The sequence below is a fragment of the Streptosporangium sp. G12 genome (assembly GCF_052983175.1).
The window spans coordinates 57,672-284,456 of sequence record NZ_JBRIQO010000004.1; the positions used below are offsets into that span (position 1 = coordinate 57,672).

The 226,785-nt window shown below is 71.2% G+C and carries 202 protein-coding genes and 4 pseudogenes (1 of these 206 cut by a window edge); 117 read left to right on the top strand and 89 right to left on the bottom strand.

What is annotated here, in order from left to right; genetic code table 11:
- A protein-coding gene (locus ACVCAG_RS07295; protein ID WP_440082941.1) for a GH1 family beta-glucosidase crosses the window boundary here: on the bottom strand, positions 1–660 show its 5' end (the start). Its footprint begins 726 nt before the window's first position; 660 of the gene's 1,386 nt are visible here — the first part of the coding sequence; the start codon lies at positions 658–660; its stop codon lies beyond the left edge, outside the window.
- Positions 661–1,029: 369 nt separating this feature from the next.
- Here ACVCAG_RS07295 and ACVCAG_RS07300 point away from each other — a divergent pair, with 369 nt between their 5' ends.
- A complete protein-coding gene (locus ACVCAG_RS07300) occupies positions 1,030–2,289 on the top strand; it encodes an alpha/beta fold hydrolase (RefSeq protein ID WP_440082942.1) in 1,260 nt (419 codons plus the stop codon).
- A 144-nt stretch (positions 2,290–2,433) separates the two neighbouring features.
- On the opposite strand, the gene ACVCAG_RS07305 is transcribed toward ACVCAG_RS07300, so the two are convergent.
- The 8 genes from ACVCAG_RS07305 to ACVCAG_RS07340 all read right to left on the bottom strand — a co-directional run bounded on the left by ACVCAG_RS07305 (position 2,434) and on the right by ACVCAG_RS07340 (position 10,966).
- Positions 2,434–3,906 carry an ATP-binding protein gene (locus ACVCAG_RS07305; protein ID WP_440082943.1) on the bottom strand — a complete coding sequence of 491 codons (1,473 nt, stop codon included), beginning with the start codon at positions 3,904–3,906 and terminating at the stop codon, positions 2,434–2,436.
- Positions 3,903–5,582: an FAD-dependent oxidoreductase gene (locus ACVCAG_RS07310; protein WP_440082944.1), complete on the bottom strand. Its 1,680-nt coding sequence runs from the start codon at positions 5,580–5,582 to the stop codon at positions 3,903–3,905. The genes ACVCAG_RS07305 and ACVCAG_RS07310 overlap by 4 nt, the downstream gene beginning before the upstream one ends.
- A gap of 85 nt (positions 5,583–5,667) precedes the next feature.
- The gene (locus ACVCAG_RS07315) at positions 5,668–6,594 is read right to left on the bottom strand and encodes a helix-turn-helix domain-containing protein (RefSeq protein WP_440082945.1); all 927 of its coding nucleotides are present in this window, start codon (positions 6,592–6,594) and stop codon (positions 5,668–5,670) included.
- Between the two features lie 354 nt (positions 6,595–6,948).
- Positions 6,949–7,539 (bottom strand): TetR/AcrR family transcriptional regulator C-terminal ligand-binding domain-containing protein, encoded by a 591-nt coding sequence (locus ACVCAG_RS07320; protein WP_440082946.1) that lies wholly within the window; start codon positions 7,537–7,539, stop codon positions 6,949–6,951.
- A 244-nt stretch (positions 7,540–7,783) separates the two neighbouring features.
- Positions 7,784–8,797, bottom strand: coding sequence for a glutamine synthetase (gene glnII, locus ACVCAG_RS07325; RefSeq protein WP_440082947.1), 1,014 nt, complete (start codon positions 8,795–8,797; stop codon positions 7,784–7,786).
- Positions 8,798–9,078: 281 nt separating this feature from the next.
- Positions 9,079–9,714, bottom strand: a complete 636-nt coding sequence (locus tag ACVCAG_RS07330) for a MerR family transcriptional regulator (RefSeq protein WP_440082948.1) — start codon at positions 9,712–9,714, stop codon at positions 9,079–9,081.
- A 114-nt stretch (positions 9,715–9,828) separates the two neighbouring features.
- Complete coding sequence (locus tag ACVCAG_RS07335) at positions 9,829–10,422, bottom strand: HAD-IA family hydrolase (protein ID WP_440082949.1); 594 nt, start codon at positions 10,420–10,422, stop codon at positions 9,829–9,831.
- A 175-nt stretch (positions 10,423–10,597) separates the two neighbouring features.
- On the bottom strand, positions 10,598–10,966 hold the full coding sequence (locus ACVCAG_RS07340; protein WP_440082950.1) for a hypothetical protein: 369 nt from the start codon (positions 10,964–10,966) through the stop codon (positions 10,598–10,600).
- 199 nt (positions 10,967–11,165) lie between these two features.
- Between ACVCAG_RS07340 and ACVCAG_RS07345 the strand changes: the two genes are divergently transcribed.
- The 7 genes from ACVCAG_RS07345 (at position 11,166) to ACVCAG_RS07375 (ending at position 17,427) form a co-directional block, all read left to right on the top strand.
- Positions 11,166–12,041, top strand: coding sequence for an SIS domain-containing protein (locus ACVCAG_RS07345; protein ID WP_440082951.1), 876 nt, complete (start codon positions 11,166–11,168; stop codon positions 12,039–12,041).
- A gap of 2 nt (positions 12,042–12,043) precedes the next feature.
- Entirely contained in the window at positions 12,044–12,802 is a 759-nt protein-coding gene (locus tag ACVCAG_RS07350; protein WP_440082952.1) for a sugar isomerase domain-containing protein, read from the top strand.
- A 39-nt stretch (positions 12,803–12,841) separates the two neighbouring features.
- Positions 12,842–14,254 carry an N-acetylglucosamine/diacetylchitobiose ABC transporter substrate-binding protein gene (gene ngcE, locus ACVCAG_RS07355; protein ID WP_447189607.1) on the top strand — a complete coding sequence of 471 codons (1,413 nt, stop codon included), beginning with the start codon at positions 12,842–12,844 and terminating at the stop codon, positions 14,252–14,254.
- Between the two features lie 163 nt (positions 14,255–14,417).
- Positions 14,418–15,320 carry a carbohydrate ABC transporter permease gene (locus ACVCAG_RS07360; RefSeq protein WP_362677752.1) on the top strand — a complete coding sequence of 301 codons (903 nt, stop codon included), beginning with the start codon at positions 14,418–14,420 and terminating at the stop codon, positions 15,318–15,320.
- Positions 15,320–16,231 carry an ABC transporter permease subunit gene (locus ACVCAG_RS07365; RefSeq protein ID WP_440082955.1) on the top strand — a complete coding sequence of 304 codons (912 nt, stop codon included), beginning with the start codon at positions 15,320–15,322 and terminating at the stop codon, positions 16,229–16,231. Before ACVCAG_RS07360 ends, ACVCAG_RS07365 begins: the two co-directional genes overlap by 1 nt.
- Before the next feature lie 136 nt (positions 16,232–16,367).
- On the top strand, positions 16,368–16,943 hold the full coding sequence (locus ACVCAG_RS07370) for a hypothetical protein (RefSeq protein ID WP_440082956.1): 576 nt from the start codon (positions 16,368–16,370) through the stop codon (positions 16,941–16,943).
- Between the two features lie 13 nt (positions 16,944–16,956).
- On the top strand, positions 16,957–17,427 hold the full coding sequence (locus ACVCAG_RS07375) for a hypothetical protein (RefSeq protein WP_440082957.1): 471 nt from the start codon (positions 16,957–16,959) through the stop codon (positions 17,425–17,427).
- A gap of 119 nt (positions 17,428–17,546) precedes the next feature.
- On the opposite strand, the gene ACVCAG_RS07380 is transcribed toward ACVCAG_RS07375, so the two are convergent.
- Both ACVCAG_RS07380 and ACVCAG_RS07385 read right to left on the bottom strand, forming a co-directional pair.
- Positions 17,547–18,230, bottom strand: coding sequence for a DNA alkylation repair protein (locus ACVCAG_RS07380; protein WP_440082958.1), 684 nt, complete (start codon positions 18,228–18,230; stop codon positions 17,547–17,549).
- A gap of 82 nt (positions 18,231–18,312) precedes the next feature.
- Positions 18,313–19,002, bottom strand: a complete 690-nt coding sequence (locus ACVCAG_RS07385) for a TetR family transcriptional regulator (RefSeq protein ID WP_440071073.1) — start codon at positions 19,000–19,002, stop codon at positions 18,313–18,315.
- A gap of 340 nt (positions 19,003–19,342) precedes the next feature.
- Here ACVCAG_RS07385 and ACVCAG_RS07390 point away from each other — a divergent pair, with 340 nt between their 5' ends.
- From ACVCAG_RS07390 to ACVCAG_RS07410, 5 genes are all read left to right on the top strand, one after another.
- On the top strand, positions 19,343–20,866 hold the full coding sequence (locus ACVCAG_RS07390) for a glycoside hydrolase family 3 N-terminal domain-containing protein (RefSeq protein WP_440082959.1): 1,524 nt from the start codon (positions 19,343–19,345) through the stop codon (positions 20,864–20,866).
- A 66-nt stretch (positions 20,867–20,932) separates the two neighbouring features.
- Positions 20,933–21,634 (top strand): pentapeptide repeat-containing protein, encoded by a 702-nt coding sequence (locus tag ACVCAG_RS07395; RefSeq protein ID WP_440082960.1) that lies wholly within the window; start codon positions 20,933–20,935, stop codon positions 21,632–21,634.
- Positions 21,635–21,740: 106 nt separating this feature from the next.
- Complete coding sequence (locus ACVCAG_RS07400) at positions 21,741–22,646, top strand: SDR family oxidoreductase (protein WP_440082961.1); 906 nt, start codon at positions 21,741–21,743, stop codon at positions 22,644–22,646.
- Between the two features lie 125 nt (positions 22,647–22,771).
- A complete protein-coding gene (locus ACVCAG_RS07405) occupies positions 22,772–23,563 on the top strand; it encodes a metalloregulator ArsR/SmtB family transcription factor (protein ID WP_440082962.1) in 792 nt (263 codons plus the stop codon).
- Positions 23,564–23,808: 245 nt separating this feature from the next.
- Complete coding sequence (locus ACVCAG_RS07410; RefSeq protein WP_440082963.1) at positions 23,809–24,822, top strand: nitronate monooxygenase; 1,014 nt, start codon at positions 23,809–23,811, stop codon at positions 24,820–24,822.
- A gap of 175 nt (positions 24,823–24,997) precedes the next feature.
- Here the strand turns inward: ACVCAG_RS07410 and ACVCAG_RS07415 are convergent, their stop codons facing one another.
- Positions 24,998–25,966 carry an NmrA family NAD(P)-binding protein gene (locus ACVCAG_RS07415; RefSeq protein WP_440082964.1) on the bottom strand — a complete coding sequence of 323 codons (969 nt, stop codon included), beginning with the start codon at positions 25,964–25,966 and terminating at the stop codon, positions 24,998–25,000.
- A gap of 94 nt (positions 25,967–26,060) precedes the next feature.
- Here ACVCAG_RS07415 and ACVCAG_RS07420 point away from each other — a divergent pair, with 94 nt between their 5' ends.
- Entirely contained in the window at positions 26,061–26,534 is a 474-nt protein-coding gene (locus ACVCAG_RS07420) for a MarR family transcriptional regulator (protein ID WP_440082965.1), read from the top strand.
- Here the strand turns inward: ACVCAG_RS07420 and ACVCAG_RS07425 are convergent.
- Positions 26,420–26,998 carry an SDR family NAD(P)-dependent oxidoreductase gene (locus tag ACVCAG_RS07425; protein ID WP_440082966.1) on the bottom strand — a complete coding sequence of 193 codons (579 nt, stop codon included), beginning with the start codon at positions 26,996–26,998 and terminating at the stop codon, positions 26,420–26,422. The two genes, ACVCAG_RS07420 and ACVCAG_RS07425, sit on opposite strands and share 115 nt — an antisense overlap.
- Positions 26,999–27,079: 81 nt before the next feature.
- Between ACVCAG_RS07425 and ACVCAG_RS07430 the strand changes: the two genes are divergently transcribed.
- From ACVCAG_RS07430 to ACVCAG_RS07460, 7 genes and pseudogenes are all read left to right on the top strand, one after another.
- Complete coding sequence (locus ACVCAG_RS07430; protein ID WP_440082967.1) at positions 27,080–28,264, top strand: low temperature requirement protein A; 1,185 nt, start codon at positions 27,080–27,082, stop codon at positions 28,262–28,264.
- Between the two features lie 9 nt (positions 28,265–28,273).
- Positions 28,274–28,483 (top strand): FAD-dependent oxidoreductase, encoded by a 210-nt coding sequence (locus ACVCAG_RS07435; RefSeq protein WP_440082968.1) that lies wholly within the window; start codon positions 28,274–28,276, stop codon positions 28,481–28,483.
- Positions 28,484–28,559: 76 nt separating this feature from the next.
- A pseudogene (locus ACVCAG_RS07440) lies at positions 28,560–28,949 on the top strand (FAD-binding protein); the annotation flags it as partial.
- 285 nt (positions 28,950–29,234) lie between these two features.
- Positions 29,235–29,465 (top strand): hypothetical protein, encoded by a 231-nt coding sequence (locus tag ACVCAG_RS07445; protein ID WP_440082969.1) that lies wholly within the window; start codon positions 29,235–29,237, stop codon positions 29,463–29,465.
- Complete coding sequence (locus ACVCAG_RS07450) at positions 29,449–31,104, top strand: ferritin-like domain-containing protein (RefSeq protein ID WP_440082970.1); 1,656 nt, start codon at positions 29,449–29,451, stop codon at positions 31,102–31,104. The genes ACVCAG_RS07445 and ACVCAG_RS07450 overlap by 17 nt, the downstream gene beginning before the upstream one ends.
- Positions 31,105–31,124: 20 nt before the next feature.
- Positions 31,125–31,841 (top strand): alpha/beta fold hydrolase, encoded by a 717-nt coding sequence (locus ACVCAG_RS07455; RefSeq protein WP_440082971.1) that lies wholly within the window; start codon positions 31,125–31,127, stop codon positions 31,839–31,841.
- Positions 31,842–31,883: 42 nt separating this feature from the next.
- Positions 31,884–32,813, top strand: coding sequence for an RNA polymerase sigma-70 factor (locus tag ACVCAG_RS07460; RefSeq protein WP_440082972.1), 930 nt, complete (start codon positions 31,884–31,886; stop codon positions 32,811–32,813).
- A gap of 271 nt (positions 32,814–33,084) precedes the next feature.
- Here the strand turns inward: ACVCAG_RS07460 and ACVCAG_RS07465 are convergent, their stop codons facing one another.
- Entirely contained in the window at positions 33,085–33,729 is a 645-nt protein-coding gene (locus ACVCAG_RS07465) for a TetR/AcrR family transcriptional regulator C-terminal domain-containing protein (protein ID WP_440082973.1), read from the bottom strand.
- A gap of 144 nt (positions 33,730–33,873) precedes the next feature.
- Here ACVCAG_RS07465 and ACVCAG_RS07470 point away from each other — a divergent pair, with 144 nt between their 5' ends.
- Both ACVCAG_RS07470 and ACVCAG_RS07475 read left to right on the top strand, forming a co-directional pair.
- On the top strand, positions 33,874–34,653 hold the full coding sequence (locus ACVCAG_RS07470) for a glucose 1-dehydrogenase (protein ID WP_440082974.1): 780 nt from the start codon (positions 33,874–33,876) through the stop codon (positions 34,651–34,653).
- On the top strand, positions 34,650–35,126 hold the full coding sequence (locus ACVCAG_RS07475; protein ID WP_440082975.1) for a nitroreductase/quinone reductase family protein: 477 nt from the start codon (positions 34,650–34,652) through the stop codon (positions 35,124–35,126). Before ACVCAG_RS07470 ends, ACVCAG_RS07475 begins: the two co-directional genes overlap by 4 nt.
- Positions 35,127–35,179: 53 nt before the next feature.
- Here the strand turns inward: ACVCAG_RS07475 and ACVCAG_RS07480 are convergent, their stop codons facing one another.
- Entirely contained in the window at positions 35,180–35,455 is a 276-nt protein-coding gene (locus ACVCAG_RS07480) for a hypothetical protein (RefSeq protein ID WP_447189719.1), read from the bottom strand.
- On the opposite strand from ACVCAG_RS07480, the pseudogene ACVCAG_RS07485 reads away from it, so the two are divergent.
- From ACVCAG_RS07485 to ACVCAG_RS07515, 7 genes and pseudogenes are all read left to right on the top strand, one after another.
- Positions 35,342–36,015 (top strand): annotated as a pseudogene (locus tag ACVCAG_RS07485) (transposase). The gene ACVCAG_RS07480 and the pseudogene ACVCAG_RS07485 sit on opposite strands and share 114 nt — an antisense overlap.
- A gap of 75 nt (positions 36,016–36,090) precedes the next feature.
- Positions 36,091–36,774 carry a hypothetical protein gene (locus ACVCAG_RS07490; protein ID WP_440082976.1) on the top strand — a complete coding sequence of 228 codons (684 nt, stop codon included), beginning with the start codon at positions 36,091–36,093 and terminating at the stop codon, positions 36,772–36,774.
- A complete protein-coding gene (locus ACVCAG_RS07495) occupies positions 36,765–37,130 on the top strand; it encodes a hypothetical protein (RefSeq protein ID WP_440082977.1) in 366 nt (121 codons plus the stop codon). Before ACVCAG_RS07490 ends, ACVCAG_RS07495 begins: the two co-directional genes overlap by 10 nt.
- Positions 37,070–37,249 carry a hypothetical protein gene (locus ACVCAG_RS07500; RefSeq protein WP_440082978.1) on the top strand — a complete coding sequence of 60 codons (180 nt, stop codon included), beginning with the start codon at positions 37,070–37,072 and terminating at the stop codon, positions 37,247–37,249. The genes ACVCAG_RS07495 and ACVCAG_RS07500 overlap by 61 nt, the downstream gene beginning before the upstream one ends.
- Positions 37,250–37,432: 183 nt before the next feature.
- On the top strand, positions 37,433–38,185 hold the full coding sequence (locus ACVCAG_RS07505) for an NAD-dependent epimerase/dehydratase family protein (RefSeq protein WP_440082979.1): 753 nt from the start codon (positions 37,433–37,435) through the stop codon (positions 38,183–38,185).
- A gap of 9 nt (positions 38,186–38,194) precedes the next feature.
- Entirely contained in the window at positions 38,195–38,605 is a 411-nt protein-coding gene (locus tag ACVCAG_RS07510; protein ID WP_440082980.1) for a cupin domain-containing protein, read from the top strand.
- Between the two features lie 130 nt (positions 38,606–38,735).
- A complete protein-coding gene (locus ACVCAG_RS07515; protein ID WP_440082981.1) occupies positions 38,736–39,755 on the top strand; it encodes a ferritin-like domain-containing protein in 1,020 nt (339 codons plus the stop codon).
- Positions 39,756–40,323: 568 nt separating this feature from the next.
- Here the strand turns inward: ACVCAG_RS07515 and ACVCAG_RS07520 are convergent.
- Positions 40,324–40,506 carry a hypothetical protein gene (locus tag ACVCAG_RS07520; RefSeq protein WP_440082982.1) on the bottom strand — a complete coding sequence of 61 codons (183 nt, stop codon included), beginning with the start codon at positions 40,504–40,506 and terminating at the stop codon, positions 40,324–40,326.
- Between the two features lie 77 nt (positions 40,507–40,583).
- Here ACVCAG_RS07520 and ACVCAG_RS07525 point away from each other — a divergent pair, with 77 nt between their 5' ends.
- Positions 40,584–40,844, top strand: a complete 261-nt coding sequence (locus tag ACVCAG_RS07525; RefSeq protein ID WP_440082983.1) for a hypothetical protein — start codon at positions 40,584–40,586, stop codon at positions 40,842–40,844.
- A gap of 82 nt (positions 40,845–40,926) precedes the next feature.
- Here ACVCAG_RS07525 and ACVCAG_RS07530 read toward each other — a convergent pair whose 3' ends face one another.
- Positions 40,927–43,458: a M14 family zinc carboxypeptidase gene (locus tag ACVCAG_RS07530; protein WP_440082984.1), complete on the bottom strand. Its 2,532-nt coding sequence runs from the start codon at positions 43,456–43,458 to the stop codon at positions 40,927–40,929.
- A gap of 195 nt (positions 43,459–43,653) precedes the next feature.
- A complete protein-coding gene (locus tag ACVCAG_RS07535) occupies positions 43,654–44,415 on the bottom strand; it encodes an SDR family oxidoreductase (protein WP_362677700.1) in 762 nt (253 codons plus the stop codon).
- A 239-nt stretch (positions 44,416–44,654) separates the two neighbouring features.
- Between ACVCAG_RS07535 and ACVCAG_RS07540 the strand changes: the two genes are divergently transcribed.
- The 5 genes from ACVCAG_RS07540 to ACVCAG_RS07560 all read left to right on the top strand — a co-directional run bounded on the left by ACVCAG_RS07540 (position 44,655) and on the right by ACVCAG_RS07560 (position 50,694).
- Positions 44,655–46,559, top strand: coding sequence for an ABC transporter substrate-binding protein (locus ACVCAG_RS07540; protein WP_440082985.1), 1,905 nt, complete (start codon positions 44,655–44,657; stop codon positions 46,557–46,559).
- Positions 46,560–46,565: 6 nt separating this feature from the next.
- The gene (locus ACVCAG_RS07545) at positions 46,566–47,609 is read left to right on the top strand and encodes an ABC transporter permease (protein ID WP_447189608.1); all 1,044 of its coding nucleotides are present in this window, start codon (positions 46,566–46,568) and stop codon (positions 47,607–47,609) included.
- 110 nt (positions 47,610–47,719) lie between these two features.
- Positions 47,720–48,592 carry an ABC transporter permease subunit gene (locus ACVCAG_RS07550; RefSeq protein WP_440083176.1) on the top strand — a complete coding sequence of 291 codons (873 nt, stop codon included), beginning with the start codon at positions 47,720–47,722 and terminating at the stop codon, positions 48,590–48,592.
- A 99-nt stretch (positions 48,593–48,691) separates the two neighbouring features.
- Positions 48,692–49,702 carry an oligopeptide/dipeptide ABC transporter ATP-binding protein gene (locus tag ACVCAG_RS07555; protein ID WP_440082987.1) on the top strand — a complete coding sequence of 337 codons (1,011 nt, stop codon included), beginning with the start codon at positions 48,692–48,694 and terminating at the stop codon, positions 49,700–49,702.
- A complete protein-coding gene (locus ACVCAG_RS07560; protein ID WP_440082988.1) occupies positions 49,699–50,694 on the top strand; it encodes an oligopeptide/dipeptide ABC transporter ATP-binding protein in 996 nt (331 codons plus the stop codon). Before ACVCAG_RS07555 ends, ACVCAG_RS07560 begins: the two co-directional genes overlap by 4 nt.
- Before the next feature lie 72 nt (positions 50,695–50,766).
- Here ACVCAG_RS07560 and ACVCAG_RS07565 read toward each other — a convergent pair whose 3' ends face one another.
- A complete protein-coding gene (locus tag ACVCAG_RS07565; RefSeq protein ID WP_440082989.1) occupies positions 50,767–52,065 on the bottom strand; it encodes a DUF2252 domain-containing protein in 1,299 nt (432 codons plus the stop codon).
- A 312-nt stretch (positions 52,066–52,377) separates the two neighbouring features.
- Between ACVCAG_RS07565 and ACVCAG_RS07570 the strand changes: the two genes are divergently transcribed.
- Positions 52,378–53,121: an SDR family oxidoreductase gene (locus ACVCAG_RS07570; protein ID WP_440082990.1), complete on the top strand. Its 744-nt coding sequence runs from the start codon at positions 52,378–52,380 to the stop codon at positions 53,119–53,121.
- Positions 53,122–53,202: 81 nt separating this feature from the next.
- Here the strand turns inward: ACVCAG_RS07570 and ACVCAG_RS07575 are convergent, their stop codons facing one another.
- Entirely contained in the window at positions 53,203–54,240 is a 1,038-nt protein-coding gene (locus ACVCAG_RS07575) for a 1-aminocyclopropane-1-carboxylate deaminase (RefSeq protein ID WP_440082991.1), read from the bottom strand.
- Between the two features lie 2 nt (positions 54,241–54,242).
- Positions 54,243–54,893 carry a GntR family transcriptional regulator gene (locus ACVCAG_RS07580; protein ID WP_440071100.1) on the bottom strand — a complete coding sequence of 217 codons (651 nt, stop codon included), beginning with the start codon at positions 54,891–54,893 and terminating at the stop codon, positions 54,243–54,245.
- Between the two features lie 125 nt (positions 54,894–55,018).
- Between ACVCAG_RS07580 and ACVCAG_RS07585 the strand changes: the two genes are divergently transcribed.
- The 3 genes from ACVCAG_RS07585 to ACVCAG_RS07595 all read left to right on the top strand — a co-directional run bounded on the left by ACVCAG_RS07585 (position 55,019) and on the right by ACVCAG_RS07595 (position 57,767).
- Positions 55,019–55,765 (top strand): alpha/beta fold hydrolase, encoded by a 747-nt coding sequence (locus ACVCAG_RS07585; protein ID WP_440082992.1) that lies wholly within the window; start codon positions 55,019–55,021, stop codon positions 55,763–55,765.
- 31 nt (positions 55,766–55,796) lie between these two features.
- Positions 55,797–56,618: an alpha/beta fold hydrolase gene (locus ACVCAG_RS07590; protein WP_440082993.1), complete on the top strand. Its 822-nt coding sequence runs from the start codon at positions 55,797–55,799 to the stop codon at positions 56,616–56,618.
- 357 nt (positions 56,619–56,975) lie between these two features.
- The gene (locus ACVCAG_RS07595; RefSeq protein WP_440082994.1) at positions 56,976–57,767 is read left to right on the top strand and encodes an MBL fold metallo-hydrolase; all 792 of its coding nucleotides are present in this window, start codon (positions 56,976–56,978) and stop codon (positions 57,765–57,767) included.
- Between the two features lie 88 nt (positions 57,768–57,855).
- On the opposite strand, the gene ACVCAG_RS07600 is transcribed toward ACVCAG_RS07595, so the two are convergent.
- The 4 genes and pseudogenes from ACVCAG_RS07600 to ACVCAG_RS07615 form a co-directional block, all read right to left on the bottom strand.
- Positions 57,856–58,050: a hypothetical protein gene (locus ACVCAG_RS07600; RefSeq protein ID WP_440083183.1), complete on the bottom strand. Its 195-nt coding sequence runs from the start codon at positions 58,048–58,050 to the stop codon at positions 57,856–57,858.
- A 65-nt stretch (positions 58,051–58,115) separates the two neighbouring features.
- Positions 58,116–58,343, bottom strand: a pseudogene (locus tag ACVCAG_RS07605) (hypothetical protein); the annotation flags it as partial.
- 1,161 nt (positions 58,344–59,504) lie between these two features.
- Entirely contained in the window at positions 59,505–61,709 is a 2,205-nt protein-coding gene (locus ACVCAG_RS07610) for a BTAD domain-containing putative transcriptional regulator (RefSeq protein WP_447189609.1), read from the bottom strand.
- 232 nt (positions 61,710–61,941) lie between these two features.
- A complete protein-coding gene (locus ACVCAG_RS07615) occupies positions 61,942–62,169 on the bottom strand; it encodes a hypothetical protein (RefSeq protein ID WP_440082996.1) in 228 nt (75 codons plus the stop codon).
- A gap of 262 nt (positions 62,170–62,431) precedes the next feature.
- Between ACVCAG_RS07615 and ACVCAG_RS07620 the strand changes: the two genes are divergently transcribed.
- From ACVCAG_RS07620 to ACVCAG_RS07630, 3 genes are all read left to right on the top strand, one after another.
- Positions 62,432–63,178 carry a GntR family transcriptional regulator gene (locus ACVCAG_RS07620; RefSeq protein WP_362834392.1) on the top strand — a complete coding sequence of 249 codons (747 nt, stop codon included), beginning with the start codon at positions 62,432–62,434 and terminating at the stop codon, positions 63,176–63,178.
- 353 nt (positions 63,179–63,531) lie between these two features.
- On the top strand, positions 63,532–64,155 hold the full coding sequence (locus ACVCAG_RS07625; protein ID WP_447189610.1) for a GNAT family N-acetyltransferase: 624 nt from the start codon (positions 63,532–63,534) through the stop codon (positions 64,153–64,155).
- Positions 64,156–64,198: 43 nt separating this feature from the next.
- A complete protein-coding gene (locus ACVCAG_RS07630; protein WP_440071107.1) occupies positions 64,199–64,873 on the top strand; it encodes a copper homeostasis protein CutC in 675 nt (224 codons plus the stop codon).
- Between the two features lie 152 nt (positions 64,874–65,025).
- On the opposite strand, the gene ACVCAG_RS07635 is transcribed toward ACVCAG_RS07630, so the two are convergent.
- Positions 65,026–66,258 carry a DUF6986 family protein gene (locus tag ACVCAG_RS07635; RefSeq protein WP_440082998.1) on the bottom strand — a complete coding sequence of 411 codons (1,233 nt, stop codon included), beginning with the start codon at positions 66,256–66,258 and terminating at the stop codon, positions 65,026–65,028.
- A gap of 124 nt (positions 66,259–66,382) precedes the next feature.
- Positions 66,383–67,714 carry an FAD-dependent oxidoreductase gene (locus ACVCAG_RS07640; RefSeq protein ID WP_440082999.1) on the bottom strand — a complete coding sequence of 444 codons (1,332 nt, stop codon included), beginning with the start codon at positions 67,712–67,714 and terminating at the stop codon, positions 66,383–66,385.
- A gap of 542 nt (positions 67,715–68,256) precedes the next feature.
- On the opposite strand from ACVCAG_RS07640, the gene ACVCAG_RS07645 reads away from it, so the two are divergent.
- The 3 genes from ACVCAG_RS07645 (at position 68,257) to ACVCAG_RS07655 (ending at position 71,492) form a co-directional block, all read left to right on the top strand.
- Positions 68,257–68,682, top strand: a complete 426-nt coding sequence (locus ACVCAG_RS07645) for a hypothetical protein (RefSeq protein ID WP_362834382.1) — start codon at positions 68,257–68,259, stop codon at positions 68,680–68,682.
- A gap of 402 nt (positions 68,683–69,084) precedes the next feature.
- Positions 69,085–69,651 (top strand): hypothetical protein, encoded by a 567-nt coding sequence (locus tag ACVCAG_RS07650; protein WP_440083000.1) that lies wholly within the window; start codon positions 69,085–69,087, stop codon positions 69,649–69,651.
- A gap of 98 nt (positions 69,652–69,749) precedes the next feature.
- Entirely contained in the window at positions 69,750–71,492 is a 1,743-nt protein-coding gene (locus tag ACVCAG_RS07655; RefSeq protein ID WP_440083001.1) for a proline--tRNA ligase, read from the top strand.
- A 153-nt stretch (positions 71,493–71,645) separates the two neighbouring features.
- Here the strand turns inward: ACVCAG_RS07655 and ACVCAG_RS07660 are convergent, their stop codons facing one another.
- From ACVCAG_RS07660 to ACVCAG_RS07675, 4 genes are all read right to left on the bottom strand, one after another.
- A complete protein-coding gene (locus ACVCAG_RS07660; protein ID WP_447189611.1) occupies positions 71,646–71,858 on the bottom strand; it encodes a DUF4236 domain-containing protein in 213 nt (70 codons plus the stop codon).
- Positions 71,859–71,941: 83 nt separating this feature from the next.
- Positions 71,942–72,139, bottom strand: a complete 198-nt coding sequence (locus tag ACVCAG_RS07665; RefSeq protein ID WP_440083003.1) for a DUF4236 domain-containing protein — start codon at positions 72,137–72,139, stop codon at positions 71,942–71,944.
- A 190-nt stretch (positions 72,140–72,329) separates the two neighbouring features.
- Positions 72,330–72,812 (bottom strand): ferritin-like domain-containing protein, encoded by a 483-nt coding sequence (locus ACVCAG_RS07670; RefSeq protein ID WP_447189612.1) that lies wholly within the window; start codon positions 72,810–72,812, stop codon positions 72,330–72,332.
- Complete coding sequence (locus ACVCAG_RS07675; protein ID WP_440083005.1) at positions 72,809–73,294, bottom strand: hypothetical protein; 486 nt, start codon at positions 73,292–73,294, stop codon at positions 72,809–72,811. Before ACVCAG_RS07675 ends, ACVCAG_RS07670 begins: the two co-directional genes overlap by 4 nt.
- A 191-nt stretch (positions 73,295–73,485) precedes the next feature.
- Between ACVCAG_RS07675 and rimP the strand changes: the two genes are divergently transcribed.
- The 15 genes from rimP to ACVCAG_RS07750 all read left to right on the top strand — a co-directional run bounded on the left by rimP (position 73,486) and on the right by ACVCAG_RS07750 (position 88,747).
- Complete coding sequence (rimP, locus tag ACVCAG_RS07680; protein ID WP_350972788.1) at positions 73,486–73,986, top strand: ribosome maturation factor RimP; 501 nt, start codon at positions 73,486–73,488, stop codon at positions 73,984–73,986.
- Positions 73,987–74,010: 24 nt separating this feature from the next.
- Complete coding sequence (nusA, locus tag ACVCAG_RS07685) at positions 74,011–75,006, top strand: transcription termination factor NusA (RefSeq protein WP_350972934.1); 996 nt, start codon at positions 74,011–74,013, stop codon at positions 75,004–75,006.
- On the top strand, positions 74,990–75,292 hold the full coding sequence (locus ACVCAG_RS07690) for a YlxR family protein (protein ID WP_362677636.1): 303 nt from the start codon (positions 74,990–74,992) through the stop codon (positions 75,290–75,292). Before nusA ends, ACVCAG_RS07690 begins: the two co-directional genes overlap by 17 nt.
- Before the next feature lie 143 nt (positions 75,293–75,435).
- Positions 75,436–78,612 (top strand): translation initiation factor IF-2, encoded by a 3,177-nt coding sequence (gene infB, locus ACVCAG_RS07695; protein WP_440083006.1) that lies wholly within the window; start codon positions 75,436–75,438, stop codon positions 78,610–78,612.
- A gap of 111 nt (positions 78,613–78,723) precedes the next feature.
- Positions 78,724–79,023 carry a DUF503 domain-containing protein gene (locus ACVCAG_RS07700; protein ID WP_329091737.1) on the top strand — a complete coding sequence of 100 codons (300 nt, stop codon included), beginning with the start codon at positions 78,724–78,726 and terminating at the stop codon, positions 79,021–79,023.
- Between the two features lie 69 nt (positions 79,024–79,092).
- Complete coding sequence (gene rbfA, locus ACVCAG_RS07705; protein ID WP_344745459.1) at positions 79,093–79,581, top strand: 30S ribosome-binding factor RbfA; 489 nt, start codon at positions 79,093–79,095, stop codon at positions 79,579–79,581.
- Positions 79,578–80,585 carry a DHH family phosphoesterase gene (locus ACVCAG_RS07710; RefSeq protein WP_447189613.1) on the top strand — a complete coding sequence of 336 codons (1,008 nt, stop codon included), beginning with the start codon at positions 79,578–79,580 and terminating at the stop codon, positions 80,583–80,585. Before rbfA ends, ACVCAG_RS07710 begins: the two co-directional genes overlap by 4 nt.
- A 31-nt stretch (positions 80,586–80,616) precedes the next feature.
- The gene (truB, locus tag ACVCAG_RS07715; RefSeq protein WP_447189614.1) at positions 80,617–81,516 is read left to right on the top strand and encodes a tRNA pseudouridine(55) synthase TruB; all 900 of its coding nucleotides are present in this window, start codon (positions 80,617–80,619) and stop codon (positions 81,514–81,516) included.
- Between the two features lie 212 nt (positions 81,517–81,728).
- Positions 81,729–82,682 carry a bifunctional riboflavin kinase/FAD synthetase gene (locus ACVCAG_RS07720; protein WP_440071124.1) on the top strand — a complete coding sequence of 318 codons (954 nt, stop codon included), beginning with the start codon at positions 81,729–81,731 and terminating at the stop codon, positions 82,680–82,682.
- A 259-nt stretch (positions 82,683–82,941) separates the two neighbouring features.
- On the top strand, positions 82,942–83,211 hold the full coding sequence (rpsO, locus tag ACVCAG_RS07725; RefSeq protein WP_030904195.1) for a 30S ribosomal protein S15: 270 nt from the start codon (positions 82,942–82,944) through the stop codon (positions 83,209–83,211).
- Between the two features lie 319 nt (positions 83,212–83,530).
- Positions 83,531–85,885 (top strand): polyribonucleotide nucleotidyltransferase, encoded by a 2,355-nt coding sequence (locus ACVCAG_RS07730; RefSeq protein WP_447189615.1) that lies wholly within the window; start codon positions 83,531–83,533, stop codon positions 85,883–85,885.
- Entirely contained in the window at positions 85,885–87,198 is a 1,314-nt protein-coding gene (locus ACVCAG_RS07735) for an insulinase family protein (protein WP_440083177.1), read from the top strand. The genes ACVCAG_RS07730 and ACVCAG_RS07735 overlap by 1 nt, the downstream gene beginning before the upstream one ends.
- Positions 87,199–87,289: 91 nt before the next feature.
- Positions 87,290–88,027: a 4-hydroxy-tetrahydrodipicolinate reductase gene (gene dapB, locus ACVCAG_RS07740; RefSeq protein ID WP_447189616.1), complete on the top strand. Its 738-nt coding sequence runs from the start codon at positions 87,290–87,292 to the stop codon at positions 88,025–88,027.
- A gap of 50 nt (positions 88,028–88,077) precedes the next feature.
- Entirely contained in the window at positions 88,078–88,269 is a 192-nt protein-coding gene (locus tag ACVCAG_RS07745; protein ID WP_447189617.1) for a hypothetical protein, read from the top strand.
- A complete protein-coding gene (locus tag ACVCAG_RS07750; protein ID WP_440083010.1) occupies positions 88,238–88,747 on the top strand; it encodes a GNAT family N-acetyltransferase in 510 nt (169 codons plus the stop codon). The genes ACVCAG_RS07745 and ACVCAG_RS07750 overlap by 32 nt, the downstream gene beginning before the upstream one ends.
- A gap of 99 nt (positions 88,748–88,846) precedes the next feature.
- On the opposite strand, the gene ACVCAG_RS07755 is transcribed toward ACVCAG_RS07750, so the two are convergent.
- From ACVCAG_RS07755 to ACVCAG_RS07770, 4 genes are all read right to left on the bottom strand, one after another.
- Positions 88,847–89,716 carry a 1,4-dihydroxy-2-naphthoate polyprenyltransferase gene (locus ACVCAG_RS07755; RefSeq protein WP_447189618.1) on the bottom strand — a complete coding sequence of 290 codons (870 nt, stop codon included), beginning with the start codon at positions 89,714–89,716 and terminating at the stop codon, positions 88,847–88,849.
- Between the two features lie 25 nt (positions 89,717–89,741).
- Positions 89,742–90,353 carry a GNAT family N-acetyltransferase gene (locus ACVCAG_RS07760; RefSeq protein ID WP_362677609.1) on the bottom strand — a complete coding sequence of 204 codons (612 nt, stop codon included), beginning with the start codon at positions 90,351–90,353 and terminating at the stop codon, positions 89,742–89,744.
- 132 nt (positions 90,354–90,485) lie between these two features.
- The gene (locus tag ACVCAG_RS07765; protein ID WP_440083012.1) at positions 90,486–91,034 is read right to left on the bottom strand and encodes a CGNR zinc finger domain-containing protein; all 549 of its coding nucleotides are present in this window, start codon (positions 91,032–91,034) and stop codon (positions 90,486–90,488) included.
- A 238-nt stretch (positions 91,035–91,272) separates the two neighbouring features.
- Positions 91,273–92,670, bottom strand: coding sequence for an aminotransferase class I/II-fold pyridoxal phosphate-dependent enzyme (locus ACVCAG_RS07770; protein WP_440083013.1), 1,398 nt, complete (start codon positions 92,668–92,670; stop codon positions 91,273–91,275).
- A 22-nt stretch (positions 92,671–92,692) separates the two neighbouring features.
- On the opposite strand from ACVCAG_RS07770, the gene ACVCAG_RS07775 reads away from it, so the two are divergent.
- Together ACVCAG_RS07775 and ACVCAG_RS07780 are read left to right on the top strand one after the other, a co-directional pair.
- Positions 92,693–93,688, top strand: coding sequence for an EamA family transporter (locus tag ACVCAG_RS07775; protein WP_440083014.1), 996 nt, complete (start codon positions 92,693–92,695; stop codon positions 93,686–93,688).
- 134 nt (positions 93,689–93,822) lie between these two features.
- On the top strand, positions 93,823–94,845 hold the full coding sequence (locus ACVCAG_RS07780; RefSeq protein ID WP_440083015.1) for a hypothetical protein: 1,023 nt from the start codon (positions 93,823–93,825) through the stop codon (positions 94,843–94,845).
- 38 nt (positions 94,846–94,883) lie between these two features.
- On the opposite strand, the gene ACVCAG_RS07785 is transcribed toward ACVCAG_RS07780, so the two are convergent.
- Positions 94,884–95,321: a MerR family transcriptional regulator gene (locus ACVCAG_RS07785; protein WP_447189619.1), complete on the bottom strand. Its 438-nt coding sequence runs from the start codon at positions 95,319–95,321 to the stop codon at positions 94,884–94,886.
- Positions 95,322–95,473: 152 nt separating this feature from the next.
- On the opposite strand from ACVCAG_RS07785, the gene ACVCAG_RS07790 reads away from it, so the two are divergent.
- The 3 genes from ACVCAG_RS07790 (at position 95,474) to ACVCAG_RS07800 (ending at position 98,181) form a co-directional block, all read left to right on the top strand.
- Positions 95,474–96,187 carry an SDR family oxidoreductase gene (locus ACVCAG_RS07790; RefSeq protein WP_447189620.1) on the top strand — a complete coding sequence of 238 codons (714 nt, stop codon included), beginning with the start codon at positions 95,474–95,476 and terminating at the stop codon, positions 96,185–96,187.
- A gap of 676 nt (positions 96,188–96,863) precedes the next feature.
- Positions 96,864–97,520, top strand: a complete 657-nt coding sequence (locus tag ACVCAG_RS07795) for a YoaK family protein (RefSeq protein WP_447189621.1) — start codon at positions 96,864–96,866, stop codon at positions 97,518–97,520.
- Between the two features lie 184 nt (positions 97,521–97,704).
- Complete coding sequence (locus ACVCAG_RS07800) at positions 97,705–98,181, top strand: redoxin domain-containing protein (RefSeq protein ID WP_440083019.1); 477 nt, start codon at positions 97,705–97,707, stop codon at positions 98,179–98,181.
- A gap of 3 nt (positions 98,182–98,184) precedes the next feature.
- On the opposite strand, the gene ACVCAG_RS07805 is transcribed toward ACVCAG_RS07800, so the two are convergent.
- Positions 98,185–98,697, bottom strand: a complete 513-nt coding sequence (locus ACVCAG_RS07805; protein ID WP_440083020.1) for a GntR family transcriptional regulator — start codon at positions 98,695–98,697, stop codon at positions 98,185–98,187.
- 51 nt (positions 98,698–98,748) lie between these two features.
- Entirely contained in the window at positions 98,749–99,231 is a 483-nt protein-coding gene (locus tag ACVCAG_RS07810) for a GntR family transcriptional regulator (RefSeq protein ID WP_440083021.1), read from the bottom strand.
- A gap of 110 nt (positions 99,232–99,341) precedes the next feature.
- Here ACVCAG_RS07810 and ACVCAG_RS07815 point away from each other — a divergent pair, with 110 nt between their 5' ends.
- Positions 99,342–99,665 carry a hypothetical protein gene (locus tag ACVCAG_RS07815; RefSeq protein WP_440083022.1) on the top strand — a complete coding sequence of 108 codons (324 nt, stop codon included), beginning with the start codon at positions 99,342–99,344 and terminating at the stop codon, positions 99,663–99,665.
- A gap of 192 nt (positions 99,666–99,857) precedes the next feature.
- Here the strand turns inward: ACVCAG_RS07815 and ACVCAG_RS07820 are convergent, their stop codons facing one another.
- The 3 genes from ACVCAG_RS07820 to ACVCAG_RS07830 all read right to left on the bottom strand — a co-directional run bounded on the left by ACVCAG_RS07820 (position 99,858) and on the right by ACVCAG_RS07830 (position 102,895).
- Positions 99,858–100,514 carry a RadC family protein gene (locus tag ACVCAG_RS07820; protein ID WP_440083023.1) on the bottom strand — a complete coding sequence of 219 codons (657 nt, stop codon included), beginning with the start codon at positions 100,512–100,514 and terminating at the stop codon, positions 99,858–99,860.
- A 284-nt stretch (positions 100,515–100,798) separates the two neighbouring features.
- Positions 100,799–101,866 (bottom strand): glycerophosphodiester phosphodiesterase family protein, encoded by a 1,068-nt coding sequence (locus tag ACVCAG_RS07825; protein WP_440083024.1) that lies wholly within the window; start codon positions 101,864–101,866, stop codon positions 100,799–100,801.
- A gap of 306 nt (positions 101,867–102,172) precedes the next feature.
- A complete protein-coding gene (locus tag ACVCAG_RS07830; protein ID WP_440083025.1) occupies positions 102,173–102,895 on the bottom strand; it encodes a UTRA domain-containing protein in 723 nt (240 codons plus the stop codon).
- Positions 102,896–103,542: 647 nt separating this feature from the next.
- Between ACVCAG_RS07830 and dapA the strand changes: the two genes are divergently transcribed.
- Both dapA and ACVCAG_RS07840 read left to right on the top strand, forming a co-directional pair.
- A complete protein-coding gene (dapA, locus tag ACVCAG_RS07835; RefSeq protein ID WP_447189622.1) occupies positions 103,543–104,469 on the top strand; it encodes a 4-hydroxy-tetrahydrodipicolinate synthase in 927 nt (308 codons plus the stop codon).
- A 164-nt stretch (positions 104,470–104,633) separates the two neighbouring features.
- Positions 104,634–106,319 carry an RNase J family beta-CASP ribonuclease gene (locus ACVCAG_RS07840; RefSeq protein ID WP_440071143.1) on the top strand — a complete coding sequence of 562 codons (1,686 nt, stop codon included), beginning with the start codon at positions 104,634–104,636 and terminating at the stop codon, positions 106,317–106,319.
- 169 nt (positions 106,320–106,488) lie between these two features.
- Here the strand turns inward: ACVCAG_RS07840 and ACVCAG_RS07845 are convergent, their stop codons facing one another.
- On the bottom strand, positions 106,489–107,193 hold the full coding sequence (locus ACVCAG_RS07845) for a hypothetical protein (RefSeq protein WP_447189623.1): 705 nt from the start codon (positions 107,191–107,193) through the stop codon (positions 106,489–106,491).
- A gap of 212 nt (positions 107,194–107,405) precedes the next feature.
- Here ACVCAG_RS07845 and kduI point away from each other — a divergent pair, with 212 nt between their 5' ends.
- From kduI to ACVCAG_RS07865, 4 genes are all read left to right on the top strand, one after another.
- Positions 107,406–108,218 (top strand): 5-dehydro-4-deoxy-D-glucuronate isomerase, encoded by an 813-nt coding sequence (gene kduI, locus ACVCAG_RS07850; protein WP_440083028.1) that lies wholly within the window; start codon positions 107,406–107,408, stop codon positions 108,216–108,218.
- On the top strand, positions 108,218–108,955 hold the full coding sequence (locus ACVCAG_RS07855) for an SDR family oxidoreductase (RefSeq protein ID WP_440083029.1): 738 nt from the start codon (positions 108,218–108,220) through the stop codon (positions 108,953–108,955). The genes kduI and ACVCAG_RS07855 overlap by 1 nt, the downstream gene beginning before the upstream one ends.
- Before the next feature lie 17 nt (positions 108,956–108,972).
- The gene (locus ACVCAG_RS07860; RefSeq protein ID WP_440083030.1) at positions 108,973–109,749 is read left to right on the top strand and encodes an IclR family transcriptional regulator domain-containing protein; all 777 of its coding nucleotides are present in this window, start codon (positions 108,973–108,975) and stop codon (positions 109,747–109,749) included.
- Positions 109,750–109,856: 107 nt separating this feature from the next.
- Positions 109,857–110,042: a tautomerase family protein gene (locus ACVCAG_RS07865; protein WP_344745492.1), complete on the top strand. Its 186-nt coding sequence runs from the start codon at positions 109,857–109,859 to the stop codon at positions 110,040–110,042.
- Between the two features lie 339 nt (positions 110,043–110,381).
- On the opposite strand, the gene ACVCAG_RS07870 is transcribed toward ACVCAG_RS07865, so the two are convergent.
- Positions 110,382–111,896, bottom strand: coding sequence for a sodium:solute symporter family transporter (locus tag ACVCAG_RS07870; protein WP_440083031.1), 1,515 nt, complete (start codon positions 111,894–111,896; stop codon positions 110,382–110,384).
- A gap of 220 nt (positions 111,897–112,116) precedes the next feature.
- On the opposite strand from ACVCAG_RS07870, the gene ACVCAG_RS07875 reads away from it, so the two are divergent.
- From ACVCAG_RS07875 to ACVCAG_RS07900, 6 genes are all read left to right on the top strand, one after another.
- On the top strand, positions 112,117–114,645 hold the full coding sequence (locus ACVCAG_RS07875) for a DNA translocase FtsK 4TM domain-containing protein (protein ID WP_440083032.1): 2,529 nt from the start codon (positions 112,117–112,119) through the stop codon (positions 114,643–114,645).
- 236 nt (positions 114,646–114,881) lie between these two features.
- Positions 114,882–115,637 carry a RodZ domain-containing protein gene (locus tag ACVCAG_RS07880; protein WP_440083033.1) on the top strand — a complete coding sequence of 252 codons (756 nt, stop codon included), beginning with the start codon at positions 114,882–114,884 and terminating at the stop codon, positions 115,635–115,637.
- A gap of 190 nt (positions 115,638–115,827) precedes the next feature.
- Entirely contained in the window at positions 115,828–117,237 is a 1,410-nt protein-coding gene (gene rimO / locus ACVCAG_RS07885) for a 30S ribosomal protein S12 methylthiotransferase RimO (protein ID WP_440070206.1), read from the top strand.
- 25 nt (positions 117,238–117,262) lie between these two features.
- Entirely contained in the window at positions 117,263–117,868 is a 606-nt protein-coding gene (gene pgsA / locus ACVCAG_RS07890) for a CDP-diacylglycerol--glycerol-3-phosphate 3-phosphatidyltransferase (protein WP_440083035.1), read from the top strand.
- 52 nt (positions 117,869–117,920) lie between these two features.
- Entirely contained in the window at positions 117,921–118,424 is a 504-nt protein-coding gene (locus ACVCAG_RS07895; protein ID WP_440083036.1) for a CinA family protein, read from the top strand.
- A 207-nt stretch (positions 118,425–118,631) separates the two neighbouring features.
- Complete coding sequence (locus ACVCAG_RS07900) at positions 118,632–118,979, top strand: helix-turn-helix domain-containing protein (RefSeq protein ID WP_030904158.1); 348 nt, start codon at positions 118,632–118,634, stop codon at positions 118,977–118,979.
- Here the strand turns inward: ACVCAG_RS07900 and ACVCAG_RS07905 are convergent.
- The 3 genes from ACVCAG_RS07905 to ACVCAG_RS07915 form a co-directional block, all read right to left on the bottom strand.
- Positions 118,976–119,767, bottom strand: a complete 792-nt coding sequence (locus ACVCAG_RS07905) for a DNA-formamidopyrimidine glycosylase family protein (protein WP_440083037.1) — start codon at positions 119,765–119,767, stop codon at positions 118,976–118,978. The genes ACVCAG_RS07900 and ACVCAG_RS07905 overlap by 4 nt on opposite strands.
- Positions 119,768–119,971: 204 nt before the next feature.
- Positions 119,972–120,421: an RrF2 family transcriptional regulator gene (locus ACVCAG_RS07910; protein ID WP_362677550.1), complete on the bottom strand. Its 450-nt coding sequence runs from the start codon at positions 120,419–120,421 to the stop codon at positions 119,972–119,974.
- Between the two features lie 20 nt (positions 120,422–120,441).
- Positions 120,442–122,112: a condensation domain-containing protein gene (locus ACVCAG_RS07915; protein WP_447189624.1), complete on the bottom strand. Its 1,671-nt coding sequence runs from the start codon at positions 122,110–122,112 to the stop codon at positions 120,442–120,444.
- 307 nt (positions 122,113–122,419) lie between these two features.
- Here ACVCAG_RS07915 and ACVCAG_RS07920 point away from each other — a divergent pair, with 307 nt between their 5' ends.
- Both ACVCAG_RS07920 and ACVCAG_RS07925 read left to right on the top strand, forming a co-directional pair.
- A complete protein-coding gene (locus ACVCAG_RS07920) occupies positions 122,420–123,598 on the top strand; it encodes an ROK family protein (protein WP_440083039.1) in 1,179 nt (392 codons plus the stop codon).
- A gap of 132 nt (positions 123,599–123,730) precedes the next feature.
- Positions 123,731–124,948 carry a hypothetical protein gene (locus tag ACVCAG_RS07925; protein ID WP_447189625.1) on the top strand — a complete coding sequence of 406 codons (1,218 nt, stop codon included), beginning with the start codon at positions 123,731–123,733 and terminating at the stop codon, positions 124,946–124,948.
- Positions 124,949–124,978: 30 nt separating this feature from the next.
- Here the strand turns inward: ACVCAG_RS07925 and ACVCAG_RS07930 are convergent, their stop codons facing one another.
- Positions 124,979–125,368, bottom strand: a complete 390-nt coding sequence (locus tag ACVCAG_RS07930) for a hypothetical protein (protein WP_440083041.1) — start codon at positions 125,366–125,368, stop codon at positions 124,979–124,981.
- Positions 125,369–125,547: 179 nt separating this feature from the next.
- On the opposite strand from ACVCAG_RS07930, the gene ACVCAG_RS07935 reads away from it, so the two are divergent.
- Positions 125,548–126,831 (top strand): condensation domain-containing protein, encoded by a 1,284-nt coding sequence (locus tag ACVCAG_RS07935; RefSeq protein WP_440083042.1) that lies wholly within the window; start codon positions 125,548–125,550, stop codon positions 126,829–126,831.
- Positions 126,832–127,184: 353 nt separating this feature from the next.
- Here the strand turns inward: ACVCAG_RS07935 and ACVCAG_RS07940 are convergent, their stop codons facing one another.
- The 4 genes from ACVCAG_RS07940 to ACVCAG_RS07955 form a co-directional block, all read right to left on the bottom strand.
- A complete protein-coding gene (locus tag ACVCAG_RS07940) occupies positions 127,185–128,639 on the bottom strand; it encodes a glycoside hydrolase family 3 N-terminal domain-containing protein (RefSeq protein WP_440083043.1) in 1,455 nt (484 codons plus the stop codon).
- A gap of 123 nt (positions 128,640–128,762) precedes the next feature.
- Positions 128,763–129,668 carry an ABC transporter permease subunit gene (locus ACVCAG_RS07945; RefSeq protein ID WP_440083044.1) on the bottom strand — a complete coding sequence of 302 codons (906 nt, stop codon included), beginning with the start codon at positions 129,666–129,668 and terminating at the stop codon, positions 128,763–128,765.
- Positions 129,665–130,678 (bottom strand): ABC transporter permease subunit, encoded by a 1,014-nt coding sequence (locus ACVCAG_RS07950; RefSeq protein WP_440083045.1) that lies wholly within the window; start codon positions 130,676–130,678, stop codon positions 129,665–129,667. The genes ACVCAG_RS07945 and ACVCAG_RS07950 overlap by 4 nt, the downstream gene beginning before the upstream one ends.
- Positions 130,679–130,680: 2 nt before the next feature.
- Positions 130,681–132,015, bottom strand: coding sequence for an extracellular solute-binding protein (locus ACVCAG_RS07955; protein ID WP_440083046.1), 1,335 nt, complete (start codon positions 132,013–132,015; stop codon positions 130,681–130,683).
- Positions 132,016–132,220: 205 nt separating this feature from the next.
- Between ACVCAG_RS07955 and ACVCAG_RS07960 the strand changes: the two genes are divergently transcribed.
- Complete coding sequence (locus tag ACVCAG_RS07960) at positions 132,221–133,435, top strand: ROK family protein (RefSeq protein WP_447189626.1); 1,215 nt, start codon at positions 132,221–132,223, stop codon at positions 133,433–133,435.
- A 63-nt stretch (positions 133,436–133,498) separates the two neighbouring features.
- Complete coding sequence (locus ACVCAG_RS07965; RefSeq protein WP_440083048.1) at positions 133,499–134,143, top strand: M15 family metallopeptidase; 645 nt, start codon at positions 133,499–133,501, stop codon at positions 134,141–134,143.
- A 163-nt stretch (positions 134,144–134,306) separates the two neighbouring features.
- On the opposite strand, the gene ACVCAG_RS07970 is transcribed toward ACVCAG_RS07965, so the two are convergent.
- The 4 genes from ACVCAG_RS07970 to ACVCAG_RS07985 all read right to left on the bottom strand — a co-directional run bounded on the left by ACVCAG_RS07970 (position 134,307) and on the right by ACVCAG_RS07985 (position 137,742).
- Entirely contained in the window at positions 134,307–134,831 is a 525-nt protein-coding gene (locus ACVCAG_RS07970) for an NUDIX domain-containing protein (RefSeq protein WP_440083049.1), read from the bottom strand.
- 132 nt (positions 134,832–134,963) lie between these two features.
- Positions 134,964–135,773 carry a hypothetical protein gene (locus ACVCAG_RS07975; protein WP_447189627.1) on the bottom strand — a complete coding sequence of 270 codons (810 nt, stop codon included), beginning with the start codon at positions 135,771–135,773 and terminating at the stop codon, positions 134,964–134,966.
- Between the two features lie 199 nt (positions 135,774–135,972).
- Entirely contained in the window at positions 135,973–136,566 is a 594-nt protein-coding gene (locus ACVCAG_RS07980) for a DUF4291 domain-containing protein (protein WP_440083051.1), read from the bottom strand.
- Positions 136,567–136,668: 102 nt separating this feature from the next.
- Positions 136,669–137,742 carry an oxidoreductase gene (locus ACVCAG_RS07985; protein ID WP_440083052.1) on the bottom strand — a complete coding sequence of 358 codons (1,074 nt, stop codon included), beginning with the start codon at positions 137,740–137,742 and terminating at the stop codon, positions 136,669–136,671.
- A 110-nt stretch (positions 137,743–137,852) separates the two neighbouring features.
- Between ACVCAG_RS07985 and ACVCAG_RS07990 the strand changes: the two genes are divergently transcribed.
- The 3 genes from ACVCAG_RS07990 (at position 137,853) to ACVCAG_RS08000 (ending at position 142,917) form a co-directional block, all read left to right on the top strand.
- Positions 137,853–138,230 carry a MerR family transcriptional regulator gene (locus tag ACVCAG_RS07990; RefSeq protein ID WP_440083053.1) on the top strand — a complete coding sequence of 126 codons (378 nt, stop codon included), beginning with the start codon at positions 137,853–137,855 and terminating at the stop codon, positions 138,228–138,230.
- Positions 138,231–138,517: 287 nt separating this feature from the next.
- The gene (locus ACVCAG_RS07995) at positions 138,518–141,646 is read left to right on the top strand and encodes a BTAD domain-containing putative transcriptional regulator (protein WP_447189628.1); all 3,129 of its coding nucleotides are present in this window, start codon (positions 138,518–138,520) and stop codon (positions 141,644–141,646) included.
- Between the two features lie 104 nt (positions 141,647–141,750).
- A complete protein-coding gene (locus ACVCAG_RS08000) occupies positions 141,751–142,917 on the top strand; it encodes an FAD-dependent monooxygenase (RefSeq protein WP_440083055.1) in 1,167 nt (388 codons plus the stop codon).
- Here the strand turns inward: ACVCAG_RS08000 and ACVCAG_RS08005 are convergent.
- The 5 genes from ACVCAG_RS08005 to ACVCAG_RS08025 all read right to left on the bottom strand — a co-directional run bounded on the left by ACVCAG_RS08005 (position 142,881) and on the right by ACVCAG_RS08025 (position 153,088).
- Entirely contained in the window at positions 142,881–144,746 is a 1,866-nt protein-coding gene (locus ACVCAG_RS08005; RefSeq protein ID WP_440083056.1) for a N,N-dimethylformamidase beta subunit family domain-containing protein, read from the bottom strand. The two genes, ACVCAG_RS08000 and ACVCAG_RS08005, sit on opposite strands and share 37 nt — an antisense overlap.
- A gap of 115 nt (positions 144,747–144,861) precedes the next feature.
- Positions 144,862–146,244 carry a hypothetical protein gene (locus tag ACVCAG_RS08010; protein WP_447189629.1) on the bottom strand — a complete coding sequence of 461 codons (1,383 nt, stop codon included), beginning with the start codon at positions 146,242–146,244 and terminating at the stop codon, positions 144,862–144,864.
- Between the two features lie 25 nt (positions 146,245–146,269).
- On the bottom strand, positions 146,270–146,521 hold the full coding sequence (locus tag ACVCAG_RS08015; protein WP_440083058.1) for a phosphopantetheine-binding protein: 252 nt from the start codon (positions 146,519–146,521) through the stop codon (positions 146,270–146,272).
- Positions 146,522–146,586: 65 nt separating this feature from the next.
- Positions 146,587–146,760 carry an MbtH family protein gene (locus tag ACVCAG_RS08020; RefSeq protein WP_350972660.1) on the bottom strand — a complete coding sequence of 58 codons (174 nt, stop codon included), beginning with the start codon at positions 146,758–146,760 and terminating at the stop codon, positions 146,587–146,589.
- 1 nt (position 146,761) lies between these two features.
- Positions 146,762–153,088: an amino acid adenylation domain-containing protein gene (locus tag ACVCAG_RS08025; protein ID WP_447189630.1), complete on the bottom strand. Its 6,327-nt coding sequence runs from the start codon at positions 153,086–153,088 to the stop codon at positions 146,762–146,764.
- 368 nt (positions 153,089–153,456) lie between these two features.
- Here ACVCAG_RS08025 and ACVCAG_RS08030 point away from each other — a divergent pair, with 368 nt between their 5' ends.
- The 6 genes from ACVCAG_RS08030 to ACVCAG_RS08055 are packed head-to-tail and all read left to right on the top strand — an operon-like array spanning position 153,457 to position 165,536.
- Entirely contained in the window at positions 153,457–154,911 is a 1,455-nt protein-coding gene (locus tag ACVCAG_RS08030) for an AMP-binding protein (protein ID WP_440083060.1), read from the top strand.
- The gene (locus ACVCAG_RS08035) at positions 154,911–156,737 is read left to right on the top strand and encodes a condensation domain-containing protein (protein WP_440083061.1); all 1,827 of its coding nucleotides are present in this window, start codon (positions 154,911–154,913) and stop codon (positions 156,735–156,737) included. Before ACVCAG_RS08030 ends, ACVCAG_RS08035 begins: the two co-directional genes overlap by 1 nt.
- A complete protein-coding gene (locus ACVCAG_RS08040; RefSeq protein WP_440083062.1) occupies positions 156,730–157,653 on the top strand; it encodes a thiamine pyrophosphate-dependent dehydrogenase E1 component subunit alpha in 924 nt (307 codons plus the stop codon). The genes ACVCAG_RS08035 and ACVCAG_RS08040 overlap by 8 nt, the downstream gene beginning before the upstream one ends.
- Complete coding sequence (locus ACVCAG_RS08045) at positions 157,644–158,627, top strand: transketolase C-terminal domain-containing protein (protein WP_440083063.1); 984 nt, start codon at positions 157,644–157,646, stop codon at positions 158,625–158,627. The genes ACVCAG_RS08040 and ACVCAG_RS08045 overlap by 10 nt, the downstream gene beginning before the upstream one ends.
- Positions 158,620–159,882 carry a 2-oxo acid dehydrogenase subunit E2 gene (locus ACVCAG_RS08050; RefSeq protein ID WP_440083064.1) on the top strand — a complete coding sequence of 421 codons (1,263 nt, stop codon included), beginning with the start codon at positions 158,620–158,622 and terminating at the stop codon, positions 159,880–159,882. The genes ACVCAG_RS08045 and ACVCAG_RS08050 overlap by 8 nt, the downstream gene beginning before the upstream one ends.
- Positions 159,879–165,536 (top strand): amino acid adenylation domain-containing protein, encoded by a 5,658-nt coding sequence (locus tag ACVCAG_RS08055; RefSeq protein ID WP_447189631.1) that lies wholly within the window; start codon positions 159,879–159,881, stop codon positions 165,534–165,536. The genes ACVCAG_RS08050 and ACVCAG_RS08055 overlap by 4 nt, the downstream gene beginning before the upstream one ends.
- A 194-nt stretch (positions 165,537–165,730) precedes the next feature.
- Here the strand turns inward: ACVCAG_RS08055 and ACVCAG_RS08060 are convergent, their stop codons facing one another.
- Both ACVCAG_RS08060 and ACVCAG_RS08065 read right to left on the bottom strand, forming a co-directional pair.
- Positions 165,731–165,880, bottom strand: a complete 150-nt coding sequence (locus ACVCAG_RS08060; protein WP_447189632.1) for a hypothetical protein — start codon at positions 165,878–165,880, stop codon at positions 165,731–165,733.
- A 133-nt stretch (positions 165,881–166,013) separates the two neighbouring features.
- Positions 166,014–170,915 (bottom strand): ATP-dependent helicase, encoded by a 4,902-nt coding sequence (locus tag ACVCAG_RS08065; RefSeq protein WP_447189633.1) that lies wholly within the window; start codon positions 170,913–170,915, stop codon positions 166,014–166,016.
- Positions 170,916–171,220: 305 nt separating this feature from the next.
- On the opposite strand from ACVCAG_RS08065, the gene ACVCAG_RS08070 reads away from it, so the two are divergent.
- A complete protein-coding gene (locus ACVCAG_RS08070) occupies positions 171,221–171,709 on the top strand; it encodes a VOC family protein (RefSeq protein ID WP_440083067.1) in 489 nt (162 codons plus the stop codon).
- 235 nt (positions 171,710–171,944) lie between these two features.
- Positions 171,945–172,139 carry a DUF3046 domain-containing protein gene (locus ACVCAG_RS08075; RefSeq protein ID WP_350972642.1) on the top strand — a complete coding sequence of 65 codons (195 nt, stop codon included), beginning with the start codon at positions 171,945–171,947 and terminating at the stop codon, positions 172,137–172,139.
- An 82-nt stretch (positions 172,140–172,221) separates the two neighbouring features.
- Here ACVCAG_RS08075 and ACVCAG_RS08080 read toward each other — a convergent pair whose 3' ends face one another.
- The gene (locus ACVCAG_RS08080) at positions 172,222–172,500 is read right to left on the bottom strand and encodes a hypothetical protein (protein ID WP_440083068.1); all 279 of its coding nucleotides are present in this window, start codon (positions 172,498–172,500) and stop codon (positions 172,222–172,224) included.
- Positions 172,501–172,835: 335 nt separating this feature from the next.
- Between ACVCAG_RS08080 and recA the strand changes: the two genes are divergently transcribed.
- From recA to rny, 3 genes are all read left to right on the top strand, one after another.
- Positions 172,836–173,978 carry a recombinase RecA gene (gene recA / locus ACVCAG_RS08085; RefSeq protein WP_440083069.1) on the top strand — a complete coding sequence of 381 codons (1,143 nt, stop codon included), beginning with the start codon at positions 172,836–172,838 and terminating at the stop codon, positions 173,976–173,978.
- Positions 173,979–173,992: 14 nt separating this feature from the next.
- Positions 173,993–174,913 carry a recombination regulator RecX gene (recX, locus tag ACVCAG_RS08090; RefSeq protein WP_447189634.1) on the top strand — a complete coding sequence of 307 codons (921 nt, stop codon included), beginning with the start codon at positions 173,993–173,995 and terminating at the stop codon, positions 174,911–174,913.
- 287 nt (positions 174,914–175,200) lie between these two features.
- Positions 175,201–176,814, top strand: a complete 1,614-nt coding sequence (rny, locus tag ACVCAG_RS08095; RefSeq protein WP_440083071.1) for a ribonuclease Y — start codon at positions 175,201–175,203, stop codon at positions 176,812–176,814.
- 126 nt (positions 176,815–176,940) lie between these two features.
- Here the strand turns inward: rny and ACVCAG_RS08100 are convergent, their stop codons facing one another.
- From ACVCAG_RS08100 to ACVCAG_RS08125, 6 genes are all read right to left on the bottom strand, one after another.
- Entirely contained in the window at positions 176,941–178,818 is a 1,878-nt protein-coding gene (locus ACVCAG_RS08100; RefSeq protein ID WP_447189635.1) for a S9 family peptidase, read from the bottom strand.
- A gap of 223 nt (positions 178,819–179,041) precedes the next feature.
- Positions 179,042–179,992 (bottom strand): ABC transporter permease subunit, encoded by a 951-nt coding sequence (locus ACVCAG_RS08105; protein WP_440083073.1) that lies wholly within the window; start codon positions 179,990–179,992, stop codon positions 179,042–179,044.
- Positions 179,989–180,657 (bottom strand): amino acid ABC transporter permease, encoded by a 669-nt coding sequence (locus tag ACVCAG_RS08110; protein ID WP_344749856.1) that lies wholly within the window; start codon positions 180,655–180,657, stop codon positions 179,989–179,991. The genes ACVCAG_RS08105 and ACVCAG_RS08110 overlap by 4 nt, the downstream gene beginning before the upstream one ends.
- A 61-nt stretch (positions 180,658–180,718) precedes the next feature.
- Positions 180,719–181,540, bottom strand: a complete 822-nt coding sequence (locus tag ACVCAG_RS08115) for a glutamate ABC transporter substrate-binding protein (protein WP_440083074.1) — start codon at positions 181,538–181,540, stop codon at positions 180,719–180,721.
- 50 nt (positions 181,541–181,590) lie between these two features.
- Positions 181,591–182,346: an ATP-binding cassette domain-containing protein gene (locus tag ACVCAG_RS08120; RefSeq protein WP_440083075.1), complete on the bottom strand. Its 756-nt coding sequence runs from the start codon at positions 182,344–182,346 to the stop codon at positions 181,591–181,593.
- 80 nt (positions 182,347–182,426) lie between these two features.
- Entirely contained in the window at positions 182,427–183,107 is a 681-nt protein-coding gene (locus ACVCAG_RS08125; RefSeq protein WP_447189718.1) for a Uma2 family endonuclease, read from the bottom strand.
- Positions 183,108–183,279: 172 nt separating this feature from the next.
- On the opposite strand from ACVCAG_RS08125, the gene miaB reads away from it, so the two are divergent.
- The 4 genes from miaB to ACVCAG_RS08145 all read left to right on the top strand — a co-directional run bounded on the left by miaB (position 183,280) and on the right by ACVCAG_RS08145 (position 187,119).
- A complete protein-coding gene (miaB, locus tag ACVCAG_RS08130) occupies positions 183,280–184,773 on the top strand; it encodes a tRNA (N6-isopentenyl adenosine(37)-C2)-methylthiotransferase MiaB (protein WP_440083076.1) in 1,494 nt (497 codons plus the stop codon).
- A gap of 331 nt (positions 184,774–185,104) precedes the next feature.
- Positions 185,105–185,644, top strand: a complete 540-nt coding sequence (locus ACVCAG_RS08135) for a hypothetical protein (protein WP_447189636.1) — start codon at positions 185,105–185,107, stop codon at positions 185,642–185,644.
- A 199-nt stretch (positions 185,645–185,843) separates the two neighbouring features.
- Positions 185,844–186,506 carry a hypothetical protein gene (locus ACVCAG_RS08140; RefSeq protein ID WP_440083078.1) on the top strand — a complete coding sequence of 221 codons (663 nt, stop codon included), beginning with the start codon at positions 185,844–185,846 and terminating at the stop codon, positions 186,504–186,506.
- A 97-nt stretch (positions 186,507–186,603) separates the two neighbouring features.
- Positions 186,604–187,119, top strand: a complete 516-nt coding sequence (locus ACVCAG_RS08145; RefSeq protein WP_447189637.1) for a methylated-DNA--[protein]-cysteine S-methyltransferase — start codon at positions 186,604–186,606, stop codon at positions 187,117–187,119.
- Between the two features lie 42 nt (positions 187,120–187,161).
- Here ACVCAG_RS08145 and ACVCAG_RS08150 read toward each other — a convergent pair whose 3' ends face one another.
- A complete protein-coding gene (locus ACVCAG_RS08150; protein WP_440083080.1) occupies positions 187,162–187,587 on the bottom strand; it encodes an Rv0909 family putative TA system antitoxin in 426 nt (141 codons plus the stop codon).
- Between the two features lie 73 nt (positions 187,588–187,660).
- Here ACVCAG_RS08150 and miaA point away from each other — a divergent pair, with 73 nt between their 5' ends.
- The 5 genes from miaA (at position 187,661) to ACVCAG_RS08175 (ending at position 193,679) form a co-directional block, all read left to right on the top strand.
- A complete protein-coding gene (gene miaA, locus ACVCAG_RS08155) occupies positions 187,661–188,566 on the top strand; it encodes a tRNA (adenosine(37)-N6)-dimethylallyltransferase MiaA (protein ID WP_440083081.1) in 906 nt (301 codons plus the stop codon).
- A 72-nt stretch (positions 188,567–188,638) separates the two neighbouring features.
- Positions 188,639–189,445: a diaminopimelate epimerase gene (gene dapF / locus ACVCAG_RS08160; protein WP_440083082.1), complete on the top strand. Its 807-nt coding sequence runs from the start codon at positions 188,639–188,641 to the stop codon at positions 189,443–189,445.
- 83 nt (positions 189,446–189,528) lie between these two features.
- Positions 189,529–191,805 carry a tetratricopeptide repeat protein gene (locus ACVCAG_RS08165; RefSeq protein ID WP_440083083.1) on the top strand — a complete coding sequence of 759 codons (2,277 nt, stop codon included), beginning with the start codon at positions 189,529–189,531 and terminating at the stop codon, positions 191,803–191,805.
- Between the two features lie 231 nt (positions 191,806–192,036).
- A complete protein-coding gene (locus ACVCAG_RS08170; RefSeq protein WP_440083084.1) occupies positions 192,037–192,795 on the top strand; it encodes an SDR family oxidoreductase in 759 nt (252 codons plus the stop codon).
- Positions 192,796–192,998: 203 nt separating this feature from the next.
- Positions 192,999–193,679, top strand: a complete 681-nt coding sequence (locus tag ACVCAG_RS08175) for an HNH endonuclease family protein (RefSeq protein ID WP_440083085.1) — start codon at positions 192,999–193,001, stop codon at positions 193,677–193,679.
- Here ACVCAG_RS08175 and ACVCAG_RS08180 read toward each other — a convergent pair whose 3' ends face one another.
- The 3 genes from ACVCAG_RS08180 to ACVCAG_RS08190 all read right to left on the bottom strand — a co-directional run bounded on the left by ACVCAG_RS08180 (position 193,680) and on the right by ACVCAG_RS08190 (position 195,812).
- Complete coding sequence (locus ACVCAG_RS08180; protein ID WP_447189638.1) at positions 193,680–194,069, bottom strand: PepSY domain-containing protein; 390 nt, start codon at positions 194,067–194,069, stop codon at positions 193,680–193,682. It lies immediately after the preceding gene.
- 117 nt (positions 194,070–194,186) lie between these two features.
- Complete coding sequence (locus ACVCAG_RS08185) at positions 194,187–194,792, bottom strand: hypothetical protein (RefSeq protein ID WP_447189639.1); 606 nt, start codon at positions 194,790–194,792, stop codon at positions 194,187–194,189.
- Positions 194,793–194,945: 153 nt separating this feature from the next.
- Positions 194,946–195,812 (bottom strand): STAS domain-containing protein, encoded by an 867-nt coding sequence (locus ACVCAG_RS08190; RefSeq protein WP_440083088.1) that lies wholly within the window; start codon positions 195,810–195,812, stop codon positions 194,946–194,948.
- 84 nt (positions 195,813–195,896) lie between these two features.
- On the opposite strand from ACVCAG_RS08190, the gene ACVCAG_RS08195 reads away from it, so the two are divergent.
- Both ACVCAG_RS08195 and ACVCAG_RS08200 read left to right on the top strand, forming a co-directional pair.
- On the top strand, positions 195,897–196,904 hold the full coding sequence (locus tag ACVCAG_RS08195; protein ID WP_440083089.1) for a chemotaxis protein CheB: 1,008 nt from the start codon (positions 195,897–195,899) through the stop codon (positions 196,902–196,904).
- Between the two features lie 31 nt (positions 196,905–196,935).
- Positions 196,936–198,798, top strand: a complete 1,863-nt coding sequence (locus ACVCAG_RS08200) for a CheR family methyltransferase (RefSeq protein ID WP_447189640.1) — start codon at positions 196,936–196,938, stop codon at positions 198,796–198,798.
- Positions 198,799–198,822: 24 nt separating this feature from the next.
- Here ACVCAG_RS08200 and ACVCAG_RS08205 read toward each other — a convergent pair whose 3' ends face one another.
- Positions 198,823–200,082 (bottom strand): ATP-binding protein, encoded by a 1,260-nt coding sequence (locus ACVCAG_RS08205; RefSeq protein ID WP_440083091.1) that lies wholly within the window; start codon positions 200,080–200,082, stop codon positions 198,823–198,825.
- Positions 200,079–200,762 carry a response regulator gene (locus ACVCAG_RS08210; protein ID WP_440083092.1) on the bottom strand — a complete coding sequence of 228 codons (684 nt, stop codon included), beginning with the start codon at positions 200,760–200,762 and terminating at the stop codon, positions 200,079–200,081. Before ACVCAG_RS08210 ends, ACVCAG_RS08205 begins: the two co-directional genes overlap by 4 nt.
- Before the next feature lie 93 nt (positions 200,763–200,855).
- Between ACVCAG_RS08210 and ACVCAG_RS08215 the strand changes: the two genes are divergently transcribed.
- Positions 200,856–201,392, top strand: coding sequence for a hypothetical protein (locus ACVCAG_RS08215; protein ID WP_447189641.1), 537 nt, complete (start codon positions 200,856–200,858; stop codon positions 201,390–201,392).
- A 159-nt stretch (positions 201,393–201,551) separates the two neighbouring features.
- Here the strand turns inward: ACVCAG_RS08215 and ACVCAG_RS08220 are convergent, their stop codons facing one another.
- Positions 201,552–202,631: a CU044_5270 family protein gene (locus tag ACVCAG_RS08220; RefSeq protein WP_440083094.1), complete on the bottom strand. Its 1,080-nt coding sequence runs from the start codon at positions 202,629–202,631 to the stop codon at positions 201,552–201,554.
- Complete coding sequence (locus ACVCAG_RS08225) at positions 202,628–203,227, bottom strand: sigma-70 family RNA polymerase sigma factor (RefSeq protein WP_440083095.1); 600 nt, start codon at positions 203,225–203,227, stop codon at positions 202,628–202,630. The genes ACVCAG_RS08220 and ACVCAG_RS08225 overlap by 4 nt, the downstream gene beginning before the upstream one ends.
- 201 nt (positions 203,228–203,428) lie before the next feature.
- On the opposite strand from ACVCAG_RS08225, the gene ACVCAG_RS08230 reads away from it, so the two are divergent.
- Positions 203,429–204,358, top strand: a complete 930-nt coding sequence (locus ACVCAG_RS08230; RefSeq protein WP_440083096.1) for an SPFH domain-containing protein — start codon at positions 203,429–203,431, stop codon at positions 204,356–204,358.
- Positions 204,359–204,528: 170 nt separating this feature from the next.
- Here ACVCAG_RS08230 and ACVCAG_RS08235 read toward each other — a convergent pair whose 3' ends face one another.
- From ACVCAG_RS08235 to aceB, 6 genes are all read right to left on the bottom strand, one after another.
- Positions 204,529–205,299: an IclR family transcriptional regulator domain-containing protein gene (locus tag ACVCAG_RS08235; RefSeq protein ID WP_440083097.1), complete on the bottom strand. Its 771-nt coding sequence runs from the start codon at positions 205,297–205,299 to the stop codon at positions 204,529–204,531.
- A 115-nt stretch (positions 205,300–205,414) separates the two neighbouring features.
- Positions 205,415–206,662: a heterodisulfide reductase-related iron-sulfur binding cluster gene (locus ACVCAG_RS08240; RefSeq protein ID WP_440083098.1), complete on the bottom strand. Its 1,248-nt coding sequence runs from the start codon at positions 206,660–206,662 to the stop codon at positions 205,415–205,417.
- A 1-nt stretch (position 206,663) separates the two neighbouring features.
- On the bottom strand, positions 206,664–207,980 hold the full coding sequence (locus ACVCAG_RS08245; RefSeq protein ID WP_440083099.1) for an FAD-binding protein: 1,317 nt from the start codon (positions 207,978–207,980) through the stop codon (positions 206,664–206,666).
- Positions 207,980–209,437 (bottom strand): FAD-linked oxidase C-terminal domain-containing protein, encoded by a 1,458-nt coding sequence (locus ACVCAG_RS08250; protein ID WP_440083100.1) that lies wholly within the window; start codon positions 209,435–209,437, stop codon positions 207,980–207,982. The genes ACVCAG_RS08245 and ACVCAG_RS08250 overlap by 1 nt, the downstream gene beginning before the upstream one ends.
- Before the next feature lie 82 nt (positions 209,438–209,519).
- Positions 209,520–210,155: a DUF1016 N-terminal domain-containing protein gene (locus ACVCAG_RS08255; protein ID WP_440083101.1), complete on the bottom strand. Its 636-nt coding sequence runs from the start codon at positions 210,153–210,155 to the stop codon at positions 209,520–209,522.
- Between the two features lie 109 nt (positions 210,156–210,264).
- Entirely contained in the window at positions 210,265–211,851 is a 1,587-nt protein-coding gene (gene aceB / locus ACVCAG_RS08260; RefSeq protein ID WP_440083102.1) for a malate synthase A, read from the bottom strand.
- Between the two features lie 244 nt (positions 211,852–212,095).
- On the opposite strand from aceB, the gene ACVCAG_RS08265 reads away from it, so the two are divergent.
- Both ACVCAG_RS08265 and hflX read left to right on the top strand, forming a co-directional pair.
- Positions 212,096–212,779, top strand: a complete 684-nt coding sequence (locus ACVCAG_RS08265; RefSeq protein WP_440083103.1) for a DUF4097 family beta strand repeat-containing protein — start codon at positions 212,096–212,098, stop codon at positions 212,777–212,779.
- Between the two features lie 250 nt (positions 212,780–213,029).
- A complete protein-coding gene (hflX, locus tag ACVCAG_RS08270; protein ID WP_440083179.1) occupies positions 213,030–214,400 on the top strand; it encodes a GTPase HflX in 1,371 nt (456 codons plus the stop codon).
- A 52-nt stretch (positions 214,401–214,452) separates the two neighbouring features.
- Here hflX and ACVCAG_RS08275 read toward each other — a convergent pair whose 3' ends face one another.
- Genes ACVCAG_RS08275 through ACVCAG_RS08300 form a run of 6 tightly spaced genes read right to left on the bottom strand, consistent with a single transcriptional unit; the run spans position 214,453 to position 220,365 of the window.
- Positions 214,453–216,033 carry a SpoIIE family protein phosphatase gene (locus tag ACVCAG_RS08275; protein WP_440083104.1) on the bottom strand — a complete coding sequence of 527 codons (1,581 nt, stop codon included), beginning with the start codon at positions 216,031–216,033 and terminating at the stop codon, positions 214,453–214,455.
- Positions 216,026–217,708 carry an ATP-binding protein gene (locus ACVCAG_RS08280; RefSeq protein ID WP_440083105.1) on the bottom strand — a complete coding sequence of 561 codons (1,683 nt, stop codon included), beginning with the start codon at positions 217,706–217,708 and terminating at the stop codon, positions 216,026–216,028. Before ACVCAG_RS08280 ends, ACVCAG_RS08275 begins: the two co-directional genes overlap by 8 nt.
- Positions 217,705–218,715 (bottom strand): ATP-binding protein, encoded by a 1,011-nt coding sequence (locus ACVCAG_RS08285; protein WP_440083106.1) that lies wholly within the window; start codon positions 218,713–218,715, stop codon positions 217,705–217,707. The genes ACVCAG_RS08280 and ACVCAG_RS08285 overlap by 4 nt, the downstream gene beginning before the upstream one ends.
- Complete coding sequence (locus ACVCAG_RS08290; protein WP_362677378.1) at positions 218,703–219,104, bottom strand: anti-sigma regulatory factor; 402 nt, start codon at positions 219,102–219,104, stop codon at positions 218,703–218,705. Before ACVCAG_RS08290 ends, ACVCAG_RS08285 begins: the two co-directional genes overlap by 13 nt.
- Positions 219,101–219,481 (bottom strand): STAS domain-containing protein, encoded by a 381-nt coding sequence (locus ACVCAG_RS08295; RefSeq protein WP_440083107.1) that lies wholly within the window; start codon positions 219,479–219,481, stop codon positions 219,101–219,103. The genes ACVCAG_RS08290 and ACVCAG_RS08295 overlap by 4 nt, the downstream gene beginning before the upstream one ends.
- Entirely contained in the window at positions 219,481–220,365 is an 885-nt protein-coding gene (locus ACVCAG_RS08300) for an STAS domain-containing protein (protein WP_440083108.1), read from the bottom strand. The genes ACVCAG_RS08295 and ACVCAG_RS08300 overlap by 1 nt, the downstream gene beginning before the upstream one ends.
- A gap of 833 nt (positions 220,366–221,198) precedes the next feature.
- On the opposite strand from ACVCAG_RS08300, the gene hutI reads away from it, so the two are divergent.
- The 4 genes and pseudogenes from hutI to ACVCAG_RS08320 all read left to right on the top strand — a co-directional run.
- Entirely contained in the window at positions 221,199–222,407 is a 1,209-nt protein-coding gene (gene hutI, locus ACVCAG_RS08305) for an imidazolonepropionase (protein ID WP_350974555.1), read from the top strand.
- Positions 222,408–222,598: 191 nt separating this feature from the next.
- Positions 222,599–223,468 carry a DegV family protein gene (locus ACVCAG_RS08310; protein ID WP_440083109.1) on the top strand — a complete coding sequence of 290 codons (870 nt, stop codon included), beginning with the start codon at positions 222,599–222,601 and terminating at the stop codon, positions 223,466–223,468.
- Positions 223,469–223,637: 169 nt separating this feature from the next.
- On the top strand, positions 223,638–224,513 hold the full coding sequence (locus ACVCAG_RS08315) for a helix-hairpin-helix domain-containing protein (RefSeq protein ID WP_440083110.1): 876 nt from the start codon (positions 223,638–223,640) through the stop codon (positions 224,511–224,513).
- A gap of 808 nt (positions 224,514–225,321) precedes the next feature.
- Positions 225,322–226,683: pseudogene (locus ACVCAG_RS08320) on the top strand (ComEC/Rec2 family competence protein); the annotation flags it as partial.
- Between the last annotated feature and the right edge of the window lie 102 nt (positions 226,684–226,785).

Consider the following 226,785-nt stretch of genomic DNA (forward strand, 5'->3'; position numbering starts at 1 on the left):
CGCCGCGCGCAGGGCGCGGGCCGCCAGGCCGTGGCCGAGCAGCAGGTGGTGCGCCGCGAGGAAGGCCGAGGCCGGCTCGGCTCGGCCGGGAGCCTGGTCGCGGGTGCCGTACCCGAGGAAGGCCGAGCACCACGGCTCGTTGAGGGTGGTCCAGGTCCTGATCCGGTCTCCGAGCCGGTCGTACACCGCCTCCGCGTACCCGGCGAAGTGGTGGGCGGTGTCCCGTACGGTCCACCCGCCCCCGTCCTCCAGGGTCTGCGGCAGGTCCCAGTGGTACAGCGTGGCCATGGGGTCGATCCCGGCGGCCAGCAGGGTGTCCACCAGCCGGTCGTAGAAGTCGAGGCCGCGGGGGTTCACCGGTCCGGTGCCGTCGGGCTTGATCCGGGGCCAGGAGACGGAGAAGCGGTAGGTGTTGACGCCGAGGTCCCTCATGAGGGCCACGTCCTCGGCGTAGCGGTGGTAGTGGTCGCAGGCGACGTCGCCGGTCTGCCCGAGGTGCACCCGGCCGGGGGTCCTGGAGAAGGTGTCCCAGATGGAGGGGGTGCGGCCGTCCTCCGCGGTGGCGCCCTCGATCTGGTAGGCGGCGGTGGCGACCCCCCAGCGGAAGGCGGGCGGGAACAGGGCCAGGCCGGTGCCGGTCCGGTCGTCGGTCTGGGTCATCCCTTGATCGCTCCTTGCGTGGTTACGCGGATGTGTCGCCTGACGAGCAGCGCCGGGACGACGATCGGTGGCCGGGCGCCGGGCAGTGCCCAGCCGATGCCCGGCCGGTGCCCCGCCGATGCTCTCTGCGCATCGAGTCACCCTCCCGCGCTTTGTGAGCGCTCACGGGGAGTGGCGACTGCTCAACTTCGAGGCTTAATTCATATTGAAATTTAAGAGGCAAAGCTCTGTCTGCGTCAAGGTGGTGTTATCGAGTCGTTTCCCAGGTTACGGACAGTGTCGATCCGTGCCGAAGGGACGGCCGAACCTCCGGTCGCCGCCCGCCACCTGGAGCGGAAGCCGTCGCCCGGGTCCGATAGCTTTCCGTGGGTGACTGTCCTTCTGCCCGGTGTGGCGCTCACCGACCACGTGTTCACCGTTCCCCTCGACCACGCCGACCCCGGTGGCGAGACGATCGAGGTCTTCGCCCGTGAGGCGGTGGACCCGGCGCGGCAGGGGGAGGACCTGCCGTGGCTGCTCTTCCTGCAGGGCGGTCCCGGGGGCAAGTCACCGCGCCCGGCCGCCGCCGACGGGTGGCTGGGGCACGCCTTGAAGACCCACCGGGTCCTCCTGCTCGACCAGCGGGGGACCGGCCGCAGCACCCCCATCACCGCGAAGACCGCGCGCGGCACGGACGCCGAGCTCGCCGCCCGCCTCGGGCACTTCCGGGCCGACTCGATCGTGGCCGACGCCGAACTGATCCGGCGCGAGCTCTGCGGCGACCGGCCGTGGGAGACCCTCGGCCAGAGCTACGGCGGTTTCATCACGCTGACCTACCTCTCCCGGGCTCCCGAGGGCCTGGCGGCCTGTTACGTGACCGGGGGCCTGTCCGGGCTCGACGCCACCGCCGACGACGTCTACTCCCGCACCTACCCGCGCGTTCGCGACAAGGTGAACCGCTACTTCGCCCGCTACCCGCACGACTCGGGCCGTCTGGACGCGATAGCCGACCACCTGCGCCTTCACGAGGTCCTCCTCCCGGACGGCGACGTGCTGACCGTGCGCCGCCTGCAGACCCTCGGCATGTGCCTGGGCATGAGCGACGGGGCCGAATACCTGCACTGGGTGCTGGAGGAGGCCTGGACCGGCGACAGGCTCTCCGACCTGTTCCTGTACGAGGTCATGATGGCCACCGGCTTCGTCGGCAACCCGCTCTACGCGGTCCTGCACGAGTCGATCTACGCCCAGGGCGCCGCCACCGGCTGGGCCGCGCACCGGCTGCTGCCCGAGGAGTTCGAGGAGGACGCGGCGACGACGCTGCCCACCGGGGAGATGATCTACCCGTGGATGTTCGACGAGATCGCCGCGCTCCGCCCCTTCAAGGGCGCCGCGGAGATCCTCGCCGCGGCCACCGGCTGGCCCGCCCTCTACGATCCCGCCCGGCTGGCCGCCAACCGGGTCCCGGTGGCCGCCGCCGTCTACTACGACGACATGTACGTCGACGAGGGCCTGTCCATGCGCACCGCGCGGGCGGTGGGCAACCTGCGGACCTGGGTGACCAACGAGTGGCAGCACGACGGTGTCCGCGTCTCCGGGGGCGCCGTCCTGGCTCGCCTGATGGACATCTCCCGCGGCGTCCACGGCTCCTGAACGTGCCCGGCTTCCTGGACGCCCACGGCTCCTGAACGTGCGCGGCTCCCGCGACGGCCAGGGCCCCCGGGCGTCCACGGCGCCCGGACGGCGTGGGCGTCATGGCACCTCCCGCCGCCGGGCGGGAGGTGCCGCCGGGCGGTCTCAGGTGGAGGAGTCGGCCGTCTCGGTGAGGGGGAGACGCACCTGGAAGCGGGTGTCGCCGGGCTCCGACTCCACGCGCAGGTCGCCTCCGTGGCGGCCGGCGACGATGCGGAAGGAGATGTCCAGGCCGAGACCCGTGCCCTCGCCGACCGCCTTCGTGGTGAAGAACGGCTCGAAGATCCGCTCGCGCAGGGCCTCGGGGACGCCGGGGCCGGTGTCGCAGATCTCGATCAGCGCGATCGTGTCGTGTTCGAGCCGGGTGCGGACGGTCAGGACGCCGGTGCCGGCCATCGCGTCCAGCGCGTTGTGGATCAGGTTGGTCCACACCTGGTTGAGCTCCCCGGCGTAGGCGGGGATGGGCGGCAGCTCGGGGTCGTAGTCGGTGGCGATGGTGATCCCCGGCGGGATCTTGCCGCGGAACATGGTGAGGGTGCTGTCCAGCAGCTCCCGCACGTCCACCGTCTGGTACGGCGCCCGGTCCATCTGGGAGTACTGCTTGGCGGAGGCGATCAGGGAGGAGATCCGCTCGGTCGCGTCGGTCACCTCGTTCAGCATCTGGGTGATCTCGACGGCCTCCGACAGCCAGTGCATCGCCCCGTCCAGGTAGCGCTCGCCCAGCGCCTCGCGGATCTTGTCCATCTTGGCGATCTTGAACCCGGCCGCCACCAGCGGCGGAGCGATCTCCCAGGCGTCCTCCACCCCCGCCTCCTCCAGGGCGTCGGCCAGCTCGTCCTCGGCGTCGGAGATCTCCAGCGGGGAGCGGGGCGACGGCTCGGAGATGCTGGCGGCGCACGCCTCCTGCAGGTCGATCAGGGCGCGCAGCCGCTGGGGCTCGATGCCGTCCTCGGCCAGCGCGGCCAGCCTCCTGCGCGTGCTCTTCACCTTCTCCCGCAGGTCGTCCACGGCCCGTACGGCCGCCGCGGCCGGGTTGTTGAGCTCGTGGGTGAGCCCGGCGGTGATCGTGCCGAGCGCGGTCAGCCGCTGCCGCCGGTCGATGAACTCCCGCTGGGCCATCCCGCCCAGCCGGGCCCCGTCCAGAAGGTGCACCGCCATCGGGAACCACTCGGCCATGATCATGCCGTACTTCCTGGCCGGAAGCATGAACATGCGCGTCGGCTTGGTGGCGCGCAGCGTGTGGCCGTAGGTGGCCGGGGCGCGGTCGCCCAGGTAGGCCAGGACCGCGCCGCCGTAGACGCCGGGTTGCGAGTTCGGGGTCATCGTGACCGGCCCGGCGGTGGTCTCGGTGATCATCACCACCTCGCCGTCGATGAGCACGGCGAAGCAGTCGGCCGGATCACCCTGCTTGACGATCGCCTCGCCCGCGTCGTACTCCTCCTCGTCGCCGTACCTCGCGAGCCACCGGAGCTTGTCGTCGTCGAGCTTCTCGAAGAGGAACAGCCCGCGGAGCACGTCGATGTCGATCATGTTCCCTCTCTCGTGGGCGCCGGGAGGGACCTGGTCCGGGGCGGTCATGTCTTCTCCAGGTAGCGGTGGACGAGGGCCACGGCCATCGCGCCCTCGCCGACCGCCGAGGCGACCCGCTTGATCGAGTCCGCCCGGACGTCGCCGGCGGCGAACACCCCCGGCACGTTCGTCTCCAGGTGGTACGGCTCCCGCCGGAGCGGCCAGTTGCGCGGCCTGCTCTCGTCGGCGGTCAGGTCGGGGCCGGTGAGGACGAAGCCTCTCGCGTCGCGCTCGATGGTGTCGCCGAGCCAGTCGGTGATCGGCTGGGCGCCGATGAAGACGAACAGCCACTCGGCCTCGACGGTGCGCTCGCCCTCGGGGCCCTTCAGCGTGATCCGCTCCATGTGGCCCTCGCCCTCGGCGCCGACCACCTCGGTCTCGGTGTGCACCTCGATGTTCGGGATCCGCGAGATCTGCTCGATCAGGTAGTGCGACATGGTCCGCTCCAGCCCCTCACCCCTGACGATCAGGTGGACCTTGCTGGCGTACCCCGACAGGTAGACCGCGCCCTGGCCGGCCGAGTTGGCGGCGCCGACGATGTAGACCTCGCAGTTCGCGCACTCGGGCGCCTCGGTCAGGGCCGCGCCGTAGTAGCAGCCGGAGCCGATGAAGTCCTCCAGGCCGGGGGCGTTCAGCCGCCGGTAGGAGACGCCGGTGGCCAGGATGACGGTGTGCGCGGCGATCGAGCCGCCGTCGGCGAAGCCGACCACCCGGGCCCGGCCCTTGACCTCCAGGCTGGTGACCGTGCGGGCGGTGAGCATCTCGGCGCCGAACTTCGCGGCCTGGCGTCGCGCCCGGTCGGCGAGCTGGGCGCCGGAGACGCCGTCGGGGAAGCCCAGGTAGTTCTCGATCCTGGAGCTCTGCCCCGCCTGCCCGCCCGAGGCGTGCTGCTCGACCATCACGGTGCGCAGCCCCTCGGAGGCGCCGTAGACCGCGGCGCCCAGCCCGCCGGGGCCGCCCCCGATCACGATCAGGTCGTAGAAGTCGGTGGCCGGGGCGGTGGACAGCCCCACGGCCTGGGCCAGTTCGGAAAGGCTCGGCGCGACGAGCTTCGTACCGTCGCCGGTGATGACCAGCGGCAGCCTGGCCGGGCTGACGGCCGCCTTCTCCCCCGCCGCCTTCTCCTGGGCCGCCGCGAGCAGCTCGGCGCCCTCCGGGGAGTCGGCCAGCATCCAGCGGTAGGGCACCTGGTTGCGCGACAGGAAGTCCCTGACCTCGTACGACGGGGCCGACCAGCGGGCGCCCACCACCCGCAGCTCGTCGGACTCGCGCCGGTCCGTCCGCTGCCAGGCGTCGAGCTGGGCGTCCAGCACCGGGTAGAACTTCTCCTCCGGCGGGTCCCAGGGCTTGAGCATGTAGTGGTCGAGGTCGACCACGTTGATCGCCTGGATCGCGGCCTCGGTGTCGGCGTAGGCGGTCAGCAGCACGCGGCGCGCGTAGGGATACAGGTCCATGGCCTGCTCCAGGAACTCCACGCCGTTCATCTGGGGCATCCGGTAGTCGGCGAGGATCGCCGCCACGTCGTCGCCCCGCAGCCGCAGCTCGCGGACGCTGGCCATGCCGTCGGCCGCTGTGTCGGCCCGGACGACGCGGTAGGAGTGGCCGTAGCGTCGCCGCAGGTCCCGGGCGACGGAACGGGACACGCCGGGATCGTCGTCGACCGTCATGATGACCGGTTTTTCCATGTCCTGCCTTCCCCCGATATAGAGACATCCGATATGGAGACAATCTCTCCAAAGGATGTCACATCCGTGTTAAACCCAACGTTCGTCAAGAGTGGTCGTGGGGGGCGAGGTGCCCAGGTGACGGGGGAGAACCGTAGGGACGGTGACCGGGTACCCCGGCGGCGCGCAGCAGGGCGGCCGGGCGCTCGCGGTCCGCGAGGAAGCGTCTGAGGTCGGGGTCGGTGGACCAGATCCCGCGCATGGTCTCGTGCCCGACCCGGTCGGCGACGATCTGCAGGGCGATGTCCTGCCTGACGTACTCGACCGCCATCGCGACGACGGCCGGATCCTCGGTGTAGACGCCCCACGCGGTGCCCCCGGCGAAGCCGCCGATCAGGGCCTCCCGCCGGTCACCCGCGACGACCAGCAGCCGGTGGTCCGGGTTCTCCTTCGCGGTCCCCTCGCCCTCGGGGACGGCGCCGGGGGAGGGGAAGCGGTGCTCGTACAGGTTGCCGACCGGTTCCCGTGCCGCCCCGAAGTGCATCACCGAGGTCTCGACGCCGCGCTCGACCGCCCGCCTGATCAACGAGGAGAGGAGTCCCATCTCCTCGGGCCAGATCGACAGGAACAGGTCGCCCCGTGCCCCGGCCACCACGTCCTCGGCCCGGGCGAGCAGCGCCCCGGCGTCCTTGAGGTTGTGGATCAGGTAGGCCTTGGGCGGCGCCACGATCACGGGCAGCGAGACCTCCAGCGACTCGATCGAGTCGGTGAACTCCCTGCGCATGCGCTCCAGCAGGGATCGCGGCGGCAGCGGCAGGTAGTCGGTGGCGTCGTCGGAGCCGCGCAACTCGTAGGCGGCCCCTTTGGCCACCAGCTTGCCGAGCGTCTCATAGACGGTGCTGCGCGGCACGCCTGAACGCTTGGCGACCTCGTAGCCGTTGAGGGGCTGTCCGGCGCCGACCAGGGTGACGTACGCCTTGGCCTCGTAGCCCGACATGCCCAAGCGCTGTAATTGCTCCACTACGTCCCGCATCGCAGTTATGGTACGGCGCGAGGTACCCGTTTAGCGCTGTCCTAAAGCACCTGTTTTGTAGGATTTTCGTGACGTTAGCTCGTTCCGACCCGTGGAACTGGGGTAACGGAACGGGTAAGCGCTCTCTGGGGAAACATTTTACTTTTCTCCGGTCCGGCGGATTCATCGTGCGTGCTCAGACGCCCGGTGACGATCACGCGCCGGAGCCGGTCCCGGTCCGGCACCCGCCCGGACCGGCGAGGGCCCCGGCGGGGCGCGCCGGGCGGCCGGAGCCCGTCCCGCGCGGATGGCGCGCCCGGTAATTTCGGTCCGGTCCGCGCTCCCGGTCGGCTCCCGGCCGGCTCCCGACCGCCGCTATCCCGCCCTCAGGGCCCTGAGGGCGAACTCCACGACCGTGTCGGCGTACTCGTGGGTGAGGGGGGCGGTACGCAGCATCCAGCGGTGGTAGATCGGCCCGTACAGCAACTCGACGGCCACGCTCAGATCCGCGTCCTCGGCCACCTGGCCCGCCCGCCGGGCGGCGCGCAGCCGCTCCCTCGTCGCCTCCAGATGCGGCCCCATGATCCGCTCGATGATCTCGGTGTTGATCCCGGGGTCGTTCAGCGCCTCGATGGTCATCGCCCGGCTCATCGTGTCGAGCCTGGGGTCGTTGTACTCGTCGACGATGGCCCGCAGCACGACGCGCAGGTCGGCGCCGAGGTCGCCGGTGTCGGGCAGCGCGAAGTGCCCCTTCTCGTCCCCGGTCACGGCGAGAACGGCGTCGACGAAAACGGCGCCCTTGGACGGCCACCAGCGGTAGATCGTCTGCTTGCCCACCCCCGCGCGGGCGGCGATCGCCTCCACCGTCAGCTTGGCGTATCCGGACTCGGCGACCAGGTCGAAGGCGGCGCTCAGGATGGCCTGGCGCGACTGCTCGCTGCGACGGGCCGGGTTCGGTGTTTTCACGTGCCCGAATGTATCATCCAGCGAGTCGGAACGTCTCGTCTTGCCTTCCTTCGTCTTTCTCGCCTTCGCCGTGCCCGGCCGTCTCGCTCGGTGGCCTCGCCGGCCGATCCGGCCTCGGGGGATCCGGACACCGGCGACCACGAGCCCGGGTTCCGGTCCCAGCGGGGAGAGCGAAGGCGGAATGCCGAAGGCCGCGGCCGCCCCCGGCAGGGCGTCCGCGGCCTTCGGAGTCCGTCGGTCGGGATCAGACCTGGTCGGCCTTCTCCAGAGCGGAGCAGCAGGTGCTCACGATGAGGCGGGTGACGAGGTAGGGGTCGACGTTGGCGTTCGGACGCCGGTCCTCGATGTAACCCTTCTTCTCCACCTCGACCTGCCACGGGATGCGGACCGAGGCGCCGCGGTCGGAGACGCCGTAGCTGAACTCGTTCCAGGGGGCGGTCTCGTGGAGGCCGGTGAGACGGTCCTCGATGCCGGAGCCGTAGTGCTTGACGTGCTCCAGGGCGTTCGCGGCGAGGGCCTCGCAGGCGGTGACGATCGGGTCGTAGCCCTCGCGCATCGCCTTGGTGGAGAAGTTGGTGTGCGCGCCCGCGCCGTTCCAGTCGCCCTTCACCGGCTTGGCGTCCAGGGTGGCGCCGACGTTGAAGTCCTCCGCGGTGCGGTAGAGCAGCCAGCGGGCGATCCACATGTGGTCGGAGACCTCGACGGGACCGGCCGGGCCGATCTGGAACTCCCACTGGCCCGGCATGACCTCGGCGTTGATGCCGGAGATGGCCAGCCCGGCCTCGATGCAGTAGTCGAGGTGCTTCTCGACGATCTCGCGGCCGAAGACCTCGTCGGCGCCGACGCCGCAGTAGTAGCCGCCCTGCGGGGCCGGGAAGCCGCCGATCGGGAAGCCGAGCGGGCGGCCCTCCTTGAAGAAGGTGTACTCCTGCTCGATGCCGAACCAGGACTCCTGGTCGGCGTACTTCTCGGCGACCTCGACGAGGGCGGCGCGGGTGTTGCTGGAGTGCGGGGTCATGTCGATGTTGAGCACCTCGCACAGCACCAGCACGCTGTCGCCGCCGCGAATCGGGTCCGGGCAGGTGAACACCGGCTTGAGCACGCGGTCCGAGGAGGAGCCGTCGGCCTGGTTCGTGCTGGACCCGTCGAAGCCCCAGATCGGGAGCTCCGCGCCGTCCGCCATCACCTTGGTCTTGGAACGAAGCTTGGCGGTCGGCTCGGTGCCGTCGATCCAGATGTATTCAGCCTTGAAGGTCATCGGCGGAGTCCTTGGGATGGAGGGATCTGCTGCTCCCAAAGATTCGCAAGTCGCGATTTCGCATCTGTTGCCCGTGTGTGAACAGGGTGTTACCCAGCCCTATATGAGCTGGCAGTGGCCGTGTTGGAAATCCGCACACCCGTGTTTCAGGGCTGTGAGCTGCCGTTTCGCGGGACGGTTGGAACGATGGAGACATGCGTCACAGGGGAGACCGATTATTGCTCTAGGGCGCTTGAATCCCCTTTGTCTTATATGAGGTAGGAAGTACCGAAGACTATGGCTCAGGAAGTGCCGAAGACGCGGGCCGAGACCGACTCGTGGGCGAGTCTCCGCATGATGTCGAGCACCCTGCCGTGCACGACGGTGCCCAGGACCATGGCCTCGACCGCGGCCTCGCGGGAGCCGCCGAGCGGGATGGTGCCGATCTCGTGTTCGGTCACGAGCCGCAGGGCGGCGTCGGCGTAGGGCCGCAGGGCCTCGCCGTCGGCGGGCATGCCGAGCCGGCCGAGGGTGAGGACGGCCTGGGCCAGCTCGTCGCGGGCCGGGGCGCCGGGATCCACCTGCCAGCCGAGATCGTCGATCATGGCGTCGGCCTCGGCGCGGGCGCGCGCCCACTCCTCGCCGGACGCGTGCGGCTCGACCGCCGGGGCGATGGCGTAATGCGCGGTGCCGAGCACGCGGTGCAGGTTCAGGCTCGTGTCGTCGACGGCGGCCGTCACCTTGGCGATGGAGGCGATGGACAGCCGTCCCACCTCCAGCAGTGCCCGGATCAGCCGCAGCCTGCGCAGGTGGTCCTCGCCGTAGCTCGCTCTGGTGGCCGAGATCTGCTCCCCGGCGGGAAGCATGCCCTCGCGCAGGTAGTACTTGATCGTCGGGATGGGCACGCCCGATGCGGCGCTGAGCTCGGATATCCGCATCATTGGATAGTACAGGTAGCCAACGTGGGGCCGTCCCCCGGCCGCGCCACGACGCCGCCGGAGGCGTACCCGGTGGAGCGGGGAGAACGTTCCAGCGGGGCGAGGGAGGGCCTTCTAGCGGAGCGAGGGGCGCACGTCGATGACGGTCATCCCGGCGGCGAGGGCGGAGGCCACTCCCTCGTCGGTGTCCTCGTAGGCGACGCAGGCGTGCGGGGCGACGCCGAGGCGGCGTGCCGCGAGGAGGTAGACGTCGGGGGCCGGCTTGCCGTAGCGGACGTCGTCCCTGGTGACCACGGTGTCGAAGAGGGGGCGCAGGCCGGTGACGCGCAGGGTCTCCTCCACGGCCTGGCGGGCGCCTCCCGAGGCCACGGCCATCGGCACCCGCCCCCGGTGCGCCTCCGCGACCGCGCTGACCGTCTGGTGCGGGGTGACCGTGTGGATCAGCCACTGGTAGGCGTCCAGTGCCGCCGCGCGCACCGCCTGGTAGTCGAGTTCGGCTCCGGTCTCGGTCTCCAGCTCGGCCAGCAGGCGGTCGGCGGACAGGCCGGTGCGGGCCTGGTACCAGGCGGGGTCGAGGTCCACCTGCCATCCGGCCAGCGCGGTCCGCCAGGCGCTCTCGTTGGCGGCGGCGGTGTCGACGAGGGTCCCGTCGCAGTCGAAGACCAGGGCGGCGTACGGCGTGGAGGGCTGGAGTCGCTGATGGAGCATGGTGGCCTAACGCGTGAAAGTGGATCTCCCTCCACTTTACCGCGCACGTAAGCGATCAATCGCTCGCCTGGGGGATGGTCGCGTCACCGTGATCGGGTGAGACCACGACGGCGGGCGCGGGGGCGCGAGGGCCTGCCGGGGAATCCGCCGGGGAACCGGCCGGGTGGGGAAAGGTCTAGCTGATATCGCCCCAGCCGTCGTGCCGGGCCCTGGCCAGCTCGGCCTCCATCTCCTCCAGCTCCTGCATGAACCCCTGGAACCCCCTCGGGCCCAGACGGCGCCAGACGAGCAGCTGCAAGGACCGGGTCTCCTCGTCGAGGGGCGGCTCCTGGCGGAGCGGCGCCAGCAGCTCCTGGGCCTGGCGGTCCGCCGCCTGGAGCTCCTCGACGGTGAAGCGGACGCCGTGCTCGCGCTCCAGCAGCCGGATGTGCGGGTCGTTGCGCAGTCTCTGGTCCCTGGCGCGCCTGGCGCGCCGGGCGGCCAGCTCGTCGTGGACGTGCGCGTTGGAAACCTGGTGCGGCGTGTCGGCCGGACGTGGAGTCATCGTGGGGTTCGCCTCCGTCGGGCGGCTCCTTTTCTGGAACCTCTGTTAGAAACGACGCTCGACAGGCGCCGAAGGTTGGCGGAATTTTTCCCCGAAGCCTCGGCGCCGTGGGCGTTGTGCCCCCAACCGTGCCCTCGACGGCCTTGACGCGAGCTTGACTTGAGAATAATTTTCACCCAGATGACTTCCGATGAAAGGAATGCTTGTGGCCGCAGGCGCGCTCGGACGCATACAGACCGAGACGCCCGCGCTGCCCGAGGCACTGCGCCGGGTGGGGGAGGCGATCCTGGCCGACCCCGCCGAGGCGGCACGCTCCACGATCATCACGCTGGCCGAGCGGAGCGGCAGCTCGCCCGCCACGGTGACCCGCTTCTGCCGGGTGTTCGGCTTCGCCGGGTACGCCGGGCTGCGGGTCGCGCTGGCCACCGAGAACGGGCGCGCCGCGCAGGCCAACTGGGACGCGGGGGTGGGCCACGAGATCGGCCCCACCGATCCGCTCGACGCGGCGATCGGCGTGATGGCCGCCGCCGACTCCCGGCTCATCCAGGAGACGGCGGCCCAGCTGGACGCGGGCACCGTCGCCAAGGTCGCCGAGGCCATCGTCGCGGCCCGCCGCGTCCTCATCTTCGGGGTCTCCACCAGCGGGGCGGTGGCCCTGATGATGGGCGGGCGGCTGCGCCGGATCCGGGTCCCCTGCTGGAGCCACGCCGACGCGCACGAGGCGCTCGCCGACGCCGCGCTGCTCGGCGAGGGCGACGTCGCGATCGGCATCTCCCACCAGGGCCGGACCCGCGAGGTGCTGGAGTCCCTCGGCGAGGCCGGCGACCGGGGCGCGCTGACCGTCGCGGTCACCTCCTTCGCCCGCTCCCCGCTGGCCGAGCTGTCCGACCTGGTGCTGACCACCGCCAGCCGCGAGACCACCTTCCGGCTGGGCGGCCTGGCCGCCGTCCACTCCCAGCTCTTCGTCCTCGACACCGTCTACGTCGCGGTCGCGCAGCGCACCTACGAGCAGACGAACGAGGCCTTCGAATTGACGATCCGGGCTCTGGAGAGCCATCGCGTGGAGAGGAGCTGACCGTGGAGATCGGGGCTTCCGAGTACGTTCACGAGATCAAGGCCCTGGTGGACGAGGTGTCCAGGACCCAGACGGCCGCGGTGGGGGACGCGGCGGCGCTGATCGTCAAGTCCCTGCACGGCGGCGGCGTGATCCAGGCGTTCGGCTCGGGCCACTCCGAGGCGATCGCGATGGAGATCGCCGGGCGCGCGGGCGGCCTGGTGCCCAGCAACCGCCTGGCCCTGCGCGACGTCGTCCTGTACGGGGACGCCCCGGTCGGCATCCTCCTCGGAGCGGCCGGCGAGCTGGAGCGCGACCCCTCGGTCGCCCGGCGGATCTACGACCTGGCCCCCGTCGAGCCGCGCGACGTGTTCGTGCTGATCTCCAGTTCCGGGGTGAACGGGTCGGTGGTCGAGCTGGCCTCGATCGTCAAGGAGCACGGGCACGACCTGATCGCCCTGACGTCGGTGCAGCACAGCACCGCGATGACCTCCCGCCACCCCTCGGGCCGCAAGCTGCTCGACCTCGCCGACGTGGTGCTCGACAACCGCGCCCCGTACGGCGACGCGGTCCTCCCGCTCCAGGACGGCGGCACGTTCGGGGCGGTGTCCACGATCACCTCGGCGCTGCTGGCCCAGATGGTCGTGGCCGAGGTGGTGCGCGGCCTGACCGAGGCGGGCCTGACCCCGCCGATCTACCGTTCCGCCAACGTGACCGGCGGCGACGAGCACAACCGCGCTCTCGAGAACCGCTACGCCGGAAGGATCCGGCGAGGTGCCTGACCACCGCCTTCCACTCCCAGGCCACTTCCAGGAGGAAGCATGACCCAGCTATCCAGGCGCGAGCTCCTGCGCAGCGCGGCCCTGGCCGGCCTCACCCTGCCGGTCATGTCCGCGTGCGCCACCCCCGCGGGCAACGGCGGTGGCGCCGCCTCCTCGGCGCCCGTCGTCGGGGCCACCAGCGCGGCCAACCCGCTCGGCTTCGCCGAGGACAAACCCCTGGAGGTCTGGATCTTCGACGGCGGTTTCGGCGACGCCTACGCCACGGACGTCCACGAGCCGCTGCTCAAGGCCAAGCACCCCAAGCTGGAGATCAAGCACAACGCCACCAAGGAGGTCGCCAAGACCCTCCAGCCGCGCTTCGCCGGCGGCAACCCGCCGGAGTTCGTCAACAACTCCGGCGCCAACGCGATGGACTTCGGAGCCCTGGTCCAGGACGGCCAGCTCGCCGACCTCACGCCGCTGTACGACGCGCCGAGCTGGGACGACCCCGCCGTCAAGGTGCGCGACACGATCGACCCGAACGCGATCGAGCTGGGCAGCTACGACGGCAAGCCGTACGTCCTCAACTACGCCAACACCGTCTGGGGCGTCTGGTACTCGCAGAAGCTCTTCGAAGCCGAGGGCTGGCAGGTCCCCAAGACCTGGGCCGACTTCCTGGCGCTGTGCGAGACCATCAAGAAGTCGGGCAAGATGGCGCCCTTCACCTACGCGGGCAAGCACCCGTTCTACATCTACGAGGCCATCCTCACGCTCGCCGCGAAGATCGGCGGCAAGGACGTGCTGAAGAACATCGACAACCTCCAGGACGGCGCCTGGAAGGCCGAGCCGGTCAGGCAGGCCGCGGAGGCCTTCGTCGAGATCGGGTCGAAGTACCTGTTGCAGGGCACCGCGGGGCTCGACCACGTGCAGACCCAGACGGCGCACAACAAGGGCCAGGTCGCGATGCTGCCCTGCGGCTCCTGGCTGGAGAACGAGCAGAAGGACTCCGCCCCGGCCGACTTCGGCTACGCGATGTTCGCGCTCCCCGACTTCGGCTCCTCCGACGCCCTCCCGTACGGCACCCTGCACGCCCAGCCGGGCGAGGAGTACGTCGTCCCGGCGAAGTCGGCCAACCCCCGCGCGGGCCTGGAGTACATGCGCGCCATGCTCTCCAAGGAGGGCGCGGGCAAGTTCATGGAGCTGGTCTCCACGCTCACGGTCGTCAAGGGCGCCGGCGAGGGCCGCACGCTCAAGCCCGGCCTGAAGAGCGCCTCGGCCGCGCTGGAGGCGGCGGGCGACAACGCCGTCTGGTTCCTGTTCCGCAAGTGGTACGTCGAGATGCACGACGAGGTGGCCGCCGCGACCGGGCAGCTCATGGCAGGCAAGCTCACCGTCGACCAGTGGGCGGAGCGCGCGCAGCGCAAGGCCGACGCCCTCAAGAAGGACTCCTCGGTGAAGAAGTTCAGCCGGTGACGACGGCACGAGGCGGCGGGCCGTCCGGGGGACGGCCGGCCGGCCACCGGGCACGGCGGGACGGGACGGCGAGCCGTCCCGGGAAGGACGACCAGGTCATGAACCATGGGGGAACGGCGCAGGCAGGCGGCGGCGAGCCACCGAGGGGAACGGCAGGCCGGCGATGAACCACGGCAGGACACGGTTCGTCACGGGATTCCTCGCGATCCCGGTGGCGCTCTACCTGATCTATGTGATCGCGCCCTACGCGCAGGCCTTCTACATCGCGTTCACCGACTGGCGCGGGGTGAACGCGAGCCCGCGCCTCGTGGGCCTGGAGAACTTCCAGCGGCTGCTGGCCGACAACGTGTTCTGGCAGGCGGTCAGGCACAACCTCGTCCTGCTGGTCCTGATGCCGATCCTCACGCTGGGAATCGCGCTCTTCTTCGCCTTCCTCCTCAACGCGGGCGGGCGGGGCGGCACCGGGGGCATCTGGGGGTCGAAGTTCTACCGCGTGGTGTTCTTCTTCCCCCAGGTGCTCGCCGTCGCCGTGGTCGCCGTCCTGTTCCAGCAGGTCTTCAGGCCCGACCGCAGCGGCATGCTCAACGCGCCGCTCATCGCCCTGGGGTTCGAGCCGATCGGCTTCCTGTCCAGCACCGACGTCGCGTTCTGGTCGATCCTCGCCGTACTGGTCTGGCAGGCGGTCGGCTTCTACGTCGTGCTCTTCTCGGCGGGCATCGCCTCCATCCCGCGCGACCTGTTCGAGGCGGCGGCGATCGACGGCGCCGGGGGACCGCAGCTGTTCCTGCGGGTCACGCTGCCGCTGCTGTGGGACACCATCCAGGTCGGCTGGGTCTACCTCGGCATCGCCGCGCTGGACGTCTTCGCCATCGTGTGGGTGATGACGGCCGAGCACGGCGGCCCGGACCACTCCACGACCGTGATGGCGGCGGAGATCTACCGCACCGCCTTCCAGTACTTCAAGTTCGGCTACGCCTCCGCGATGGGCGTGGTGCTGTTCTTCTTCACCATCGGGTTCGCGGCGCTGGCCCTGCGCCTGTCGCGGCGTGAGCGGATCGAGTTCTAGTGGCGGACGTCGTGATTCCCCGGAGCAGGGCCCTGGCCCGCGAGGAGCGCAGGAGGCGCCTGGGACCCCTGTCGGCCCTGACGCACGTCGCGCTGCTGGTCTGGACGGTCCTGGTGGTCGTGCCGATCGTGTGGACGTTCCTCGCGTCGGTCAAGAGCGAGGACGAGATCTTCGGCGACGCCTGGTCGCTGCCGGCCTCCCTGCGCCTCGACAACTGGGCCCGCGCCTGGGAGCAGGCGCACATCGGCCAGTACATGATCAACAGCATCGTCGTGGTGGCCTTCGGCACCTTCGGCACGATGCTGTTCGGCTCGATGGCCGCGTACGTGCTGGCCCGCTACCGGTTCCGGGGCAACCGGACGATCTACCTGCTGTTCGTCTCCGGCCTGGCCTTCCCGGTCTACCTGGCGCTGACCCCGCTGTTCTTCGTCGTGCAGAACATGGGGACGGTCCCGGTGATCGGCCCGTACATCGGGCTGAACACGCACGGCGGGCTGGTGCTGGTCTACATCGCGTACTCGCTGCCCTTCACCGTCTTCTTCCTCGCGGCCTTCTTCAGGACGCTGCCGGGGGCGGTGGCCGAGGCGGCCTTCGTGGACGGGGCCTCGCACGCCCGGGTGTTCTTCCAGATCATGCTGCCGATGGCGAAGCCGGGCATCGTCAGCGTGACCATCTTCAACGTGCTCGGCCAGTGGAACCAGTACCAGCTGCCCCTGGTGCTGCTCAACTCCGACCGGGACAAGTGGGTGCTCACCCAGGGCATCGCCGACATCTCCACGGCCGCGGGCTACGACGCCGACTGGTCGGCCCTGTTCGCCGCGCTGAGTATGGCCATCCTGCCGATGCTGATCGTCTACACGCTCTTCCAGAGCCAGATCCAGAAGGGTCTCACCGCGGGCGCGCTCAAGTAGTGGCCGCCGTCCCGGTCCTGATCGCCCCCACCGGCATCGGGCACGCCGCCGCGCTCTCTCCCGCCGGGGCCCTGTCCGCGACACCCTGGATCGGCGTCGTTGACGCTCTCGAATAACGAGAGTTATCGTCAGCTATATGAGAGCGTTGGCTCCCGAGCTCATGCCCATCTTCCGGTCACGACTCCAGGCACGCCTTCTGGCCCACCTGTTCCTGGCCGCCGACGAGGAGTTCACGATCACCGACCTGGCCGGTTTGCTCGGTTCTCCTCTTCCCACCGTCCAGCGCGAGGTTCATCGCCTCGTGCGCGCCGGTCTCCTCGGGGAGCGCAAGATAGGCAGGGCGCGGCTTGTCAGGGCCAACACCGAGACCGCCGCCTCGCGGCCACTGGCGCAACTGCTGGCCGTCACCTTCGGTCCTCCCGCGATCCTCTCCGAGGAGTTCGCGTCGGTGTCCGGGATCGAAAGGCTCGTCATCTTCGGCTCCTGGGCCGCGCGCTATCACGGCCGGCCCGGCCCCCAGCCCAACGACGTGGACCTCCTGGTCATCGGCTCGCCATCCCGGGGGGACGTCTACGACGCGGCGGAGCGAGCCGAGCGCCGTCTGGGTATTTCCGTGAATCCGGTGTTACGGAGCGTATCCGCGTGGGAGTCTGGCGGCGAAGGCCTGCTCCGCGAGATCGCGAGCGGGCCGACGGTCGTGGTGGAGGTCTAGAGGGAGATCGGCAGTGCAGTGGACCATCGGCGAAGCCGCGATCCGCAAGCTTCTCGACAATCGTGAGCTCCAAAGCGTTCCTCTGGCCGATCACATGGCCGAGTCGATGCTCGAATCGGCGCGAAATCATCTCGAATCGGTGGAGCTGATCCGTGACACCGACCCCGACGGCGCGTACGCCCTCTGCTACGACGCCGCGCGGAAGGCTTCCGCCGCGCTCCTGCAGGCCCAGGGGCTGCGTGCCACGTCCGCCGGTGGTCACATCGCCCTCAGAGAAGCCGTCACGGCTCAGTTCGGGCAGACGAGGGAAGGCGCCCCTCTCCGCCGGCTCGACCACATGCGGCGCAGAAGAAACGTCCTCGAATACTCCGGCCAGCCCAGTGAGGCGGTCACCGGCGACGAACTCGACGAGGCGACCACATGGACAGCCGAGATCATCGACTTCTGTGAACGCCTTGTGCCGCGACTCGGCCTCTTCCCGTAGAAGCCGCTTCGCGGACAATGATCACCGGGATCATCGTTCGCCGCAGGACCGGCATGTCCGGGTCCGGAAGGGGCGGAGCACGGTCTTTCTGGGGAGATGACGCCGACGCGGCACCCGGGTCATCGGTTCGGGAGGTTCTTCAGGGCCTCGCGGCGGCTCAGGCCGCTGATGCGGGTGTGGTCGACATAGCGGACGACCTCGCCGGGGTTCGTCTTGGCGTACTCGCGCAGAGCCCAGCCGATCGCCTTGCGGGCGAAGAAGTCGTTGTCGGACAGGCTCGGCTCGATGCAGGCGTACAGCAGGCCGGTGTCGGTGGCGGACTTGAAGCGGTTCTGGCTGAGGATGGCCGTGCGGCGCTTCCACAGGTCGCTGCCGCGGGCCCAGCGGAGCATGAGGGGGCGCATGGTGTCGGGGAAGGCCGCGAGCAGGCCGCCGACGCGGTGGACGGCGAGCTCGTCGACGTAGTCCCACCAGGCTCCGGTGACGATCATCTCCTCGTACGCCGGCAGCGCGTCGAGCGTCTGGAAGGCGCGATAGAGGCGGAAGCCGGTCAGCTCGATCGCCGCGTAACGCTCCTCGCGGTATTCGGCCCCGCGCCACAGGGCCAGTGTCGCCTCCCGCCACGCGGACGCCGTGTCGACGGGATAGTCGGCGAAGACCCGCTTCAGCGCGGCGCGGCGGGGAGCGGCCTGCACGCCGAGGAACGGCATCGACGACTTCATGTAGGCCTGCATGACCGGTGCCTTGGCGGGGTCGGCCACGTCGGTGAGCGCCGTTCGCACGGCCTTCTGCAGTATCTCCATGCTCGCCCACCACTTCCCGTTCGCTTCGCGGACGCTTGATTCTCACAGGCCGCGCCGCTCGCCGCGCCGGGTTCCGCGGGCGTCATGCCTTCTGGCTGCTCCGCTCGCCGGTCGCGAGGCCGTCGAACAGGACGGTGATGTAGTGCTCGGCGAGGCCGGTGGTGTTGAGACGGCCTCCCGGGCGGAACCAGCGCACCGCCACCCAGATGGTGTCGCGGATCATGCGGTAGGTGAGCTTGGGGTCGACGTCGGCACGGAACAGGCCGTCGGCCTGGCCGAGCTTGATCTGCTCGACCCACATGCGCTCGACCTCGTCCTCGGCCTTGACCAGGTAGTCGAAACGGTCGCCGGGCAGGGACCTCAGGTAGTTCCAGTCGTTCTGCATGACGGTGATCGCCGCGCGGTGCGGCTCCAGCGTGCTGAACCCGATGCGCACCATCTCTGAGAGGATCGTGCGGGGGTCGCCGCTTCGGTCCAGGGCGGTGCGGTAACGGCCGACGAGGTCGTCGAGGAAGGTCGTCAGCACCTCGTCGACGATCGTCTCCTTGGAGTCGAAGTGGTGGTAGAGGCTTCCGGACAGGATGCCGGCCTCCTCCGCGATCTCCCGGACGGTGGTCGCCTGGAAGCCCTTGCGGGCGAAGAGCTCGGCGGCGAGCTTGACGAGATGGTCGCGGCGCTCCGAGGCGGGGCCGGATGTGGCCGCGCGCCTGGTCCCGCCCTGGCGCCTGACCGGGGTGGTGGTCGCGCCGCCGGAGTTCTTTCGCGTGTTCACGCCCCCATTATGAGCCCTTGCGCAATCGCTTGTTCACCGGAACGCGCCGGCTCACTCCTGTTCCCGGCTCTGGCCGAACGCTTGCCGCGTTCGCCGCGGGGCGGGCGGCGGACGGCTCTCGTTCCCGGCTCCGTACCAGCGGACCTCGAACCCCTCCATCGTCCCGATCCGCAAAATCATGAGCCGAAGGCCTATGGTCAGCCCACTAGCAATTAGGAAACTTTCCTATTAGATTTGCGCAAAGCCGCTGTGGGAGCGCTTTCCCCAGGGGTCCGGTACAACGTGGTGTCTGCGCGTCTTCGGCGGGAAAGCCGACCGGCCGTCAGGCGAGGAGGAGTGAATGAAGCGCGGCCCAGAGCTGCTCCGCCTGGCGGAGACGGTGGTCTTTCCCGGCTTCGAGGGCAAGTCCCCGCCCGACTGGCTCCGACGCCGGCTCGGCGAGGGGCTGGCCGGGGTGGTGCTGTTCTCCAGGAACATCGCCACCCCCTCCCAGGTGGCCGACCTCACGGCCGCGCTCCGGGAGGAGAACCCCCAGGTCCTGGTCGGCATCGACGAGGAGTCGGGCGAGGTCACCCGCCTGGAGGCCGCGGGCGGGAGCACCCGGCCCGGCAACTTCGCCCTCGGCGTGGTCGACGACACCGGCCTCACCGAGGAACTCGCCGCCGACCTCGGTCGCGACCTGGCCCGGGCGGGCGTCAACCTCAACTTCGCCCCCTCGGCCGACGTGAACTCCAACCCCGACAACCCGGTGATCGGCCTGCGCTCCTTCGGCGCGGATCCCGACCTCGTCGCCCGGCACACCACCGCCTGGATCCGGGGCATGCAGTCGGCGGGAGTGGCCGCCTGCGCCAAGCACTTCCCCGGCCACGGCGACACCTCGGTCGACTCCCACCACGGCGTGCCTCTCGTCGCAGCCCTCCCCGGGGAGCTGCGCGACGTGGCGCTGCGGCCCTTTCGCGCGGCCGTCGAGCAGGGGGTGCGCACGGTCATGACCGGGCACCTGCTCGTCTCCGCCCTGGACCCCGCGATGCCCGCCACCCTCAGCCGCCCGGTCCTGCACGACCTGCTCAGGGTCGAGCTGGGATTCGAGGGCGTCATCGTCACCGACGGCATCGAGATGGCCGCCGTCTCCGGCCCGTACGGCATCGGCGGGGCCTCGGTCCTCGCCGTCGCCGCGGGCGCCGACGCGATCTGCGTGGGCGGCGAGCACGCGGGGGAGGAGACCGCGATCGGGATCCGCGACGCGATCGTGGACGCCGTGATGGAGGGCAGGCTCTCCGAGGAACGGCTCGCCGACGCCTCCCGGCGCGTCTGCGAGCTCGCCCTCTGGACCACGACCACCCGCCGGAGCGCGCTCTCGGGCCCCGGCACCTCGGGCCGTCCCGGCACCCCGTCGATCGGCCTGGCCGCCGCCCGGCGGGCGCTGCGGATCACCCGCCGCTCCGCGGCCGCGGTGTTCCCGCCGGCCGCCCCGCCGCACGTCGTCGAGCTCGCCCCCGAGATGAACCTCGCCATCGAGAAGGACACCCCGTGGGGCGTCGGCGAGCCGCTCGGCAAGCTCCTCCCCGGCACCACGGTCACCCGGCTGGCCGCCTCCACGGCCACCGGAGGCGCCATCGAGGCCGTGCTCGCCGTGGCGGCCGAGCGTCCCCTGGTCATCGTCGTCCGCGACGCGCACCGCCATCCCTGGCAGGCCGACGCGCTCCGGCACCTGCTGGCCGCCCGCGCCGACGCCGTCGTGGTCGAGATGGGACTGCCCGGCCGCTCCGACCTCGGCGCCGTCCACATCGCCACCCACGGGGCCTCCCGCGTCTGCGGCCAGGCCGCCGCCGAGCTCCTCGCCGGAGACACGGGCACCGCCTGACCGGGCGGGCCCCGCCCGGAGTACGGCGGCCGGGATTCTGTCGGGGCGAGCTGCTTGAATCGCGGGATGAATGCGGCGCAGTTGCTGGCGGACCAGCGGGAGATTCACGGGGTCGATCTTGCGGGGCTCTCGCTCGGCGATCATCTGACCGGTGACGGGCCCTACGTGTTCAGGGAGTGCGATCTCACCGGCGCGGACCTCGCCGGGGCGTCGCTGGTGGAGGCCTCGTTCGAGAAGTGCGTGCTGGAGGGGGCCGACTTCCGCCGCGCGGACCTGGACGGGGCGCGTTTCTCCGGCGGCGGGGGAGCGGGGCTCAGGTTCGCGAACGCCGAGCTCGTCGACGCGACCTTCACCGACGTCGACCTGTCGGGCGCGCGCTTCGAGCTGGCCCTGCTCACCGACGTCACCTTCACCGGCTGCCGCATGATCGGCGCGGTGCTGTCCGCCTGCCGGGGCACCGGCTACCGGTTCGACGGGGCCAACCTGGCGCTGGCCGACCTCACCGGCTGCTCGTTCCGAGACCTCCACCTGCGGGGCGTTCGCTTCGACGACGCCAACCTGTCGGGCTGCGACTTCACCAAGGCCGTGTTCGAGGACTGCCGCATGATCGGCGCCCGGATCGTCGAGACGGTCTTCACCAAGGCGGACCTGCGCGGCGCCGACCTGGGAGAGGTCGACGACACCCGGCTCCGGTCGCTGCGCGGAGCGGTCGTCAGCCCCACCCAGGCCGCCCTGATCCTCGCCGCCCGCGGCCTCACCGTGAACTGACGGCTCGGGACCCTCCCGGCTTCGCCGTACCGGTTAAAGATCGCATCTAGACATGAAAGATGAACAGCCGGGAAACTCTGCATGATCGCGGCGAAAGGGGCCTGGCATGGGCGGGATCTGTGACGGGCGTGTGGTGATCGTGACCGGCGCCGGGCGCGGCATCGGCAGGGAGCACGCCCTGGAGTTCGCCAGGCAGGGGGCCAGGGTCGTGGTCAACGACCTCGGCACCGGCCGCGAGGGCGACGGGCGTTCCGCGGGGCCGGCCCTGGAGGTGGTCGAGGAGATCCGCGACCTGGGCGGCCGGGCCGTGGCCAACAGCGACGACGTCACCGAGTGGGGTGGCGCGGCCCGCCTGGTCAAGACGGCGCTGAGCGCCTTCGGGCGGCTGGACGTCCTGGTCAACAACGCCGGCTTCGTCCGTGACCGGATGCTGGTCTCGATGACCGAGCAGGATTGGGACGACGTGATCCGGGTCCATCTCAAGGGCCACTTCCTGCCGCTGCGGCACGCGGGCGCCCACTGGCGGGAGCGGTCGGAGGCGGGTGACCCCGTGGACGCCCGGGTGATCAACACCTCCTCCGGGGCGGGGCTGTTCGGCGGCGTCGGCCAGGGCAACCACTCCGCGGCCACGGCGGGCGTCGTGGCACTCAGCCGGGTCGCCGCGGCGGAGCTCGGCCGCTACGGCGTCACGGTGAACGCGATCGTCCCGACCGCCCGCACCCGGATGACCGAAGGGGTCCTCACCACGACGACGGCCGGGCCGGCGGACGGCTTCGACGCCATGCACCCGGCCAACATCGCGCCGCTGGTGACCTGGCTCGGTTCGGCCGGATCCCGGCACGTCACCGGCAGGGTCTTCGAGGTCGAGGGCGGGGCCGTCTCCCTCGCCGACGGCCGGCGGCGCGGTCCCCGTGCCGACCGGGGCGCCCGCTGGGACCCCGCCGACATCGGCGACGCCGTCGCCAAGCTCCTCCTCGACACTCCCGACCCGGAACCGGTTCGCGGAGCTTAGAACCTTTGACACATGGTCCGTCCGTCATGGTCGCGTGGCTTGACAGGCAGCCATATGGCTGCCTAATTTAAAGGCAGCCGAAAGGCTGCATATCGACAAGCGGCAACCTGGGTACGGGGGCGGGCATGGACGAGGTGTTCAAGGCACTGGCCGATCCGAGCCGGCGCGCGCTGCTCGACTCGCTCAACGCCCGCAACGGGCAGACGCTGCGCGAGCTGTGCGCCGGACTCGACATGGCCAGGCAGTCCGTCAGCAAGCACCTCGCGGTGTTGGAGGAGGCCGGGCTCGTCGCCACCGTGCGGCGGGGCCGGGAGAAGCTGCACTACCTCAACGCCGCGCCCGTGCACGAGATCGCCCACCGGTGGATCAGCCGCTACGACCGCGCCAGGGTCCAAGCCCTGGCGGACCTGAAACTCGCCCTGGAGGAGACCCCGATGGACGCGCCGACCTTCGTCTACACCACCTACATCCGCACCACCCCGCAGAAGCTCTGGCAGGCGCTGACCGAGCCCGCCTTCACCCGCCGCTACTGGGCCACGGAGTTCACCACGGACTGGTCCGTCGGCTCGCCGATGACCTGGGACAACCACGGCGTGCTGATCAGCGACCCGGAGCAGGTCGTGCTGGAGGCCGAACCCTACAGCCGGCTCTCCTACACCTGGCACACCATCACCCCGGAGCTCGCCAAGCGCTTCGACTGGGACGAGGAGCTGTTCGACCGGCTGTCCGGCGAGGCCCGCTCGAAGGTCACCTTCACGATCGAGGAGGCCTCGCAGGTCGTGAAACTCACCATCGTGCACGACGGCTTCGAGCCCGGATCGAGCCTGGCCGAGATGGTCAGCCACGGCTGGCCGAACGTGGTGGCGAGCCTGAAGTCGCTGCTGGAGACCGGCGAACCGCTGCCGGACGACGCGTGACCTCCCCGATCGAACCGCCCCACCTGCCACCGACGGCCGCCCGGCCGCCCGGCCGGGCATCGCCGGGCGCCTGACCTGGAGCGAGGTGGCGCCGGGCGGTGGCATAGGCTTCCAGAGCCTGACGGAGACAACGGGGACGACGGGGACACCGCCCGTGGTGTGCCCGGGTGGTGTGGCCGTCGGGTCCCGTTCGCCGTCGCGGCGCCGGTGGCAGGGCCACGAAGGTGCCGGGGGAGGAGATGCCGATGTCCGATCCGGTGCCGTGGCCGTTCAGGCTTCCGGTCGTGCAGGCTCCCATGGCCGGTGGGGCGTCCACGCCCGAACTGGCCGCGGCCGTGTCCGAGGCCGGCGGTCTGGGCTTTCTCGCGGCCGGCTACAAGACGGCCGCGCAGACGCGCCAGGAGATCGAGCGGACGCGCGAGCTCACCTCCCGCCCGTTCGGGGTGAACGTGTTCATGCCCACGGCCGACGACGTCGATCAGGCCGAGATCGACGCCTACGCGCGGGTCATCGAGGGGGAGGCGCTGCGGCTGGGCGCCGATCTGGGGGTTCCGCGTGGAGGCGACGACGATTTCCCGGCCAAGGTCGCGGATCTGCTGGCGGACCCGCCCGCGGTGGTGAGTTTCACGTTCGGCTGTCCGGAGGACGAGCTGATCCGGGCGTTCCGCGACAGGGGGACCACGGTGATGGTCACGGTGACGTCGGCCGCCGAGGCGCGGCTGGCCTCGGCGGCCGACGTTCTGTGCGTCCAGGGGGAGGAGGCGGGTGGCCACCGCGGGTCGTTCACCAACGCGGACGTCGAGGCGATGAGCCTGGAGCGCCTGCTGTCCCGGGTACGGGAGGCGTCACGGCTTCCCCTCGTCGCGGCCGGTGGCGTCACCACGGCCGCCGACGTCTCCCGGGTCCTGTCCGCGGGAGCGGTCGCGGCCGCGGCGGGCACCGCTTTCCTGCTCTGCCCCGAGAGCGGCACCGGCGCGGTCCACCGTGCGGCGCTGACCGATCCCCGCTTCACCCACACCGCCGTCACCAGGGCCTTCACCGGACGTCCGGCGCGCGGCCTGGCCAACCGGTTCATGACGGAGTACTCCACCCGGGCCCCCGCGGCCTATCCGCAGCTCCACCACCTGACGGCGCCGCTGCGGCGCGCCGCGGCGGCCCACGGGGACGCCGAGGCACTGCACCTGTGGGCCGGGACCTCCTGGAGCCGGGCACGGAACGCGCCGGCGGCGGACATCGCCGCGGACCTGTCCGCGATCTGAGAACGGCCTCCGAAATCTCCTGCGGCCTCTTCGCTGACGTACGGCAGGTTCCACCTAGCCGACGATGCGTCTTACTACTCCAGCAAACCTGTAGACAGGGCAGCTCCCGATCTTGTGACACGGCTCCGCGACGTTACCCGGGGGCGACCACGCGCGGGGAGGGGACGGGTGCCGGTCAGCGCGGGATGGTGTCGCGGTGGGCGGCCAGCCACGTGTCGAACGACTGCAGCCTCGGGTTGAGCTCGCGCAGCAGCTCGACGTCGATGAGCTCGGCGATGTCCGGGGCGGCCGCGATCAGGTACTGGAGCATGTTGCCGACCTCGCCCGCGCCCGGGAACCCCGCGGCCCGGATCATGTCGGGGCTGACCGCCTGGTAGGTGACGGGCTCGCCGAGCGCCAGGCTCAGCGCGGCGGCGTACTGCGCGCCGGTGAGCACGGACCCGGCGACGCTCACCCGCCTGCCGGCCATCCCGATCCCGTGGCGGAAGATCCCCAGCGCGGTCCTGCCGACGTCCTCCGCGGCCTGCGCGGCCACCCGCGCCTCGCCGAACCCGAGCGGCAGCACCAGCGCGCCCGTCTCGTCACGCCGGGGCGCGAACATGTCCCGGAACGCCTCGTAGTAGACGTTCGCCTGCAGGAAGGTGGTGGGCACGCCCGACTCCAGGAAGAACCGGTCGGCCTCGGCCTTGCCGTCGGCGTGCGGCACCTTATACGAGCCCTCGAAGCTCGGCGTCCCGTCGCCCGGCCGGAAGTAGCTGCGGGTGTCGGACAGCGTGGACCAGACGAAATGCCGTACACCGGCCTCCTGTCCCGCCCGCGCCGCGTTGCCGGCCTGCTCCTGCTCCTTGGTGGTCGCGGGCCGCGCCCGCTCCTCCTCGGGCGTGCGAGGCTCCCAGAAGTTGGTCACCACGAAGGCGCCGTGGGCGCCGTCGAACGCCTTGCGCAGGCTGCCCGCGTCGTCGAGATCGGCCCCGACGACCTCGGCCCCGAGCGCGGCCAGCTCCCCGGCCCGCGCCGAGCCCGGGTCCCGGGTCAGGGCTCGCGCGGCGAACCGCCCACTGCGGTCCTCGAGGATCGCGCGGACCAGCCCGCCCCCTTGCGCTCCGGTCGCACCCACCACGGCGATGATCTGCTGCTCGCTCATAGAGACAAAACCCTCACGTGTTCAGATTGATGTATCAACCCAGCCACCATACAGCGCCAGGTTGATGCGTCAAGCAAAGGGTAGAGTGGGCGTCATGGGATGGGAACAGGAACTCGGCGAGGCCGACCGGATGTGGCGCACGTACATCGAAATGGCCAAGCACCTCGGCTCGCACCTGCAGCAGCACCTGCAGCGCGAGTGCAACCTGTCCGCGGCCGACTTCGAGGTCCTGGTCCGGCTCACGGAGTCGGAGCGGCGGGAGATGCCCGTCGCGGAGGTGGCCGCCGCGACCCAGTGGGAGAAGAGCCGCCTGTCCCACCAGCTCACCCGGATGGCGCAACGCGGGCTGGTCGAGCGAGTGGACTCCAACGACCGCCGCTACCCCGACGTGCGGCTCACCGACAAGGGCTACGCGGCGATCAACAAGGCCGTCCCCGAGCACACCGAGATGGTTCACGCCCTGTTCGTCGACGTGCTGGGGCCTGAGCGGCTGGCCGGCTTCGCGCAGGCCTGCGCCGACGTGCTCCGCGCACTCGACGAGCACCGGGAGCGGGACTGCTCGTTGTGATCATGCTCCCGCGCCGCGGAAAGCACCCCTGGGGTGTGGCGAAAAACGGAGATCATTCGTGCCCCGACTACCCCTGCTCCCCCGGGTGGCCGCGCCGGCCGCCGCGTGTCTGCTGTGTCTGATCCGTTGGGCGGACGAGGATCTCGTTGACCGCGACGTGGTTCGGCTGGGTGATCGCGAAGACGACCGCACGGGCGGATGTCCTCGGGTCGCAGGGTGCGCATGGAGACGACCATTTCCCGCGCCATGTCCCCGATCGCGGGGTGGGTGATGTGACTGGCCAGCTCGGTGGCGACGAAGCCGGGCTCGATGATCACGACACGTAGGCCCTGGGTGGTGACCTCCTGCCGCAGCGATCCGGAGAAGGCGGTGATGCCGAACTTCGTCGCGGCGTAGACACCGGCGTTGGGCCGACGCGATCCGGCCCGAGGTCGAGGAGTGGCCTCCCGACTTGTGACGACCACCGCGACGAGCTGTCACAGATCGCGACTCCGTCCGGTCTTTCTTGGCGAACCGAACGCCGCAAGAGCGACAGGAGCGTGAGCGTGCCCTCAACCAGGACCACCACCCGGATCCGGGTCAGGATGAGCTCGCGGCCCGTCGACGAGCCGCATCGCGCGTCGAGCCAGCTCGAGCTCCTCTTCGATCTCACCTTCGTGGTCGCGGTCGCGGCCATCACGGCGCAGTTCGCGCACGCCATCGCTGAAGGTCATGGCCTGGCCGGGCTGGTCCCGTTCCTCCAGGTGTTCTTCGCGATCTGGTGGGCGTGGATGAACTTCACCTGGTTCGCCTCGTCCTACGACACCGACGACGTTCCCTACCGGCTGCTGACCATGGTGCAGATGGCGGGGGTGCTGGTCCTCGCCGCCGGCGTGCCCGCCGCGGCCGACCACTCCGACTACGGGATCATCACCCTGGGCTACCTCATCATGAGGATCGGGCTTGTAGCCCAATGGCTGAGGGCCGCGTTCGAAGACCCGGCGAGCCGCCGTACGGGGCTCCGCTACGCCGCGGGCATAGGTCTGGTCGAGTTGGGCTGGTTGCTCCGGCTCGCTCTCGCGGAGGCGGGCCTCCTGCCGGCGTCACTCCAGCTGCCGTTCTTCGCCTGCCTGGTCGTCCTGGAGCTGGCGGTGCCGTGGTGGGCGGAGCGGGTCAGGGCAACCACCTGGCACCCGCACCACATCGCCGAGCGCTACGGCCTGTTCACGATCATCCTGCTGGGCGAGAGTGTCCTGGCCGCGAGCAGAGGGGTTGAAGGGGCGCTCGAAGCGGGTCCCCTCGTCGTCATCGCCGGATCCGGTCTCGTCCTGCTGTTCGCCCTGTGGTGGCTGTACTTCCTGGTCGAGGCAGGGGAGGGGCTCAGCGACCGGCGTCATCGGTCGTACTGGTGGGGGTACGGCCACTTCGGCGTCTTCGCCGCGCTGGCGACTCTTGGCGCCGGGCTCGAGGTGGCGGTGGAGCAGAGCGGGCGCCAGGTGGCGGCATCGCCGATGGCGATCGGCTACGCGGTCGCCATCCCGGTCGGGGTGTATCTCATCCTGCTCCGGGCGGTGCACGCGCTGGTCGACGCGGACTCCGTCATTCCCCGCACCGCCGTGGCGGGGTGCGTCGGCGCCGTCGTGTTGTCGCCGCTCGCGGCGCCGTGGATCGGGGTGGCCGCCGTGGTCGCGCTGATCGCGACCGCCTGCGTCGCGCTGGTCGCTGTCGCCATCTGGGCGGCACGTGGCTGAAGGAGCATCATGCACGCATCAGAGAACAGAATCGCCACGTCCGTCCTGGTCATCGGGACCGGAGGGGCCGGGCTGCGGGCGGCCATCGAACTCGCCGAGCGCGGGGTGGATGTCCTCGCGGTCGGCAAACGGCCGAAGGCGGACGCGCACACCTCGCTCGCGGCGGGCGGCATCAACGCGGCCCTCGCCACGATGGACCCCGAGGACACCTGGCAGTAGCACGCGGCCGACACTCTCAAGGAGAGTTACCTGCCGGCCAGCCCCGAGACGGTGCGCATCGTGCGACAACGCGGTCTTCGGCGCGTACGGGTTCAACCTGACCGACGGCAGCCGCTACGTCATCCATGCCGATGCGGTGATCCTGGCCGTGGGCGGGCACACCCGGATCTGGCGGCGCACCTCCTCCCGGCGTGATGAGAACACCGGCGACTCCTTCCGCCTGGCCGGCCTGGCCGGCTGCCGCGTCCGCGACCCCGAGCTGGTGCAGTTCCACCCATCTGGTCTCATCGCGCCGGAGAACGCGGATGCTCTCCCGCTCCGACCACCCGGAACTCGCCCCCGCGCTGCAGGTCAACCTCGTTGGTCCGGCCCCGGATCGGTGGAGCGGGAGAGCATCCCGCCGATTCCCGCCGAGATCGCGGCGCTCATGCGCGAGGTCTCGGCCGTGGGAAAGCTCGTCGAGTAGCCGGATCTTGTCACAGGTGCCAGGGCTGTCCTGTCTTAGCTGGCGATCGGGCCACATCACTGAACGGGGGAAGTTGTTGTGACCGCGTCGGCGATGGTCGCCGAGTTCGACGATCGGGCTCGAGGTTCTCGAGCAGCTCGACCAGCCCGGCCGGGCGCCTCTGTAGTGGTCGTGGCGCGCCGACCAGGTCGCCGCGGTAGTCGCCCGCCTGTTCGCCACCGGCCAGATCGCCGTCCGGCTGATCCACGCGGTCAGCAGGCCGGCCGTAGAACCCATGGAGGAGACATGAGCACCCCGAACGGTGAGAACGAGTTCCTGTACGAGCTCCACGTCGAGATCGAGGAGGAGCTGATCATCGCCGAGGCCAGCCACCCTGAGGAGGAGATGGGGCAGCCGGTCACCGAGTGGCTGTACGACCCGACGGACGTCGAGCGCGAGAAGATCGCTCTGCGGGTGCTGCGCGACGCGGTCGAGGTGCTGGAGGACGGCCCGCGGCCGGGTGACGACGTTGCCTGAGCCGCGGATCGACACGCTCGCCGGCCTCCGCGAGCACCTGCAGTGGGCGATCGAGCTGGAGCACGCGACGCTGCCGCCGTACCTGACCGCGCTGTACTCCCTCGACCCGGAGCGCAACCCGGCGGCCGTCGAGGTGGTGAGCAGCGTCTTCGTGGAGGAGATGCTGCACCTGGCGCTGGCGGCGAACCTGCTCAACGCCGTCGGCGGCGCCCCGCGGCTCGACACGCCCGAGATGCTGCCGCCTCACCCCCGCAAGCTGCCCCACGGCGACCTCGAGCTGTCGCTGGTGCCGTTCGGCCCGGAGGCGCTGGAGATGTTCCTGCGCCTGGAACAGCCCGCACCGCCCGGCGCACCGCCGGAGGACGACAACTACGAGACCATCGGGCAGTTCTACGCCGCGATCGAGCAGGGGTTGCGCTACCTGTGCGACACGCTCGGCGAGAAGGAGGTCTTCTCCGGCGACCCGGCCCGGCAGGTGAGCGACGGCCACTTCCGCCATACCGGCGGCAGGCTGGTCGCCGTCACCGACCTCGCCTCCGCGCTGGACGCGCTTGAGGAGATCGTCGAGCAGGGGGAGGGCACCGCCCGCAGCGAGGTCTGGGACGGTGACCAGGACGAGGTCGCCCATTACTACCGCTTCATGGAGCTGAAGCTCGGCCGCCGCTACCGGCGCGGGGACACCCCTGAGTCCGGGCCCACCGGTGAGAAGCTCTCGGTGGATCTCACCGGGGTGTTCCTCCTGACGCCCAACCCTGCGGACCGCGCCGCGCAGGAGGAGTTCAACCACACCTACTGTGCGATCCTGCACCTGCTGGAGGTCGCCTTCAACGGCAGCCCGACGATGCTCGCCGTCGCTACCGGGGAGATGTACGCGCTCAGGGCCCAGGCGCAGAAGCTGATGCGGCTGGGCGGCCCCACCTTCGAGTACGTCCCGCCCGAGCTGCGCCGCTGGAGCGCGGGCGACCACCAGCGGATCGTCGTGCTCCGCAACGGGCCGTACGTCGTGTACGGCCGCATCCCCCTGCGGCGCAAGCGGAAGATCGTCTCCGCCGAGCAGAAGAACGCGCTCACCTGGAAGACCGGCGAGCCGCTGGAGACCGAGGAGATCTATGCGCTGTGCCGCTGCGGCCATTCGGGCGCCAAGCCGTTCTGCGACGGCACCCACGCCGCGATCGGCTTCGACGGCACCGAGGCCACACCGATGCGGCCCTACCAGGAGCTGCAGCACGTGCACGACGGCGTCGGCATCTCCGCGCAGCGGGTGGGCGAGCTGTGCATCCACGCCGCCTTCTGCATCGGCCGCACCAGGCCCATCGCCGAGACGCTCGACGACACCGCCGACAGCGACGTGCGCTCGAACATCATGGGCCGCATCGATCACTGCCCCTCCGGCTCCTACAGCTACGCCCTCGAACGCGGCGGAGAGACGATCGAAGCCGACCTCCCGCGCGCCATCTCGGTGCTGGAGGAGGAGGGCGGCCTGGCCAGCGCGCTTTGGGTGACCGGCGGCATACCCGTCACCCGGTCGGACGGCCGGCCCCTGGAGACCAGGAACCGGATGACGCTGTGCCGTTGCGGCCACTCCGGCAACAAACCACTGTGCGACGGCACCCACCGCGAGATCGGCTTCCACGAATGAACGACCAGAAAGGCAATCCCATGAACCAACCCGTCGTCCTCCTCGTCCACGGCGCCTTCGCCGAGTCGGCCAGCTGGAACCGCGTCATCCAGCGCCTGCGCAGCAACCAGCTCACCACGGTCGCCGTGGCCAACCCGCTGCGCAGCGTGGAGGGCGACGCCACCTACCTGCGCGACGTGATCAATGGCATCGACGGCCCTGTCGTTCTGGCCGGCCATTCCTATGGCGGCATGGTGATCAGCCAGGCGGCGGCGGGCAACCCGGCCGTGCGCGCCCTGGTCTACGTCGCCGCCTTCGCCCCCGAGCCCGGCGAGAGCGCGCTGCTGCTGTCGAGCAAGTTCGAGGGCAGCACGCTCGGCCAGGCGCTGCAGGCCTACCCGGTGGCCTCCGGCGGCAACGAGTTCCGCATCGACCCCGCGAAGTTCCACCGCCAGTTCTGCGCCGACCTCGACACCGAGGAGGCCACGCTGATGGCCGCGACCCAGCGGCCGGTGACCGAGCGCGCCCTGTCCGACGGGCTCGCCGTCGACGAGGCGCCCTGGCGCACCATCCCGTCCTGGTTCGTCCACGGCGACAAGGACCTCAACATTCCGGCCGCCGCACTGCGCTTCATGGCCGAGCGCGCGGACTCGCGCGGCACCCGCGAGGTCGCCGGCGCCTCCCACGCGCTCGCGGCCTCCCAGCCCGACGCCGTGACAGCGACTATCCTCGAGGCTGCCGACCACGCGCGAGGTTGACGAACCCCTGCCCAGGCCAACGGGCGAATCGATGTGGGGCACATGAACGCGGAATCCCCGGAACAGGCGGACGCTCTCGATCGAGCGGCGTCCGCCTTCATCGAGCTGCGCCCGCGGCTGTTCGGCATCGCGTACCGGATGCTCGGCAGCGCGGCCGAGGCCGAGGACATCGTCCAGGAGGCGTGGCTGCGCTGGCAGGACACCGACCGCGAGACCATCGAGAACCCGCCGGCCTTCCTGGCGCTGGTCACCACCCGGCTGGCCATCAATCTGGCCCGGTCGGCGCGCGTGCGGCGCGAATCCTACATCGGCCCCTGGCTGCCGGAACCCGTCGACACCAGCCTTGACCCCACCGTCGGCGCGGAACGGGGCGAAGCGCTGGAGCTGGCCGTCCTGCTGCTGATGGAAAGGCTCAATCCCACCGAGCGCGCCGCGTACGTCCTGCGCGAGGCCTTCGACTACCCCTACCCGCAGATCGCGGAGATCCTCCGGCTCACCCCCGTCAACGTCAGGCAGATCGTGAGCCGCGCCCGCAAGCGCCTGACCGCCGTACGGCACGAGCCCATCGACAGGGTTGAGCACCGACGCCTGCTGGAGACCTTCCTCGACGCCGCCCAGACGGGAAACGTCGGCGCCCTGGAGAAGCTCTTCGCCGCCGACGTCGTCAGCTCCTCCGACGGCGACGGCATCAGGGGATCGGCGAAGTTCCCCGTGCTGGGCAGCGAGCGGGTGGCCAGGTTCGTGGCCGCGTTCTCGCCGTGGTTCTGGCCGGGCGCCGCCGTCACGTGGGTCGAGATGAACGGCCTGCCAGGTGTGCTCGTCGACCGGGACGGCAGCGGCGTCGCCCTGCTCGCCATCGAGGCCTCCAGGGAGGGAATCCACCACCTGCTGTGGATACTCAACCCGATCAAGATCGAGGCATTCGAGCGGTCTCGTAGCCGCTTTGTCGGCTCTTCACAGATGAGGGTGTAGCCGTGGGCTGGGCCTGCGGGTCTTGGGCCACCCCTCATGCTGTCGTTGGGGGTTTCCATCCGGGAGCAGAGCCGTGGACGTTCGGGTCCGCCGCTGAGACTCTTGTCGGCCGTGCTGATGCCAGGATGGTCGAGGTGGGTCGACACATCGGCACTCCCTCCTTCGTTGTCCGTCCCGGGGACGCCTCGCGAACGCCCTTGGGGCCCACAGCCTCGATTGCTTAGGCAGCAGCTCCTTGGTGGCGGTGGGGCTCATTCGCGGTCGGCGGGATTCAGTCGTTGGTAGACGGCCCTGGTCCAGTCGCGGCGTACCGGGCGACGATGGTGCGGACGGCCTCGTCGACCACCTGAGCGACGCGTTCGGCGCTCACCTCCCAGCCCGGCACCAGGAGTGTCGGCCAGAAGACGTAGTTGGAGATCATGCCCAGGAACTGGGTGGCTGCGAGGTCCACGTCTTCGACCCGCACCGTTCCCGCCTCGTGCTCGGCTAGGAGGTAGCCGCGTACGGACTCGAAGTAGGGCATCTTCCCGTGCGAGAACTGCGCATTGGCGAGTTCGGGGAATCGCGGCAGCTCGGCGATGACGATTCGGAACAGGTCGGTCATCTGGGCGCGGCTCAACAGCTCGGCGTAGCGGCGACCGATGGTGCTGAGCCCATCGACAACGTTGCCTGCCGGCGGAGGATCCTCTTCGTCGGCGGTTGACCAGGACTCGGTGACCATGGCGTCGAACAGGGCAGCCTTGCTCGGAAACTGCTTGAACAAGGTGGCCCGCGAAACACCCGAGCGCTCTGCGATCCGCGCCAGTGACGTCCGGTCGTAGCCCAGCTCGAGGAACAGTGCGGTCGCGGCCGTCACGATCAGCGCGCGCTTCTCCTGGGCGATGCGCTGGTGATACGTCGTCACGACCCTGCTCATGGGCCGAGTATACGAGGTGAGTGGCTTGACTCACCATTGCCACCCACCTAGTGTCGGGGCAGTGGTGAGTCACTCGGCTTACCATCGGCCGCCGTTCATCACTGATGATCCCGGTCAGTCATCCACGTACCGAAGGAACATCTGATGCGCCGCTTCGACAACCAGACCGTGCTCGTGACCGGTGGGACCGGTGGCCAAGGCTCGAGCCACGTACGTGCCTTTCATGCGGAGGGAGCGAACGTGGTGATCGGCGACATCGACGCCGAACGCGGCGCCGCTCTCGCCGCCGAGCTCGGGACCCGCGCTCGCTTCACCCGCCTCGACGTCACCGACGAGAGCTCGTGGTCCGCCGCTGTGCTAGCCGCCGAGAGCGCCTTCGGCGCCCTGAACGTGCTCGTCAACAACGCGGGCGTCCAGAACCCGCCAGCGCCGATCGAGAAGACGGACCAGGCCACGTGGTCGCGCATCCTCGGCATCAACCTCACAGGGACCTTCCTCGGCATCAAGGTCGCCGCCCCCGCTCTGCGCCGCGCAACAGGGGGAGCCATCGTCAACATCGCCTCGACAATGGGCCTGGGCGGCACGGCGCACTACGCGCCGTACGTCGCCAGCAAGTGGGCCGTGCGCGGTCTCACCCAAACGGCAGCGCTCGAGCTCGGCCGGGACCACATCCGCGTGAACACCATCCACCCCGGCGTGATCGCGACCTCCTTCATCCAAGAACCAGCAGCTGGCGCCACCGCGGCAATCGCCGACTTCTACTCACCCGAGCCGTTTGCCATCCCCCGACTTGGAGAGCCGACCGACGTCACCCGGCTTCTCCTGTTCCTCACGTCATCAGACGCGTCGTTCATCACGGGGTCGGAGTACGTCATCGACGGTGGACTCCTCCTCGGGCCCGCCCTTCAGACCGAGACCGCATGAGCAGTCCAGACACGACCGGATGGAACGACTCCGTACGGGACGCGTCTTTGTCGCACCTGCCCGATCACATCCGGCGAGCCATCGAGATCACACCCGCCGCAGGCACCAGCGAACGGATCATCGACATCACGACGCTGGGGCGCCGCACCGGCCGACCACGCCGCATCGAGATCTTCTTCTACCGAGCTGTGGGCACCACCTACCTGTGTAGCGGCGCCGGCGGGGCCGCTACCGACTGGCATGCGAACCTTCTCGCCAATCCCACCTTCACCTTCCACCTCAAGAACGGGATCCGTGCAGATCTGCCTGCACGGGCCACGCCGGTCACCGCCCCAGCTGAACGTCAGGCCGTGCTGGCGGAGATCGTCGCGGATCTCAATCAGCCCCACGACCCCGGCACCATCCGGCCGACTCGGCTCGAAGACTGGGCCGACAGCCGGCTGATGCGCATCAGCTTCCGCCATCGGCCGTGATCGCGGACCCCTCGACAGATGACCTACTCCCAGAGACTGGGGTGTAGTCGCGGCTAGAGCGGCTCTTCGCCAGATGAAGGTGTAGCTGGCGCGGCGGTCCCGGGATAGATGTCGAGGTCTCCAGAGGGAAAGGCTCCTCCACGCTCATCCTGAGAGACCTCCACGTGCCCGACGCCACCGTCGGCGAGCGCTTGGATGCGTTCGCCCACCCCGATCTGACAACCTTCTGCCGCCTCGACGAGCTTGGGCTCGTCGTCACCGGCCAGCGCCTCGAGCCCGAGCGCACAGTCCTCGCGTGCCGGTTCGTCGAACCCGACCGTTGGTGTCACCGCGACCCGGCACGGTTCGACAACGTGTTGGTCGTCGGTGTAGATGGCACGTCTGGAGGCACACCCGTCACGGAGACAAGTACGTCACGGTCATCATCGACCTCACGCCGATCCGCGACGGCACCGGCCCACGGACGCTGCATACCAGGGCCGGGCTGCTCACCGACAAGCAGATCCACCGGCTGCGTGCTCTGTTCGCCGTCGAGGAGCATGTCGAGGTCGAGGCGACCTGGGGCATCCACCAGCGGATGATCGCCGCCTACCGCCACGAAGACCGCCGCTGTGGCCGGGACCTGATGACCGCACTGATCGACTCAGTCAGCCATGGTGTCCCGGCCGCTCTTGCCGAGGTCGTCACGCTCGGTCGGACACTGAAGAAGCGTGCCGACGACGTGCTCGCCTACTTCGACTGGCCCGGCACCGGCAACGGGCCCACGGAGGCGATCAGCGGACGCCTCGAACACCTTCGCGGCTCAGCACTCGGGTTCCGCAACCTCACCAACTACATCGCCAGAAGCCTGCTCGAGACCGGCGGGTTCGGACCACGACTACACCCTTAACCGTTAAGAGCCGCTTTGTCACAACGTAACGGGCTGTCCGGTCTTACTTGCCAACCCCGAAGGAGGCGGCAGACCATGACCGAGGCAGGCGCCGAGTCGCTGGCGGAGATGCTCGACGAACGGCAGCACCTGCTCGAGATCGCCCTGTGGATGTTCGGCTCGGACACCACGGCCGACCACATCGTCCAGGAGACCTATCGCCGCTGGTACGCCCTCGACCAGGAGGAACGCGCCGCCATCGCGGCGCCGCGCGCCTGGCTGACGCGGACAGCGGGAAGCATCTGCCTGGAGCTCCTCGCCGCCCCCGAAACCGACCCTGACCACATGCCCGGCGGCCCGGTGACCCCGGCCCAACCCGTGCCGGGTCCGGCCTCGTACCAGGTCGGGTATGGCCAGGCGATGCTCGCCAGGCACGACCGGGTGGCTCGCAGGTTCGCCGCAGCCTGCCAGGCGGGCGACACCGAGGCGCTGCGGGAGGTCCTGGCCGCCGACGCGATCGTCGTCAGCGACGGCGGCGGCAAGGTGCGCGTCGCGGTACGGCCGTCCTACGGCGTGGACGCGGTCGCACAGGTTGTCACGGCGCTGCTGGTCGACCAGCCCGGATCCGATCTGGCGATCGGATCGGTGAACGGCAGGGCAGGGCTCGTGCTGCGGCGGGCGGGCAAGGCCGTGGCGGTGGTCAGCGTGAGCGTGGCCGGAGCCGAGGTCACGGCGGTGTGGATCGTCCTCAACCCCGACAAACTCCAGCGTTGGCACTGAAGGGCATGCCGGTGAACGACCAGATCCTTTCCACGGATCACGACTACATCGGGGCGGAGTTCAAGCCGCTCTGCTCCACGCGCGTCGCTGTGACCGGCGGCAGCTCCTCCCACGGGCGGGCCAGCGGCCAGGCCAGGTCCGCCGACGGCACCCTCTCCCTGGAGCTGCGGATGCCCGACGAGCTCGGCGGCGACAACCTGGGGCCGAACCCCGAGCAGCTCTTCGCCGCCGGATACGCCGCCTGCCGGCCAGGCGGCACCTGCTCGACCCGGCCACGATTTCGGTGGAGGCCACCGTGGCCTTCGGCAGGGATCCCGCCGACGGCGGGTACCAGCTGCGCGCCGACCTCGTCGTGAACCGGCCGGGCGTAGAACCGGCGGCGGCCGCCCCGCCGCTGGAGCAGGCGACCGCGCTGTGCCCGTACGCGAAGATGACCCGGCAGAACATCCCTGCCGGCATCAGCCTCGCCTCCTGACCATGTCTCACCCGGCCCGCCGTTCGCGGGCGGCGCGGATGTGGCGGTGCTCCTCGGGGGTGGCGCCACCAACAAGCAGGTCGCCCTCGAACACGAGGCCGCCTGTCACAACTGAGGAGGCTGCCTTGTCTTAGCTGACGACCGGGGCGCACACGAGCGTCCCGGAAGACGAAGGGGCTGGTAATGAAGATCGTGGTCATAGGCGGCACGGGGCTCATCGGGTCGAAGCTGGTGAAGAAGCTCGGCGAGCACGGCCACGAGGCCGTGGCCGCCTCGCCGAACACCGGCGTCAACACGCTGACCGGCGAGGGCCTGGCCGAGGTGCTGAAGGGCGCCCAGGTGGTGATCGACGTGTCGAACTCGCCCTCGTTCGAGCGCGAGGCCGTCATGAAGTTCTTCCAGACCTCCACGGGCAACCTGCTGGCGGCGGAGGCGGCGGCGGGCGTGGGCCACCACGTCGCGGTGTCGATCGTGGGCACCGAGCGGATGCCGGAGAACGGCTACTTCGCGGCGAAGATCACCCAGGAGAAGCTGATCGAGAAGTCGGGCATCCCGTTCTCGCTGGTGCACTCCACCCAGTTCTTCGAGTTCGCCCGAGGCATCGCCGACGAGGCCACAGTCGACGGCAAGGTGCACATCGCGCCGGTGCTGTTCCAGCCGATCGCGGGCGACGACGTGGCCCAGGCGGTCGGCAGGACCGCGGTGGGGACGCCGCTGAACGCCCGGATCGAGATCGCCGGACCGACCCAGTACAAGATGGACGAGTTCTTCCGCAAGGCGCTGGCCGCCTGGGGCGACACCCGCGAGGTCGTCGCCGACCCGCAGGCGCGCTACTTCGGCAGCGTGCTCGACGAGCGGTCGCTGGTGCCCGGTGACGGCGCGCAGCTCGGCACCATCACCTACAAAGACTGGCTCGACCAGTCCACCGCGAAGTAGGGCCGGGCGATGGACAAGCCGCGATCGACCGCGTGGCAGACGGCGCTGACCGTGCTGCAGGAGGCGCAGCCGCCGTTCATCCCCGAGGGCGCGCAAGCGATGACGGTGGTGATCGAGTACCCGCCCGGAGACCCGGGCGCGCCTCCGCACCGCCATCCCGGTCCCGCCTTCGGCGTCGTGCTCGAGGGCGAGATGCTGATGGAGCTGGAAGGGGAGCCCGAGCGGGTGATCCGGGCCGGTGAGGCGTTCTGGGAGCCGGGTGGCGACGTCATCCACTACCAGGACGGCAACAACCGCGACGACGTCCCCCTACGGTTCACGGTCACCATGCTGTGCGAGCCGGGCAAGCCCATGTTCACGCTGGTGGAAGAGACCGAGCTGGCCCAGCGCAAGGACCGCCGCGCGCCGCGCCCGTCCTGAACCCGCGAAGTACCAGCAGCGTGACGCACCGGCTGCCGTCATCGCTGCCTGATCCCAGGATCGAACCAGGCCGCCGGCCCACCGGCCGGCGGTCCGATCCGCCATGCCAACAACCCGAGGTATGACACGAATGAACCACGAACAACCGGTTCGGATCGACACGCTCAGCAGCCTCCGCGAGCACCTGCAGTGGGCGATCGAGTTGGAGCACGCGACGCTGCCGCCGTACCTGACGGCGCTGTACTCGCTGGATCCGGAGCGTAACCCGGCGGCGGTGGAGGCGGTGAGCGGCGTCTTCGTGGAGGAGATGCTGCATCTGGCGCTGGCGGCGAACCTGCTCAACGCCGTCGGCGGCACGCCGCGCCTGGACATGCCGCAGATGCTGTCGCCGCACCCGCGCAAGCTGCCGCACAGCGATCTGGAGGTGTCGCTGGTGCCGTTCGGGTCGGAGGCGCTGGAGATGTTCCTGCGCCTGGAGCAGCCGGCGGCGCCGAGCGCGCCGCCGGAGGACGACGGTTACGAGACGATCGGGCAGTTCTACGCGGCGATCGAGCAGGGGCTGCGCCACCTGTGCGACACGCTCGGCGAGAAGGAGGTCTTCTGCGGCGACCCGGCCCGGCAGGTGAGCGGCGCCCGCTTCCGTCACACGGCCGGATCGCTGTTCGCCGTCGAGGACCTGGAGTCCGCGCTCGGCGCGCTCAGGGAGATCGTCGAGCAGGGGGAAGGCAACGCCCGCGGCGAGGTCTGGGACGGTGACCAGGACGTCTTCCACCCCGAGCGGGACGAGGTCGCCCACTACTACCGCTTCCAGGAGCTCAAGCTCGGCCGCCGCTACCAGCGGGGCGACACCCCGAAATCCGGGCCCACGGGGGAGGAGCTCGTGCTCGACCGGGCCGGTGTGCTCCCGATGACGCCCAACCCGCGGCCCGCCGAGCCGGGCACTGCCGTACGGGCTGCGCAGGATCTGTTCGACACCACCTACAGCACCCTGCTGAACCTGCTGGAGCAGGCATTCAACGGCGACCCGAGGCGGCTCGCGGACGCCACCCGCACCATGTTCACGCTCAGGGCCCACGCGCAGGCCCTGATGGCGCTGCCCGGCGGCGCCGGTCCCACCTTCGCCTACGTGCCGCGCGAAGCACGTAGCTGATCCATGGCGAAAGAAGGCACATCATGAACAAGCACATCATCGAGCCCGCCGCCTGGGAGCTGGCGCAGGCCAGGACACCGACAGCTACCGCGAGTTCGCCGACGGGCCGTACCTGACGGCAAAGGCGATGGCCTGGTTCCGGGACGCCTGCACCACCGACCCCACCCAGCGCGCTGAGATCACCGCCTCGCCGCTGCGCGCCTCTAGGTAAGGTGCCTTCTATTGATTTGGTGCTGACGTAAGGGGCTTCCGTGGGTGTTTCCGTGGCGTACGTGACCTTCGCCGACCCGGACGGGGTCGACGACGAGAAGGAGGTCGCCGTCGCGGCGTGGGCCGAGGAGGGGATCACCGGGCGGATCGCGCGCTGGGACGATCCCGAGGTCGACTGGGCCGCGTTCGACGCCGCCGTGGTCCGTACGCCCTGGGACTACGTGGAGCGGCGGGCGGAGTTCCTCGCGTGGGCCCACCGGACGGAGTCGGTCACGCGGCTGCTCAATCCGGCGGCCGTGCTGGAACGCAACACCGACAAGACCTACCTGCGGGAGCTGGGCGTGCCGTCCATCCCGACCTACTGGGCCGGGCCGGGGGAGGCCGTGGACTTTCCCGTCCTGGACGAGTACGTGGTCAAGCCCTCGATCTCGGCGGGGGCCCGCGACACGATCAGGACCGGGGACCGGAAGGAGGCCGAGGCCCACGCGGCCCGGCTGGCCGCCGGGGGGCGGACCGCGATGATCCAGCCGTACCTGGACATGGTCGAGACCGAGAGGGGGGGGGACCTCGCTGCTGTACTTCGGCGGCCGGTTCAGTCACGCCGTCCGGCGCAACGCGATGCTGGTGGAGGGCGCGGGCGAGCCGGAACAGGGCAACGACCACGGGGAGCTCCGTGTCCCCGAGCCCGACCAGCTCGCCCTCGCCGAGCGGGTGCTGGGCGAGTTTCCCGAGGTGCTCTACGCCCGGGTGGACCTGGTCCGCCTGGCCGGCGGGGCTCCGGCTCTCATCGAGGTCGAGCTCACCGAGCCGTACCTGTTCCTGCGGTACGCGCCCGGCGCCGCCGCCAACCTGGCCCGTGCCCTGGCCGGGGCGCTCTGAGCGTCCCCTGCGAAATTCCCGCGAAACGCGACGGCGCGCGTCCTGGGGAAGGGGACGCGCGCCGCATCGTTGCCGAAAAGTGCTACTGCGGCATCACCACCGCGAGCGGGGAGACCCCGGCGGTGCGCAGGGCGCCGGGGAGCTTCCGGGCCCAGGGGTGTTCGTGCAGATCGAGCTCCTCGGGGTTGGCGACCGTGAACCGGACGGCCCCGCCGGTGGCGGGCTGCTCGGTCCAGGTGGCGCCGAAGCCCTTCAGCGCCGCGGCGACCTTGTCGCGGTCGGCCGCGGGGACCGTGACGCGGATCGGCGACCCGAGGTCGGGGATGGCCGCGGCGGCCCGCGAGGCCTCGGGCGCGGGGGCGAGCGCCCGCGCCCGCGCGGAGGCGGACGGCAGGTCGGCGGTGATCGCGTTGGATACGATCTTCGCCGTGCCGTCGGTGAAGGCGCGGAAGTTCGGCTCGGCGGCGAACAGCACCGCGTGCCCGTCACCCACCGGCTCGTCGACCGCGGCCGCCGTCCCGCCGAGCTCCTCGGCGCCCAGCGCGAAACCGGACTGGAACCAGTCGGGCGAGTTCGCGGCCGGGTAGGAGGACACCACGTGTGCGGGGTCGGCGGCACGCATGACCAGGTCGTACGCGTAGAACTGCATGACGCTCGACCCGACGTCCTCGCTCAGCGGACCGGCGGCCACGGTGGTCCTGAAGAGCGAGCCGGGGATGTCCGAGGTCGGCTCGGACAGCGTCACGCCGGAGATCCCGGCCAGGACGGCCAGCTGGGTGCCGCCCGCCCAGCCGACGTACCGTCCGCCGCCGCCGACCCAGTCGCGCAGCGCCGCGCGCCCGGCGTCGCCGAGGGCGGTGTTCGCCGCGTTGGCCGAGCCGTCCGGCACGAGCACCACGTCCAGCCCTGTCAGCCTGCCCGCGGCGACGTCGGCCGGGGTGAGCACCGTGTAGGGCAGCTTCCAGTCGCGGTCGAGGCGGTGCCGGAGCCAGCCGGAGGACTCGGCGGCGTTCTGCGCCGTGCCGCCGGACAGCTGCAGGACCCCGATCCTGCGGGAGGTGGTCACCTTGGCGGACGGGGCGCCCACCGGCTGGACCGGCGTCGCGAGGGGCAGCAGCACCTGGCCGGAGGACCCGCCGGAGACGTTGCCGAGCAGCGGCAGGCTCCACGCGGTCACGTCGTAGAAGTACGGGAACGGCGTGTAGGTGTCCTCGTTCAGCATGGCCTGGACCCAGTGCTTCTGGCCCTGGGCCATCGGGATCCAGTAGGTGCCCCTGGGCAGGGTGGTCCTCGCCTCGGGCCTGCCGTACGCCTTGAAGTCCTTGACCGTGAGCGGCAGGGCCAGCTTGAACACCTGGACGTCCATGCGCTGGAGCCGCCGCACGATCAGCTCGGTCTCCGCCTTCTTGGCCGGGTCGTCGGCGCGCAGGAAGTAGTGGCGGACCTTGCGGTCGGGAACCTGGGTGATGACCTCGTTGCCCGGGTTGTAGACCTGGTTCGGCTCCAGCTCGCCGTCGAGGCCCTGCTTGAGCGCGTCGGCGTACATGCGGTGCCAGGCGGTGAGGATCTCGGTCTTCTTGGCCGCCGCCGCGGAGAGCGAGACCCACTGGGTCAGCCACTGCTCGAAGGTCCGGGCGGCGATCGGGGAGGCGTTCCCCTTCTCGAACGTCATGCCCGCCGCGTTGAACCCGGTCGTCGGGACCGTGTCGCCGTAGCCCATGTAGAACATGTCGTAGACGTCGCGGTTGAAGAACGGGATGCCGCGCCCGGTGAACTCGTCGATCATCGCGGCGCCGTAGGTGTTGTTGATCCAGTCGATCGTCGGCTCGGCGATGTCGTGGTAGAACGGGTCGGCGTTCGGCGGGAAGAAGTATTCGGTGCCGCCCATCTCGTGGGCGTCGATGAAGAGCTGCGGCGGATACCTGCGCATCAGCTCGATCTTGCCGTCGGTCTCCGGCTGGGTCCGCGCGAACCAGTCGCGGTTCATGTCGAACGAGTAGGCGTTGCGCCGGGTGTCGGCCTCGCGGCCGTCGGGGTTCTGCGTCGGCAGGATCACCACGACGGCGTTGTCCAGGATCCGCCTGGCCGCGCAGTCGTCCCGCCCGGCCAGGTCGTGCAGGGTCCTCAGCGCCGCGTCGGTGCCGCTCTCCTCGCCGCCGTGCACGTTTCCGGCGATCCACAGGATCGCGGGCGTGTTCCTGGCGAGGACCTTCGCGGCGGAGGCGGGGGTGAGGGGGTTGCGCAGCAGCTTGATCGAGGTCTCGATCGCGCGCAGGTTCCTGATGTTGTGCGAGGTGCCGACGATCGCGTACTTCAGCGGGCGTCCCTCGGCGCTCGTGGCCAGGGCGCCGGAGACGACCCGGTCGCTGGCCCTGTCGATCGCGGTGAGCAGGGTGTCCGACTCGGCCGAGGTGACCTCTCGCTCGCCGAGCTCGAAGCCGAGAACGCTCTTCGGCGTCGGCACCTTGCCGTTGTACGCGGGGGGAGTCCGGGTGGCGTCACAGGTGGTCACGGGGGGTGCGGCCGGGGTGGGTTCCGCCTGGGCGGCTCCGGCGGGGAGGGCGATGGCGACGGCCAGTACGGCCGGTGCCATCACCTTGAAACGCTTCAGCATGAGGTAAAGCTGTCATCTGAAAGAAATGACGGCAAGGGGGGAAATTTTACACTTGTGTTACGGGTGGCCCTTTTGGGGCTTTTATAGTTAGAGGTGCTTATAGGGGGATTATGGGTGAAAAATCCTCTTCTGTTGGAACGTCTCCCGGACCGTCGGGGCCCTCTCCCGCCGGCGGGCCTCCTCGTCGCCGGGAAGCTACGCGTGGCCGGAGATGCCGCCGTCGACCGGGATCACGGCCCCGGTGAGGTAGGCGCCGGCGCGCGAGGACAGGAAGATCGCGGTGCCCGCCATGTCCTCGGGGCTGCCGATCCTGCCCATCGGGACGTGGGAGGCGACCGCCGCGCGCATCTCCGGGTCGTCGAGCGCGAAGGCCATCATCTTCGACTCGAACGGCCCCGGGGCGATCGCGTTGACCGTGATCGACTCCCTGGCGAGCCGCTGGGACAGGTGCCGGGTGAGCATGTGCACGGCCGCCTTGGCCGCCGAGTAGGCGTAGTTCTCCATCGTCGGCACCCGGAGGCCGTCCACCGAGCCGATGTTGATCACCCTGGCCGGGTCCTCCGGGCTCGCGGCGGCGCGCAGCAGCGGCAGGAACCGCTGGGTCAGGTAGAACACGCCCTTGACGTTGATCCCCCAGAGCTTGTCGAAGGCCTGCTCGGGATACTCCTCCAGCGGCGCGCCCCAGGTCGCCCCGGCGTTGTTCACCAGCACGTCGAGCCGGGACTCGCGCTCCGCGACGGCCTCGAACAGCGCGGACACCCCGTCCTCGGTGGACAGGTCCGCGGGTATCGCGGTGCACCCCAGCTCGGCGGCCGTCTTGCCGACCTCGGCCGCCTTCCGCGAGGAGATGTAAACCGTGGCCCCCGCGTCGACGAACCCGGCCGCGATCATCCGGCCGATTCCCCGGGACCCGCCCGTGACGACGACGGTCTTGCCTTCCACCGAGAACAGAGTCATGTTCTGTAGCATGCCGCACCCCCGGCGAACCCGTCCATACCAACCGGTCGGTTCCGCGCGTTGGACATCCTGTTCCTGATCGATAATCCCTTTTGTGGCGATTTGTACCGGAAGACTTGAAAAATAATGTCGCCAAATAAAACGAGAGTGAAACAATCTTCCACCCCTCGTTGACACGCGCCGTTCATATGGTGTGCCTTCGTTGTCAGGGAGTCACCGATCCGGAAGTGGGGTACGGCATGCTCAGAACGGGTGCGCGCCTGATGGTGCTGGGCCTGGGACTGTCGATGGCGCTGTCGGCGACGACACTTCCCGTGGCGCACGCGTCACCTCAGGGACGTTCCGCGCCCCCCGCGCCTCCCGGGGTCCTCGCGCTTCCGGCGTCTCCCGTCCGGCACGTCCCGGCCGCGCGGGCGCCCCAGCCCGCGAAGAAGATCGTCCGGCTGGGCGCGACGCAGAGCATGGACTCGATGAACCCGTTCCTGGCGGTCCGGCTGATCTCGACGTCGATCCACCGCTGGACGTACGGCTATCTCACGGTGTCCGACTCGAAGACCCTGAAGCCCAGCCCCGACCTCGCCGAATCGTGGAAGACGTCACCGGACAAGCTGACCTGGACCTTCACGATCCGGTCCGGGGCGACCTGGTCGGACGGCAGGCCGGTCACCGCGGGGGACGCCGCGTGGACCTTCAACAAGATCATGACGGACGACGCGGCCAAGACGGCGAACGGCCCCGCCGTCGAGAACTTCGAGACCGTGACGGCGCCCGACGACCGGACCCTCGTCATCAAGACCAGGAAGCCGCAGGCCTCGATGCTGGAGCTGCCGATCCCGATCGTGCCCAAGCACGTGTGGGAGGGCGTGCCCGACATCGGCACCTTCGAGAACGAGACCTACCCCGCCGTCGGCAGCGGGCCCTACATCCCCGTCGAGCACAGCAAGAACAACTACGTGAAACTCAAGGCCAACCCGTCGTACTGGCGCGGCGCCCCCAAGATCGACGAGCTGCACGTCATCTTCTACGAGAACCCCGAGGCGGCCATCGCCGGGCTGAGGAAGGGCGACATCGACTGGATCGGGCGGCTGGCACCCCCGCAGTTCCAGGCCCTGGCGGGTGACCCCAACCTCGTGCAGTGGAACACCCAGGGCCGCCGCGCCGGCTACCTGCAGCTCAACCCGGGCGCCGAGACGGCGGGCGGCGAGCCGATCGGCGACGGGCACCCCGCGCTGAAGGACGCCAGGGTGCGCAGGGCGATCCATCACGCGATCGACAAGAAGACCCTCGTCGCGCAGGTGCAGAACGGGCTCGCCGTCCCCGCCGACGGCTCGATCATCCCGCCGATGTACCGGGAGTTCTTCTGGAGGGCCGAGGGCGACAAGGCCGTCACCTTCGATCCGGCCGAGGCCAACCGCCTCCTCGACGAGGCCGGGTACGCCAAGGGCGCCGACGGGATCCGGACCATGCCCGGCGGAGGCCGCAAGCTGGAGATGCGCTTCAGCATCCACACCGAGGACCCCGTCGAGGACAAGCTCGCCCAGTTCGTCACCGGCTGGCTCAAGGACATCGGCATCCAGATCACCACCCGCAAGCTCGACGCCAACAAGTTCACCGAGGAGACGGGCGGCACCGCGCTCTACGACATCGCGATCAGCGGCTGGTCGGTCAACCCGGACCCCGAGGAGATCCTGGCCACCCACCTGTGCAGCCGCCGGCCCACCGCGAGCGGCGAGGGCGGCGGGACCGAGTCGTTCTTCTGCGACGAGGAGTTCGAGAGGCTCTACCAGTCGCAGCTGGCCGAACTCGACCGAGCCGCGCGGGTCGGCCTGATCAAGCAGATGCAGGAGCGGCTCTACACCGAGGCCCCCGTCATCGCGCTCTACTATCCCAACAACCTGGAGGTCTACCGCAAGGACCGGATCGCCTCCATCACCCCGATCCCGGAGGACAAGGGCATCCTGTACGGCGGGAGCGGCTACTGGCCGGTCTACTCCCTGCGGGCGGTGGAGCGCGCGGCCCCGGCCGGCGACGACTCCGCGGGGGGCGTCATCCTGGCCGTCGCGGCGGGTGCGGCCGTGCTCGCCGGGGCCGGGATCTTCCTCTTCACCAGGCGGCGCCGCGCCACCGCCGACGACCGCGAGTAGCGGCCGATGAGCACACCGCCGGGCGAGCTGACGAAGGCGCCGCCGGACGACGGTCGAAACGGTGCCCGCCGGAGCCTGGCGCGCTACGCGCTGGTCAAACTCGGCGGGGCGCTGCTCGGCATCGGGCTGGTGATCGTCGCGACGTTCTTCCTGTTCCGCCTGATCCCCGGCGACCCCACCATCGCCTACACCCGCGACGTGCCGGTCACCCCGGAGCAGCTCGCCCTGCTCAGGCGGCAGATGGGCCTCGATCGGCCGCTGGGCGAGCAGTTCCTGGACTTCGTGCTGCGAACCCTGCGGCTGGACCTCGGCACCTCGTACGAGTACCGCAGGCCGGTCGCCGAGCTCATCGGCGACCGGGTGGGCCCCACGCTGCTGCTGGTGGGCACCGGGCTGGCCGTCGCGGTCGGCCTGGGCATGTGGCAGGGCACCAGGGCCGCCTGGCGCCACGGCGGCCGGTTCGACCGCTTCTCCACGGGGACCGCGCTGACCCTGTGGTCGGTGCCGACCTTCTGGCTGGGACTGCTGCTCCTCATGGTCCTCGCGGCGGGGATGGGGCCGATACCCGGCATGTTCCCCACCCGGGGCATGCAGGACGTCGACGCGCCGGACGGGCCGCTCTACCTCCTGCACGTCGCCCACCACCTGGTGCTGCCGTGCCTCACCCTGGTCGCCGTCGTCTACGCGCAGTACCTGCTGGTCATGCGCTCCTCGCTGCTCGACGAGATCGGCCAGGACTACGTGACCACCGCCCGCGCCAAAGGCCTGCGCGACGACGACGTCCGGCGCCGCCACGCGGTGCCGAACGCGCTGCTGCCGACGGTGACCCTGGTCTTCATGCAGATCGGCTTCGTGGTCGGCGGCGCGGTCTCGGTGGAGTTCGTCTACTCCTGGCCCGGCCTCGGCCTGCTGTTCGTCGAGGCGATCAAGGGACCCGACTACGCGGTCATGCAGGGGACCTTCATGCTCGTCTGCGCCGCGGTGATCGTCATGAACACGCTGGCCGACGTGGTCTACCACGTCCTGGATCCGAGGGTGAGGTCGGCGTGAGCACGAAGGAGGAGGACACGAGGCGGGAAGGTCCGGGGGAAGGGGAGGCGACCGGTGGCGCCGCCGGAACCCCGGGCGCGGCCGGCGGCGGCACCGGGACGCCGCGCGCGATCGCCAGGACGCGCCGCCGCGCCGCGCTCGTGCGGTTCTGCCGCGCGTACGCCGGGAACAGGGCCGGGCTGTACGGCGCGGCGATCCTGCTGGTCGCCGTCCTGGCGGCCCTCGTCACGCCGCTGGTCACCGACCCGTCCGGGATGGACGTGACCAGGGCGACGGGCGCCAAGATGGCACCGCCGAGCGTGGACTTCCCGCTCGGCACCGACGAGTCCGGCCGCTCGGTCCTGCTCATGCTCCTGTGGGGCGCGCGGGTCTCGCTGCTCATCGGGTTCATGTCGGCACTGCTCAGCATGGTGATCGGTACGGTCTTCGGCATCGCGGCCGGGCACTTCCGCGGCTGGGCCTCGGCCGTGCTGATGCGCGTCACCGACTGGTTCCTGGTGCTGCCCGCCCTGGTCCTGGCCCTGGTCCTCGCGGCCGTCCTCGGCGGCGGCACGTCCACGATCATCCTGGCGATCGGGGTGACCTCCTGGGCCTCCACGGCGAGGCTGATCAGGGCCCAGACACTGGCGGTCGAGGCCAGGCCCTACATCGAGAGGTCCAGGGCGCTGGGCGCGGGGCACTGGCACGTCATGACCCGGCACGTGCTGCCGAACGTCGCCCCGCTGGTCCTGGCCAACACCACCCTCACGGTGGCCAGCGCCATCGTCACCGAGTCCACCCTCGCCTTCCTGGGCGCCGACTCGGGCCAGGTGTCGTGGGGCGGCATGCTGCGCGGCTCCTACGACTGGGGCGCGGCCACCTCGGGCGCCTGGTGGTACGTGCTGCCGCCCGGCCTGTGCATCATCCTGGTCGTCCTGGCGTTCACCCTCTGCGGGCGCGCCCTGGAGACCGTACTCAACCCACGCCTTCGGGGGGCCTCGTGACCGTGCTCGATCCACACCCGGGGGAGGACTCGTGACCGTACTCGGCCCGCGGCCTCCGGGGACCCCGGCCGCGTCCGGCCCGTGGCCTCGGGAGGTCTCGTGACCCTGCTCGAACTGCGCGACGTGGCGGTGACCTACCGGAGCGCGGCCGGGGACGTCCCCGCCGTGCGGGGCGTCTCGCTCGCCCTGGCGGAGGGCGAGGCCCTCGGCGTGGCGGGGGAGTCGGGGTCGGGCAAGTCGACGCTGGCCATGTCGCTGCTGCGGCTGCTGCCCAGGGACGCGCTGGTGTCCGGGGAGATCCTGCTGGACGGCGAGGACGTCCTCACGATGAGCTGGGGGCGGCTGCGCGCGATCCGCTGGGCGTCGGCCTCCCTGGTCTTCCAGGGCGCCCAGCACGCCCTGAACCCGGTGCGCAGGATCGGCGACCAGATCGCCGAGCCGCTGCGGGTGCACGGCATGGCGACCGGCGCGGCGGCGCGGCGCAGGACGGCGGAGCTGCTGGAGCAGGTCGGCCTGCCCGCCTGGCGGGCGCGCGGCTACCCGCACGAGCTGTCCGGCGGGCAGCGCCAGCGCGTGATGATCGCGATGGCGCTCGCCTGTTCCCCGCGCCTGATCGTCGCCGACGAGCCGACCACCGCGCTGGACGTGATGATCCAGGCGCAGGTGCTCTCGCTGATCCGCTCGCTCGTCGCCGAGCACGGGATCGGCCTGATCATGATCTCTCACGACCTGTCGGTCCTGGCCGCGACGTGCGACCGGCTGGCGGTCATGTACGCGGGCCGCGTGGTCGAGTCCGGTCCCTCGCGCGAGGTCTTCCGGAACGCCGGGCACCCCTACGGCAGGGCGCTGGCCGGGGCCTTCCCCACCGTCGGCGACCCCGCCTCCAGGATGGCGCCCAGCGGGCTGGGCGGCGACCCGCCCGACCCGGCCCACCTGCCCACGGGGTGCTCCTTCCATCCCCGCTGCCCGGTGTCGCTCGTCTCGTGCGCGTCGGAGCCGGTCGAGCTCTGGCCCGTGGGCCGTGCCGGTGACCGTACCGGGGCGGGTCGCGCCGAGGCGTCGCACACCGCCGCGTGCGTCCACGTCCGCGTCCCCGAGGAGACCCGATGACCCTGCTCGAAGCGCGGGACCTGCGGGTGGAGTTCGTCTCGCGCGGGCGCCGCGCCCGCGCGGTGGACGGGGTGAATCTCGCCGTGGGCCAGGGAGAGATCGTCGCGCTGGTCGGCGAGTCCGGTTGCGGCAAGACGACGCTGGCCCGCACCCTGCTCGGCCTGGAGCGGCCCGCCGCGGGGTCGGTCCTGTACGGCGGGGCCCCGCTGGCCTACTCCTCGCGCGCGCTGCGGGCCCACCGGCGCGAGGTGCAGCTCGTGCTTCAGGACCCCACGGGATCGCTCAACCCCCGGCACACCGTCTACGAGGCGGTGGCCGAGGGGCCGCGCATCCACCGCCTGCCCGCGGAGGAGGAACGGGTCGCGTCGGCGCTGTCGCGCGCCGGGCTGCGGCCCCCCGAGCGGTTCTTCAACCGCTACCCGCACGAGCTGTCCGGCGGCCAGCGCCAGCGCGTCGTCATCGCCGGGGCCCTCGCGCTCGACCCCCGGGTGCTGGTCGCCGACGAGCCGGTGGCCTCGCTGGACGCTTCGGTGCGCGGCGAGATCCTCGCGCTGCTGCTCCGCCTCCGCGACGAGCTGGGCCTGTCGGCGCTGGTCGTCACCCACGACCTCGGGCTGGCCTGGAACATCGCCGACCGCGTCGCGGTGATGTATCTCGGCAGGATCGTCGAGTCGGGACCGGTGGAGCGGATCCTCACCGCGCCGTCGCATCCGTACACCCAGGCGTTGCTGTCGGTCCTGCCGGAGTCGCCGTCGCCCGTGGTGCTGGGCGGCGAGCCGCCGGACCCGACCCGGATCCCGCGGGGCTGCCGCTTCCACCCGCGCTGCCAGGTCCTGGCCTCGGGCGCGGCGGCAGAGACGGGGGTCGACGGGCTGTGCGTGTCACGGCCGCTGCCCGTCCTGCCGTCCTCGGCCGCCGCCCAGGTCGCCTGCCACCACGCCGAGGCCCGCTCCGCCTCCGCCCGGGGCGAGGTCGAGGCGGAGCGGCGGTGAGCGGCACCGAAACGCGGGCGGGCGGCGTGCCCGCGCGGGAGAGGTGGTTCGCGGAGGCCGGGGCGGCCGGGGTCAGAGGCCGGGCAGGCGGCCGTTCCTGAACAGGTCGACGAAGAGCCCGTGGTCGGCCCTGGCCCGTGCCCCGTAGGCGTGGGCGAAGTCGACGAGGGTGCGGGTGAAGCCCTCGGTGTCGCCGCCGATCACGGCCACGATCGCGTCCTCGGTGGAGAAGTCGACCAGGTCGTGGCTGGACTCGTCGTCGGCCACCGAGTGCATCCTGGCCACGGCCCGGCCCAGGTCGCGGACGACCGAGGCCAGCTCGTCCGGCTCGTTGACGTCGCCCCAGTTCAGATCGGCGGAGTAGGGGGAGACCTCGGCGACCAGCTGGCCGACGCCGTTCAGCGTGGTGTGGCCGAGCCACGGGTCGGCGTACGCCTGCAGGGCCCGCTGCGACTCCGCGGTGCGGTGGCCCTGGTGCCTGAAGTAGCCGTGCACCTTCTCGTCGGTGATGTGCCGCGCCACGGCCGGCACCTGGGCCTGCTTCATGTAGAGGATGACGTCGTTCTCCAGGGCCTGGGTGTGGCCCTCGAGGAGCATGTTGTACGAGGGCAGCCCGGCCGAGCCGATCCCGATGCCGGTGCGCAGCGCGAAGTCCTTGATCTTGTGCTCGATCGCGGAGGCCGTGGGAAGGGTCGTCAGGTAGTCGCGGAAGGCCGCCTCCACCGCCTCGCGGGTCTCCTGGTCCACCGGATGGCGGCCGTCCATGACGGCGAACCTGCGGTCGAAGTTCTCGACGGTCGTCTCCAGGTCCAGCAGCGCCACCCGGGTGTTCAGCCGGGCGAGCTGCAGCACCCGGTGGAGCACGCCGCTCGTGGTGTCCAGGGTCAGCGAGCCGATCGCGTCGTCCCCGCCGTCCGAGATGCCGTGCAGCTCGGAGAGATAGGAGTGGGCGAACTCGGCCACCAGCTCGCCGATGACGTCGTCCGACAGCGCCTTGGCGTACCCGATGAGCGCGACGCTGGCCGCGAACCGCCGCAGGTCCCAGATGTACGGGCCGACGTAGGCCTCGTCGAAGTCGTTGACGTTGAACACCAGGACGCCCGAGGCGTTCATGTAGGTGCCGAAGTTCTCGGCGTGCAGGTCACCGTGGATCCAGACGCGCCGCGTCTGCTCGTCCAGGAAGGCGTCGTCGGCGAACGCGCCGGTCATGTCCGCGTAGAACAGGCAGGCGCTGCCCCGGTAGAAGGCGAAGGGCGAGGCGGCCATCTTCCGGAACTTGCGCCGGAAGGCCGCGGGGTCACGCTTGATGGAATCACCGAACTCGGTGATCAGGACGTCGAGAATGTGCGCCGAGCGCCCATCGGTGTTCATGGTGGGCAGGTTAGGTCGCGGGACCGGGACTCCGCCAGATCCGCGGCATCACGATGTGGAACGTACCAATGGGCCCGTCCTGTTCCGATCCGGTTCGGAGGGGGGCGCACGGCGTCGCGGAAGGGCGGAAAGGCGTCGACAACCGTGCCGGTCGATCATAGGTTCGGCGGTGGGACCCGAAACCGCGCGGGAGGCCGAGGGGGATCGGAAGCGCGGTGGGTGCGGCGGGCGCGGTGGGCGCGGGGCCCCGCGACGTGGACACGGGGTCCGAAGGACGGCTGGAGAGCTCACGGGAGAGGCACGGAGGTCGGCATGGCGGTGCTGGAGGGCAGGACGGCGGTGGTCACCGGGGGGTCGCGGGGCATCGGCCGGGCGATCGTGGAGCGTCTCGCCCGCGACGGGGCGGACGTCCTCTTCACCTACGCGAACGCCGCCGCGTCCGCGGGCGAGGTGGAGCAGGTGGTCAAGGAGGCGGGCGGGAGCGCCCGCGCCGTCCGGGTCGACCTCGGCAAGCGGGGCGCCGCGGAGTGGCTGATGGAGAGCGCCGAGGAGTTTCTCGGCGGCCTCGACATCCTGGTCAACAACGCCGCGCTGAGCTTCACCCCGATCTCCCTCGCGGAGACCACCGAGAAGCTGTACGACCGCGCCATGGCGGTCAACGCCAAGGCCGCCTTCCTGACCATCCGCTACGCCGCCAGGCACATGCGCGACGGCGGCCGTATCGTCAACATCTCCACTCTCAACACCGTCCGCCCCGCGGCCGGCATCGCCCCCTACGCGGCGAGCAAGGGCGCCCTCGAACAGCTGACCGCGGTCGCGGCCCGCGAGCTCGGCGAGCGGGGCATCACCGTCAACACGGTCTCCCCGGGCGCCACGGACACCGACCTGCTGCGCGGCGCCAACCCTGAGGCGGTGCTGGCCCAGGTGGCCGCCATGACCCCGCTCGCCCGCCTCGGCGAGCCCTCGGACATCGCGGACGTCGTGGCCTTCCTGGTAGGTCCCGACGGGCGCTGGGTCACCGGCCAGAACCTCCAGGCCAACGGGGGTCTCAGCTGAGTCGCCCCCGGCGGCCGGCGGTCTTCGCCGGCCACGGCGCGGGCGGTTCCCGAGCTGCCCGGCCGTGGGCCGTGACCGGCGTCAGGTCAGCCGCCGGGTGCCGGTGAACAGGCCGCTGTAGGCGTTCAGCGCCGGCTGGCCGCCCAGGTGCGCGTACAGGACGGTGGCGTCGCGGGGGATCTCCCCGCCGGTGACGAGGTCGATCAGACCGGCCATCGACTTGCCCTCGTAGACCGGGTCGATGATCATTCCCTCGAGCTCGCCGGTGAGCCGGATCGCGTCCAGGGTCGATCGCACGGGGATCCCGTACAGGTCGCCGGCCCACCCGTCCAGGATCGTGATCTCGTCGTCCCGCAGGGGCCGGCCGACGCCGATGAGCTCGGCCGTGGCCCTCGCTATCCGGGCGACCTGGTCGCGGGTCTCCTCGAGCTTCGCGCTCGCGTCGATCCCGATCACCCGGCGCGGCCGGCCGCCGGCCTCCTCGAGCGCGGCGAAGCCGGCGATCATGCCGGCCTGGGTCGAGCCGGTGACCGCGCAGACCACGACGGTGTCGAAGAAGACGCCCAGCTCGCGTTCCTGCCGCGCCACCTCGTACGCCCAGTTCGCGAACCCGAGCCCGCCGAGCCGGTGGTCGGAGGCGCCCGCCGGGATCGGGTACGGCGTGCCGCCGCGCTCCCTCACGTCCTCGATCGCCCGGTTCCACGAGTCCTTGAAGCCGATGCCGAAGCCGGCCGGGTCGAGCCTGACCTCGGCGCCCATGATCCGGCTCAGCATGATGTTGCCGACCCGGTCGTTGACGCAGTCCGGCCAGTCGACCCAGTTCTCCTGCACCAGCACCGCCTTCAACCCCAGCGACGCGGCGACGGCGGCGACCTGGCGGGTGTGGTTGGACTGGTACCCGCCGATCGACACCAGCGTGTCCGCGCCCTGCGCGAGCGCGTCCGGGACGATGTACTCGAGCTTGCGGGTCTTGTTGCCGCCGTACGCGAGCCCTGAGTTGCAGTCCTCGCGCTTCGCCCAGATCGAGGCTCCGTCGAGGTGCCGGGTGAGTCGCGGCAGCGGGTGGACGGGGCTCGGCCCGAAGGTCAGCGGGTGGCGGGGGAAATCGGACAGGGTCATGCTCACTCCTCGGTGGCCGGCAGCGTGCGCCAGGTGTCGAAGGCGACCGCCGCCGCCTGGTCCGCGTCTCCGGCGGCACAGAGCCGGATCAGGTTGTCGTGCCGGGCGAGGGACGCGCGTCCGCCCAGCGACGAGAAGCGCAGCCGCTCGGCGCGGCGCAGTACCGGCGTGAACTGGTCGAGGACCGAGGTGAGGGCCCGGTTGGAGGCCACTCGCACGGGGATGCCGTGCAGCTCGTCGTCGGCGCGCAGGGCCGCCTCGACGTCGCCCTTCTCGATGGCCGCGCGGAACCGGTCGTTGGCCTGGCGCATCGTGTCGAGGTCGGCCTCGGTGAGGGCGCCCACCGCCTCACGGACGGCGAGTTCGTGCATCGCCGCCACCACGTCGCGGGCCTCGCGGACGTCGCGCAGGTTCAGCGAGCTCACCGTCGTGGAGCGTCCCGGCTGGGCCACGACCAGCCCGGCCTCCGCGAGACGCAGCAGCGCCTCACGGACCGGGGTGCGGCTGACCCCGAGCCAGGCCGCCAGCTCGACGTCGCGTAACTGCTCGCCGGGCGCGAGGCTGCCGTCGACGATGGCGTCGCGCAGGCGTTGGTAGACGTTGTCGCGCAGGAGGTGCCGGTCGATGGCGGGCGTGTTTTGCGGGATGGGCATGCAATATATTGCACACACCGAGCCGGAAACTTCAACCGGACCGCGATGTTGACAGTGCTAGCAATATATTGCATATTTCATTTCGGGACGGCGGCCGCCGTTCCCGTACCGAGAGGAAGATCCCGATGAGCATCACGTCCCGCGAGCCCGCCGCGGTGGGAACCCCCACCGTCGTCCTGGTCCACGGCGCCTTCGCCGAGTCCGCGAGCTGGAACGGCGTGGTGGGCAACCTCAAACGCCGCGGTTACCCGGTCGTCGCCGTCGCCAACCCGCTGCGCGGGCTGCGGGAGGACGCCGGGTACCTGCGCAGCGTGCTCGACAGCCTGACCGGTCCGATCGTGATCGCCGGCCACTCGTACGGCGGGTCGGTGATGAGCGAGGCCGCCGACGGTGCCGACGGCGTCGTCGCGCTCGTCTACATCGCCAGCTTCAACCTCGAGGTCGGCGAGAGCACCGGCGACCTGGCGGGCAGGTTCCCCGGCGGCGAGCTCGGTCCCGCCCTCAACCCGGTGCCGTACCCGGCGGCCAAGGGCGGCACGGGGACCGACCTGTACATCCGGCAGGACATGTTCCACGCGGTGTTCGCCGCCGACGTCGCCCCGGAGACGGCCGAGCTGATGGCGGCCACGCAGCGGCCCATCGAGGCGACCGCGCTGGCGGACAAGGCGACCAGGGCGGCCTGGAAGACCATCCCGTCCTGGACCATGGTCACCACCCAGGACCTGGCCATCCCCGCCGAATCCATGCGCTTCATGGCCAAGAGGGCGGGGTCGACGACCGTCGAGATCGACGCCTCCCACGCCGTCACCGTCTCCCGCCCGGACGCCGTCGCCGAGCTCATCGACGCCGCGGCCCGCGCCACCACCCGCTGATCACACCTCCGCAGAGCAGAAGGGAAGTTCCATGAACCTCAAGCCGAACCTCAAGCCGAACCTCAAGCGCGCGGCCGCCGCCACCGGTGTGCTCGTCGCCGCGCTCCTCTCCAGCGGTGTCGCCACCGCCGACGCGGGTTCGATCAAGCCCACGGTCGTCCTGGTCCACGGGGCCTTCGCCGACTCCTCCAGCTGGAACGGGGTGATCGCCGACCTCAGGCGCAAGGGCTACCCGGTCATCGCCCCGGCCAACCCGCTCCGCGGCCTGCGCCACGACGCGCAGTACCTCCGCAGCGTCCTGAACAGCGTGAACGGCCCGATCGTCCTCGCCGGCCATTCGTACGGAGGCACCGTGCTGAGCGAGGCCGCCGACGGTGACCGCGACGTGAAGGCCCTCGTCTACATCGCCAGCTTCCAGCCCGAGGTCGGCGAGAGCACCGCCGAGCTGGCGGGCAGGTTCCCCGGCGGCGAGCTCGGCGACGCCCTCAAAACCGTCCCGTTCCCCACCGCGGACGGTGGCACGGCGGACGACCTGTACATCCTGCAGGACAAGTTCCGCGCGGTGTTCGCCGCCGACGTGCCGCGCCGGACCACCGACCTGATGGCCGTCACCCAGCGGCCCATCGCCGCCGGCGCCCTTGAGGACAGGGCCATCAAGACCGCGTGGAAGACCATCAAATCCTGGAGCATGATCACCAGGCAGGACCTGGCCATCCCCGCCGAATCCATGCGCTTCATGTCCAAGAGGGCGAAGTCCACGACCGTCGAGATCGACGCCTCCCACGCCGTCACCGTCTCCGAACCCGGCGCGGTGGCCAACCTCATCCACAAGGCCGCCCGCGCCACCACCTGACGCCGCGCGGTTCCGGAGCGGTTCGCGCCGGTAGGGCGATCCGCGTGACCGATGGCACGGTCGCGGCCGGGGATCGGCACGGCCGGGGGGCCTGGCGGACCTGAACGCGCGGAGAGCGGTCATCGATCCGCGGCGGCACCTCTCAGGGAGCTCGTGGCGGATCCGACCCCGTCCGCTTCACCGGCGGGTCCTCCCGGCCCATGCTTTTGACCGACTCCGGCCGTGCCCTTCGGCTTACGTGGAGGGTTACCTGGCAAAGTGGATCTGGTTACGTGCGGGCCCGGTCGGACGGCCTTCGCGGAGCTTTTCGGAAGCCGGGCACGCCACACCACCCTCTATCCGCAAGGGACCTTCCACATGTCTGCCACCAGCCCCGCCGGCGAGCGGTTCTCCGTCCGCGTCTTCGGAGGACCGACCGCCCTCTTCGAGTACGGCGGCCTGCGTTTCCTCGTCGACCCGACCTTCGACGCCCCCGGCGACTACCAGACGCCGGGTGGCCCGCTCCTGGTCAAGACCGCCCCATCCACCGCCACCCCCGCCGAGCTGGGCCGTATCGACGTGGTCCTGCTCTCTCACGACGAGCACCCCGACAACCTCGACATCTCCGGCCGGACCCTGCTCGCCGACGTCCCCCTCACCCTCACCACCCCCGACGGCGGGCGGCGCCTGGGGAACGGGGCCAGGGGCCTGGCCGACTGGGAGTCGGTCGAGCTGGACCGCCCCGGCGGCGGCACCGTCACCGTCACCGGCGTGCCCGCGCTCCACGGCCCCGGACCGCGCGAGGAGGTCGAGGCGATCCTCGGCCAGGTCGTCGGTTTCGTCCTGACCGGCGAAGGAATGCCCACCGTCTACGTCAGCGGCGACAACGCCTCCCTCGGCCTGGTCAAGGAGATCGCCGCACGCTTCGGCCCCGTGGACACCGCCGTCCTCTTCGCCGGAGCTCCCCGCTTCCCCGTCCTCTTCGACGGCGAACCGATCGTCCTGGACAGCGCGCAGGCCGCCGAGGCCGCCAGGATCCTCGGCGCCCGCCGGGTGGTCCCCGTCCACTACGACAGCTGGGCCCACTTCACCGAGGGCCGCGACGAGCTGGTCGCCGCCTTCACCGCCGTCGGCCTGGCCGACCGCCTGGACCTCGGCGACCGGGACTGACCGGCCCGTTCCGCGCCCCCGGGCGCGCGTCTCGTTCAAGGTTCGCCACGGACGAGGGCGTTCGCCGGTGGCGTGAGGTTCGGCCGGGTCAACGCTCGTAGTCCTTCAGGGTGATGGCGTTCGCCGTCCGCCGGATGCTCTTGGCGATCAGTCCCTTCCACGGCACGTAGGGCAGGAGCTTGTAGTTCTGGTTGACGAACCAGGCCATGAACCGGCTCTCGGGAACCATCCACCTGCCCACCCCGTCGCCCGACTTCTGGCATCCCGCCGCGTACGCGCGCATGGCCTCCTCGTAGCCGGCGAGGCCCGCGCGGTGGTCGCCGCCCGCGGCGGCCAGCTCCCCGGGTTCGTCCGCTCGCGCCGGATGTCGTCCAGGATCCCCATCCGGGCGAGCACGGTGAGGTGTGCCTCGCCGCGGAAGTCGACCGCGTAGCCGCCGTCGCGGACGCCGGGCGCCCGTTCCACGACCGTGGGGGTGAAGCCGTGGCGGTGCAGCCAGTAGGCCAGTGCCGGACCGGCGACGCCGGCCCCCGAGATCAGGATGTTCTTGTTCTTGAGCCGCGGTGTGGTGTTCATGGGGCGAGCCTGTCCGAGGGCGCTCACCGCCCGATCACCGCGAGCTCACCGCTTTCACCGGAGGCTCACCGCGAGCCGCGAGCCGCGCACCCGCCGCACCGGTGCGCCGCATACCTCAGGCCTCAGGCCTCAGGCCGTGGGCCGGTCAGCCGGGCAGGGCCGGCCCGGGGTCGGCGAGGCCGTTGACCGGTGAGTTCCGGATGAGGGTCTCGGAGACGCCGGCCAGGCGCAGCGCGTCCGCCCCGGACAGCCGCGCCCCCTCGCGGCGGGCGGCCTCGTACGGCGTCTCGCCCAGCGCGGCCCGCGCGGCGGCGGCCGTACGGGAGACGTCGGGGTCGTCCTCGCCGGCGACTCCCCGCAGGGCGACGGCCGCGCCGAGCAGCAGGGCGGCGCCGGGGGCGTCCCCTTCGAGCAGGGCGATTCCCGCGAGGGCCTCGATCGGGCGGGCGCCCTCGGTGATCGCCCCCGTCTCCGCCGCCACCTCGGCGGCCCGCCGGTGCAGGGCGCGGGCCTCGCCGAGGTCGCCGGAGGCCTCGGCGATCCTGCCGAGCCCGAAGAGCGCGCTCGTCCGGTTGCCCGCGCTCCGCACCCAGTGCGTCTCGAACCGGTCGAGCGCCTGCTCGTACAGCAGGCGGGCCCCGGCCAGGTCGCCCTCCAGCCGCGCGATGTCGCCGAGGCCGCGCAGCGCCGCGGCCAGGTAGGTGGGGCTGCCCGCGTGGCGGGCGATCTCGGCGGCCCGCTCGTAGTCGGCGCGCGCCCGCCCGAGACCGGTGCCCGCGGGCTCCTTCCCGGTCCGGGCGGCCTGGACGCGGTAGTCGCCCCGGTTGCACAGCAGGTCGGGGACGTCCTCGAGGGCGCCGAGCCGCTCGGTGAGGGCGAGGGCCTCGTCGGTCAGGGCGATCGCCTTCCCGGGGTCGCCGCGCAGGGCCGCGAGACCGGCCAGCGCGTCCAGGGCGAGCGACGTCCCCCACCGGTCGCCCAGCGAGCGGAAGGCGTCGGCGGCCGAGGTGAACTCGTCCTCGGCCCGCGCCAGGTCCCCGGCCGCGAGCTGCGGGTATCCCCACAGCAGGTGGACGACGGCCCGCTCCCAGGGGTCGTCCCCCGCCCGGCCGCGGTCGATCACCGCGAGGGCGACCCGCGAATCCTCGTCGCCGGAGTTGATCATCGGCCAGAGGAAGGTGACGATCGGGTGGCGGTGCGGCCGGTCGGGGTCGACGACGACCGCCTCGGCCGTCGCCCGGTGGCGCTTCCACGCCTCCCGGCCGCCGCCACCGGCCGCCGCCGCCAGGGCACAGAGCACGTACCCGTCCCCGAGCCCGGGGGCGGGCCGGCACCGATCATGTCCAGGAGCGCGACCGCCGGTGCCGTCGCCAGGGTCCGCATGCCGCGCATCCAGAAATATGGTGACAAGCAGGCGAACAGTGCGAGGGCGAGCTCGATCTCCTCCGCCTCGACGGCCCAGCGCAGCGCGGCCTGGAGGTTGGCGTGCTCCGCGACGAGGATCTCCAGCCACCGGAGCTGTTCGGCACGCCGCAGGTGGGGGTCCGCCTCCCGCGCCAGCTCCAGGAAGTGGTCCGCGTGCGCGCGCCGCAGGGCCTCGGCCTCCCCGGCCACCTCCAGCTGCTCGGCGCAGTAGGCGTGGATCGTGTCGAGCATCCGGTAGCGCCCGCCGCCCACCTCCACCAGGGACTTGTCGGCCAGGGAGTCCAGCACGTCCTCGGCGTCGGGCACCCCGCAGACCCGGGCCGCGGCCTCGGCGGTCGCGCCGCCGGAGAAGACCGTCAGGCGCCTGGCCATCACCTGCTCGGCTCCGGACAGCAGGTCCCAGCTCCACGCCACGACCGCGCGCAGCGTCCGGTGCCTGGCGTCGGCCGTGCGGCTGCCCCGCGACAGCAGGCGGAAGCGGTCGTCCAGGCGGGCGGCGAGCTCGGGGAGCTCGTACGTGCGAGCCCTGGCCGCCGCGAGCTCGATGGCCAGCGGCAGGCCGTCGAGCTCGCGGCAGATCCGCCGTACGGTCTCCGCTCCGGCCTCGTCCAGCGCGAAACCGGGACGCACGGCCGAGGCCCGGTCGGTGAAGAGCCGCGCGGCGGGGGACGGGCCGAGCGGCCGGACCGGCCACAGGTTCTCGCCGGTGATGCCGAGCGGCTCCCGGCTCGTCGCCAGGACGCGCAGCCGCGAACATCCGGCGAGCAGCCGCGCGGCCAGGTCCGAGGCCGCCTCGACGACGTGTTCGCAGTTGTCGAGGACGAGCAGCAGCGGCCGGTCGGCCAGCGCCGCGAGCAGCCGGGAGACGGGTTCCGTCTCCTCGGGCCCGGTGAGCAGCCCGCTCTCGCGGAGACCGAGCGCGCCGAGCAGGGTCTGCGGCAGCTGCCGCCCGTCGCGCAGCGCCGCGAGTTCGACGAAGCAGACGTCGGGCAGCCTGCTCGCGACCTCGATCGACAGCCTGGTCTTGCCCGCCCCGCCGGGGCCGAGCAGGGTGACCAGGCGCGCCGTCCCGAGCAGCCGGGTGACCTCGGCCAGGTCCTCGGCGCGGCCCACGAAGCTGGTCAGCTGCGCCGGTGGCGCGGGCGGCTCGTACGGCCGCTCGCCCCTGAGCAGTTCCCGGTGGACGGCCGCCAGCTCGGCCGAGGGGTCCGCGCCGAGCTCGTCGGCGAGCAGCAGCCGCGTCTCCTCGAACGCGAGCAGGGCCTCCGCCTGCCTGCCGCCCGCCCGCAGGGCGCGCATGAGCAGGCTCCTGAGCCTTTCCCGCAGCGGGTGCCCGGCGATCAGCTCCTGCAGCTCGGGCACCGCGGCCCGGTGCTCGCCCCGCCGGAGGTCGGCCTCGATCCGGTCCTCCAGGGCGCCGAGCCTGCGCTCCTCCAGCCGCAGCACCAGGGCCTGTACGGAGGCGGCGTCCGCGGCGTCGGCGAGCGCGGGCCCCCGCCACAGTGCCAGGGCCTCCCGCAGCAGCACGGCCGCCCCCGCAGGGTCCCCGCCGAGCAGGGCCCGGCGTCCCTCGTCCGACAGCCGCTCGAAACGGCGGGCGTCGAGGTCATCGGGATCGATCACGAGCCGGTATCCCGAGGGGACGGTCTCGATCTCGGCCTCGTCCCCCAGGACCTGGCGGAGCCGGGACACCTGCGACTGCAGTGCGTGCGCGGCCCCTCCGGGTGGCCGCGAGCCGTAGAGGTCGTCGATCAGGAGGTCGGCCGTCACCACCTCGCCGGCGCGGGCGAGCAGCAGGCCCAGCAGCGCCCGCCGGGCCGGCCCGCCGACGCGTACCTCGCCGCCGGTCGCCTCTCCGGCGGCTGTGACGGTTGTGGCGCCGGTGGCGCCGGCGGGGCCGTCGTGCCATGCCCGCGTGGTGCCCAGGATCCCGAACCGCATGAGGGTAATTGTCTTCCCTCGCGCGGTCTCACGTCTTCCGTCCCCGGCGGGCCGCTCGCCGCCGGAGGCGGGGGGTGGGCAGGCGAGCGGTCACGCCTTGGCGGGTCCCGTCCCGTGGACGCGTTCCCGCGATGGGAATCGCGCCCTGGCGGGCGTGGGGGACCCGCCAGGACGCGTTCCGCCCCGGGCGCGGCGGCGGAGGACCCCGGCGAGGGATGGGGTCCTCGGCCTGCTAGTCGCGCTCGGAGTCTGTGGTGGTGAGGGTGCGGACCGGCTGGTCCGCACCCTCCTCGCAGAGGTCGTCGTCGGGGGCGGGCCGCCGGTAGTGCCGTGAGATGAGACGGGCCGCTCCCACCGGGTCGTCGGCCGGGTGGGACGACTCGACGCCGTCCTCGTTCCAGACGAACAGCCCGTTCTTGCACCAGACAGTCAGATCGGTCAGCACCGAGAGCACGGACATGCCGTTTCCGTTGCTCTGGTAGGTGTGCGTGAATCCCTGGCGGTGCAACGCGTAACGCAGTAAACGTGTTGCCTCGCGGGGATCGCGCCAGGGCAGGTACGGCGTATCCGTGCGGACCGACAGCACCGGCCTCCACCCCCTCGCTGACCTTTCGATGGATTTGTACCAACGATTGGATGATGCGGGTCTTGGGAGGTTGGGTCAAGGGGCTGTTCCCCGCTAGAACCAGATCGTCTAGTTTTGTTGGCACAAAGGGGACTTAATGGCACGGTCAACGCTGTATCAACAGGTGGCCTCCGACCTACGGAGGATCATCTACTCCGGTGCGCTCGGACCGGGGGATCAGCTGCCGACCGAGGCGGAACTCATGCTCGCCCACCAGGTCAGCCGCAACACCGTACGGCTGGCCCTCGGCGAGCTCGTGAACGAGGGCCTGGTCACCCGCACCCCCCGCAGGGGCACCGTCGTCAGGGAACGCCGCCCGCTGCTCATGCACCCCCAGCGCGAGCTGCAGCCGCGGCGCGAGGAGACCCTGGAGGCCTTCGCCTGGGCCGTCTCCCGCGAGGGACGCGCGCCGAGCCAGGAGATCGAGGTCTCGATCGTGCAACCGGCCGAGGAGATCGCCAGCAGGCTGGAGCTGTCCGACGACGAGCTCGCCGTGGTCCGCCGCCGGCTGCGCTTCGTGGACGGCCAGCCGTACAACACCAACGACTCCTACTTCCCCCTGGCCCTGGTCGCCGACTCCGAGATCACCCGGCCAGGCGACATCGTGCGCGGGGCCAACAAGGTCCTGGAGGAACTCGGCCACCGGCAGGTGCGGGTGGTCGACGACATCTGGGCGCGGATGCCCAACAGCGCGGAGACCGAGCGGCTCCAGCTCCAGCTCGGCACGCCGGTCGTCGTCTACATCCGGGTCGGCTACGACGAGGACGACACCCCGGTACGCGTGGCGGTGTCGGTCCTGCCCGCCGACAAGCACCTGATCCGGTACGAGCTGGAAAGCCGTTGACGTCTCCGTGACCGCCCTGACGGGCCGGCCCTCGTTCCGCCCGCGCCGCGGGCGAGCACCGGGCCGCGTCCGCCGGGTGGCTAGACGCCGCTCCTCCCTCTTCCCCGCGCCTTTCGCCCCGGCGGGCCGTTCTTCCCTCTTCTTCGCGCTCTTCGCCCCGGCGGGCCGCTCTCCGCTGCTCCCGCCGGCGCCTTCCGTCCCGGCGCGCCTCGCCCCGCCGCCTCTCCCGATCGCGGTCTCACCGCTCGCCTCAGGCCCCTAGGCATCCGCCTAGCCCGGCATGGACGCCGTGCGCCATCACATGGACACGCTCCGTGTCATCTCGTGCACCGAAAGCAACGAAGGGATGAACCATGCACTCGAACACCGCCAGTCCCACCGCCACGCGCCCGTTCACGCTGCGCAGGGCCACCGAGGGTGACCTCGACGGGGTGCTCGCGCTCCTCGCCGAGACCGCCGGGTGGCTGAACCGTCGCGGCGTGCGGCAGTGGCCCGCCGACGGGTTCCCCGCCGGGCGCATCACCCCGCTGATCGGCGAGGGCGTCCTGTACCTGCTGGACGGGGAGGACGGGCCGGCCCGGCCGGACGGGCCCGTCGCCACCGTCGCCCTGGACGGCCACGCCGACCCCGAGTTCTGGACCCGGGGGGACGACCCCGGTTCGGCGCTCTACGTCCACAAGCTGGCCGTGGCGCGCGACCACGCGGGCGCGGGGCTGGGGGAGGCGCTCCTGGACTGGGCGGGCCTGCGGGTCCTCACCCTGGGGAAAAGATGGCTCCGGCTTGACTGCTCCAAGGACAACCCGGGGTTGCAGGGCTACTATCGGAGGCAGCGTTTCACGCATCTCCGCACGGTCGACCTGCCGCATCGTGCCTCCGGTGCCCTGTTCCAGCGGCCGGGAGGCCTGCGCGCTCGCGCGTCCGGTCTCGCGCTGCCCATCTCGGACCGGCGCGGGTCGTCCGTCCCCGAGCATGTCTGAACCACGGCGATCCCAGGACAAAGCCATCCGATAGCCTCCATTCATGACCGGATCCTTGCTTGAGGTGATCACGCTCGACGTGCGCGACGCCGTCGCCGCGGAGGCGGGCGGCGCCGATCGCCTGGAGGTCGTCGCCGACATGGCCTCCGACGGGCTCACCCCGGCACCGGAAACGGTCGCGGCGATCTCCAAGGAGTGCGCGCTGCCGCAGATGGTGATGTTGCGCGGCGAGGCCTCGTTCCTGGCCACGCCCGAGTCGCTGAAGGCCCTGAGCCGCGATGCCAGGGCCCTCGCCGACGCGGGCGCGGCCGGGTTCGTGTTCGGTTTCCTCGACGAGGCGGGAGCGGTCGACCTGGCCGCCACCGAGGCGCTCATCCACGCGGTCGCGCCGCTGCCCTGGACCTTCCACCGGGCGGTGGACCACGCGGCCGACACCCAGGCGAGCTGGCGCGCCGTCCGCCTCCTGCCCAACCTCGCCACCGTGCTCACCTCGGGTGCGCCCGGTGGCGTGTCGGACGGGCTGCCGCTGCTCAAGACCCGGTGCGAGGCCGGGGACGGCCCGCTGATCATGGCCGGCGGCGGGCTGCGGCCCGGCCACGTCGGGGTGCTGATGGAGTACGGCGTGCGGGCCTTCCACGTCGGCAGCGCCGTGCGGGCGTCCTGGTCGGACCCGGTCGACGCCCGCCGGGTCCGCGAGTGGCGCGCCCTGATCGACTGAGGCCGCCGAGGCTCGTCGAGGCTCGCGGGCGGAGCTCCCCGGCGGGAGGCTTCCGGAGCGCCGGAGGTCTCGACGAAAGGCCCGGGGGGCGCCGGGCCTTTCGGCCGTACCGGCCGGACCGGGCGTTCCCCCGGCGGGGTGGGCGACCGGAGTCAGACCGGTCGTTCCGTGTGGTCGGTGTGGTCGGTGTGGTCGGTGCCCAGCGCCAGGTCCGCGCGGCGGAGGGCGGCGGCCATGGTCTTGACCGTGGCGGGCTCGTCCATCACGCCCTCCCCGGCGTCGCGCCGCTCCTCCCAGGCGCGCACCCGGCGGGCGTACTCCCCGTACCGGGACAGGTGGAAGGCGTACACCGCCGCGTACCGGCTGACCAGGTGGGAGGGGTGCATGTCCCAGCCCTGGTAGAAGCCGTGGGTCAAAGAGCGCCCGACCAGCTCCGCGTGGCGCCGCCACAGGGCCCGCACGTCACGCCCGTCGTCCGAGGCGGGGGAGGCGGCCAGCGAGCCGTCCGACAGCTCGACCCCGGTCCCGGCGAAGACCGTCTGCATGACGTGCCTGGCGTGGTCGCAGGCGGGGTGGTCCAGCCGCTGCTCGTGCGGGGGGAGGCCACAGCTCGCCGTGTAGTCGAAGACGCCGAAGTGCGCCGCAGCCAGCCTTCCCCACAGGGAGGTCGTCAGGCCCGCGTGGAGCATCGTCACCGTCTGCGGCGCCTCCACCTGGAGCTCGAACCTCAGCGTGTTCGGGCCGAGGCCCAGCCCGTCCTCCAGCGCGTCGAGGAAGTCGACGAACTGGTGCAGGTATCCCCTCATCAACACCTTCGGGAAGGTGACGACGAACCCGTCCGGCAGGTACCCGGCCCGTTCGGTCACGCCGGTGAGGAAACCGTCCAGGGTCCGCAGGGCGCGGACCGGGTCGCCGTCGGAGAACGACTTCACCCGCAACCCCCAGCGCCGGGGGAGCGTCCCGGCCGCGTGCATGGTCACGACCGCCTTGGCGGCGGCGGAGACGTGGCCGTCCTCCTCCTCGGGACGCGTCCCGTAACCGTCCTCGAAGTCGATCCGGAGGTCCTCGACGGGCTCCCGGGCGAGCTTGGCGGCCACCTTCCCGTGCACGGCCCCGGCGAGGTCCTCGCCCGCGCCGGGGGACACGCCGGGAGTCGTGCCGAGGATCGAGGCCAGGTCGCCTTCGGACAGGTGCCGCCGGAACGACTCCAGCGCGACGTCACCCCACTCCCGCGTCGTCCCGGCGTCGAACCGGTCGGCCGGGACGTAGACCGTGTGCACGGGCTGCCACTCGACCGGCCGGTACGGGTACAGCAGGATCTGATCGTCATGGGTCTCCTCGAAACCCGGGATCAGGGCGGACGGGTCGGCGAACGTGACGCGCATGCTGGTGCTCCTCCTGGACGTGCCGGTTCGGGCGGGGGCCGGTTCGGGCCGGACGCGCGGGCTCGGACGGGCACGCCGAGGCGGACGCGTCCTGGCCACCGGCCGTCCCCGACGTCCGGCCGGTTCAGCCGGTCCCCAGGTCGCTTCCCGGCCGCGGTTCCCGATCGCAGGCGGTGAGCATGGCGGTGAGGCCGAGGAGCTTCACCCGCTCGCCCCGGTCGAGGGATCTGGCCAGGGCCTCCTCCGCCGCCTCGATGGACAGCCAGTGCTCGTAGGTGATCGGCGAGACTCCCCGGGCGGCGAGAAGGTCGTCCAGGTCCGCGCGGCGTACCGGATCGCGACCGGCCAGGTCGGCGAGGAGGGTGCGGACCGTCTCCGCGGCGTCGGACTTGTTGGTGCCGATCACACCGGTGGGGCCCCGCTTGAGCCAGCCCGCCACGTACTCGCGGTCGCGGACCCGGCCGGCCTCGTTCGGCACGGTCATGCTGGTCTCGGAGAACGGGACGCCGGGCAGGGGGACGCTCTGGTAGCCGACCGAGCGCAGCACCATGCCGACCGAAAGGGTCTCGAACTCGCCGGTGCCGACGACCCGGCCGTCCACCAGCCGGGTGCGCTCCAGCCTGAGCGCCTCCACCCGCCCCTCGCCGAGGATCTCCACCGGGCGCATCCAGAACCGCACGTCCAGCCGCCGGGGGCGGCCCACGGGGGCGCGGGTGGTCCAGCTCCGCAGGACCTCGACGTTCCCCCGGACCTGCCGGGACGCCGTCGTGACGTCCGCCACGCACTCCTCGGGCCGTACGCGCACGTCCGCGTTGGTCAGCTCGCCCAGCTCCCTGAGCTCCTTCAGCGTGAACTTGGCGTGCTCGGGTCCCCGGCGTCCGATCATGTGGATGGTCTTCACCTCGCTGGCGGCCAGCCGGGTCAGCACCTCCTCGGGCACGTCCGTGGCGCGCAGTTCCTCGGCGGTCTTGGCCAGGACGCGCACCACGTCGACCGCCACGTTGCCCACGCCGATCACCGCGACCTCGGGACTGTCGAGGACGAAGCGGTCGGCGGGCATGTCGGGGTGGCCGCAGTACCAGTTGACGAAGTCGGTGGCGGCCACGCTGCCCGGCAGGTCCTCGCCGGGAATGCCCATCCGCCGGTCCACCATCGCGCCGGTGCAGTAGACCACGGCGTCGTAGCAGTCGAGCAGGTCGGCGACGTCGACGTCCTTGCCCAGCTCGACCCCGCCGAGGAACCGCACCTCGGGAAGCTCCAGCACGCCGCGCAGGTAGCCCGCTATCGACTTGATCGAGGTGTGGTCGGGAGCCACCCCGTAACGCACCAGCCCGTACGGCGTCGGCAGGCGCTCCAGGACGTCCACCCTGAGCGGCACGGCGGCCTGTCTCGTCAGGGCCTCGGCGGTGTAGATCCCGGCGGGTCCTGACCCCACGATCGCGACTCGCAGTGACATGTCGCCTCCCCGGCGTTGGATGTCATGAACGCGATGCCCTGCTTGATTCTGTATCACCCCGGGGCAACCCGCCAGACTCACGCGCCGACATGATCGATTCACCCGCCGTTTCTCCCGCCCCTCGCCCTTTCCCTTCCGATTCGCGAGGCGCGCGGTGGATCCCGGAGGCCGTCCGGGACCGGTGCCGCTCCACCGGAGAGGCGCGGCCGGCCGGCGTGACGAGAGGATCTTCGGGGGCAAGCCGGTCCTGCCGGCCGAGGCGCGGGGCGCCGCGGCCGCGCCGGCGACGACCGGTTCGGCCCGCCCCGTGGCGTCAGGCCAGGTGCCGAATCAGCACTTGCGGGGACAAGCCCGGCGGATCACAGTTGGTTCTCGTGAGTTCAGGAGCGGAGAAGCGCCGCAAAGCGAACGCCCGGCGTCCGAAGGACAGCCCGCTTCAGGACGCGAGAGGACCGCGCCGGACAGGACGCGCTCCCGGCTCCTCCGGCTCCCCGGGTTCTCCCGGTGCTCCCGATGTTCCTGGCGTCCCCGGCATACCCGGGATGTCCGGTGAGAGCCGGCCTTCGTGCGGGCTCCGGTACGAGGCGTTCGGGCGGGTGATGGCCGCGCTCGCCGGGGAGTCGGAGCTCATGGAGTCCTGCCGCGACCTGACCTGGTGGCGCGGGGCCGACCACGGCTGGCACATCGAGTGGCGCGACGGCCCCGGCGCGGCCGACATCGCCGCCGTCCTGGCCAGGCATGTCCGCGATCCGGGCTGCCCCGGCGCGCTGGTCACCCGCTCCGGTCCCGCCACGGCGGGTGACGCCACCCTGGACGTCATGGGCGTCCCGTTCGTCCTGCGCGCCGTCGACCCCGTGCACCGCGAGCGTTTCCGCGGCAGGGCCGGTCTGCGCCGCCTCGGCGAGGCGCTCGACACCACCCGCAGGACCACCTCCCGCCACCCCTGGGAGATCCTTCTCGGTGGCTGACGCCCCGGAGCGGCCGGGCCGCCGGCGTCGCCTCGCGAGGGCCACCGCCCGGGCGGCGGGCGAGGCTCGCTCATCCGGGCGGCGACCGGTACGGCGAACCGGCCGCGGGCGTCCGGGCGCCCGGCGAGAAAGGGGCGGACGGCGTCGCGGAGATCCCGGCCGCCCCCGGAAAGGCGCTGAGAAAGATCATGGAAACGGCTTGATCGAGCGGTCGTCAACCTTACCGTTATCAAGCGCTCGCTTGCTTTGTAAACTTGACGTGTTCGAGATGTTTCCCCAGGTCAGATACACTGCTGATAGCCACTAGCAAATGCGATCGGGGGATCAGTGGCTTTGGTGGAACGTAATTACACGCTTGACTTCGTCGCCGGGGACCGCCGGGATCGCGCCATTCTCCGGCACATGGTCCTCTCCCTTTTCGCGGGGATGCTGCTCGGGGGCGTCGGAGCGCTGCTGGCCTACGGGCCCGAGCTGCTGTACGCGCTTTACAATCCGTACGCCTACCTCCTGTTCGTCGTCGTCATGGGGCGGACGGCGGCCGGCTTCGGCTGGGCGGTCCTCTCCAGCATGCTGGCCGCGCTCGGCCCGATCCTCTCGCTGCTGGTCGCCACGATCTTCGAGAAGAACGCCTGGCTCCTGAGCCTCGGCGGCGACGGCGCCTCGATGAACCTCCTGATCGCGAACCTCGTCGCCGTCGGCGTCCTTTCCTACCTCGCCAAGCGCTACGACCGCTGGGGGGACATCGCGGCCGGGGGTGCGGCCGGGCTGGCCCTGTTCGACGGGATCGACAAGGCGATGCCCGGCGGGCCCGAGCACGTCTCCGGCTTCTGGCCGTGGGGCGTCGCGGTGGTGATCGCGATCGTGCTGGGGACGCTGATCTCGCTGGGACGCGGGTGCGACCGGGCCTGCTCCGCGCTGATCGCGCTGGTCCTCGGGGCCTCGTACTTCGTCTTCCTCACCGGGATCTGAGCCCTCACCGCCGGGCTCGGAAGCGGTCGACCACCGACAATCGGCTTGCGAGACTCGATAGCCTGTAGGGCATCGAACCTCGCCAACTAGGAGTAGCCGTGCTGCTGCGCATGTCGTCGCTGTTTCTTCGAACGCTGAGGGACGACCCGGCAGATGCGGAAGTCCCGAGCCACAAGCTGCTCGTCCGCGCCGGTTACGTCCGCCGTGTCGCGCCCGGCGTCTACTCCTGGCTGCCGCTCGGCAAGAGGGTCCTGGAGAACGTCACGCGCGTCGTGCGCGAGGAGATGGACCGCATGGGCGGCCAGGAGGTGCTCTTCCCCGCCCTGCTGCCCCGCGAGTACTACGAGGCGACCGGCCGCTGGACCGAGTACGGCGACACGCTCTTCCGCCTCAAGGACCGCAAGGGGGCCGACTACCTGCTCGGTCCCACCCACGAGGAGATGTTCACCGACATGGTCAAGGGGGAGTACGCCTCCTACAAGGACTATCCGGTGACCCTCTACCAGATCCAGACCAAGTATCGCGACGAGGCCCGTCCCCGGGCCGGCATCCTGCGCGGGCGCGAGTTCGTCATGAAGGACTCCTACTCCTTCGACCTCGACGACGACGGCCTCAAGCGCTCCTACGAGCGCCACCGCGAGACCTACATCAAGACCTTCGACCGGCTCGGCATCACGTACAAGATCTGCTTCGCCACGTCGGGCGCGATGGGCGGCTCGGCCTCCGAGGAGTTCCTCGCCCCCGCCGCCACCGGCGAGGACACCTTCGTGGCCTGCCACAACTGCGGCTACGCGGCCAACGCGGAGGCCGTCGTCACCACCGCGCCGGCCGCGATCACCGGCGAGCGGCCCGCGATGCGGGTGCTCGACACCCCCGACACCCCGACCATCGAGTCACTGGTCGACCACGTCAACGAGCACCACGGCCTCGGCGTCACCGCCGCCCAGACGCTCAAGAACATCGTGGTCAAGGTGACCGTCCCCGGCTCGGGCAAGACCGAGACCGTGATCATCGGCCTGCCCGGGGACCGCGAGGTCGACTTCAAGCGGCTGGAGGCCTCCCTCGCCCCCGGCGAGCCCGCCATCTTCGAGGCCGGGGACTTCGCGAAGCACCCCGGCCTGGTCCGCGGCTACATCGGTCCCCAGGTCCTCAAGGACCTCGGCATCCGCTACCTCGTCGACCCCCGTGTGGTCGACGGCAGCTCCTGGGTGACCGGCGCCAACGAGCCCGGCAAGCACGCCGCGGACGTCGTCGCCGGCCGTGACTTCGTCGCCGACGGCACCATCGAGGCCGCCGAGGTCCGCGCGGGCGACGCCTGCCCGGTCTGCGGCTCCGGCCTGTCCATCGACCGCGGCATCGAGATCGGCCACATCTTCCAGCTCGGCCGCAAGTACGCCGACGCCGCGAAGCTCGACGCCCTCGGCCCCGACGGCAAGCCGGTCCGCGTCACCATGGGCTCCTACGGCATCGGTGTCTCCCGGGCCGTGGCGGTGCTGGCCGAGCAGAGGCACGACGAGCTCGGGCTGGTCTGGCCCCGCGAGGTCGCCCCCGCCGACGTCCACGTCGTGGGCACCGGCAAGGACGGCCAGGTCGAGGCCGCCACCCGGATCGCCGAGGAGTTGGAGGGCCGCGGGCTGCGCGTCCTGGTGGACGACCGCCCCGGCGTCTCGCCGGGAGTGAAGTTCAAGGACGCGGAGCTGCTCGGCATGCCGACGATCCTGATCGTCGGCCGGGGGCTCACCCAGGGCGTCGCGGAGCTGCGCGACCGCGCCACCGGCGCCAAGGAGGAGATCCCGCTCGCCGAGGCCGTGGAGCGCGTCGTGGCGGCCTGCCGGGGATGACCCTCCGGCCGTCGCGACCCCGGCGACCCGCGGACGCCGGCGAGCGGTCCACCCCCGGGATCCGCCCCTGAAAGGCGGGTCACCCGGAACGCGAGAGAGCGGCCCGCCCCTTGGGAAAGGGGCGGGCCGCTCTTTCAGGTATATGGCCCCGCGTCAGTAGTGGTGGTGCCGGTGACGCCGGGAGCTCCGGCCGATCGCCTTGCCCACGTGGAACCCGCCCGGCAGGTTGACGGTCACGTACTTGCGGCCGTCAGGAGTTCTGCTGACGTGGAATCGGCGGTTGCCGAAGCTGTGGCCGACCCCTCGCGGGGACAGGTCGATCCTGAAGGGACCGACTTTGATCGACTTCCTGTATCCCCAGCCCATTGCCTTCTCCCCGGACTCCCCGAAATCTCGCGTCGTGTCATGAGAACGAGCGGCGTTCGCGAACGGTTCCCGGGTAATGCCCATCAGCGACGGCTGCCGTTACCGCTGAGCGTCTTGCGCCAGTGGAAACCGCCGGGAAGGTTGACGTTCAGAGTACGGCGCCCGTCGGCCGTCTTGGTGACCCTGAAGGCGCGGTTTCCCCAGCTGTGGCCCACTCCACTCCGCGAAAGGTTAAGACGGAACGGACCGAACTTCATGGATTTCCGGTATCCCCAGCCCATTGCTTCCTCCTCAGGCGTATTTCGCGAGATTCAGCTACCCGGCAGACGTGGTGCAAACATGTTTGAAAGCGGGTTCGAATCATGGCTCGCGAATCCGGGGCCTCCGGCCAGAGATCGTTTTCCACGCTGACCAGTCCGGTTCCGGCCTTTCGGCCGGGAGGCGGTCACCCGGGAAAAACGGCGGGAAACGTCACCGGGACGGGGTCACCGCGGGGGTGGCGGCGGGTTCGGGCGCCGTCCGGGGCGGCATGCCGGGAAAGGCCTCGATCTCGGGGCGCAGGCTGTAGGAGCGGACGGCGCATTCCTGCATGGCCAGCGCGGCCATCCTGCGCAGGGCCGGGTCCGGGTACGCCGCCAGCTCCAGGTAGGCGCCGGTCACCCCCCGCTCGACCAGCACGGCCAGCTCCACCGCCTGCGCCGCGCTCGACGGCGTGACCGGGAGCGCGTAGACCGCCTTCGGCTCGGCGGGCGTGCCGCCCGCGGCGATGGTCATGGTGCGGAGCTGGTCGCGGCGGGCGCGGTGGGCGTTGTAGGCGGTCGTCATCGCCACGCGGAGCCTGCCCGTGGTCCTGGCCGCGAGGACCCCGTAGGCGTACACGGCGGCGTGCTCGGCCGCCAGCGCCGCGCCGAGCCCCTGATCGGCCCTGACCCCGGTCCTCCGGCCGCCTCTCACAGCGACCTCGACAGGGCCACGGCGTGCGCGGCCTCACAGGCGCCGATGGAGGCGAGCAACTGGGCCAGCGGGGGCGAGACCCCCTCGATCTGGCGGGTGCGCAGCGCCGCCGCCCTGCGTTCCAGGTCCCGCAGGGTCCGTACCGAGGGGCCGCCGCCCTGGGCCGCGCTCCCGGAGGGCGAAGGAGTGGGCGCCGGGGTCGCGGACGTGGCGGCCGGAGCGGGCGGGAGACGGCGGCGGAGCTCGGCCAGATGGGCCTCGTGCCGCTGCCTGAAGGGCTCCAGCCGGGCCGAGGCCGCCGAGGCGTACAGGGCGACGGTCCGCTCCTTGCCCGCGATCAGCTCACGCAGGAGCAGGGTCTCGGGGTCGGGCGGCGCGGCCGCGGGAGGCACCCGCTCCTCGGCGGCGCATCCCGTGACCGTCACGGCCGCGACCCCGAGAGCGCCGCCCCGCAGCAGGGCGCGCCGGGAGACGGAACGCACGACGACCTCCGGTTCTGTGTCGGCAGCTGACGCACTTAGCATCGTACGGGCTTGGAATAATGGCACTCACCTCGCTTCTCGGACGGCTCCGCCACACCGAGTGGCGCTGTTTCCACGCCCTGGTGTGGATAGGCTGGTTAATCGCATGGGCGAGGTCCGCCCGGCTGAGATCGTGACAATGGGAGGTCGGCATGGGCAGCGCCACATCCCGCGACCGCCTGATAGAGCTTCTGGAACCTGTCGTCGGAGCCGAAGGGCTCGACTTGGAGGACGTCACGGTCACCCCCGCGGGCAAGCGGCGGCTGCTGCGTGTCGTGGTCGATCGTGACGGGGGCGTGAGCCTCGACGACGTCGCGGAGGTCAGCCACGCCGTCTCCGCGACGCTGGACGCCGACGAGGCGATGGGGGCCACCCCGTACGTGCTCGAGGTCTCCTCTCCGGGGGTCGACCGTCCCCTCACCGAGCCGCGCCACTGGCGCCGCGCGGTGAAGAGGCTGGTCAAGGCCGACCTGAGGGACGGCAGCGCCGTGGAGGGCCGGATCGTCGCCACCGACGAGACCGGCGTGGAGCTGGACGTCGACGGCGCGCCGCGCCGCATCGACTATGAGGACCTGACCCGAGGACGGGTGCAGGTGGAATTCCGCCGGCTCGACGACGCCGAAGACGACGGCGAAGACGGCGACGAGGGCTAAGGGGGAAGCCTCGTGGACATCGACATGAGCGTCCTGCGCAGCCTGGAGCGGGAGAAGGACATCTCCTTCGACCTGGTCGTCAAGGCGATCGAGGACGCGCTGCTGATCGCATATTTCCGGAGTGAGGGCGCGGCGGCCAAGGCGCGCGCCGAGCTCGACCGCAAGTCCGGGCACGTGACCATCTTCGCCGCCGAGCTCGACGACGAGAGCGGGGAGGTGCTCAGGGAGTTCGACGACACCCCGGGCAACTTCAGCCGCATCGCCGCGACCACCGCCAAGCAGGTCATCCTGCAGCAGCTGCGCGACGCCGAGGACGAGATCAACTTCGGTGAGTTCGCCAGCCGCGAGGGCGAGCTGGTGGCGGGAGTCATCCAGCAGGGCAAGGACCCGCGAGTGGTCCTGGTCGACCTGGGCAAGATCGAGGCGGTGCTGCCGCACAGCGAGCAGGTCCCGGGCGAGGAGTACGTCCACGGCGACCGCATCCGCTGCTACGTGGTGCAGGTCAAGAAGGGCCACAAGGGCCCCTCGGTGACCCTGTCGCGCACCCACCCCGGCCTGGTGAAGAAGCTCTTCGCGCTGGAGGTGCCCGAGATCGCCGACGGCACGGTCGAGATCGCCGCCGTCGCCCGCGAGGCCGGTCACCGCACCAAGCTCGCGGTCAGGTCGCGGCGCCCGGGAGTGAACGCCAAGGGCGCCTGCATCGGCCCGATGGGCTCACGGGTACGCAACGTGATGACGGAGCTGCACGGCGAGAAGATCGACATCATCGACTGGTCGGAGGATCCCGCGGATTTCGTGGGGAATGCGCTGTCTCCGGCCCGCGTTTCCCACGTAGAGGTGATCGACTTCGACGGCCGCGCCGCGCGCGTGACCGTGCCGGACTACCAGCTCTCCCTCGCCATCGGCAAGGAGGGCCAGAACGCCCGGCTGGCGGCCCGCCTCACCGGCTGGCGGATCGACATCCGTCCCGACACCCAGCCGGGGGACGCGGCCGGTCCCGCAGATGCGCCCACACGGTAAGCTGGAATATGGTGGCCAGGCTGCCCCACTGAGAACATGTGTGGGGTGCCGGGTTCGCACGGTTTCCTCCGAGCTGCTCCGCCTGGTGGTGGTCGAGGGCGTTATCGTCCCTGACCTGCGAAGACGGCTCCAAGGTCGTGGTGCTTCACTGCATCCCACCTTGAGCTGTCTCGAACTCGCAGAGCGTCGCCGAGCGTTTCCGCGTGCTTTTCGCGTCGCGGAATCGCTCGACCTGTCGCGGCTGCGTGGCCACCTGGAAGAGCAACACGATGAAAGGATCGGGTGAAATGGTTACCGACTGTCATGTAGGACGCCGATTTGATGGGCTGGTCAGATAGCTATGAGCGCCTGATGAGCATGCGGCGATGAGTACGTCAACGTAACGACGGTCCGGCGGCACCGCCTCCCGGGCCGAGACAAGGGAGTGCAGTGGCGAAGGTCCGGGTATACGAGCTCGCCAAGGAGTTCGGTGTGGAGAGCAAGGTCGTCATGGCCAAGCTCCAGGAGATGGGCGAGTTCGTGCGTTCGGCGTCCTCGACTATCGAAGCACCGGTAGTCCGCAGGCTCACGGAAGCTTTGGGCGGCCCCAGTAAGGGCTCGTCCGACAGGGGCAGAGGCCCCAGGCCGCCTCAGGCGGCCCCTCGGCCGGGAGACGGCCAGCCCAACGGCGCCTCCACGGCGTCGACATCAATCCCCAAGCCGGGACCGGCCCCCAGGCCGGGTCCTCGTCCGGGTCCCGCACCGGCTCGTCCCGCGGCCCCCGCGCCGCAGGCGGCCCCGCCGGTCGTCCCCCCGGCTCCGCCGGTCCAGCCCCCGCAGCCGCCGCGTCAGCAGCCGCCGCAGGTGCAGGCCCCGCGGTTCGAGGCACCCCGCACCGACAGCGCGCGTCCGGCGGCCTCCGGCCCCGGTCCCAAGCCGGGTCCCAGGCCCGCTCCGCGTCCGGGTCCCGCCCAGCGCCCCGAGGCGCGTCCCGAGGGCGGTCGTCCGGCGGGCGGTCCGGGTGGAGCGCCTTCGGGCCCCAGGCCCGGTGCCGGTGCCCCCGGTGCCGGTGCGCCCAAGCCCGGTCCGCGTCCGGGCCCGCGTGGCCCGCGCCCCGGCAACAACCCGTTCTCGTCGAACGCCAGCGGCATGGGTCAGGCCCGTCCGCCGCGGGCCGGCGGCCCCGGTGGTCCCGGTGGCCCCGGCCGTGACGGCGGTCCCGGCGACAGGGGTCCGCGTCCCGGTCCCCGCGAGGACCGCGGTCCTCGTCAGGACCGCGACAACGCCGGTCCCCGTCCGCCCGGCGCACGTTCCGGCCCGCCCGGATCCGGTGGCCCGCGTCCGGGTCCCGGTGCCGGTGGCCCGCGTCCCGGCGGCGGTGCGGGCGGCCCCGGCGGCCCGCGTCCCGGCGGTCCGCGTCCCAGCCCGATGATGATGCCCCAGGGCCGGCCCGCCGGTCCCGGTGGCGGCGGTGGCGGCGCCGGCCGTCCCGGCGGCGGTGCGGGTGCCGGTCGTCCCGGTGGCGGCGCCGGCCGTCCCGGCGGTGGCGGCGGTCGTCCCGGTGGCGGCGGCGGTTTCGCCGGTCGCCCGGGTGGCGGTGGCGGCGCAGGCCGTCCCGGCACCGGAACCGGTGGTCCCGGTGGCGGCGGCGGCGGTTTCGCCGGCCGTCCCGGCGGCGGTGGCCGTGGTCGCGGTGGAGGCACCGCGGGCGCGTTCGGCCGTCCCGGAGGACGCCCGACCCGCGGTCGCAAGTCCAAGCGCCAGCGGCGCCAGGAGTTCGACAACATGCAGGCCCCGGCGATCGGCGGCGTGCAGGCCCCCCGCGGCAACGGGCAGACGATCCGCCTGTCGCGCGGCGCCTCCCTGTCGGACTTCGCCGACAAGATCGGCGCGATCCCGGCGTCCCTGGTGCAGATCATGCTGCACCTGGGCGAGATGGTGACCGCCACGCAGTCGGTCAACGAGGAGACGCTCCAGCTTCTGGCCGCCGAGCTCGACTACAACCTGCTTGTGGTCAGCCCGGAGGAGGAGGACCGCGAGCTCCTGGAGACCTTCGACATCGAGTTCGGCGAGGACGAGGGCGACGAGTCCGACCTGGTCGCGCGTCCGCCGGTGGTGACCGTGATGGGTCACGTCGACCACGGTAAGACCAAGCTGCTCGACGCCATCCGCAACACCAACGAGGTGGCGCGGGAGGCCGGTGGCATCACCCAGCACATCGGTGCCTACCAGATCGCCACCGTGCACGAGGGCGAAGACCGGAAGATCACCTTCATCGACACCCCGGGTCACGAGGCGTTCACCGCCATGCGTGCCCGAGGCGCCAAGGTGACCGACATCGCCGTCCTGGTCGTCGCGGCCGACGACGGTGTGAAGCCGCAGACCGTCGAGGCGCTCAACCACGCCCAGGCGGCCGACGTGCCGATCGTCGTCGCGGTCAACAAGGTCGACAAGGAGGGCGCGGACCCGGGCAAGGTGCGGGCCCAGCTCACCGAGTACGGCCTGGTCGCCGAGGAGTACGGCGGCACCACGATGTTCGTCGACATCTCCGCCAAGAACGGGATCGGCATCGAGCAGCTGCTCGAGGCCATCCTGCTCACCGCGGACGCCGAGCTCGACCTGCGGGCCAACGCCACGATGGACGCCCAGGGCGTCGCCATCGAGGCGCACCTCGACAAGGGCCGCGGCCCGGTCGCGACCGTGCTGGTCCAGCGCGGCACGCTCCGCGTCGGCGACTCGATCGTCTGTGGCGAGGCCTTCGGCCGCGTCCGGGCGATGCTCGACGACAAGGGCGAGGCGATCCCGGAGGCCGACCCGTCCCGTCCGGTGCAGGTCCTGGGTCTGACCGCGACGCCGGGAGCCGGTGACAACTTCATCGTCGTCACCGACGACCGGATGGCGCGCCAGATCGCCCAGCAGCGCGCCGCGCGCAAGCGCATCGCGGACATGGCCAAGTCCGGCCGTCGCCGCACCCTCGAAGAGCTCTTCAGCGAGATGGAGAAGGGCCAGGTCGACGAGCTCAAGCTCATCATCAAGGGTGACGTCTCCGGTTCCGTCGAGGCCCTGGAGGACGCGCTGCTCAAGATCGACGTCGGCGACGAGGTGCGCCTGCGGGTGCTCCACCGCGCCGTCGGTGCGATCACCGAGTACGACGTCAACCTGGCGGTCGCCGACGACAACGCCGTCATCATCGGCTTCAACGTGCGTCCCGAGGTCAGGGCGCGCGACCTGGCCGAGCGCGAGGGCGTCGACATCCGCTACTACTCGGTCATCTACCAGGCGATCGAGGAGATCGAGGCGGCCCTCAAGGGCATGCTCAAGCCGGAGTTCGAAGAGGTCCAGATGGGCACCGCCGAAGTCCGCGAGGTCTTCAAGGTGCCGAAGATCGGCAACATCGCCGGTGCTCTGGTCCGCTCGGGCACGATCGTCCGCAACAGCAAGGCCCGGATCATCCGCGGCGGGGTCGTCATCTCCGACAACCTCACCGTCTCCTCGCTGCGCCGTTTCAAGGACGACGCGACCGAGGTCCGTGAAGGGTTCGAGTGCGGTATCGGTGTCGGCTACAGCGACATCAAGATCGATGACGTCATCGAGACCTTCGAGATGCGGGAGAAGCCGCGAGCCTGATGCCTCGACAGGCGAAGGAACCGTTCCGCCGGCCGCGCCCCCTCGGGTGCGCGGCCGGCGGGCGGGGCCCGCGCCCCGTGGCACGGTGCCGACCGTGGCGAGTGACCCACTATGTATGTAGGTGCCCTGACATTGGACATCCTGCTCGGCGACGTCCACTCGCTGAAGCAGAAGCGCTCGGTGGTGCGTCCCATCGTCGCCGAGGTGCAGCGACGGTTCCCGGGTGTGGCCGTCGCGGAGACCGGCCATCTTGATCTGCATCGCCGTACCGAGATCGGGATCGCGGTCGTCTCCTCCACCGCCGCCAACTGCGGCGCGGTGCTGGACGACTGCGAGCGACTGATCGCCTTCCACCCGGAGATCGAGCTGCTGTCCGCCAGGCACCGGCTCTACAACGAGGACGAGGACTAGATACGGAGACGGCCGGTCGGCGGAAGCACCCCTACCGCCACCGGCCCTCCCCGTGAGAAGGGGGGAGCTATGGACGCCGCACGCGCACGCAAGATCGCCGATCGGATCCAGCAGATCGTGGCGGAGATGCTGGAGCGCCGCATCAAGGACCCCAGGCTGGGGTTCGTGACCGTGACGGACACGCGCATCACCAACGACCTGGGCGAGGCCACGGTGTTCTACACCGTGTTCGGCTCCGAGGCCGAGCGGGCCGACTCCGCCGTGGCCCTGGAGAGCGCCAAGGGGCTCATCCGCTCGGAGGTGGGCCGCCAGACGGGCCTGCGCCACACCCCGACGCTGACGTTCACCCACGACCCGCTTCCCGACACCGCCCGCCACCTGGAGGACCTGCTCGCCGAGGCGAAGGCCAGGGACGTGGAGATTGCCAAGCGGGCCGAGGGAGCCTCGCACGCCGGGGACGCCGACCCCTACCGCAAGCCCGAGGACCGGGAAGACGGCGACGACTCCGGGGACGAAGAAGACGAATCCTCGGAACGCGCGGGACACTCCGCGACGTGACGCCCGACCTGCGTGACGACGACTCGGCGGGCCCGGTGTCCGGTCAAGACTGGGCCCGGGCCGTCGAGCTCATCTCCGCCGCGGACGAGATCGCGCTGGCCTGCCACGTCTCGCCCGACGGCGACGCGCTCGGCTCCATGCTGGGCGTCGGGCTCGCGCTGCGCGCGGCGGGCAAGCGGGTCACCGCCTCCTTCGGCGACCGGCGCTTCACGGTGCCCAGGCTGCTGCGCTTCCTGCCGGGGCAGGATCTGCTCGCCGATCCCGCGCACTACCCGGCCGCGCCCGAGGTGATGGTCACCTTCGACGTTCCCGCCGTCGGGCGCCTCGGCGTGCTGACCGGCAACACGGCCAAGGCACACGAGCTGGTCGTGCTGGACCACCACCCGTCCAACACCGGGTTCGGCACCCTCAACCTGGTCGACCCCGGCGCCGCGGCCACCGCCGTGCTCGCCGAGGAGCTGATCCACCGGCTCGGCCTGCCGGTCGACAAGGACATCGCGACCTGCCTGTACGTCGGGCTCGTCACCGACACCGGCTCCTTCAGGCACTCCTCCACCACTCCTGACACGCACGCCATGGCCGCCCGGCTGCTGGAGACCGGGCTCGACCCCGAGAAGATCGCCCGTGAGCTGTGGGACCGTTCCCCGTTCGGCTACCTGAAGGTGCTCGGCGCCGTGCTCGACAGGGTGCGGCTGGAGCCCGAGGTGGGCGGCGGCCTGGTCTGGACGTTCGTCACCCGCGCCGACCGCGCCGCGTACGGGCTGCCGTACGACGAGATCGAGGGGATCATCGACGTGATCCGGCGCACCGACCAGGCGGACGTCGCCACCATCCTCAAGGAGGACGACGAAGGCGTCTGGCAGGTCTCCATGCGCTCCAAGGGCGGGGTGGACGTCTCGCGCGTCAGCGCCGCGCTGGGGGGCGGGGGGCACGCCAAGGCGGCGGGTTTCACCTCCCACCAGCCCGTCGAGGAGACGATCGCGAGTCTCCGGGCCCTGCTGTAAAACCCTTCCCGGCACGCCTGTAAGGACCGAAATGAGTACGGCTCGCGCCAAGCGCACCCCGCCGCCGAGCGGGCTGATCATCGTCGACAAGCCCGCCGAGTGGACCTCGCACGACGTCGTGGCCAAGCTCCGCGGCATCGCGGGCACCCGCAAGGTCGGCCACGCCGGCACCCTCGACCCGATGGCCACCGGCGTGCTGGTGGTCGGCGTCGAGAAGGCCACCCGCCTGCTCGGCCACCTCGCGCTCACCGAGAAGGGCTACGACGCCACGATCCGCCTCGGCCAGATCACCAACACCGACGACGCCGAGGGCGAGATCATCGCCACCGCGTCGGCGGCACAGGTCGCCGAGGAGGAGATCAGGAAGGGTGTCGCCACGCTGACCGGCCCGATCATGCAGATCCCGCCGCAGGTCAGCGCCATCAAGGTGAACGGCGAGCGGGCCTACAAGCGGGCCAGGGCGGGCGAGGAGGTCGAGCTCAAGGCTCGCCCGGTGACCGTGTCGGGCTTCGAGATCACCGCCGTACGCCGGCACGGCGACCTCGTCGACGTCGACGCCTCGGTGTCCTGTTCCAGCGGCACCTACATCCGCGCGCTCGCCCGCGACCTGGGCGCCGGCCTGGGGGTCGGCGGCCACCTGACCGCCCTGCGCCGTACCCGGGTGGGCCCCTACGACCTGTCGGCGGCCCACACCCTGGAGCGGCTCGCCGCCGAGTGCGTGATCCTGCCGATGGCCGACGCGGTCGCGGCGGCCTTTCCCCGCCGGGACGTGACCGCCGAGGAGGCGGCCTCCGTCGCGCACGGCGGGCGGTTGCCCGCGCTGGGCCTGGGAAGCGGGCCGATCGGGGTGTTCGGCCCCGACGGAACCCTGGTGGCGCTGGTCGAGGAGCACGGCCAGATCGCCAAGTCCCTGGCGGTCTTCGTCTCCTGACGGGCTGCCTGTCATCGCCTGTCCGGTTCGTCCTGCAAAGTCCACGGAAAGTCCGTCGGAAGTCCGTTGAAAGTCCTCCGACGTTCTTCGACGTTCTCCGAGGTCCCGCGTGGCCGGCGGCGGGTCGCGGCCAAGGGGCTCCCCGATTGGGGAGAAGGACTCGGAGCATGGCAGTCTTTAGGGGTTCATCCGCTACGAGGGAAGAGGCTGCGGTGCGAGGCTGGCACGGATTGGACGACGTGCCCGAAGACTGGGGCAGGTCCGTCATCACCATCGGCGTCTTCGACGGCGTTCATCGCGGGCACCAGCAGATGGTGACCCGTGCCGTCGCGATGGCCGCGCGTCTCGGGGTGTCCTCGGTGGTGGTGACCTTCGACCCGCATCCGGAGGAGGTCGTGCGGCCCGGCACGCACCCGCCGAGGCTGACGACGGCCAGGCACCGCACCGAACTCCTCGCGGGGCTGGGCGTCGACGCGGTGTGCGTCCTGCCGTTCACGCTGGAGTTCTCCCGGATGAGCCCGGACGAGTTCGTGCAGACCGTGCTCGTCGACCGGTTGCACGCCGCCGGGGTCGTGGTGGGGGAGAACTTCCGCTTCGGGCACAAGGCCTCCGGTGACGTGGAGACGCTGCGCACCCTCGGGGAGAAGTACGACTTCGTGGCCGAGGCGGTCCCGCTGGTCAGTGAGGGGGAGACGATCTCCTCCACCCGGATCCGCGAGCAGATCGCCGCCGGGGACATGGAGGCGGTCACGCGGACGCTCGGCCGCCCCCACCGGGTCGAGGGCGTGGTGGTCCGCGGTTACCAGCGCGGCCGGCAACTCGGTTTCCCGACGGCGAACCTGGAGTCGCCGGAGTTCACCGCGATCCCCGCCGACGGCGTCTACGCCGGCTGGCTGCAGGGGGTCTCGACCGGAAACCTGCCCGCCGTCTACGGCGGCGAGCGCTGGCCGGCGGCGATCTCGGTGGGCACCAACCCGACCTTCGAGGGCGTGCCCCGCACGGTCGAGGCGTACGCGCTCGACCGCGACGACCTCGATCTCTACGGCGCGCACGTGGCCGTGGACTTCGGGCCGAGGTTGCGGGGCAACACCAGGTTCGACTCGATCGAGGCGCTCGTCGCGCAGATCCACGCCGACGTGGACGAGGTGCGGCGCTTGACGAGCTGACCTTTCCCGCCTGCCACCGCCTGCTCCCGTCCTGCTCCTGTCCGGTCCCGCTCTCCCGGTCCCGCCGGGGTTTCCTGACAGGGCTCGCCGGTGCTTTCGTACGATGTGCGAGGGCACTGAAGCCGGTGGTAACCTGGCATGTCAGCTCTGTAACCGGCGATCGATGATCCCGGTGCTGATCTCGCCACGGCGACTGTAGGCACGCACGGTCGTTCGGGGAGCCGGAATTGCGCGTGCCCGCAGAGGTTCAAGGAGAAAAGTGTCGCTCGACACCGCAGCAAAGAAGCAGATCATCGGTGACTACGCCAAGGGTGAGACCGACACCGGTTCCCCCGAGGTGCAGATCGCGCTGCTCAGCAAGCGCATCAGCGAGCTCACCGAGCACCTGAAGGTGCACAAGCACGACCACCACAGCCGTCGTGGCCTGCTGCTGCTCGTCGGCCGCCGTCGCCGGCTGCTGAAGTACCTGCAGAGCAAGGACATCGCGCGCTACCGCTCGCTCATCGAGCGGCTCGGCCTGCGCCGATAGTGTTGTGAGGGGGTGGCGTTCGCGCCGCTCCCTCATATCTCATACGGGGTGGTGTCGGCGCGTCGCGCCACGAAGACGCCGCCCCGGTGAGCAAACTGAATAGCCGAGACAGTGCCCCGCGTCCGCAAGCAAGCGCGCCCCACGGCGTCGGAGGGCCGGTCCTCGGTAGTGGCCCCCGGTCATCATGGCACAAGCCATACGGAACCGGGCGCTTCGATCGAAGACCGGCGCTGCACCTACGGGGAGCCGGCAACATGACGAACCAGGCGCGACACGTGCGTCTGGCCGGACGCGGGCGACCGAAACAAGGAGGTCCCCCGTGGAGGGTGTCCACAGCAGCGAAGCCGTTATCGACAACGGCTCATTCGGCACGCGTACCATCCGGTTCGAGACCGGGCGGCTCGCGCGCCAGGCGGCGGGTTCCGCCGTCGTCTATCTCGACGACGACACGATGGTCCTCTCCGCGACCACCGCGTCCAAGAATCCCAAGGAGAACCTCGACTTCTTCCCCCTCACGGTGGACGTCGAGGAGCGAATGTACGCCGCGGGCCGCATCCCCGGCTCGTTCTTCCGGCGTGAGGGCCGTCCCTCCGAGGACGCCATCCTCACCTGCCGCCTGATCGACCGGCCGCTGCGCCCCTCGTTCGTCAAGGGTCTGCGCAACGAGATCCAGGTCGTCGCCACCATCATGGCGCTGCACCCCGAGCACCTGTACGACGTCGTGGCGATCAATGCCGCGTCCCTGTCCACCCAGCTCGCCGGGCTGCCGTTCTCCGGTCCGATCGGCGGCGTCCGCGTCGCGCTGATCGAGGGCCAGTGGGTCGCCTTCCCGACCAACACCGAGCTGGCCAGTGCCACCTTCGACATGGTGGTCGCGGGCCGCGTCCTGGACGACGGCGACGTCGCGATCATGATGGTCGAGGCCGAGTCCACCCGCGACACGCTCAAGCTGGTCGCCGAGGGTGCCGTGGCGCCGACCGAGGAGACCGTGGCCCAGGGCCTCGAGGCCGCCAAGCCGTTCATCAAGGTGCTGTGCGAGGCGCAGGCCAAGGTCGCGAAGGTCGCCGCCAAGGAGACCGCCGAGTACCCCCTGTTCCTCGACTACCAGGACGACGTCCTGGAGGCCGTGACCGGCGCGGTGCGCAGCGAGCTCGCCGCCGCGCTCACCATCGCCGGCAAGCAGGAGCGCGAGACCGAGCTCGACCGGGTCAAGGCCCTGGTGCTGGAGAAGGTCGGCCCCGACTTCGAGGGCCGCGAGAAGGAGATCGGCGCCGCGTTCCGGTCGCTGACCAAGAAGCTCATGCGCGAGCGCGTCATCGCCGAGGGCGTCCGCATCGACGGCCGCGGCGTCAAGGACATCCGGCAGCTCAGCGCCGAGGTCCACATCGTGCCCCGCGTGCACGGCTCGGCCCTGTTCGAGCGCGGCGAGACCCAGATCCTGGGCATCACCACGCTCAACATGCTCCGCATGGAGCAGATGATCGACACGCTCAACCCCGAGCGCACCAAGCGCTACATGCACAACTACAACTTCCCGCCCTACTCCACCGGTGAGACCGGCCGGGTGGGCTCGCCCAAGCGGCGCGAGATCGGTCACGGCGCGCTCGCCGAGCGGGCGCTCCTGCCGGTGCTGCCGGCGCGCGAGGAGTTCCCGTACGCGATCCGCCAGGTCTCCGAGGCGCTGAGCTCCAACGGCTCGACCTCCATGGGGTCGGTCTGCGCCTCGACGATGGCGCTGCTCGACGCGGGCGTCCCGCTGAAGGGCATCGTCGCGGGCATCGCGATGGGCCTCATCAACGAGGGCGACCAGTACGTCACGCTGACCGACATCCTCGGTGCCGAGGACGCCATGGGCGACATGGACTTCAAGGTCGCCGGCACCAAGGACGTCATCACCGCCCTCCAGCTCGACACCAAGCTGGACGGCATCCCGGCCTCCGTGCTGTCGGCCGCGCTGCGGCAGGCCAAGGGCGCCCGCCTGGCGATCATCGACGTGATGCAGGAGGCCATCGACTCCCCGGCGGAGATGAACGCGACGGCCCCGCGCATCATCACGATCAAGATCCCGGTGGACAAGATCGGAGAGGTCATCGGCCCGAAGGGCAAGATGATCAACCAGATCCAGGACGACACCGGCGCCGAGATCACCCTGGAAGACGACGGAACCATCTACATCGGCGCCACCGACGGCCCGTCCGCCGAGGCGGCCAGGTCGGCGATCAACGCCATCGCGAACCCGCACATGCCGGAGGTCGGCGAGCGCTACCTGGGCACGGTCGTCAAGATCGCCGCCTTCGGTGCCTTCATCTCCCTCATGCCGGGCAAGGACGGCCTCCTGCACGTCTCCCAGATCCGCAAGCTGCACGGCGGCAAGCGCATCGAGAACGTCGAGGACGTCATGAACGTCGGCGAGAAGGTCCAGGTGGAGATCGCCGAGATCGACTCGCGCGGCAAGCTCTCCCTGGTGCCCGTCGAGGTCATCGAGAAGGAGGCCGCGGCCAGGGCCGAGTCCGGTGACGCCGAGCCGTCGTCGGCCCCGGACGCCGAGGCGTCCGCCGCCGCCGACGAGCGGCCCCGCGAGGAGCGGCCCCGCCGCACCCGCACCCGCAGCAGCAACGGCGGTGGCGGTGGCGGCAACCGTGGTGGTGGCGGAGGGGAAGACCGCAACTCGTGATCACCACCACTCTGCACCCCGGCAAGGACGGCGCCGGGGTCGTGAAGCGCACCGTCCTTCCCGGTGGGCTCCGGGTGGTGACCGAGTCCATGCCGACCGTGCGTTCCGTCGCGGTCGGCATGTGGGTCGGCATCGGATCGAGAGACGAGTCCCCCCAGCACATGGGCTCCTCCCACTTCCTCGAGCACCTGCTGTTCAAGGGCACGCCCACGCGGGACGCCCTGGAGATCTCCGCGGCCATCGAGGGCATCGGCGGCGAGATCAACGCGTTCACCGCCAAGGAGTACACCTGCTACTACGCGCGGGTCCTCGACGAGGACCTGCGGGTGGCGATCGACGTGCTCGCCGACGTGGTGACCTCCTCGCTCATCAGCGAGGAGGACGTCGAGGCCGAGCGTGGCGTGATCCTGGAGGAGATCGCCATGCACGACGACGATCCCTCGGACGTGGTGCACGAGCAGTTCTCCGCCGAGCTGTACGGTGACACGCCGGTCGGCAGGCCGATCCTCGGCACGGTCGACTCGATCACCGCGGTCACCCGCGACCGGATCGCCGAGTACTACCGGCGCTACTACCTGCCCACCCACACCGTGGTGTCGGTGGCGGGCAACGTCGATCACGAGCGGGTCGTGGCCCTGGTCGCCGCGGCCTACGAGCGGGCCGGGGCCCTGGGCGGGGACGCCTCGCCGGTGCCCCCGCGCGTGTCGGGTCCCGGCGTCGAGCTCCGCTCCGGCACGCGGGTGGTGCACCGGCCGACCGAGCAGGCCAACCTGGTCCTCGGCACGACGGCGCTGACCCGCACCGACGAGCGCCGCTTCGCGCTCGGCGTGCTCAACGCGGCGCTGGGCGGCGGCATGTCCTCACGGCTGTTCCAGGAGATCAGGGAGAAGAGGGGCCTGGCCTACTCGGCCTACTCCTACACCTCCGCCCTCGCCGACACCGGCCAGTTCGGCATCTACGTCGGCTGCCTGCCGTCGAAGATCGACGACGTGCTGAAGATCTGCCGCGAGGAGGTGCTCCGCGTGGTCGCCGACGGCATCACCGAGGAGGAGATCGTCCGCGGCAAGGGCCAGATGCGCGGCGGTCTCGTGCTCGGCCTGGAGGACACCGGTTCCCGGATGTCCAGGATCGGCAAGGGCGAGCTGGTCTTCGACGAGCTGCTCTCGGTCGACGACCTGCTCGCCAGGATCGACGCGGTGACCCCGGAGCAGATCGCCGAGGTCGCCTCGGAGGTCCTCACCCGCCCGATGACCCTCGCGGTCATCGGCCCCTACGAGGAGGACAGGGACTTCAGCGCGGCCGTCACCGGCTGACGGTTCCCTCACAGCTCCCTGTACGAGCGGCCCCGGCGTTCCGCGCCGGGGCCGTCCGTCGTCCCGGGGTCTTCGGTATAGCCTTGGGCCCGTGATCAGGGTTGGAGTTCTCGGCGCCCGAGGGCGCGTCGGTGTCGAAGTGTGCAGGGCCGTCGAGGCGGCGGACGATCTGGAGCTGGTCGCGGCCGTCGACCAGGGTGACCCGATCGAGGGGCTGGAAGGCGCCGAGGTGGTGGTCGACTTCACCCACCCCGACGTCGTCATGGGCAACCTCGAATGGTGCGTCTCCCACGGCATCCACCCGGTGGTCGGCACCACCGGCTTCGACGCGGGACGGCTGGCGACCGTCAGGGGCTGGCTGGACGCCAACCCCGGGGTCAACGCGCTGATCGCCCCCAACTTCGGCATCGCGGCCGTGCTCATGATGCACTTCGCCCAGCAGGCGGCCCGCTACTTCGCGTCGGCCGAGATCGTCGAGCTGCACCACCCCAACAAGGCCGACGCGCCCTCGGGCACCGCCCGCCGCACGGCCGAGCTGGTCGCCGAGGCCCGGCGCAAGGCGGGTTCTGCGCCGATGCCGGACGCCACCAGCACGGAGCTCGACGGGGCGCGCGGCGCCGACGTCGACGGGGTCCGCGTGCACGCGGTCCGGCTGGCCGGGCTCATCGCCCACCAGGAGGTCATCCTGGGCGGCGACGGCGAGATCCTCACCATCCGCCACGACACCATGAACCGCTCGTCGTTCACCCCGGGCGTGTTGCTGGGCGTGCGCCGGGTGCGCGAGCTCCCCGGCCTCACCGTCGGCCTGGAGCATCTTCTCGACCTCTAGCGCGTGACCCGCCGGGCCCGCCGGTTCCGCCGTCTCCGGAACCCCGGGCCTTGCGCCGCTCGACCATGACACCTTCCGAGCTCGCCTGCCCGCTCTGTCACGGCACCGCGTTCCAGCAGGAGCAGGGCAGGCTCGACAGCCGCTGGGGTATCACGTCGCACCGGTTAACCCTGATGATCTGCGAACGGTGCCGCTATATCCTCCACTTCTATGACAAGCACTCCATCTTCGACTTCGACTGAGGTCCGCTGGGCGCGGCCGGAGGAGCTGGCCGGGCTGGTGGCGGTGGAGTTGGCGGCCGACGGGGTCTTCGCCCAGGTGGGGATCACCTTCCCGCCGGGGACCACGATGGTCGAGGAGGCCGGCGACCCCTCCCGGGTGCTCGTGGCCGGCGACCCGCCGATCGGGTTCGCCCTGTTCGGCCTGGTCGACGGGCAGGTCCACCTCGACCAGCTCGCCGTCCACCCCGACCACGGGCGCAGGGGGGCCGGTGGGCGCCTGCTGGAGGCCGTCTGCGAGCACGCGGCCTCGACCGGTTTCGCCGCCGTGACGCTGACGACCTACCGCGACGTGTCCTGGAACGCGCCCTGGTACGCCCGGCGCGGCTTCTCCGTGCTCGATCCGGCGGAGTGGGGGCCGGAGCTGGCCGAGCTGGTGCGCCACGAGCGCGAGCTGGGCATCGAGATCGTCCCCCGCGTCGTGATGCGCCGCATCCTGTGACGGGGCCGGTTCAGCGGGCCGTGAAGCCGGGCTTCGGCAGGGCCGGGTGGAGGGGCCTCGGGGGCCTCGGCGGGGCCGGCGAGCCGGTCCTTCGCGGGCTCAGAGGGCCAGGCCGATGGTGAGCAGCAGGCCGTACACGAGCTGGAAGCGGCCCGTCTGCTGGAGCGTGGCGATGAGCACGGAGCCGGTCGCGCCCGCCCGTACGGCCTTCACCGGGGCGACGGCGAGCGGGGCGGCGAGCAGCGCCAGGGCCGCGAACGGCCGCCACGGCGCCAGCGCGGGCGCGATCACCAGGGGCAGCAGCAGGCACAGGGTGTAGAGGACCCGGGTGCCGCGGTCACCGAGCACCACGGCCATGGTGCGCTTGCCCGCGGGCCCGTCGGTCACGATGTCGCGCAGGTTGTTGACCACGAGCATCGCGCAGGCCAGCAGGCCCGCCGGGACGGCCGCCGCCACCGCGAGCCAGGGCAGGTACTCGAGCTGGACGTACGTGGTGCCCGCCACCGCCACCAGGCCGAAGAACACGAAGACCGAGACCTCGCCGAGCGCCCGGTAGCCGTACGGGCTGGAGCCGCCGGTGTAGAACCAGGCCGCGGCGATCGCCAGCGCGCCGACCAGCAGCAGCCACCACGCCCCGGTGGCCACGACGAGCACCAGCCCGGCCACCGCGGCGGCCAGGAAGCAGGCGAGGGCCGCGGTGAGGACCTGGCGGGGCGAGGCGGCGCGGGAGCCGACCAGGCGCATCGGGCCGACCCGGTCGGAGTCGGTGCCGCGCACCCCGTCGCTGTAGTCGTTGGCGTAGTTGACGCCCACCTGGAGGGCGAGGGCCACGAACAGGGCCAGCAGGGCCCGCCACCACACCCCTCCGGAGTGCCCGATCGCGACTCCGGTGCCTATGGCGACGGGGACGACGGCGGCGGGAAGGGTGCGCGGACGTGCTCCGGCGATCCACTGGCTCGGGGTGGCCATGGGCGTGCGAGGTTCCTCTCCGGCTCTAGCTGATGTCGGTCGCCAGGCGGATCATCCGCACCGTACGGCCCATGTCGATGACCCGCTCGGCCCCGTCGGCGCCCCACCCGGCGGACTCCAGGAAGCCGAGCACCGCGTAGTTGTCGGCGAAGACCCAGGTCACGATGGTGTGGTAACCGTCGTCACGGAGGTAGTCGACCGTGGCGTTCAGCAGCCTGCTGCCGTGGCCGCGCCGGACGTGGTCGGGGTCGATCAGGAAGGTGAGCATCTCCCCGGCGGTGGTCGGGTCGAGGTCGGGATCCTCCGCCGGGGCGTGTGAGGCCAGACCGGCGACCTTCTCCGCGCCCTGCAGCGCGGCCATGGCCTCGATGCCGCCGGGACCGAGCGCCGGGAAGGCGTCGGTGTCGAGGACGACCTGCTCCACGGCCACCAGCACGCGGTGCCGGCGGCTGGGCGGCGAGGTGATCGCGTCCTCCCACTGCTGGCGCCACATCTTCTCGGCCGCCGGGCCGGTCATCTGCTCCAGCGGTCCTTCGGGAAGGAAGTCCCGGTAGCCGTACTTCCACGCGCGGATCTGGGTGCCCGTCACCGCGGCGACATCCTCGTGCCGAGCCGCCCGCACGCCTACGTCTGCCATCTCGGCCCGCTCCTTCTCTGCCGTCTGCCGTCGCCTCGAAACGCGCTGTCTCGTGGATCTCGTGCCACGCGAGCGGGCATCAGGCGGGTGGATCCGTGAGGCAGGCTCTTACACCGTATCGGGGAATCCGACTCAGAGATGACGTGAACCCGGCTCCGTCTGCCGTCGGGCCCGATATGCCCTTGTCTTCGTGCGGTTGCCGCAGACCCTCATGGAACACCACGAGCGTGAACGATTCTTGGACGAGTCGACGAACGCCCACTGGCAGGTGCTCTCGGTGCAGACCTTCAGACGGGGCCACATCCCGCCGGAGTGGGCGCCCATCACGGCGGCGACGATCCCGGCCAGGCCGCCGGGCACCCCCGTCGCGACCGGTTCGAGCACCGGCCCACCGGCGGTCAGGGCGACGCGCAGCGGGAGGGCGCCGAAGGGCCGCGACGGCCCGGGGTCGTGATCACCGCCGCCGGGGCGGTCGTGGTTGTGGCGGAGGGCCTCGCGGAGGGTCTCGCGGAGCTCGACGGCCGTCGCCAGATCGGTATCGGTGGCCGTGTCTCCCGGGCCGATCAGGCCTCGTCCGGCCAGCCAGGCGGTCAGCGCGGCCGGGGAGGGGATCGAGTCGGTCTCCTCCTCGACGTCGTACGTGTTCACGAAGTCGATCACCAGCTCGGAGGGATCGTCCATGTCGTCGCTTACCTCCTCCCTGTTCGCAACCACTGTACGCCATTAGGGGGTTGTGTTCCCTGCGACACCTCCATAGGGTCATAGATGGTGTTTTGAGGAGGTCGTCATGTGGTACCTGGCCTATCTCGCGTTCAAGGAGACCGGCCGGCGCGCGTCGTACCGGAGGAGAGACCATGATCATGAGGGTGTGGAGAGGCCGGACCAGCGCCGAGGACGCCGCCGGTGAGGGTGCTCCCGGTCAGAGGGTGTCCAGGGCCGTCGCCAGCCTGCGTACGCCCTCGACCAGCTCGGCCGTGTGGACGGCCGCCGAGTGGGTCACCCTGATGCGCGGGCCCGGCGGCTCGGCGGGGTAGTAGATGCGCCCGGGACTCACCAGGGCGCCCGCCCTCCTGGCGGTCTCCACCACGGTCTCCTCGTCCCGGTCCTCGGGGAGCCGTACCCACACGTGCAGACCGCCACGGGGGACGAGGTGGATCCCGGCGCCGGGCATCCGGGCGGTCAGGGCGGCGGCGAGGGTGTCCCTGCGAAGCGCCAGCTCGGTGCCCAGGGTGGCCAGGTGGCGACGCCAGGCGGGCGAGCCGACGAACTCCAGCGCCGTCTCCTGGAGCGGCCTGGCCACGAAGAACGACTCCACGAGCTGGTTCGCCCGGAGGCGCCGGGCGGCGGGGCCCCGGGCGACGACCCCGGCGACCCGCAGGCTCGGCGACAGGACCTTGGTCAGGGAGTTGATGTGCACGACCGTGCCGTGGGCGTCCAGCGCGACCAGCGGCGGCGGTACGGGGGAGGTGGTGAAGTAGCGGGCGTAGTCGTCCTCGATCACGAACGCCCCGGCGGCGCGGGCGATCGCCAGCACCTGCTCGCGGCGCTCCGGGGGCAGGGTCGCGCCGGTGGGGTTGTGCAGGGTCGGCTGGCACAGGAAGACCCGCGCGCCGGTCACGGCGAACGCCTCCGCGAGGAGCTCGGGCCGCACCCCGTCGCGGTCGACGGGCACGGCCGTCGCGCGGAGCCCGGCGGCCCGCGCCGCCGCGAGCGCGCCCGGGTAGGTGGGGGTCTCGACGAGGACGGGGGTGCCGGGGGCGGCGAGGGCGCGGAAGGCGTGGATGAGCGCCGCCTGCCCGCCGCTGACGATGAGCACGTCCGAGGGGGTGACGTCGCCGCCCAGCTCCTGGGCGAACCACCTGCGCAGCTCGGAGAGACCGGCCAGCGGCGGCATCGCCCAGACGTCGGGGCGGCGCAGCGCCCGGGAGGCGGCGGCCGACAGGGCCCTGGAGGGGCGCAGGACCGGGTTGAGGTAGCCGCCGGTGAGCGGGATGACCCCCTCGGGCGGGGCGGTGAGCAGGCCGCTGACCTCGCTGTCGTCCACCACCCTGTCACCGAGCGCCACCGTCTGCCACGACATGTCGGCGTTGTCGCCGCCCCGCGTGATCGCCGGGGCCACGTAGGCGCCGCTGCCGGGCTTGGTGATCACCCTTCCCTCGGCGGCGAGCCTGCCGATCGCGCGCGACACGGTCACCGGGCTCACGTTGTGCAGCCGGACCAGCTCCCGGCTCGACGGCAGCCGGTCGCCCGGACGGAGCCGCGACACCTCCTCACGGAGCGTGGCGGTGAGCCGGACGATACTGCTATCGTCATTCATGAGTGAAAAGAGTAGCGCTATCGTGCCAAATCGGATAGCGGCGGGTACGGTCTCGCCGGTCTCGCCCGGAGAGGTGCTGCCCGGTGTGGTGCCTCCACGGGAGGCACGCCACGATCGGCGGACGGCCGGCGCTGTGCCGCCCGGGGCGCCGGGCAGAGCCTGGCGGGGAACCCTGCTGGCCGGGCTCGGGGTGCTGGCGTTCTCGGGGTCGTTCCCGGCGACCGTCTTCGCGATGGAGGGCTTCGACCCCTACCTGGTGGCGGTCGGCCGGGCCGCCGTCGCCGCCGTCGCGGCCGCCGCGTTCCTGCTCGTGGCCGGGGTGCCGCTGCTGCCGCCCAGGTCCCAGCTCCGGTCGTACGGCGTCATCGTGGCGGGCGTGGTGTTCGGCTTCCCCCTCTTCAGCGGCCTGGCGCTCTACGCCGGGGCCTCCACCTCGCACGCCGCCGTGGTGATCGGGCTGCTGCCCGCGGCCACCGCCGCCTGCGCGGTGCTGCGGGCGGGGGAGTGGCCCAGGGCGCTGTTCTGGGTGTCCTGCGGCCTCGGGGCCGTGTCGATCACCGCCTTCACCCTCAGCATGGGCGGCGGCCACGTCACCGGGGCCGACCTGCTGCTCGTCGGCGCGCTGCTGTCGGCCGCCGTCGGCTACACCGAGGGCGGGCGCCTGGCCCGCGCGACCCCCGGCTGGCGGGTGATCTCCCACACCCTCGTCCTCGCCACCCCGCTGACCGTGCCGATCACCGTCGCGCTCGCGCTCACCACCGACGTGCGGCCCACCGCCGCCTCGCTGGCCGGATTCGCGTACGTCGGCCTGGTCTCGATGTTCCTCGGCTTCATCCCCTGGTACGCGGGCCTGGCCATGGGCGGCATCGCCCGCGCCGGGCAGACCCAGCTCGCCCAGCCGCTGCTGACGCTGCTGTGGGCCTGGTTGCTGCTCGGCGAGCTCTTCGGCCCGGTCACGATCGCGGCGGCGCTGGCCGTCCTCGCGTGCGTCGCCCTGACCCAGCGGGCCCGCTCCTGAAAATCTTCGGGGTCGGGACGGATCCTGTGCCGGGTCCCGAGGTGGGGCGCGCCGGGCCGGACCCCGGGGCGTCCTTGAAAGACATGACATACAGGCGCAAGATGTGAGACGAAGCCGTCACAGGGGGTGTGGCCATGGCGGACCTGACGATTCCCGAGGGCGGTTTCTGGCCCGCTCCCGAGATCCCTCAGCCGAACATCTACCCGATGGAGTGGCGGGTCGAGACCGAGAAGCTCGCCGCCATCTACGAGAAGTCCAAGCGGACGGTCTGGAACCCGGCCGACCTGCCCTGGGAGGATCTCAGGCCGAGCGACTTCACCCACGAGCAGCGCCTCGGGATCATGTACTGGTTCTCCGTGCTCGCCAACTTCGACGCCTCGGGCCCGGCCGTCTTCGCCCGCGCCACCATCCAGGCGTTCGAGAAGCACGAGGAGGACCCGGTCAGGAAGTGCTTCTTCTCGATCACGCGTGACGAGATGAACCACGAGGAGTGCTGCCAGCGCACCATCGCCAGGCTCTGGCCGGGCGGGCCGCTCGACTGGACCCCCGTCACCGACCTGGAGAAGGCCGCCCACAACAACATCGGCTGGCTCTATCACAACGGTGGCCGCTACTGGACGGGCTACAGCGGCGCCGTCGGCAGGTACAGCCTGCCGGTGCTGTTCACCAGCTTCATGATGGGGGAGATGGCCGCGTCCACCCTGTTCCGGGGCATGGCGACCGGGACCAGGCATCCCGTCTTCGGTGACATGTTCCACCGCATCGGCCGCGACGAGTCGCGCCACCTGCAGATCTGCATGACCATCCTGGAGAACGAGTGGCCGGGCCTCACCGACGACACCCGTTCCCTGATCACCCGCCAGCTGCGCGCGGGCTTCGTCTTCCTCTCGATGATCCTCTGGGAGCCTCCCGGCGGCTTCTGGGAGCTCCCGCCGTACTTCCTGCCCAACCACCGCGTCCTGATGGACCACGCCCGCGACGCGGGCCTCGGCGTGCTCTCCTACGAGGAACAGGCGGACAACTGGCGCGTGGCCATGGCCAGGATCCGCGCCATCGTCGAACGCTGGGGCATCGAGTTCCCCGCCATCCCCGAACTCGACATCGACGGCGTCCAGGTCGAAGCCCTCGACCCCGAGGACATCATCCCGGTGTTCTAGAGCCCGTACGGACTCCGGACCCCTCCCGCGTCGCGCGGTCAGACCGACGCCGTGGTCCCGGCCTTTGCGGCGTTCCCGGCATTCTCGGTGTTCCCCGCGGCCGACTGCTCGCGCAGTGCCGGGCAGTGCTCCGGATCCGGGCGCACGGCGAGCTCGATCACCTGACCCAGCCTCCGCCCCGCCCCCTCCAGCTCGGCGATGCTCGCGGTGATGCGGGCACGCTCGGCGCGCAGGATCTCGATCACCTCAGGTTCCGCGTGCCCGGCATCGACGCAGGGCAGGATGGTCGCGATCGTGCGGCTGCCGAGCCCGGCGGCGTACAACTGCCGGATGAGCCGCACCCGGTCGATCGCCGAATCCGCGTAGAGCCGCTGACCGCTCGGCGTGCGCTCGGAGCTGAGGATGCCCTGCTCCTCGTAGTAGCGCAGCGCGCGCGTGCTCACCTTCGACCTGCCGGCCAGCTCGCCGATCCGCATGTGCGCACCCTTCGATCTCGTCTTTCGTCTCTCGTCTCGACCGGTGACACCCGCCGGCGCGTACGACTTGCCCTTGACGTCAACGTCAAGTCTTAACGTACTCGACAGCGGGCGGACGCGACCGCGTCCGTCACGGATCGAAAGGAACCCCCATGGATGTCACCGGCTCGATCGCACTCGTCACCGGGGCCAACCGCGGCATCGGCCGCCGCTTCGTCGACGAGCTGCTCGCGCGCGGTGCCGCGAAGGTCTACGCCACGGCCCGCCGCCCCGAGCTGATCGAGGTGTCCGACCCGCGGGTCGAGGTGCTGCGCCTCGACCTCCTCGACGCGCGGTCGGTGGCGGACGCGGCCGCCGCGGCCCCCGATGTCACCCTGCTGGTCAACAACGCCGGCATCACGACTGGCACGAACCTTCTGACCGGCGACCTCGACGCGATCCGGCTCGAGCTCGACACGCACCTCTTCGGGACCCTCGGCGTGATCCGCGCGTTCGCGCCGGTTCTCGCGTCGAACGGCGGCGGGGCGATCGTGAACATCCTGTCGGCGCTGTCGTGGTTCGCCTCCGACGGAGCGGGCGCCTACTCGGTGGCCAAGGCCGCCGAGTGGAACATGACGAACGGCCTGCGCCTCGAACTCGCCGGTCAGAAGACCCTGGTGCAGGGCGTGCACCTCGGAGCCGCCGACACCGACATGATGGCCGGCTACGACATCCCGAAGATCGACCCGCTGGACGTCGCCCGAGCGAGCCTCGACGGCGTGCGGTCAGGTGCGATCGAGGTGCTGGTCAATGACACGAGCCGTTACGTGAAGGCCTCGCTCGCGGCGGACCCCGCGCAGTTCTACGCCGGGTCACTGGTGAGTTGACCCGGACCCCGCCGAGCCGGCGCGACGGGCCGGACGGCCACCTGGCCGCTCCTCTCGGCGATGGCGGCCTTGATGTGGCGTCGGCGCGGGCGGGTGCGGACATACGAAAGCCCCGGCCTTCCCCGGGCCGGGGCTCGCTGCTGTCCGGGTCTCGTACGGGCTACGAGGCCACGCCCTCCAGCCGCACGACGACGCGAGCGAGCAGGTCGCGGATCCCGATCTGCCCGGCTTTGAGCTCGGCGACGTCCTGGGACACGCGGTTGAGCTTCAGCTCCATACCGCTCTGCCCGGCTTTGATCGCTGCGATGTCGCTTTTGATCTCAGCGATGTCGGATTCGACGGTGTCGATCCGATCCTCGATGTACGGCGTGCGGCCAGGATAGGACGATTCCCCGCAAACGTGAGGCCGATTCGGAAGGAAGCATCGCGTCACCCGCTTTCGAAGGCGGAAAGCCGGGTGAAACCGCTCCGAGCTGGGAAAATTCATCGTGCGCGCAACCGCATGACTACGGAGGACGGCAGATGGCCGATCAGCCCCATGACTCGCCGTGAGGGAGAAGACCCCTCGTTACCTTTCGGTCCGTCTTCCGTGCCCATTCCCAATCCGTCTTCCGCGTCCGGTTCGACACGGACGCTTGGGACGAGGTCCGTCCAGCGGCGGAGTCATGTCGCTCTCGTGCTGCTGACGCTGGCGTCGGGGGCGACGGACGCGATCGCCTTCCTCGGGCTCGGCGGTGTCTTCACCGCGAACATGACCGGCAATCTCATCCTTTTCGCCCTCGCGGGCCGCGAGGACTGGGCGCTCCACGCACTGCGCTCCGGACTCGCCTGCGCGGGGTTCTGCGCGGGACTTCTCATCGGCTTCACAATGCCGGGGCGTCGCGAGGGGCACGCGTTGTGGCCGTTGGCCGCCGTCAGGCTCCTGTGGGCCGATCTGGCCCTCCAGATCGCCTTCCTCACCGGTTGGGCGCTCATCGCGGGAGCCCCCAGCCCTGTCGCGATCCTCGCGCTGATCGGGGCGGGATCCTGCGCCATGGGCATGCAGGCCGCCGCGGCCCGCCGCGTCAACCTCGCCGGCATCACGGCCACGTTCGTCACGGGCACCCTCACCTCGCTGTTCGAGACCTCGGCGTCAGGCTGGTCCACCGACAACCGGCGTCGCGCCGCCATCGTGATCGCCCTCGTCCTCGGCGCCCTCTGCGCGTCCCTGCTCCTGCGTTTCGTGCCGCCCAGGGCCGGTGTGGTCGCCCCGTTCTGCACGTTCCTCGCGCTCGCCGTCGTACATCCGTACATGCGGGGGCGCATCCCCAGGACCGCTGAGGGGCAGCGGTGATTCGCAGCCGGTTCACGGGGTTTTCGCGGGATGAGAACGGATATTCCAGGGTGGGTCGGTTATGGGCCTGTCGCTCGGCCGGTGAATCGCTTAGAAATGAGGCTGGGACTCCGACTTCCACTCTCGCCCGATCACGACGGCCAGGGGCGAGCGGAGATCCTCCGATGACATAAGGAGATGACTCGTGGGCGTGGGCCTCTCGGTGGGAGATGTGGTCGAGGACTTCGAGCTTCTTGACGAGACGGGCACGCGGCGGCGGCTCAGCGAGTTCCTGGCGAAGGGGCCGGTGGTGCTCTTCTTCTATCCGGCGGCCATGACCTCCGGATGCACGGCCGAGAGCTGCCACTTCCGTGACCTGGCGGCCGACTTCGCCGCCGAGGGGGCGACCAGGATCGGGATCAGCCGCGACCAGGTGGACAGGCAGGCGAGGTTCGCCCAGGCCAACCAGCTGGGCTTCCCGCTGCTCTCCGACCCCGACGGCACCGTCGCCCGGCGCCTCGGCGCCCGCCGCACCGTCGCGGTGGGCCCCTTCCTCACCCGCCGGATGACCTTCGTCATCGACGTGGACCACCGCCTCCTGGAAGTGATCCACAGCGAGAGCTCCATGGAGGCCCACGCCGACCGCGCCCTCGAAGCCCTCCGCTCTCGTCCCCACCCCTGACCCTCATCCACTCGAAGAGTCGCGCTCCTGGGTCTGTGTCGGCCAATCCTCCGGTGGCAACACGTAGGTGCCGCGATAGGGCACTGTGAAAACCCAGCCTTGACTGCGCAGGAACGCGACGGCATGCCGGACGGTGGCCTTGGCGACGCCGTACTCGCACATGAGTAGTTTCTCGCTGGGAATTCGGCGATTGACCTTGATCTTGCCTCGCTGGATCATGTCGGCAACTTGGTTGGCGATCTCCTCGTAGATGGGGGTTTTCCGTCGCCGAAGCGGAACCCCCGCAGGACCTACGAAAGTCCCCTTGCCTTGGATGGTGTGTGCGAGACCCCGGGCGCGAAGTTCCCGAGTCACGCGGCGGGCAGTGGTGCGTGCGATGCCGTAGTCGACTTCGAGGTCGGCCTCGCTAGGGATGGGGTCACCAGGGACAAGATCGCTCTCATCAATGTGACCCTGCACAATGTCGGCTACCTGCTTGTACAGGGGAACCGGTCCATCTCTGTCGAGCACGGCCACGCATTAGACGTATCGATACGGCTGACCAGGATGAATCCATAAACGTCTTCGCTACTCCTGCGGCCATTTCTCCTCAGGAGAGACATAACTCCCGCGCTGAGGCACGGTGTAGATCCATCCTCGCTCACGGAGGAGTCCCACCGCGCGACGCGCGGTCTCTCGTGCCACGTCGTATTGCTGCATCAGTGTCGTCTCGCTTGGGATGGGGCGGCGCTGTTGCAGGGAGCCGTTGCGAATACGCTCGGCGATCTCATCCGCGATCTGCTGATACATGGGTGTTCTGCGAGGTTGGCGAACTCCTTCGTCGGGCGGACCCACGAACGTTCCCTCACCCTGAACGGTGTAGACGAGTCCCTCGTCCCGCAGTGTTTGAACCGCTCGTCTCGCGGTTGTTCGTGCGACACCGAATTCGCTCCTGATGTCGGTCTCGCTTGGAACGGCATGCCCTGACGGAAGGTTCGCCTCCGTGATCCGCTGGCGGATGATCTCTGCGATCTGGAGGTAGAGGTGGGTGTCTCCATCATGATCGAGCACATTCAAAATATAGACGAACGCCTACGGAGGTAGTCATAACGGTACCTCTGATTTCCCGAAGCTCAATATCAATTTTGACGAGACGATACGACTAGACGTACTGTCATCACATGGGCGCGTGGGGGATGGGAGTCCTCGTGGTGGCGGGGGTGCCGGTCGGGCGGCATCACGGGCATCACGTGGCGCCGTTGCAGGTGGGTTACGAGCCGATCGACTGGAGGCCCGAGCGGCCGAGGGCCGACCGGTTGCGGATCAAGGAGCACACCTGTGACTGCCTCCCCACCTTCTACGAGCTCTGTCAGGCGGGTGGGCTGATGTTCGTACGGCGAACGGAACGGGCGAGAAAGGGAGTGGTCGTGCACGAGTCGCCCTGGGTGGTCGCCAGGCGGACACAGGAGCTGTGGCTTCGGCTCCTGATGGGCGCCGCCCACTGACGATCGGGCGCCGGGAGGAGGACGACTCCGGACCGGCGCCCACAAAAGCCCCCGAGCTCCCTGAAGGAGGCCATGTCGTCCGGGGAGGTCGGGCGGCGGTCCCGCATCGGTCGGAGGGTCCGGTGCGGGACCGCCGGACAGCGGCCCGGCAGGCGTCCCTTCCCACACTCACCTGCCGGGCCCCTTCTCCTGTCAAGGAGGGACGCGACGCCAGGCGGTGTCGGTGACGACGAGGTGGTCGAGGAAGCGCAGGCCGACGGTCTCGGCGGCGTCGCGCAGGCGGGCGGTGACCTCCAGGTCGGCGAGGCTGGGGTCGAGGGAGCCGCTGGGGTGGTTGTGGGCCAGGCCGAAGGAGGAGCCGCCGGAGGTGAGGACGGTGCTCATGATCTCGCGGACCGGGGCGGGCGCGTGGTCGCTGCCGCCCTCGCTCACGATCGCCTTGCGGGTCACCGCGCCGCTCGGGTCGCAGACCACGACGACCACCCGCTCGTGGCTGAGGCCGCGCAGGAGCGGGGCCGCCACGGCGGCCAGATCCCCGGAGCAGGTGACGCGGCGGCGCTCGGGCTCCGCCTGCGCCTGCCGTACGAGATGGAAGGCGGCGATGACCCGGGCGGCCTTCGCGGGGCCGATGCCCGGCACCCGCATCAGGCGGTGGGCGTCGGAGCGGGCCAGGCCGTGCAGGTCGCCGCAGTGGGCGATCAGGTGGGAGGCCAGCTCCATCGCGTTGGTGCCCCGGCTGCCGGAGCCGATCAGCAGGGCGAGCAGCTCCCGGTCGGCCAGCGCGGTCGCCCCGCCGGCCAGGAGGCGCTCGCGCGGCTGGTCGTTGGCGGGCATGTCCTTGACGCGCAATCGGCACCTCCGGCTCGGGAAACCAGGTCGGTTCTACCAGGTGGCGCCGACATTCCGGCCGGATGGGGAACCGGATGGAGAGAGGCCGGGCGGCGGTCCCGCACCGGTCGGAGGGTCCGGTGCGGGACCGCCGTACAGCGGCCAGGCGGTCCTGTGTGGGACCGCCGGACAGCGGCCAGGCCGGCGTCCCTTCCCGCCCTCACTCCAGGGCGGGCGCGTGGTCGCCGGGCCAGGGCGGTGAGCTCGGCGCGGTCGCGAAACCGGCGCGGGAACCCCGGTCGGGACTACCTGAGGGAGTACTGCCGGGGAAGCTCGAACCCGCGGTCGGACATCACCTTCCGCAGGCGGTCGGGGTAGTCGGTGATGATGCCGTCGACGCCGTCGTCGATGAGCTTGTTCAGCGTGGGCTCGTCGTCGACGGTCCACGGGATCACCTTGATGCCGAGGCGGTGCGCCTGGTCGACCATCTCCTTGGTGACGTAGGGCTGGTAGCCGGGGTCGGTGATCTTCCCGTTCTGCGGGGTGCCGTGCACGGGGGAGAAGGCGGTCGCGCCGAAGGACTTGATCGCCTTGAGCGGGTCGCCGCCGAAGTCGTCGATGTCGATCCCGCCGAGCCAGGGGGACGCGCCGGGCTGTCCGGTCTGCAGGAAGTCCCGGTTGGTCAGGGCCACGAGAGGCAGCTTCCGGTCGACCTGGCGCATCCGCATCAGGGCGCCCCAGTCGAAGCTCTGGACGGTGACCTGGCGCCGCATCCCGGCCTTGCGGATCTCGGCCGCCGTGACCTGGACGAACTGCTCCCTGGGGGCCGTCTGCTGCGGCGCCCCGGCCTCGACCTTGGTCTCGACGTTGAGCATGACGTCGTGCGCGCGGTAGCGCTTGACCAGGTCGAACACCTCGCTCAGCAGGGGCATCCGGGCTCCGGGGTCCGGCCGCTGGCCGGGGAACTCCGCCAGCGTCTGGCTGCCGCAGTCCATGGTCCTGACCTGCGCCAGGGTCAGCGTGTTGATGAACTTGCCGACGTAGGGGAACTCGGGGTCGCCGTCGAACGCGGGGGCGGTGTCCCGGCACTTCCTGCCGTTGATCTGCCGGTCATGGGTCACGACCGCCTTGCCGTCCTCGGTGATCTGCACGTCGAGTTCGAGCGTGCTGACCCCGAGTTCCAGACCGTTGGCGAACGAGGCGAGAGTGCTCTCCACGACCAGCCCCAGCCCACCCCGGTGGGCCTGCAGGTCGAAGGTGCGGCGGTGGTGCCTGTCGTCGTCGCCGTGCCCGTCGGCCGTCGCCGTCCCGGACAGCGCCCCCATCGCGACACCGATCGTCGCGATCACTGCGGCCGCACGCCATCTACGCATCTGTTGTCCCTCTTCGTGGCTGATCTGTCAGGTGACCGGATCATGGTTGGACGATCCGTTCCGTTCGAGAGTCAGCCACATGTGCGGCCAGAGGGGATATTGGGGCTGAAGGGAATTTTAAGGCTTTATGACCGTTTCCCTGTCCGGCGTGGTGTCGCAGGCCAGCGGACGTCCTCGCGGCTTCCGGGGCCTGTGGGGCTTCCACGGCGGGCGACAGGCGGGTGCCGCGACACGAGACGGTGAGGACCCGCCCCCGGTCGCACGGAAACGCCCTCGCCCGCCGCGCCGGCCTTCGGGACGGGGCCGTCAGGGGTGCAGGGGGTGGGTGTAGACGAGGCGGAAGCGGTCGCCGGGGACGACGATGTCGCTGGTCTCCACCGGGCGGTCTCCGGCCCAGTGGGTGCGCTCGACGTGCAGGACCTGGACGCCCGCGGGCAGGGCGAGGGCGTCGCTCTCGGCCGGTTGCGGGACGCGGGTGTAGACCTGCTCGACGATCTCGGTGACCTTGACGCCGATGGCCGACAGGCGGGCGATCAGGCTCCGGGGGCTCTCCTCCGCGGTCTCGCCGAACTCGGCGGGCTCGTAGGAGGTGGCCAGCTGGATCGGCTTGCCGTCGCCGCGGAAGACGTAGTGGGTGCGGGTGACCGGGGCCGACTCGTCCAGCCGGAGGCGGTGGGCGATGTCCGGGGTGGCGCCGGCGGGCTCGGCCCGCCAGTCCCAGGTGGCCCGGGTGCCCTGTGACTGGATGTCCGCGCCGAAGGGGGCGTGGTGGTCGTGGAAACGCCATCGGTGCAGGGGGAGCAGCACCGGCTGTTCTCGTACGTAGTGACCCGAGCCGACGCGGCCGACGATCAGGCCCTCGGCGACGAGCACGCGCAGCGCGTGCCGGGCGGCGGTCTCGCCCACGCCGTACTTCCTGGTCAGCTGGGCGCGCGAGGGGATCGGGGCGCCGGGGGGAAGGGAGCCGTCGACGATCTGGCGCCGGATGTCGGCGACGACGCGCAGGTAGACAGGATCGGAGCTTGCCACGTGTCCATCCCTGGGGGTCTGGGGCGTTGTCCCATCCTGTCGTATTCAATGCGCAACACAGGGTAATGGCTCCGATTTGGAGCTCCAACTTTACCGCCGCTCCCAGAAGTGGCCAAAAATATCTCAGAGACCCTGTAACGCCCGCGTAAGGATCGCCGATTCAACGGTAGAGGTCGTCGATGTGTGTACCCCCGAGCACATATCGGCGGCCTCTTTCTCGTTCAAGGATGTCCCCGCCGCCGTCAAAGCGGACAAAGTTCTCGTTATTTCACATAATCGGGCGCGAGGCCTGCGGAAGCCGTTTTCTGGCCGCCTTCCTTCCGCCCTTCGGCGGTGACCGGCCTCATCCGCACCGAACCCGCACCGAACCCGCACCGACGGAGACCGTCCGGATCCGCGTCCCGATCACCCCGGCCCTCCCGCCGCCCGGGACGCCCGGCCCGGTCGCCGTTCCGCCCCGTACGGCAAGGCCGGAACGGCCCGCGGGGAGCGTCGGCCGGGGTCCGTCGCCGCGGCGGTGTATATCCGCGTGTACGGTGTGCAGCGGGCACCTCGGGGGGATGTTCGCTCTTGGGCCCATCGGTGGACGGAGGTTAGGCGGGGTGGCGGGGTCCACCGTTTCAGCGGATCCAGGTAGCGTTCGGTCTATGGCAGCGCCAACTGGAACCTCCGACGCCCCCTTCGGCCGCATGCTGACCGCGATGGTCACACCGTTCACGAGTGACGGAGCGGTCGACTACCAGACAGCGGGGCGCCTCGCCACCTACCTGGTGGACGAGCAGCGTAACGACGGCATCGTCGTGAGCGGCACGACGGGGGAGTCCCCGACGACCACGGACGACGAGAAGGAGCGCCTGCTGCGCGCCGTCGTCGAGGCGGTCGGCGACCGCGCCACGGTCGTCGCCGGAGCCGGGACCAACGACACCCACCACAGCGTGGGGCTGGCCAAAGCCGCCGAGCGCGCCGGGGCGCACGGTCTCCTGCTGGTGACGCCGTACTACAGCAAGCCCCCCCAGGAGGGGATCTACCGCCACTTCACCACCGTGGCGGACGCGACGGCCCTGCCTGCCATGCTCTACGACATCCCCGGCCGGAGCGGCGTGCCGATCCGGCGTGAGACGCTGGCGCGGCTCGCCAGGCACGAGCGGATCGTCGCGGTGAAGGACGCCAAGGCCGACCTGTTCGAGGGATCGCAGATCATCGCGTCCACCGGTCTGGCCTACTACTCGGGTGACGACACGCTCAACCTGCCGTGGCTGTCGGTGGGAGCCGCGGGGTGCGTCAGCGTGATCGGCCACGTCGCGGGCGCGGAGATCGCCGCGATGATCGAGGCGTACCGCTCCGGGGACGTCGCGGGCGCGCTCGCCATCCACCGCAGGCTGCTTCCCGTGGTCTCCGCGATCATGATGCAGGCCGGTGGTGCGATCATGGCGAAGGCGGCGTTGTCCCTGGTCGGGCAGCCCGCGGGACCGATGAGGTTGCCCCTGGTGGAGGCGACCCGGGAGCAGCTCGCGAGGCTGCGCGAAGACTTGATCGCGGGCGGTGTGAAGCTGTCCGACGAAGTTGTGACATGAGATAAAACACCGCGGCCCTCACCGGCCGCATTCGGGAGGAACGAGAGTTTGCGAGAAAGAAGACACAACGGTCCGCTGGGGGACGGAGTGCTCGGCGAGGGAGTAGTCCTGCTGCCTACCGGGGCCTCCGTCGCATGTGAGACCTCTGAGAGAGGTGTGGCCGGATGAGTCACCCCCATCCCGAACTCGGGCTGCCGCCCGCGCTGCCCGAGGGTGCCCTGCGCATCGTCGCGCTGGGCGGTCTCGGCGAGATCGGCCGCAACATGGCCGTGTTCGAGTACGAAGGCCGTCTGCTGATCGTCGACTGCGGGGTGCTGTTCCCCGAGCCCGACCAGCCCGGCATCGACCTGATCCTGCCCGACTTCGAATACATCCGGGGCCGCCTGGACGACATCGAGGCCGTGGTCCTGACCCACGCGCACGAGGACCACATCGGTGCCGTGCCCTACCTGCTGCGCGAGCGCCGCGACATCCCGATCGTGGGATCCAGGCTGACGCTGGCGCTGATCGAGGCCAAGCTCACCGAGCACCGCATCCAGCCGACCAAGCGCGAGGTCGTGGAGGGGGAGCGGCACCGGTTCGGGCCGTTCGAGTGCGAGTTCCTCGCCGTCAACCACTCCATCCCCGACGCGCTGGCCGTCGCGATCAGGACGCCCGCGGGCATCGTCCTGCACACCGGCGACTTCCGGATGGACCAGCTGCCCAGCGACGGGCGGCTGACCGACCTGGGCGGGTTCGCCAGGCTCGGCGCCGAGGGCGTCGACCTGCTGATGTCCGACTCGACCAACGCCGAGGTGCCGGGCTTCGTCACCAGCGAGCGGGAGATCGCGCCGGTCATCGACGAGGTCATCCGCACCGCGGGCAAGCGTGTGATCGTGGCGAGCTTCGCCTCCCACATCCACCGCGTCCAGCAGGTCATCGACTCGGCGGAGAAGCACGGCCGCAAGGTCGCGCTGGTCGGCCGCTCGATGGTGCGCAACATGGGCGTCGCCCGCGACCTGGGCTACCTGCGGGTCTCGCCGGGTCTGATCGTCGACTCCAAGGAGATCGAGGGCTGGCCGCCGGAGGACGTGGTGCTGATCTGCACCGGGTCCCAGGGCGAGCCGATGGCGGCGCTGTCGCGCATGGCCAACCGCGACCACCCGATCCGCATCGCCGAGGGCGACACGGTCCTGCTGGCCTCCTCGCTGGTGCCGGGCAACGAGACCGCGGTCAACAACGTGATCAACGGGCTGTCGCGCTGGGGCGCCCGCGTGGTGCACAAGGGCAACGCGAAGGTGCACGTCTCCGGGCACGCCGCCGCCGGTGAGCTGCTGTACGTGCTCAACCTGACGCGGCCGTCCAACTTCATGCCGGTGCACGGCGAGTGGCGCCACCTGCGGGCGCACGCCAAGCTCGCCGCGCTGACCGGGGTGCCCGACGACCACATCGTGATCGCCGAGGACGGCGTCGTGGTGGACCTGGTCGACGGCCGGGCCAAGATCGTGGGCGCGGTTCCCGCCGGTTACGTCTACGTGGACGGCACCTCGGTGGGCGACGTCACCGACTTCGCGCTGAAGGACCGCCGCATCCTGGGCGAGGAGGGCTTCATCTCCATCGTCATCGTGGTCGACACCGCCACCGGCAAGCTCGCCGGGGGCCCGGAGATCCACGCCAGGGGATCGGGCATCGACCCGGCCATGTTCGACGACATCCTGCCGCAGGTCGAGAGGGCCCTGCAGGAGAACGCGGCCGACGGGGTGGTGGACATCCAGCAGGTCCGCCGCGTGGTCCGCAGGACCGTGGGGCGCTGGGTGAGCGACACCTACCGCCGCCGCCCGATGATCATCCCCGTGGTGGTCGAGGTCTGACCCTCGCACCGTACGGCGGTCGCACCGGCCGCCGTACGGGCCATCGGGCCGCCCGGATCGGCGGTCCCCGTCCCGCGTGGCCCTGTCGCGGGCCCGTCCCGCCCGGCCCTGCCGCGCCTGCCCGTCGTGCGGGCGGGCGCGCCGGTTCTGTGGGCCTTTCCCGTGCCGGTCAGCAGACGCCGCGCAGGGAGCAGACCTTGGCCGCCATCTTCCTGGCGTCCTTCAGCTGCCGGGTGAAGTCGGAGCCGCGTACCTTGCCGTACTCGCCCGCCAGCAGGTAGATCGCGACGGCCCGGCCCTCGCGGACGACGACGGCCCGCTGCCCGCCGATGATCGGACGCACGCCCCTGGCGTCGTAGCCCTGGAGGGTGATCCGTACGGCCCGGTCCCCGGCCCGGACGGGTTCGGCCCAGGTCCTGGTGACCGTGCCCTCGGACTTGACGCGGGCGCACCTCTCGACCTGCCCGAGGAGCCCGGTCAGCGCCCTGCGCGCGGCGGCCGTGGAGCGGTAGATCACCAGCTGCTCGCCGGAGTGGTACTCGGGGGCCTGGTAGACGACGGTCCGCATGGCCACCCGGTCGCGATCGGCGGGGCGGCGCAGGCCGCACGGGTTCGTCTCCAGGTTCCCTCCCAGCCTGTCGCTGATGGTCCACTTCTCCTCGCCCGGATACCTCACCGGCTTGCGGGCCTGGGGCTCGTGCAGGAGGAAGTTTCTCGGGATCCCCGCGGCGGTCCTTCCCGTCTCGCCCGTTCCGCCCGGTTCGCCTGTCTCGGCGAGGGCGGTGCCGCCCGCGAGGGCGGTCGCGAGGACCGTGCCCGCGACCGCGCCGGCCGCCGCCAGCCGGATCGTCGTCCGTGCCATGCCAGTCGTCATCGGTCTCTCCCGTGTGCTCGGTGGTCCGTTCGGTGGCGATTCCCTATGTGGGACCCGGTCGCGGCGGGAAAAGTTCTCGTTTCCGGGATCGTTTTCCGGGCGCCCGCGCGTGGTGGGAATCGCGGTGAGTGCGCGGGGAAGAGGGCCGTTGTATGCTCACAATGTTCTATGTAGCAGCTTCTAATTTCATGTAATAGAACAATGGAGGGGCGATGGAGGTACGGCACGCCACGGCACCCGACCAGATCACCGGGGCGACCACCGACTGGCTGCGCCGCCGGTTCCTGGTGGAACAGCTCTTCGTGCCAGGGGAGGTCCGGCTGCTCTACTCCCACGAAGATCGCATCGTGGTCGGCGGGGCCCTGCCGGACGACGGGCCACTGAGACTGCACTGCCCCGACCCGCTCAGGTCGGAGTACTTCCTGGAGCGCCGCGAGCTCGGCGTGGTCAACATCGGCGGGCCCGGCACGGTGACCGTCGACGGCACCGCGTACCCCCTGGCCGCCAAGGAGTGCCTCTACGTCGGCAGGGGAGCCCGCGAGGTGGTCTTCGAGGGCGGCGCGTTCTATCTGGTCTCCACCCCCGCGCACGCGACCCTCCCGACGACCGCCGCGACCCTGGAGGACGCCGAGCCGGTACGGCTGGGCGGCCAGGACGGCTCCAACGACCGGACGATCTACAAGTACATCCACGCCAAGGGCATCCGGAGCTGCCAGCTCGTGCTCGGCGTGACGGTGCTGGAGCCCGGCAGCATGTGGAACACCATGCCCTGCCACACCCACGAGCGCAGGACCGAGGTATACCTCTACTTCGACCTGCCACCCGGCGAGCGGGTGATCCATCTGATGGGACGGCCGGACGAGACGCGCAACCTCGTCGTCGCCGACCGTCAGGCGGTCGTCTCCCCGCCCTGGTCGGTGCACTGCGGCTTCGGCACGAGAAGTTACTCCTTCGTCTGGGCGATGGGCGGGGAGAACCAGGCCTTCGAGGACATGGAGCAGGTCGAGATCGGCGAGCTGCGCTGATGTTCTCGCTGGAGGGCAGGACCGCGCTCGTCACCGGCGCGCGGACCGGGATCGGCCGGGCCCTCGCCGTGGGCCTGGCGGCGGCCGGGGCCGACATCGTGCTGCACGGCCGCGACGACGACCTGGACGAGGTCGAGACGGAGGTCCGCAAGACCGGCAGGCAGGCCTCCCGGTGGGTCCTGGACCTGTCGGACCCGCGGGCCGTCCCCGAGGCGGCCGGGCGGCTGGGCCCGGTCGACGTGCTGGTCAACAACGCCGGGATCATCCGCAGGGCCCCGGCCGCCGAGCACTCCCACGAGTCCTTCCGCGAGGTGCTCGACGTCAACCTGGACGCGGTCTTCCTGCTCAGCCAGGTCCTCGGGGCGCGGATGCTCGCCCGGGGCTCCGGGAAGATCATCATGATCGCCTCCATGCTGTCCTTCCAGGGCGGCGTCAACGTCGTCGGCTACACCGCGGCCAAGCACGGTGTCGCCGGTCTCACGCGGGCGCTGGCCTGCGAGTGGGCGGGCTCGGGGGTGCAGGTCAACGCGATCGCCCCCGGCTACATCAGGACCGGCAACACCGAGCGGCTCTGGGACGACCCCGAGCGGGAGGCCGAGATCAGGGGCCGCATCCCGGCGGGGCGCTGGGGCACCCCCGAGGACCTCGTGGGCGCCGCCGTCTTCCTGGCGTCCGGCGCCTCCGACTACGTCAACGGGCATCTGCTGGCCGTCGACGGAGGTTGGTTGGCACGCTGACCAGTAGGCTCACGATCGTGGTCAGGGAAGGTAGTTCCATCGACAAGGCGCTGGCGGTGCTGGAGGCGATCGCCGAGCACCACCGCGTGACCGACATAGCCGCCGCGACGGGCGTGTCCAAGTCGACCGTCCATCGCATCCTCCAGTCGCTCGTCGAGTGGGGGTTCGCGCGGGCCGACGGCCGCGGCGGCTACGAGCCGGGCCCCCGGATCCTCACGCTGGCGGGCCGGGTCATGAACCGCTTCGACCCGGCCCGCCAGGCCTCCGGCGCGCTCCACGCGCTGCACGAGCGGATCGGCTACACCACGCACTTCGCGATCCGCAGCGGGGACGAGGCCGTCTACGTCGACAAGCTGGAGGGCCGGCGGCCCTACCAGATGCCCTCCCGCGTCGGGATGAGCCTGCGCCTGCACTGCACCGCGATCGGCAAGGCGGTCCTCGCCCAGCTCGGTGCCGACGAGGTCCGCGCCATCTGCGCCCGTACGGGCATGCCCGCCCCGACCCCCACCACGCTGGCGACGCCGGAGGACCTGCTGGCCGACCTGGCGTTGGTACGGTCCCGCGGCTACTCGCTCGACAACGAGGAGAACCTGCCCGGCATCCTCTGCGTCGGCGCCCCGGTCTTCGACCACACCGGTCAGGTGCTCGGCGGTATCTCCATCTCCGCCCTCGCGATGGACATGGGCCGCGACGACCTGGAGCGGTTCGCGCCCGACGTCGTCGCCGCGGCCCGCGAGGTCTCCGCGGCCCTCGGCGCGCCCGGTGCTCCCGCCGCCCCGGCGCTCAACGGCTGAGCCGATCCGCCCGCGTCCCGATTGCTAAGACGGTTACGCCCTTCAGTTGTTCCATGTAATGGAATGTGATCTCATGTTATGCAACAACCTGACCTGGAGGATTCAGCATGCCGAACATCACCGTGGAACTCCTGTCCGGCAGGACCCTCGACCAGCGCCGCGAGTTCGTGGCGGCGCTGACCGAGGCGGCCGTGGACATCCTGAAGGCGCGCCGCGAGGCGGTGCGCATCGTCTTCACCGAGATCGAGAAGTCGGACGTGGCCAACGGCGGCGTCCTGGAGTCCGACAAGTAGTTCACGTAGCCGGAGTCCGACGGGTGGCCGGGATCCGGGGAGTGGTCCGGCAAGGGGGTCGGCGGGGCCCCGGTTCCCGGACCCGCCGAATTCCCGGTCCGCGTGTTTTCCCTTCCCCTCCCGGTGGAAGGAGCATGTTCCCGGGCGGGCGGGTCCTGGAGCCCGCCGCGCCCGGGAACAGTCGCGCGGCCGCCGCGCCGCGCCGTGGAGGCCCTCGCCGAAGCCCCACGAGGTCGTGGAGGTCCGCCCGTGCCGCGCGGGCCCGGCGCGCCGTGGGGCACTCCACGCCGTGAAGGCCCCCACCACGTTGTGGGGGCCCACGCCGTACCGGAGGGGGCGTCAGCCGACCGCTCCGGCCCGCTGATGCTGCTCCGGGTCGGTGGACCCGGGCTCGGTGGACAGGGAGTCGACGAGCGCGTCGCGGTCCTCGCGGTTCTCCGGCCTCAGGAAGCCGATCGCCACGTACAGGACCAGCGAGGTCACCAGCGGCACGCCGACGACCATCGCCGTGTCCTTGGACTCGATGATCCACTTGACGTACGCCCAGACGCCCAGGCCGGCGGCCCAGGAGACGATGGCCGCGGTCGGGCCGCTCCGCTTGAACCACGGCAGCATGCCCAGCATCAGCGGGATCGAGATCGGTCCCATCGTCGCGGCGACCAGGTCGACGACGATCTTCAGGACCACGCCCTGACCCTCGGTCGAGATCGCGATCGCCATGCTGATCAGGACGAAGGTGAACGTGGTCACCCGGGCGAAGGTCAGCTCGGCCCGCGCCGACAGCTCGCGTACCTTGCGGACGATCACCGGGGCGATGTCCCTGGTGATGACCGAGGAGATCACGTTGGCGTCGGAGGCGACCATGGCCATGGTGTGCGAGAAGAAGCCCGCGAGCACCAGTCCGATCACGCCCTGCGGCAGCAGGGTCTGCGCCAGCCGTACGTACGCCTCCTCGGCGTTGGCCAGGCCCGGCACGATGAGCGGCGCGGCGAACATCGGGATGAACAGGATCAGCGGCCAGACCAGCCACAGCGCGCTGGACAACAGTGCCGAACGCTTCGCGGCCGAGCCCGAGGGCGAGGCCATGTAGCGCTGGGCCAGGTTCCACATGCCGCCGTTGTACTCGAAGGTCTTGATGAAGAGCAGGGCGAGGAAGAACGTCGTGGTGTACGGCCCGGCGAACGGGTCGCCGTGGCCCGGGGGCAGCTTGTCCCACATGGTCCACAGGGTGGCGACGCCGTCCAGCTGGACCATGATGGCGACGAACATGGCGATGCCCGCGACGCCCTGGATGACGAACTGGCCGAAGTCGGTGAGCACGTCCGCCCACAGCCCCCCGGCAGTGATGTAGACCAGCGTGACGGCCCCGGTGACCAGGATGCCCCACTGAATCGGGATGCCCGCGAAGCCCCGGAGCAGGATGGCGATCGCCACCCACTTGGCCGCGATGTCCACGACCTTCAGCAGCGCGCCACTGTAGGCCAGCACCTGCTGGGTCGGCAGGTTGTAGCGCCGGGCGAGGTATTCCAGCGGGGAGACCACGCCGTGTTTGGAACGCAGCCGGTTCCATCGGGCCGCCCACACGAAGGCGCCGATCCCGACGCCGATGCCGATGGTCAGCGCCCACCAGACGTACATCGCGAGCCCGTAGTTGTAGGCCACGGCCGCGAACGCCACGAACATGATCGCGCTGTATCCCGACATGTGGTGCGAGATGCCGGACAGCCACCAGGGGATACGGCCCCCGGCGGTGAAGAAGTCGATCACGGTTTTGACGCGGCGCTTCGACCACACGCCGATACCGATCATGACAAGGAAGTACGCGCCCAGAACGGACCAGTCGAGTGCGGACATATGTCTCCTCCCAACGCCCTGTTGGTGAGGAGGTTCTACTACATGAAACGCAATGTCAATACATGGAATGGAAGACGCTTTCCAGCAGACCAATGGGACCTTTAGCACCCCTCATCACTGTTCACGAAGTATCGACCGATCTTGTGAAACGTCGGCGAGGGTCGGGCGGCTGCGGCGAGTCGGCGCGCAATCCACCACCCGTCTCGTTAACCTCCCTAACATGGCCACCCGTACGTCTAAAGGCTCCTCAGGAAAGCCCCCCGGCAAGGGGTCCTCCGGCCGTTCGGGCGCCTCCCAGGCCCGTACGGCCCCCGCGAGGCGGGCGCCCGCCGGCCGGGGGAGGAGCACGAGCCAGGCCCGCAGGCCCTCACCCCAGCACGACCCGATCAGCTGGGTGCTCATCATGATCGGCAAGCTGTTCATGGGCATCTGGATGCTCCTCGCCGGGGGCATCGGCAGCGCCGCGCGGGCCCTGGGGCAGAACGCGCGCGAGCTCGACCCCGTGCACCGCCGCGACGGGCTCGGCCTGGCGGTCTTCGCCGGGGCGGTCGTGCTGGCCGCGATGACCTGGCGGAAGAACACCGGCACGGTCTCCACCGTGGTCGACGGGGTGATGCGCGGCGTCTTCGGCTCGCTGACCTGGGTGATCCCGATCCTGCTCGTGCTGCTGGCCTGGCGGCTGCTGCGCCACCCCGACCAGAACGCCGACACCGGCCGGATGATCATCGGCTGGTCCGCCCTGACCATCGGCGTGCTCGGCGTCGTGCACGTCGTCCACGACACGCCGTACCCCTCGGGGGGCAGTTCCGACGGCATGGACAAGGTGGCGGCCGCCGGAGGCATGATCGGCTTCATCGTCTCGGCGCCCCCGGCGAGCATCCTGCCGTCCTTCATCACCATCCCGCTGCTGCTGATCCTGTCGGGCTTCGGCATCCTGGTGATCACCGCGACGCCGGTGCACCGGGTCCCCGAGCGGCTGGCCGAGATCCGGCACATGCTCTTCAACCGCGACCTGCCCCCCACGCCACGCGCGTCCAGGAAGAAGCCCTCCACCCGCAAGAAGCCGGAGCCCGAGGGCACCGAGCTGGGCGACCACGTCAAGCCCTACGACACGCCCCTGATCGCCGAGACCCCCGGCCGCCCCTCCGGGCACTCCCCGGAGATCGTGCCCGGCCTGGTGGACGAGGAGGCGGCCGAGGCCGTGGCCGGGGTCGAGTCGTCGGCGCCTCCGGAGCCGACCCCGGCGCCGCGCAAGGTCGAGCAGCTCGTGCTGTCCCCCCAGGCGGGCCCGTACACCCTGCCCGAGTCGCAGCTGCTGCGCCCGGGCACCGCGCCCAAGCCGCAGACGAAGGCCAACACCGTCGTCGTCAACGCGCTGACCAGCGTGATGGAGCAGTTCGCCATCGACGCCCAGGTGATCGGTTTCACCCGGGGGCCGACGGTGACGCGCTACGAGATCGAACTCGGCCCGGCGGTCAAGGTCGAGAAGGTCACCGCGCTCACCAAGAACATCGCGTACGCGGTCAAGTCGGCCGATGTCCGGATCCTGTCCCCGATCCCCGGCAAGTCGGCGATCGGGGTCGAGATCCCCAACACCGACAAGGACCTCGTCTCGCTGGGCGACATCCTGCGCTCCCCGGTCGCCCAGGCCGACCACCACCCGATGATCGTCGGGCTCGGCAAGGACGTCGAGGGACGCACGATAGTGGCCAACCTGGCCAAGATGCCGCACCTGCTCATCGCGGGCGCCACCGGCGCGGGAAAGTCGGTCTGCGTCAACGGGCTGATCACCTCGATCCTGATGCGGGCCACCCCCGACGAGGTCCGCATGGTCCTGGTCGACCCCAAGCGGGTCGAGCTCAGCGTCTACGAGGGCATCCCGCACCTGATCACGCCGATCATCACCAACCCCAAGAAGGCCGCCGAGGCCCTGGAGTGGGTCGTCGGGGAGATGGACCGCCGCTACGACGACCTGGCCGCCAGCGGCTTCCGGCACGTCGACGACTTCAACAAGGCGGTCCGCGCCGGCAAGCTGGTGCCGCCGCCGGGCAGCGAGCGGGTCTACCAGCCCTACCCGTACCTGCTGGTGATCGTCGACGAGCTCGCCGACCTGATGATGGTCGCCCCGCGCGACGTCGAGGACTCCATCGTCCGCATCACCCAGCTCGCCCGCGCCGCCGGGATCCACCTGGTCATCGCCACCCAGCGCCCCAGCGTGGACGTGGTCACCGGCCTGATCAAGGCCAACGTGCCCTCCCGGCTCGCCTTCGCCACCTCCTCGCTGGCCGACTCCCGGGTCATCCTGGACCAGCCGGGCGCCGAGAAGCTCGTCGGGCAGGGTGACTCGCTCTTCCTGCCGATGGGTGCCAGCAAGCCCATGCGGCTGCAGAACGCCTTCGTCTCCGAGAAGGAGATCGGCGAGATCGTCGGGCACTGCAAGGTCCAGATGGCGGTCGAGTACCGCGACGACGTGGCCGCCGTGGCGACCGCCAAGAAGGAGATCGACGAGGACATCGGCGACGATCTCGACCTGCTGGTCCAGGCGGCCGAGCTCATCGTGACCACCCAGTTCGGCTCGACCTCGATGCTCCAGCGCAAGCTGCGGGTCGGTTTCGCCAAGGCGGGTCGCCTGATGGACCTGCTGGAGAGCAGGAACGTCGTCGGGCCCAGCGAGGGGTCGAAGGCGCGAGAGGTCATGGTCAAGCCGGACGAGCTTCCCGGCCTGCTGGCCGACCTGCGCGGGGGCTGACGGCGCCGTACGGGGGCTCCGGCCCGACCTGCGCGGTGGGCCGGCGGCGCGGTGCGGGGGGCTCCGGCCGCCCGCACCGGGAAGTGCCGGTACATATCAGGGAATACCGCCCCCCAACCGGCTCGCCCGGGGATGACGGCGCCGTGCGGGAATGGGACCCCCGCCGCGCATCCTCCACGCGGTTACTGATTGAATAGGTATCGCTACGCAACGTCGGGGGCTGAGAGGCGTGCGCCATGGGCATTGGAAGCGATCTGGCGGATGCCCGGCGGTCAAAGGGGATGACCGTCGGGCAGTTGAGCGCGCGGACACGCATTCGCGAGGTGCTCATCCAGGCAATCGAGAGGAATGATTTCTCCCAATGCGGGGGAGATTTCTACGCGCGGGGCCATATAAGAAACATCGCCAAGATCGTTGACCTCGATCCCGAGACGCTGGTGCACCGCTACGACGAGCAGCACGGGGGCGTGCCGCTGCCGGTGCGGGCCTCCAGCGTCTTCCAGGCCGACATGCCGCTGAAGATCCGCGAGCGTCGTTCGCCCAACTGGACGACGGCGATGGCGGTGGCTCTGGGCATCGTGGTCATCTTCGGCGTGGTGCGGACCATGGGCGGGGGTGACACTCCCGTGGCGGACCCGCGCCCGATGCCGGTGCCCGCCGCGCCGCCGCCCACGACCGGTTCCGGCCCCGACTCGCCGCGCCGGGCCTCGTCGCTGGCCGAGGAGAGACGGCGTGACATCGTCGTCCTCCAGGTCAGGGCGAAGCGCACCTCCTGGCTCGACGTGCAGGACGCGGGCGGCCGGCGCCTCTTCTCGGGAACGCTCGCGGCGGGCAAGACCTCGACCTGGAAGGCGAAGACCGGGATGCGGGTCACCTTCGGCGACGGGGGAGCCGTCTCGCTGAAGGTGAACGGCAAGAACCTGGGCGCCCCCGGCCGCCGGGGGCAGGTCGTGAACCGCTCCTACGAGGCCCCCGCCACCAAGAAGCGCTAGGTCACACCGTACGGAGCACTTCTCCGCGCACTCTCCGGGCGCCCCCGGGCGTCCGTGCCGCCGCTGTCCGGCCGGGCGTCCGGGCCGTCCCGGCGGCGGGACGTCCGGGGCGGGGCGGGGGGTGCGGCGGTGCCTGAATGGGGGGAGGTGCATCGGGTAGTGGCCAACTCCCGATACCGTAGTGTTCACCATGTCATCCCGCCGAACCGCATCGCTGATCACGCTTGGTTGCGCACGCAACGAGGTCGACTCCGAGGAACTCGCCGCCCGTCTCGAGGCTGCCGGTTGGCAGCTGGGCGACGACGACCCCGATGTCGTCGTCGTCAACACGTGTGGCTTCATCGACTCGGCGAAAAAGGACTCCATCGACACGCTGCTCGCCGCGGCCGACTCCGGTGCCAAGGTGGTCGCCGCGGGCTGCATGGCGGAGCGGTACGGTGACCAGCTCGCCGACGCGCTGCCCGAGGCCGCCGCCGTCATCTCCTTCGACGACTACACCGACATCGGCACGCGCCTCGACGACGTGCTGGCGGGCAAATCGCTCGTCCCGCACAGTCCTCGCGACCGCAGGACCCTGCTGCCCATCTCGCCGGTGGAACGCGCCGCCGCCCCCAAGACCGCCATTCCCGGCCACGGAGAGCTGCCCGAGGGTCTGGCCCCCGCCAGCGGCCCCCGGCCGCTCCGCAAGCGCCTGGGCGACGGCCCGGTGGCCTCGCTGAAGCTGGCCTCCGGCTGCGACCGCCGCTGCACGTTCTGCGCCATCCCCGCCTTCCGCGGGGCGTACGTCTCGCGCCGCGCCGAGGAGCTGCTCGGCGAGGCCGCCTGGCTGGCCGAGCAGGGCGTCAAGGAGCTGGTGCTGGTCAGCGAGAACTCCACCTCCTACGGCAAGGACCTGGGCGATCTGAGGGCGCTGGAGAAGCTGCTGCCCTCCCTCGCCGCGACCGAGGGCGTCGAGCGGGTGCGCGTCAGCTACCTGCAGCCCGCCGAGCTCCGCCCGGGGCTGCTGGAGATCATCGCCTCGACCGAGGGCGTGGCCCCCTACTTCGACCTGTCCTTCCAGCACGCCAGCGGGACGGTGCTGCGCCGGATGCGGCGCTTCGGCGACCCCCGGCGCTTCCTGGACCTCCTGGAGTCGATCCGTGCCCACGCCCCCGAGGCGGGGGTGCGCTCCAACTTCATCGTGGGCTTCCCCGGCGAGACCGAGGAGGAGTTCGGCGAGCTGGTGGGCTTCCTGGAGGAGGCCAGGCTCGACGTGATCGGCATCTTCGGTTACTCCGACGAGGACGGCACCGAGGCGGCCTCGCTGCCCGGCAAGCTCGACCAGGAGGTCGTCGACGCCCGCGTGTCCGCGCTCACCGAGCTGGCCGAGGAGCTCATGGCCCAGCGGGCCGAGGAGCGGATCGGCACCGAGGTCGACGTCCTGATCGAGGAGGACCTGGGCGACGGTGGTTACGAGGGCCGTGCCGCCCACCAGGGGCCCGAGGTCGACGGTTCTGTAACGGTCCAGGGCATCGGGCTGGTCCCCGGCCAGATCGTCCGGGCCGTCGTGGTCGACTCGGAGGGGGTCGACCTGATCGCCCGCATCAAGGCGGCCCCATGAGCGCGCCGCCGGGCCGGGAGAGCGTATGACCAACACGCCAGAGACCGGCACCGACTCGACCTCGGCATCCGCGCGCCCCAAGGTGAGCGCCTGGAACATCGCCAACGTCGTGACGGTGATACGGCTGGCGATGGTTCCGTTCTTCGTGGCCTGCCTCTTCCTGCCGGGGTCCGGCTGGCGGGCCGCGGCGCTGGTGGTCTTCATGGTGGCCTCGCTCACCGACCTGCTCGACGGCGAACTGGCCCGCCGCTACGGCCTGATCACCGACTTCGGGAAGATCGCCGACCCGATCGCCGACAAGGCCCTCATCGGCGCCGCCCTGATCAGCCTCTCGGTGCTGGAGGAGCTGCCCTGGTGGGTCACCGTCGTGATCCTGGGCAGGGAACTGGGCGTCACCGCGCTGAGGTTCGCCGTCATCCGGCACGGCGTCATCCCGGCCAGCTACGGCGGCAAGGTGAAGACCGTCCTGCAGATCGCCGCGATCGTCTCCTACATCTGGCCGGGCGTGCCCGACCTGATCCGCTGGATCGTGATGGGCGCGGCGGCGCTGGTCACCGTCGCCACCGGTCTCGACTACGTGATCCGGGCGATCAAGCTGCGGCAGGTCGCGAAGCGGGCGCGGGCCATATGAAGGCGGGCCGTATGAAGGCGGGCGGCGTGGGCCGCGACACGAGGCGGGTCACATGAGCCGGCACCTGCTCGCGGCCACCGAGGTCCTCTCCCTTCTCGTCCGCAGGGGCGAGACGGTGGCGGTGGCCGAGTCGCTGACCGCCGGGCTCGTCTGCGCGTCCCTCACCGGCCCCCCGGGGGCCTCCGCGGCCTTCCTGGGCGGGGTCGTCTCCTACGCCACCGAGCTCAAGCACCGGCTGCTGAACGTCCCCGCGGACCTGCTCGCCCGCGAGGGGGCGGTGCACCCGGAGGTCGCCGCCGCCATGGCCGACGGGGTGCGCCTTCTCGCCGGTGCCACGTACGGGCTGGCGGCCACCGGAGTGGCCGGCCCGGACCCCCAGGACGGTAAACCGGTGGGCACCGTGCATCTCGCCGTTAGCGGACCGGACGGGCGGGTATGGCACCGGGATCCGCGGCTCGCCGGGACGCGTGACCAGATCCGGGAGATGACCGTGAACGAGGCCGTGGACCTCCTCCGAGGTGTGCTGGAGACGAACGTGAGGGAACATTCAGGATGATTACCGCGTTACGTCCCCAGCGAACATGCTCCACATGGTCTGCCGCGTTGTCGGTCCATACAGGTACGGTGGAACGGTGAGTGAGGTAAAGGTCAAGCGATGATGACGGCGAGGAGTATGTACCAAGGGTCGCGTTCGAAGAACGGGCGGCACGAACCGATAGCGCGGAGTGTCGTGAAGACATCCGCGCCGGGGAGGGAGCGACAGATGGTCCTGCTGCGTCAGCTGCTCGGTGACGTGCTGCGGCGGCTGAGGGTGCGGCAGAGTCGCACCCTGCGTGAGGTGTCCACACTGGCTCGGGTTTCTCTTGGCTATTTGTCCGAGGTTGAGCGTGGTCAGAAGGAGGCCTCTTCAGAGCTGCTCGCGTCGATCTGCGGTGCCTTGGGCGTGCCGCTTTCACAGGTTCTCCGTGAGGTTTCCGATCAGTTCGCCCTGGCCGAGCTGCAGCATGCTCCGGTGCTGGCGGGAGACGTCCCCGAACGGGAGCGTCTACCGATTCCCGAAACCGTGCCTGATTCCGTGTTTCCCGAAGTCAACGACATGGTCGCCGCCTAGCCGGTCGGTTCTTCCGGCTGGCAGTGACGGCACCAGACGATCAGCCGTTCCTGCGGCTGTGCGCCCATCTCCCCACGACTGATCCGACGCCCGCAGCGCAGGCAAGGCCGCCCGGCCCTGCCGTAGACCCAGGTGCTCCGTCCCGGACGGAGGTCGCCTGTCGTCGTCCTGCTCGGGCGTTCCTTGTTGGCGTCCAGCAGCCGCCACGCGATCGACACGATCGTTCTCAGGTCCTCAACCGCCTCCACGGGTCGCCACGGCGACACTCCGGCGAGGAAAAGCGTCTCGGCGCGATAGATGGTGCCGATTCCCGCCAGGTTGCGCTGATCGAGCAGCGCGACCCCGATGCTCGTCTCAGGCCGTCCTGCCAGCCGTCGCACGGCCTCCGCCTCGTCCCAGTCCTCTCCGAGCAGATCGGGGCCGAGATGCCCGACGAGCCGCCCCTCCTCCGCGGTCGAGACCAGGTCGACCATGCCCAGCCGCACCCCGGCCGCCTGCCATCGCTCGTTGGCCAGCACCAGGCGGACGACGTCGCCCCCGGGCAGCCTCCGCCCCGCGGGTGAGATCTGCCAGCTGCCCTCCATCCGCAGGTGGGTGTGGACGGTCAGCCCGCCCTCGACCCTGGTGAGCAGGTGCTTGCCGCGCGAGACGGTCTCCAGCACCGCGCGCCCGGTCAGGTCGGCCGTGGAGTGACGCGGCACGCGAAAGTCCGAGCGGGTCAGCACCCGCCCGTCGAGCGCCCGGCCGAGACGCAGGGCGGAGAGATGGATGACGTCACCCTCGGGCACGGCGCCCCTCCCGGGGCGCGGGCCGGTTCCGGGGCGCGGGCCGGTCCTGTGCGGCGAGCCGGTTCCCGGACATGAGCCGGTTCCGGGGCGCGGGCCGGTCCTGTACGGTCAGTCGGCTCCGGGGCGCGGGCCGCTCCCGGGAGGTGAGCCGGTGCCGTGCGGGCCGGGCCGGCCGGACCCCGGTGGGTGGCCACACCGGCATGGTCAGTCCCAGGCCGCGGGGTCGGCCGACAGGCTGCGGACCCGGTCGGGAAGGGCTCCGGTGGCCACGTTCTCGAGGGTGACCTCCTCCAGGATCGCCCGCTCGCTGGCGCGCAGCGCGATCCAGACCTGCTGCAGCGACTCGGCGGGACCCCGGTAGCCGACATGCTCGGGCCGTTCCCCCCTGACGTTGGCGAGCGGGCCGTCAACGGCGCGGATCACGTCGGCGAGGCTGATCTCGGCGGGCGGGCGGGCCAGCACGTAGCCCCCCTCGGGGCCGCGCTGGCCGCGTACCAGCCCGGCGCGGCGCATCTGGAGCAGGATGTTCTCAAGATACTTGGGAGGCATGTCCTGCTCCTTGGCCAGCTCACCCACCGTGGTAGGGCCGTCACCCGCGGCGGCGAGTTCGGCGGCGGCACGGAGGGCATAGTCGACACGAGCGGATAGGCGCATGTAACCGATTATCCCGCCTGCTATTGGTTACTTACGCGCGCGGGGCCGACGGAGATGGAGTGGCGTCCGTCCCCCTCGGTGACGACGGGCCCGTAGAGCGACGCGCCGGTGGGCTCCGGCGCGTGCACGACGTAGTGGTGAGGCGCCATCGCGGAGGTGCGGCCCGGCAGCAGGGCGAGGCAGGCGGCGCGGATCTCCTCGGGGGTTCCTGAGGTGACGTGGCAGGTCAGACGCCCTTCCGGGTCGTGCGTCACCAGGTGGGGACGTCCCTGGACCGCCTCGCCGACGAGCCGTTCCACCGCGCCGAGGTTCACCCAGCAGAAGTCGGTGTAGATCCATTCCGGGCCGCGCTCGATAGGTGAAATTCCCGACATATACGAAATGTCGGCAGCCTGGACGTCTCCGTCTCCGGCCGCGATCAGCAGCCGGATGATCCCGATCCCGAAGCCCTCCGCCTCCGCCCGGCTCATCACCCGTGGATCGATCCAGAGTGTCAGGTCGACCACGTCCTCCAGCCGGTTGGCCCAGAGCGCGAGGTGTGCGGGGAGCGAGGCCGCCGGAAGCCAGTCGCACTCGACCTCGGCGGACGGCTCGGGTTCGGGCTCGGGGACGGTGACGCCGCTCATGTCGTTGAAGACGCAGTCACGGGCGAAGTCCACCCCCCGTTCGGCGTTGACGGCCTCGATCACCTCCCACAGGGCGGTGGAGTCGAAACGGCTGTGCTGGTATCCGGACAGGGACGCGGCGCGGAAGCGGCGGATCGCCTCGTCGAAGGTGGAGACGTCGAGATCCGCGGTCATCAGCGCGTCCTGGGCCAGTGGCCCGACGTAGTCACGCAGCTCGGGTCGCACCCGGTTGCTCGCCAGCGACGCGATCACGCAGGACCGCTGGGTGGTGCGCAGGCCGATGAGGACCCCCAGGGCGGCGAGCGTGATCGCCGAGCGGCTGGCGCCCGTGCGGCTCGCGACGGCGTCCAGCGCCCTGGCCGCCACCGCCGAGCGGACCCGCAGCCGGGACCGAATCGCGTCGGCGTCGGTCCCGGCCGCCTCGGCGATCGCGAACATCGACTGCGGTGCCCGCCTGAGCCCGTTCTCCCAGTGCCGCAGGGCGGCCTCGGTCCGGCGCAGGGCGGCCGGGGTGCCCTCCGCGGTCGCGAGGTCCAGCGGCTGCATCGGGCACGGCGACGGGACGGCGATCCCCCGGATCAGTCGCTCCCACTCCCTCATGACGGTGGCCAGCCCGATGGCGTCGACCGAGGTGTGGGGCAGGACGAAGGTCACCAGACGGGGCGCCTCCCCATCAGTGATCACGGCGACCCTGATCGGGAGCTCGGTCCGCAGGTCGAACCGGGTGCCCTGCATGCGCAGGCCCACCTCCTCGGCGACCTCGTCGAGGAGCCCGGTCTCCGCGCCGTGCACCTCGACGGGCAGGAAGCCGGAACCGGCCACGACCTGGACGTCCGAGTGGATGGTGGCTCGCAGTCCCTCGTGCCGGGAGAGCAGGCGCCCGATCGCCTCGGTGACGGCGGGCAGGGGCGTTCCCCCGGGGAGGCGCTTGGTGACGCGGAAGTTCATGTGGAGCGGCGGGTCGCGGAGCACGCAACGCGCCATGTTGGCCTGGCCCATGGTCATGGGCCCCTGCCGGGCCCGCAGACCCGTGTATTCGGCTGGGATCGTGATGACGGTGTCCATGTCGAAACCTGCCTCGCCACCCGACGGCAAGGGTCTTACTGAAAAGAACCTTTACCGTTTTCGGGAGTGTTCCACGTGCCGGGCCGACGTCGCAAGCCCTTGGTTTCCGGGCATCGTGGTGGTGGGCGGGAGAGCGGTGCCGGCGAAACGGCGATGAGCAGGGACGCGACGCGGCCGGGAGGCCCCCGGTAGCCCTCCGTGGCGTCCGGGCGGCGCTAAACTATCAGGAAGCCTTATTAAGAATAGAACCGTTATTCTTGATCGAAAGTAATCGCGACGGGGAAGCGGCGAACAAGAGAGCATGCGTATGGAGCGACGTCCTGGCGTGCCCAGGCTATTGAGGGAGATCAACGACAGGGCCGCCCTGGAGCTGCTGCTCGCCTCCGGGCCACTGACGCGGGGGCAGATCGGCGAGCTCACCGGCCTGTCCAAGGTGACGGCGTCGCAGACGCTCGCCCGGCTGGAGGGGCGCGGACTGGTCGAGGTGGCGGGGGAGCAGGCGGGGGGCCGCGGGCCCAATGCCGCGCTTTATGGAATTATTTCCTCCTCGGCCTATGTGGCGGGTCTGGACGTCGGCCCGGAATTCGTGACGACCGCCATCGCCGATATCCACGGAGAGATCGTGGCCGAGGTGCGGGTGGCGCCGAGCGGGCACGACGATCCGGTGGCCCTCGTGCACAACGCGGTGGTCAAGGCGTGCCGGTCGGCCAAGGTCGCGCTCTCCAAGCTGCGCTCGGTCGTCATCGGCACCCCGGGCGTGGTCGACCCCCGCACCGGCGACGTGCGGTTCTCCTTCGACCTGCCCGGCTGGCACGAGGGCATCCACGAGGCGCTCGCGCGTGACCTGCGACGCGACGTCAGGATAGAGAACGACGTGAACCTCGTCGCCATCGCCGAGCGCACGTTGGGTGCCGCCCGCGAGGTCGACGACTTCGTGCTGCTCTGGGTGGGCCGCGGTATCGGCCTCGGCGTCGTGCTCGGAGGGCGGCTGCACCGGGGCCGGTCCGGCAGCGCGGGCGAGATCGGCTACCTGCCGGTGCCGGGGGTGCCGCTGGCCGAGGACGTACGGGCCGTGCCCGGCAGGCTGCCGTCGCTCGCCGGGGGCCTGCAGTCCCTGGTCAGCGCCGAGGCGGTCGCCGAGCTCGCCGCGACGTACGGCTTCGAGGGGGAAAGCGCCGCCGAGTGCGTCGCGGCGGCGGTCGCGGCGGGCAAGCGGGGAGAACCTTTGATCGACGACATCGCGGGGCGGCTGGCGCTGGGGGTGGCGTCGGTGTGCGTCGTGCTCGACCCGGGGCTCGTGGTGCTCGCGGGGGAGGTCAGCAGGGCCGGGGGTGACGAGCTCACCTCCAGGATCGAGGAGGCGGTGGCCAGGAGCTGCCCGGTCCGGCCGCAGGTGGTGGCGAGCGAGGTGGGCGGCAATCCGGTGCTGCGCGGGGCCGTCATCGCAGCCCTGGACCAGGCCAGGGAGGAGATCTTCGCCTCCTGAGCCCCGGATCCGGGATGTCCGGCGGGTGGGAGCCCTTCTCGGCGAACGGCCGTCGCGCGACGGGCAAGACCCCTATGCTGGCGCGGAAATGTCATGAAAAAGACATCTTTCCGTGATCGGGGATGGGGACAAATGACGGCTGTCATCGCCGTGCTGCATGCCGAGGACGTCGCCCTGGAGTTCGTCTCCGTCCTGCGGGACCACGCCGACCAGGACGTCCTGGTGGTCGTCGGGCAGGCGAGGGCGAGCGTGACCCTGCCGGGAGGGCTGTCCCTGCGGGAGCGCCTGGAGCTGCTCGGGCCCCTGGCGGAGCCCGGGGGCAACACCGCGGAGCTTCCCGTCCCCGCCGACGTCGCCGCCCTGCTCGGCGAGGCGCCGGCGCCGGCGCCCGATGAGATCTGGACCCACTCGCCCGCCGACCACCGCATCCGCCGGGCACGGTTCGGCTGGATCGTCTCCCGCGCCGTGTCGCCGTTCCCGGGGTCCTCGGCGTCCTCGGCGTCCTCGGCGTCTTCGCCCTCCTCGCTGTCCTTACCGGCCGTGACCTGCTCGGTCGGTGACAATCCCTTCCTGCAGACGATCGCCGGCACGGCGACCGCGATCACCGGCGCCGAGGCGGAGGCGAAGATCGGTTTCATCAACCGGCGCGCCGGTGAGCTGCTGCGCAGCCGGGTGGCCGACCGGCTCGTCACCACCGACCGGGTGCCGGCCGTCGAGAGGTTCTTCACCGCGAGCGCCGCGCGGGCCAACCGCCTGTATGCGCTGATCTCCAGCCTCGGGGACGACGCCGCGGTGGCCGACGACCCGTGGGAGTTCGGGCGCTCGGCGTACGAGGCCGCCCGGCTGGACGCGACCGCCGCGTGGACCGCCCGCTGGTGCTCCCCCCAGGACGGGCCGATCGTGGAGGTCGGGGCGTGCCAGGGCGAGCTCACCCGGCGGCTGTCGGGGAAGGGTTACCGGGTCCAGGCGACCGAGCCCAACGCGGGGTTCCGCGCCCGCCTGGCCGAGCGGGCGGAGCCGGGCGTGGAGGTGCTCCCGGACAGCCTGGAGGATCTCGCCGACCACGGTGAGCGCCAGGCGGCGGCGTACCTGCTCGTCGAGATGCTCTACCACGACCAGGATCTGGCGCTCCTCGACCGGCTGCCGACCGATCTGCTCCTCGTCGCGCTGGAGAGCGGTCAGCTCAACGAGCGGATCTGGCCCTGGCTGCGCGAGCAGTCCACCTGGCGGGTCGCCGAGCGCGTCGAGCTCGCTCCGCCGACCCTGGAGTCCGTCTGCGACGGGCTCGCCTACCTGCGCAAGCGGGGCAGCCGCGGTCTCGTCCTGGCCAGGGCCGGGTGGCGGCGATGAGCCGGGAGACGGTCGTGGCCTCGCCGCGCGTCACGTCTCATCGTGAGACGCGCGGCAGGTCCAGCCCGATCTCGCGGGCGGCCCGCTCGGCCGGCACGGGGTCGTCCACCGCGCCGAGCGCGAGGTTGCCGGGACCGGGCTGCCGGTGCGCGCCTCCAGCCGGGTGACGTCGCCCGCCTCCTCGTCGGTGGCGATCACCAGGTCCGGGTTCTCCGCGTGCGGCGCGGCGGTCAGCGCCCTGATCTGCTCGCTGTCCACAAGATTCCGGGAGTAGAGCGCAACCCCGCCGGGTCCTTCGGCGAGCCGCCTGCGTAGCCGGTCGGGCACTTCCACGCCCACGAACCCGGGTTGCGACACGGTGTCGGCAAGCCCGGCCGGTTCGGGGCTCGCGCCGCTCGTCCGGCCACCGTGAACGATCATCAAATCCTCCAGGTCGGTTCGTGGCAAGCCGCTTGTCTCGGGCGTACCGCATGTGTAGCATTCGGTTGCGTAAATAGACAGGAAAGTTTCCTAATAATTCCTTGTCGGGACCGCATGTCAGGGGCGACGCAGCCCCGGCGCCTGCCCGAAGCGAGTCACCCACGAGGGAGACGGACAGGATGTCGCACGCCCCCTTCGACCTGCGGGGAATCCCGCTGGCGCTTCACCTGAACGGTCCCGTCGACGTTCCGGCGCTGGTGGGCGCGTGCGCCGCCGTGGCCGGCAGGCATCCGGTGCTCGGCCGCGTCAGGGTCACCCGCACGGAGTCGACCCCGGAGCGCTATCCCGGGATCGCCGCGGCCGAGGCCGCCCGCCCGTTCGACCTGGAGCGCGGCCCGCTCGCCCGGTTCACGCTCGTCACGGTGGGTCCCGAGCGCGTCAGGCTGCTCTTCACGGCGCACGGGCGGGTGTTCGACGGGGACTCCAAGGACGTCCTGATCCGCGATCTGGCCGACGCCTACTTCGCGCGGGCCGCCCTGCCGGGGCCGGCGTCGCCGTCCTGCCCGGTCCCGCGGCCGTACGGGCCGTCACCGGGCCCGCCGTCCGGGCGGGCGGACCGGCCCGGCGGTTCCGGGGTGGACGGCTGGGCCTCCCCGGCACCGCCCGACGGCGCCGAGGAGTTCTGGAAGGAGCGTGACCGCGCCCCCTGGGAGCTGGTCCTGCCCGGCCTGCGCGCCGTCCCGCACGGCATCGGTCCCGGGGAGATCGTCGAGATGGTGCTCGGCGGCACGGAGTCCGGAGCCCTCACCGAGGCCGCCGCGGCGCTCGGCGCCACCAGGTTCGAGCTGCTGCTGGCGGCCGTGGGCGTGCTGCTGCGACGGTACGGCACCTCCGCGTCGCCGCTCGCCCTCGACCTCGGCACCCGCACCCGCGAGACGCGCGACCGCATCGGGCCGTTCGTGGCGCGGGTGCCGTTCGTCCCGCACCCCGACCTCGGCGAGGGGTTTCCCGACCACCTGCGCACGGTCCGGGCCGAGCTGCGCGCCATGTACCGGTTCCGGCACGCGCCGCCGGACCCGCCCTCCTCGCCGGTCCTGCTCAGCTACCGCAGGAGGGCGGCCGTCCCGGAGTTCCCCGGTGTCGGGGTGGGTGTGGAGTGGACGGTCTTCAACGGGGCCGCCCGCGGCGCGCTGCACATCCAGGCCGTGGACGCCGGCCCGAGTCTCACCCTGGGCCTCCGCTTCAACCCCGCCGCGATCGGCCACGACGACGTGTCCGGGATCGCGGGTCACCTGCGCGCGCTGCTGCGCGCCATCTCCGTGGAACCCCGCGCGAAGGTCGCGGATCTGGCGGAGCCACCCCACCCCACGCTCCATGAGGAGCCTTCCGTGACCGACCTGTTCGTCCCGGCCGCCGACGACGTGACGGAACCTCCCGCCGGGGAGGATCCGGTCACCGTGTAGGTGCGGAGATCTGGCGGGAGGTACTCCGCCTCGACGACATGAGGTGTCGCCCGCGAGCGGAGCAACCGGCCGTTCGGCCTGGCCGACGGGCCGCCGCCGCGGGCGGCCCCGGTACGTACCGGGGCCGACGAGCGCGTCCTGCGCGCCGTCCCTGACGGCGTCCTGATCGTCCTCGGCGCCTTGACGGGGAGTACGCGTCTTGAAGGGGGGTACGCGACGCGCGAGGAAAGACGAGGAAAGGCACGGCCCGCCCCCGCGGTTCTCGCGGGGGCGGGCCGTGCCGTCGCCGGTACGTCTCGTCGGCCCGGTGTTTCCGGTCGACGGGACGAGCCGGTGGGATGTGGCCGGTTCCGTCAGACGCCGAGGAGCTCGGCGGCGGCCTGGGCGTTGGCGCGGGCGGCGCCGTAGGTGGCCAGGTAGGTGACGCCCTCCGGGCGCCAGATCGGCAGGCCCATCTCGACCACCGTGGCGTCGGGACGGGCGGCCAGCAGCGCGGAGACCACCGACTGGCTGGCCTCGTAGCGGTGGGCGTCCTTGACGACGACGATCAGGGAGCGGCCCGAGGCGCGTTCCAGGATGTCCGGCACGTCGGCCGCCTCCGGCTTGACCCGCAGCACCTCCGCCTGCGGCAGCAGCGGCGTGAAACCCCACGGCACGTCGCCGACCGCGATGGTCGGCGGGGTGTCCACCTCGACCACCAGCGGGTCGACCAGGGGAGACGCCGAGCCGGTGAGGCTGACCGCGCGGCGGGCGGCGGTGAGGCCGATCACGTCCCGCTCGGCCTCACCGGTGCGGGGCGTGCCGAACCAGCCGCGCAGGGCGGCGACCCGCTCGGCCGCCGCCTCCAGGCGGGCCGCGGGAAGCCGTCCGTCGTGGACGGCCGCGACGATCTCGTCCACGATGCGGCGGACGTCGTCCTCGGTGGGGATCGGGCCGAGGCAGAGCAGATCGGCTCCGGCGGCGAGGGAGAGCACCGAGCCCCCGGCGAGACCGTACGCGGCGGTGACGGCCTTCATGTCGAGGGCGTCGGTGACGATCACACCTTCGTAGCCCATCTCGCCGCGGAGCAGGCCGGTCAGGGCGGCGGGGGAGAGCGTCGCGGGAAGCGCGCCGGTGACGGCGGGCACGCGTACGTGCGCGGTCATGATGGATCTGGTCCCGGCGTCGATCGCGGCGCGGAAGGGCACCAGCTCGCGCTCGCGCAGCAGTTCCACGGAGGCGTCGACGAGCGGGACCTCCAGGTGGGAGTCCTGCCGGGTCGCGCCGTGGCCGGGGAAGTGCTTGACGCAGGCGGCCACCCCCGCCGACTGCAGGCCGTGGACCGCGGCGACGGTGTGCCGGGCGACGAGCGCGCTCTCCGCCCCGAACGAGCGGGTGCCGATCACCGGGTTGTCCGCGGCGGTGTTGACGTCCGCGGACGGGGCCATGTCCAGGTTGACGCCGCAGCGGGCCAGGTCGTCGCCGATGGACCGGTAGACCCGCCGGGTGAGCTCGACGTCGTCCACGGCGCCGAGGGCGGCGTTGCCGGGGTACGGGCTGCCGACGTGGTAGGCGAGCCGGGTGACGTCACCCCCCTCCTCGTCCAGCGATATGACCGGATCGGCGGCCTCGCGCAGGCGGGAGGTGAGAGCGGACAGCTGTGCGGCGTCGGCGACGTTGAAACCGAAGAGGGTGACGCCGCCGAGACCGTTCTCCAGCTCCCGCAGGACCCACTCGGGTGCCTCGGTGCCCTGGAACGCGGCGAGCAGCGTGCCGGCCGCGAGACGACGCAGCCCCTGATCGCCGCGATCCGCGATGAACTCAGACATGGCGGTAGGTGTTCCTTACCTGAGATGTAGGGGGGTGTCGGACATGGATGTAAGCAAAGAAAACAGAACAGTGCCGGTACGGCCCGCGCCTTGTGGGTGCGTGCCGTACCGGCACCAGTGGGATCAGCCCTTGACGGCACCCGCGACGAGGCCGGAGACCATCCGCCGCTGCACCAGAAGGAAGAAGACGATGACCGGGATGGTCATCAAGGTGGAGGCGGCCATGATGGCGCCCCAGTCGACCGACCGCTGGCTGACGAAGTAGCGCAGCGCCACGGGCATGGTGTAGCTGCCCTGGTCGCTGATGAGCGTCAGCGCGAACACGAACTCGTTCCACGCGGTGATGAACGAGAAGATGCTGGTCGCCACCAGCCCGGGGGCCACCAGAGGGAACAGCACCTTCCAGAAGGTGGCGAACCGGCTGGCGCCGTCGATCCAGGCGGCCTCCTCCAGTTCCTTGGGCACCGCCGCGACGAAGGTACGCAGCATCCAGATGGCGAACGGCAGCGTCATCGCGACGTTCACCACGATGAGGCCGAGAAGCTGGTCGTACAACCCGGCCCGCCTGACCATGATGAACAGCGGGATGAGCAGCGCCTCGCCGGGGACCATCTGCACGATGAGCAGCAGGATCAGGAACGAGGTGCGGAAGCGGAACCGGAAGCGGGCCACCGCGGTCGCCGCCAGCAGGGAGAACACCGCGCCGATGAGCACGGTGCCGAGGGCCACGATGGAGCTGTTGAGCAGGTAGCGCCAGATGGAGTGGCCGGCGACGCCCTCGGTGAAGACTCGCGTCACGTGTTCGAGCGTGGGGTCGGTGGGGAAGGGGATGAAGTCCGTCGTGAAGATCTGCTCGCTGCTCTTGAAGGCCGTGGTCACCATCCAGTAGACGGGGAACACCGCGAACAGGAACACCACGACGGCCAGGGTGTTCAGGCCGATCTTGCCGAGCCGCTTGCGCCTGCCCGGGTTTCCCCTGGGCGCGCGGGCGGGCGCCCTGCGGGGTGCCCGTGTGTCGTAGGTGGTCATCGCACGTCCTCCGTCTTCACGATCTGGCGGACGTAGAAGAAGGTGATGACGAGCAGGATCAGCGTCAGCACCACCGCGATGGCCGCGCCCATGCCCATCTTGGGCGGCGCGCTGAAGGCCTGGGTGAAGGCGAACAACGACAGGTTGAACGCCTCCCGGTTGGACGTGCCGCCCGCCAGCACGAACAGCTGGGTGAAGACCTTGAAGTCCCAGATCACCGAGAGCACCGTCAGCACCGCGAAGACCGGCTTCAGCAGCGGGAAGGTGATCTTCCAGAAGATCCGCCACGCGGAGGCGCCGTCCACCCTGGCGGCCTCGTACAGCTCCTGGGAGATGCTTTTCAGCCCGGCCAGGATCGAGACGGCGATGAACGGGAACGACGCCCAGACCACCGCGAGGATCAGCACGACGTAGATGGTGAACGCGTCGTTCAGCCACGGTTCGCCGGTCCAGTCGGAACGGCCGAACAGCAGCGAGGAGAACCAGTCGGGCAGCGCGTTCAGCAGCCAGTTGATGACGCCCGACTCCGCGTCGAACAGCCAGCGCCAGATGATCGCGGTGGCGATCTGCGGGGTGGCCCAGGCGGCCATGATGCCGACGATCAGGAAGGTCGACATCTTCTTGCCCAGCTTGTGCAGGAGCAGGCCGACCAGCGTGCCGAGGATCAGGGTGCCCGCCACCGTGACGACGGCGAAGACGACGGTGTTGCGCAGCGACGTCCAGAACAGTTCGGACTCGACCAGCTTCTGGTAGTTCTCGAAGCCGACGGACTCGGCCGGCGCTCCCCGGACCTGTCGCAGTCCCACGTTGTGGAAGGACATGACGACCATCTGGTACAGCGGGTAGAGCAGCAGGCCGGCGATGACGAGCAGGCCGGGGACGAGCAGCGCGTAGGGGACCACCCAGGCGGGCAGTCCGCCGGACCTGCGCGGGGGCGTGGCGCCTCGGTGCCCCCGCGCCGGGACGGAGGGGGTGCCCCCGTCCCGGGCGATGGTTGAGGTGTTGGCCATGGTTACTGGTTCAGGATCTCTTCGAGTTCCTTGTTGGCGTCGGCCAGCGCGGTGTCGACGTCCTTCTTGCCCTCGATGACCGAGCGGGCCGCGCTCTGCAGGACCGCCTTGGTGTCGTTCGCCTCGGCCCAGTTGGTGTCGTTCGGGAAGCCCTTGGCGACCTTGAAGGTCTCGGCGAACGGCGCCTGCACCGGGTCGGCCGCGTACTCGGTCAGAGCCTCCGGGTAGAGCGGGAGCAGGCCGCCCTCCTTGGCGTAGCGGGTGCCGAACTCCTTGCCGGCGGCCAGCTTGACGTACTCGGCGGACAGCTCGACGTTCTTGGTGTCCTTCCAGATGGCGATGTCGTTGCCGCCCTGGAAGGCCGGGGCCGGGCCGCTGCCGTCCTTGGCCGGGAGCGAGAAGAAGGCCATCTTCGCGTCGTCGACCTTGCCGCCGCTCTGCTCCTTGATGGTGGTGATGTCCCAGCCGCCGGTCACGTACATGCCGACCTTGCCGTTGGCGAAGCGGGTCGCGATGTCCACCGAGTTCTGGGTCAGGGCGGACTTGCGCGAGACGCCGTGCTTGGTCACCAGGTCGGTGTAGTACTGGAAGCCCTCCTTGAAGCCGGGCTCCGTCAGCTTGCCGACCCACTTGCCGCCCTCGAACGCGGCGAAGTCGCCACCGGCCGACCAGACGAACGGCGACAGCGACATGTTGGCGTCGGAGCCGCCGTTGAAGGCGAAGCCGTCGACGTCCTTGCCCTTCTCGGCGACGATCTTCTTGCCCGCCGCGACGAGGTCCTCCCAGGTCTTGGGCACCTCGATCTTCAGGTCCTCGAACCAGTCCTTGCGGTAGAGGACGGCGCGGGTGCCGCCGCCCCACGGGGCGGCGTAGATCTTGCCGTCCACCGTCTCGTAGCCCCACAGGTTCTGCGGGATCTGCTGGAAGTCGGGCGTGGCCTTGACGACGTCGGTGATGTCGGTCAGCGCGTCCTGCGCGACCCACGCGGCCACCTGGTCGTTGCCGAACTCGGTGACGTCGGGGCCCTCGCCGCCGGCGAGCGCGGCGGTCCACTTGGCCTGCGCGTCGGGCCAGGGCACCCACTGGAGCTTGACGTCGGCGCCGGTGGTCTCCTTGAACTTGGCGTTCAGGTCGGCCATCAGCTTGTTCTGCTTCTCGTCGGGAGCGCCGAGGCGCCAGACGGTCAGCGTCTGACCTGCGAACTTGGGGCCGGACGCGGCGGGCGCCGACGCCTGGTTGTCGGCGGCCGGTGCGGGCTCGCTGCTTCCACACGCGGCGAGACCCAGGGCGAGGGCGGCGGTGGTTGCCGTCGTGGTGGCGATTCTCGCGAACTTCACTGGAGTTCTCCCTTTCAGGCTTTCGCCGGGGTTTGCGCTCTGCTATGGCCGGGGTCCCCCGCGACCCTCTGCACTCACTGGGAGCGGTCGGAACTACCGCAACCCGCGGTTCCGATCGCTTGCCTGCGGGCTGACTAGGGTTAAACTAACAAGAAACTTTCTTAAAAGAAACGATCGTTAGCGGATCGTGACGGGGAGGACGACCTTGCCCACACGCCCGGGGACCCCCCGGTTGTTGCGCCGGCTCAACGATCGCGCGGCGCTGGAACTCCTGCTGTCCAGCGGCCCTCTCACCCGGGCTGAGCTGGGAGAACATACCGGGCTGTCCAAGGTGACCGCGGGTCAGCTGCTCTCCAGGCTCCAGGAGCGCGACCTCGTCGCCGTGGTCGGCGAGCAGGCGGGCGGCCGCGGTCCCAACGCCGCCCTCTACGGGGTGGTGCCCTCCTGCGCGTACGTGGTCGGGCTCGACGTGCTGCCCGACAGGATCAGCGCCGGGGTCGCCGACATCACCGGCACCCTCGTCGCCGAGGTCTCCGCCGACCCCAGCGGGCACGAGGACCCGGCACGGCTGGTGCGGAGCGCGGTGAGCCAGGTGTGCGCGTCGGCGGGCATCGGCGTCGACCGGCTGCGCGCCTTCGTGATCGGCACCAGGGGCGTCGTCGACCCCCGCACCGGTGACGTGCGCTTCTCCTTCGACCTGCCCTCCTGGCACAACGGCGTGCTCGCCGAACTCCGCCGTGACCTGGGCGTCCCGGTGACGATAGAGAACGACGTGAACCTGGCCGCGCTGGCCGAGCGCGCGTACGGGGCCGCGCTGGGCGTCGACGACTTCGTGCTCGTCTGGGCGGGGGTCGGGCAGGGGCTCGGCGTCATGCTGGGCGGGCGGCTGCACCGCGGCTTCACCGGCGGCGCGGGCGAGATCGGCTGGCTCCCCGTGCCCGGCGAGCCGCTCCCCACCGACGTGAGCGAGCCCCAGTCGGGCTCGTTCCAGCGCCTGGTCGGCGGCGACGCCGTGACCGGGCTCGCGAACGCCCACGGCATCGGCTCCTCCGTCTCCGGGAACTCGGGGGCCTCGGGGGCCTCCGGGGCCGACCCCGGCGCCGGTTCCGTGGGAGAACACGTCCGCACGGCCGTCGCGGAGGGCGCCGAGGCGTTCCTGGACGAGCTGGCCGGGCGGCTGGCCGTCGGCGTCGCCGCCGTCGCGGTGGTCCTGGACCCCGGACTCATCGTGCTCAGCGGCGACGTCGGCAGGGCCGGCGGCGACGCGCTCGCCGCCAGGGTGCAGGACGCCGTCGCCCGGGTCTGCCCGAGCCAGCCCCGGGTCGTGGTCTCGCGGGTCCAGGGCAACCCCGTGCTGCGCGGCGCCCTGGTGTCGGCGCTGCAGCAGGCCCGGGAGCAGGTGTTCTCGGACACGATCTGACGTCCCGCGCGACGGATCGCACCGGGGTCCGCGCACTGTGGCGCTTGGGGAAGAATTGCCACCATGCCTGACATCGTTCTGATCTCCGATGCCCGAGTCGCCGCGATCCCCGTCGAGGAGTCAGGGGAGCGGCTGGTCGACGTCCGGGGGCGGCTGCGGACGGACGGGCGGCTCGCCGACCCCCAGGGGGCCTTCGCCCACCTCAGGCTCGGGCTGCTGACCAGGCTGGAGGAGGCGCAGGCGCAGCTTCCCGGGGGATACCGGCTGCTGGTCGTGGAGGGGTACCGGCCACCGGCGACGCAGAAGGAGATCTTCGACGGATACTCGGCGGAACTCCGTGCGCTGTATCCGGATATGTCGCCCGCGGAGCTGCGAGCCGCGGCGAGCCGCTACGTGTCGCCCGTCGAGATCGCCCCGCACACCGCGGGAGCGGCGGTCGACCTGACCCTGTCCACCGAGGACGGGACCGAACTCGACATGGGCACCCGGCTCAACGCCACCCCCGAGGAGAGCGGCGGCGCCTGCTACACCGACGCCCCCGGACTGTCGCCCGAGGCCCGCCACCACCGCAAGCTCCTCGGCGTCGCCCTGGAGGCGGCCGGCCTGGTCAACTACCCCACCGAGTGGTGGCACTGGTCCTACGGCGACCGCTACTGGGCCCTGACCACCGGCGCCCCCGCCGCCCTCTACGGCCCCCGCGCCTTCTGACCTTTCCGTACGGCGGTTGAGAAGCGGTACTTCGCGATCGTGGGGTTGTACTGATCAATGAACGCGGAGCAGGTCGGTTCTACTCGCCGAACGTGAGCGGTGGGACGTCGTACCTGCTCAGGATCCTGGGTCGGGGTTAACCGTGCGCAGAACGCTTCGCCTTCTACGACTCGGTGAGGACGTAGAGCAGCGCGGCCATGCTGGTGCCGCTCACGATGTCACCCTTGCCGACCAGCTCGTGGATGTCGGCGAGGGGCACCCACTCGACGCGCTCGGCCTCCCATGTCTCGGTCGGCGGGCCGATGTGGGTGGAGCTGTCGGCGCGGAAGATGTGGTGGACCGAGTCCGAGATCCCGTTGGTCGGCTGGATGCACAGCAGCGGGCGCAGCGCTCCGGGTCGCCATCCGGTCTCCTCCTCGACCTCCCGGGCGGCGGCGGCGATCGGCTCCTCGCCGTCTTCGATCTTGCCGATGGGGATCTCCCAGCCCCACGAGTCGGTGATGAAGCGATGCCGCCAGATCAGCAACACCCGGTGCCGATCGTCGGTGACGACGGCCCCGGCCCCGGGCGCGGTACGGATCAGCCGGTGGTCCAGATGCCTGCCGTCGGGAAGCTCCACATCCGCCACCCGGACATCGAGCCACCGGTCGGTGTAGAGCGGTTCTTCGGAGTGAACCTGCCAGCGCATGCGGCGTACTCCCAGCGTGGGTGTCTGATCTCGGCACCACGCTACAAGGACACGCGTGCCTGCCGGTGTGCACGCGTCAGAAACTCTTCGACCACGCGGGCATCGAAGGGCCGTAGCGCGTCGGATCGTCGATCACCAGAAGCTGACGACGAGGTGCTTGGGCGGGGCCGTGATCCTGACGGGGGTTCCCCACCCTCGATAGATGATGTTCATCGTCATGGTCTCGACCTCATCGCCGGCGTACTTCGAGGTGAACCTCATGATGGCGTGGAAACGTCTCGGCAGGTCGTCCGGGCCCACCCAGAGTTTCCAGGTGATCGGCTCGTTCCACGACGCTCCCTCTTCCTCCTCGGTCCTGAAGTACATTCCGGCCTGTCTCTCGTCCAGGCCGGGAACCGTCACCGTGCCGCTGTGGAGGGTCGTCCTCACCCCCTCGAAGGTTCCGCCGTCGGAGCTGGTCGCACCGTGGGAGGCGACCAGCTTGAGGAAGCCCGGGTTGATCCCGTTGATCAGGTCCTCTCCCCAAATGACCCCGGCGAAATTCCGCCCGGACTCCCATTTCCCCACTGTCGACGGTGACTTCCAGACGTACTTGCCGTCCTTGGAACGCACGTAGGCCTGTGAGTAGAAGTCCCGGCCGATGCTGATTCCCCGGGACCGGCCTGTCCCCTCTGGTTCCTGGGAGATCGTCGTGGTGTCGGCGGCGTACACGCCCGAAGCTTTGAAGCGGTACGCGCCGGACGCCTTCATATCCGAGGTGGGTGGGGGTCCGCCACGTCGCTTGACGGAGAAGCGCACGCCGCTCTGCTTCGCGAACTGCTTCTTGATCGCTTTGACGACGGAGTCGAGGGACTTCGCTTCGGGAGCCGCGTGCACGGCGCCGCCGGGAATCGCGACGCTCAGCAGGCCGGCCACCACCAGGGCGACGCTCATGCGTTTCATGCGCCGATCATCACGGGTGATCATCTCGATCTCGTCACGGCAGGTCCTTACTCGATCGGCCGGATCGGGAAGAAGTCGGTGACGGTCTATCCGACTCCATGGAGGCGTGGGACACGGAGAACCGACGGTGAACCGGCCTGGCCGAACCGGTCGAGTTCGGTGCGGCGGTGTGGGATTCAGGGGGCCTGCGCCGCCGCGCTTACGGACGCAGGTGAGCCAGAAGCTCGTCCCCGGCGGGGTAGGGACGTTCCTCGGGCAGGAGCCGGGCCGCGGTACCCGGTTCGCCCTCGCGCAGGAGAGCGTGGATCTCGCGGACGAGTGGAGTGACGTCGGTAATGGCGACCGTCCACTCGTCCGAGTACCGGCGCGCGCTCTCACCCGAGAGGCCGAGTTGCAACGAGCGGTAGGGCAGCGGCCGCAGGTGGAGATCGCGTTCGGGGTCCCACTGCACCCGGACCGGCGCGTGCTTCAGCCGCCGCCTCCAGGCGGTCCGGTCGAGGTGAAGCCCGGACTCGTAGTGCGACAGGCACGCGTGGCGCAGGGCCCATTCGAACCCCTCGCGGGTGATCTCGATGGCCAGGACGGTTTCCTGTTTCTCCTTGGTGCCCCAGCCGCAGCGGTACATCATCCATAGGAACGATGGTTTGACCCACGTCATCCTGTCTCGCTTCCAGGTGGCCGGGAAGCGGCCGCAACGAGCGGCGGGGAGACCGATCTCCGGAGTGTAGGCCTGGTAGACGGTGATCGTGGACGCGCTGTGGACCGCCCGGATCCCGTGTTTCGGTTCTTCCATGGTGGACAGGATGGGCCCGGCCACACGGGAGAAGCCATCCGTTTACCGTCATGATCGATCGGTGGCGCAATCCGTGTGATCCGGCCGGCGGCCGGAGCGGCGTCAGGCGGTGTGCTGGTACGTCGAGTAGGTCAGGTAGCCCGCGTCACCGCCCTGGTAGTACGTCGCCTCGTCGACGGGAGCGATCGGCAGGCCGGTACGCAGCCGCTCGACCAGGTCGGGGTTGGCGAGGAACCCGCGGCCGAAGCTGATGAGGTCGGCGCCCAGCCCGAGCCAGTGGTCGGCCTCGGCCCGTCCGGTCTGTTTGGGGCCCATCGGCAGCACCGGGTTCAGGATGAGGGTGCCCGGCCACGCGCGGCGCAGCCCGATCAGCACGTCCTCGTCGGTGGTGGCCTCGAGATGGACGTAGGCCAGGTCGAGGTGGGACAGCTCGGTCAGCAGCGCGGTGTACAGCTTCGGAACATCGGTCTCCCGCACCCCCCAGAACGTCCCGCCCGGGGAGAGGCGGATCCCGGTCCTGGCCCCGCCGACGGCTTCGGCGGTCGCGGACACCGCTTCGACGACGAATCGGATCCGGTTGGTCACCGAGCCTCCGTAGCGATCCGTGCGCAGGTTGGCGTTCGACGAGAGGAACTGCGAGATCAGGTAGCCGTTCGCGCCGTGCAACTCCACGCCGTCGAAGCCGGCCTCGACGGCCCGGCGGGCGGCCCGGCCGTAGGACTCGGCGTGCTCGGGCACCTCGGCGGTGTCCAGGGCGCGCGGTGTCGGCGCGGGCCGGGGCCCGGATGGTGTGAACACGTCGCCGACGGCCGGGACCGCCGAGGGCCCGACCGGCCGCATGCCGGTGGTGGCGGGATGGGAGACCCGTCCGCCGTGCATGAGCTGGGCGAAGATCCGCCCGCCGCTGGAGTGCACGGCGGCGGTCACCGGGCGCCACGCGGAGACCTGCTCATCGGTGTGCAGTCCCGGCGTGCCCGGGTTGGACTGCCCGATCAGGCTCGGCTGCACGCCCTCGGAGATGATCAGCCCGGCCGTCGCGCGCTGGGCGTAGTACGTCGCCATCGACGGTGTCGCCAGCCCGCCGGCGGCGGCCCGGACTCGCGTCATCGGGGCCATCACCATCCGGTTGGGTAGCGTCAGGTCGCCGAGCCGATAGCTGTCGAAAAGGGTCGTCACGTCTTCCTCCATGGTCGTCGATCCCGGATTGCGGGTACGGCGAGTACGCTAGAAGCTCACATCCATGTCAGAGGCAAGTCCTGTGCCGCAGATCACAGTGGGAGGGCGACGTGCGCATCGGTGAACTCGCGTCACGGACCGGGGTCAGTGTCCGGTCGCTGCGCTACTACGAGGAGCAGGGACTGCTCACCAGCACCCGCAGCGCCAGCGGACAGCGGCACTACACGGACGACGAGGTCGAACGGGTCGCGTTCATCCAGCGCCTGTACACCGCGGGCCTGTCGAGCCGCACCATCGCCGAACTGCTCCCGTGCACCGAATCGCCCAGCACGGAGAACTCCGACGCCGCCCTGGAACGGATGGCGCAGGAGCGCGACCGGCTCTCCGCGCACATCGCCGATCTCATCCGCACCCGCGACGCGCTCGACGGGCTGATGGCCACGAACCGAGCACATCGTGAGCAGCTGCGGGCACCGCTGGCCGGCTGACCACCGCCGACGGCCCAGCGGGCGGCCGAGGGTGTCATGGACGGGCCACGCCCGGGTTCGCCGGCGCGGTGCCGGGGACGGGCTCGGCGGTCTACTCGGTAAGCCCTTCGGGAGTGTTCTGGCCGTGGTCGGCAGGACGCACCGAGTGCCTGAGGTCTCCACGGCCGACCGGCTCCTACCGGTACGCCGGGCGCGAATCCCGGCGTCGGCGGCGGCCATCGCGGTGTCGAACCCGGACCGGTCCTCGGTGGCCTTCCGCATCGGAGGCGTGGGAGACAATCGGGGCCATGCGGTTCGGCGTCCTCGGTCCCCTGGAGGTGCGGTCCCCCACCGGTGAGGAGATCTCCGTGGGCGGGCCCAGGCCGCGTGCCCTGCTCGTGATGCTGCTGCTGGACGCGGGCAGGGTGGTCGGCGTCCAGCGCCTGATCGACGGCCAGTACGGTGACGATCCCCCCGCCGGTGCCGCCAACGCGGTACAGGCCCAGGTCTCCCGGCTGCGCCGGAGCCTGCCCGGCGAGGTGATCGAGTTCCACGGGACCGGCTACCGGCTCGTGGCCGACCCCGACGACGTCGACGCCCACCGGTTCGAACGGCTGGCCCGCGATGGCCGGCGGCTGCTGGCGGAGGGGCGTCCCGCGGTCGCCGCCGGTCCGCTGCGGGAGGCGCTCGGCCTGTGGCGCGGGCCCGCGCTGGCCGACCTGCCCTTCGGGCGGACGTGGGCGGCCCGGCTGGAGGAACTCCGGCTGACCGCGACGGAGGATCTCGCGGAGGCGGAGTCGGCCCTCCCCGAGGGCGGCTCGGTGGTCTCGGTGGCCGAACTGCGGCGGCTGGTGGCCGAGCATCCGCTGCGGGAGCGGCTGCGGGGCCGGCTGATGCTCGCCCTGCGGGCGGCGGGGCGGCAGGCCGAGGCGCTGGCGGTGTTCGAGGAGGCCAGGCGGCTGCTCACCGAGGAACTCGGCACCGATCCCTCACCCGAGCTCGCCGCGATCCATCTGGACGTCCTGCGCGCCGGGCGACCCGCGCCGCCGCCACGGCGGAGGCTCGCGGCCCAGCTCACCAGCTTCGTGGGACGCGAGCGGGAGCTGGAGCGGATCGGCGCGCTGCGCGACTCACGGCTGATCACGATCACCGGACCCGGCGGCACCGGCAAGACCCGGCTGGCGATCGAGGCGGCCGGACGCGGACGGCGCGAGGTGTGCTTCGTCGACCTCTCCCCGCTCGACGGGCCGGGCGGCGGTGACCAGGCGGCGCGGGCGGTGCTGGGCGCGCTCGGGCTGCGTGAGCCCGGGTTCCACACGCCGCGCCCGGCCGACCCCGTGGAGCACCTGGTGGCGGCACTGGCCGAGCGCGAACTGCTGCTGGTCCTCGACAACTGCGAGCACGTGAACGCCGCCGTCGCCACGCTGGCCCGCAGGCTGCTGGGAGAGTGCCCCGGGCTGGCCGTCCTGGCCACCGGGCGCGAGCCGCTCGGCATCACCGGCGAGACGCTGGTGCCGCTGGCACCGCTGGAGACCCCGCCGCCGGACTCCTCGCCGCCCGCCGCCCTGGCCTCTCCGGCCGTGAAGCTGTTCGCCGACCGGGCGGCGGCCGTACGGCCGGGATTCGAGGTGCGGCAGGCCAACGTGGAGACGGTCATCCGGATCTGCGCGGCGCTGGACGGGCTGCCGCTGGCCGTCGAGCTGGCGGCCGCGCGGCTGCGCTCCTTCACCGTCGAGGAGATCGCCACGCGCCTGGCGGAGCACGGCCGGTTCCGGCTGCTGTCGCGCGGCGACCCCACGGCGGCGGCCCGTCACCGGACCCTGCGCGCGGTGGTGGAGTGGAGCTGGGACCTGCTCTCGCCCGCCGAGCAGGTGCTGGCCAGGCGGTTCTCCGTGTTCGCGGGAAGCGCGTCCCTGGAGGCGGCCGAGGTGGTCTGCGGGGTGGAGGACGCGGCCGGGCTGCTGGCCGACCTGGTCGACAGGTCGCTGGTCGTGGCGGACGGCGACCGCTACCGGATGCTCGACACGATCAGGCTGTTCTGCGCGGAACGGCTGGCCGAGGCGGGGGAGGAGGACCGCCTGCGCCGTGTCCACGCCCGCCACTTCCTCGACCTGGCGCGGCGCGCCGACCCCCACCTGCGCCGGGCCGAGCAGCTCCGGTGGCTGGCCAGGCTCTCCGCCGAGCACGGCAACCTGACGGCCGCGCTGCGCTGGGCCGTGCGCGACGACAGGGAGACGGGGCTGCGGCTGGTCGCCGCGCTGGCGGCGTACTGGTGGCTGGGAGGCCGGCGCGATCAGGCGGGGGAGGCGGCGGCCGAGCTGCTCGAGGCGACCGGTCGTCCCATCGCCGGGCTGGAGGAGGAGTACGTCATGTGCGTGGCGCACGCCGTACCCCGGGCGCTGCCCGACCACTGGGAACGGGCCGAGACGATCATGAGGTCGCGGGACCGGCCGCTGCGGTACCCCTTCGCCGAAGCGTTGTGGGGCATGTCCGCCGGGCCGCCTGAGCCGGCGCCGCCCGCCGGGCCCGAGACCGACCGGTTGTTCGGGTCCGATCCGTGGAGCCTGGCCCTGGTCGGGCTGGGTCGCGCCCTGCTGAAGGTGTTCGGCGGCGATCCGGCCGGGGGCGAGCGGGAGCTGGAGGAGGCGCTGGCCCGCTTCAGGTCCCTGGGGGAGCGCTGGGGGACGGCTCAGGGACTCGACTGGCTGGCCCTCGTCGCGGGCCGGCGCGGGGAGTGGGCGTGCGCCCGGGACATGTGGCGGGAGGCTCTGGAGCTGCTGGAGGAGCTCGGTGCCCTGGAGGAGACCGCGGACGTGCTGGGGCACCGGGCCGAGGCGCTGGCGCGCGAGGGCGACCTCGCCGCCGCGGCGGCCGACCACCGGCGCGCCGGGGAACTCGCCAGGAAGGCGGGCGCGCCGGGCGTGCCCGCCGCGACGCATCTGGGGCTGGGGGAGATCGCGCGGCTCGAAGGCGATCTCCCCGGGGCCCGTCGCCGGATCGGCCTGGCGCTCCGGGAGGCGGAGGCCGGGGCCTTCGGCATGGAGTCGGTGCGGACGCGCGCGTTCACCGCGCTCGGACGGCTGGCCGAGGCCGAGGGCGATCTCGCCGGGGCCCTGCTCCACCATCGCCGGGCGCAGGCCCGCGCGCGCAGGTCGCCGCTGGGGATGGACCTCGCCGACGCCGTCGAGGGCCGGGCGGGGGCCGCCCTGCTCGAAGGGGCGGGGAGCCGAGCGGCGCTGCTGCTCGGTATGGCGGTGGCGCTGCGCGGGACGGCCGTGGCCGGTGACCGCGACGTCGCCCGGGTCGCCGCGGGCGCCCGCGATCTCATCGGCGCGGAGGCGTTCGCGTCGGCGTACGCCCGAGGGGCCGCGATGCGCCGCGACGAGGTGTTCACGGCGCTCGACGCGCTCGACGTGGACGGTGCGGGTGACGGCTGACGGCGCTCGACGCGGGCGACGGCTGACGGCGCCCGGCGCCGGGGAGACCCGGCTGTCAGCCGATGGTCGGCGAACTGTCAGCGCCCCCCTCGACGCTCGTGAGCATGAAGAACACCACCGTCCTCATCTCCGGTGCGAGCATCGCGGGACCCGCGCTCGCGTACTGGCTGAGCCGTTCCGGCCACACCGTCACCGTCGTCGAGAGGGCGCCCGCGCTCCGTCCCGGCGGCCAGGCCGTCGACTTCAAGGGCGAGACCCACCGTGTCGTGCTGGAGCGGATGGGAATCCTCGACGAGGTGCGGCGGCGCCAGACCGGCGGTACCGACCAGACCATCGTCGACGCGGACGGCAGGCGGCTGGCGGTCATGCCCGGCGAGTTCACCGGCGGCGACATCGAGATCCTCCGCGGCGATCTCTCCGCCCTGCTGTACGAGAGGACCGCGGGGGAATGCGAGTACGTCTTCGGTGACTCCCTCACCTCGCTGACCGACACGGCGGGCGGCGTGCACGTCACCTTCGAGCGCGGCGCGCCGCGTACCTTCGACCTCGTGGTGGGTGCCGACGGCATCCACTCCAACGTGCGGCGGCTGGCCTTCGGCCCCGAGTCCGACTACGTGCGCTTCCTCGGCCACTACTACGCGCTGGCCGACCTCGGCGCGGATTCCGGCAACGTGATGTACAACGAACCCGGCCGGATGGTGGCGATCGGCGGCCCCAAGTCCCCCGCGTTCTTCGTCTTCGCCTCCGAGCGGCTCGACTACGACCGCTACGACGTGGAGCGGCACAGGCGCATCCTGGCCGACGCCTACCGGGGCATGGGCTGGCGGGTTCCCGAGCTCGTCGCCAGGCTGCCCGAGGCGCGCGACCTCTACCTCGACTCGATCAGCCGGGTCGAGGTCGACCACTACGCCAGGGGCCGGGTGGTGCTGCTCGGCGACGCCGCCTACGGCAACACCCTGGGCGGGTTCGGCACCGGCCTGGCGATCGTGGGCGCGTACGTGCTGGCCGGGGAGCTGACGGCGGCCGGTGGCGACCACCGGGCGGCGTTCCGCGAGTACGAGGAGGCCTTCCGCGGCTACGCCAGGGTGGCCAGGCAGGGCGGCGCCGGCCCCTTTCTCGCCCCGGCGACGTGGCGAGGGATCAGGATGCGGAACCGGCTCTTCAAGCGCCGGGTCCTGCTGCGGGCGATGCTCTGGATGACGGACAGGTTCGCCACGGACATCAGGCTCAAGGACTATCCGGCGCTCACCGGAACCTCCACCGCGACCTGAGAGGCGGCTTCGGACAGGAAGCTCGCGCGCCGGAGCAGGGGCCGGTCGCGGGCGGTGCCGATCAGGGTGCCCGCGTGCCCGGTCAGCACGGTGCAGCCGCCCGCGTCGCACAGGTCGGTCCATCCGGCGGGGGTCGCCACCGGCAGCCGCGTGCGGATCCGGCCGTCCGCGTCGGCCATGTACAGCCGGCCGTTCATCGCGGTCAGCGCCACGGCCTCGGCACCGGCACCGGCCTCGACCAGGCTCCAGCCGGAGGTCTCCGGGTCGAACAGCCACAGGCCCTCCGCGGCGGCGGCGAACAGCTCGCCGTTCACCATGCCCAGGCCGACCCCGCCGCGGGGTCCGTCGGCGAGGGTGATCCAGCCGTGCTCGGGGTCGCGGTAGACGAGCCGGTCGTCGGCGGTGAGACCGTACAGGCCGATCGGGTGGACGGCGGTGGCCTCCCTGGGGGTGGCCAGGGCGACCAGCGCGGGGGCGGTCCCCGCGGGGCGCCAGCGCAGGTTCTGGTCCGAGACCTCGCGGGTGAGCAGCGAGCCGCCGGAGGTGGCGCCGTACAGCAGGGAGTCGAACACGGTCAGCGCGCCGACCTCGTCCGCGCCGCCGATGGTCTCCCAGCCGCCCGCGCGCACCGACAGCCGGTCCAGCACGTTGCGGGTGATCCGGTCCACCGCCGGGTCGTGCAGGGTGTTGCCCCAGTTCACGGTGGAGGCGGTGAACACCGTCCCCGCGCCGAGGCCGAAGACGCCCATGGTGGCCATGCCGCCCTGGCCGTACCGGTGCCAGTGCCGCAGGTCGGCGGTGGCGAGGATGACGAAGGACGGCGGGGTGCCGTCGCGCCCGGTGGCCACCGGCACGCCGTCCTCCTCGACGAAGTCGCAGGCGTCCGTCTCGTAGCCGATGGCGCCCTTGCCGAACGTGTCGCCCTCACCCAGCTTGGTGCCCTCGAACACCCAGTGCTCGGGGAACCGGACGGTGTAGGACTCCTCGTGCATGAGCTGCATGTACGGCCCCCAGGTCCCGGCGCCGCGCCGGAAGCTGACCCCGGTCAGGCCGTTCTCCGGGCGGTTCACCGGCGCGCTGGACCACTCGACCGTGGTGAGGGCCGGATCCACGGCGGCCATCGGGTCGGCGATCGCGTCGCGGTAGCAGACCATGGTGCGCCCGTCGTCCTCGAGCCGGAACTGCCACCAGCAGGTGTTGCCGGAGAAGACGGCCAGGTTGCCGCCCCGGCGCACGAACTCCTCGACGCTGTCGCGCATCCCCGCCGACCAGTACTCGTCGTGCCCGCTGACCATCAGCAGCCGGTAGCCGGAGAGCAGCTCACGCCCCTCGTGCAGGTCCAGGGCCGAGCAGTGGTCGACGTCGTACCCGGCGGGCCCCAGCCAGCGGATCATGCCCTCCTCCCAGCGCTCGGGCGGCGGCCCGCCGCCGGGCCGGTCGAAGGACACCCGCGAGGCGCGGGTCGGCTGCTCGCTCCAGTAGATGGACTCGCCGGGGATGCCCGCCCGGTTGTAGGCCTGCCAGGTCGGGAACGGGATCGACAGCAGGATCGGTGAGCGGGGACGGGCGGCCCGTACGACGAAGTAGACCTCGCTGCTCTCCTCGTCGGCGGTGAAGACCGCGCGGTAGAGCGAGCTGGGCCAGCCGGCGGAGACGTCGAGCGTCCACACCGGGCCGGTGAACTCCCCGTCGAGTACGGCCAGGTCGGTGGCCACGTCCTCGACCAGCACCGAGCCGCGCAGCGGGGCGCGGGAGGCGCGGGCGAGGTGGAAGCGGAGCGCGCCGCCCTGGACGCAGGACGTCGACTCCGCGTAGGCGTGGACCGTCATCGGACCCCTCCGGCGTGCGTCCCTCGGGATCCGGCCGCGGGAAGGGCGTTCGGCCGGGCGGCTCCGGTCCTGGGGAGAGTGCTCGACCGGCCGGTTCCGGGCTTGGGCGGGACGCTCAACCGACCGGCTCCAGCACCTCGCGGAACGCGGCCTCGACCAGCAGCGACTCCAGGTCGAGCAGGTAGCGTTCCATGGCGGGACGGGGAAGGTGGCCGGTGTCGGCGGTGAGCGAGACGCCCAGCCCGCCGGGCTCGCCGGTCACGTGCAGGCAGAACCGGCAGTTGAGCCGCTCCTGGCTGAGCGGCCAGGTGAGCGTCGTCTCGTCCAGGGTCCGCCGCACGCTCGGCTCGTCGGGGGAGGCGTCCACCCGGTCGGTGAAGCGCATGTCGTTGAAGCAGCAGTACGGGTGGATTCTCACGCCCCGCTCCCGGCCGGCCCGCTCGGTGATCCGGTCCCGGTCGTCCGGGTCGTGGTAGGCGGACCGGTAGGCGCGCAGCGCGGCGGGTTTGGCCGCGCGCAGCAGCTCGGTGAAGCCGCCCCCGCGCAGGTCCAGCACGAACAGGCCCTCCTGGGAGAGCGTGGTGACCGCGTTGACGGTGCCGCCGCGGAAGCGGTTGCCCACGATCGGCAGCATCGCGCTCACGTCGTGCCCGGTCACCCTTCCGGCCAGCGTGGCCGCGGCGGCCAGCAGGACGGTCGAGGTGCTCGTGCCGCTCAGCGCGGCGATCCGCCGCACGGCCAGGTCCATCGCCCGGGAGACGAGGTGCGCCCGCCAGATCGGCGGATCCGCGGGGACGCCCGCCCGCCGGTCGAACATGGTCGGGGGGATGCGCCGGTACTCGCTCTCCCAGTGTTCCGCGGCCACCGCCGCGACCTTCAGACCCTGCTCGGAGCCCTGCCAGCGGGCCAGCTCCAGCGGGGAGGGCGGGGGCGGTCCGGGTACGGAGCCGCGCAGCAGGAGCAGCCGCAGCTCCGTGACCGCGACCTCGGCTCCGAGACCGTCGGCGGCCAGGTGGCAGAAGACGAGCACGATGTGGGTGACCTCGTCGCGGTCGACGACGAGCCCGATCCTGAGCGGCCACTCGTTCCCGTAGTCGAACGCGGTCTCCGCCAGCGTGTCCCGCAGCCGCTCGGGGTCGCCCTCCGACACGGTGACCGGGATGGAGCCGCCGGTCGCGAGCACCTGCCACGGCTCCGCGCCGTCGCCCTCCCCGGCGCCGCCTCCGTACGGTTCCGCGCCGCTCGCGCGGACGGCCCTCCCGCGCGGTGCCTCGCCCAGCCTGGTGCGCAGGGACTCGTGCCGTTCCACCAGCGCGCGCAGGACCTCGGCGGCCCCCGCCACGGTGAGCGGCCTGGCCCGTCCGGGCACGGCGAGCACGCGGCCGAAGTTGAAGTAGTGGTCGTCCGGCGCCGTCTTCCGGATCGTGTCCCAGATGGCCCGCTGCCCCCAGGTCAGCGGTGCCGTCTCCGACCGGCTCCCCGAGAACCGGATGTCCATGTGCTTCCCCCGTTCGGAAATGCGTTCAGGAGTGCGCGCGTCGCGCCTCGTTGATGTGGCGTTCCAGCGCGTCGAGGTCTTCCAGCAGGTCGAGCCCGTCGCCCGACAGGTCGATCTCCACCCCGAACTCGGTCTCCACCGCGTCGATCAGCCGCATCTGCGCCAGGGAGGTGACTCCCAGCGCGGACAGCGGGACCGTGGCGGTGAGCGCCTCCCTGGCCGTGACGGCTCCGTCGGAGGCCGAGGCCACCATCGCCGCCAGCCGTTCCCTAACCATTGCCAGCTCCTCTCGTACGGTCTCCGGCGCCGCTCGCCGGGATCCGGGTCCAGTCGCCGTGCATCTCACGCCCCTCTCGCGCTGAGGGGGCGCAGGTCGGTCCAGACACGGTCGATGTGGGCGAGACACTCCTCCTTGGTGCCGGAGACGCCCTCCTCGCGCCAGCCGTCCGGGAGGTCCCGGCCGTCCGGCCAGATCGAGTACTGCTCCTCGTGGTTGACCACGACGCGGTGACCCATCTCAGCTCCCGGTTTCCATGAGGCGCTCGGCCTCCTCGTCGGACATCTCGGCCAGCTCCGCGACGAGCAGTTCCTCCACCGCCGCCGCGAGGTCGGCCACGGTGCTGCGCGCGAACAGGGTGCGGATCGGCACGTCCACCTCGATGGCGGCGCGGAGCCTGGCGACGGCGCGGGTGGCGAGCAGCGAGTGCCCGCCCAGCGCGAAGAAGTCGTCGAAGGCGCCGATCTCCTCGATGCCCAGCACCTCGCCGAAGATCTCGGCCACCAGCTCCTCGGCGTCGCCGCGCGGGGCGGTCCTCGTCCGGGGCCCGGCCTCGGGCGCGGGCAGCGCGGCCCGGTCGAGCTTGCCGTTCGCGGTCAGCGGCAGCGCGGTGAGGCTCACCCAGAGCGCGGGGACCATGTAGGCGGGCAGCGTCCCGGCCAGGTACCCGGCCAGCTCGTCTCCCGTGGCCGTGCCGACGACGTAGCCGACCAGCGTCTCCCTGTGCACGGCCACCGCCGCCTGGCCGACGCCGGGGTGGGCCAGCAGCCGCGCCTCGATCTCGCCGGGCTCGATCCGGAAGCCGCGGACCTTGACCTGGTCGTCAAGGCGGCCGAGGAACTCCAGCTGCCCGTCGGCCCGCCAGCGCGCCAGGTCACCGGTCCGGTAGATCCGCTCCCCGCCGGGAACACCGGGAACACCGAAAGCGCTGGGAACGCCGGAGCCGCCAAGGAGGTTGTCGTCAAGAGTGCGGAAGCGCTCGGCCGTGAGGTCCGGCCTGCCCAGGTAGCCGACGGCCACCCCGGCCCCGCCGACGCACAGCTCGCCCGGCGCCCCCGGCGGCACGGCCTCGCCCGAGCCGTCCAGGATCAGGATCGAGGTGTCGGCGATCGGGACGCCGATGGGCGGGCGCCCGGGGGAGCCGTCCAGCTCGGCGGCGGTGGCGATGATCGTCGCCTCGGTCGGGCCGTAGGTGTTGACCAGCCGCACCCGGTCGCCGAAGCGCTCACGCCAGCGGGTCACGGCCGCCTCGTGCACCTGCTCGCCGCCGAGGATCACCAGCCGCAGGGTCGGCGGCCAGGCGATCTCGCCGATGTCGTCGACGAGCGCGTGCCAGTACGCCGTGGGCAGGTCGAGCACGGTGACCCGGTCGAGGTGGTCGGGCAGGGTGACGCCGCCCTCGGGCAGCAGCTCCAGCCGGGCCCCGGCGGCCAGCGCCGGATAGATCTCCTCGGCGTGGGTGTCGAAGCTCAGCGAGGCGAACTGGACCACCCGGTCGTCGGGCCGCAGCCCGTACGCCTCGCGCATCCACCCGACGCGGGCGGCCAGGTTGCGGTGCGAGACCACGACCCCCTTGGGCGTTCCCGTGGACCCGGAGGTGTAGATCACGTAGGCGGCCGAGCCGGGCACCGGGGCGCTCACCGGGACGAGGGGGCTCTCGTCCGCGTGCGCGCGTGGCGTGCCGGGAGGCAGCCGGTCGCCCAGGCTCGCCGTGGTGAGGACGAGGGAGGCGCCGCTGTCGTCCAGCATGAAGGCGAGCCGCTCGGCGGGGTGGTCCGGGTCGAGCGGCAGGTAGGCCGCCCCCGCCCGCCAGACGGCGAGCAGGGCCGCGACGGCGTCGGGCGACCTGTCCAGGCAGACGCCGACCACGTCGCCGGGCGCGACGCCCCGCCCGCGCAGCAGCGCCGCCAGCTCGTCCGCGCGGGCGTCCAGCTCGGCGTAGGTGAGCGTGGTGTCCCCGCATCCGATCGCCACCGCGCCCGGCGTGGCCCGTACGGTCGCCGCGAACAGGTCCGGCACCGGGGGAGCGGGCGGTCGCGCGGGCCCCCGCGAGAGGCGCCGCAGCAGGGCGTCGTCGTCCCCGGTGCGCAGCGGCAGCTCGGAGACCCGGTCGCCGGACGCGTCCGGCAGCGCGGTGAGCAGCAGGCGGAACCGCGCGGCCATCGCCTCGACCGTGGCCCGGTCGAACAGCTCGGCGTCGTAGACGAAGCCGAGCGTCAGCTCGTGCTCGTCCTGCCAGGCCTCCAGCATCAGCTCGAGCTTGGCCTGCCGCATGCCGTGCTCGAACCCCGTGGTGGTCAGCCCCGCGAAGGCGTCGCGAGCCTGCGCGACGTCCTGCGTGTGCAGGATGAGCATGGTCTGGAACAACGGCGTGCGGGTCAGGTCGCGCTCGACCCTCAGCGCCGCCACCAGCTCCTCGAACGGCACGCCCTGGTGGGAGAAGGCGTCCAGGACGCCGATCTGGGTCTCGCGGAGCAGGTCCGCGAAGGTGGGATCGGCCGACAGGTCGCCGCGCATGACCAGGGTGTCGCTGAGGTAACCGACGACCGGTTCGAGCTGGACCCGGTCCCGGCCCGCGGTGGCCGTGCCGACCAGGATGTCGTCGCGCCCGGTATGCCGCGACAGCAGGACCTGGTAGGCGGCGAGCAGGACCATGAACACGGTGGCGCCGTGCTCCCTGCCCAGCCGGGCCAGGGCGGCGGCCTCCGCCGCGTCCAGCCGGACGCTCGCCACGTCGCCGCGCCTGGCGGCCCCGGCGGTGCGCGGCCGGTCGACCGGCAGGTCCAGCGGGGTGGGGTCGGCGAGCCTGTCCCGCCAGTAGCCGAGCAGGTCGCCGAGGTCGCGCCCGCGCTGCCAGAGGGCGACGTCACCGAACTGGAGCGGGACCGGCGGCAGGGCGGTGGCACCGGAGTACAGCCGCGACACCTCGTCGAAGATGAGGTTGAGCGACCAGCCGTCGCCGAGGATGTGGTGGAGCACGACGCACAGGACGTGGTCGTCCTCGGCGATCCTGATCAGGGTGACGCGCAGCGGCGGCCTGGCGCCCAGCTCGAAGGGCGCGTTGGTCAGGGCCGCGACCAGTTCCAGCGCCCCGGCCTCGCCCGCGGCGTCCGTCTCCTCGACGGTCACGGGACCCGGCGGGTCGACGACCACGACCGGCACGCCGTCCACCTCGGGGAAACGGGTGCGCAGGCTCTCGTGCCTGGCGACCGTCCCGGTCAGCGCCCCGGCGAGCGCGTCCCGGTCCAGCGGCCCGCGCAGCCGCCTGACCAGGCACATGTTGTACGACGCGTCGTCCGGGTCGAGCCGGTTGAGGAACCAGAGCCGCTCCTGGCCGAAGGAGAGCGGCGGTACGGTTCCCTCGGGCCTCGGCCGCGGCCCGTCGCTCCTCCCGCCGGACGCGGTGGCGATCAGTTCCGCCAGCCCGGCGACCGTCGGCCGGGTGAACACCTCCCGGACCGGCACCTCCGTCCCGGACAGCGCCGCCAGCCGCGCGGTGACCATGGTGGCGAGCAGCGAGTGCCCGCCGAGGGCGAAGAAGTCGTCGTACGCGCCCACCTCCGCCGTCCCGAGCACCTCGGCGAAGACCTGCGCGACCATCCGCTCGCCCGGGGTGCGGGGAGCGATCGCGTCCCGCGCGGGCGCCGCGTCCACGTCGGGAAGCGCGTTGCGGTCGATCTTCCCGTTGGGGGTGAGCGGCAACGCCTCCACCTCGACGAACACGCTGGGCACCATGTAGCCGGGCAGCTCGCGCGCGGCGCGCTCCCCGAGCCCGTCGAGCGCTCCCGCGCCGTCCGTCTCCACCCGTGATGACGAGGTGGGCGCGGTGGGCACGACGAAGGCCACCAGCCGGTCCCCGCGCACCGCGACGACCGCCTGCCGCACGCCGGGGCAGGCGTCCAGCACGGCCTCGATCTCGCCCAGCTCGATGCGGTGACCCCGGAGCTTGACCTGGTTGTCGGTCCGGCCGAGGAACTCCAGGGTGCCGTCGTTGCGGAGGCGGACGCGGTCTCCGGTCCGGTAGTGCCGCGAGCCGCCGGGACCGGGGACGAAGCGCTCCGCGGTCAGGGCCGGGCGGCCGAGGTAGCCGGTGGCGACCCCCTCGCCGCCGATGAGCAGCTCTCCGGCCACCCCGATCGGGCACGGCCCGCCGCCCGGGTCGGCGACGTGGACGACGGTGTTGGCGATCGGGCGGCCGATGACGATCTCGCCCGGGTCCTCCGGGACGTCCCAGGCCGTGGACCAGATGGTGGTCTCGGTCGGGCCGTAGACGTTGACGAGCCGGTCCACCCGGGGACGCAGCTCGCGGGCGAGCCGGGGGGCGAGCGGCTCGCCGCCGGTCAGCCCCACCACGCGCGGCAGGTCCCCGGCGAGCAGGACCCGCCACCCCGAGGGCGTCGCCTGGACGTGCGTCACGCCCTCGTCCCCGACGAGGCGCGCGAGCCGCACCCCGTCGCGGGCCGTCTCCGCGTCGGCGACGACCACCCGCCCGCCCGTCACCAGCGGCAGGTAGAGCTCCAGGGCGGAGATGTCGAACGACAGCGAGGTCAGCGCCAGCCACACGTCCCGCGGCGAGGACCGCACCAGGTCGCGCATCGCCAGCAGGAAGTTGGTCAGCGCCCGGTGAGGCACCACCACTCCCTTCGGCCGTCCGGTGGACCCCGAGGTGTAGAGCACGTACGCGGTGTCGCCGGGAAGCGGCCGCGCGGGCGCGGCGGTCGCAGTGCCGATCACGGTGCCGGTCGCAGTGCCGGTCGCAGTGCCGGTCGTCGCGCCGGTCACCGGGGGGAGGTCGTCGAGGCCGGTCAGCACCAGCGCCGCCGCGGAGTCCTCGATCACGTACGCGACGCGCGCCTCGGGGTAGTCGGGGTCGACGGGGAGGTAGGCCGCGCCGCTCATCGCCACGCCGAGCAGGGCGACGAGCATGTCGATGCCGCGTTCCATCCGGACCGCGACCAGCGAGCCGCGCCCGATCCCGGCCGCGCCCAGCCGCCCGGCCAGCTCCGCCGACCGCCCGGCCAGCTCCGCGTACGTCAGCTCCCGCGCGCCGGCCCCGTCCACCGGTCTGTCCATCGGCCCGCCGGCCGGCGCGCTCACCGGTGTGGTCGCGGGCGTGGAGGTGTGAGCGGACGTGGCGCGTACCGCGACCGCGTCGGGGGTCGCCGCGGCCTGTTCGAGCAGCAGGTCGACGAGGGTGACCTCGGGCGGCTCGGCCGCGGTGTCGTTCCACCCCTCCAACCGGGCGAGCTCCGCGTCCGGCAGCATCCGCAGCGAGCCCACGGGGGAGCCGGGATCCGCCACGACGGCCGTGAGCAGCTCCTGGAAGCGGGCGACCATCCGTTCCACGGTCTCGCGGTCGAACAGCTCGGTGCTGTAGATGGCGGTGCCGTGCAGGGCGCCGTCGCCGCCGGGGTAGATGTCCACCGACAGGTCGAGCCTGGCGCGGGCCCAGCCGTTGGGGAAGTAGGTGGCGTCGAGGCCGGGCAGCGGATCGGCCGGCTCGCCGTGGGTGTGCAGGGCGAACAGGGTCTGGAACAGGGGCGTGCGGCTCAGGTCCCGCTCCACGTCGAGTTCCACCACGAGGCGCTCGAAGGGGACGTCCTGCCGCGAGAGCCCGTCCAGTACGACCCTGCGGGTGCGCCGGAGCAGCTCCTCGAAGGTGGGGTCGCCGGAGACGTCGCAGCGCAGGGCCAGCGTGGTCGAGAGGAAACCGATCATGGTCTCCAGCTCGGTGCTGCCGCGACCGGCCGAGGGGGTGCCCACGCAGAAGTCGGTCTGGCCGGTGTGCCGGTGCAGCAGCACCTGGTAGGCGGAGAGCAGCACCATGAACGGCGTGCACCGGGTGCGGCGGGCGAGGTCGCCGATCGAGGCGGCCACGTCGGAGGCGATCCGGAACTCGACCTCGGCGCCCGCGCCGGTCCGCCGGGCGGGACGCGGCCGGTCTGCCGGGAGCTCCAGGGGAGGCACTCCGGCCAGCCGTTCGGTCCACCAGCGGAGCTCGGAGTCCGCGGGGCGCAGGGCGCGCGCGTACTCGCCGTACTGCAGCGGCAGCTCGGGCAGCGGGGCGGTGCCCCGGCTCCCGTAGTGGGTGGCCACCTCGGAGCGGAGCACGTTCAGCGACCAGCCGTCGCCGTTGATGTGGTGCAGGACGACGCAGAGCACGTGGTCGGCGGGGCCGAGCTCGATCAGCGAGACGCGGAACGGCGGTGCGGCGGCCAGGTCGAAGGCCGTGTTGGTGAGCGCCGAGACCAGGGCCGCGACCTCCTGCTCGCCCTGGACGGTGAGCCGATGGACCGTCACCGGTGACGGCGGCTCGACGATCGCCACGGGCTCCCCGGCGATCTCGCGGAACCGGGTCCGCAGGCTCTCGTGCCGTGCCGCCACCGCGGTGAAGGCGGCCTCTAGGGCGATCTTGTCAAGGCGACCTTTCAACCTGTAAACATAGGAGGTGTTGTAAGCAGAGTCGCCTGGATCGAGCCGATGGAGAAACCAAAGCCGCTGCTGGCCATACGACAGGGGGTATTCCGTCCCTGATTGGCCGGTCGAAACGGTCTCCGGTGGGAACACGCAGGGCTCCTTTTTCGGCCGCGGGCCCGGTAGTTCACGCAATCGCGTTGGAGGTTAGTACGCAAAAGACCCGCTCTGTGCACATATGACCAGCTTGGGCGGGCATCGGGAAGGGTCTCTTTCTGGAAAGAAACCTTTCAGTTAGTTCTGCGGTCGTCAGTGTTACACCTTCGCCCCAAGGGCGCAAGGGTCACTTTCGTGTGGTTTTTGTTGCCTCTGTGAACCTCTCCCCAAAGTCTTGCGCACCCCTTACGATCATGTAAGACTGACGCTCGATTTTAAATAGTAAAGATTCTTTCCTGTAGTGCCCCCGGTGCCCGCACACACCGAGTGCATATACATCCGATCTTTAGTGGGAGGTTCACTTGGTGAACCTGACCGTCCCCCAGCTGCTCGGAGACCGGGCCCTCACCGACCCCGACGGGGTCGCGCTGATCGTGCACGGCTCGGCTCAGCTCACCTACCGCCAGTGGCACGAGCGCTCCACCGCGCTCGCGAACAGCCTGGTCACGCGAGGTGTCGTCCGGGGCGACCGGGTGGGCCTCGTGTTCGGGGCCGCGGACTGGGCCGACTACGCCGTGGCGTTCTGCGGGGTCCTGGCGGCCGGAGCGGTGGCCGTACCGCTCTCCGACCGCCTCACCCTCGACGACCTGCGCTTCATGCTGGAGAACTGCCGGGCGACCGGCGTCGTCCACGCCACGGGCCTCGCCGTGCCCGAGATCGGCTGGAGCGCCACGGTCGACGGCCTGAACGTCGAAACGTCCTATGAGAAGGCCGATATCGCGCCTCCGGAGCCCGGGGATCTCGCCCAGATCCTCTACACCTCCGGTACGACCGGCCGTCCGAAGGGCGTCTCGGCGACCCATGCCAATCTGGCCTACGGCTGCGGTGGCAAGCGCCGCCCGTTCGCGCACTCCAGGCACCTCGTCCACGCCTTCCCGATCGGGACCAACGCCGGGCAGGCGATGCTGATCAACGCGCTCGACGCCCAGCCGGCCGTCGTGACGCTGCCGCGCTTCACCCCGGCCCGCTTCGCCTCGCTGATCGAGTCCTACCGCGCGGGGACGGTCTTCCTGGTCCCCGCGATGGCCATCGAGCTGATCAACGCGGGGGTGGCCGAACGGCACGACCTGTCCAGCGTGCTGCTGCTCGGCTCGGCCGCCGCGCCGCTGCCCTCGGCCGTCGCCCAGGCGCTGACCACGGCCTTCCCCAACGCGACGATCACCAACTACTACACCTCGACCGAGGCCGCCCCGGCTCAGACGATCATGATGTTCGACCCGGACCGGCCGGGAAGCGTCGGCCGCGCCATCGCCGGGGGACGGGTCAGGATCGCCACCGCGGAGGGGGAGCCGCTGGCGCCGGGGGAGACCGGGGAGGTCTGGATGCGATCCCCCGCGGCGCCGCGCGCCTACTACGGCGACCCCGACAGCGGGACCTTCCGCGACGGCTGGGTGCGGATGGGCGACCTCGGCTACATCGACGCCGACGGCTACCTCTATCTCGTCGACCGTGAGAGCGACGTGGTGAAGTCAGGGGCCTTCAAGGTCTCCACGATCCACGTCGAGGAGGTCGTCTACCGGCATCCGGCCGTGATCGAGGCCGCCGCGTTCGGGGTTCCGCACCCCGTGCTCGGAACCGTCGTCACCGTGGCCCTCGCCACCAGGGAACCCCTCACCCCCGAGGACCTGCGGATCTTCCTCAAGGACCGCCTGGCCCCGCACGAACTGCCCGCGCACGTCATCACGGTCGACGCCCTGCCGCGCAACGCCGGCGGCAAGGTCGACAAGAAGGCCCTGCGCCGGACGATGGAGGGCGCGTGATGGCCGGGGTCCCGTCCGAGAACACCTCCGGGCCGCCGCGGGAAAGCACGTCCGGGCCTGGGCCCGCGAGCGCGTCCGAGCCCGCGCCCGCGGGCCTGCCGGAGGTGACGTTCACCCAGCAGGGGATGTGGGTGACCGAGCAGACCGTGGGCGGGGGCGCCGCCTATCACATGCCGATGCTCGTCCATCTGCGCGGCGACCTGGACACCGGCGCGCTCCTGGCGGCCTGCGCGGCGGTGGTCGCACGCCACCCGATGCTGGGCAGCGTGGTGGCGGAGGTGGACAACGAGCTGCGGCTGGTGCCCGGAGCCGGGGTTCCCGTACGCGAGGCGGTGATCTCTTCCGGCTCTGCCGACCCCGACGCCGTCACCGGTGGTTCCCCGCCGGACGCGCCGGACGCGCCGGATCCGTCGTCCGAGAACACCGAGAACGCCGAGAACGCCGAGAACCGCGGGAACCGCGGGAACGCCGAGGGCGGTGAGAGCGGCGAGCGGTACGGACGGGCCGTGCGGGCGGCGGTGCGGGAGGAGATCCTGCGCGAGTTCGACCTGGAGAAGGGCCCGCTGGCCAGGTTCACCCTGTTCGGGATCGGTCCCGGGCGGCACCTGCTCCTCTTCGTCGCCCACCACCTGATCTTCGACGGCCAGTCGAAGGACATCCTGGTGCGCGACCTGGCCGCCTTCTACAACGGCGAGCCGCCGCCCCCGCTGCCCGCGATCGACCACGGCCGGGCCGAGCGCGAGCGGGTGGCCGCCCTGCTTCCCGGCGCGCGGGAGTTCTGGAAGCCCCGCTGGCGCGATCCGGGCGAGACCGTCGTACTCGGCCGCGCGCTGCGATCCCGGCGGGCGGGCGAGGGCCGGGTGCTGCGGTTCACCGTCGATCCGTCGATCACGCCCCGCCCGTCCTCCGTTCCGTCTTCGGGCTCCTCCTCCGCGTCCGTTCCGTCTTCGGGCTCCTCCTCCGCGTCCGTTCCGTCTTCGGATTCCCTTTCCGCGTCCGGTCCGTCTTCCGCCCCCTCTTCGGGCACGCAGACCCCCGGCCTGACCCGGTTCGAGGTGCTGCTCGCCGCGCTGCACACCCTGCTCCTCGGCTACGGCAACACCGCGGTGACCACCGCCGTCGACCTGTCCACCCGGCCCCCCGAGGCCGCCGGCCACATCGGCCTGTTCGTCAACGAACTCCCGGTCGCCTCCAGCCCGTCCCCGGAGGCGACCTTCCGTGAGTTCGCCACCGCCCTGCGCGCCGAGCTGCGGGAGGTCTACCGGTTCCGCCAGGTGCCGCTCTCCCGGGCGATGCCCCGCCTCCGTCCGCACGCCGCGCTGGTCCCCGTCTCCGTCAGCTACCGCACCCGCCGCGACGCGGACCCGGTGTTCGCCGGGCTCGACACGTCGGTGGAGTGGACCGTCTTCAACCACGCGGTACGCGGCGCGCTGCACCTGCAGTGCGTGGACGGCCCCGGCGGGCTGCGGATCAGCCTGCGTCACGACCCCGAGACGGTGCCCGACGCCGACCGGTTCGCCGACGACCTGCGTCTCCTTCTGGAACGCGCCATGCATGACCCTGACCTGTCACTGCACGAAATTCTGGAGAACGAGATGGGTTCCGTCACCACGCTGACCGACCAGGTGCGCGAGATCTGGGAGGAAGTACTGGGCATCTCACCGATCGCCGACGACGACGACATCTTCGATCTGGGTGGCCACTCCCTGACCATCACGCAGATCATCGCCCGCATGCGCAAGCGCCTGGACATCGAGGTCTCCCTGGACGCCTTCTTCGACAACCCGACGATCGCCGGGATCGTAGATTCACTCGGCGATGACTGAGACCCTCGACGGGCTCCGTCTCTCCCCCCTCACCGACGACGACCTGAAGCTTCTGCTCCTGGTCAGGCACTTCGAGCTCAAGCTCCTGGAGCTGTACGGCAGAGGCGACCTCAACGGCACCACGCACACCTGCCTGGGCCAGGAGTACGTCCCGGTCGCGCTGCGGTCCCTGCTCGGCCCGGCCGACCACGTCTTCAGCAACCACCGGGGACACGGTCACTACCTGGCCAGGTTCCGCGACCCCCACGGCCTGCTCGCCGAGATCATGGGCAGGGAGGGCGCGGTCTGCGGAGGCGTCGGCGGCAGCCAGCACATCCACCGCGACCGCTACATGTCCACCGGCGTGCAGGGCGAGAGCATGCCGGTCGCCGCCGGGGTCGCGCTCCACCTCAAGCGCTCCGAGCCCGGCACCCTGGCCTGCGTGCACATCGGCGACGGCACCTGGGGCGAGGGCGCGGTCTACGAGGCGCTGAACCTCGCCGCCCTCTGGAAGCTCCCGCTGCTCGTCGTGGTGGAGAACAACGGCATCGCCCAGTCCACCCCGACCACCGCGCAGATGGCCGGCACGGTGGCCGGCCGGGCGGCGGCCTTCGGCATCCCGCACCGGCTGGTCCCCTCCACCGACGTCAACGAGATCCGCCTCTCGCTGGAACGCGAGATCGCGCGGGTGCGCGAGGGGCAGCCGCTGGTGGTCGAGTTCGTCACCCACCGCCTCGGGCCGCACAGCAAGGGCGACGACATCCGCCCGGCCGACGTCGTACGGGCCGCCAGGGACAACGACTGGTACGCCCGCTACGCCCACGACCATCCCGAGCACTTCCACCGGTTCGACGGCGTCGTCAAGGCCGAGGTCGAGGCCGTCGCCGACGAGGTGGCCGCGCGCCCGCCCTCCCGATGGGAGGGATCGTGCGCGTAGCGGAGAACCTCAACGCCGCCCTGCACGGGCTGCTGGACGACGATCCCACCGCCTACGTGCTCGGCGAGGACATCCTCGACCCGTACGGTGGCGCCTTCAAGGTCACCAAGGGGCTGTCCACCCGCTTTCCCGAGCGCGTGATCGGCACCCCGATCAGCGAGGGCGCGCTGACCGGCGTCGCGGCGGGACTGGCGCTCACCGGCAACACGGCCGTGGCCGAGATCATGTTCGGCGACTTCGTGGCGCTCGCCTTCGACCAGCTCTGCAATTTCGCGAGCAAGTCGGTGTCGATGTACGGCAGGCGGCTGCCGCTGCGGATGGTGGTGCGCTGCCCGACCGGTGGCGGCCGGGGCTACGGTCCCACGCACAGCCAGAGCCTGCAGAAGCACTTCGTCGGCATGCCGGGACTGTCGCTGTACGAGATGTCCCCCTTCCACGACAACCGCGCGGCGTTCGCGGCGATGCTGGAACGGGGCGAGCCGTGCGTGTTCTTCGAGGACAAGGTCCTCTACACCCGGCAGATGGAGCGGGTGGACCCGCTGTTCCTGATGAGCCGCGACGGGGACCTGGCGGTGGTGGACGTCCGCGACGCGGGCGGCCGCCCCGACTGCGTGGTCATCGCTCCCGGCGGGATGGTCCACCGGGTGCTGGGCGCGATGCGCTCCCTGATGATGGAGGAGGAGATCTCGGTCCGGCTGCTGGTCCCCTCCCGGCTCTACCCGCTGGACGCCGACGCGCTCCTGCCCCACCTCGGGGACGTCGTCCTGGTCGCGGAGGAGAGCACCGCCGGGGGCACCTGGGGCAGCGAGGTCGCCCACCTGCTGCACGCCCGCCTCTGGGGTCGCCTGCGCGGACCCGTCCGCCTCGTCCACTCGCGAGCCTCCGTCATCCCCACCGCCGCTCACCTGGAGAACGAGGTCCTGGTCGGGGAGTCCACGATCCACCACGCCGTACGGGAGGCCCTGCGTGGCTGACATCCACGTCCCCAAGCTCAACAACAACGACACCGAGTACCTGATCGTCGAGTGGCTGGTGGGGAACGGCAAGCCCGTCATCGCCGGGGAGCCGATCGCCGTCCTGGAGACCTCCAAGGCGGCCGACGAGCTGGAGGCGGAGGAGACCGGCTACCTGCACCACGCCGCCGCCCTCGGCACCTGGATCGCTCCCGGCGCGCTCCTCGCCCGCGTCACCGCCGAGGCGGCCCCGCAGTCCGCCTCTGTGCCCGCCCCTGGGCCCGCCTCCGTGCCCGATGACGCGCCCGAGGTCGTGGCCTCCGCGGACGCGGTGGGGCAGGAGGACGCGCCGGTGGCGGAGCCGGTCGTCACCGCTCCCGCCCGCGCCGCCATGGAGGAGCTCGGTGTCTCCCACGCCGAGGTCGCGTCCCTGGGACTGGCCGTCATCCGCAGGGCCGACGTGGAGGCCGTGGCCTCCCGCCGTACCGGACAGACGGCCTCCGACGTGCGTGAAGACGTGCGCGAGGACGTGAGGGAGGGCGCGCCGCAGGACACGCGGCAGGCCATGCGGGAAGTCGTGCCGGGAGACGTGCTGGAGGACGTGCCGGAACCGGTCGTGAACGCGGGGGCGCACCGCCTCTCGCGGGTACAGCGGGCCGTCGCGCGCGCCGTCACCACCTCGCACGGCACCATCCCCGCCGCGTACACCGTCGTGAGGTTCGAGGTGGGCCCGCTGCTGGAGCGGGCCAGGGGGCTGAGCAGGGAGGTGCGCAGGCCGGTCGGCCTGGCGGAGCTGTTCGTCCAGGCCGTGGCCGCGCTGCACCCCGCGTTCCCGCTGTTCTTCGCCTCGCTCGACGGGGACCGGGCGCATCCGGCCGACGCCCCGCGCGTCGGCGTCACGTTCGACATGGGCGAGGGCCTGTACGTGCCGGTCGTCCACGACACCGGCTCGCTCAAGGCCATCGCCGACGCGCTCATGCGCTACCGGCTCGCCGCCACCGAGGGCGACTTCCGCGAGAAGGACCTCACCGGTGCCAACATCGCCGTCACCCTGCACACCGACGCCGACGTCATCCTCGCGATCCCCCTCATCTTCCCCGGGACGGTCTGCGCTCTCGCGATCACCTCGCCGCAGCCCGAACTGACACTCGCCGAGGACGGCACGGTGACCTCGAGGACCGTCGCCAACATCGGCCTCGCCTACGACCATCGGCTGATCAACGGCAGGGACGCCGCGCTCTTCCTCGCGGCCCTCCGGACGGAGTTACAAGCGTGACCGAGACAACGCTGTCGGACGCCAAGAAGGCGCTGCTCGCCAGGCGGCTGAAGAGCAGGGGAGCGGCGCGGGCCGCCGTCGCCCGCCGCGCCCCCGGAACCGTCCCGCCCCTGTCCCACGCCCAGGAACGCCTGTGGTTCCTCGAGCAGTACCGGCCGGGCACCACCACCTACACCGTCCCCGTCGCGGTGCGCCTGCGCGGGGACCTGGACGCCGACGCGCTGCGCCGGGCGCTGGACGAGATCGTCGCGCGTCACGAGGCCCTGCGGACGCGGTTCCTCACCACCGACGACGGCACCCCCGAGCTGGTCATCGACGAACCGGGGCCCGCCGCGCTGCGCGTCGCCGAGGCGGACGACGTGGACGCCGCGATCGAGCTGCTCGACGCCGACCTCGCCGTCCCGTTCGACCTGGAGCGCGGCCCGCTCCTCCGCACCGTGCTGGTCAGGATCGCGCCCGACGACCACGTCCTCCTCATCGCCGCCCACCACACCGTCATCGACGGCTGGTCCAGCGACCTGCTCATCCGCGAGCTGCTCGCCCTGCACGACGGCGGGACCCCGCCGCCCGCGCCGGTCGGCTACGGCGACTACGCCCTCTGGCAGCGGGGCCGCGACCACCGCCGCGAGATCGACCACTGGCGCGACCGGCTCGCCGGGCTGCCCGCCATCGAGCTGCCCACCGACCGGCCGCGCCCCGCCGAGCAGCGCCACGAGGGAGCCGCCCTCGACGTCCGGGTGGACGCCGACCTCACCCGGCGGCTCGCCGAGCTGGGCGCCGCGGCCGGTGCCACGCCGTACATGACGCTGCTCGCCGCCTTCCAGGTCCTGCTGGCCCGCTACTCGGGGCAGACGGACTTCGCGGTCGGCTCCCCGGTCGCCGGGCGCGGGCTGCCCGAGCTGGACGGGGTCGTCGGCATGTTCGTCAACACCCTGGTCATGCGCGCCGACCTGGCCGACGACCCGTCGTTCACCACCTTCCTGACCCGGACGCGCGAGACCGCGCTGGACGCCTACGCGCACCAGGAGCTCCCGTTCGACCAGCTGGTCAACGAGCTGAACGTGGTCCGCGACGTGAGCCGGTCGCCGCTCGCGCAGGTCACCTTCGCGCTGCAGAACTTCAAGGCGGGCGAGGAGGACGGGCGCGTCTCCTACCTCACGCTCCCGGCCAGGACCACCCGCTTCGACCTCGGCCTCTACCTGTTCGAGAGCCCCGACGGCGGGCTGGTCGGCCACATCGCCTACGGCACCGCGCTGTTCGACCCGGAGACCGTCGAGCTGCTGGCGGCGCGCTTCGAGACGCTGCTGCGCTCGATCGTGGCGGACCCGGACACGCGGGTGGGAGAGCTGTCGCTGCTCTCCGACGACGAGCGGGACCTGGTCCTGGGCTTCGGCTCGGGACCCACCCTGCGGCCGTCCGGCCACGACCTGCTGCACGACCTCGTCACCGCGCAGGCCGCGCTCACCCCCGGCGCGACGGCCGTGGTCCACGAGGGCTCGCCCGCCCCGGGCACGGTGCCCGCGGCGCGCGGCGTCTCCGGTCCGCGGAAGGCGTCCGCGGCGCGCGGCGGTTCGGGGACGGCGTCCGCGGCGGGCGGCGGCTCGCTGACGTACGCCGAGCTCGACGAGCGCTCCACCGGGATCGCCGCCCTGCTGAGGAACCGTCACGGCGTGGGCCCCGACACCAGGGTGGGCGTCTTCCTCGAACAGTCCACCGACCTGGCGGCGGCCGTCATCGGCGTGCTGAAGGCCGGTGGCGCCTACGTGCCCCTCGATCCCAAGCAGCCCCGCGACCGGCTGGCGTACATGCTCGCCGACGCCGGGGCCGTCGCCGTCCTGACCACCTCCGCGCTGCGCGACCTGCTCCCCGACGTCCCCGGCGCCCCGGTGATCTGCCTGGACTCCGAGGCGCTGGACGAGACCGGGTTCGAGCCCCCGGAGGTCTCGCCCGGCCACCTCGCGTACGTGATCTACACCTCGGGCACCACCGGGCGGCCGAAGGGCGTCGGGGTGCAGCACCGGCAGGTGCTCAACTACCTCGCCGGGGTCAGGGAGCGCTTCGAGGTCGAACCCGGCGCGGTCTACACGCTGCTGCAGTCGCTCTCGTTCGACTTCGGGGTGACTATCTTCTACCTGTCGCTCATGACCGGCGGAGAGCTGCACCTGGCCGACCCCCAGGCCCCCGCCGAGGAGCTCGCCGGGCTGCTGAGGGGCACCGACTACCTGAAGATGACCCCCTCCCACCTCGCCTCGCTGCTCGCCGCGGTCGACGACCCCGCCGAGCTGCTCCCGCGCAAACTCCTCGTCCTCGGCGGCGAGGCCTCCAGGTGGAGCTGGGCGCGCGAGCTGACCGCGCACACCACGGTGGTCAACCACTACGGCCCCACCGAGGCCACGGTCGGCATCTCCACCCACGCCGTCACCGGCGAGCACGAGCGGGCGCTGAACCTGCCGATCGGCAGGCCGCTGCCCGGCGCCGGGGTCTACGTGCTCGACGAGCACCTGCGGCTGGTCCCGCCCGGCATGACCGGCGAGATCTACCTCGGCGGCGACCGGCTCGCCCGCGGATACCTCGGACGCCCCGGCCTGACGGCCGAGAGGTTCCTGCCCGACCCGTACGGCGGGCCCGGCGCCCGCATGTACCGGACCGGCGACCTCGGCCGCTGGCTGCCCTCCGGCGACCTGTGCTTCCTCGGCCGCCGCGACCTGCAGGTCAAGGTCAGGGGCTACCGGGTGGAGCTGTCGGAGATCGAGTCGGTGCTCGCCGGCGAGCCGGGGATCGCGCACGCCGTCGTCGAGCTGCGCGCGGACCGGCTGGTCGCGTACGTGGTCGGCGAGGTGGGCGGGGAGCAGATCAGCGTCAGCGAGCTGCGGACGCGGCTGGGCGAGCGGCTTCCCGAGTACATGATCCCCGGGCGGTTCGTCTGGCTGGACGAGCTGCCCCTGAAGTCGCACGGCAAGGTCGACCGGGCCAGGCTGCCCGAACCCGACGAGGCGCGACCCGACCAGGAAGCCGGATTCGTCCCGCCGGAGACGCCCCTCGAAGAGGCGATCGCGGCGGTGTGGGCGAAGGTGCTCGGACTGGTCCAGGTCGGTGTGCTGGACGACTTCTTCGACCTGGGTGGTCATTCGCTGCTCGCCGCGCAGGTGGTCGCCCGCCTTCGGAAAGCCATTCCCGAAGGCGGGCGCCAGGTCACGATCCTGGACCTGTTCAAGCACCGGACCGTCCGCGAGCTGGCGCGGCTCGCCGAGACGGCCGACGACGGCCCGCGGATGCTCCTGCACCGGCTCACCCCGCCCCGCGCGGCCACCTCGACCCTGGTCTGCGTGCCGTACGGCGGCGGCAGCGCGGCCATCTACCAGCCGCTGGCCGACGCGCTGCCGCAGAACTGGGCGCTGCACGCGGTCGCCGTCCCCGGCCAGGAGATGGGGCTGATCGAGGCGACCCGGCCGGTGGGGGAGGTCGCGCGGGACTGCGTGGAGGAGATCCTCAAGGAGGTCCGCGGCCCGCTCGCGCTGTACGGGCACTGCGGGCTCGGCGTCATGCTGATCGTGGAGATCGCCCGCCGCCTGGAGGAGATGGGCCGCCCGATCGAGGCTCTCTACTTCGGCGGTGTCTTCCCCTTCGCCCGTCCCGCCTCGGTGCTGGCCAAGCTGTCGAACCTGACCGACCGCCTGCGCAGCGACCAGATCTGGGCCAACGCCCTGCGGGCCGCGGGTCTCGAAGTGGACGACCTGGAGCCCGACCAGCTCAAACTGGTGATCGACAACCGTCGCAAGGGCACCAGGGAGGCGGAACGCTACTTCACCCGCCTCTTCGAGGAGGGCGTCGAGCCGCTCGGGGCGCCGATCATCTCGGTGGTGGGCGACCGCGACCCGGTCACCGAGTTCCACCAGGAGCGCTACCGAGAGTGGCATCTCCTGAGCGACTCCACGGCCGTGGTCGTCCTCGACGAGGCCGGGCACTTTTTCCTGAAATATCGGGCGGAGGAGCTCGCCGCCGTCGTCACCGGCACCCACCGGGCCATCGCCTCCGGCGACACGGCGAAGCTGGCCCGTACCGACCGGTCCACCTGGTGGCTCGGCGGCGTCTCCACCCAGGACGCCCTCACGGAGATCGCCCCGGCGACGACGGCACCGGCGCTCATCGGTGCGGGACCGACCGCGTCCGCTTCCACCGGTCAGGGGACGTCCGCGCCCGCTCTTCCCGGCCCCGGCACGGGCGGGGCCCCACCGGGGACGGGACAGCCGGTCGCGACGGACCCCCCGGCGCGCTCCGGTCCGCCGCCCAGCATGAAGCGGTTCGCCACCGTGGCGGCCGGACAGCTCGTCTCGATCGTCGGGTCGTCGCTGACCGAGTTCGCCATCCCGCTGTGGATCTACATCACCACCGGCTCGCTCCCCATGATGGCCCTGTTCTCCGTCCTCGCGCTGGTCCCCGGCATGCTGGTGTCCCCCCTGGCCGGTGCCCTCGTCGACCGCCACGACCGGCGCAGGGTCATGCTCGCCGGAGACATCGGCGCGTTCGGCACCCAGCTGGCGCTGGGCGTCCTGCTGTGGACCGGCAACCTGCAGATCTGGCACATCTACCCGCTCCTGGTCCTGCTGTCGGTCGCGCTGACCTTCCAGCGCCTCGCCTACAACTCCGCCATCCCGCAGCTGGTCCCCAAGCGCTTCCTCGGCCACGCCAACGGCGTGGTCCAGATGGTCACCGGTACCGCCCAGCTGGTCGTCCCGCTGGCCGCGGTCGGCCTGATGGCCGTGATCGGGCTGGAGGGCATCCTCGTCCTGGACGTCGTCTCGTACGTCTTCGCGATCGGGGTGCTGCTCTTCGTCCGCTTCCCGAAGACCATGGCCTGGAAGCGCAGGGAGTCGCTGGTCGCCGAGATGGTCGAGGGCTGGAAGTTCTCCTGGGGCAACCGGGGCTTCCGCGGCATGCTGTTCTTCTTCGCGGTGCTGAACATCTTCCTGTCCCCGCTGTTCCTGCTCATCTCGCCGCTGGTCCTGGGCTTCGCCACGCTGGAGGACGTCGGCCGGATCTCCTTCTTCGGTGGCCTGGGTGTCTTCCTCGGCGGCCTGACCATGACCGTCTGGGGAGGCCCGCGACGGCACCGGCTGCGCGGCGTCATGCTCTCCACCCTCGTCCTGAGCCTCTTCTGCCTGGTCACCGGCCTGCAGCAGAACCTGGTCCTGATCGCGGTCGGCGCCTTCGGGATGTCGTTCTGGCTGACCATGCTCAACGGCGTCTACGCCACGATCATCCAGGTCAAGGTGCCGCAGCGCTTCCACGGCCGTGTCATCGCGCTCAACACGCTCATCGCCTGGTCCACCCTGCCGGTCGGCTTCGGCCTGGTCGCCCCGTACGGCAGCAAGCTGTTCGAACCGCTGCTGGTTCCCGGGGGGCCGCTGGCCGACACGGTCGGCCTCGTGCTCGGCACCGGCGAGGGCCGGGGCGTCGGCCTGATGTACGCGCTGTTCGCCGTCGCCATCGCGGTCACGGTGCTGGTCGCGATGCGGACCCGCACGCTGTCCAGGTTCGACATGGACGTCCCCGACGCGCTCCCTGACGACCTGGTCGGCTTCCAGGCCATCCAGAGGCGTCAGGAACGCGAGCGTGACGAGCCGGTCGCCGAGGTGATCTCGATCAGAAGGTGACCTCGCCCTGACCGGCGGAACACCGGTTCTCCCTGGCCCTTCCCGGCGATCCGCCCGGACGGGACCGGGAGAACCGGAGGACCTGGAAAGAACAGGTGGGAAAAGCGCGGACGGGGCGCGGCCGGTGGCCGCACCCCGTCCTCTCGCGTCTGCCCGGCTACGCTTCTCGCGTCCGCCCGGCTACGCGCGCGATGTCAGGGGCGGTACGCCCAGCCACCGGGAGCGAAGTCCTCCCAGTGGTACCAGTCCCAGTAGTAGCCACCGTTGACCTGCGCGAGCTGACTCTCGTCCAGCTCGGTGCCGATCCCGGACAGCGCGGACAGCTCCGGCTTGGTCTTGGCCATGTTGTTTCCCCTTTCGATCTAACAACGTGGCCAATCTCCCAATCCCCGGTTGTGAACCAGTGGTGGGTGGCTGCAACCGCCTCGCGGGACACGCGCCGGACGCGGGCGGGACCGGACGACGCGTCACGGCGCTCTAGGCCCGCAGGCGCAGCCCTCTCGGCGTCGGGTGGAAACCGGCGGCCTCCAGGGCGGCGCCGAGGGGGGAGTCGTTGATGGCGGTGCCGTCCGCCCGCTCGACGGTCAGCTTGCCCAGCGCGCCGTCGCGCACGGCGAGCGCGAGGGCGTCGACGGCGGGCCGGAGGCGGTCGTCGCCGGAGAAGGACAGCAGGGTCTTGCCGCCGCGCTCGACGTAGAGGATCAGATGCCCGTCGACGAGCACGACCAGGGAACCGGCCTTCCTGCCGGGCTTGTGGGACACCTCCCCGGGATGGGCCGGCCACGGCAGGGCCGCCCCGTACGGACTGGCCGGGTCGGCGGCCGCCAGCACCACCGCCCGCCGGGCGTTCCCGTCCGCCCTCTCCGGCTTCCGCGCGCTCCACGGGTCGGGCGCCGGTGCCGTGTCCGGGTGGGCGGGCGAGGGGGACGTGGCGCGCATCCGGTCGACGGCACCGGGGAGGGCGAACTGGGCACCGCCCAGCCCCTCCACGAAGTAACCCCTGCGGCACCGGCCGCTCTCCTCGAAGGCGCGGAGCACCTGGTAGACGGCGGCGAAACCGCCCGGCGGCCGCTCGGCGGTCACCGCACCCCTGGTCACCACGCCGTGCCGCTCCAGCAGCACCTCGGCCTGGGCGTGGGCGCGCTGGGTGGAGTCCTCCGCGAGGGCGGGCAGTGCCCACCAGCGCCCGCCCACCGTGGGCGGGCCGCTCCTGGTCGGCAACACCGCCCGCCGTCGCCGGGTCGGGGCCGGGCGGTGCGCGGGGCGTCCCGTCCCGAGGACGGCCCGCAGCGGCGCCAGCGTGTCGCCGGTGATCCGGCCCGACCACACCAGGTCCCACACGGCGGCGGACAGGGCACGGTCGTCCGGGACGGCACCGGCCAGGAGGGCGCCGGCCCGGCCGCCCAGCTCGCGGAAGAACAGCGCGCCCCCGCCGCCCAGAATCTCCAGCACCGCCTCGTGCACCGGCGTCAGGGTGATGTCGGCGGGGCCGGGCATCAGCAGCGGCGCGGTGTCGGCGAAGTAGAGCGACACCCAGCCGTCGCCGCCCGGCAGGGACCCCTGCCCCACCCAGATCACCTCGCCGGAGGCCGTCAGCTCGTCCAGGAACGACGGGTCGTATCCGGGCACCCGCGAGGGCAGGATCAGCGTCTCCAGCGCCGACGCGGGCACCGCCGCGCCCTGCAACTGCTCGATCGCGCCCACCAGCGCGTCGATCGGCGGCCTGCCCCGCTGCGGGGTGCCGGTGATGCCGTGCCAGGCGGGTGCGAAGGCGGCCAGGGTCTCCGGGGAGACCGGCTCCACCTCCTTGCGGAGCCTGGCCAGGGACCTGCGGCGCAACATCCGCAGCACCCCCGCGTCGCACCACTCCTCGCCCCGGCCACCCGGCCGGAACTCCCCGCTCACCAGCCGCCCCGAGGCGGCCAGGCGGCGCAGCGCGTCGGTGACGACCGCGGGGCCGAGGCCGAACCTGGCCGCGGCGGTGCTCGCGAGGAAGGGGGTGCGCGTACGGGCGTGCCGGGCCAGCAGGTCGCCCAGCGGATCGTCGACCGGTTCGAGGAACGCGTGCGGAATCCCCACGGGCAGCGGCACGCCGAGCGCGTCGCGCAGCCGGGCGGCGTCCTCGATCGCCGCCCACCGCTCCTGCCCCGCCACCCGCACCCTGATGGCCCGCCGGGAACCCTCCAGCACGGTCAGCCACGCCGGGTCGCCCTCGCGCACACCGACGTCCTCGGCCACCAGGGGGCCGTGGGATCGGAGCAGGTCGGCCAGGTCCTCGGCGTCGCGCAGCGGCCGGTCCAGCCGGGCCAGCTCCCGCTCGGCGTCGGTGATCACGTCGAGGTCGAGCAGCTCGCGCAGGTCCGCCTGGCCCAGCAACTCGGCCAGCAGGGTCGTGTCGAGCGCGAGCGCCTGGGCGCGGCGCTCGGCCAGCGGGGCGTCGCCCTCGTACATGAACGCGCCGATGTAGTTGAACAGCAGCGACGCCGCGAACGGCGACGCCTTGTCGGTCTCGACCTCCACCAGCCGGACCTGCCGCGCCTCGATGTCGCGCATCAGCCGGACCAGCCCCGGCACGTCGAACACGTCCTGAAGACACTCTCGCATCGTCTCCAGCACCACGGGGAACGACCCGTAGCGGCCCGCCACGCTCAGCAGGTGCGAGGCGCGCTGCCGCTGCTGCCAGAGCGGCGACCGCCTGCCCGGCACGCGGCGCGGCAGCAGCAGGGACCGCCCGGCGCACTCGCGGAACCGCGCCGCGAACAGCGCCGAACCGCCCAGCTCCTCGGTGACGATCCGCTCGATCTCGTCCGCGTCGAAGACCGCGACGTCGGACGGGGGGTCGGAGAGCGTGTCGGGAATGCGCAGCACGATCCCGTCGTCGGAGTGCAGGGCCTGCACGTCGACGCCGTAGCGCTCCCGCAGCCGCCGCCCGATCGCCAGCGCCCACGGGGCGTGCACCCGCGCCCCGTACGGGGAGTGCACCACCACCCGCCAGTCGCCCAGCTCGTCGTGGAACCGCTCGACCAGCAGCGTCCTGTCGTCCGGCACGTAGCCGGTCGCCTGCCGCTGCTCGGCCAGGTAGGAGAGCAGGTTGGCGGCGGCGTACTCGTCCAGTCCCGCCGCCCTGATCCTCCCCAGGGCCTCCTCACGCGCGGCGCTTCCCGCTCCCGCGTTCTCCGCCGTCCCGTTTCCCGCTTCGGCGCCTTCCGCTCCCGTGTTCCTTCTCGCCGGGTCTCGGGTGCGCCCGCTTCCCGTCTCGGCGTCCGCGCCCGCCGCCGACATCTCGCGGAGGAACGCGCCGATGGCCCTGCCCAGCTCCGCCGGTCTTCCGGCGGTGTCGCCGTGCCAGAAGGGGAGCTTTCCCGGCTGGCCGGGGGCGGGTGTGACCAGCACCCGATCGGCCGTGATCTCCTGGATCCGCCAGGAGGTCGCGCCCAGCACGAACACGTCACCGGCCCGCGACTCGTAGACCATCTCCTCGTCCAGCTCGCCCACCCGGGAGGACTTCTCCCCGACCAGGAACACGCCGAACAGCCCCCTGTCGGGGATCGTGCCGCCGTTGGTGACCGCCAGCCGCTGGGCTCCGGGACGGCCCCGCAGGGTGCCGGTCACCCGGTCCCAGACGATGCGCGGCCGCAGCTCGGCGAACTCCTCGCTCGGGTAGCGTCCGGCGAGCATGTCGAGCGTCGCCTCCAGCGCGCTCCTGGGCAGCGTCCGGTAGGGGGCCGCTCGCCGCACGACCTCCTCCAGCTCGTCCACCGTCCACTCGTCCAGCGCGGTCATCGCCACGATCTGCTGGGCGAGCACGTCGAGAGGGTTGCGCGGGTAGCGCAGGTCCTCGATCTCCCCGCTCCTCATCCGCTCGGCCACCACGGCCGTCTGGACCAGGTCCCCCCGGTACTTGGGGAAGATCACGCCACGTGAGACCGCTCCCACCTGGTGCCCGGCCCGGCCGATCCGCTGCAGGCCGCTCGCCACGCTCGGCGGCGCCCCGACGCAGGCCACCAGGTCGACCGCGCCCATGTCGATGCCGAGCTCCAGGCTGGAGGTCGCGACCACGGCGGGCAGCCGCCCGGACTTGAGCGCCTCCTCGATCTGGGAGCGCTCCTCCTTCGACACCGAACCGTGGTGGGCCCGCACGATCTCCGGGGCGATCCCCTTGGCCGCCCCGGCCTGCGCCATCATCGCCGCCGGGGTGGAGAGGGAGGCCGGGGGGACGGGGAACCCCTCGGCCCAGTGCACCGGCTCCGCCCCCGCTCCCTCCTCCGCGTCCTGCCCGGCCGGCTCCTCGCCGGTCTCCTGCCGCTCCCACGCCAGCTCGTTGAGGCGGGTGCACAGCCTCTCGGCCAGTCGCCGGGAGTTGGCGAACACGATCGTGGAGCTGTGGCCTCCGATCAGCTCGAACAGCCGCTCCTCCACGTGCGGCCAGATCGACCGCCTGGCCGGGGTCTCGGTCAGCCAGCGGTCGTCGTCGGGGGCGGGCGGGGCGGGAGGCGTGTCGAGCTCGGTCATGTCCTCGATCGGGACGACCACCTCGACCTCGATCTCCTTGTCCGAGGGCGGCTGGACCACGGTCGCCGGGCGCGATCCGCCCAGGAAGGCGGCCACCTCGCTCACCGGCCGGACGGTCGCCGACAGGCCGATCCGCTGGGCGGGCCGGGGCAGGAGGGTGTCGAGCCGCTCCAGGCTGAGGGCCAGGTGCGCGCCGCGCTTGGTGGCCGCCACCGCGTGCACCTCGTCGACGATGACCGTCTCCACGCCGCGCAACGCCTCGCGGGCCTGGCTGGTGAGCAGCAGGAACAGCGACTCGGGGGTGGTGATCAGGATGTCGGAGGGCCGGGTCGCGAACCGCCGCCGCTCCTCGGGGGCGGTGTCACCCGACCGGATCGCCACCGAGATCTCCGGCACCGGGAGCCCGAGCCGCCGCGCGGTCTGCCTCAGCCCGGCCAGCGGCGCCCGGAGGTTGCGCTCGACGTCGACCGCCAGGGCCTTGAGCGGCGAGACGTACAGGACCCGGCACCGCCTCACCGGCTCGCCGTCCCCCCGGTCCCCCCGCGAACGCCCTCGCCCGCCCCGGGCGCTCGTACCGGCCGTATCACCGGTGCCACCCGTACCGGCCGTCAGGTCCGTATCGGAGGATCCGGCGTCCAGGGGGGAGCCGGGAGCGGAGGAGGCGAGCCGGTCGAGCGACCACAGGAAGGCGGCCAGCGTCTTGCCGGATCCGGTGGGTGCGACCACCAGTGTGTTGTCGCCCCGCGCGATCGCCGCCCACGCCCCCTCCTGCGCGGCGGTCGGCGCGGCGAACGCCCCGGTGAACCAGTCTCTGGTCATCCGGGTGAAGTGATCGAGCGCCCCGCCCGCGCTCGCCGTCTCGCTCATCGCCGCCCCCTAGCTCCCGGTCCGGACGACCGACCGGCTCACCGCCCATACTGCACGGCCCCACCGACAGAACCCGTGACCGCCCGTCCGGCGACCGGGCGGCGGACGGGAGCAGGTGGCCCGCGCATCACCTGCGGACGCACGGTTCGTCGGTGCTGCGGCAGCTCCTAGGGAGAGCGGATCCGCGGCGTTCGCCGGGACGGTGACCATTCGCCACCATGACGTGACGTCCGGGATAGGTTGGCTCCCTGCCGTTGAGGACATGGCTTTGACGAACACACGACGTATTGAGTGGTGAGCTAACGGTGAGCATCGACCATCAGGCCATCGAGGCGACGCGCGAGCGGATCAAGGCGGAACACCTCAGGGCGCACCGCCCGCCGAGCAGCGCGAGGGGGCTGCACCACTTCGCGCTGATCTCCTCCGACGTCGAGACGACGATCGCGTTCTACCAGGACCTTCTGGAGTTCCCGCTGACGGAGATCTTCGAGAACCGCGACTACCGGGGGTCCAACCACTTCTTCTTCGACATCGGCAACGGCAACCTGCTCGCCTTCTTCGACTTCCCCGGTCTGGAGCTCGGCCCCTACAAGGAGGTCCTCGGCGGGCTCCACCACGTCGCCATCTCCGTCGATCCCTCCACGTGGGAGCGCCTGCGGGGCAAGCTGGAGGCGGCGGGCGTTCCGCACCAGGTCGAGAGCGGTGCGTCGATCTACTTCGCCGATCCCGACGGGGCCCGCCTGGAACTGCTCGCCGACCCCCTCGGCGAGATGTACGGCTCCCGCGTGCTCTGACGACCCCTCTCCCGCCTCCGGCCGCCCACGCCTTCCCCCTCGTCCTCGTCCTCGTCCTCGCCTGCGACGCTCCTCCCGCCTGTCCCCGTCTCGTCCGCCCTTCCCCGTCTCGTCCGCTCCGTCTCCGGCTCGTCCCCGTCCGGCGAAGGCCGGGAGAGCGGGACGCGGGCGCCTTGCGGCCCGGCGGCGCGCCGGGGTGGGCCGCGGCACGCCGGAGGGCATCCATACTTGAGGCATGCGCCTATCGGATTTCTGGAAGCGGATGAAGTCACACTTCGGCGACCAGTACGCCGAGTCGTGGGCCCGCGACTACGTCATCGCCGATCTCGGCGGCCGGACCGTGATCCAGGCGCTGGCCGAGGGGGTCGGCGCCAAGGAGGTCTGGCACGCCGTGTGCGGGGTGACCGACGTCGCTCCCAGGCTTCGCTGAGAGCCGGTAAGCACGCGGCCCGGTGAGCGGGCCGGAGACACGCGGCCCGGTAAGCGGAAGCCGGAGAGCGTTAAGGGCCCGCTCAGGACGGTTCCGTGAGCGGGGCGAGGAGCTTCTCCACCGAATCGGCCGCCCGCGCGGGATCGTCGGTGCTCTCCTCACCGTCCGGTGCCCACAGAAACAGCCAGCCGTCCCTGACCGGGGTGGCGAAGACGATGGTCTGCCGACGGCTGTCCGGATGCCACACCCACAGCACCGGGGCGGCGCCTCCGAGGGTGCGGCTCGCCAGCCCTCGTTGTCGCAGCTCGGCGGCGAGGGAATCGAGATGGGCTAGACGTTGCTGCGTGAACGTGTTGGGCACGTCGGACACCTCGGGTCGTTTCCCCTCAGGATCACTCCAGGTCAACCCGGTTACAACAGGTCCTGGGCAATTCTTGGAAATGTCGCCTCCCGGATGGGGTCCGCACCTCCCGGAGCCGTGGCCAGCCGGCCTGCCCGGCCGTGCCTGGTCGTGCGCGGGGGGACTCCGCGGCGGTTCGTGACTCCCGCAACGTATGGTGCCAACGGGCGGCGATCGAACAGTCGTTCGGCTATATTGAACAAGCCACCACTCTTGGCGTGCCCTCCCGAAATTGTCGGCGGCACCCCGTAGCTTTCTGGCAACCGATCCAACCCGCGACCCTTCAGGGGGCACCCATGGCAGCTAACGACCGCGAGAAGGCGCTTGAGACCGCACTCGCTCAGATCGAGCGGCAGTTCGGCAAGGGCTCGATCATGCGCCTGGGCGACGAGACCCGGGCGCCCATCGAGGTGGTTCCCACCGGCTCCATCGCGCTCGACGTGGCCCTCGGCATCGGCGGCTTCCCGCGCGGCCGCATCGTCGAGGTCTACGGTCCCGAGTCCTCGGGCAAGACCACGGTCGCCCTGCACGCGGTGGCCAACGCCCAGCGTGGTGGCGGCATCGCCGCGTTCATCGACGCCGAGCACGCGCTCGACCCGGAGTACGCCCAGAAGCTGGGCGTCGACACCGACGCGCTGCTCGTCTCCCAGCCCGACACCGGTGAGCAGGCGCTGGAGATCGCCGACATGCTGATCCGGTCCGGCGCCGTCGACCTGCTGGTCATCGACTCGGTCGCGGCCCTGGTGCCCAAGGCCGAGATCGAGGGCGAGATGGGCGACAGCCACGTCGGCCTGCAGGCCCGTCTGATGTCCCAGGCGCTGCGCAAGGTCGCCGGCGCGCTCAACAACACCGGCACCACCGCGATCTTCATCAACCAGCTCCGTGAGAAGATCGGCGTCATGTTCGGCTCGCCCGAGACCACGACCGGTGGAAAGGCGCTGAAGTTCTACGCCTCGGTCCGCCTCGACATCCGCCGCATCGAGACGCTGAAGGACGGCACCGAGGCGGTCGGCAACCGCACCCGGGTGAAGGTCGTCAAGAACAAGATGGCCCCGCCCTTCCGCGTGGCCGACTTCGACATCCTCTACGGCGTCGGCATCTCCCGCGAGGGCGGCCTGATCGACATGGGTGTCGAGCACGGCTTCGTCCGCAAGTCCGGCGCCTGGTACACCTACGAGGGTGACCAGCTCGGTCAGGGCAAGGAGAACGCGCGAAACTTCCTCAAGAGCCACCCGGACATGGCGAACGAGATCGAGAAGAAGATCAAGGAGAAGCTCGGCGTCGGCCCGCGCGTCGACAGCCCGGCCGCCCCGTCGCCCGTCCCCGCGGCTTCGGCCCCTGCCGCCGCGTCCGGTCGCGCGTCCGCTGCCGCTTCGGCTCCCGCCGCGTCCGGTCGCGGTTCCAAGGCCGCCGCCGCCCCCAAGCCGGGTGACGCCTGAATCCGGGCTGATCGATGACCACGGGACCTGACTCCGGTCCGGCCGGCGAGGCCGGGCCGAGAGACTGGGGAGCCTGGCCCGACGAACCTCGGGAGGGTTCACCGGGCCGGCGCGGCCGCGACCACGACCACGGTTCGTCCGCCTCGGAGGGAGGCTTTCGTGAGGAAGCCGCGGACCCGGCGAGTGACGGGCCGCGAGGCCGGAAGAAACGTGCCTCACGGCGTGGGCGGCGGTCCGGGAGCGCCACCCCGGGCTTTCTTTCCGACCGATCCGACCGATCCGACGGGTCCGATGGACCTGACGGAATTTACGGATCCGGCAGGTCCGGCGCACGCGGCAGGTTCGGTGGACGTGACGGGTCCGGTGGAGGTGACGGGTCCGACGGGCCGGCCGAGGGGTCTCGGGCGAGCCGGGGGGCCGGATCCGATCCGCAGGCGGTTGCGCGGGGCATCTGCCTGCGGCTGCTGACCATGGCGCCGCGCACCCGGGCCCAGCTCGCGGAGGCGCTGCGTAAGCGCGAGGTGCCCCAGGAGGCGGCGGACGCCGTGCTGGAGCGCTTCTCCGAGGTCGGGCTCATCGACGACGAGGCGTTCGCCGCGGCATGGGTGAGCTCGCGTCACGCCGGGCGGGGTCTCGCCAGAAAGGCCCTCGCCTCGGAGCTCCGCCACCGAGGGGTGGACGAGGAGACCGTGAAGGAAGCGGTGGATCGGCTCGATCCCGAGGAGGAGGCGGAGACCGCTCGTCGCCTCGTGCGTCGCAAACTCTCCTCGACCCGGGGTCTGGAGCCCGCGGTCAGGACCCGCAGGCTTGCCGGCATGCTCGCCCGCAAGGGATACGGCCCCGGCCTGGCATTTCGCGTGATCCGTGAAGTGCTGGAGGACGAAGGGGCGGAAACATCGCCATTCGCGGAGGATCAGGGCTATCCACTCGACTAGTCCAAAGCAGCTTTGACAGCGGGTCTTTGCTTGCTCGTTACCTCTCTGACGCTTAATCTCAACGACAGTGAGGAGTTACTCCGCGCAGCGCGGATTGTCATAGCGGTGTAATACGGACAAGCAGGCTTGGCGGATGAGGACGGGACGACGGACCGGCGGGAACAGCCGGTGGGTGATCCCCTCTGGGTTCACTTCTGTCCCGACGGTGCCGTCTCTTGAGCTTTCCGTGCCGTGCGTGTGACCCCTCGTGTGCCTGATATTTGCGACGCGAGGAAGGTGAGGCGCGCATGGATCCGGTCGTGGTCGTCATGTTGGTAGTGGCGGTTATGGCTCTCGCCGTGATGACAGCCGTGCTGGTCGTGTTGCTGCGTCGTGTCGGTGGAGCCGGGGGCCCGAAGGGTCCCACGCCTGAGCAGGAGGCCGAGGTTCAGGCCCAGCTGGAGGAGGCCAGGCGCGAGGCCGCCGACATCCGGGCGAAGGCCCAGGACGACGCCGGAGAGCTGCTGCGCAAGTCGGAGGCGGCGATCGAGGCGGCGGCCGAGATGCGCAAGGAGGCCGAGGCCGAGGGCAAGATCCTGAAATACGAGCTCAAGGAGCTCCGGTCCGACCTCGAACGCAGGGAGAACCGGCTGGCGGAGCGCGAGCAGCGTCTCGACGAGGAGGCCAGGCGCCAGGCCGACCGGGCCCGCAAGCTCGCCGAGACGGAGACCGAGCTGGCCGACCGTCGCGAGGATCTCGAACGGGTCGCCGAGGAGCGCAAGACCATCCTGGAACGGGTGTCCGGGTTCACCAGCGACCAGGCCAGGGCCGAGCTGGTCAGGGAGATCGAGAACCAGGCGAAGCGCGAGGCCGCGCTGATCATCAGGGAGATCGAGGGAGAGGCACGCAAGGAGGGCGAGAAGCGCGCCACCAAAATCGTCACGCTGGCGGTCCAGCGGGTGGCCACCGAGCAGACCGCCGAGTCCGTGGTGAGCGTCCTGCACCTGCCCGGTGACGAGATGAAGGGGCGCATCATCGGCCGCGAGGGCCGCAACATCCGGGCCTTCGAGTCGACCACCGGCGTCAATCTGATCATCGACGACACGCCGGAAGCCGTGTTGTTGTCGTGTTTCGACCCGGTCCGCCGCGAGACCGCGCGGCTCACCCTGGAGAAGCTCGTCCTCGACGGCCGCATCCATCCGCAGCGCATCGAGGAGGCCCACGAGCGCAGCAAGGCCGAGGTTCAGGAGCTGTGCGTGCGTGCGGGCGAGGACGCCCTGGTGGAACTCGGCATCACCGACATGCATCCCGAACTCGTCACCCTCCTCGGCCAGCTCCGTTACCGCACCTCCTACGGCCAGAACGTGCTCGGCCACCTCATCGAATCGGCCCACATCGCCGGCATCATGGCGGCCGAGCTGCGGCTCGACACGACGCTGCTCAAGCGCTGCACGCTCCTGCACGACATCGGCAAGGCCCTCACCCACGAGGTCGAGGGCAGCCACGCGCTCATCGGCGCCGAGATCGCCAGACGATACGGCGAGCACGAGGACGTCGTCCACGCCATCGAGGCCCATCACAACGAGGTCGAGGTCAAGACCGTCGAGGCCGTCCTCACCCAGGCCGCCGACGCGATCAGCGGCAGCCGTCCCGGCGCCCGCCGCGAGTCGCTGGAGGCCTACGTCAAGCGACTGGAGCGCCTTGAGGAGATCGCCACCTCCTACGAGGGCGTCGAGAAGGTCTTCGCCATGCAGGCGGGCCGGGAGATCAGGGTCATGGTGAAGCCAGACGCGGTCGACGACATCCAGGCCCAGGTGATCGCCCGCGACGTCGCCAAGCAGGTCGAGGAGGAGCTCACCTACCCCGGCCAGATCCGCATCACGGTCGTCCGCGAATCGCGGGCCACCGAGTTCGCCCGCTGACCCCGCCCAACCCGCCGACCCCGGCCAACCAGCCCAACCCGCCGACCCCGCCCAACCGGGGGAGCACGTCGATCCGCCCGGTTCGCCGACCCGCCCGGCAACCCGCCGGTCCACCTGACCTCTCGCTCAGGAATGGAAGATCTGCTGGTAGAAGGCGAGCTCTGTGGCCAGGGCCGCGCTACGGGTCTCGGCGCGGCGGAAGCCGTGGGCCTCCCCCTCGAACGTGAGGTAGGTGCAGGGAACGCCGCGTTCGGCGAGCGCGTCGGCGAAGGCCTGTGACTGCGCCGGGGGGACCACCGGGTCGGACAGGCCCTGGAGGAGCAGCATGGGGCAGCTCACCCCCGCCACCCGGCCGAGGGGTTCGCGCGAGGCGTACAGGGCGGGGTCCTCCGGGCCGATCAGCCACTCGACGTAGCGCGACTCGAAGTCGTGGGTGGTCGCGCTGAAGTTGGCGAGCCCGCTCACGCCGTAGTAGGAGACGCCTCCGGCGAACGCGTCGGACGCGCAGCAGGCCGCCATGACCGTCCAGCCGCCCGCGCTACCGCCCCGGATCGCGATCCGCGCCGGGTCGCCCAGCCCTTCCGCGGCCAGCCACTCGGCCGCGGCGATCGCGTCCTCGACGTCGACCACGCCCCACTGACCGCGCAGCCGCTCGCGGTAGACGCGGCCGTAGCCGGTGGAGCCGCCGTAGTTGACGTCGAGCACGCCGATGCCCCTGCTGGTGAGGAACGTCTTCTCCATATCGAGCGCGCCGACGCTGTTCCCGGTCGGCCCGCCGTGCACGAACACGACGTACGGCGCGGGGCCCTCGCCGCGCGCCACGGGGTTGGACGGGGGGTAGAGGAACGCGTGCACCTCGCGCCCGAACCGGCTCTCGAACTCCACGGGCCTGGCGCGCGGCAGGTAGCCGGGGTCGGGCAGCTCGTTGACGTCCCGGCGGAGCTCCTCCACCCGTCCGGTCACGGTGTCGATCCGGACGATCGACCGGGGCAGCGCGGGGCCGTAACCGATCCCGACCACGGCGCGCCCGTCGGTGGCCAGCACCACCTCCCAGCCGTCGTAGGGCACGTCCAGGTCGCTCAGCACGCCACTGTCCGGGTCGAGGACCCCCAGTCGCAGGTCGCCCCGCCCGTGCAGGACCGCGAGGCTCCCGTCGTCCATCGGCGCGTACGGCACCGCGCCGAGCTGCCACAGCGGCCCCGCGAACTCCTGCTCCGCCGGGTGGAGCGCCTTCGCCGAGGCGCCGTGTATCCCGACCAGGTAGAGGTTCCACCAGCCCGACCAGTCGGAGACCAGATAGAGGTGCTGCTCGTCACGCCACCGCGGGGCGAGCACCGATTCCGAGACGCCGCCCTTGACCTTCCAGGACGTGCCGTCGGCGAGCCGGGAGATCCACAGCTCGGTGCCGTTCCACGGCATCCGGGGGTGGTCCCAGCAGACGAAGGCCAGGTGCTCGCCGTCGGGGGAGACGGCGGGGGAGGCGTAGAAGTCGTGCCCGCCGGCCCGCTCGCGCGGCTCGCCCTCGCCGGACAGCGGGATGGACACGATCGACCGGCTCACCCGGCCGCCGTCGTGGCGCTCCCTGACGCACCAGATCTGCCCGTCGTGAAGGACCAGGTCCGCGTAGCGCAGGGCCGTCGGCTCCTCGGGCTCCGGCGTGAGCGGCCTGGGCTCGCCACCGGTGGGCAGCAGGTAGAGGCGCTGGTCGACGAAGTTGGCGAACACCACGCCCTCGCCGGGCACCACCGCGTACGACCGCCCGCCGTACTCGTGGACCCTGGTCCTGGCGCTCCACGGTGCGCTCAGCAGCTCGCGCTGGGCACCGTCGGCGCTCCGGTGCACGATGGTGGTCCGCCCGCCCTCGGCGGGACGGTCCTCGGTCCACCAGACCTCCTCGCCGAGCACCGTCGGGTATCCGAGGCGCAGCCCGGAACGGGCCACGTCGGAGGTGGAGACCGGCGACGGCCAGGTGGCGTGCGGCAGGACGACCTGCTCGGGGGACATGGCGCAATCCTGCCCGATAACCCGCCGCGTGTCGTCGGTATCACGCTCGCGTCACCCGAGATATGCCGCCGGTGAACCGTGCGAGCCGTGAGATCGGGGGGAATGATGAGGTGAGGGCCGTTGGTCCGGTCTCCGCCATAAGCCGCCCTGCGGATGTTTTCACCCGCCCGGCACGCGAAGGGCGGCCACCGGATCCGGTGACCGCCCTTCGGCTGCCGTGCTTCTACGGTGCGGGGGTGGTGGGGGTTCCGAGGCCGCCCTCGACCGCCGTCGGCGAGTCGGGCCGGGCGATCGGCTTGGCCGCGGTCTTCCTGCTGCGCCGGCTCCGCCTCTCCAACCAGGTGGCGACGGCGCCCACCATCACGTTGATGATGATGTAGATGATCGCGATGACGATCACGGCGGGAATGATGTTGTTGAAGTTGGAGGGCAGCACGCGCGCCCCCGCGTTCAGCAGGTCCTCGAACGACACGATGAAGCCCAAAGCGGTGTCCTTCAGGAGCACCACCAGCTGCGCCACGATCGCCGGCATCATGACCGTGACCGCCTGCGGCAGCAGGATCATCCGCATCACCTGGCCCGGACGCAGGCCGACCGCGAGCGCGGCCTCGCTCTGCCCCCGGGGGATGGACAGGATGCCCGCCCGCACGATCTCCGCCAGCACCGAGCCGTTGTACAGGACCAGGCCGATCACCACCGCCCAGAAGGGCGTCACGGTGAGCCCGAAGACCGCGCTCCCGCCGAACATCACCGCGAAGATCATGATCAGCAGCGGGATCGCCCGGAAGAACTCGACGACCGCACCCGAGGCGCGGCGGATCCAGGCGTTCGCCGAGAGCCGGCCGATGCCGAAGACGAACCCGAACGGCACCGCGATCAGCGCGGCCACCGCGGCGGCGCTGAGCGTGTTGACCAGGCCGGGCAGGATCAGGTTGACCCACACGTCGCCGCGCAGGAACGGCGTCCACAACTCGGCGCTGAGCTGGTTCTTCTCGCCGAGCTTGGTCACCATCACGTACACCGCGAACAGCACGGCGAGGATGACCAGCACGGTGAGCACGTTGTTGCGTATCCGGGCCTTGGGGCCGGGAATGTCGTACAGGACGCTGACGCGCTCGGAACTCTCGACGCGCCGCTTGCGCGCCGGGGGCCGCTCGGTGGTGACCGCGGTCATCGGACCACCGCCAGGCGCTTGGCCAGCCAGCCGAACAGCAGTCCGGTCGGCAGGGTCAGGATCAGGAAGCCCAGCGCGAACCCGGCGAAGATCTGGATGACCGCGTCGCCGTGCGCCTCGAACAGCGTCTTCATGGTCAGGGACGCCTCACCCACCCCGATGGCCGCGGCGATCGTGGTGTTCTTGGTCAACGCGATCAGGATGCTGCCCAGCGGGGCGATCACCGCGCGGAACGCCTGGGGCAGCACGATCAGCCTCAGGTTCTGGCCGAACGTGAGCCCGATGGCGCGGGCCGCCTCCGCCTGACCGACCGGGACCGTGTTGATCCCGGCCCGGATCGCCTCGCAGACGAACGCCGCCGTGTAGGCGGACAGGCCGATGATGGAGAGCCACAGGTAGTTGGTGGACAGGCTCTCGGAGAACGAGACGTCCAGGACGAGGCCGAGGCCCAGCCCGCAGAACACGATCACCAGGGTGAGCGGGGTGTTCCGCAGGACGTTCACGTAGGTCGTACCGATCCCGCGCAGGATCGGCAGCGGGCTGACCCGCATGCCCGCGAGGATCGTCCCGAGCACGAGCGCCACCAGCCCACTGGCGAGGGTGAGCCGGATGGTCAACCAGAAAGCGCCCAGAATGACCGGGAATTCATCGAAGAGTGCCTGCACTCATCCCTCCAGAGGTCACAGAGCCGGGGCGCTTGCACGCCCCGGCCGAGGTGTGACCGAATCAGTAGCGCTCGACAGTCGGCGGGGTGGTGAAGAACTTCCCGAACTCGCCGAAGTTGGCGTCGATGGCCTTCTTCCAGGCGCCGTCCTTGAACATCTTCTCGACGGCCGCGTTGACCTTCTCGCGGGTCTCCTTGTCCTCCAGCTTCAGGCCGATGCCGTACTTCTCCTCGGAGAAGGGCTTGCCGACGAGGCGGAACTTGCCGGGGGACTGGGTGGCGAAGCCGGCCAGGATCGTCGCGTCGGTGGAGATCGCGTCGACCTGCTTGTTCTCCAGCAGCGGCAGGCAGGCGCCGTAGCCCTGCTGCTCGGTGAGGAAGCCGCTCTTCCACTCGTCGCCGAACTTCTCGACAAGGCGGGCGGGCGAGGAGGAGCCCTGGGCGCCGCAGACCTTCTTGGTCTTGAGGTCCTCGACGCTGTTGATCGTGGTGTCGTCCGCCCGGGTCAGGATGTCCTGGCCGGTGACCAGGTACGGGCCGGCGAAGGAGACCTTCTTCTTGCGGTCGTCGGTGATCGAGTAGGTCGCGATCACGGCGTTGACCTGGCCCTGCTGGATGAAAGATTCGCGGTTGGCCGAGATGGCCTCCTTGAACTCAATCTTGTCGTCCGTGTAGCCGAGCTCCTTGGCGACATACCGGGCAACGTCGACGTCGAATCCCTTGAAGGAGCCGTCGGGCTGCTTCTGCCCGAGACCGGGCTGGTCGACCTTGATGCCCACGACGAACTTGTCGCTTCCGCCGCCGGCGTCGTCGCCGCACGCGGTCAGACCGGCCATCGCCGCCGCGGCTGCGATCACCACGGCTCCAATACGACGTACACGCATTCTTGCTACCTCGTCTTTCATCAGGGACATATCAGGGATGAGCAGAGCCGTCAGTGAGTGAGGATCTTGGAGAGGAAGTCCTTGGCCCGGCCGGTCCTGGCGTTGGTGAAGAACTCCTCGGGGGTGTTCTCCTCCACGATCTGGCCCTCGGCCATGAACACCACGCGGTTCGCCGCGCGGCGGGCGAAGCCCATCTCGTGGGTGACGACCATCATCGTCATGCCCTCCTGGGCGAGGCCGATCATGACGTCGAGCACCTCCTGGACCATCTCCGGGTCGAGCGCCGAGGTCGGCTCGTCGAACAGGATCATCTTGGGGTCCATGGCCAGGGCGCGGGCGATCGCCACGCGCTGCTGCTGGCCTCCCGAGAGCTGCGCGGGGTACTTCGACGCCTGGGCGCCGATGCCGACCCGCTCCAGCAACTCCATGCCCCGCCGCTCCGCTTCGGCCTTCGCGATGCCACGAACCTTGATCGGCCCGAGGGTGACGTTCTCGAGGATCGTCTTGTGCGCGAACAGGTTGAAGGACTGGAAAACCATCCCGACCTCGGACCTGAGCTTGGCCAGGGTCTTGCCCTCGACCGCGAGCGGCTGCCCGTCGAAGGTGATGGTTCCCTCGTCGATCGCCTCCAGCCGGTTGATCGTCCGGCAGAGGGTCGACTTGCCGCCGCCCGACGGGCCGATGACGACGAGGACCTCGCCGCGGGAGATCGTCAGATTGATGTCCCGAAGGACGTGCAGGCTGCCGAAGTGCTTGTTGACGCCTTCGAGCACGACCAGAGGAGTCTTGTCCCCGTTCTCCGTCATGGTGGACAACGTAATTCTGTAAAGGGCACCTGGGGCTAACCCTGCGGTACCGATCAGATCACGGCCTGCTCACGCCTTGATCATCGGACCCTGCCCAGCGTAGCCGGGTCGAGGGTGAGTTTGAAGGGTTCTGTCAGTTCCACGGTCGTCCCGGCGGCGACGCGGTGGATGAGCTGGTACTCGCCGTTCTCGTCGAGCGCGTGCGTGAAGATCACCGGGAGCTCGTCGGATCCCTGCCCTCGGAATGACTTCATCTCGACCCGCCAGAAGTAGGGAATGCCCGCCTCTGCGTATTTCGCGTGCTTGATGATCCGATCCGTGGCCGTGGTGGACCTGGAGACTATCTCCACCACCAGGTGGACCCACTCGGGCTGTGCGACCTCCGCGCCCTCTTCGAAAGGCGCCGCCTCCACCACCATCAGATCGGGAATGACGCCGGGCTTGCGATCCAGGAGAAGGCCTGTCGCGGTAACGGGGATCAAATCCTCCGGCGTCACCGTCTCCAGATAGGTCTGGAGACGGTCTCCGATGCGCTGGTGTCTGAATGGTGGGGCGGGGGACACGATGAGGCTCCCGTCGATGAGCTCGTAGCGACCGCCGTCGTCTCGCGAGTTGAGCTCGGACCATTCGTCGAGGCTGAGTTCGCCGGGAGTCTCCCAGAAGGCCGTCTTCGGTGCCGCTGTTTTCTTGCGGGGCTTCTTGGAGGGCTTTTTGACGGGCTTCTTGGCCTTCACCGGGGCCTCCGAGGTCTGCACGAGCATCGCCACCGTGGCTCACCACTCTCAGCTGTCGGTCGAGTCCTAATTCTCGCATGCGGCTTTGGAGCCCCAGCTTAGCGAGAGGATTGACGCTGCGTGATCAATCGATTACCTGGAGTCCGACGGGTTGGGGGCGTACCTGAAGGTTCGGCGGAGCGCCTACCCTTGTCGTGAGATGACTGCCACCGTGGAGAGCGCCCGCACGTACGAGGTCCGTACCTATGGGTGCCAGATGAACGTGCACGACTCCGAGCGCCTGTCGGGCCTCCTGGAGGACGCCGGATACGTCCCGGCCGTCCAGGGGGAGACGGCCGACGTGGTCGTGTTCAACACCTGTGCCGTACGGGAGAACGCCGACAACAAGCTCTACGGCAACCTCGGCCACCTGCGCCCCTCGAAGGTGGGCAACCCCGGCATGCAGATCGCCGTGGGCGGCTGCCTGGCGCAGAAGGACCAGGGGGAGATCGTCCGCAGGGCGCCGTGGGTGGACGTGGTGTTCGGCACCCACAACATCGGCTCGCTGCCGGTGCTGCTGGAGCGGGCGCGCGTCCAGCAGGAGGCCCAGGTCGAGATCAAGGAATCCCTGGAGACCTTCCCGAGCACGCTGCCGACCAAGCGCGAGTCCGCCTACGCCGCCTGGGTGTCGGTCTCCGTGGGGTGCAACAACACCTGCACGTTCTGCATCGTGCCCGCCCTGCGCGGCAAGGAGAAGGACCGCCGCCCCGGCGACGTTCTCAACGAGGTGCGCACCCTGGTCGACCAGGGCGTGCTGGAGATCACCCTCCTCGGCCAGAACGTCAACACGTACGGCGTGGAGTTCGGCGACCGGCTGGCCTTCGGCAAGCTGCTGCGGGCCTGCGGCGACGTCGAGGGCCTGGAGCGGGTCCGCTTCACCAGCCCGCACCCGGCGGCGTTCACCGACGACGTCATCGCGGCGATGGCCGAGACGCCCAACGTGATGCACCAGCTCCACATGCCGCTGCAGTCGGGCTCGGACCGGGTCCTCAAGGCCATGCGCCGCTCCTACCGGGCCGAGCGCTACCTGGGCATCATCGAGCGGGTCCGCGCGGCCATGCCCGACGCGGCGATCTCCACCGACATCATCGTGGGCTTCCCCGGCGAGACCGAGGAGGACTTCCAGGCCACCCTCGACGTGGTGCGCGAGTCGCGGTTCGCCAACGCCTTCACGTTCCAGTACTCCATCCGGCCCGGTACGCCCGCCGCCACCATGGACCACCAGGTTCCCAAGGAGGTCGTGCAGGAGCGCTACGAGCGGCTCGTCGCCCTGCAGACCGAGATCTCCTGGGCGGAGAACAAGAAGCAGGTCGGCCGGACGCTCGAGGTGCTGGTCGCCGAGGGCGAGGGCCGCAAGGACGAGGCGACCCACCGCATGTCCGGGCGGGCCCCCGACAACCGCCTGGTGCACTTCGCCCCCGGTGCCGAGACCCCGCGTCCGGGTGACGTGGTGAGTGCCGAGGTCACGTACGCGGCACCGCACCACCTGGTCGCCGACGGCCCCGCGCTGAGGCTCCGCCGTACCCGCGCGGGCGACGCCTGGGAGGCCCGCCAGGGCGCCCCGGCCGGAGCCGGTTCCGGGGTCATGCTGGGCATGCCCTCGATCGGCCGTCCCGCCCCGCTCCCGGAGACCTCGGGCTGCTCCGTCTCCTGAGGTTCCGTCCTTCGGGTGCCGCGCCGGAAGCACCTCTCCCGGTTTCTCCCTTCGGGCGAGGTCTTCCGGCGTCTTTTTCGAAGGCGCTCCTCCGCATGGCGCGGGCCCATGATCGAATCATCGGAATCCCCGGCGGCGACGGCGATTCCGGCGACACCGCCGTCCCTGCCAGGGGGTATGCGCACGGGGTTGCCGCGGCTTCCTCAAAGAATGATATTTCGTGATTCGCCTGTGATTGATGTGCGAGCATTTCCCTCCTGTGACTACTGTGGTTCGGCACCCTCGGAAGCCGTGGAGGTTTCCCCCCGAGAGCCGCAGGGAGTTCTTCCTCATGCACGTCCCTCCATCCCCGGGCAGTCCCGGAGAGCCAGAGATCCTCGTCGGCCCCGCCGATGGGCCCAAGAAGCCTCGCAAGCGCAAGCCCCAGCGGATGAACGGCCTGGCCATAGCCGTCTTCTCCGTCCTCGCCGCCGCCCTCCTGGGCGGGGGCGCCGTCTTCGCCTTCATGAACGCCGGGGGCGACGGCCCCCGGGTGCCGCCGGCGCCGGACAGCGCCCAGGAGGCGTCCCAGGAGCCCGCACCGGACCAGAGCCCGCCGCAGGCCACGAAGCAGAAGCCGGAGAAGGAGGCGGACGCCGCCTCCGGAGCCGGTGACACGTCCACCGGAGGCGGCGACTCCGACTCCGACTCCGGTGCCGGTGCAGGTGCCGGCGGGGCGGACGAGAGCGATCCCGGAGCCGAGTCGGCCGCCGGGAAGCCCTCGAAGGACGAACCGTCGAAGCAGCCGCAGAGCAGTCAGCGGCCGCAGGACTCCGGCACCGACGACCCCGCCGGCTACGTACATCCCCAGGGGCCCGTCGGCGGCTACTGACCGGGATCGGAAAGCCGGACGTCTCCGGTCCGCCGGACCCGTTCGGCGCGCGGGGCACGGTGAGTGGATCACCGTGCCCCGCCGCGTTCCGGTACCCCGCAAGCTGTTGTCCCGCACGGCCGTTCTCGCTGTGAGCCGCGAGACGGCGGGGCGGTTCCCGGAGAGGGCTCCGCCGGCAGGGCTCCGTTAGTCTGGCGAGGTGCTTGTCGCCGCGGCCGTGTGCCCGCATCCCCCGCTGCTGGTCCCCGAGCTGGCCGGGACCGCGGCCGCAGAGCTCGACGACCTCAGGGCGGCCTGCGCGGCCGCGATCGGGGCGTTGCGCGACGCCGACGAGATCGTGGTGGTGGGAGGCGCGGACCGGACCGCGGCGTACGGCGCGGACGCCGCCGGGAGCCTCGCGCCCTGGGGTGTCGACGTCCGGAGCGGCGAGGGGGAGCCCGTCCTGCCGCTGTCCCTGACGATCGGCCGCCGGCTCCTCGAAGGAGAGCACCTGACGGCCTCGGGATTCCACGCGATCTCCTTCGACGCGGCTCCGGGGGAGTGCGCGGCTTTGGGGGAGCGGCTGGCGGCCACGGCCGGTCGCGTGGCGATGCTCGTCATGGCCGACGGCTCGGCCCGCCTCACCGAGAAGTCCCCCGGATACCTGGACCCTCGCGCGAAACCGTACGACAGGACGATCGTCGAGGCGCTCGCCCGCGGCGAGGTCCCGGCGCTCGACCCCGGCGAGGCCGCCGAGCTGTGGGTCGCGGGTCGCGCGGCCCTGCAGGTCCTCGGCGGGTGCGGGAGCGCCCTGCGCGGTGAGATCCTCTACGACGGAGCGCCCTACGGCGTCGGCTACTTCGCCGCCCGCTGGACGGAGTGACCCCGCCCGCAGTGGTTACGGTGGCGGGAGAGGACGGTGCCCGGGGCGCCGGGGACGACGAGTTCGCGAAGGGGGCACGAGGCCGATGGCGGGGAGCGTGGCGTTCGGGAGCGTTCCGACACCGCTGGGGGACATGGCCGTCGCCGTGACCGAGGACGGTGTGGCGAGTGTGGGCTGGGAGGAGCCGTCCCGGTTCAGGGCCCGCCTGCTCGAACGGCTGGGGCTGGAGGAGGCGGACGACCCAGGCATGACGGCGGCCGTGCTCGGCGAGCTGGGCGACTACTACGCGGGCAGGCTGAGGGTCTTCGGGGTTCCGGTGGACTGGCGGCTGACCTCGCCGGTGCAGCGCAGGGTGCTCGGCACGCTCTACGAGACGGTTCCGTACGGCAAGGTGGTGACCTACGGGGAGCTGGCGGCCCGCAGCGGGACGGGTGTGCCGGCGCGGGCCATCGGGTCGATCATGGGAGCCAACCCGGTCCCCGTCATCGTGCCGTGCCACCGGGTGGTCGCCGGGAACGGGCTCGGCGGGTTCAGCGGAGGCGACGGCGTGGAGTCGAAGCGCCGGCTGCTCACCCTGGAGGGCTACCTGCAGCCGATGCTCGACTGGGACTGACCGGGACCGGGGCCGGGACCTGTGATCGGCCTCGCCGGCCGCCTAAGGCCCGTAGGGCGGCGGCGTGGTGCCGGGCTGGCCGGGACCGGACGTGTCGTCGTCGCGTCCGGTAGGCGTGGCGCGGCCGGGCGCGGGCGTGGTGCCGGGCCGGCCGGGATCCGATGTGCCGTCGTCGCGTCCGGTAGGCGTGGCGCGGCCGGGTTCGGGTGTCGTGCCGGGCCGGCCGGGACCGGACGTGCTGTCGTCCCGCCCGGGCGCGGGTGTCGTGCCCGGGGGTCTGGTGTCCGGTTCGTTGATCTTGTCGGCCATCTTCCTGGCCTTCTGCGCGGCGGTGTCGATGCGCCGGGCGTGTTTTCCGCCCAGCTTCTCCTTGGCGATCCGTTCCGCCTTGTCGATGCCCTGTTTGGCGAGTTCTTCGGTCTTGGCGCCGCCGCCCAGCATGTGCTTGACCTTGTCGAGGATCGACATGGTGAATCCCCCAATTCCGATGCGAGGACGCATCGTTTCTCATCCATACCCGGGGAGTTGGCAGACTTACCCCGTGCCTCAGCTACCCGTCATCGCCGTCGTCGGCCCGACCGCGGCCGGAAAGTCCGACCTGGCCGTGGATCTCGCCCTCGAACTGGGGGGCGAGGTGATCAATACCGACTCCATGCAGCTTTACCAAGGAATGGACATCGGGACGGCGAAACTCTCCGTGGCGGAGCGCAGGGGGGTGCCTCACCACCTGCTGGACATCTGGGACGTGACCAGGGCGGCCAGCGTGGCCGAGTACCAGTCGCTGGCCCGGCCGATCATCGACGGCCTGCGGGCCAAGGGGATCGTGCCGGTCCTGGTGGGCGGATCCGGGCTGTACGTGCGGGCCGCCCTGGACGACCTGGAGTTCCCCGGAACCGACCCGGAGGTCCGCGCCCGGCTGGAGGCCGAACTCGACCTGCGCGGCCCCGGCCCGCTGTACGAGCGGCTCCGCGAGCGCGACCCGAAGGCCGCCGAGACCATCCTCCCGGGCAACGGGCGCAGGATCGTCCGGGCCCTGGAGGTCATCGAGATCTCCGGCCGGCCGTTCTCGGCCACGATGCCGTCGTACGACGCCGTCTACGACAGCGTCCAGCTGGGGGTGGAGGTGCCCAGGGAGGTGCTGGACGCCCGGGTCGAGGCACGGGTCGAGCACATGTGGCGGGCCGGGCTGGTGGACGAGGTCAGGGAACTGGCCGCGCGCGGGCTCGCCGGAGGCCGTACGGCCAGCCGCGCCCTCGGGTACGCGCAGGTGCTGAGATTCCTCGGCGGTGAGTGCACCGAGGAGGAGGCGAAGCAGGAGACGGTACGGGCGACGCGCAGGTTCGTCCGCCGTCAGGAGTCGTGGTTCCGCCGCGATCCCCGCGTGGTCTGGCTGCCCCAGCGGGAACCGGACCTCCTGGGCCGCGCGCTCGCCGCGATCCGCGGTTGACCGCTCCCCGGACCGGAGACCGGCCGGGGCGGGGCGGCGGGGGCGGACGCGTGCCTGGATAGAGTTGGTCACATGCGATTCGCGAAGGGACACAGCACCGAGAACGACTTCGTCATCCTCCCCGACCCGGACGGTGAGCTGGAGTTGCCCGCGACGCTCGTGGTGGCGTTGTGCGACCGGCGCGCGGGGATCGGCGCGGACGGCGTGCTGCGCGTGACGCGGACGAAGCTCTGCCCGGAGGTGTCCGGCCAGGCGGGCGAGGCCGAGTGGTTCATGGACTACCGCAACGCCGACGGCGGCGTCGCCGAGATGTGCGGCAACGGGGTGCGGCTCTTCGCCCGCTACCTGGTCGACACGGGTCTCGCCGCGCCGGGGGAGTTCGGCGTCGCGACCAGGGGGGGCGTCAAGCGGGTGCGGCTCGCGGAGACGGGTGACGTGACCGTCGACATGGGCCCGCCCCGGGTGCTGGGGTCGAGCCGCGCGACCGTCGCGGGCCACGAGTACGAGGGTCTCCACGTCGACATGGGCAACCCCCACCTGGCCTGCGTCACCGGCGACCCGGTGGCCCAGCTCGACCTGAGCCACCAGCCCGCGTTCGACCCCGAGGTGTTCCCCGCCGGGGTCAACATCGAGCTGCTCAATCCGGTGGGCGCGCGCCGGGTCGTCATGCGGGTCTTCGAGCGCGGCTCGGGCGAGACCAGGTCCTGCGGCACCGGCGCCGTCGCCTCGGCCGTGGCCGCCGCGCGGCTGGCCGGTGAGACCAGCGGCACCTGGGCGGTGGAGGTGCTCGGCGGCACCGTCACCGTCACCCTCGACGAGCGCACCAGCTACCTGGCGGGTCCCGCCGTCCTCGTCGCGTCCGGTGAGGTCACGCTCTGAGGCGTGCGCGCCACCTGCCGCTTCGCCCTGGTGTTCGCCAAGCCGTTTGGGGCATGCTCGCCGACCTGGCAGACTGACGTCTCATGGACGTGGACATCTGGGCCTGGGTGGGCGACACCCAGCGGCAACTGCATGAAGCAGGTAACACCGGTCTGGCTATGGCGATCGGAGACGTGCCCGCGCAGGCGCTGGAAGGCCGATACGCGCAGCTCGACGTGCTCGCGCCCGCCATCGCGCAGCAGGCGGAGAACCTGCGGCTGCCCTGGCTGGAGTTCTACGCCCGCTACTGGCACCTGGTCGGCCGCGTCGGCAACCGCGCGCAGGGGACGGTCGCGATCGCCGACGCCGAGACACTGGTGGAGTTCACCAAGCGGGAGGACGTGCGAGAGTGCCCGGCCGTGCCCGGTGCCGTCGTGGCGCTGGCCATCGCGCAGGCGAACGCCGACGGTCCCGGTTACGCCGCCGAGCGGCTGGCCGCGCTCTCGGCGCTGGACGTCGAGCCGGACTCGCTGGCCTTCGCCTCCGTCGCCGAGCACTACGTCGCGGCGCTGGTCGACGCGGGCCGTGTCGACGAGGCGATCTCGCACGCCGAGACCGCGGTGGCGGCGCTGGGCGGCGCGGGCCGCGAGGCGAGCTGGGAGCTGGGGGCCGCCTCGGCCCGCGCGCTGCTGGCCGCCGGCCGCGCCGAGGACGCGCTCACCGCGCTCGACGCCGCGACCGGTTTCAAGCCCGACGACCCGGTGGCCAAGGAGCACCGCGAGGGAGTGCTCCGCGCGCTCGTGCTCGCCACCCTCGACCGGGTGCAGGAGTCCGTCGACGCCCTGCCCGACCTCGACGTGGTGGGCGACCACCCCCGCGTCTGGGTGGAGTGGTCGTACGCCGTCCGCGCGCTCGCCGGAACGGCGCAGATCACCAACACCTGGCAGCTGGGCCGGGTGCTCAAGCAGTGGATCGACTACTTCGCCATGATGGGCGGCTACCGCGCCCGGGTCGAGCTGTCGCTCGTCGCAGGGCACCTGGCGGTCGCACGCCAGGGACTCTGGCAGGCGCGCCTCCTGGCCGACCTCGCGGAGTCGGCGGCCGGCGAGCTCAGGAACCCCGGCGACATCGCCGAGCGGGTCGCCGAGCTGCGCACCGCCGCGGACGAGGCCACCCCGCTTCCGGCTCCGGGCCCCGAGGCCGAGCTGGTCGGTTCCTTCGACGCCGCCGACGGCTTCAACGCCGACCCGGAGCGCTGGGTGGGCTGGCTGACCCCGCTGTCCGGCCGTGACGTGGAGGCCACCCGGCGCCACACCACCACGCTGGGCTTCCTCGGTTACCCGGCCAGGGGCGCCGACATCTACTGGACCATGCTGGTCGAGTCCGGCGACATCGAGAACGCCGACCCGCAGGACGCCGCGTACCTCAGTGGCCTGCTGATCGAGGCGCGTCAGGACGAGCGCCTGGAGCAGATGGCCGAGCGGCTGCCCGACGTGCAGCGCCACCTCGCCCTGGGCCGCCTGTACACCGCGCGGGAGCGCTGGGAGCAGGCGGCGGCCGAGGGCGAGGCGGCGTTCGCCGCGGGCGGCGGCATCGAGGCGGCCCGCCTGTGGTCGGCCGCGGTGCAGCAGCTCGGCGACAACGCCAAGGGTGCGGGCATCCTGCGCGACCTCCTCGACTCCGGGGAGATCGAGCAGCAGGACGTCTGGCGGATGGTCGTCATGGCGACGGCCGCCGAAGACTGGGAGACCGTCCGTCTGGGCGCCGCCAAGATCGGGATGCCGCTGCAGTCGAGCGAGGGGCCGATCGAGGAGGAGATGGGCCTGGTGCGCATCATCCTTCCCGCCCCCGACGGCAGCCAGCGCCAGGTCCTGAGCGTGCGCACCGGCCCCGCGACGGCGCGCCTGGCCATCCCCCAGCCTCCCGGCATGGAGTACAACGCGGGTGACCTGGTCGTCTTCGAGCCGCAGCTGCTCGAGCCGATCCCGGAGAGCGCCGAGGAGCAGGAGAACTTCGTCCCGCCCTTCGCCGCGGTCAGCATGCTCCGTCCGGGCGGCTACACCAGCTGGTTCTTCGACGGCGCCGCTCCCAGTCAGGCCGACTGGACGGAGTTCAACGACGTCATGGCCGAGCGTGGCTGGCCGATGTGGGTCTACAGCGACGACAACTACACCGTGAACCACCCGACCTCGGGCGAGCCGCTGCCCGGAGTGTTCGGCTGGATCGCGGTCCCGCCGGACGTCAGCCCGGTCGAGCTCGACGCGCTTCTGGACGACGCCACCGAGCGCTGGGTGCACCCGCTGGCCTGGCTCGACCTGGCCAAGGCCGTCGACGTCGAGGTGGAGCGGCACGAGAGGATCACCAAGGAGTACGGCCTGTAGGACGGCTCGCCACGGCCGCGCCCGGCGGCCCGTGGCGTCGTCCGGTCTCCGAAAGGGGGAGGCGGCTCCTCCCTGACCACCTCGGAGCCCGGGAAGCCGTACCGTCCGGACCGCTCGGACCATCGGCTGCACAGGACAACGCGTCGCCCGTGAGGAGACTCCTCACGGGCGATTCTCGTCGTGGTCACTAGAATCTCATTCGGCGCATTGGGCGGACGAAGGAGAATCCGGATGCTGGAACGGTTCCGGCTGGACGGCAAGGTCGCGATCGTCACCGGGGCGTCCTCCGGACTGGGGGTCGCGTTCGCGAGGGGCCTGGCCGAGGCGGGCGCGGACATCGTGATCGGTGCCCGCAGGAAGGACCGCCTTGAGGAGACCCGCACCCTGGTCGAGGAGACCGGCAGGCGATGTGTGGCCCTCGTCACCGACGTGACCAGGCCGGAGGACTGCCAGGCGCTGGCCGAGGCGGCGGTGGCCGAGCTGGGCGCGGTGGACGTCCTGATCAACAACGCGGGTGTGGGCTCGGCGGTCCCGGCGCTGAAGGAGACGCCCGAGCAGTTCCGGCAGGTCGTGGACGTCAACCTGCACGGCACCTACTGGATGGCGCAGGCCTGCGCCAGGCTCATGCGGCCGGGCTCCTCGATCGTCAACGTCGGGAGCATCCTGGGCGAGACGACCGCCGGGCTGCCGCAGGCCGCCTACAGCGCCTCCAAGGCGGGGGTCGTCGGCCTCACGCGCGATCTCGCCCAGCAGTGGACGGGACGGCGCGGCATCCGGGTCAACTGCCTTGAGCCGGGTTTCTTCGCCTCGGAGATGACCGACCAGTACGCCGAGGGCTATCTGACCTGGCACCTTGAGCACCGGGTGCTGATGAAGCGCCCCGGCGATCCGGCCGAGCTCGTCGCCGCCGCGATCTTCCTCGCCTCGGACGCCGCCTCGTACGTCACCGGTGCGGTGATCCCGGTCGACGGCGGGATCCTGATCACCTGATCTCCGGGGGTGGTCACCTGGTCCGGTGATCGTGGCGCGCATGTGAGGGTATTTGCGCAGGTCATATGAGGGATGTCGTTAAGGCGTGGATTGATGCGCCGGAAATTCTCGCGTCCCCCCAAAGACTGCTTGAGGCTTTTAAGATTGAGGACGTTATCTGAGGTAATTTGCCGCTTCAGAGAGTGATGCACGTGAGAGGTGGCATGGTGCGGACTGCGCTGGTACGAGGTGTGGTCGTCGCGACGATCGCGTTCACGGTGGCGGGCTGCGGCCCGGTGCCGGGCGGAGGTGTGGACGACGGGGCGCAGTCCTCCGGCGGGGGGAAATCCGCGTCCGAGGCGCTCAAGGATCTGAAGAAATTGCAGGTCAAGGGGCGCGCCTCGATGACCGGGTTCGACCGCGACGAATTCGGTTCCGCGTGGTCGGACGTCGACGGGAACGGCTGTGACACCCGCAACGACATTCTCATTCGCGACCTGAAGGAAGAGGTCTTCAAGAAGGGCGAGGACGGCTGCGTCGTGCAGTCCGGAATTCTCGAGGATCCGTACAGCGGCAAGACCATCAAGTTCGAGCGCGGGACGCGGACCAGCATGGCGGTGCAGATCGACCACGTGGTCGCGCTCGCCGACGCCTGGCAGAAGGGCGCCCAGCAGTTGTCCGAGTCCAAGCGGAAGGAACTCGCCAACGACCCGCTGAACCTGCTGGCCGTGGACGGGCCGCTGAACAGCCAGAAGGGCGCCGGAGACGCGGCGACCTGGCTGCCGCCGCGCCGCGCCTACCGGTGCCCCTACGTCGAGCGCCAGATCAGGGTGAAGGTCAGATACGACCTGTGGGTGACGTCCGGCGAGAAGGACGCCATGGAGTCCGTCCTCAAGTCCTGCTGATCAGTCGTCGTAGTCACGCTTCAACTTGATGATCTTTCCGGTCTTCGCCGACACGTAGACGTCGTACTCCCAGGCGCCCCTGTGCAGCTCGACCTTCCAGGCCCGCCGGCCGTGCTCCCACTCGCGCTCGACCTTGCTGACGCGCGCGCCGGGAACGCGCTTCTTGGCGATCTGCACGGCCTCGCGGGAGGAGATGCCCGCCGAGGTGGTGACCGGTGCGGCGGCCGTGCCCGTGGCGCCGGTCACGGTCGCACCGGTCGTACCGGTGCCGGCCGCGGTGGCGGTGATCGCCGCGCTGTCCGTCTGCGCGGCGAGAGCGATGCCGCCTCCACCGGTCAGGAGGGCGGCGGCGGCGAGGGTTCCGACAGTAATCCTGGCAATTCGTGTCATATGCCAAGATTTTCGGAGACTTTGCTAGGGGCGCGCTAAGGGACCGTTAACCAAAGGCGAGTTCGGCCCGCCGCTGAATTCCGGCGCGTTTTCTTACGCCACTTCGGGCACACCGCATCAGGGGCCGGTTCGCCCGGGGTCGTCTTTTCGAAGATCCCCGGGGTCGTCTTTCCGGAGATCGGGGCCCGCCCGCTCGGCCATGGACGCCCGGTGCTCGTCGGCTGCGGCCTGGCGGCGATGCGTCAGCGCCTGGAGCCGGTGGGTCTCCGCGTCCCCGCTCCCCGCCGCCGCGGCCCGGTCGTGGCTCGCGGCCGCGTTCCGGTGGGCCTGGGCCGCCGACCGGTATCCGGCCGTCGCGCGCTCCCTGGCCTGGTCGGCCCGCAGGCGCGCCTTTCCCAGGTGGGCGCCGGCCTGGTCCGTCCGCTCGGCGCGCGACGAGAGCGACTCTGGGGGTGGGAGTGAGCCGGAGGACGAGGGAAGCGCGGGGGACGACGGGGACGACGGGGACGGCGGGGACGGGGGTGACGGGGAGGCGCGTGATACCGGCGCGGTCTCACCGCGGGCGAGTTCGTGCCGGCGCTCGGCGGCCTGCCCGGCCCGCTCGCCGGCCTGGGCGATGCGCTCGCGCGTGCGCTCGCTCCACTCCCTGCGGGCCTCGCGGCGCTCGTCCTGTGGTTCGTCGTGGGCGTCTGAGCTGTCGTGGATCTCGGGATCACCCGCCATACGGCTTGCCCTTCGTGGAGCCGCGCTAGCGGCTCAGCGGAATTCCCCTCCCTCAGGGAAGCGGAAAAGTCACGACATCATGCTTTCCGGCATGGCCGCGGATAACCGCGAAGGCGCCTGATCATCCGCTCGGCGACCCGGCCGCGGTGCGCCTCAGCCGGATCCTGCGGGGAAGGAGGCGGCGAGTTCGCGCGCCCGATCCGCCTTCGCCCGCTCGGCGTGGTCGTCGCAGGCCAGCCTCACCGCGGCCCGCATCGCGAGGTGGGTGTCCAGCCCGGCCTGGAGGGCGGCCCTCCGCTCGTGGATCTCGACCAGCGTCGCGCAGGTCGTCTGCGTCCGGAGGCGGAGCGTCTCCAGGCGTGCCGCCGCCTCCCGCCTCAGGCGCGCGGCCCTCTCCAGCGCCGGGTGCGCCGCGCGTTCGGCGGGCAGGTGCCCCGGGTCCGGCTCGGCCCGGGACGCGGTGCTCTCCGTAAGGGAGGCGATGCGCCCCCGGAGCGTCGTGCTCTCCCGCTCCCAGGGGGAGGTGTGCTCCGGCGGGGTGGCGTCCCGTGGGGAGGGCTTCTCGGAATCCGGGATCCCGGCGCGCCCGGTGGCGTCCCGGTGGGTGCGGCGCCTGCCGCCGATGCGCCGCAGGACCGGGACGTGCCGCGGGGGGAGGGACGGGACTCCGGGGAAAGCGTCCATGCCGGAGGTGTCGACCAGGCCGGGGTGCTTGGGCTCCTGCGCTCCCCAGAGCACGGTGAACAGCCGGATCACGGTCGGGGAGGGGACGACGAACAGCTCTCCTCCGGCCGCGCGGAGACCCTCGTGAATCCGCTCCAGCACCCGGGCCCCGCTGACGTCGCAGAAAAGCAGCTCGCCGGCGTCCACGAGGATGTGTCGTGCGCCTCCGAGCATGAGAGATTCCAGCTCCGACTCCAGCAGCCGGTAGTTGAAGGCGTCTATCTCGCCCACCACGGCCACCAGAGCAGTATCACCATATTGGTGAATGACATACACCGACATATCCATATTGGCCATACCCTTCAAGGGTCTTTCGGAGGCCCCGCCGACAATCCTACGGTTCTCCAGTATGAATGGGTCCCGACGGGATAGAAGCTAAATGTGGCAGGTTCCAGCGGGCGTGATGTGGTGGTCGTCGCGGCTTCGGCCGGCGGTGTGGAGGCTCTGCGTGCCCTGCTCGCGCGGTTGCCCGGCGATCTCGCCGCCTCCGTCCTCGTGGTGTTGCACCTGCCCCCCCGCGCGGAGAGCAGTCTCGCGGGGATCCTCGACCGGGCCGGGCCGCTGGAGGCCACCGCCGCGGGAGACGGCGAGTCCCTGCGACACGGCCGGGTCTACGTGGCGCCTCCTGACCGCCACCTGATGGTCCGGGACGGCGCGATCAGGCTCTCGCGCGGCCCTCGCTACAACGGTCACCGGCCGGCCGCGGACCCGCTGTTCCTCAGCGCGGCGCTGGACGGGGGTCCCCGTACGCTCGCCGTCGTGCTGAGCGGCACGCTCGACGACGGCGCGAGGGGGTGCGCCGTGGTGGAGCGCCACCTCGGCGCGGTCGCCGTCCAGGATCCCCGGCAGAGCGCGTTCGACGGGATGCCCCGCGCCGCCCTGGCCGCGGCACGGAGCGCGGAGGCGTTCGCGGTGGAGGAGATCGCCGAGTGGATCGTGCGGCAGAGCCGCACGATCGTCGAGGACGAGGTCGTGAAGGATCCGGGCATCGAGAAGGAGATCGCCCTCTACCTGTTATCCGGTGAGATCGGCCCGTACGGGGGCGATCTCACAGGGTTGAGCTGCCCGGAGTGCGGCGGGCCCGTGTACGAGACGAAGAACGGCGGAGAGGCCCACTACGGCTGCCGGGTGGGACACGGGTGGTCCCCGCAGGGCATGGCCGCGAGCCAGGCCGAGGCCGTGGAGCGGGCGCTGTGGACGGCGGTCCTGCGGCTGGAGGAGCGGCTGCGCATGCTGGAGCGCATGCTGGAGCGCGCGCAGCTGCAGGGAAGGAAACACTCGTCGCAGCGCCTGCTGGAGGACGCCGAGCAGACCAGGCAGGCACTGGAGACGATGCGAATGCTACAAAGCCGCATCGACGGCACCGGGGACACCCTTGCCCTCACGTAGCGGTCGGTGACGGGCCTAGGCTGGCAGTGTGATGCCCGGCGACGAACGTGAATTCGACGATCTCCTGCTCATGTTGAAGGAGACGCGCGGCTTCGACTTCACGGGATATAAGCGCACCACCCTCATGCGCCGCATCAGCAGGCGGCTGGAGGCGCTCAAGCTCCGTGACTACGGCGAGTACCGGGACTATCTGGAGCTGGAACCCGAGGAGTTCAACCGGCTCTTCGACAGCCTGCTGATCAACGTCACCGCCTTCTTCCGCGATCCGGCCGCCTGGCAGACGCTCCGCGGGACCGTGATCCCCAGCCTGCTGGCGAGCAAGGGGCCCGGCAAGGTGATCCGGATCTGGAGCGCCGGCTGCGCGACGGGCGAGGAGGCCTACAGCCTCGCGATGGTGCTGGCCGAACAGCTCGGCATGGACGATTTCCGCGAGCGGGTGAAGATATACGCCACGGACCTCGACCAGAAGGCCCTCCAGACGGCGCGGGCGGCCGTGTACAGCGAGCGGCAGCTCGCCGAGGTGCCGGAAGATCTGCGCCAGACCTACTTCGAGCCGGTGGAGGCCGGTTTCGGGTTCCGGCGCGACCTGCGACGCCAGCTGATCTTCGGTCGCAACGATCTCACGCGCGACGCGCCGATCTCCCGGGTCGACCTCCTGCTGGCCCGCAACACGCTGATGTACTTCAACAGCGAGACCCAGCTCAGCGTCGTGCGCCGGTTCCACTTCGCGCTCTCCGACCCCGGCTACCTCTTCCTGGGCAAGGCGGAGATGCTGCTGAACCACGGAGACAGGTTCGAGCCGGTGAACCTCCGGATGAGGCTGTTCAAGAAGATCGGATCGCCGCCGCCGGGCAGCCGGACCACCTGGGCCCCCGGTGCCGGCGTGGCGCAGACCCGCCCGTACGTGCGGCACACGGTGCTGCAGGCGGCGGCGCTCGCCACCGGCCCGGTCGCGCAGATCGCGCTCGACCGCTCCAGGAACCTCGCCCTGGCGAACTCGCGCGCCGAACTGCTCTTCAACCTCAACCCCCGAGACATCGGGCGGCCGTTCCAGGACCTGGAGGTGTCCTACCGGCCGGTCGAGCTCCGCTCGGTGATCGAGCAGGTGGAGCTGGACCTGCGCGTCGCCGAGCTGCAGGACGTCACCTGGCACCGGCCGAACACGCCGGAGCCGAGCGTCTTCGACATCGCCGTCGTCCCGCTCCTGGAACCGGGCGGTGAGCTGGTCGGCGTCGGCGTCACCTTCCACGACGTGACGCGCTACCGCCAGCTCCGCGACCGGCTGGAGCAGACGAACCGGGAGCTGGAGCACGCCTACGAGGAGCTGCAGTCGACCAACGAGGAGCTGGAGACCACCAACGAGGAGCTGCAGTCCACGAACGAGGAGCTGGAGACCACCAACGAGGAGCTGCAGTCCACGAACGAGGAGCTGGAGACGATGAACGAGGAGCTGCAGTCGACCAACGACGAGCTCCAGCAGATCAACGACACCCTCAACTCCCGCAGTGACGAGCTCAAGCGGGCCACCCTCCTCGTCTCCTCGGTGGTGCGCAGCCTCGGCGACGCCGTGGCCGTGATCGACACCGACACGCGGGTGCTGGTCTGGAGCCCGGGAGCCGAGGAGCTGTGGGGGCTCCGCGCCGACGAGGCGATCGGCTGCCGGCTGGCCTCCCTCGACATCGGCCTTCCCGTCGGGGAGCTTCTGACCAGGGCTCAGCGGATGCTGGAGGCGGGGCCCGAGCCGGGGAACGGCCGCGCCGACGGTGTCACCCTGGACGGCGTGAACCGGAGGGGGCGCCCCGCTCGGCTCAACGTCGAGCTCTCCCGCCTGCACACCGACGACATGTCGCCCCATGGAGTGATCATGGTGATGAACCTCCTTCGGCAGGGGTAGGAGGCCGGCCTCCCGTCCCCGGCTTCAGGGCGTGACGGCGGGCAGGAACAGGATCACGCTCGCCCCGCCCTCGGGGGAGGCCCCCAGGGACAGCGAGCCACCCGCCGACTCCGCCGTCCGGCGGGCGATGTCGAGGCCGAGACCGGTCGACCCGGCACCGCTCTCGCCGCGCTGCGACGGGTCGGGCGTGGCGAAGCCGGGACCGGCGTCGGCGACGGTCAGCAGCGCGCCGCCGCCGGTCGCCTCCAGCCGTACGGAGAACGAGACCCCCTCCGGCGTGTGCGCGAACACGTTGCCGAGCAGGGCGTCCACGCAGGCGGCGAGGTCGTCCGCGGCGACCCCGACCGGCAGCGGGCCGGGGGCCAGCTCGAGGGTGAAGTGCCGCGACTGGTCCTCGGCGAGCACCGACCAGAACGCGACCCGCGCCCCGGTCACCGCCGCCGCGTCGCACTCGGCCCGCTCACGCCCCCGCCGCCTGGCCTCGGTGATCACCGAGGTGACGGCGCGTTCCAGGGCGTCCACCCTCGCCTCGATCCTGGCCGACTCCTCGAGATCGGCCAGCGACTCCGCCTCCAGCCTCAGCCCGGTCAGCGGGGTGCGCAGCCGGTGGGACAGGTCGGCGGCGCTCTCCCGCTCCTCCGCGAGCAGGCCGGTGATGCGCTCGGCCAGGTGGTTGAGGGCGACGCCGACCGCCTGCACCTCCGGAGGGCCGTCGGGCTCCGTCCTGGCTGACAGATCGCCCGCCGCGAGCCGGTGCGAAACCCCCGCCAGCGCGGTGATCGGCCTGATCACCGCGCGGGCCAGCCGGTCGCCGACCAGCACACCCAGCCCGACCAGGGCCAGGCCGAGCGCCGCCAGCCCGGCCCAGACCTGGGGCACGCCCCTGGTCAGGCGGCCGTCGTCCAGGAACACCCGGACCACCGCCGTACCCCCGGGTGCCCCCTGGACCGCGACCAGGATCTCCCGCCCGCCGGGGGCGGCGGCGGTGACGCTGCGACCGCGGGAGGCCAGTTCCACGGCGGCGGAGCGCGGGGCGGGATCGCCGATCACCTCGCCGCCGGGGAGGAAGACCGTGACCGGATGCTCGGCCTGCTCCGCGGTGAGCCGCAGGGTCTCGGTGTCCACCGCGCCGACCACGACCGCCACCGACTCGGCCTCGCTCTCGGCCTCGCTGACCGCCCCGCTCACCGCCACCGTGCGGACCAGCAGGGCCAGCGGGACCAGCAGCGCGATCAGCACGAGGGAGGTGGTCGCCGCGACCAGCAGGGTCAGCCAGCGCCTCATGCCGGGGCGGCCAGTCGCACGCCGACACCCCTGACGGTCTGCAGGTAGCGGGGCTCCTGGGACGTCTCGCCCAGCTTGCGGCGCAGCCAGGAGAGGTGGACGTCCACCGTCTTGTCGGCTCCCCCGTAGGGGATCTGCCAGACGTGGGTGAGCAGCTCCCGCTTGGTGACCACCTCGCCGGGCCGGGCCGCCAGGTAGTGGAGCAGGTCGAACTCCCGGGGACTCAGATCCAGCGGCGTCCCGTCCAGGGTCGCCTCCCGGGTGCGCGGGTCGATCCGCAGGCCCCCCACGGTGACCGCGCTGTCGGCGCGGCTCTCACCGGCCACCCGCCGGAGCACCGCCCGGATCCGCGCGTCGAGCTGGGCCGCGCTGAACGGCTTGACCACGTAGTCGTCGGCACCCGCGTCCAGCAACCTGACCATCTCCGCGTCGCCGTCCCGCGCGGTCGCCACGATCACCGGGACCCGGCTCACCGCGCGGAGCATCCGCAGCAGGTCCAGGCCGTCCATGTCGGGCAGACCGAGGTCGAGGACGACCAGGTCGGGGCGTTCCTCGACGGCCAGCCGCAGGCCGTCGAGAGCGGCGGGGGCGGACGACACGGCGTGGCCGCGGTCGCGCAGGCCCCGGGTGAGGGAGGTGCGGATCGCGACGTCGTCCTCGATGAGCAGCACGTTCGACATTTGCCGTCACGTTAGCCCCCTTCCGTACCGCGTCAAAAGCGGGTTAACGGCTCCTTAGCGTTGTCTTATCGTTTCCGGTGGCACAGTGAGGGCATGCGCAAGCGTCTTTCCCTGGTCGTGGCCGGGTGGCTGATCACCGGGCTCCTCGCGATCGGAGTGGGGGTGGCGGTGATCGACCGGCTCAGCGAGCCGCTGACGGACACCGGGCTCCGGCCGCTCTCCGCCGCCGAGGTCGACGAGGCGCTCGCCCTCGCCTCGTCCCTGCCCAACGCCCTTCCTTCGTCCGTTCCGCCCTCCGTTCCCTCGTCCGCTCCTCCCGCCGAGGGCACCCCGGACCCCGCCGGGCCCACTCCCGCGCCGACCGTCACCGTCACCACCACCGCCACGCCCGTCGCGGAGCCCGGCAAGAGCCGGTTGATCACCACGGTGGGCGGCAAGGTCATCGCCCGGTGCGAGAACGGCCTGGTCACCCTCCGGTCCTGGAGCCCCGCCCAGGGATTCCAGGCCGACGACGTCGAGCGCGGACCCGCGTACCGGGCCCGCGTCGAGTTCGAGTCCGAGGAGGACGAGGTCAAGGTCGAGGTCCACTGCGCGGCCGACGGATCCCCCGTCCACAGCGTTCACGCCTGACCACGAAGGGCGGGGCAGGGAACCCCGGGCCCGTCTCGCGCACCGTCCGGCCGGCAGGCGGGGCCGGAGAACCGGAGGCCCGTCTCGCGCACCGTTCGGCCGGTCAGCGGCGCCGGGAACCCCTGGCCCGCGGTGCGGGCGGGACCGGGAGGGCGGCTGTCAGCCGCATTTGTCCGCTTCCGTGATCTCCGCCTCGGGAGCCTCGTCGGCCACGGTGACCGAGAGCCGGGCGGTCGAGGCGACCAGGCTGCCCTTGGGAGACCTGGCGGCCTTCTCGTCGACCACGATCCCGCGCTCGCCGAGCAGCTCGTACGTCTTCGCGTCGAAGATCAGATCCTCCCTGACGCCGCCGACGCCGACCCGGCCGACGCCGATCCCCTGGCGTCCCGCCGCGTCCTCGGCCCGCTCGGTGACGTCGACCCCGGGGATGGTGCCCACCGCCTTGAACAGCGCCGCCCGTTGCGCCGGAGGCATGTAGGTCTCCCTGAGCATGTCGCCCGCCGCGGTGAAGGCCGCCCCGTCCTTGGAGTTGCCACCCCGGTCGCCGGTGTAGAGGTGGGCGCGCATCCCCTCGACGTCCGTGGGGAGCTTCTTGAGCGCGGCGTGGTCGGTGCGCATGTAGTCGGGGGTTTTCCCGCAGTTCACCAGCGGGAGCGTCTCGACGCCGGTCCGCTCGTACGCGCTCTCAGGGATCGGCCAGCCCGGGTAGGCCTTGGGCTCCAGGTGTTCGATCCGCACCACGCCGTTCCTCGTCCCATCGGCCGACAGCCAGATGGCCCGCTTGGTCCGGTAGAGGTAGCGGGTCCCCCCGCCGGCCTCACCCGTCTCCGCGTTCGTGGCCTCGTCGCCGTAGAAGCCGTACATCGTCTCCGACTCGACCTTGACGAACTGGTCGTCACGCGGCGCCAGGTCCGTCCGCACGGTCGCCCGCGCCGCCCTGTCGAGCACCTCGCCCGCCGAGACGGCGACGATTTTGGGCATCGTCACCACGACCTCCTCCACGGGGCCCGGCGAACCGCCGGGAGCCCGTGCCAGGGTGATCGCGGTCGCCCCCACCGCCACCGCGAGCGCCCCGGCCAGGGCCATCGCGTACGGTCCGCGCCACCGCGGCCGCCAACCCCGGGCCTGCGGCGTGGCGGCCGCGACCAGCCCCCGCCGGGCCGCCTGCCTCGCCTGGTCGTCGTACGGGGAAGCCTCGGGCCGGATGGCGGCCACCAGCTGGATCTCGTCGTCGTTCATCTGTGTGACTCCAGGGAGCGGCGGATCTTGGTCCGGGTGCGGGAGAGGCGGGACCTGACGGTCCCGATCGGGATGCCGAGCGCCTGCGCGGCCTCCTCGTAGGTCAGGTCGGCCCAAGCCACCAGCAGGAGCAGGTCCCGCTCGGCGGAGCCGAGCCCGGCCAGCGCGGCGGCGAGGGCGGGCCTGAGCCGGTCGGCGGTGACGCGCTCGGCGCTGCGGTCCTCGAACTCGGCCGCGCGCTCGGGAGCCTGCCGGGCGAGCGCCTTCAGCCTGCGGGTCTCCGACCTGCGGTGACCGGAGATCAGGTTGGAGGCGATCCCGTACAGCCAGGGTCTGGCGTCGACGCGGCCGAGGTCGTACCGGGCCCGCTTGCGGAAGGCCGCGAGGAATGTCTCGGCCGTCACGTCGTCGGCCGTGGTCACGTCGTCCAGCCGTCGCGCCACGTACCGGTGGATCTCGTCGGCGTGGCGGTCGAAGAGCCCCGCGAACCGGTCGGGGTCCGTCAGGGACTCCCCGATCAGTGTCGCGTCGGTCGTGTCGTCGGCGGGTGTGGGCGGCGGGAAGGCCCCGGTCCGTTGGGGGAGACCCAGTGTCACCACCCGCTTCGTCCAGTCATTGTCACGGTGCATCCTTACCGGAGCGCGTCCGCGCTCTCACCTCCTACTCCGCCGGTCACCTGCATCGGGTTCCATAGATGTATATGTCTCCCTTGGGCGTCGAGTCGCCGGAGGCCCCACCGTCCGTGATCGGCCGCCACTAAGCTCCGCCTTCACGGAACGGGTGCAAAGGGAGAGATGATGAGCGCTCAGAAGGCCGGTGGCGGCAGGCGGTTGTTGCTGAAGGGGTTCCTCCTCGTGGTCGCCCTGCTGGTGGTCTCCGGGTTCGCCCTCAGCGCGTGCTCGCGGGTGAGCACGCAGCCCGACGAGGTGGTCCTGCACTACGCGGGCGGCGTCTTCGAGGCCATCAAGTTCGAGAGGTGCGTCAACCCCTCCAGCGGCGCCACGCTCCTCGGCCCCGGCGACAACGGATACTCCTATCCGTTCGGCCAGCGGACCTTCGACTTCTCCGAGGCGGACGACGCCGAGTCCAAGCCGTTGTCCGTGGTCTCCAAGGACAACGTGGAGATGACCGTGTCCGGGGTGGCGACGTTCACGCTGAACACCGACTGCAGGACGCTCCAGCAGTTCCACGAGAAGATCGGGCTGAAGTTCCGCGCCTACTACGAGGAGGGCGAGACGTCCGACGGCTGGCGGCGGATGCTCAACATCTACATGCGGGTGCCGCTGGACCGCGCCATGGACGCCGCCTCGCAGGAGTTCGAGTGGCGGGGACTGTTCAACGACCCGAAGGTGAAGCAGGCCTGGGAGGCGCGGGTCGGCCAGCTCGCCAGGGAGTTCATCAAGGCGACGGCCGGGGGCGACTACTTCTGCAACCAGAACTACGGGGGCAGCGGGCAGTGCGGTGACATCTCCCTGACCATCCAGAAGCCCGAGCCGCCGGAGGCCCTGGTCGCCGCGCTGGCCTCGGAGCAGGCGGCCAAGGCGGAGAACATCGCGCAGACCCAGCGCAACGCCAAGGTCCGCACCGAGATCGAATCGATCAAGGACCTGGTCAGGGTTCTCGGCCCGCAGGGCGCCGTGCTCTGGCAGGCCATCCAGAAGGGACAGGTCAGCGTGGTGCCGGTGCCGCAGGGCAGCGACCTCAACATCACCCCTCAGGGCCGCTGACCCCGGCGCCCGGAACCCTCGCCCGGCCGTCGCCGGAAGCGGACGGCCGGGAAGTCAGGGCAGGAAGTCAGGGCAGAAGGTGTGCCGGTCCCCTGAATCCTCGTCCTGCGGCTGCCACCGGATGATCCCGCGGTCGCCTCACGCCGTATCCGCCGGGGCGGGGGACCGGCTCATGACGTGCGGTCCGCCCGGTCGGGCACGACCGGGCCCAGTTCGGCGCCGAAGTCGTGCGCGATCCTGCGCATGCCCTCGGCGAGGTCCCGCCGGTCGAGCGCGGTGATGCGCTCGGCCGGTCCGGACACCGACAGCGCGGCGATCGTCCGCGCCCCGTCCCGTACGCCCACCGCCAGGCAGTGCACGCCCAGCTCCTCCTCGCCCAGGTCCATCGCGTACCCGTGCTCTCGCACCCGCTCCAGCTCGGCGAGCATGCCGGGAAGGTCGGTGATCGTGTTGGCGGTCCTGCGCGGCATGCCGGTCCGCTCGACCAGCGACGCCACCTCGGTGTCCGCCCTGCCGGCCATCAGGACCTTCCCCACGGCCGTGCTGTGCGGCAGCACCCGCCGACCGACCTCCGCGAACATCCGCAGCCGCCTCGGAGAGGGCACCTGGGCGACGTAGACCACGAAGTCACCCTCCAGCACCGCCAGGTTGGCCGTCTCGCCCGACAGCTCGACCAGCCTCGTCAGGTACGGCTGCGCCCACACGCCGACCATGCGCTCGGCCACCCCGCCGAGCCGCACCAGCGCGCCGCCCAGGGCGTAGCGGCGGTCGGACTCCTGGCGTACGTAGCCCCGGGCGAGCAGCGTGCGCAGCAGCCGGTGGATCGTCCCGTACGGCAGCCCGGTGCCGGCCGCGATCTCCGAGAGCCCGGCCTCGCCGCCCCGCTCGGCCAGCGCCTCCAGCACGTCTAGCGCCCGGTCGACCGACTGCACCGCGCTCATGCGCCCCCCTCGATCCCGCACCGGCCGGGCGGGCCGCTCACCAGGCCCCCGCTCACGGAACCTCCACTCACGAGACCCCCGCTCACCAGGCCCCCGCCGCTTGAAAGCCCCCCGCTCACGGCACCCTCGCCAGTCCGCGCAGCGAGGCGTCGAGGACCTGGGCGGTGTGCGCGACGGGGACGGGTTCGGCGCCCCGGCGGCGGATCGCCGCGGCGATCTGCATGGTGCAGCCGGGGTTGGCCGAGACCAGCAGGTCGGCGCCGGTGGCGAGCACCCGCTCCGCCTTGCGGTCACCGAGGTCCCTCGCGGTCTCCGGCTGGAACAGGTTGTAGGTCCCCGCCGAGCCGCAGCAGATCGCCGACTCGGCGATCTCCCTCAGCTCCAGGCCGGGGACGCCGTCCAGGAGCTTGCGGGGTTCCGACCGGATCCCCTGGGCGTGGGCCAGGTGGCAGGCGTCGTGGTAGGCCACGGTGAGCGGCAGCGGATGCCGCTCGGCCACCGGGCCGAGCGCGACGAGATACTCCGCCAGGTCGACGGTCCTGATCGCCCGCGCCCTGTCCGCCCAGTCGCCGCCCTCGCTCTCGAGGATCTCCGCGTAGTCCTTCATCGTCGACCCGCAGCCGGCGGCGTTGACCACGATCGTGTCGACGCCCGCCCGTTCGAAGGTGGTGATCGTCCGCTTCGCGAACCGCAGGGCCTGCCGCTCCTGGCCGGAGTGCAGCGACAGCGCCCCGCAGCAGCCCTGCGAGGGCGGGATCACCACGTCGCAGCCCTCCATCGCGAGCACCCGGGCCGTGGCCTCGTTGACCTGCGGGAAGAACTCCCCCTGCACGCAGCCGGTGAGCATCCCGACCGTGGCCCTGCGCGTCCCCCGCGCCGCGACCCGGCGCGGCAGCCGCACCCTGGCGGCGGCCGGGGGAGCGAGGTCGGCCATCGCCGCCAGGGACGGGTTGATCCGCTCCAGCCTCGGCGCGACCGCCCGCCGCAGCCCGGCGCTGAGCCGCAGCGGCAGCCGCATCGCCCGCAGCCGCCGGGGATAGGGGAACAGCTGGAAGACCAGCGCCCGCAGCGCCCTGTCGTCCGGCTCCCGCACGTGCACCCGCTCCACCTCGGCCCGGGTCTGCTCGATCAGCCGGTCGTACCTCACCCCGGACGGGCAGGCGGTCACGCACGCCATGCACCCCAGACACGCGTCGAAGTGCCCGGCCATCTCCGGCGTCAGCGGGGTGCCCTCGACGTGCTGCTTCATCAGGTGGATCCGGCCGCGCGGGGAGTCCATCTCCTCGCCCCACAGGACGTACGTCGGGCACGAGGGCAGGCAGAACCCGCAGTGCACGCAGTCGTTGATCAGCTCAGGGTCCACGTCAGATCCCTCCCGCGAACCGGCCGGGGGACATCCTCCGGCCGGGGTCGAACCGTTCCTTGACCCGTCGCATCAGCGGCAGGGCGCCCGACGGGCCCCAGCGGTCGATCCCGCGGGCGAGGGCGGCGGGCGCGGCGAGCACCGTCAGCCCGCCGCCGAGCCGCCGGAGGTCGTCGCGCACGCCCGTCACGAACCCGGCGAACTCCGCCTCTCCGACATTTTCTGGCAGGGCGACCAGCAGGACCGCGGAGGCCACCGACCCGCGCACGCGCGCGGGCAGCCCGCGGGTGGCGACCGCCCGCAGCGCCGGGTACGCGGCGGCGGGCGGGACCCGCAGCTCCAGCAGCACCTCCTCACCGGGCGGCACCGTCCACCAGGCGGGCGCCTCGGTGGTGATCCGCGCGCTCCCGTACTCGTCCATCGTCTTGCGCACGGCCTCGGCACGGGCGCCGGCCGCCACCCCCTCGACGAGCGCGGACACGGTGGGCCCGCCGGTGAGGTCCGGCCAGTCCAGCTCGACGGCGCTCGGCTCGGCCTGCGAGGCCGCGAGCTCGGCGACCAGCGCGGACAGCGCGACCGGCGCGGCCGACGCGTCCTTCGCCGTGGGAGAACCCGGCCCGATGGAGGAGGGCAGGTCCACGGTGACCCAGCGGCGGTCGGCCGGGATCGGGTGGAGGCGGAAGACGGCCTCGGTGATGACGCCGAGCGTGCCGTACGAGCCGGTGAAGAGCTTGCCCAGGTCGTAGCCCGCGACGTTCTTGACGACGTTGCCGCCCGAGGTGGCGATCGTGCCGTCGGCCAGCACGACCGTGATGCCGATCAGCAGGTCGCGGGCGGTGCCGTAGCGGAACCTGCGGGGCCCGGCGACCGCGGTGGCGAGCGTGCCGCCGACCGTGCCGGTGCCCAGGGGGGTGTCCAGGGCGAGTTCCTGCCGCGAGCGCGAGAGCGTCTCGTTGAGGACGTCGAGGGGGAGCCCCGCGCCGGCCCGCGCCACGAGGTCGCCCGAGGAGTGCTCGACCCCCGACCCGTTCCCCAGGAGCAGGCAGCAGGTGTCGATCAGCAGGTCGCACCGTTCGGGGGGATTGCCCCAGTCGAGCTTGGTGCCGTCTCCCACCGGGACCACGGCCAGGTCGTGCGCGGCCGAGACGCGCATCAGCGCGGCGACCTCCCCGGCGTTCTCCGGCAGGGCCACCCAGCGCGGCGGCACCCCGCCCACCGCGTCGTCGGCGGTCGCCTCCCTGATCGTCACGCCCGTCTCGCGCAGCGCCCTCAGTGTCTTCACCGGTGCCGTCAAAGCCGCCTCCAGCGGTGCTCCCATCAGAACTGCTCCGCCTGTCCCGACTCGACCAGCGGGTGCACGCCCTTGCGGACCCCGGGGACCTCGCCGCACAGCCGGGGGGTCGGGAAGATCTTGCCCGGGTTCGACAGGCCGCGGGGGTCGAAGGCGCAGCGCACCAGCTGCATGGTGTTGAGATCGTCCTCGGAGAACATTTTGGTCATATATCGGGACTTGTCCACGCCGACGCCGTGCTCACCGGTGATGGAGCCGCCGTGCTCGATGCACAGGTCGAGGATCCTCCCCGAGACGATCTCCGCCCTCTCCTCCGCGTCCGGCTCCGCGTCGTCGAACAGCACCAGCGGGTGCAGGTTGCCGTCACCGGCGTGGAAGACGTTCGCCACCCTGATGCCGTACTCGCGGGAGAGGGCGTCGATGCTCGCCAGCACCCCGGGCAGCGCGGTCCGGGGGACGACGCCGTCCTGGACGATGTAGGCGGGACTGATCCGGCCCACCGCGGCGAACGCCGACTTGCGGCCCCGCCAGATCGCGGCCCGCTCCGCCGGGTCGTCGGCGACCCGTATCTCGAACGCGCCGCTCTCCCGGCAGATCCGCGTCACCTCGCCGAACTGGTGCGCGACCTCCTCGGCGGGGCCGTCCAGCTCCACGATGAGCACCGCCCCCGCGCCCTCGGGATAGGCGCACGCCACGGCCGCCTCGGCCGCCTCGACGGCGAGGGCGTCCATCATCTCGATCGCGGCGGGTACGATGCCGCCGCCGATGATCGCCGACACCGCCTGCCCGCCCCGCTCGATGTCCTCGAACGCCGCGAGCAGCGTCGTGACGGACTCGGGCAGCCTGCTCAGCCGTACGACGACCTTGGTCGCGATGCCGAGGGTGCCCTCAGAGCCGACGAACGCGCCCAGCAGGTCGTAGCCGGGGTCGGTGTCCGAGAGCTCGACGATGTCGCCGTCGGGGGTGACGATCTCCAGGCCGACCACGTGGTTGACGGTGAAGCCGTACTTCAGGCAGTGCGCGCCGCCGGAGTTCTCCGCCACGTTGCCGCCGATCGTGCAGACCTGCTGGCTGGAGGGGTCGGGCGCGTAGTAGCGGCCCAGGTCGCGGACGGCCTCGGTGATCGCCAGGTTGGTGACCCCCGGCTCCACGGTGGCCCGCCGGTTCGGCAGGTCGACGGAGAGGATCCGCCGCATCTTCGAGGTCACGACCAGCACCCCGTCGGCCCGGGGCAGGGCGCCGCCCGACAGCCCCGTCCCGGCGCCCCTGGCCACGAACGGCAGGCCGTACTCGTTGCAGATCCTCACCACGGCCGCGACCTGCTCGGCGCTCTCGGGCAGCACCACGACGCCGGGGGTGACCCGGTGGTGGGTCAGCCCGTCGCACTCGTAGGTGCGCAGCCGTACGGGATCGGTGATGACCGACCCGGGGCCGAGGAGTTCCTCGAACCTGCGGGCCGGCTCGTCCAGGGTCTTCGTCGACATCGTTCCTCCTCCGGCGTGCCCGGCGGTCCGGCGCCGCCGGTGCCCGCCGGCCTCCATCGGCCGATCGAGGACGGCACCCTCGTCATCCTCGTCTCGAATTCTCGCTCAGCGCGGCGGCGCCGGCGTTCCTGCCGTGCCTGGGACCCTCGTCCACGAGACCGGCGAAGCGGGGCTCGCCGGCCGCCCGCTGCGACGCCCGGCAGTCGGGGGAGGGCGGCGTGCGGGCGGGTCCCGCCGGGGAGCGGCGGATGCGCAGGTGGAGCCGGCCCTTGATCATCGTGATCAGGACGCCCCTGGCCCATCCCTCGTCCGCGGTCTTGCGCGCGTAGAACTCCCTGGTCGCCCTGTTGTCCAGCATATCCAGCAGGACGATGTGGTGACCCCAGGGAATCGGCCGCGCCGTCTGCGGGATGGCGTCGGGCCAGGCCGCCGCGAAGGCCCTCATGTAGAGGAGGTTGGTCCGCGAGTAGCCCGTCGCCTCGGGGAACGCGCCGCGCAGGTCGGCCGAGAGCCTGGGCACCACCTTCCTTCCCCACTCGTCGTCCGGCTGCCGGTCGAGGATGTGGCGGCCGATCCGCCAGTACTGCCGGATCAGCTCGGTGTCGGTGGTGAGCAGTGCCACCCGCCCCCTGCTGCCGATGATCTCGCGCTTGACGGCGTCGAGCAGCGCTTCGTACTCGCCCTGGTCGGCTCCTTCGCCGTTCCTGTCATCGCTCATGCACGCAAAGTATCCACTCGGCCCGACGTCCGCATCCGCCCCCGGTGGCCGCTCGGAGTGAGGAATCCCCGCCAGGGGATGAGGATTCCTCACCGTCGGAATGGTCATGTCACGGCATACGCGCATACGCCGGGAGAGTAAGGAACTCCGCGAAGTCGTCGTCCAGGGCGACTTCCTTGAACAGGGCGGTGGCCTGGCCGTAGAGGGTCTCGTCGTAGCCGGGCTCCGCCTCGATCTTGGCGAGCTCCTCGTCAATGATCTTCTCGACCAGTTCCCTGGTCACCACGGCGCCGGTGTCGGCGAGCTCGATGCCGTTGTGGATCCACTGCCAGATCTGGGAACGGGAGATCTCGGCGGTCGCCGCGTCCTCCATCAGGTTGTGGATCGCCACCGCGCCCTGCCCGCCCATCCAGGCGGCCAGGTAGCGCAGCGCCACGTCCACGTTGTTGCGCAGCCCCGCCTCGGTGATGTCGCCGGGGGTCTTGGAGACCGCGAGCAGGTCGGCGGCGGAGACGGAGACGTCCTCGCGCAGGCGGTGGAGCTGGTTCGGCCGGTCGTCGAGAACGGCGTCGAAGACGTCGCGGCAGATCGGCACGAGGTCGGGGTGCGCCACCCACGAGCCGTCGAAACCGTCACCGGACTCGCGGGTCTTGTCGGCGGTGACCTTCTCCAGGGCGACCTTGTTGACCTCGGGATCGCGGCGGGAGGGGATGAACGCGGCCATCCCGCCGATGGCGTGGGCCCCGCGCCGGTGGCAGGTGCGGACCAGCAGCTCGGTGTAGGCGCGCATGAACGGGGCGGTCATCGTCACGGCGTTGCGCTCGGGCAGCAGGAACTCGCGGCCGCGGGTGCGGAACTTCTTGATCACGCTGAAGAGGTAGTCCCAGCGGCCCGCGTTGAGGCCCGCGGAGTGGTCACGGAGCTCGTAGAGGATCTCCTCCATCTCGAACGCGGCCGGGTAGGTCTCGATGAGCACCGTCGCCCGGATCGTCCCCTGGGGGATCTCGAGCAGTTCCTGGGCCCTGACGAAGACGTCGTTCCAGAGACGGGCCTCCAGATGCGACTCGATCTTCGGCAGGTAGAAGTACGGGCCCTTGCCCTTGGCCATCTGCCGCTGCGCCGAGTGGAAGAAGTAGAGGCCGAAGTCGACGAGAGAGGCGGAGAACGGCCTGCCGTCGAGGGTGAGGTGCTTCTCGTCCAGGTGCCAGCCGCGGGGACGGACCACGATGGTGGCCAGTTCGGTGTCCGGCTTGAGGGTGTAGCTCTTCTCCCCGGCGGAGAAGTCCAGGGTCCGGTCGAGCGCGTCGCGCAGGTTGAGCTGGCCGCCGATGGTGTTCTCCCAGGTGGGAGCGTTGGCGTCCTCGAAGTCCGCCAGCCAGACCTTGGCACCCGAGTTCAGCGCGTTGATCGTCATCTTCCGGTCGACGGGGCCGGTGATCTCCACGCGGCGGTCCACCAGCCCGGGCGCGGGCGGGGCGACGTGCCACTCGGACTCGCGCACGTGCCGGGTCTCGGGCAGGAAGTCGAGGGTGCCGCCCGCCGACAGCTCCGCCTGGCGGGCCTGGCGGGCCTCCAGCAACTCCAGGCGCCGGCCGTCGAACTCACGCTGGAGGGTGGCCACGAAGGCCAGTGCCTCCGGCGTGAGGATCTCGTCGAAGCGGTCCTGGATGGGGCCGCCGATCTCCACACCGTCCATGGGTCCCTCTTTCCGTGCAATTTTCCGCAGAGTGGAAAAGTAATTCTGAATTGTGGAATCGACGCTACTTGAGGGTCGGTTGTGGGTCAAAGGCAGGGTCTTCCTCAGGGCTCGCTCGGGGAGTTCCCCGATGATCTGGGAGGCGGACTCGGACAGAGTGAGGTCAGCGCCCTCGGCAGAGGGGGAGAACGGACCGGTCGCACATGGGGAGCGAGGGCTTCCCGGGAAATCGAGGATTGAGCGCATGAGGAAGAACATGCTCGTCGCCGGAGCGGTCCTGGGGTCGGTGTTCGTGCTCTCGGGATGCGACCTCGCCCTCGACTTCCGCGAGCGGCAGCAGGAGGTCGTCTCCTACGACGTCACCGCCAAGCTGACGAACCTGGACGTCGCCACCGGCTCCGGCGACATCGTGGTCACCGAGTCGGACCGGACGGCCGTCCACGTGACCGAGACCATCCACTGGCGCGGCGACAAGCCCACCCCCCGGCACCCGGTGGACGGCGGCACACTCACCCTGCGCGACGAGTGCCGCGGGAACTGCACGGTGGACTACAAGGTCGAGATCCCGCGGGGCCTCACGGCCAAGCTCGACACCGGCTCGGGCACCATCACGATGCGCGGGCTGACCGGGGAGGTGAACGCCGTGAGCGGCTCCGGCGACATCGAGGCCGGCAGCCTCACCTCCAAGCGGTTCACCGCCGAGACCGGCTCCGGCGACGTCGAGGCGAGATTCTCCGCCGCGCCCGAGGGGGTGCGGATCGAGACCGGGAGCGGCGACGTCGTCGCGTACCTTCCCCAGGGCGGCTACGACGTCACCGCCGAGACCGGCTCCGGCGACGAGGCCGTGGAGGTGACGAAGGATCCCGCCTCGCCCCGCAAGGTCACGCTGAAGACCGGCTCCGGTGACGCCCAGGTCCTGCTTCCCTGACGTCACGACCCCGGGACGTTCCCCGGAGCCCGATCGGGGCGCCTGGGCCCCGCGGGGACGAAGTGGTGATAACCAGGTGATGACGTAGGGGTTCCCATGGCACCATCGGGGGGAAGAGACCCGGGGTGTTCGGGCGTTCACTCATATGAGAAGAACGCGTAAGCACCAACCATCTGAATGGAGCGACGACATAGACACTCGTGAGCCGCTGGACATCGACCGATTCGACGACCTGCTCGACAACGGCGAGATGGATCTGGCCGAGCGCCAGGCACTCCGCCGGGTGGCGGGCCTCTCCACGGAGCTGGAAGACGTCACCGAGGTCGAATACCGCCAGCTGCGGCTTGAGCGGGTCGTCCTGGTCGGCGTCTGGACCTCCGGAACGGCGATCGACGCCGAGAACTCCCTCCTGGAGCTGAAGCTCCTCGCCGAGACCGCGGGTTCGGAAGTGCTGGAGGGGCTGATCCAGCGCCGGCAGAAACCCGACACCGCGACCTACATCGGTTCGGGCAAGGCACAGGAACTCGCCGACATCGTCTCCGCCACCGGTGCCGACACCGTGGTGTGCGACGGAGAGCTGAGCCCCGGCCAGCTCCGCCAGCTGGAGGAGATCGTCAAGGTCAAGGTCATCGACCGGACCATGCTGATCCTCGACATCTTCGCCCAGCACGCCAAGAGCCGCGAGGGCAAGGCGCAGGTCGAGCTCGCGCAGCTCAACTACCTGCTGCCGCGCCTGCGAGGCTGGGGTGGCAACCTGTCCCGCCAGGTCGGCGGTCGCGCCGCGGGCGGCGTCGGCATGGGCGGTCGTGGCCCCGGTGAGACCAAGATCGAGCTGGACCGCCGCCGGATCCGCGAGCGGATGGCCAAGCTGCGCCGCCAGATCGGCGAGATGACCACCGCCCGCGTGACCAAGCGCTCGCGGCGCCTGCAGCGCGAGGTCCCCGCCGTGGCCATCGCCGGATACACCAACGCGGGCAAGTCCTCGCTGCTGAACCGGCTGACCGGCGCGGGAGTGCTGGTCGAGGACTCCCTGTTCGCCACGCTCGACCCGACGGTCCGCAGGGCGCACACGCCCGACGGCCGCCTGTTCACGCTGGCCGACACCGTCGGGTTCGTCCGGCACCTGCCGCACCAGCTCGTCGAGGCGTTCCGCTCCACGCTGGAGGAGGTCGGCGACGCCGACCTGATCCTGCACGTGGTCGACGGCTCGCACCCCGACCCCGAGTCGCAGCTCGCCGCGGTGCGCGAGGTGATCGGTGACATCGAGGGCGCCCGCGACATCCCCGAGATCGTGGTCATCAACAAGGCCGACGCCGCCGACCCGGTGGTGCTGGCCCAGCTGACCGCGAAGGAGAGTCACACCGTCGTGGTCTCGGCCCGCACCGGTGCCGGGCTCGACGAGCTGAGGGCCGTGATCGAGCGGGAGCTGCCCCGATTCGACCAGGAGGTCAGGCTTCTCGTGCCGTACGAGCGCGGCGACCTGATCTCCCGGGCGCACAAGGAGGGTGAGGTCCTCGGCGTCGAGCACACCGGGGACGGCACGGTCCTGCACGCCAGGGTCCTGCCCGGCCTCCTCGCCGAGCTGGAGAAGACCGCCAAGCCGGTCGAGACCGCCGTCTGACCCGCGCTTCCGGCACGCCGTACCGTCCTTCGGGACGGTACGGCGAAGGGTCTCAGCGACGCGCCCCGCGGCGGAACATCACCAGCGCCACGTCGTCCTCCCTGGCGCCGAACCGCTCGATCAGCCGGTCGCAGAAGACCTCCTGGTCCTCCTCCACCCGCTCCGCCAGGTGCCGCACGATCTCCAGGCTCTCGTCGAGCAGTTTGTCGCGGTCCTCGATGAGCCCGTCGGTGAACATCAGCACCGAGCCTCCCTCGGGGATGTTCACCCGGTCGACCCGGTAGGTCTCCTCTGCCACTCCCAGCAGCAGATTGCCCAGGCGGTGATAGCCGGCCTGGTCGTCCGCGATGAAGAGGGGCGGGATGTGCCCCGCGTTCGCGATCTCCATCTCCCCGGTCGCCGGGTCGAGCAGGAGCAGGCACACGGTGGCGGTCATGCCGGGGTGGTAGCGCCGCAGCACCTCGTTGAGCAGCGCCATCGACGCGCCGAGGTCCGAGGTGCCGATGACGGAGGCGCGCAGCGCGTGGCGCAGCTCCGCCATGACGGTGGCGGCCAGCAGCGAGTGTCCCTGGACGTCGCCGATGGCGATGAGCACCCGCCGGCCCATCCGCAGGACCTCGTAGAAGTCGCCGCCGACCTCGACGTTGTCGACCGCCGGCTGGTACCGCCAGCTGATCGCGAGCCCGGGGATCTCGGGGATCCGCGTCGGCAGCAGGCTGCGCTGCAGGGTGAGGGCGATCGCGTGCTCCTCGGCGTACGCCCGCAGCGCGTCCACGGCCAGGGCGAGGGCCTGCCCGAGCTGGCGCAGCACGTTGGACTCGTCGGCGTCGAGTGGCGATGTCCCCTCCACCCCGAGGTAGACGGGAGGTCTGCCCAGCTTGGTGCGGCAGACCACGGCCGAGACGTCGCCACTGAGCGTCGCGTCGGGCATCAGCTCCATCCACTCGGCGGCCGGCACCGTGAAGACCTGCGTACCGGCGGCGGCGCCCAGGGACATCGCGCTCAACCCGGGCAGCGTGTCCGGCGCCGCGACCTTGGCGACGGAGGCCTCCGAGGGGAAGGCGGAGAACCTGCGGGTCCGGCCGTCAGGGGGCAGGGCGAGCGTGCCCGCCTGCCTCCCCATGATTCGCGAGGTTCCCTCGACGGCCGTGGCGAGGAGCTCCTCGAACGTCTCGGCGGCGTTCATCGAGAGCGTGACCTCGGTGAGGGCGGCCAGCCGCATGGCCATCAGCTCGGCCCGCTGCCGGGCGCGGTAGTAGCGCAGCGTGGCCTCGACCGTCGCGGCGAACTCGTCCGGCTCGACCGGCTCCGCCAGGTAGGCGTCGGCCCCGCGTTCGAGGCCCTGCGCCCGGTCGGCCGGGGTGATCGCCGCCCCGGAGATCTGGATGACCGGGATGGAGGACGTCGCCGGGTCCGCCTTGATCTGCTCGCAGACCTCGTAGCCGCTGATGTCGGGCAGCCGCACGTCCAGGACGACGAGGTCGGGCCGCAGCTCCCTGACCTTGACGAGCGCCTCCATGCCGCCGGTGGCCTGTACGACCTGGTGGCCCGAGCGCCGCAGCCAGCTCGACAGGATGTACAGCTTGGTCGGGGTGTCGTCCACGACGAGTACCGTCGCCCCGTTGTTACCCATTCACGGGTCCGAGGGCGCTTTCGATCGCCTCCAGGAGGGTCTCACGGCGGAGCCCCTGTTTGGAGATCATCATGTGTGCCCTCTCGGGGACATGGCGCGATGTGGCGACGGTCACGACGATCACCGGAACCTCGCGCAGCCGCTCGTCGTCCGACATCCGCAGCATCAGCGCGGTGCCGTCGAGGCGGGGCATCAGCAGGTCCACCAGCGCGAGGTCGGGCGGGGTGGCCGTCATCATCTCCAGCGCCATCAGCCCGTCGGAGGCCTCGTCGATGTGCGCGGCGAACCCGGTGAGCATCCGGCGTACGGTGGCGCGGAACTCCTCGTCGTCGTCCACGATGAGCAACCGGCCGACCACGGGAGCCCCGTCGTGCCGGTAGGGCAGCCTCAGGGTGGCCGTGGTGCCGGACCCGGCGACGCTGGCCAGGTGCAGCGCGCCGCCCAGCGCCTCCGCCAGCCGCCGGGCGTACGGCAGGCCGAGCCCGGTCCCCTTGCTCCGTACCTGGATCGGCCCGGGAACCTGGAAGAACTCCTCGAAGACGCGTTCCAGGTGCTCCTCGGGCACGCCTATTCCCGTGTCGGTCACGGTGAAGACCAGGTCGTGGGTGGCCGCGTCGAGGTTCACCTCCAGCTTGACCTCGCCGCGCTCGGTGAACTTCAGCCCGTTGGAGAGCAGGTTACGCAGGATCCGGGTGAGCATCACCTCGTCCACCAGCATCTCCTGCGGCGCCTGGGAGACCTCCACCGTGAGCGTCACCTCGTCGTTGCCGGTGGTGGGGCGCAGCGTCATGCGCAGCCGTTCGGCCAGGGCCACCAGATCGACCATGGAGGGCTGGGGGTCGAGTCTCCCCGCCTCGGCCTTCGCCATGTCGAGCAGCTCGCTCACCAGTGACAGCAGCGTCTCCGCCGAGGAGCCGATGAGGTTGATCTGGTGGAGCTGCTCGGCGGCCAGCGGATCCCCGCCCGGTCCCACCAGCAGGCGGACCAGGCCGATGATCGAGTTGAGGGGGGTGCGCAGCTCGTGGCTGACGGTGGCCCAGAACCTGTTCTTCGCGTCGCTCGCCGCCCGGAGCTGCGCGGACTTCTCGTCCAGCTCCGCGTAGAGCGCCACGACGCCGCGGTTGGTCTCCTCCAGTTCCTCGGACAGCTGGTTGTAGAGCGCCAGCACCCCCTGGTTGGTCTCCTGGAGCTCGGTGTTGAGCTGCAGGACCTCCTCCAGGGTCTCGGCGAGCTCACTGTTCTGCCTGCGCAGCTCGTCGAGGGCGGTGGTGGGTGCCGAAGCGGCGATCTTGGCGCGGATCTCCTCCGCCGAGAGTCTCGGCTTGCGGCCCTGCGGGAGCCGTTTGACCATGCTTATTCTTCCCTCGGCGGGATCGAGCTCGATGAGGTCGACGAGACGCCCCGCCAGCGTCACGCCGCCCGAGGGACGGAAGTCGGTCTTCGCCGAGAAGTCGACCGCGACGAGCAGGGCGTCCCGCTCCAGCCGGAAGGAGACGGAGATGCCGGCGCCCGCCTCGACGAACTCCCTGCCGATCTCGCTCAGCGCGGTGGCCACCCGGATCTGGTCCTGGGCCTCCAGCCCCACGCTCTCCGCCACCTCGCGGCCCAGCTTGCGCATGGCGAAGACGTCCTGGTCGTCCTGGACGTGAATCCGGACCAGCTCGTCCCCGGTCATACGCCCGGCCTGACGGCGACCACGCAGGCGTCGTCCCTGCGGGTCCCGGCATCACGCAGCAGCGTGCCGGCGACGACGGAGGGGAGGCGCGTGACGAGCCCGGGATAGGAGGTGATGTCCCAGCGTTCGGTCAGGCCGTCGGAGTGGAGCAGGACGACGCTGTGCCGGGGGAGTGCGTACTCGTACTGGCGCAGGGTCCTGGCCTTGTGCCCGGCGATGCCCGGGACGGAGATCATTCCTTGGCGGCCGTCGTTGTGGGCGATCCACGCGGAGACGTTGCCGAGGCCGGCGAAGCTCACCGTGCCCGCGGCGCCGTCGACGCGGGCCACCGCGACCGCGCCGCCCCTGGTGTGGCCGAGGCCTGCGTGGATGCGCTCCAGGACGGTGACCGGGGCGAGGTCGGCGTGCCGCAGGAACAGCCGTACCGCCTCCTGGGAGGCCTGGGCGGCCGCGGGGCCGTGGCCCAGGCCGTCACAGAGCATCACGGTCGTCGCGGTGCCCTCCTCGATGATCACGAACGCGTCGCCGCAGACGGTCTCCTCGCCGATCGGGCGGGTCAGGCCGCTCACCCGGCACGCAGGACGCGAGGCGTCCTGAGCGACGAAGTACATGCCGAGCACGGTGCCCCGGTCGGGTATCGAGTGCACCTCGTACCCGCTGGCCATCCGGGCGATGCCGCCCAGCCCGATGCCGAGCGTGCCGGTGGTGGAGTAGCCGTCGCGCAGGGCGCGCGAGACGTCCCGCATTCCCGGCCCCCGGTCGATCGCGAGGACCTCCACGGCCGAGTCCAGCTCCGGATGCGGGCGGATCAGCATCACGCCCTCGGTCGCGTGCTTGACCAGGTTCGACGCGGCCTCGCTCACCGCGACGGCGACCCGCCCGGTGTCCTCCTCGCCGAACCCGCGGATCTCCGCGAGCGTCACGGCGGTACGGCGGAGGGCGCCGATCGCGCTGGCGTCCTCGGCCCGTACCCAGGTGTCGTGCTGGGAGTGGATCAGCGTGCCCATTTCGTCACCGTGATCAATGTGCCCTCACCGGGAGTCGATTCCAGGTCGAACTCGTCGACCAGGCGGCGGGAGCCGCTGAGGCCGAGACCGAGGCCTCCGCCGGTCGTCCACCCGTCGGTCAGCGCCTGCTCGATGTCCGGGATGCCGGGCCCGTTGTCGCTGAACACCATCCGCAGGCCCCGCCGCATGCCCTTGTGGACGACCTCGACCCGTACCTGCCCGCCTCCCGCGTACACCAGGGCGTTGCGGGCCAGCTCGCTGGCCGCGGTCACCACCTTGGTCTGGTCGACCAGGGACAGGCCCACGTTCACGGCGACGGTCCTGACGTGCTGGCGGACCAGCACGACGTCGCCGTTGACGTTGATGGGCAACTCCTCCACTGTCGTCACCAGGCGGCCGTGGAGGCTTGGGAGCTCTCGATCTGGTTCAGCAGCGCGACGCCCTTCTCGAGGTTGAGCGCCGTGCGCACGCCGCCGAGGGAGAGGCCGAGCTCGACGAGGGTGATCGCCACCGCCGGGCGCATGCCGACGACGATCGTCTCGGCGTCGAGCATGCGGGAGATCGCCGCGATGGTGGCCAGCATCCGGCCGATGAAGGAGTCGACGATCTCCACGGCGGTGATGTCGATGATCACCCCGCGCGCGCCGGTCTCGACAACCTTCTCCGACAGGTCCTCCTGGAGCGCGAGCACGCTCATGTCCTGCAGGTCGATCTGGATGGAGACGATCAGGATGTCGCCGAGCTTGAGGATGGGGACGCGATCCATCAGCTCTCCACCGTCCGTACCGCGATCCGGGACTCCCCGCCCTTGACGAATTTGACCCCGCTCGCCCGCAGCGTGTGGGCCAGCGCGTCGGCGAGGGTGGCCTTGGTCACGATGTCGCCGAACTCGATGCCGAGGGTGACGATGGTGTGGGCGATCTGCGGGCGGATGCCGGAGATCACGCACTCGGCGCCCATCAGCCGGGCCGCCACCACGGTCTTGAGCAGATGCTGGGCGACCTCGGTGTCGACGGCGGGCACACCCGTGATGTCGATGACCGCGTGCTCGGAGCCGGTGTCGACGAGCGTCTGCAGCAGCTTCTCCATGACGACCTGGGTCCTGGCCGAGTCGAGCGTGCCGACCAGCGGCACCGCGACGATGCCTTCCCAGAGCTTGACCACCGGGGTGGACAGCTCGAGCAGCTGTTCCGCCTGATCGATGATGATCTTCTCCCTGGCCGCCGCGTAGCTCTCCATGGTGAAGAGCCCGAGGTCGTCGATTACCCGGGAGAACCAGATGAAACCTCGCACGGCCTCGGGAGAGCCGTCCTCCTCGACGATCTCGTAGAGCGCCTCCTTCAGGCCGAACACCATGATCGCGGTCTCGGTCGGGGTGAAACCCTGGCGGGCACGGTCCCGGGAGAGCTCGGCGAGCAGGCCGCGCAGGTCGCTGAGGTCGCCGGAGTCGTCGAACGACTGGCGCAGCGCCTGGTAGAGCTCGCCCAACTGGTCGGTGAGACCTCCGCGATCCGCCTGATTGCCGGTGCCGCCGGTGGCCGAACGGGCGATCTCAAGCCAGCGCTTGAGGACGCGCGCCTCGTGCTCCTGGAAAAGTTCTTCGATGCGACGCCGACCGGCGTCCGCGTGGACGGACAAGGCAACTCCCATGCGTACGACCTGGAGACAACTCGCACGAAAGGCTACATGGAACGTCCTGCTTACGACCTTTTTCGAGGTTGGGCAGGCCGCTCGTCATCAGAGCTTCGGAAGGGCGGGGCGACCGGGTCGAGCGGCCGGCGCGGCCGTATCACATCACGACCTTCGCGGGTGATCTCAGGGTGCCGTACCACGCGCGGAGCCCGGGGAAGATCGGGGAGGAGTGGGGGGCCGCAAGGGGACCGCAGGAGGTCGTAGGGGAGGCGTAGAGGAGAAGGGCCGAGGAGCGTGAGCCTTCCGGATGTCAGCCTAGAGTGGTGGCGAACGGCGTTTCAATGGTGAAACTTGCGCCGAGAGGCCCGATATGGCTGCACTACAAGAGGGCGAAAACGTACAAAAGCCTCAAAAGTGACAGTGGTCGCCCAAGGTTTGGATTGCTACCATAAGGCAAATCTAGCGAGATGTTATGACGCAAGTTGCTCTGGTGGCTACTGTTACGGGCGATGAAGAAGTAGTCTGAGCTGTGGAAAGTTGCTCAACGCCACGCGTGATCGTCGAGCCGACGGGTGAGGTGCGGTCGCGGAGGGGCGGCGTTCTTCCCAATTAGCCTGTACAGCGGGCCGACTTGTGAAATAACGTAACTGAACTGAAATCGCCCGATCATGATCTCGGCGATACTGTCGCCGCACAGCGGATATGCGGATGAGAGCAGGAGACCCCCCGATGCCGTCCGGACTCACAGCGGGCTTGAAGGGCACGGTGCCCGGCGACGTCCGGGGCGGCTCGCCCCGTCCGGGTGCGGTCCTCCTCCAGGTGTCTTCCCCTGAACACAAGGCGGTGATGCGATGACGGTCCGCCTCCTGACCAACATCGGCCGGCTCTGGACCGGAAACGACGTGTTCAGCAACGCGGCGATCCTCGTCCACAACGACCGGATCGCCTGGGTCGGCCGCGCCGCGGATCTTCCGCAGAGCGTGCCGGGGGTCGTCGACGACATCGTCGACGTCGACCATGTCGAGAACCTGGGCGGCGCGCTGGTCACTCCCGGCCTGATCGACGCGCACACCCATCCGGTCTACGCGGGAAACCGCTACGCCGAGATGGCGATGCGCTCCAGCGGGTCCACCCCGTCCGCGATCACCGCGGCGGGCGGCGGCATCGGCTCCACCGTGACGGTCACCCGCGGCACCGACCCCTGGACGCTCTGCAACGGCGTCCGCGAGCGGCTCCGCGACTGGCTGCTCAGCGGCACCACCACCATCGAGGCCAAGACCGGCTACCACCTCACCCGTGACGGCGAGCTGGCCGACGTGCGGCTCCTGCGCGAGCTGGAGAAAGAGCCGATGATGCCGCGGGTGCACGTGACCTTCATGGCCGCGCACGTCGTCCCGCCCGAGTATTTCGGCCGCCAGCGCGACTATGTCGAGGCCGTGGGCGCCTGGTGCGCCGACGCCGCCGCGGCGGGAGCCGACGGTGTCGACGTCTACTGCGACGAGGGCCACTTCACCGCGGAGGAGGCCCGCTGGGTCCTGGCCTCCGGACGCAACGTCGGCCTGCTGCCACGCCTGCACGCCGGCGCCTACACCCGGCGCGGCGCCGTCCAGCTCGCCGCCGAACTCGGCTGCGCCTCCGCCGACCTGCTCCACCACACCACCGACGAGGACATCGCGATACTGGCCCGCTACGGCGTCCCCGCCGTGGTCTGCCCCGGGACCGCCCTCCAGCGTGGCAGCCTGCCCCCGGTCCGCCGGATGCTCGCCCAGGGGGTCACGGTGGCGCTCGGCAGCGACCACAACCCGGGCCACTGCGGCATCACCTCGATGTCCCTGGTCATCAGCCTCGCCGTCGCGGCCTTCGGCATGAGCGTCGGCGACGCCCTCCGGGCCGCCACCCTCGGTGGTGCCACGGTCCTCGGCGCTCCCGATCGCGGCGTCCTCGCCCCCGGCCGCCTGGCCGACATCGTCCAGTGGGACGCCGACCACGAGGGCGCCTTCGCCTGGGCCTTCGGACTCAAGCCCCGCCGGGTCTGGCGCGGCGGCACCCCCGTCCAGTAGGTCTCCCCTTCCGGAGGCTTCGCCCTCGGAACCCTCGCCCGCCGGATCCTCCCCTCGAGCGGCCGTTCCCCTCACGCTCGCGGCTCCCCGCCGTTCACGAGGGCTCCTCGCCGTTCACCGGGGGAGTCGTTCACCAGGGGAGGAGCCGAGCCCGTCTCCTTCGTGTGATCTCCACCGCGTAACCTCTGGGCATGTCTCCACCGGTCGCCGTCGTCACGGACTCCACCGCCTACCTCCCTCCTGAGGAGGTCTCCCGCAGGGGAATCGTCGTGGTGCCGCTCCAGATGATCGTGGGAGGCAGACCGCTCGACGACATGCCGCGGATCGAGGGCGCGGGCATGGGCGACATGCTGCGGGAACGGGGTCAGGTGACGACCTCCATGCCCGCCCCGCGCCGTTTCACGGACGCCTACAACGAGGCGGCGGCCCGGGGCGCGACCGGCATCGTCTCCATCCACCTGTCAGCGGAGATGTCCGGCACGGTCGAGGCCGCCCGGGCGGGGGCCGAGCATTCCCCCGTCCCGGTCGACGTCGTCGACAGCAGGTCCATCGCCATGGGTCTCGGGTTCCCCGTCCTCGCCGCCGCGAGCGCCGCCGCTGCGGGCGCGACACGGGCCGAGGCGGCGGACGCCGCCCGCCGCCGCGCGGAGTCGGTGCGCAGCTTCTTCTACGTCGACACCCTGGAGTATCTCCGCAGGGGAGGCCGGATCGGCGCGGCGGAGACCCTCCTCGGCTCGGCACTGATGATCAAGCCGATTCTGCACATCTCCGACGGCGCGATCGTTCCCCTGGAGAAGGTCCGTACGGCGAGCCGTGCCATCGCCCGCCTCGAAGACCTCGCGGTCGAGGCCGCGGGTACGGGCCCGGTGGAGGTCGCCGTCCAGCACCTCGCCGCCCGGTCCCGCGCGGACGCCCTGGCCGCACGACTGCACCGGCGCATTCCCGCCCTCGCCAAGGTCATCGTCGTCGAGGTCGGCCCGGTGATCGGCGCGCACGTCGGTCCAGGCATGCTCGGCATCACCATCTCCGCGGGCGAGCCTCTGGTGTCCACCGATCCGTGAGGTCGGCCGATCCGTGTCGTCTTCGAACCCGTATGGTCTTCGGATCCATCTGATGACCCGCGCGCCGATCAGGCCGACCTGTGTCCCCGCCCTCCGCCGGTCGTCCCCTTATCCCCAGAACGAGATTCGGTGAAAGTGCGCCCGCCGCCGTCTCCGTAACGTCCTGCGGGTGCGGACCACAGGCCAGAACACCGAGCGGTTCCAAGCCGAGTCGCGACTGCGGATCCTGACCGGGAGCGGATCACCCGACCGGGTGCCCCCGCCGTGCCGTCCGGCCGGCACGCCGTGCCGGGGCAGGCATGCGCGGGCCGGCGGTCAGGGCGAGCCGGAGGACGCCGTCCACGACGGTCCCGCTGCGCGCATGCGTTCGGCGCCGATCCCTCCGTCCTTCGAGGCGCTTCGCAAGGTCGTGGCCACCGAGAAGGTCGCGCTCGGTCCTGACCGCCCGGGGCTGCGCCTCCTGCTGCTCGTCGCCCTGGTGGCCACCGTCGCGGGCGGCGTGTACGCCTGGCGGTCCCAGCCGGAGCCCGAGCCCTTGGCCCCGCCGATGCCGATCGCCGGGTCACCGCTGTCGGCGCCCGTCACCGTTTCGCGGCAGGCGTCCACGCCGGTCGCCGAGCTGACCGTTCACGTGACGGGTAAGGTCCGCCGGCCCGGGGTGGTCACGCTGCCCGGCGGTTCACGGGTCGCCGACGCGCTCCAGGAGGCCGGGGGCGTCCGTGGAGCGGCCGCCACGGGATCCCTCAACCTCGCGCGCAGGCTCGTCGACGGCGAGCAGATCGTCGTCGGCCTTTCCGGCACGGCCGCCGTCGCGGCGGCGCCCACTCCGGTGAATCCGGCAGATCCCGCCACCGCCGTCGTCGACCTCAACACCGCCACCCCCGAGCAGCTCGAGGAGCTACCGGGCGTGGGCGAGGTGCTCGCCCGGCGCATCGTCGAATACCGCGACGCGCACGGCGGCTTCCGCTCCGTCGAGCAGCTTCGCGACGTGAGCGGGATAGGTGACCGGAAGTACGCCGAGATGCGGGACAGAGCCCGTGTTTGACACCTCGGTCGCGAGGACGGTCGTGACGCGGTTCGCCACGGCCGGAGGCTCGGGTGGCTCCGCACACGCCGGCGGGTCCGAGGGGCCGGGAATCCTGGGCGGTTCAGGAAAGGGATGGCGTGCGCATGCCGCGCATCTGGTCCTGCCGGCGGCGGTCTCATGGATGACCGCACTCGTCCTGCTGGGCTGCTCAGCCGCGACCGGTGCGGTGACGGCCGGTCTCATGGCCACGGGTGCCCTGACCGTGGCCGTCCTGACCCGGGCACAGGGGGCGGCGACCCGGCGGAACGCGGCGATCGCGGTCCTGGGATGCGCCGCCGCGGTGGCGGGGTCGGTCGCCTTCCGGGTGCACGCGGTCGGTACGGGGCCGGTCGCCGAGCTCGCGGGCAGGAACGCCTCGGCGATGGCCGAGGTGGTGGTGACCGACGACCCCCGGGAGACGAACCGAAGGGGAGGGCCCTTCCCGCGGGAGAGTTTCGTGGTGCCCGCCCGGGTCGAGTCGGTCGGGACGGGAGCGGGCAGGGTGGCGCTGCGGGCTCCGGTGGTGCTGTTCGTCTCGGGCGCCGGATGGCGATCCCTGCTGCCCAGCCAGCGAGTGGAGGTCAGCGGGCGCTTCGGCCGGGCCGACCCCGGAGAGCTGCTCGCGGCGGTGGTGCTGGTCAGGGGAGCACCGCGAGTGCTGAGCGGGCCCTCCTGGGAGCAGCGCGCGGCCGGGGCACTCAGGTCGGGGTTGCGGGAGGCGGCCGACGTGTTGCCGCCGACGCAGCGCGGGCTGTTGCCCGGCCTGGTGGTCGGCGACGTGTCCCGGATGGACGAGCAGGTCAAAGCCGACTTCAAGGCGGCGGGCCTCAGCCATCTTCTCGCGGTCTCCGGCGCGAACCTCGCCGTCGTGGCGGGGGCGGCGGTCGCGCTGGCCAGGGTGGCCGGATTGCCTCTCGCGGCGCGGGCGGTGCTGGCGATGGCGGCCATGGTCGCCTTCGCGGTCGTCGCCCGGCCCTCGCCCAGCGTGCTCAGGGCCCTCCTGATGGGCGGGGTCGCCGCCCTCGCCCTCGGCACGGGCCGCTCGCGCGACGGTGTCGCGGCCCTGTCGGTGACCGTCCTGGGGCTGGTCTTCTTCGTCCCCGACCTCGCCCGCTCCTACGGCTTCGCCCTGTCGGTCTCGGCGACCGCGGGCATCCTGGTCCTCGCCCCGGGCTGGCGCGACCGGCTCTCGGCCCGTATGCCCCGATGGTTCGCCGAGGCGACCGCAGTGGCCGCCGCCGCCCAGGTCGCGGTCACCCCGGTCCTGGTTCTGATGTCGGGACAGCTCGCACCGGTGGCGATCCCGGCCAACCTGCTCGCGGGCCCGGCCGTGGCCCCCGCCACCCTGCTCGGTTTCGCGGTGGCGTTGGTCGCGCCCCTGCACATGGGGCTCGCCCAGTTGCTGGTCCGGCCGGCGGGACTGGCCACCGGATGGATCATCGAGGTGGCCGAGCACACCGCGGCGCTCCCGCTGGGCGTGATCCCGTGGCCGGGAGGCGTCACCGGGCTGCTCCTGCTGGCCGGTGCGGTGCCACTCGCCGTGCTGGTGCTGCGGCACCGGCGGCCACGCCTGATCGTCCTGGCGGCCCTCACCGGGCTGGTCCTCGCCGTGACGGTGGCCGCGCCGATCGTGGCACGCTGGCCGCCTCACGGATGGCTACTGGTGGCCTGCGACGTCGGCCAGGGAGACGCTCTGCTCGTCGCGGCGGGGCCGGGGCGGGCCGTGGTGGTGGACGCGGGGCCGGACCCGGTGCCGATGGACCGCTGCCTGCGCTCCATGGGAGTCGGGGAGGTGCCGCTGGTCGTTCTCACCCATCCGCACCTCGACCACGTGGGCGGTCTCGACGGTGTCTTTCGCGGGCGCGCCGTGGGAGCGGTGATGGTGACCCCGCACGGTGCCGGAGAGCGCGAGGGGGTGAGGCTGAGCGCCGATCTCGCCCGCCGCCACGTGGTCGAGTGGGCGGCGAGGCCCGGTGCGAGCTGGCGGTTCGGGCCCTCGGAGCTCACCGTCATCGGCCCGGTGGCCGAGGACTCCCCGCCCGGCGCGGGAGAAGGGGCGGCCGTCAACAACGCCAGCGTCGTGATGCACGTCCGCTGGGCCGCGGGGGCGGCTCTGCTCAGCGGAGACATCGAGACCGAGGCCCAGGCGGAGCTGCTCCGGCGTGGCCTGCCGCCCGCCGAGATCCTCAAGGTTCCCCACCACGGCTCGGGCAGGTACGACCCGGCCTTCCTCGCCGCCTCCGGTGCCCGC

Excerpts from the sequence above, each read along its gene's own strand:
- ACVCAG_RS07305 (WP_440082943.1), bottom strand. The coding sequence starts at position 3,906 with ATGACCGCCCCGGACCAGGTCCCTCCCGGCGCCCACGAGAGAGGGAAC.
- ACVCAG_RS07310 (WP_440082944.1), bottom strand. The coding sequence starts at position 5,582 with ATGGAAAAACCGGTCATCATGACGGTCGACGACGATCCCGGCGTGTCC.
- ACVCAG_RS07315 (WP_440082945.1), bottom strand. The coding sequence starts at position 6,594 with ATGCGGGACGTAGTGGAGCAATTACAGCGCTTGGGCATGTCGGGCTAC.
- glnII (WP_440082947.1), bottom strand. The coding sequence starts at position 8,797 with ATGACCTTCAAGGCTGAATACATCTGGATCGACGGCACCGAGCCGACC.
- ACVCAG_RS07330 (WP_440082948.1), bottom strand. The coding sequence starts at position 9,714 with ATGCGGATATCCGAGCTCAGCGCCGCATCGGGCGTGCCCATCCCGACG.
- ACVCAG_RS07335 (WP_440082949.1), bottom strand. The coding sequence starts at position 10,422 with ATGCTCCATCAGCGACTCCAGCCCTCCACGCCGTACGCCGCCCTGGTC.
- ACVCAG_RS07340 (WP_440082950.1), bottom strand. The coding sequence starts at position 10,966 with ATGACTCCACGTCCGGCCGACACGCCGCACCAGGTTTCCAACGCGCAC.
- ACVCAG_RS07345 (WP_440082951.1), top strand. The coding sequence starts at position 11,166 with ATGCTTGTGGCCGCAGGCGCGCTCGGACGCATACAGACCGAGACGCCC.
- ngcE (WP_447189607.1), top strand. The coding sequence starts at position 12,842 with ATGACCCAGCTATCCAGGCGCGAGCTCCTGCGCAGCGCGGCCCTGGCC.
- ACVCAG_RS07360 (WP_362677752.1), top strand. The coding sequence starts at position 14,418 with ATGAACCACGGCAGGACACGGTTCGTCACGGGATTCCTCGCGATCCCG.
- ACVCAG_RS07370 (WP_440082956.1), top strand. The coding sequence starts at position 16,368 with ATGAGAGCGTTGGCTCCCGAGCTCATGCCCATCTTCCGGTCACGACTC.
- ACVCAG_RS07380 (WP_440082958.1), bottom strand. The coding sequence starts at position 18,230 with ATGGAGATACTGCAGAAGGCCGTGCGAACGGCGCTCACCGACGTGGCC.
- ACVCAG_RS07390 (WP_440082959.1), top strand. The coding sequence starts at position 19,343 with ATGAAGCGCGGCCCAGAGCTGCTCCGCCTGGCGGAGACGGTGGTCTTT.
- ACVCAG_RS07395 (WP_440082960.1), top strand. The coding sequence starts at position 20,933 with ATGAATGCGGCGCAGTTGCTGGCGGACCAGCGGGAGATTCACGGGGTC.
- ACVCAG_RS07400 (WP_440082961.1), top strand. The coding sequence starts at position 21,741 with ATGGGCGGGATCTGTGACGGGCGTGTGGTGATCGTGACCGGCGCCGGG.
- ACVCAG_RS07405 (WP_440082962.1), top strand. The coding sequence starts at position 22,772 with ATGGACGAGGTGTTCAAGGCACTGGCCGATCCGAGCCGGCGCGCGCTG.
- ACVCAG_RS07410 (WP_440082963.1), top strand. The coding sequence starts at position 23,809 with ATGTCCGATCCGGTGCCGTGGCCGTTCAGGCTTCCGGTCGTGCAGGCT.
- ACVCAG_RS07415 (WP_440082964.1), bottom strand. The coding sequence starts at position 25,966 with ATGAGCGAGCAGCAGATCATCGCCGTGGTGGGTGCGACCGGAGCGCAA.
- ACVCAG_RS07420 (WP_440082965.1), top strand. The coding sequence starts at position 26,061 with ATGGGATGGGAACAGGAACTCGGCGAGGCCGACCGGATGTGGCGCACG.
- ACVCAG_RS07435 (WP_440082968.1), top strand. The coding sequence starts at position 28,274 with ATGCACGCATCAGAGAACAGAATCGCCACGTCCGTCCTGGTCATCGGG.
- ACVCAG_RS07445 (WP_440082969.1), top strand. The coding sequence starts at position 29,235 with ATGAGCACCCCGAACGGTGAGAACGAGTTCCTGTACGAGCTCCACGTC.
- ACVCAG_RS07455 (WP_440082971.1), top strand. The coding sequence starts at position 31,125 with ATGAACCAACCCGTCGTCCTCCTCGTCCACGGCGCCTTCGCCGAGTCG.
- ACVCAG_RS07460 (WP_440082972.1), top strand. The coding sequence starts at position 31,884 with ATGAACGCGGAATCCCCGGAACAGGCGGACGCTCTCGATCGAGCGGCG.
- ACVCAG_RS07465 (WP_440082973.1), bottom strand. The coding sequence starts at position 33,729 with ATGAGCAGGGTCGTGACGACGTATCACCAGCGCATCGCCCAGGAGAAG.
- ACVCAG_RS07470 (WP_440082974.1), top strand. The coding sequence starts at position 33,874 with ATGCGCCGCTTCGACAACCAGACCGTGCTCGTGACCGGTGGGACCGGT.
- ACVCAG_RS07475 (WP_440082975.1), top strand. The coding sequence starts at position 34,650 with ATGAGCAGTCCAGACACGACCGGATGGAACGACTCCGTACGGGACGCG.
- ACVCAG_RS07490 (WP_440082976.1), top strand. The coding sequence starts at position 36,091 with ATGACCGAGGCAGGCGCCGAGTCGCTGGCGGAGATGCTCGACGAACGG.
- ACVCAG_RS07505 (WP_440082979.1), top strand. The coding sequence starts at position 37,433 with ATGAAGATCGTGGTCATAGGCGGCACGGGGCTCATCGGGTCGAAGCTG.
- ACVCAG_RS07510 (WP_440082980.1), top strand. The coding sequence starts at position 38,195 with ATGGACAAGCCGCGATCGACCGCGTGGCAGACGGCGCTGACCGTGCTG.
- ACVCAG_RS07515 (WP_440082981.1), top strand. The coding sequence starts at position 38,736 with ATGAACCACGAACAACCGGTTCGGATCGACACGCTCAGCAGCCTCCGC.
- ACVCAG_RS07520 (WP_440082982.1), bottom strand. The coding sequence starts at position 40,506 with ATGTCCAGGTACGGCTGGATCATCGCGGTCCGCCCCCCGGCGGCCAGC.
- ACVCAG_RS07525 (WP_440082983.1), top strand. The coding sequence starts at position 40,584 with ATGCTGGTGGAGGGCGCGGGCGAGCCGGAACAGGGCAACGACCACGGG.
- ACVCAG_RS07530 (WP_440082984.1), bottom strand. The coding sequence starts at position 43,458 with ATGCTGAAGCGTTTCAAGGTGATGGCACCGGCCGTACTGGCCGTCGCC.
- ACVCAG_RS07535 (WP_362677700.1), bottom strand. The coding sequence starts at position 44,415 with ATGACTCTGTTCTCGGTGGAAGGCAAGACCGTCGTCGTCACGGGCGGG.
- ACVCAG_RS07540 (WP_440082985.1), top strand. The coding sequence starts at position 44,655 with ATGCTCAGAACGGGTGCGCGCCTGATGGTGCTGGGCCTGGGACTGTCG.
- ACVCAG_RS07545 (WP_447189608.1), top strand. The coding sequence starts at position 46,566 with ATGAGCACACCGCCGGGCGAGCTGACGAAGGCGCCGCCGGACGACGGT.
- ACVCAG_RS07560 (WP_440082988.1), top strand. The coding sequence starts at position 49,699 with ATGACCCTGCTCGAAGCGCGGGACCTGCGGGTGGAGTTCGTCTCGCGC.
- ACVCAG_RS07565 (WP_440082989.1), bottom strand. The coding sequence starts at position 52,065 with ATGAACACCGATGGGCGCTCGGCGCACATTCTCGACGTCCTGATCACC.
- ACVCAG_RS07570 (WP_440082990.1), top strand. The coding sequence starts at position 52,378 with ATGGCGGTGCTGGAGGGCAGGACGGCGGTGGTCACCGGGGGGTCGCGG.
- ACVCAG_RS07575 (WP_440082991.1), bottom strand. The coding sequence starts at position 54,240 with ATGACCCTGTCCGATTTCCCCCGCCACCCGCTGACCTTCGGGCCGAGC.
- ACVCAG_RS07580 (WP_440071100.1), bottom strand. The coding sequence starts at position 54,893 with ATGCCCATCCCGCAAAACACGCCCGCCATCGACCGGCACCTCCTGCGC.
- ACVCAG_RS07585 (WP_440082992.1), top strand. The coding sequence starts at position 55,019 with ATGAGCATCACGTCCCGCGAGCCCGCCGCGGTGGGAACCCCCACCGTC.
- ACVCAG_RS07590 (WP_440082993.1), top strand. The coding sequence starts at position 55,797 with ATGAACCTCAAGCCGAACCTCAAGCCGAACCTCAAGCGCGCGGCCGCC.
- ACVCAG_RS07595 (WP_440082994.1), top strand. The coding sequence starts at position 56,976 with ATGTCTGCCACCAGCCCCGCCGGCGAGCGGTTCTCCGTCCGCGTCTTC.
- ACVCAG_RS07600 (WP_440083183.1), bottom strand. The coding sequence starts at position 58,050 with ATGCGCGCGTACGCGGCGGGATGCCAGAAGTCGGGCGACGGGGTGGGC.
- ACVCAG_RS07610 (WP_447189609.1), bottom strand. The coding sequence starts at position 61,709 with ATGCGGTTCGGGATCCTGGGCACCACGCGGGCATGGCACGACGGCCCC.
- ACVCAG_RS07615 (WP_440082996.1), bottom strand. The coding sequence starts at position 62,169 with ATGTCCGTGCTCTCGGTGCTGACCGATCTGACTGTCTGGTGCAAGAAC.
- ACVCAG_RS07620 (WP_362834392.1), top strand. The coding sequence starts at position 62,432 with ATGGCACGGTCAACGCTGTATCAACAGGTGGCCTCCGACCTACGGAGG.
- ACVCAG_RS07625 (WP_447189610.1), top strand. The coding sequence starts at position 63,532 with ATGCACTCGAACACCGCCAGTCCCACCGCCACGCGCCCGTTCACGCTG.
- ACVCAG_RS07630 (WP_440071107.1), top strand. The coding sequence starts at position 64,199 with ATGACCGGATCCTTGCTTGAGGTGATCACGCTCGACGTGCGCGACGCC.
- ACVCAG_RS07635 (WP_440082998.1), bottom strand. The coding sequence starts at position 66,258 with ATGCGCGTCACGTTCGCCGACCCGTCCGCCCTGATCCCGGGTTTCGAG.
- ACVCAG_RS07640 (WP_440082999.1), bottom strand. The coding sequence starts at position 67,714 with ATGTCACTGCGAGTCGCGATCGTGGGGTCAGGACCCGCCGGGATCTAC.
- ACVCAG_RS07645 (WP_362834382.1), top strand. The coding sequence starts at position 68,257 with ATGTCCGGTGAGAGCCGGCCTTCGTGCGGGCTCCGGTACGAGGCGTTC.
- ACVCAG_RS07650 (WP_440083000.1), top strand. The coding sequence starts at position 69,085 with ATGGTCCTCTCCCTTTTCGCGGGGATGCTGCTCGGGGGCGTCGGAGCG.
- ACVCAG_RS07660 (WP_447189611.1), bottom strand. The coding sequence starts at position 71,858 with ATGGGCTGGGGATACAGGAAGTCGATCAAAGTCGGTCCCTTCAGGATC.
- ACVCAG_RS07665 (WP_440083003.1), bottom strand. The coding sequence starts at position 72,139 with ATGGGCTGGGGATACCGGAAATCCATGAAGTTCGGTCCGTTCCGTCTT.
- rimP (WP_350972788.1), top strand. The coding sequence starts at position 73,486 with ATGGGCAGCGCCACATCCCGCGACCGCCTGATAGAGCTTCTGGAACCT.
- nusA (WP_350972934.1), top strand. The coding sequence starts at position 74,011 with ATGAGCGTCCTGCGCAGCCTGGAGCGGGAGAAGGACATCTCCTTCGAC.
- ACVCAG_RS07690 (WP_362677636.1), top strand. The coding sequence starts at position 74,990 with ATGCGCCCACACGGTAAGCTGGAATATGGTGGCCAGGCTGCCCCACTG.
- ACVCAG_RS07700 (WP_329091737.1), top strand. The coding sequence starts at position 78,724 with ATGTATGTAGGTGCCCTGACATTGGACATCCTGCTCGGCGACGTCCAC.
- rbfA (WP_344745459.1), top strand. The coding sequence starts at position 79,093 with ATGGACGCCGCACGCGCACGCAAGATCGCCGATCGGATCCAGCAGATC.
- truB (WP_447189614.1), top strand. The coding sequence starts at position 80,617 with ATGAGTACGGCTCGCGCCAAGCGCACCCCGCCGCCGAGCGGGCTGATC.
- ACVCAG_RS07750 (WP_440083010.1), top strand. The coding sequence starts at position 88,238 with ATGACAAGCACTCCATCTTCGACTTCGACTGAGGTCCGCTGGGCGCGG.
- ACVCAG_RS07755 (WP_447189618.1), bottom strand. The coding sequence starts at position 89,716 with ATGGCCACCCCGAGCCAGTGGATCGCCGGAGCACGTCCGCGCACCCTT.
- ACVCAG_RS07760 (WP_362677609.1), bottom strand. The coding sequence starts at position 90,353 with ATGGCAGACGTAGGCGTGCGGGCGGCTCGGCACGAGGATGTCGCCGCG.
- ACVCAG_RS07765 (WP_440083012.1), bottom strand. The coding sequence starts at position 91,034 with ATGGACGATCCCTCCGAGCTGGTGATCGACTTCGTGAACACGTACGAC.
- ACVCAG_RS07770 (WP_440083013.1), bottom strand. The coding sequence starts at position 92,670 with ATGAATGACGATAGCAGTATCGTCCGGCTCACCGCCACGCTCCGTGAG.
- ACVCAG_RS07780 (WP_440083015.1), top strand. The coding sequence starts at position 93,823 with ATGGCGGACCTGACGATTCCCGAGGGCGGTTTCTGGCCCGCTCCCGAG.
- ACVCAG_RS07785 (WP_447189619.1), bottom strand. The coding sequence starts at position 95,321 with ATGCGGATCGGCGAGCTGGCCGGCAGGTCGAAGGTGAGCACGCGCGCG.
- ACVCAG_RS07790 (WP_447189620.1), top strand. The coding sequence starts at position 95,474 with ATGGATGTCACCGGCTCGATCGCACTCGTCACCGGGGCCAACCGCGGC.
- ACVCAG_RS07815 (WP_440083022.1), top strand. The coding sequence starts at position 99,342 with ATGGGCGCGTGGGGGATGGGAGTCCTCGTGGTGGCGGGGGTGCCGGTC.
- ACVCAG_RS07825 (WP_440083024.1), bottom strand. The coding sequence starts at position 101,866 with ATGCGTAGATGGCGTGCGGCCGCAGTGATCGCGACGATCGGTGTCGCG.
- dapA (WP_447189622.1), top strand. The coding sequence starts at position 103,543 with ATGGCAGCGCCAACTGGAACCTCCGACGCCCCCTTCGGCCGCATGCTG.
- ACVCAG_RS07840 (WP_440071143.1), top strand. The coding sequence starts at position 104,634 with ATGAGTCACCCCCATCCCGAACTCGGGCTGCCGCCCGCGCTGCCCGAG.
- ACVCAG_RS07845 (WP_447189623.1), bottom strand. The coding sequence starts at position 107,193 with ATGACGACTGGCATGGCACGGACGACGATCCGGCTGGCGGCGGCCGGC.
- kduI (WP_440083028.1), top strand. The coding sequence starts at position 107,406 with ATGGAGGTACGGCACGCCACGGCACCCGACCAGATCACCGGGGCGACC.
- ACVCAG_RS07855 (WP_440083029.1), top strand. The coding sequence starts at position 108,218 with ATGTTCTCGCTGGAGGGCAGGACCGCGCTCGTCACCGGCGCGCGGACC.
- ACVCAG_RS07865 (WP_344745492.1), top strand. The coding sequence starts at position 109,857 with ATGCCGAACATCACCGTGGAACTCCTGTCCGGCAGGACCCTCGACCAG.
- ACVCAG_RS07870 (WP_440083031.1), bottom strand. The coding sequence starts at position 111,896 with ATGTCCGCACTCGACTGGTCCGTTCTGGGCGCGTACTTCCTTGTCATG.
- ACVCAG_RS07875 (WP_440083032.1), top strand. The coding sequence starts at position 112,117 with ATGGCCACCCGTACGTCTAAAGGCTCCTCAGGAAAGCCCCCCGGCAAG.
- ACVCAG_RS07880 (WP_440083033.1), top strand. The coding sequence starts at position 114,882 with ATGGGCATTGGAAGCGATCTGGCGGATGCCCGGCGGTCAAAGGGGATG.
- rimO (WP_440070206.1), top strand. The coding sequence starts at position 115,828 with ATGTCATCCCGCCGAACCGCATCGCTGATCACGCTTGGTTGCGCACGC.
- pgsA (WP_440083035.1), top strand. The coding sequence starts at position 117,263 with ATGACCAACACGCCAGAGACCGGCACCGACTCGACCTCGGCATCCGCG.
- ACVCAG_RS07895 (WP_440083036.1), top strand. The coding sequence starts at position 117,921 with ATGAGCCGGCACCTGCTCGCGGCCACCGAGGTCCTCTCCCTTCTCGTC.
- ACVCAG_RS07900 (WP_030904158.1), top strand. The coding sequence starts at position 118,632 with ATGGTCCTGCTGCGTCAGCTGCTCGGTGACGTGCTGCGGCGGCTGAGG.
- ACVCAG_RS07910 (WP_362677550.1), bottom strand. The coding sequence starts at position 120,421 with ATGCGCCTATCCGCTCGTGTCGACTATGCCCTCCGTGCCGCCGCCGAA.
- ACVCAG_RS07915 (WP_447189624.1), bottom strand. The coding sequence starts at position 122,112 with ATGGACACCGTCATCACGATCCCAGCCGAATACACGGGTCTGCGGGCC.
- ACVCAG_RS07920 (WP_440083039.1), top strand. The coding sequence starts at position 122,420 with ATGGAGCGACGTCCTGGCGTGCCCAGGCTATTGAGGGAGATCAACGAC.
- ACVCAG_RS07925 (WP_447189625.1), top strand. The coding sequence starts at position 123,731 with ATGACGGCTGTCATCGCCGTGCTGCATGCCGAGGACGTCGCCCTGGAG.
- ACVCAG_RS07930 (WP_440083041.1), bottom strand. The coding sequence starts at position 125,368 with ATGATCGTTCACGGTGGCCGGACGAGCGGCGCGAGCCCCGAACCGGCC.
- ACVCAG_RS07935 (WP_440083042.1), top strand. The coding sequence starts at position 125,548 with ATGTCGCACGCCCCCTTCGACCTGCGGGGAATCCCGCTGGCGCTTCAC.
- ACVCAG_RS07940 (WP_440083043.1), bottom strand. The coding sequence starts at position 128,639 with ATGTCTGAGTTCATCGCGGATCGCGGCGATCAGGGGCTGCGTCGTCTC.
- ACVCAG_RS07945 (WP_440083044.1), bottom strand. The coding sequence starts at position 129,668 with ATGACCACCTACGACACACGGGCACCCCGCAGGGCGCCCGCCCGCGCG.
- ACVCAG_RS07950 (WP_440083045.1), bottom strand. The coding sequence starts at position 130,678 with ATGGCCAACACCTCAACCATCGCCCGGGACGGGGGCACCCCCTCCGTC.
- ACVCAG_RS07965 (WP_440083048.1), top strand. The coding sequence starts at position 133,499 with ATGCCTGACATCGTTCTGATCTCCGATGCCCGAGTCGCCGCGATCCCC.
- ACVCAG_RS07970 (WP_440083049.1), bottom strand. The coding sequence starts at position 134,831 with ATGCGCTGGCAGGTTCACTCCGAAGAACCGCTCTACACCGACCGGTGG.
- ACVCAG_RS07975 (WP_447189627.1), bottom strand. The coding sequence starts at position 135,773 with ATGAAACGCATGAGCGTCGCCCTGGTGGTGGCCGGCCTGCTGAGCGTC.
- ACVCAG_RS07980 (WP_440083051.1), bottom strand. The coding sequence starts at position 136,566 with ATGGAAGAACCGAAACACGGGATCCGGGCGGTCCACAGCGCGTCCACG.
- ACVCAG_RS07995 (WP_447189628.1), top strand. The coding sequence starts at position 138,518 with ATGCGGTTCGGCGTCCTCGGTCCCCTGGAGGTGCGGTCCCCCACCGGT.
- ACVCAG_RS08000 (WP_440083055.1), top strand. The coding sequence starts at position 141,751 with ATGAAGAACACCACCGTCCTCATCTCCGGTGCGAGCATCGCGGGACCC.
- ACVCAG_RS08005 (WP_440083056.1), bottom strand. The coding sequence starts at position 144,746 with ATGACGGTCCACGCCTACGCGGAGTCGACGTCCTGCGTCCAGGGCGGC.
- ACVCAG_RS08010 (WP_447189629.1), bottom strand. The coding sequence starts at position 146,244 with ATGGACATCCGGTTCTCGGGGAGCCGGTCGGAGACGGCACCGCTGACC.
- ACVCAG_RS08015 (WP_440083058.1), bottom strand. The coding sequence starts at position 146,521 with ATGGTTAGGGAACGGCTGGCGGCGATGGTGGCCTCGGCCTCCGACGGA.
- ACVCAG_RS08020 (WP_350972660.1), bottom strand. The coding sequence starts at position 146,760 with ATGGGTCACCGCGTCGTGGTCAACCACGAGGAGCAGTACTCGATCTGG.
- ACVCAG_RS08035 (WP_440083061.1), top strand. The coding sequence starts at position 154,911 with ATGGCCGGGGTCCCGTCCGAGAACACCTCCGGGCCGCCGCGGGAAAGC.
- ACVCAG_RS08040 (WP_440083062.1), top strand. The coding sequence starts at position 156,730 with ATGACTGAGACCCTCGACGGGCTCCGTCTCTCCCCCCTCACCGACGAC.
- ACVCAG_RS08060 (WP_447189632.1), bottom strand. The coding sequence starts at position 165,880 with ATGGCCAAGACCAAGCCGGAGCTGTCCGCGCTGTCCGGGATCGGCACC.
- ACVCAG_RS08065 (WP_447189633.1), bottom strand. The coding sequence starts at position 170,915 with ATGAGCGAGACGGCGAGCGCGGGCGGGGCGCTCGATCACTTCACCCGG.
- ACVCAG_RS08075 (WP_350972642.1), top strand. The coding sequence starts at position 171,945 with ATGCGCCTATCGGATTTCTGGAAGCGGATGAAGTCACACTTCGGCGAC.
- recA (WP_440083069.1), top strand. The coding sequence starts at position 172,836 with ATGGCAGCTAACGACCGCGAGAAGGCGCTTGAGACCGCACTCGCTCAG.
- recX (WP_447189634.1), top strand. The coding sequence starts at position 173,993 with ATGACCACGGGACCTGACTCCGGTCCGGCCGGCGAGGCCGGGCCGAGA.
- rny (WP_440083071.1), top strand. The coding sequence starts at position 175,201 with ATGGATCCGGTCGTGGTCGTCATGTTGGTAGTGGCGGTTATGGCTCTC.
- ACVCAG_RS08100 (WP_447189635.1), bottom strand. The coding sequence starts at position 178,818 with ATGTCCCCCGAGCAGGTCGTCCTGCCGCACGCCACCTGGCCGTCGCCG.
- ACVCAG_RS08105 (WP_440083073.1), bottom strand. The coding sequence starts at position 179,992 with ATGACCGCGGTCACCACCGAGCGGCCCCCGGCGCGCAAGCGGCGCGTC.
- ACVCAG_RS08115 (WP_440083074.1), bottom strand. The coding sequence starts at position 181,540 with ATGCGTGTACGTCGTATTGGAGCCGTGGTGATCGCAGCCGCGGCGGCG.
- ACVCAG_RS08120 (WP_440083075.1), bottom strand. The coding sequence starts at position 182,346 with ATGACGGAGAACGGGGACAAGACTCCTCTGGTCGTGCTCGAAGGCGTC.
- ACVCAG_RS08125 (WP_447189718.1), bottom strand. The coding sequence starts at position 183,107 with ATGCTCGTGCAGACCTCGGAGGCCCCGGTGAAGGCCAAGAAGCCCGTC.
- miaB (WP_440083076.1), top strand. The coding sequence starts at position 183,280 with ATGACTGCCACCGTGGAGAGCGCCCGCACGTACGAGGTCCGTACCTAT.
- ACVCAG_RS08135 (WP_447189636.1), top strand. The coding sequence starts at position 185,105 with ATGCACGTCCCTCCATCCCCGGGCAGTCCCGGAGAGCCAGAGATCCTC.
- ACVCAG_RS08150 (WP_440083080.1), bottom strand. The coding sequence starts at position 187,587 with ATGTCGATCCTCGACAAGGTCAAGCACATGCTGGGCGGCGGCGCCAAG.
- dapF (WP_440083082.1), top strand. The coding sequence starts at position 188,639 with ATGCGATTCGCGAAGGGACACAGCACCGAGAACGACTTCGTCATCCTC.
- ACVCAG_RS08165 (WP_440083083.1), top strand. The coding sequence starts at position 189,529 with ATGGACGTGGACATCTGGGCCTGGGTGGGCGACACCCAGCGGCAACTG.
- ACVCAG_RS08170 (WP_440083084.1), top strand. The coding sequence starts at position 192,037 with ATGCTGGAACGGTTCCGGCTGGACGGCAAGGTCGCGATCGTCACCGGG.
- ACVCAG_RS08175 (WP_440083085.1), top strand. The coding sequence starts at position 192,999 with ATGGTGCGGACTGCGCTGGTACGAGGTGTGGTCGTCGCGACGATCGCG.
- ACVCAG_RS08180 (WP_447189638.1), bottom strand. The coding sequence starts at position 194,069 with ATGACACGAATTGCCAGGATTACTGTCGGAACCCTCGCCGCCGCCGCC.
- ACVCAG_RS08185 (WP_447189639.1), bottom strand. The coding sequence starts at position 194,792 with ATGGCGGGTGATCCCGAGATCCACGACAGCTCAGACGCCCACGACGAA.
- ACVCAG_RS08190 (WP_440083088.1), bottom strand. The coding sequence starts at position 195,812 with ATGGCCAATATGGATATGTCGGTGTATGTCATTCACCAATATGGTGAT.
- ACVCAG_RS08200 (WP_447189640.1), top strand. The coding sequence starts at position 196,936 with ATGCCCGGCGACGAACGTGAATTCGACGATCTCCTGCTCATGTTGAAG.
- ACVCAG_RS08205 (WP_440083091.1), bottom strand. The coding sequence starts at position 200,082 with ATGAGGCGCTGGCTGACCCTGCTGGTCGCGGCGACCACCTCCCTCGTG.
- ACVCAG_RS08210 (WP_440083092.1), bottom strand. The coding sequence starts at position 200,762 with ATGTCGAACGTGCTGCTCATCGAGGACGACGTCGCGATCCGCACCTCC.
- ACVCAG_RS08215 (WP_447189641.1), top strand. The coding sequence starts at position 200,856 with ATGCGCAAGCGTCTTTCCCTGGTCGTGGCCGGGTGGCTGATCACCGGG.
- ACVCAG_RS08220 (WP_440083094.1), bottom strand. The coding sequence starts at position 202,631 with ATGAACGACGACGAGATCCAGCTGGTGGCCGCCATCCGGCCCGAGGCT.
- ACVCAG_RS08230 (WP_440083096.1), top strand. The coding sequence starts at position 203,429 with ATGAGCGCTCAGAAGGCCGGTGGCGGCAGGCGGTTGTTGCTGAAGGGG.
- ACVCAG_RS08235 (WP_440083097.1), bottom strand. The coding sequence starts at position 205,299 with ATGAGCGCGGTGCAGTCGGTCGACCGGGCGCTAGACGTGCTGGAGGCG.
- ACVCAG_RS08245 (WP_440083099.1), bottom strand. The coding sequence starts at position 207,980 with ATGGGAGCACCGCTGGAGGCGGCTTTGACGGCACCGGTGAAGACACTG.
- ACVCAG_RS08250 (WP_440083100.1), bottom strand. The coding sequence starts at position 209,437 with ATGTCGACGAAGACCCTGGACGAGCCGGCCCGCAGGTTCGAGGAACTC.
- ACVCAG_RS08255 (WP_440083101.1), bottom strand. The coding sequence starts at position 210,155 with ATGAGCGATGACAGGAACGGCGAAGGAGCCGACCAGGGCGAGTACGAA.
- aceB (WP_440083102.1), bottom strand. The coding sequence starts at position 211,851 with ATGGACGGTGTGGAGATCGGCGGCCCCATCCAGGACCGCTTCGACGAG.
- ACVCAG_RS08265 (WP_440083103.1), top strand. The coding sequence starts at position 212,096 with ATGAGGAAGAACATGCTCGTCGCCGGAGCGGTCCTGGGGTCGGTGTTC.
- hflX (WP_440083179.1), top strand. The coding sequence starts at position 213,030 with ATGGATCTGGCCGAGCGCCAGGCACTCCGCCGGGTGGCGGGCCTCTCC.
- ACVCAG_RS08275 (WP_440083104.1), bottom strand. The coding sequence starts at position 216,033 with ATGGGTAACAACGGGGCGACGGTACTCGTCGTGGACGACACCCCGACC.
- ACVCAG_RS08280 (WP_440083105.1), bottom strand. The coding sequence starts at position 217,708 with ATGACCGGGGACGAGCTGGTCCGGATTCACGTCCAGGACGACCAGGAC.
- ACVCAG_RS08285 (WP_440083106.1), bottom strand. The coding sequence starts at position 218,715 with ATGGGCACGCTGATCCACTCCCAGCACGACACCTGGGTACGGGCCGAG.
- ACVCAG_RS08295 (WP_440083107.1), bottom strand. The coding sequence starts at position 219,481 with ATGGATCGCGTCCCCATCCTCAAGCTCGGCGACATCCTGATCGTCTCC.
- ACVCAG_RS08300 (WP_440083108.1), bottom strand. The coding sequence starts at position 220,365 with ATGGGAGTTGCCTTGTCCGTCCACGCGGACGCCGGTCGGCGTCGCATC.
- hutI (WP_350974555.1), top strand. The coding sequence starts at position 221,199 with ATGACGGTCCGCCTCCTGACCAACATCGGCCGGCTCTGGACCGGAAAC.
- ACVCAG_RS08310 (WP_440083109.1), top strand. The coding sequence starts at position 222,599 with ATGTCTCCACCGGTCGCCGTCGTCACGGACTCCACCGCCTACCTCCCT.